Source organism: Thioclava sp. NS-SX20, from assembly GCF_057380695.1.
In genome coordinates this window covers 747501-976130 of record NZ_CM170816.1, presented here as the reverse complement: position 1 = coordinate 976130, position 228630 = coordinate 747501, and the positions used below count along the sequence as shown (strand labels likewise).

Here is a 228630-nt window from a genome sequence, read left to right as displayed (position 1 = left end):
GGGCCCCGAAAGACATGGCGGAGATATTGTAGATCGAGGACGAATAGGGCTGCGTGCAATCCGGCCCGCCGATTGTCACACGGAAATCATGGCTCTGGATATGGCGCGGCTGCACCGAGTGGGTGATCCACTGATAGCCGGAATCATAGACCCGCTGCTTGGTGCCGAAAGGCCGCGCATCTTCGACATTCTTGGAACGCTGATAGACAAGCGACCGTTCCTCGCGCGAAAAGGGTTCTTCGTCCTGATCCGCCTCGATCAGATATTGCCGGATCTCGGGACGGATACTTTCCAGCAGATAGCGCATATGCCCCAAGATCGGGTAATTGCGCAGCACCGCATGGCGTGTCTGGCGCACGTCATAGCAGCCCACAAGGAAAAGCGCGCCGAAGATCACGAGGGGCAACCAGAAAATCCCGTGAAAAGGCACCCCGAACAGCGATAACAGCGCAAGGGCACCGCAAACAATCATCGGTGTAAAGCGGCTGACATCTCTCGAATGCATGGCTTGCTCTCCTGTAAAGCGCATTTCTTGGGGCTATAGCCGAGTTTAATATGGGAGTGTAACCGGAAACTTACCGACACAACGGATCACAAACTGGTTCCCGAAGGCACAAGCCCGCGCAAGGCAATCAGTTCGGTCAGGACATGGGCACCGGCAATCGCGGTGGCCCCCGTGGTGTCATAGGGGGGCGAGACCTCGACCACATCCCCGCCAACCAGCATCAGCCCGCGTAGGCCGCGCAGGATCTCGGCCGCCTGCCAGCTTGCCAGCCCGCCCCAAACCGGCGTCCCCGTCCCCGGTGCAAAGGCCGGATCAAGGCAGTCGATATCGAAGGTGATATAGCACGGACGCCTGCCCACGACCTGCTTGATCTTGGTGATTACCGCCTCCACCCCTTTACGATGCACGAAAGGCGCGTCAAGGATCGTCACCCCCAGCGTATCGGGATTGTCGGTGCGGATCCCGACAGAGACCGAAGCCTTCGGGTCCACCAGCTTTTCCTTGATCGCCTTATAGAGAAACGTGCCGTGATCAATCCGTGCCGGATCGTCATCGACCCATGTGTCGCTATGCGCATCGAACTGGATCAGCGCAATCGGGCCATAGATCTCGGCCACGGCGCGCAGGATCGGCAGGGTCACATAATGGTCGCCGCCCATCGACAGTGGCGTCACCCCCGCCGCAAGAATGCCGCGCAGATGCTCGGTGATCCGTGCAGGCGTCTGTGCGACATTGGCATAATCGAACGCCAGATCGCCATAATCGACTATACTCAGGGTAGAGAACGGGTCATAGCCCCAGCCATAGGGCGCATCGAAGGCCTGCAGCGTCGAGGCCTCTCGGATGGCCCGCGGCCCGAACCGCGCCCCCGGCCGGTTGGTCACCGCCTGATCGAAGGGGATGCCGGTCACCGCCACATCGACCCCGACAAGATCCTTGCTATAGCGCCTGCGCAGAAAGCTGGTCGCGCCGCCAAAGGCGTTCTCGTAGCTCAGGCCACGCCGCTTCTGTCTGGTAAAGGCCTCATCGACCTGTGTCTTGGCATCCTCTAGCGCCATCCGTGCCTCCCTGTTTCAACCACGCCTTCAAGGCGTGACGCTATGTCATGCACAGGTCAAGCCCCGTCCGGCCATAATCCGCACAGCCAAGCCCGTGCGTAAAGATGGGTTTCGGTTATATGATCTATGTCAAATCGCACAAATCAGAAACAGGTTAAGGTCCGCGCAACTTAGGAGGGAATATGCGACTTACAATCCGTACCAATCTGGCAATGCGCACCTTGATGTTCTGTGCCATCAATGCCGGTCGGACCGTGCGAAAATCGGAAATTGCGGAGAATTGCAACGCCTCCGAAAACCATCTCGCTCAAGTGATCAACACCTTGTCGCAGCGCGGCTTTATCGAGACGCGGCGCGGGCGTGCCGGCGGCATGCAGCTTGCGCGTCCGGCAGCCGAAATCTCGGTCGGCGAGGTCTTCCGCAGCTTCGAGGGCGGCCTGCCCTTTGCCGAATGTTTTGACGAAGGCTCGAACACCTGCCCGCTGCGCGACGGCTGCATGCTGCGCAACGCGCTGAGCAAGGCACTCGAAGCCTTCTTCGCCGAGCTGGATCGCTACAATCTGGCCGACCTTGTCGAAAACAACGACAAGCTTGAAAAGATCCTGCTGCTGCCCAATGCGATGCCCCATGTCACCGCCTGCAGCCCGCGGATCTCGGCGCTGCACTAAGCCTGTCTTGCGGAGCAGGCTCCCCCCTGTTCCGCAGGCCTCCCCGGCGGGTCCTTCGCGCATGTCCCCTGGAAGGAAGAGCCGGGCCCATAAAAAAAGCCGCCTCGACCGAGGCGGCTTTTTCATGTGATGGCGGAAGAAATCAGCCCACCAGCTCGAGGCCGGAGAAGAAGAACGAGATTTCTTGCGCTGCGGTTTCGGGCGCGTCCGAACCGTGCACCGAGTTCTCGCCAACCGACAGGGCGTATTCCTTACGGATGGTGCCTTCTGCCGCATCCGCGGGATTGGTTGCGCCCATGACTTCGCGGTTTTTCAGGATGGCGCCTTCGCCTTCGAGAACCTGAACAACAACCGGCTCGGATGCCATGAATTCGCACAGTTCGCCGTAGAAGGGGCGCTCTTTGTGGACTTCATAGAACTTGCCGGCTTGGTCCATCGACAGTTTGATGCGCTTTTGTGCGACGATGCGGAGACCCGCTTCTTCGAACTTGGCGTTGATTTTGCCGGTCAGGTTGCGGCGGGTTGCGTCGGGTTTGATGATCGACAGCGTGCGTTCGATAGCCATAGTCAGCTCTTTCCATTGCATCTTGCCCGCGCGGGGAGACCGGGGGCGATTGAGAATATCGCCTGCCTGCTATCATGGGCATCCGCGCTTGAAAAGCCCCGGCAACCGCTCTTGCCCCGCTTCCCGACCCGAAAACGTGACGTTTTCTGAAGACGGCGCATTACGGCGGCTTGAAACCCGCCAGACAGCGCCTTATATCGATCAATGTTCGGGGCTTGCTGCGGACTATGGACATAAACGCGCATGTAATACACGGCTCGGACCCGGGGGCGGTACCCGGCGGCTCCACCATATATCCTTTCGTTTGGGATCACGGGGCCGAAATAGGATCGACGAACGTCTAAAGATGTAGCTTTGTCTCGGTGAGATACCACCGTTATCGGTTCACAAAGTACAATTGCAAACGACAATCGTGCTCCGGTGGCTCTGGCTGCGTAAGCAGCTCGGGTACCGAAACCTAACTCCTTGCGTTTAGCGACGTAAGGCGGGGCCCGCAGGAGCCTGGCAACAGAATCCTGCACCTCTCCCCCAAAATCGCGTTTTGGCCCTGCCCTTCCTGTCATCCTCACACATGGCATCGTCGCACATGGCATCGACGGTTTATTTTGGACAACGCAGCCATAAATTGTAGGATGTAGCATATATTATGCTTGAGGGGTGTGTTGTTAACCCAGCTTCAAGTTGTAGCTGATGTAACTCTTTCCATGAGAACGTTTGGGGAAGATATGGCAGACAAACTCGATCTGTACCGGCAGTTTCTGGAAGAAGTCTGGGCGAACGGGCGCGTCGAGCGCCTGCCCGCCTTCGTGACGGATGCCACAGAATCACACGGCCTCATCACCGATGTCTGCATGACCCGCGACGATCTCGAGGATCTGGTGCCAGCCCTGCGCGCCCTGCTTGACGCGATCCAGCACGACATTCTGTACTCCTATGAAAACGGCCGTTTTTTACATGTGATGATGCGCGTCAGCGGGCTTTCGAAATCCTCCGGTGAGACGGTCGCCTTTACCGGCCAGTCCCTGATCGAATTCGACGGGGACAAGATTGCCGGATCACAGGATCACTATGATCTGATCGGGTTGTTCAGCCAACTCGGCTTCTTACCCAAGGACACTGTCGAACTCTGTCTCTCCAGCGAGAAGATTTCGTAAGATTTCTCGCGTCTAAAGCACCTTGGACGCAAGAGTGCCCCTTTCCAACGGTCGTAAAACCCCTATGGTGAGGGAACACCTGCCAAGGTATGGAAGGACAAGGAATGACCCGCAGCATCGATTATGGCAACCTGATGCATCGCGCAATGCGAAGCCTGATACAGGAGGTGCTTTCGGATGTGGCCGAAAACGGCCTTCCGGGCGCGCACCATTTTTTCATCACCTTCGACACGCGGGCGGATGGCGTTGAAATGGCGGATTGGCTGCATTCGCGTTATCCTGAAGAAATGACGGTGGTCATCCAGCACTGGTTCGACAATCTCAATGTCGATGATGACGGTTTCGGCGTGACGCTGAATTTCGGCAACAATCCCGAGCCGCTCTATATTCCCTATGACGCGATCCAGACCTTCGTCGATCCCAGTGTCGAATTCGGCCTGAGATTCGAAACCCAGGACTCCGAGGAAGAGGACGCGCCGGAAGAGGATGGCGATGACGATCCGCCGCCCGCAGGCGACCGCCCCGAGGCCGAAGTTGTCAGCCTCGACAAGTTCCGCAAGTCCTGAGCGGGCGCGGGTCGGCATGACCGTCCGGCGCAGATCACAGGCCGCCCTTCAGGGGGCGGCTCTTTTGTTATGTTAGCGCCCGTATACTGGCGCATACCGTTTGCATTCCCCCGTTCCAGCCCTTAGACAAAACGGCGTTGACGGCTGGCCGGTTTCATGGCCAGAGCTGGTTATTACGGAGGCCCACTATGACCGCGACCCGTACCGAGACCGATAGCTTCGGTCCGCTGGAAGTTCCCGCAGATAAATACTGGGGCGCGCAGACGCAGCGCTCGATCATGAATTTCCCGATTGGCTGGGAAAAGCAGCCCGTGCCGATCATCCGCGCGCTTGGCGTGATCAAGAAAGCCTGCGCGATGGCCAATAAGGCCAATGGTTCGATGGATGCGAAAATCGCCGATGCGATCATCGCCGCCGCCAGCGAAGTGATTGACGGCAAGTTCGACGACAACTTCCCGCTGGTCGTCTGGCAGACCGGCTCGGGCACCCAGTCGAACATGAACGCCAACGAGGTCATCTCGAACCGCGCGATCGAGATGCTGGGCGGCGAGATGGGCTCGAAAAAGCCTGTCCACCCCAATGACCACTGCAATATGGGGCAATCCTCCAACGACACCTTCCCGACCGCGATGCATGTCGGCATCGCCATGTCGGCGCGTGATGTGCTGCTGCCCGGCTTGACGAAACTGGCCGAAGCGCTGGAGGCGAAATCCGCAGCCTTCAAGGATATCATCAAGATCGGCCGCACCCATACGCAGGATGCGACCCCTCTGACCCTTGGTCAGGAATTCTCGGGCTATGCGCATCAGGTCCGCAAGGGCATTGCACGTGTCGAGGCCTGCCTTGGTGACATCTACGAACTGGCGCAGGGCGGCACCGCTGTTGGCACTGGTCTGAACACCAAGAAAGGCTGGGGCGAAGCGGTTGCGGCGAATATGGCCGAGATCACCGGCCTGCCCTTCGTGACGGCTCCGAATAAATTCGAAGCTCTGGCAGCCCATGATGCGATGGTCATGTTCTCGGGCGCGCTCAACACGGTTGCGGCCTCGCTCTTCAAGATCGCCAATGACATCCGTCTGCTGGGCTCGGGTCCGCGCTGCGGTCTGGGCGAGCTGATCCTGCCGGAAAACGAGCCGGGTTCCTCGATCATGCCGGGCAAAGTGAACCCGACGCAGGCCGAAGCGCTGACCATGGTCTGCGCCCATGTCATGGGCAACAACGCAGCCGTCGGCTTTGCGGGCTCTCAGGGCCATTTCGAGCTGAACGTCTACAACCCGATGATGTCCTATAACGTGCTGCAATCCATGCAGCTTCTGGGCGACTCGGCCTCGGCCTTCACCGATAATATGGTCGCCGGTATCGAAGCCAACGAGCCGCGCATCGAGAAGCTCCTGCATGAATCGCTGATGCTGGTTACCGCGCTTGCGCCGACCATCGGTTATGACAACGCCACCAAAGTTGCCAAAACCGCGCATAAGAACGGCACCACGCTGAAGCACGAAGCCATCGCGCTCGGCTTCGTGGACGAGAAGACCTTTGACGAGGTTGTCCGTCCCGAACTGATGATCGGCCCGCATGACTGATCGGCCACCGGCAGTCTGATCTTTGAAGGGCGGCTTTCGGGCCGCCCTTTTGCGTATTCCCTTTCCGATACTGATTTCCATGCCCCCCCCGCCTGTTCCGGGACCTATCCCGAGGCTTATCCCGAAGCTTGTCCCGAAGCTTGTCCTGGCGATAGGCTGTGCGATCACCCTGCCCGCCTATACGAAGATCATGGCCCGCATAGGCTCCGGCACCCCGCCCGCAATGGCCGCAACAGCGCAACAGGCCGATCTGGTGGTGGTCTCGAAGCCCGACCGGCAGATGGTGCTGATGCGACAGGGGCAGATCCTCAAACGCTATCCGGTCACCTTCGGCGCGCATTGGCAGGATGGCCCGAAACAGGTCGAGGGCGACGAGCGCACGCCCGAAGGCAGCTATCACATCGACTGGCGCAACTCTCAATCAATGGCCCATCTCAGCCTGCATATCTCTTATCCCGATGCGACAGATCGCGCGCGAGCGGCTGCGGCGGGCCATGATCCGGGCGGCAATATCATGATCCACGGGCTGCCCAATGGATGGGGCGCTTTGGGGCGGTTGCATAGGTTGTGGAACTGGACGGATGGCTGCGTTGCAGTGACCAATGCCCAGATGGAGGAGATCTGGTCCCTGGTGCCGAATGGCACGCGGGTCGTGCTATCGGATGCCGCGACGGATCGGGTCGTGGCAGCGCACAGGCCACAGCCATGATCGCGCCACTGTTTCGCACATGGCGCTATCCGGCCTTCTGGGGGCTACTGTTTTTGGCGCAACTTTTCTGGGGGGCCGTCAGCTTTGCAGTCGCGGCTTACCAGAATATGGGCCAGAATATGGACCATATCACACTGCTTGCGGCTTTCATGGGCATGAACAGCGTCAGTGAGACCCTGATGGCACAGGCGATGCTCTGGCTGTGCCTGCGGCCCTTTTTCCTGCTACCGGAACTCTGGCTCTATTATGCGCTGCGCCATTACTACCCCTATTTCCGCAACCCGCGTGCGGTGACGGTGCTGGCCGGAACAGCGGGGTTTATGATATGTGTGACGGTGCTGGCCCTGCGGCAAACTCCGGCACAGTCCCCCGCCTTCCTCCTTTTCAGATGCTTTTCTATCCTATGGCCAGCCCCCGCTTTGGCCTTCTGGATCTTTCCTGTCGGGCGACACTAAAAGAGGCGGCATTTCTGCCGCCTCTTCCAACCCTGTCTCCAGTGACCAGGGTTTACTTATTGTCGATCTGTTTCTGGTCTTCCTTCAGCTCCAGCCACATCGCATTCATGACGGCGAAAATGGCGGCCAGCGGCAGGCCCAAGATCCATGCGAAATACCACATCTGTCTGTTCCTTTTCTCAGTAGACCGAATGCGAGTTATTGGTGATCTCGTCTTCGGTGACCTTACCCCAGAGCACCTTATAGACCCAGCTCGTATAGGCGATGATGATCGGCACGAAGATCACCGCACAGACCAGCATGATGAAGAGGGTCAGATGCGAGGAGGACGAATTCCACACCGCCAGCGACGAATTCAGCGCGCTGCTCGAGGGCATGATGAAGGGGAACATCGTCAGGCCGACCGAAGAGATCACGCCCAGCACCGACACGCCCGATAGCAGCATGGTCGACACCTCACGCCCCGCTTTCAGCCCCAGATAGGTGAGCAAGGCGCAAACGATCCCCAAAGCCGGTGCAATCACGATCCACGGACGCTCGCCATAGGCGGTCAGCCAGGTCGAGGAGCGTTCGACGGTGAAGTAGAGCGGATTGGACGGACCGTCGGTGACCACATCTCCGGCAAAGGTGAAGCCCGGAATGAAGGCCAACCAGATACCGGCCAGCACATAGGCTGCCACAGCCACCAGCGCGGCTTTGGACCCGATGGCACGCGCACGGGCGGCCACATCGCCTTCGGCCTTGAGGTTCACCCATGCGCCGCCATGCATGATCAGCATGGACAGCGAGACCACCCCTGCCAGAAGCGAGAAGGGATCCAGCAGACCGATGAACTTGGTATACCACGCGCCTTCATAGACGGTGTGCAGGTCATCGGTCAGGTGGAACGGCACGCCCTGGATCACGTTGCCCACGGCCACACCGAAGAGCAGGGCCGGAACCGCACCCGAGATGCACAGCGCCCAGTCCCAGTTACGGCGCCATGTCACGCTGTCGCGTTTGGAGCGGTATTTGAAGGCCACGGGGCGCACGATGAAGGAGGCAAGTACCACGAACATCGCCAGATAGAAGCCCGAGAAGCTGACCGCATAAAGCGGCGGCCAAGCGGCGAAGATCGCGCCACCGCCCAGAATGAACCAGACCTGGTTGCCTTCCCAGACGGGGCCTACGGTGTTGATCACCACGCGGCGCTCGGTATCGGTGCGGGCGATGAAGGGGATCATCGCAGCCGTTCCCATATCGAACCCGTCAGTGGCCGCGAAGCCGATCAGCAAGATGCCCAGCAGCACCCACCAGATCACCCGCAAGATGTCATAGCTGATTAAATCATGAAGGATCATAGCAATTTACTCCGCAGGTTCCGCGATGGCATCGGCATGGCCTCTGCCGCTCAGACGTGCCCGATGGGCCTCCATCCAGCTTTCGGTTTCCGCGACATCCTCATGCGGGCCTTTGCGGATATATTTCAGCATCAGACCCATCTCGATGATGAACAGCACCGTGTAGAAAAGGATGAACCCGGCAATGGTCATCAGCAGTTCGGTGGCCGAAAGCGACGAGACCGAAAGTGCGGTGGGCAGGATACCGTCCACAGTCCACGGCTGACGCCCGAACTCGGCCACGAACCACCCCATTTCGGCGGCAATCCACGGCGCGGGGATCATCCAGACGGCGACATGCAGCATCGGGCGCGGATAGTTCATCCCCTTGAAGGACGCGCGGTAGAACATATAGGCCATCGTGCCGATGAACAGGAAGCCAAGCGCTGCCATCACACGGAAGGCCCAGAAAAGCGGCCAGACGGTGGGAACGGTATCATTGGCGGCCTGCTTGATCTGCGCGTCGGTCGCCTGACGCGGATCGTCGATATATTTCTTCAGCAGGAAGGCATAGCCCAGATCGGCGGAGTGATCCTCGAAGGTTTTCATCACCTCGGGCGCTGTGGCGGCGCGGTCCTGACGGACCGTCATCAGCGCGTCATAGGCGATCAGACCGTTGCGGATGCGTTCTTCCGAGGTTTTCACCAGATCCGCGATACCGGGGATCGGCGTATTCAGCGAGCGTGTACCGATCAGGCCCATCACATAGGGAATATGGATGGCGTAATGGGTTTCGCGCGCAGTCTGGTCGGGGAAGCCGAAGGCGGTGAACGGTGCGGGTGCCGGTTCGGTTTCCCACATCCCCTCGATCGCGGCCAGTTTCATCCGCTGGGTATGGGTGGCGTTATAGCCCGACTCGTCGCCCAGAAGCACGACCGACAGCGCCGAAGCCAGACCGAAGGCCGCAGCCACGGTGATCGAACGGCGGGCAAGCTCGGTATGGCGCCCGCGCAGCAGATACCATGCCGAGACACCGATCACGAAGACCGACGCCGTCACATAGCCCGCCGAAACGGTATGGACGAATTTCGCCTGAGCCACCTCGTTGAACAGCACCTCGAAGAAATTCACCATTTCCATACGCATGGTCATCGGATTGAATTCCGCGCCCACGGGGTTTTGCATCCAGCCATTGGCGATCAGGATCCACAGCGCCGAGAAGTTCGACCCGATGGCGACAAGCCATGCCACGACGCAATGCGCGATCTTCGACATCTTGTTCCAGCCAAAGAAGAACAGGCCGACAAAAGTGGCTTCGAGGAAGAACGCCATCAGGCCTTCAATGGCCAGCGGGGCGCCGAAAATATCGCCCACATAATGGCTGTAATAGCTCCAGTTCATACCGAACTGGAATTCCATGGTGATGCCGGTGGCAACCCCAAGGGCAAAGTTGATCCCGAACAAAAGGCCCCAGAATTTGGTCATCTGGCGCCAGATCGGGCGGTTGGTCATCACATAGACCGTCTCCATGATCGCCACGAGGATCGACAGACCCAGCGTCAGCGGCACGAAGAGGAAGTGATACATCGCAGTCATGGCAAATTGAAACCGTGACAGCTCGACGATACCGAAATCCATATCCTCAGCTCCTAGCGGGAAAGATGAGTTTCCCATTCGCGTTTTTCGATATGAGCGACCTACGCCTGTTGCGGAGGGCGCTCCTTGATCTGCGTCAAAAAGTAGAAATCAAATGCCTGTTTCGATTTTTACGGTTTTATCGGCGAAAACAACCTCAGATTGCCTATGAGAAGCCATTATGATGGTAGAGTTCAAAAGATAATCACGAATACCTTTTAAAACCTCGGCGGCGGTCTTCTGGTCCAGCCCTTCGGTGGGTTCGTCCAGCAAGAGCACCTCCGGCCTGCGCAGAATCGCGCGGGCAAGCGCCACGCGCCGCGCCTCGCCCCCCGAAAGCCCCTCGCCCCGCGCCCCGATCCGCATCTGCAACCCGCCCCGCGCGACACTCACCCGCTCGAGCGCGCAGGCCCGCAGCGCGGCCTGCATATCCTCGGGGGTGATCGTCTCGCAGCCCAGCCGCAGATTGTCTTCCAGAGTGCCCGCAATCAGCGCGCTACGCTGTGGCACCAGCACCACCGATGCCCGCAGCGCGGCCTCGTCCAATGTGGCAAGCGCAGTGCCGTTCAGCCGCATCTCCCCCGACGCCACCGGCAACAAACCGGCCAGCGCAAGAAGGACGGTGCTCTTGCCGCCGCCGCTCGGAGCCGTCAGCGCCACCGTCTCGCCCTGCGCCGCCGTCAGGGAAAGGTCGCGAACCACCGGCAGACGGGTGCCCGGACGCGCGATCGACACCCGCTCCAGCACCACTCGCGGGCCGGTCCGTGCGACAGGCGCCCCCCCCGCAGGCCGCACCGGATCCGCCGCCGGAACGCCAATCTGGACACGCACCCGATGTGCAGCCATCCGCATCCGCCCCAGATCGGGGGCCAGACGACGCAGCGGGGCCAGAGTCTCGGCCAGTCCCAGCGCGGCGAAAAATCCAAGCGAGGCAAAGGCGGGCGCGAAGTCTCCGGCACTGACCGCCGCCACGCCCAGCCCCAGCGCCCCTGCCGCGATGCCCTGTGTCAGCAGGTTGAGCAGCACCCCGACCCGACGCTCTGCCGCATCCTGCCCCTGTGCCCCCGCCGCCTGACGGATCTCGGCCCCGCCAACGCGCGCGGCCTGTTCGGGCAACCGCCCATAGACCGCCAGATCGCGCCTTGCGCGGATCATATCGATCAGGGCGCTGCGAAAGTCCTGACTGGCCCTCTCGCGCGCGGTGGCCCCCTGCGCGGCCAGACGCGCCGCCACACTCAGGATCAGCCCGCCCCCCAGCACATAGCCCAGTGAAATCCATGCCGCGATCTGCCCGCCCAGCAGCCAGTGCAGCCCCAGATAGACCACCAGATGCGTCGCCAGCGCCGCCATGACCGGCAAGAACAGCCGCAACGATACCCCGTCCAGCGCATCGACATCCGCCGTCAGCCGGTTGAGCGCCTGCGCCCCCCTGATCCGCGTCATCCGGCCAAAGGAGGCCCCCAGAAAGCTGCGCAGGATATCGGCCCGCAGATGCTCCAGCCCGCGCAGCGTCGCATCATGGGTCAGCAGCCGTTCCCCATAGCGCCCCGCCGCTCGTCCGAGAGCCAGAAACCGCACCAGTGCCGAAGGGCGGAACACGTCGAACATCGCCCCCACACCGGCAAGCCCTGCTGCTGCCGCCGCCACGATGAACCAGCCCGACAGAGCCAATAGCGCCGCCCCCATGAACAGCACCACAAAGCTCAGCCCCCCCCCACGGATCATCGCCCAGCGATGCGCCCGCAACAGACGCCAGAAAATGGCCAAGAGATCTTTCATAGCCCGTCCTCCAACCGGATGATCCGGTCCATACGCTGCGCAAGCGCCATATCATGGGTGGCCACCAGCACCCCCATCCCCCCGGCATGGGCGGCCAGAATCCCGTCGCTGACCAGTCGCGCCGTCTCTTCGTCAAGATCGGCGGTCGGCTCGTCGGCCAGAAGCAGATCGGGGGTGCGCGCCAATGCACGCGCCAGCATGATCCGCCGCGCCTCCCCGCCGGACAAACCGCCACCGGTTTCCCCCAGCGTGGTCTCGAGCCCTTCCGGCAGCGCGCGCACCACATGGGCCACGCCCGCCCGTTCCAGCGCCGGCCAAGGGTCGGCTCCTTCCGGCAGCATCAGGCTGTCGCGCAGGCTTCCCGACAGGAAATGCGGAGTTTGCGGCATCCAGCCCAGCCGCGCCCGCCAGCCATCGGCCCGCTCGGGCACAAGGGCCTGTCCGGCCACATCGATCCGGCCTGCATCGGGCTGCAAGATCCCCGCCACCAGCCGCAGCAACGTGGTTTTTCCAGAACCGGACGGCCCCACCAGCGCCACACTCTCGCCCGGGGACAGGTGCAGATCGGGCAAGGCGCGCCCATGCACCACCAGCCCCGTCGCCGCAATCTGGCAGCGCCCCGCCACAGGGGTGGCCTGCCCCCCCGACCCGATCAGCGGGGCCGGACGGGCCTGCATCCAGTCCTCGATCTCGGCCCCGACCGCCTCGGCCGAGGCGCGGTCATGCCATGCCGCCGACAGGTCACGCAGCGGCTGGTAGAATTCGGGCGCAATCAACAGCAGGAAAATCCCCGCCTCGGGGCTCAGCGTTCGTCCCCATGTGCCAAAGCCGATCTCGCCCAAAAGCGAGAAGCCGACAAACACCGCCACCATCGCCACACCGATCGCCGAGAAGAGTTCGAGCACGGTCGAGGACAGGAAGGCCACCCGCAGCACCGCCATCGTGCGCTGGCGCAGGCGGCCTGTCTGGGCCTCGAACCCCGCCATCACCTGCTTTTGCGCCCCGAGCACGCGGATATCGAGCACCGCGCCCAGCCGTTCGACCAGCAGGTCGTTCAGGCTGCCGACCTCGTCGAGCTGGCGCATCGAGGCTTCCTTTGCAGCCATGCCTACCAGCGCCATGAACACCGGAATAAGCGGGCCCGAGATCGCAAAGATCACCGCCACCGCCCAAGAGGGCCACAGCGCCAGTACCAGAAACAGCAAAGGCACCACGGCCACCCGAAACTGCGCGGGCATATAGCGGGTGATATAGGGCTTGAGCAGGTCCGTTTTCTCTGCCGCCAGCGCCGCAATCGCTCCCGCACCACCAAACGCGCTTTCTTCGCCGCAGGACGCTTCCTGCGCCACGATCTGCAGGCGCAACCGGTGCAGCACCTGATTGGCCGCCCGCTGCGCCATATGCTCGGCGGCCCATCCCAGCCCAGCACGCAGAGCCCCCAGTGCCAGAAACACCAAAGCGGCGCGCAGCGGATCGGACGGCCTACCCAGCAGCAGCCCTCCCAGCACATGCGCCACAAGCAGCGCCTGAAGCGGCCAGACCAGCGCGGCCAACACCGACAGGCCGGACGCCGTCCGCAGCTGCCGCTGTTCCGGCGTCATCAACGACCGCAGCAGCTTGCGCCCGCGCCGCGCACGGATCAGCGCCTCGTCCGCTGCGGGGGATGCCCCGCTTGCCTCGCCCGCCTCGCCCCTTGGTTCGCCCCTTGGTTCGCCCGTGAGCTCGCGCCCCGGTTCGCGCCCCGGTTCGCTCTGTGAGTGGCCCATCCTGTGCACCCCGTCCTCGCTTTGTTGCGTCCGGCTTTAACGGCAATCCGCAAAAGTCCATTTGATCTGCATCATTTCAACGGGAAAAAGCGCAGGCGCAATATATGTTTGCCCGCTGCAAGAGCGGCGGAAGCGGGCGCTATGGGTTGGGCCTTTTCAGCGCAGCCGAAGCATGGCAAAATCGCCCCATGAGCAATGTCACCAATCTCAACCAGTTCCGCAAAGCCAAGGCCCGTGCCGGAAAGCGCGCACAGGCGGATGCCAATGCGGTGAAATTCGGGCGCAGTAAAGCCGAGCGCGCCCGTGACGAGGCCAGCGAAAGCGCCGCCTCGCGCCATCTGGATGGCCACAAGATCACACCGCCCAAGGCGGACCCCACCCCATGAGCCGCCCGCGCAAGCATTCGCTGACCCTGGGCCGACACCGCACATCGGTGACGCTGGAAGAAGAGTTCTGGCAGGCATTCCGCGACATTGCGCGCGACAGGGATCAGGGGATCAACGCGCTGGCCGCCGAGATTGATGTGGCCCGTGGTATGGAGATGGGGCTGGCCACCGCCATCCGGCTGTTCGTGCTGCGTCATTACCGTGCGCAGGCAGAGAACGCTGGGCCGAAGGCGGCTCCGGCCTCAGAGGGCTAGGCCGCCATGCCGCACGGCCTCCTCGCAGGCGGCCGCGAGGCTTTTGCGATTGGCCTGATCCCTGACGCGCAGCGCCGGATGGAAATCCAGCACGATCCGCCCGCCACGTTTTGCCACCAGCACTTTGCGCAGATGCGGCCCCAAGGGCATATCGCCCCACCAGCCATAAAACCGCGGATCTTCCCCCTCGGGGGCGATATAGCGCAGGGTCACGGGCTGGACCCACATGCGCTCTTTCAGATCCTCGGTAAAGAACGCCTGAAAAAGCGTTGATTTGAAAGGAAGAATTCGTTGTGTGTCGGTGGAAGTGCCTTCTGGAAAAAACAGCAGGCGATGGCCCGCGCGGATACGGTCTTCAAAAAGCTGCGCCTGCTGGGCCGCCTCGCGACGGTCGCGGCGGATAAAGACGGTGCCTGCCGCCCGCGCCAGTCCGCCAATGCCCGGCCAGCCCGCCACCTCGGCCTTTGCCACAAAGAACACATTCACCGCCGCATTCAGTGCCAGAATATCCAGCCATGATCCGTGATTGGCCACCACCGCGCCCGGATGGGTCATGGGCCGCCCTTCGACGTGATAGGCAATCCCCAGTATCGCCACCGCCGCCCGCGACACCAGACGCGGCACATGGGCTGACCAGCGCCTGTCGCGCCTGCCGCAGAGCCGCTCCGCCGCAGAAACCAGCCCCAGCACAAGCAGACCGGTCGCAAGGCACAGGCCCAAAGCCAGCAGCCGCCCGACCAGGCGCCAGCGGTCTCCGGCCCGCGCGGGCGGCAATGCGGGCGGCGGTCCGCCCTCCCATGTCGGAGACGGCGGGCTCATAGAGGCGCCCTGCGGGTATAGAAGCTGCGATGTTTCCCGCTCATGGCTTTGGTATCCATCATCACCAGCACATCGGTCGTATTGAACGCATGATCCACAAACGCCCCCTCGCCGACATAGCCGCCAAGCTTGAGATAGGATTTGATCAGATTGGGCATGGCCGTCATGGCCTGCCGCCGGTCAAGCGCGTCGGGCGGGACCAGATTCATAGGCTGGAAAGCCCGCTCCTGCGCCCGTGCCCGTAATCCGGCGGGCGCAAGGTGATGATGGTGCAACCACGCCAGAGGCATCCTGAGCGCCGCGATATCGGTGCCATGAAAAGACGCCACACCGAACAGGATCTCGATCCCATGCGTGAGCACATATTCCGCCAGACCGTTCCACAGCAGAAACATGGCCGCCCCCCCGCGGTGATCGGGATGCACGCAGGAGCGCCCCAGCTCCAGCATCGGCCGCCCCAAAGCCCTGAGCGGCGTCAGGTCGTATTCGGCATCGCAATAATAGCGCCCGAACGCCTCTGCCCGCTCCGACCGCAGCAGCCGGTAGACCCCCACCACATGCGCCAGACTGGCCGGATCCCTCTCGGGGTCCACCAAAAGCAAATGATCGTAAACGGGGTCGAAAGCATCGCATTCCAGCTGGCGGGCATGGTCCACCATCTCGCCCCCGCCCCCCAATTCGGTTACAAAGACCTGATAGCGTAGTCGTTGCGACGCAAGAAGATCCTCCTGACTGGCCGCAAGACGGATCTCTAAACGACTGGTTTCCATCATGTTTTCTTCCGGTCACTTCTCAGAAGGGTCACGCCTTGCGCCTGTTGTGGCGAGCCACCCGCCAAAAGGCAAGTCCGGCAAGGACGGCTGGCAAAGAAAGAATACCCAAGCGGCCCCCTTTCACGTTAACCTTTCATCAACTTTAATCTTCAATAACGAGAGTCAAAGCAATGAAGCGCCCGTCAATCACCTGTTTACCCGCTTCGCGGAAATTGACAGTGATCTTGTCGCCTATGCGCGATTGCACCTGACCCACACCCCATTCCGGCGCTTTCGGGTTCCGGACCAACATCCCCGGCTCAAGGAATTCGTTCATGACTGCCCTGTCTTCTCCGTTGCTTCCCTCTGACGCCAGCGCCGAACCTTCCGAGGCCGATCTTGTGGCCCTTGTCGGGTCGCGCCTGTGTCATGACCTTATCAGCCCTTTGGGCGCAATCAGCAATGGGGTAGAATTGCTGGCCATGTCGGGCGGCGCGATGAGTCCGGAAATGCAACTGATCGCCGAAAGCGTCAGTGCTGCGAATGCGCGCGTGAAATTCTTCCGTGTGGCCTTCGGGCAGGCCAATACCGAACAGCGCGTCAGCCAGAACGAAATCCGCAGCCTTCTGTCCGAGATGTCAGCGACCGGGCGCACGAAATTCGACTGGCAGGTTGACGGGGACCAACCGCGCCATCTGGTCAAAATGGCCTATCTGGCGATTCTGTGTATGGAAACCGCGCTGCCCTTCGGCGGGCGTCTGGTGATTACCGAACATAATGGCGAATGGCATCTGGTTGCGGAAACGCGGCGCACCAAACCCGATGACGCGCTCTGGCAGGCGCTTGCGGGGCACGCTCCGGCAGATCTGCGCCCTGCGCAGGTGCAGTTCATCCTGCTGCCGCGCGAAGCCGAGACATATGGCCGCCATATCGACTGGCAGATCAACGAAACCGAAGCACGGATGAACTTCTGATCAGCCGCCCGAGCTACAGGGCCGTGCCGTGCCGCGGTCCTGCGCAAACCACGTTCCCTGCCGCATTGGTGCCGGATCACGGCCTGTGAGGATCCGCACCATATTGGACACCGCGCCGCAATCCCGCGCCTCCTGCCGGTTCAGCACCTCCTCCACCCGCGCCGGATCGCCCGACAGGATCAGGTCGATATGGTGATCCACAGTCACCTGCTGCGTCACGGGACGCATCTGGTAGAGGCTGTGCAAAAACGCCTGCAGAAAGATCCGTCGCTCGGGGTCGGCCTTCATCCGTGCGAAAGCCGCCTCCGAGATCGCAAACCTGAAGATCTTGTCGACATGCCCCGACGCCACGGGCAGTTCATAGACCAACCCTTCGGGACCGATTTCCACGATCCCGTCCCATAGATGGTCGAAGCGATATATCTCTCTCATGTCACCTGCCCGCAAGCGCGGCCTCCGGCTGCCTGCCAGCACCGTAGGAGAGTGCTGCCATAAAAACGGGGGGCATATCCGGCCGCACGATACCTGCCCCGTGCGAGCCGCCTGCCCCGTGCGAGCCAAATGGCGCGGCGCATCCGTCAGGCGTTCTCCGATACCTGCCGTTTTCCCGGGGCCACCCCTTTGCCTAGGCGCGGATCGTGCCGTCGCCCGTCACAAGATATTTGAACGAGGTCAGCTGTTCGGCCCCCACAGGCCCGCGCGCATGCATCTTGCCGGTGGCAATCCCGATCTCGGCCCCCATCCCGAATTCGCCACCATCGGCAAACTGGGTCGAGGCATTATGCATCAGGATCGCGCTATCGAGCCGTTGGAAAAAGCGCGCGACGGGGGCCGGATCCTCGGCGATGATGGCCTCGGTATGGTTCGAGCCGTAGCGGCGGATATGGGCAATCGCGCCATCCACCCCGTCCACGATTTTCGCGGCGCAGATCATATCAAGGAACTCGCGCCCGTAATCGTCATCGGCGGCTTCCACCACCCCCTCGGTCGCCAGAAGATCCCCCTGCCCGCGCACTTCTACGCCTTTGGCCAGAAGATCGCGGATCAGCACATCGCCATATTTTGCCCAGAAACCCTGATCGATCAGCAGACATTCCATCGCGCCGCAGATACCGGTGCGGCGGGTCTTGGCATTGAGGACCACACGGCGGGCTTTCTCCAGATCGGCGCTGCCATCGACATAGATGTGGCAGATGCCCTCCAGATGCGCAAAAACCGGCACGCGCGCCTCGCGTTGCACCAGCCCCACCAGCCCCTTGCCGCCGCGCGGCACGATCACGTCGATATACTCGACCGCCTGCAGCATGGCGGCCACGGCGTCACGGTCGCGGGTGGGCACAAGCTGGATCGCGGCTTCGGGCAGGCCTGCGGCCTTCAGCCCCTCGACCAGACAGGCATGGATCGCGCGCGAGGAATGGAAGCTTTCGGACCCGCCACGCAAAATCACGGCATTGCCGGATTTGAGGCAGAGCGCGCCCGCATCGGCCGTCACATTGGGACGCGATTCATAGATGACCCCGATCACCCCCAGAGGCGTGCGCACGCGCTGGATATGCAACCCTGTGGGGCGGTCCCATTCGGTGATCACGGCGCCCACGGGATCGTACTGCGCGGCAATGGTGCGCAGGCCCTTGCAGATCCCCTCGATCCCCGCCTCATCCAGCTTGAGGCGGTCCATCATGGCCGGCGTCAGACCTTTGGCCGCGCCATAGGCCAGATCCTCGGCATTGGCCGCGATGATCTCGGCGCGGCGTGCCCAGACAGTATCGGCGGCGGCTTCAAGGGCTTGGGTCTTCTGAGGCGCTGGTGCGAAGGCCAGCTCTCTTGCGGCCTCACGGGCAGCGGCACCGAGGGTGTCGATCAGCTGCTTTGCATCCAACGCATCTTTCATCCGTCTACTCCTTTTGTGACACTCCGCATATAGCGGCCCGTCCGGTGCAAAAGAAGCCTAAAACGACAAAGGCACCCCGAAGGGTGCCTGATGACGGGAAGATGGTGGCGCGGTTGACGGGGCTCGAACCCGCGACCCTCGGCGTGACAGGCCGATACTCTAACCAACTGAGCTACAACCGCACAGCATCTCCAAACTCCAATTCCGAAACAGTGGCGCGGTTGACGGGGCTCGAACCCGCGACCCTCGGCGTGACAGGCCGATACTCTAACCAACTGAGCTACAACCGCGCATATGTTTCGGCTTTGGGCGACTTGAGTGAGGATGATGGCGCGGTTGACGGGGCTCGAACCCGCGACCCTCGGCGTGACAGGCCGATACTCTAACCAACTGAGCTACAACCGCTCTCATCCTCTCCGGCATCGCCCGGAGCGTGGGGTGGGTAATACGGGCCAGTATCGCGCCCGTCAAGCACGGTTTCGCATTCTTTTCAAAAAAACACGAAATCCCCGCCGCGCGCCGTTGGAAACCTTTGAAAACAACGCGTGTTCAAGGCGTTGCCGCCCCTTCATGGGGGCCAGCGCGGCACTGACCCTGCGGGAATCAGAAGAGATTTCCGCCAGAAATCTGTCCGGTGCCCGCCCCCTTCATAGCCGGATCACTCCGGCAGCGGGATAAACTCGTCGCGATCCGTCGGCGGCAGGCGGAATCGCCCATGCATCCAGTCGCCCGCCCGCCACGCCTCTTTGGCGGCCTCGATCCGTTCTTTCGAGGAGGCCACGAAATTCCACCAGATATAGCGCGGACCTTCCAGCGTCGCGCCCCCCAGCACCATAAGCCGCGCGCCCTGCGTCCCCGCCCGCAGCGAGATCCGGTCGCCGGGACGGAAAATCAGCATCCGTCCCGCCTCATAGGTCGCATCGCCCACGCGCACCTGCCCGCGCAGCACATAGACGCCGCGATCCTCGTGATTGTCGGGCAAGGGCAAGGCCGCCCCTGCGGCAAGCTCGGCATCGGCGTAAAACAGTTCCGACGGCATCTTCAGCGGCGCTTTCGCGCCCCAAGCCTCGCCCAGCACCAGCGTCACTCTCTTGCCTTCGGCCTCCAGCTCGGGCAGCGTCCCCGCCTCCGAATGCACGAATTCCGGCGCGTGATCCTCTGCATCCTTGGGAAGCGCGACCCAGGTCTGGATGCCGAACATCGTATCTCCGGTCACACGCAGGTCTTCATCTGTGCGCTCGGAATGGGTGATCCCGTGGCCCGCATTCATCCAGTTCACCGCACCGGGGGTAATCCACTGATCGGTCCCGAGGGAATCGCGATGATGCAGCCGCCCCTGCAGTAGATAGGTGACCGTGCCCAGACCGATATGCGGGTGCGGACGGATATCCACCCCCTTCTGACCCGACAGGAATTCGACCGGCCCGATCTCGTCAAAGAAGATGAACGGTCCCACCATCTGCCGCTTGGCCGAAGGCAGCGCGCGCCGCACCTCGAAAGACCCAAGATCACGCGCCCGTGGCACGATCTCCATATCGACCAGATCCACGGCATCGCCAATCGGGATATCGGCATCGAGAATCGGGTTCCAGCTCATCTTGGCGCTCCATCATGGCATCATTTGCTGGGGAGAAATGTGGCAGCTTCGGGGGCAAATGAAACAGGCACAGGCGCGCAGACCCTGTGCAGGGGCCGCAGGGCACCGCAACGGCGCGGGGCTGAGCAACGGCGCGGGGCTGCGCCTTTCAACCAGCCCAGCCGTCCAGCCAGCCCGCTCTTTGAGCCAACACGACTTTAGCCAACACGACGGGCGTGAAACAGGATCTGCCCGCGCGGCAGCTTCTTCGGGTCCTCGCGCAGCGACCAGCCGGTGTCGCGGGCCATCCCGTGAACGGTCCCGGCCCGCATGTCATGGGGAGCACGCGCCGCATGGGTCACCACCCCGTCCCGCTGACGATAGGGCAGCTCCGCCTCTATCTCGTCGGGGCGCAGAAACACCGTGAACATGAACAGTTCGAGCTGCGGGAGCCGCTGCAGATTGCGCAGGCATATGGCCAGATTTTCGGGCGGCAGATGCGGAAACACCCCGAAGGCGATCGCATGGGTGATGCGTTCGGGGATATCCGGAAATTCGAAACCGCTATCCTCGACCAGCTGCGCAGGGTCCAGACGCGCCGGATCGGCCAGTTCACGCCCATGCCCGACCAGCATCAGCGCGCGTGAGGCATCCGTTGCCCAGTAATGGCCGGGGTCGAGATACTCGACCACCTTGCAGCCCAGACGCAGCGGCCCCGCCCCGATATCCAGCAGGTGGTGATGCGGCAGCACTCCGGCCTCTTCGATAATCTCCATCTGCCGCTCGCCGGTCTCTTCCCAGCGCCCGCCGACGATATCGCGATGCATGCCTTTGGCCAGCATATCCGCGTAAAAGCCGGGGCGGGTATAGGGCGCGTGGGAATAGGACATTCGCTCTCTCGCAGAAAGGCGCGGCAAGGCGCGGGACAGTCAGGACATCCGGCGGACCATGCCGGAGGGCAGCGCCGTCTCATAACGGGGCATCTCCAAGCCGGCAAGCCCCTTCCCCGTTGGCGCGCGGCCTGCATGAATCCCGCCCTCTCGCGACCGGTGCGGGATCGGCTGTGCGGTGCTAGACTGCCCTCCGGTCGCGGAAAATCTCGATGGTGGGCACGCGCTCGACAAGATAGGCCCCATCGGCCTTCTGGATAACCTTCGTGCCGTCTTCGAGCGTGTATTTGACCGGACCGCCCACACAGAGATCTCGGCCAGAGGGCAATGTCCGCATCACGCGCGCCCGCCATGCCTGAACCGTGTAGCGGTTCCCCGAGGCATCAAGACAAACAAATGTATATGCAACCTGCATGATGGCGCAGCTCCCTCCGAGACGCACAATATGGCATGCCCATTCTGTTCCAGAACCGGCAATAAAGATGCATATGCAAAACATCAATCAAATAAATTGGAGCATTCAATCCAATTATTGATTTATATATTTCATCTGTATATTATAAGCGGGTAACGTGTTTTGCATAACGAGTATCGGGTGCGGCCCAGACCGCGCCTGCCCTTACCTTGTTTTCCTGCAAGATCTGACGGCTGATCTCCGGAAGGCCCATTCCGCAGCCGCTCTGCTTGCAGGCCATCAGGACCGGCTCCGAAACCTGGCACCAGCAAGGCCGCGCCAGGTTTCGGGGGGCTTGTGAAATCGACCAATGTCGCGATTGAAAGATCGCCGACCCCGGCCCATATTGATGATGTAACGAGTTTCGGGCGCGGGGTTCACACCGTCGTAACAGCCCCGCGCCCATTCACCCCCCTTCCTGACATCGCCTGATACACGGCCTGCCTACGGCCAAGCCCCTGTCTTGTGACAGGCGCCCCTTGTCGCAGGGGAAGGCTTTGCATCTTGCGGCGGACCGGAAGCAGGTATACCAATCGACCTACCTTCAAGGAGGTCGCCGCGTGATGCCCCACCCCCGAACCGGACACACCGCCCATGACCGCCTCCTGCAGGCGGCGATGGAGCTCTTTTACAGTCACGGCATCAACGGCACGGGGATCGACGCGATCATCACCCGCGCAGGCGTCGCAAAGAAAAGCCTCTACAACAACTTCGCCTCGAAAGCGGATCTTGTCGGCCAGTATATCGAGGCCCGCCACGCCGAATGGCTGGCCCTTTACGATCGGCGACTGGCGCAGGCCGTAGATCCGCGCGCGCGGGTTCTGGCCGTGTTCGAGGCCTATCAGGATCATGCCGAACAGGCCTATGAGCGCGGTTTTCGCGGCTGCGGATTGCTGAATGCCGCCGCCGAACTGGAGGCTGGCGACCCTGCACGGGACGCCGTGCGCCGCCATAAAGAACAGGTCGAAGCCATTCTGGCGCAGCATCTTCAGGCCATGCTGCCCGAAACGCCGGATCGGGCCGCCGCACTGACCGCCCATATCGCCTTTCTGCTGGAGGGCGCGATGATGCGGGCAGGCCTTGAAGGCAACAATGCGCAGATGATACGCGCCAAGGCCCTGATCACCGACCTGCTGGAGAGGCTGTGAGATGAGCGCAAGCTATGGCAAGGGCGTCGCGGCCATTCTCTTTGCGGCCTGTGTCTGGGGCACCACCGGCACCGCTGCAACCTTCGCCCCCGATGTCAGCGCCGCCGCAATCGGCGCGGCCGCAATGGGGATCGGCGGCATTGCACAGGCCCTTCTGGCCGTGCGCGGGATCAACCGCGCCGCCCCCGCCCTCTGGGCAGACCGGACCCTGCTTGTGGCAGGCGCTCTGGCGGTGGCCATCTATCCGCTGGCCTTTTACGGCGCGATGCGGCTTGCCGGTGTCACAGTGGGCACGGTGGTCACGATCGGCTCGGCCCCGCTGCTCTCCGCGCTGATCGAATATGCGTTCGACAAAACACGGCTGAGCCTGCGCTGGGGCATCAGCGCCGCGGTCGGATTGCTCGGCATGACGTTGATTTGTCTGGCAGAACAACTGCCCGACACCCCGCTGGACAAAGGACATGACACGATCATCGGCATCCTGCTGGGCATCTTGGGGGGGCTGACTTACGGGCTTTATGCCTGGACCGCACGTCGTATGATGCTGCGGGGGCTGCCCTCCTCTGTCGCGATGGGTGCCACGTTCGGCTTGGGCGGGGTGCTTCTGATGCCGGTCCTTCTGGGCACGGGCGGCGCGTTTCTTATGTCTTGGTCGAATGCCGCTGTAGGGCTTTATATGGCCGCCGTGCCCATGTTTCTGGGCTATCTCTGCTTCGGCTACGGCCTCGCCCATGTCGAGGCCAGCACAGCCACGACCATCACCCTCCTCGAACCCGTCATCGCCGCCATTCTGGCCATTCTCGTCGTCGGCGAACACCTCCCTCCCTTGGGCTGGGTCGGCGTGGCACTGGTGGTGGGATGCCTCACCCTTCTCACCCTGCCACCCGGTTCCGCAGATCGAAAAACAAAGCCACCCCCATCGTAAGCGCCCTGAATAAAGACCATCCTCAACCCAAAGGCGTCCTTTGTGTCTGTCGGGGACCAGACGCGAAATGAAAAGGAGGCAAGGCCCAACCCGCCTGCCCGCCTGCCCGCCGAGATCCGGCGCGCCTGTGAACTTGGCCAGAAAATGGCATGGAAACGCGGCGTGCGCATAAACCTATCAGACATCACCCCACATACCCTAAAGCATACTGCAATCACATGGACATTGCAGAAAGGCGCGTCCATCTGGGACACTGCCGAATACTTCGGGACGAGCGTCCAGACCATTGAGAAGACCTATGGACATCACAGCCCGCATTTCCAAGAATCTGCGCTGGATGCCATCGATAAACGGGCATAATTTAGCGAAATCCGGACTTATAACGGACTTGGCGCGGAGTGCGAATTCTCTAACTAATTGAATTTATGGCGCACCCAAGAGGATTCGAACCTCTGGCCTCTGCCTTCGGAGGGCAGTTCCGGCGTATTTGTTCACGTTAAGAACACTGTTTTCCCTGCATTTCGTTCACGTTCAGAAGCATTCAGGCGCACCGTAACCGTTACGCGTAACAGATACGGACACCATAACGCCGAAAGTGATGGGGAGCCAACCGGCTCCCCGTCTTTGTTTGCATCAGGCCGCGTCACGCACCCAGATCACACCATCATAGGCGTAGCCCGACAGGAGCGTCTGCACGAGCTCCAGACGGCCGGTCCCGTCCGTCGTGAACTGCGCCGAGACGATCGAGGTCGGGTCCGCCGTGCCGCTATGCTCGACGCTGGTGCCGTCCGATCCCGTCCAGAGCGCATTGGTCACGCTGGTCGATTTGCGCGAGGCCGTGAAGTCGATATCGAGCACCGTGTTCGGGGCCGCATACAGCTCGATTTTCACCGCCTGCGCGGTATTCCACGAACAGGACCGGCGCGTGAACTCGATGTAATCCAGAGTGCCCTGCCACTCGGCGTTCCCGTCCGCACGGCCCGTCGAGTTATAAAGCACCGCCGCCCCGGTATAGGTGCCCTTCGCCGTCAGGCCCCCATAGCTGCCGTCGTAATTCAGCACCTTATCGGCAGGGCCATCGAAGTATTCTCCCGTCTCGGTGAAGGACAGGCGGTGACAGCCATGCACCATCTGGGGCGAGATGACGATGAAAGCGTTCGTGGCCGAAGTATCGATTTCAGGCGCGAACTGCGTCCAGTCATATTGGCTCGGGATTCGGCGCGACTTGAGAAGCGGCGCCAAGCGTTCGGCAAACCAGCCGCGCAGCCGCTCCTGCCCGTCCGCGTCCGGATGCACGATATCATCAGTCTCGAAGAAATGCGCCCGATTCGCATAGACCCAATCGTTGAAGCAGGTCGCTGCGGTCATGTCATCGTAATACCCGTCGGCAAACAGCGTGCTCTTGGCCGCCAGCAGTTTCGCCTTGAGCCAGCTGTTGTAATTGGCCGCGGTCGAGACTGCACCCGCCTTGGTGGTGACATAGGGCGTGCGCCAGCTGATATCGGACCAGAGCACCTGCCCCGGGCGCGTGGCGATGACCGCGAGCATGGCGTCGACCTCGGCCTCGAAAGTCGCCTGATCCTGCCCGCTGGTCGCGTTATTGCCGCCCGCATGCAGGCAGAACAGCGTGTCATTGCCGGGATAGGCGTCCAGCGCCTCCTGCAGAAGCGGCATGACTTGGGCCACCGTATAGCCGCCCACCGCGCGGCAACGGACCTCGACCCCCGGCGCGCCATTGGCCGCCAGCTTGGCCTCCATATCGGCCCAGGAGCCGCCCGAGGAATCCTCGGCAAGGCTGGCCCCACCGAAGGTGCGGTTCATAATCGAGGCCCCGACAAAGACGATGCGCTTGAAGCCACCGCCGCCCATGCCCGGGCGCGGGCGAGGACGCGGATAACCAAAGGGCGGGCGCGGGCCACCACGTGAGGGGAAACGTGCCATGATATTATGCTCCTATTCAGGGGTTTATTGGCGTGTGCGTCATTGCGCACGGTCATAGGTTTCAACGGCCACGCGGCGGCGGCCATCGCAGGCAATCAGCTCGTCACCGAGGCGGGTGATGCTCACCGCGTCATCAGCCAGCGTCCCGCCTGTCGCCAGCAGGGACGCCGGAGACGCGCACGGAAGGCGCGCGGCAGCGGGCAGTTGGACTTGCGGGCGCGGCGGGTCATCGGCCACCACCGGCCCAGTGCTGCTGGATTGACTGCAGGCGGTCAGCAGGGATGCCAGCGCCAGACAGGCCAGCGTCGGTTTCGAGTTCATCAATCAGCCTCCTTTGGGCGGTGTCGCGTTCGCCCTGCGCAACCAGCAGGGCGCGTTCGGCCTCGGCCAGCGCGTCGTTGGCGGCGTTGGTGCGGGCGGTTGCGGCATCCCTCTGAGCGAGGGCTGCGGCCAGATCATCGGCGTGGGTTTCTGCGGCCTCGGCCCGTGCCGCCTCGATGCGGGCAGACATGCGCCAGCCCTGCACCGTCCAGCCTGCGAGAAATGCGATGACCAGCACCGCGATTGGGATCAGGCTGCGGATTGACACAGGTCACACTCGGCGCTGCGACGATTGACCAGCCCGAGGATCACGCGTCCGCCCGCCTTATTCCACCACGTCAGCGCCTTGCACGCGCCATCGATATCGCCAGCATTCAGGCGACGTGTGGCCGTGCTGCGCCCCGCGCTGGAAATGCCGACATTGATCGCGAAGCTTGTCCACGCTGCCCCACGACTCGCCGTGATCCGGTCCTTGAGCGTGGCCTTGGTGAGATAGCCGGACACGCCGCGCCAGTATTCCAGCGCCTCGGCCTGCATGATGGCCTCACATTCGGCCCGCGTCTTGGTCATGCCGATATAGACGCCGCGCGTGGTGCCCGCGCAAATCGTCGGCACCCCCACAATGTCCAGATATGCCTTGAGCCGCATGCCTTCCCATTGCTCGATATGCGGCAGGGCCACGGCCATGATCTGCGTCTCGCTGACTGCGGCACCGACTACCAGCGGGCCACGGCTGGGCGCATCAGCCCGCGCCACCCCAACCGATGCCAGGACAATGATCAACAGGACCGCCAGCATCCGCAACCATTGCACCCACGCTGCCGAGGTCTGCCGCACAAGCCGACCGGCTAGACCGGCGATCAGCAGGCCGACAACAAGACACCAGCGCAGCACGGGGTCCATGTCGATGCCAGTGGCGGCAAAAACAATCTCGGGCGCGATCAGCACCACCAGACCGAGGACGTTGAACCAGAACGAATACGCAAGGATAACGACGCGCCATGCGTCGGGAATGAGCTTCATTGTTTTCTCCATGAAAACCCCGCCGGAGGGGCGGGGGATTAGGGCAAGATCCGGAATGGAACTTCGGGGCTTCGCAAGGGCGGCACGTTGGGGCATTTCTCCGGCCAGTCCACGACGAGGAAGGCCATCGCCAGCCCGTCGCCAGTCGGCTCCACCCCGTCATCGGCGGGGATGCGGGCCGAGAACCGCGACACCTGCCAGGTGTCATCAAGTGGCATCGGCACCGTCCAGCCATCGCCATCGCTGTTCGATTTGCCGGTGAACAGATGCACCCGCCCACCGCCGTTCACAAAATAGGCCCGCGAACGCGGCGTGCCGCAATCGCGCAGCTTGCGCATGCGCCATTCGTGAAACACCAGCCCACCGATCCGGCCCGCACTGACGCTATTGCCGATGCTGGCAAAGCGGATCGGTGGGCTGCTATCGAGTGCCTTCGCCTTCTCTAGGCTGGCGATACGCTCGACCACCTTATTGACCGTCTCAGCCACCCGCGCCTGAGTCTCGGATATCGTGGCGATGGTGGATTGCTGCTGCTCGATGGAGGTCCGGACATCGCGCAGATCCGCCGCCGTCACCCCGATCTGGGCGGCGATAAACCCCGAAAGCCAGCCCTCGATACGCGGCTGCAAGGTCCAAACCATAGCCCCCCAGATGACACCCGCCGCCGTGACCGTTGCACCGACATTACGCACGAAGGCAAACCAGCCCGCTTTTGTCGTTTCTTTCATGCTCGCCTCATAAAAAAGCCCGCCTCGGGGGCGGGTCAGGTGTCTCTCAGGACCATGTTTTCGGTGTTGCTGGGCCAGCCCGCATCTATGTCATACGACCCACCGCTATCGATGGCCGCAACCAGCTCGGCCTCGCGGGCAAAACAGTCGCTGACGTGCTGGCGCATGGCGTAGAAGAAGGCCATGACGCCCGCGAAGTCGAGCGCCTGATACTGACCGTCCGCAAATTTGAAGTTCAGCGAATAGGCCGACACCTGCGCATCGCTCAGGCCGCCGATATAGGTCACCTCGTTCGTGACCAGCGACCGCGAATATTCGTCGGTCTTCATCGGCAGGTTCATGAAGACGATGCCGCCATCCATGACGGCGTTGCGCTTGACCCGAACGGCCTCCTTGGCAGCGTCTGCGACCTCTGTGTCGGTACGAGGATCAACCCACGCCTTCGCGTCCCAATCCCACTCATAGGCTGGGTCGGGGTTTTCGGGGAACGCCACAGGCGCACCGTCCGCGACATAGTAGGTCCGCCCCGAATAGCGGCCTTCCAGCAGCGCCTCCGTATCGGCAACAGCAGGCTCTCCCGCCGCATCCGGCAGACGCATAGTCCGCAAGATCTGCCCGCTGGCGGGGGCGTAGATGGTGTAATCAGCCATGCTCACCTCTTGAGATAGACGATTGAGAAATTGAGATAGTTGACGGTCGAGGATCGGAAGTTTGTGGCCCAGACCCTGATCGTTTTTGTGCCTGCCGAAAACGGTGCCATGAAGACGAGGGGATCGCCGTCATAGGTCCAGTAGAAACCAGTTTGCGCAAACGTCTCCGTCTTGCCGCCATAGATATACCGGTCGAAGCTTTCCTCCGGCACGGTGACCCGCCACGCATATTCCTTGGCATTGTCGAGGTTGATCATCCCGTAGTTATCGGCGCTCAGGAACACCAAGCTATCCACTGGAATTTCCAGCGTGAACTCGGCTTGCAGATAATAGCGGTCGTTCGCACAGCCATTCGGACAGGTGATTTCGTAGCTTTCCGAATACGAGACAGACCCTTCGGCAAGGTTGAGCGTGTCAACGGTCAGCTCCCCGATATGCGCCCCTGTGATCGAGGCCAGCTCGATATTGGCCGCACCAACCCGCAGATCTGTCACGTCGATCTGGTCAGCCGTGACCAGACCGAAGAACTGCGAAATTTCGCCGTCGAACTGCAGGACGTCAGACGTGAATTTCAGCACCGACCGCGATGCACCATCGCCCCCACCCTGCACCACGCCCGAGATCGAGAATACCCCGTCCGAGCCAGCGGTGCCAGCCACGGACCATGATGCCGCAACTTTGCCACCCACTTCAGCCAGAGCCTGCGCCTGCTGTGTCACCGTGGCCGAGCTACCATCGGCCTGCACATCCAGCCCCGTGAGGAACTGGCCGAAAGCCGTGCCTGCGAGCGCATCGAGGTCAAGCCCCTTGATCTCTTCGAGGCTGCCGGACAGGTCGGAAATCTCCGGCAGGTCCGTGGCGATGGCGGCAATGTCGATATAGACCCGAGAGACCTCTGTGCGGTCGCTGCCAGTGCGGCTGCCGCAACCATACAGCCCGAGGTAATCGGTGCCGCCCGCCGTTGCCAGAGGCACGTCATAGTAGAAGACAAACCATTTCCACGCGGTCGTCAGGGCTTCGGAAACCATCAGGCCCGAGTTACCATCCGAATTGGTCGAGTAGGCCACGCCGAATGTGGACGCCGGATTATTGGCAGGTTGCCGCGCCATGACGCCAATCCTGATCCGCTGACCGGCGAACGTCACCGCGAGGTCAGTGGGGATCGTGATGTAGGCACCGCTTGTCACACCTGACGCACTGGTTGCCACGGTGGACACGTCATTGATCACCACCGTTCCAGCCTGCCCCAGCGCGGCGCTGGCATCATCAACAGTTGCCGCAGCCCCTATCCCGTCAAAATCGGCGGCTTCGGTCAGGATACGCTGGAACGACGCGGTGGACGCTGCGACCTTCGCAATCGAAGCGTTAAGCTCCGCCTTCGCTGCTGCAATCGCGCTGCCCTGCTCCGCGGTGGTTACGTAGTTGGTCAGCAGCGTGGATTTAATCTGCCCGTTAGTGTCACGAATGGTGGCGTTGTAGGCCGTGATTTCCGCTGCCGTTGCCGTGTCCGCTGCCGATTTGTTGTAGTAATTTTCCGACAGGTTGGTGCTGATCGCCTGATCGCCAGCCTCGTAAGCCGTAGTGAGATCCCGCGATGCCTGAGCAACGGCTTCCACTCCGTCGGCTTTCAGCCAGTAGAGATTGGTCAGCGTGGCCGCCGTATCCGCACGCACGTCCTCTGCGGCGGTAATGTCCTCCGTCTTGATGATGGCGACCTCATAGGTCACCCCCGACTCTGCCCGCGATGCCGCACAATAGACAAACGGCAGGATACGGATAGACGGTGGCTGGTTCGACCTCGAGCGCGGCATCATGTATCGAATCGCAGAAGGTGAGCGGCAGACGAAAAAGCGCCGGACGCCTGCGCCAATCCCTCGCAAGCTGGCTGCCCACCTGCGCCGCTGGCAGGCAAGCGGCGCACGATGGGCGGTCGAATATGAGGGCGGACGAGTTGGCGATATCAAGCGGGGCTTCGCCAAAGCCGTGACCGTCGCGGGCCTTGAGGGCGTCACGCCGCACACGCTCAAACACACGGCAATCACCTGGGCGCTGCAGGCCGGCGCGAGCAAGTGGCATGTCGCCGGATATTTCGTGACCAGCGTCGAGACCATCGAGAAGGTCTATGGCCACCACGCGCCCGATTATATGTCCAGCGCCCGCGATGCGATGGACAATTGGAGGGGCTGAGAATCAGGCCAAAATGGTTGTCAAGCGCGGCAATCCGTTACGCGTAACAAATACTCGCCTGATTGTTTTTGGGGCGACCCGCCGTAAGTTATTGAAAATAATGGCGCACCCAAGAGGATTCGAACCTCTGGCCTCTGCCTTCGGAGGGCAGCGCTCTATCCAGCTGAGCTATGGGTGCGTGCTGTCGTCCGTATATCCGAGCCGGAAGACCTTCGCAACGGGCAAATCACCCTGCCCGCTGCATTAAATCGCCTCACCCCAGAAGATCGTGGCAAAGCTCAAGGGCCGAAACAAGCGCATCGGCCTCGGCTTTGGTGTTATACATCGCAAAGGACGCGCGCGCCGTCGCCGTGACCCCCAGATGCTGCATCAGCGGCATGGCACAATGGCTGCCCGCCCGCACAGCCACGCCGCGCTTGTCGAGAATCGTCGACATATCATGCGGATGGGCCGGACCGTTCAACGTCATCGAGAAAATGGCACCGCCCTCGGGGGGCACGCCTTGCAGGTTGAGCCAGTTCAACCCCTGCAGCTTCTCGGCGGTGTAGCGGCGCAGATCCTGCTCATGCGCCTCGATCGTCTTCATGCCGATCGACATCAGATAGTCCAGCGCGACACCCAGCCCGTATTGCTGCACGATCCCCGGCGTCCCGGCCTCGAATTTCATCGGCGGTGTGTGATAGGTCACCGTATCGCGGGTCACCGTGTCGATCATGTCGCCCCCGCCAAGGAAGGGACGCATCTCGGCCTGACGGTCCTTCGCAATCCAGATCGCGCCAGACCCCGAGGGCCCGTAAAGCTTGTGCCCCGTGATCGCGTAGAAATCGCAGCCGATCGCCGCCACGTCCACCGGCATATGCACCGCCGCCTGCGAGCCGTCGACCAGCACCGGCACGCCCTTCTCGCGCGCGCCTTTCGAAATGGCGGCCACATCGACCAGCGTGCCCAGCACATTCGACATATGGGTGACGGCAATCAGCTTGGTGCGCGACCCCACGGCCTCCAGCACTTTCTCGGCAGGCAGCGAACCATCGGGTTCCGGCTCGACCCATTTCAGCACCACGCCCTGACGTTCGCGCAGGAAATGCCACGGCACGATATTGGCGTGATGTTCCAGAACCGACAGCACGATCTCGTCGCCCGCCTGAAGGCGCGGGGCGGCCCATGCATAAGAGACCAGATTGATCCCCTCGGTCGAGCCGGTGGTAAAGATGATCTCGTGCTCGTCAGGCGCGTTCAGGAAGCGGGCAATGATGCCACGAACGCCCTCGTATTTCTCGGTCGAAAGATTGGAAAGCGTATGCAAGCCACGGTGGACATTGGCATAATCCTCCTCATACATCCGCGTCATCGCATCGATCACCACCCGCGGCTTCTGCGCCGAGGCACCGTTATCGAGATAGACCAGCGGTTTGCCGTTCACTTCACGCGACAGGATCGGAAAATCGGCGCGGATGGTTTGAACATCGAACATGGGAGCCCCCCTGACGGGATATAGAACAGATGGAACGGGCCCCAGCGGGACCCGTCCGGAACGATTTGGCTTATGGCGAGGGCGACGGCATGACCCCCAGCAGCATCAGGACCAGACCGGTCGCGAAGGCCGAGGCAAAGAACGTGACAATCGTGCCGATCGCAACCACAGCAAGGTTGCGGAACCCGTGCAAAGCCGCCACGAAATTGACGATGAAATAGAACATCAGCGTCAGCAGGATAACGGTTGTGGCCCCGAGGCCGGAGGGCAGGATCATGATCAGCGCAAGCTGCACCACCTGCAAGATGACCATGACAAATTCGGCCCATGTCATCAGCAAAAGCGCATCGCGGAAAGCACCGTGGCCATTGCCCATCCGCCCGACAAAGGTCATGGCCCCTGCCGCATAGATCAGGATCGCGGCCTGAATCAGGATCATCGGAATGGGGTTCAGGCTCAGTCGCTCGGTATCGGGGACCATTGTGCTGGCCAGCACCTGACCGAACAGGCCAAGACAGGCGGACAGCACCACCACAACCGCCAGCCCCAGCCAGCGCGCCTGCGTTGGCGGGTTCCAGTCAATCAGCGCCCGTGCGACGGATTGCGGCTGGGTAATCGTGCCTAAAATTGCCTGTCTGAAAGTAAACTGTTCCAAGATCATCCCCGCTTTGCGGTGGTCTCGAAGAAGGCGACGCGCATTCCCGAGATCCAGAATATGACGAACACGAGAAAGGTCGCGACCCCCACCATATTCGCCTGATGCCCTACGCCAATAAAGCCAGAGACCAGCCCGCGCAAGAGCAGCAGCGGCGAGGCCGCCAATAGCGCCCAGAAGAGCGCGATCCGCGCGCCATATCCGCTGCCCTTCCCGCCCAGAAGCTTTGCCACCCCCCTGGCGATCAGCGCCACCAGATAGAAAAGCGGCACGGCCACCAACAGCCCCAGCGCCTGTCCCAACATCAGGGCAGGCAAAGGGGTAGCGGGGTTTTCAAAGGCAAACCGGGACAGTCCCGGCCATTGCGCGATGTAAACCAGCACCAGCGCCGACAGCAGAAAGGTCAGCGCCCGAGGTTCGGACGGCGCGTGCGACAGGTGATCGCGCACCACCTGACGGGGTGCGCGATAGCTGCGAAGGATATCCGAAAGAGCCGACATCCGACAGGCTCAGGAGCGGTGACGGGCCAGCCAGCCCTCAAGACGCGACAGCACGTCTTCGCGCAGGGCCTCGTCCTCGATCTCCTCGACCGCATCGGCCACGAAGCTCAGGACCAGCAGATTGACCGCAACCGCCTTCGGCACACCGCGCGAGCGCAGGTAGAAGAGTGCGGTCTCGTCAATCGCACCGGTGGTCGAGCCATGCGAACAGGCCACGTCATCGGCATAGATCTCAAGCTCGGGCTTGGCGAGGAACTGGCTGTCCTCATCCAGAAGAAGCGACTGGCTGATCTGGTAGCCATCGGTCTTCTGCGCGCCCTCTTTCACCAGAATCTTACCCTGGAAAATGCCATGCGCGCCGTTTTTCAGCACTTTCTTGAAGACCTGACGGCTTTCGCCGCGCAGAGCGCCATGCGTGATGAAGACGGTATCATCATGGTGGAACGGACCTTTGTGACCGTCGCCCAAAGCGGCACCCGCCACATGCGCCACAGCATCGTCGCCCACCATGTCGATCACGCATTCATTGCGCGTCAGCTGCCCGTTCGAGGTCATGGTGAAAGACTTGAAAAGCCCCTCCTCGGCCACGCGGGTGAAGATATGGGTATTGGCCAGACGTTCCTGCGAACGGCCCTGAATGCGCAGATGGTGGAACTTCGCGCCCTTGGCCACATCGACCTCGGTCACGATATTGAAACGCGCGCCCGCAGGACCGCTTTCCAGCAAGGTGATCTCGGAGCCTTCTTCCAGCTTGACGACATGGTGCAGCATCACGTCGGAGCCGTCATCCTCGTGCAGGTAGTCGATATGCACGGGTTTCGCCGCCTGCCCCGTGACCCTGATCAGCAGCCCGTCCTTGGCCGCAGCGGTATTGAGCGCGGCATAGGGACGGTCGACCGGTTTCTGGCCATCGGCTTCCAGCTTGCCATAAAGCGACTGCGCCCAATGGATATCGGCGGCATCCGCCTCGGCCAGACGCGAGATCTCGACACCGGCATTGATCAGGTCGTCCGACAGATCCTCGTTGAAGACGCCATCGACAAAGACCAGACGCACGCGCTCGAACGTGTCGAAATTCGCGGGCTCGTCCTTGGGGTTGAACAGCGCGGCTTTCGGTGCCTCCGGCGCGTTCAGCCCCGTCGGGTTGGTCCAGCGCCAGTATTCATCACGACGGCCCGGCAGGCCCATCGCGGTCAGCCGTTGCAGCGCATCGGCACGGGCGGCTGCGGTGAACCCGCCTTCGGGCAGATCCAGCGCGGCCAAGCGGGCGGTCAAGGCTTCGGCCTTGAGCGCCTGATTGCGGAGTTTTGCGCTTGCCATCAGGCCATCACCTCGCTGATCCCGTGTTCTTTCAGCAGGTCGGAATAGCCGTTCTTCTCGACTTCCAGTGCCAGCTCGGGGCCACCGGTCTTGATGATACGGCCCGCCGCCATGATATGCACGACATCGGGTTTGATATGGTCCAGCAAGCGCTGGTAGTGGGTGATCACAAGGAAGGACCGGCCTTCCGAGCGCAGCGCATTCACGCCGTCCGACACCAGTTTCATAGCGTCCACATCCAGCCCCGAGTCGGTCTCGTCAAGGATGCACATCTTCGGTTCCAGCATCGCCATCTGCAGGATCTCGTTGCGCTTTTTCTCACCGCCCGAGAAGCCCACATTGACCGGACGCTTCAGCATCTCGGCGTCGATCTTCAGCGATTTCGCCTTCTCGCGCACGATCTTCAGGAATTCACCTGCCGAATACTCTTCCTCGCCACGCGCTTTACGCTGGGCGTTCACGGCCGTGCGCAGGAAGGTCATATTGCCCACGCCCGGGATCTCGACCGGATACTGGAACGCAAGGAACAGCCCTTCGGCGGCGCGCTCTTCGGGCTCCTGCTCCAGCAGGTTCTCGCCATCAAGCGTGGCCGAGCCTTCGGTCACGGCATAGCCGTCACGGCCCGAAAGCACATAGGACAGCGTCGATTTCCCCGAACCGTTCGGCCCCATGATCGCATGGACCTTGCCGGTTTCGATGGTCAGATTCACACCCTTGAGGATCTTCTTGCCACCCTCTTCGAGTTCTGCGTGCAGGTTTTTGATCTCTAGCATAGTCTTTTTCCTGTTCAGTCGATGGTGACAGCCGTGCCGGATGCCGACACCATCAACATCGAATCCGCGACGACCTCGTAATCAAGATCGACGCCAACGATTGCGTTTGCGCCCTTGGCCCGGGCGCGCTCTTCCAGTTCTTTGAAGGCCACCTCGCGCGCATCGGCAAGTTTGGCCTCATAGGCGCCCGAACGACCGCCCACGATATCGGTGATCTGCGCGAAAAAATCGCGCACGATATTGGCCCCCATGATCGCCTCGCCCACGACAATGCCGTGATAGGCGGTGATCTTGTGACCTTCGATCGTGGCTGTGGTGGTGACGATCATGACGCGCTCCTCATCCCTTGAAGACCAGCATGGCCCCCAACCCGATCAGCACAAATCCCGCGACGGTCGTCAGGCTGGGCGGTTCCTTCAGATAGAAGGTCGAAAACCCCACAAAGACCACCAGCGTGATGACCTCCTGGATCGTCTTGAGCTGTGCCGTCGAATAGACCTGATGCCCGATCCGGTTGGCCGGAACGGCCATCCAGTATTCGATAAAGGCAATCGACCAGCTGATGATCACCACGGCCCAAAGCGGTGCCGTGGAATATTTCAGGTGCCCGTACCACGCCACCGTCATGAAAACGTTGGACGCGATCAGCAGCACGACCGGAAGGAGATATGCGCTCATGAACGCCCAACGCCCCTAGCCTACAGAGCCTTCCAGCGAGATCGCCACCAGCGACTGCGCTTCCATCGCGAACTCCATCGGCAGCGCCTGCAGCACCTCGCGGCAGAAGCCGTTCACCACCAGAGCGACCGCCTCTTCCTCGTCCATGCCGCGGGCACGGCAGTAGAACAGCTGGTCGTCATCGACCTTCGAGGTGGTGGCCTCGTGTTCAACGCGGCTCGTGTTGTTCTTGACCTCGATATAGGGCACGGTATGCGCCCCGCATTCCGACCCGATCAGCAGGCTGTCACATTGCGTGTAGTTGCGCGAGTTAGACGCTTTCGGGTGCATCGAGACCAGCCCCCGATAGGTGTTCTGCGCCTTGCCCGCCGAGATCCCCTTGGACACGATCCGCGAGCGCGAATTCTTGCCCAGATGGACCATCTTGGTGCCGGTATCGGCCTGCTGGTAGTTATTGGCGATGGCGATCGAGTAAAACTCGCCCGAGGATTCCTCGCCGCGCAGGATGCAGGACGGGTATTTCCACGTGATGGCCGAGCCGGTTTCCACCTGCGTCCACATCACCTTGGCACGGTCGCCACGACAATCGGCGCGTTTGGTCACGAAGTTATAGATGCCGCCCTTGCCGTCCTCGTCACCGGGGAACCAGTTCTGAACGGTCGAATATTTGACCTCGGCATCTTCCTCGATGACGATCTCCACAACAGCCGCGTGCAGCTGGGCGGTGTCCCGTTTCGGCGCGGTGCAGCCTTCAAGATAGGACACATAGGCGCCCTTGTCGGCCACGATCAGCGTGCGCTCGAACTGCCCCGTATTTTCCGCGTTGATACGGAAATAGGTCGACAGCTCCATCGGGCAGCGGACCCCCGGCGGGATATAGACGAAGGACCCATCCGAGAAGACCGCAGAGTTCAGCGTGGCATAGTAGTTATCCGACTGCGGCACGACCGAGCCGATATATTTCTTGACCAGCTCGGGGTGTTCCTTGATCGCTTCCGAGATCGAGCAGAAGATCACACCCGCCTCGCGCAGCTTGTCCTTGAAGGTCGTGCCGACCGAGACCGAGTCGAACACCGCATCCACGGCGACCTGACGCTTGCTCGGGTCATAGTCTTCGGCACCTTCCACACCGGCAAGGATCATCTGTTCCTTCAGCGGGATGCCCAGTTTCTCATAGGTCGCCAAAAGCTTGGGATCGACCTCATCGAGCGATTTGGGCTTGGTTTCCATCGATTTCGGACGCGCATAGTAATACTGGTCCTGAAAATCGATTTCCGGCACGTTGAGCAGCGCCCAATCGGGCTCTTCCATCTCTTTCCAGCGCGCGAAAGCCTGAAGACGCCATTCGGTCATCCATTCCGGCTCTTCGTTCTTTTCAGAAATCAGGCGGACGATATCCTCGTTTACGCCCTTGGGGGCGTATTCCATCTCGATCTCGGTATTCCAGCCGTATTTATACGACCCCATATTCTGGACCGTTTCAACCGTCTCGCGGTCGACGCCCTCGCGGATTTGCAACTCGTCTGCCACGTGTCATTCCCTATCTTGCTGGTCGCGCTCATGGCCGACCGTTTCCCCAAATCCGCCGCGCCAAGCTCTGGCTTGCGGACCTATCACATACGCTCCCGAAGCTTGTCGCCATGCTTGCGCCGAGCTTTGGACCAAGCCTCCACGAAACGGTCGATCGCCTCGCGCGTGATGCCCGGCCCAAGCGAGACGCGCATCGCACATCCCGCAAGATCTTCGCCCCACCCCATAGCGCGCAACACGCCAGAGGCCCGAACCTTACCCGACGAGCAGGCCGATCCGGCAGAGACCGCAACCCCTGCAAGGTCCATCCGCATCACCTGCGTCTCGCCTTTCCAGCCGGGGCTGATCACCGACAATGTATTGGGCAGAAGCGCAGGCGCTGCTGCCTGACCCTGCCCGTCTGCGGGTGCGTTCCATCCGGGAAAGTAAACGTCTTCGACAGCCTCTTCCAGTGCCTTTTTTAGAATATTTCTAAGTTCGGCCACTTCTTCCCAGACACCATTGGCCAGATCGCGCATCGCAGCCTCGGAAGCCGCAGCAAATCCGGCGATACCGATCAGATTTTCCGTTCCTGCGCGGCGCCCCATCTCTTGCCCGCCGCCCTTCAGGCCCGCTGCCAGATCGGTGCCCTGTTTCAGGATCACCGCCCCCACCCCTTTGGGCCCGCCCAACTTATGGGCCGACACAAGACCACAGGTCGCGCCCATCCAGTTGAAGGCCAGAGGGATCTTGCCAAAGCCCTGCGTCAAGTCGGTCGACCACAGCCCCTCGGGCAGATCCTGAATCACACCGGTTTCCGAATTGGCAATCTGCAAACTGGAGCGCGCGGGGTCCGCTACGGTCACACGACCATAGCCATCCACCGCAAGATCGGCCTCGCACCATGCTTTCACCGCGTCATGCTCGACCTCGGCGCAATGGATACCGCGCCCCGCATGCACCAGCGCCGATGCCTCGGTCGTGCCGGAGGTAAACACAACATCCTGACCATCGGCACCAATCGCATGGGCAATCTGCGCACGGCAACGTTCCATCAGCGATTTCGCGGCCCGCCCTTCGGCATGAACCGAAGACGGATTGCCCAGCAGGTCCATCGCCTCGACCATCGCCGCCTTCGCCTCTGCCCGCAGAGGCGTGGTTGCGTTCCAGTCGAGATAGAGCCGTTCCATGACACGATGTCCTTCTGCGCCCGTAACATGGGCCGTTATCTGGCTTTGGACATAGGCGCAGAACGGATAAAAGACAATAACCCGAGTCTATGACTCAGGTTAGCAAGGGGGTGTGCGCAAATCGCTTAATCATCCACCACCGAGAACAGCGACGGCACGGCCGGACAGGGTTTGAGCCCGTTGCCGATGACATCCTGCAGCGTGGTCTGGTGCAAAAAGACGAAGACCTGCGCCGAAAGGCTTTCCCACAGACGGTTCGACAGAGACTGCGCCCGCGTGCCGGATTTCCCGCCCGAGGCTCCTGCCCCCACATGCATGGCCGAGACTTTCTCGTCCACCGCCTCGAACACTTCGCTCACGCGGATTTCGGCGGGCGGACGTGCCAGTTGGTACCCACCACCCGGACCGCGCACCGACTGCACCAGCCCCGCACGACGCAGCCGCACGAAGATCTGTTCGAGATAGGCCAGCGAAATATCCTCGCCTTCGGAAAGCTGCGATAATGAAACCCGGCCATTCGGTCCCGACAAGGCCAGGCTTGACAAGGCCACCATCGCGTAACGCCCTTTGGTCGATAGTTTCATACAGTATCCTCCGCTTAATCACCCGCGCCGAAAAGGACGGGCTCTGACCTCCCCGAGAGGCGATCATGCCATGCCACCTCCGAATCGCGGCAAATTTACGCTAGAATGCCCCGATGTCGATCATCAATACAGAGAGAATGGCGCAAGAACCATTGACCTTGCGCGCTGGCCCCCTTAACTCGTTTCCACCCGTAGATCCGGCATTGTGCCGGGGATGGCCCTCCCTAGGGGGATGCAGACCCTGCGTCAAGCAACCCTGCACCCTTGGATCCGGGCCCATGCAAGAGCAGACGAGAACCGATGCCCGAAGTCATTTTTCCCGGTCCCGAAGGTCGCCTAGAAGGCCGCTATCACCCGCAAGCCGCCCCCGACGCGCCGATTGCCATCATCCTGCATCCCGATCCGCAATTCGGTGGCACGATGAACAACCGCGTCGTCTACAACCTGCATTACGCGTTCCACAAGCTGGGCTTCACCGTGCTGCGCTTCAACTTCCGTGGTGTGGGCCGCAGCCAAGGGGAATATGATCAGGGGATCGGCGAATTGTCGGATGCCGCCTCGGCGCTGGATTACCTGCAATCGCAGAACCCCAATTCCAAACACTGCTGGGTTGCGGGGTTCAGCTTTGGCGCGTGGATCGGGATGCAGCTTCTGATGCGCCGCCCCGAGATCACCGGTTTCGTCTCGGTGGCTCCGCCGGCGAATATGTATGACTTCAGCTTCCTCGCGCCCTGCCCCTCGTCGGGTCTGATCATCAACGGCACCGCCGACCGCGTCGCGCCGCCGAAAGATACCGCCACGCTGGTCAGCAAGCTGGGCGAGCAGAAAGGGATTACCGTCACCCATGAAGAGATCAGCGGTGCCGATCACTTCTTCAAGGATGACGAGGCGCATATGAAGCCGATGATCGATACGGTCCAATCCTATGTGAAGCGCCGCCTGACGGAGAACACCCGCTAATGGCACTGCTCGAAGACCTGGCCGAAAAGCTGGCCTTCGACTGCATGCAAGCCCAAAAGGAGATCGGCCCCACGGCCGATCGCCTCTACCAAGACGTTGCCACCCATATCGGCACCGCCTCGCCCTCTCTCGAAGAGGCCTTCCTGACCGCCTGCCGCCTGCATATGGCCGCCCTGCGCGCCGAAGACTTCATGGCGCGGCGCATCTCTGCCCTGAAATCCGGCAAATAAAGCTGTGCAGCACGTGACCGGCGGCTATGCGCATTTAGCTGGTATCTGGCACTGGCTCTGGGCGTGCAAACCCGTTAGGTCGGAAGCAGGCCTTTCGTCCGTCTCGCATGGCGCAAGGACCGCCGCACCTGCCCGCTCCGCTTGCGGGGCCGTGGGCTGATCCTGGCGCAGCGTTCAGGTGCCCGTCTTTTCCCGCCGGGGTGAAAAGGATAAGGCCCATGACCACCGCAGCAGACCCAGCCACCCAACGGCTTGATCGGCAACTGGCCTTTCTGGCCGAGGCCGAGAAGCTTAAAGGGGTCATCCGCGCGACCCCCGTCATGGACGATTCCCGCTTCGAGAATTCTGCCGAACATAGCTGGTCTCTGGCGCTTTGGGCGCTGGTCCTGGCCGATCAGGCCGATCCTGCAGTCGATCCGGTGCGCGCGATCAAGATGCTGTTGCTGCATGATATGGTCGAAATCGATGTGGGCGATGTGCCGATCCATTCGAAGGGCGGTAAGGCGCATGACAGCGCCGAGACCTGTGCCGCCGAAGCCCGCGCGGCAGAGCGCATCTTCGGACTGCTCCCGACGGATATGGCGCAGGATTTCCTGAGCACTTGGAAGGAATTCGAAGCCAACGAGACCCCGACCGCCATCTATGCCAAATCGCTCGACCGCGCGCAGCCGGTGATGCTGAACCTGCAATCGGGCGGCGGATCATGGCGCGAATACAAGGTGACGTGGGACCAGTTACAAGAGCGCGTGGGCTGCAAGATCAATCGCGGCCTTCCCGCGCTCTGGTCCGCGATCAAGGCGCGGATCTTTCCGTGGTTCGAAGACAACCGCCGCCTCTGAGCCGCCCCGCCCCCCATGCGGGCCCGACCGGCACCGTTTTGACGCGGTACGGTGCGGGCCTGCGGCAAGCTGCGCCTATTTTTCAAGCAGGCTCATCTTCGCAACGATATCTTTGCAAACAGCCCCTACCTTTCGGCACAACCGGATTTCATGCTGCGCTAACATAAAACCGGACGAATATGTCGAATTGTAGAATACCGTCGTATACTACGGCATACAAACTCTGGCTATTCCCATAAGTTTGCGCTAAATGGGGCCTGTCCCGACTCATATATATAAGCCTAGGAAGGGGTTCATATGTCCAAGATCAAGGTGGAGAATCCGATCGTCGAACTCGACGGCGACGAGATGACCCGGATCATCTGGGATTTTATCAAGAAGAAACTGATCGAACCCTATCTGGATGTCGATCTGCTGTATTACGATCTCGGCATCGAAGAACGTGACCGCACCGATGACCAGATCACCATCGATGCCGCCAACAAGATCAAAGAGATCGGCGTTGGTGTGAAATGTGCGACCATCACCCCCGATGAAGCGCGCGTCGAGGAATTCGGCCTCAAGAAGATGTGGAAATCGCCCAACGGCACGATCCGCAATATTCTGGGCGGTGTGGTCTTCCGTCAGCCGATCATCTGCCGCAACGTGCCGCGCCTTGTGCCGGGCTGGACCGACCCCATCGTTGTGGGCCGCCACGCTTTCGGTGACCAGTATAAGGCGACCGATTTCACCTTCCCGGGCAAAGGCCAGCTGACGATGAAATTCGTGGGCGATGATGGCACCGTAATCGAGAAGGTCGTCTATGATGCGCCCTCCGCAGGCGTCTATCAGGCGATGTATAACCTTGACAGCTCGATCTATGACTTCGCCCGCGCCTCGTTCAACTACGGCCTCTCGCTGAACTGGCCGGTCTATCTGTCGACCAAGAACACCATCCTGAAAGCCTATGACGGCCGCTTCAAGGATATCTTTGCCGAAGTTTACGCCAATGAATTCGAAGAAGAATTCAAGAAGCGCGGCATCTGGTACGAACACCGTCTGATCGACGATATGGTGGCCTCGGCCATGAAATGGTCGGGCAAATTCGTCTGGGCCTGCAAGAACTACGATGGCGATGTGCAATCGGATACAGTGGCACAGGGCTTCGGCTCGCTGGGCCTGATGACCTCGCAGCTGATGACGCCCGACGGCAAGATCGTCGAGGCCGAAGCTGCCCACGGCACCGTGACGCGCCACTACCGCCAGCACCAGCGCGGCGAACAGACCTCGACCAACTCGATCGCCTCGATCTACGCTTGGACCGGTGGCCTGAAGCACCGCGCGAAACTCGACAACAACAGCCAGCTGATGAATTTCGCGGAAACGCTGGAACGCGTGGTTGTCGAAACCGTGGAATCGGGCTTCATGACGAAGGACCTTGCCCTGCTGGTCGGCCCCGACCAGAAATGGCTCACCACGATGGGCTTCCTCGAAAAAGTCGACGAGAACCTCAACAAAGCGTTCTGAACATCCTAAAAAGGCCGGGCATCACGCCCGGCCTTTTTCATTGGAAAATCCTGCAACCTTCAGGCAGCGATAAGCTGCAGATCCTGCCAATAATGACGCATTTCGGTGAGGGCCGCGCGGTCCTGCCGACGGGCCAGAAGCTGTAGGTAAAGCTGGCCGGGGCCTTCGAAATAGATCACGAAGATCATGATCCGAAGCGCCTCGCGCATATCTTCGCTCAACGCCTCCCATTGCGGCACAGGCCCCCGCAAATTCACCCCTTGCTCTTCCAGCACGGTCAGAAGCGCGTAATGACGCAGGAAACGCTCCTCCTGCTCCATCTGGATGATCCCGTGCCGCTCATGCGCCCGCTGCGCCTGAGAAAATCGGAGCTTCGCCATGCGATCCACCAGCGCAAGGCGAAAATGAACAATTACCATCGCAACCGTCAGACAAGACAGCACGATCCCTAGGCAAAACACTGATAAGTCAGACATTAATTCCCCAGCCACTAGTTAACATTTTGTTCACTAAAGTTAACCCGTGGCGAAATTGTGGCGTGAAAATGGATTACACACGTCAAATGACACAACATCTTGCACTTGGCCCTGCCCGCGATAAATCATGGCCGCATGACACATCTTCTCCCCCCTTCCCACAGCACGCTCGATGATGCTCAGGGCATCGCCTATGGCGGCATCATCGCAGGGTTCGGCCTGCTGATCCTGACCTCGCTCGGTTTCGTCACCGGCCAGACCGCCGGAATGGCGGTGCTGATCTCCTATGCAACCGGATGGTCCTTCGGGGCCGTCTTCTTCGTGATCAATATCCCCTTCTACTGGCTGGGCTGGAAACGGATCGGCCCCGCCTTCGTGTGGAAATCTCTGGCCGCAGTCAGCCTGCTGTCACTGACCACCGCCGTCCTTCCCCGCTACGTCCATTTCGACCTGCTGCATCCGGCAGCGGGGGCGGTGCTGTTCGGACTGATCACCGGCTCGGCGCTGCTGGCGCTGTTCCGGCACGGCTCCAGCCTTGGCGGAATCGGCATCGTCGCGCTTTACCTGCAGGACAAGACCGGCTTTCGCGCAGGCTGGACGCAGATGGGCTTTGACGTGGCCGTTTTCGCGCTGGCCCTGACCCTGCGCGACCTCGAGACCGTGGCATGGTCTTTCCTTGGCGCTGTCGTGATGAATATGGTGATCGGCATCAACCATCGGCGCGACCGCTATATCGCAACCTGAGTATTTATTAAGCATCCTTAGCTATTCTGTCAGGGCCGCGTGCTGCGGCCCTTGATTTTTTGCCAGATCGGCGCATAGTTAGGTCATGTGTGCTGACATTAATGCCGATCTCAAACTGCGCTGCCCCCCACCGACCGGACGCCGCAAACGTTTGGTTGCCAGACCTGGCCTGCGCCATCCTGATGACAAACATTATACCCGCCTCGAAGATGCCCAAGGGTTGCTGATTGCCTGTGCGCAGGCCGCGCTTGGCATCCACCTGTTGCGTGCGGCGGGTCTGATGACCGGAGGAACGGCGGGGCTTGCGCTTTTGCTGACCTATATCGCGCAAGATCACGGCATCCACCTGACCTTCGGGGGGATTTTCTTTGCCATCAATATCCCCTTCTATGCTTTCGCCTACAAAGCACGCGGGATCGGCTTCTGCCTGAAAAGCCTTGCCTCCGTGACGCTGGTCTCGCTGATGGCCGAGGCTCTCAAACCCTTCCTGCATGTCGACCAGATCCACCCCGCTGTCGCCGCCCTTCTGTTTGGGGTCAGTGCGGGGGTCGGGCTGCTGGGGCTATTCCGCCATTCGGGCAGTCTGGGCGGCGTGTCGATCGTCGCGCTGGTGCTGCAGGACCGCTTCGGCTTCAAGGCAGGCTGGACCCAGACGATCCATGATCTTGGCCTGTTCCTGATCGCTTTCTGGGTGCTGCCGCTTGGCAATGTAGGCTGGTCCCTTCTGGGCGCGGTTGTCCTGAATGCGGTGATTGCCTTCAATCACCGACGGGACTGGTATGTTGTGACCTGATCTGGCAGGCTCGGCAGGACACCGAGCACAGCTGGCCCGATTGGAGTATCTCCCGCATGAAAACCTATCTGCTGCTGACGCTCGCTGTCCTGTTCGAGGTGTTCGGCACAAGCTGCCTGCAAGCCAGCCAGCAATTCAGCAGGCTCTGGCCCAGCCTCGGGGTTCTCGCCGGTTTTGCGGGGGCCTTCTATCTGTTCACACAGGTGCTCAAGACCTTACCGCTGGGAATTACCTATGCGCTCTGGTCGGGGATCGGGATCGTGCTTACGAGTCTGATCGGCCTTGTGATCTTCAAACAGAGGCTCGACTTTGCGGGGATTTGCGGCATTATCCTGATCCTTGCGGGCGTATTTGTGATCAATCTCTGGTCTAAATCCGCTGTTCATTGAGTTGAGGGCTAGAATGACCGGCCCAAATGCACTATGCGCTGGGGCAATCCTCCCTAGCAGGCAAGATTTCTCATGGAACTTCGCAATATCGCGATCATCGCGCACGTTGACCACGGCAAGACAACTCTGGTCGACCAGCTTCTGAAACAATCCGGTGCATTCCGCGAAAACCAGGCCGTTGCAGAACGCGCCATGGACAGCAACGACATCGAACGGGAACGCGGGATCACCATCCTTGCAAAATGTACCTCGGTCGAGTGGGAAGGCACCCGCATCAATATCGTCGACACCCCCGGCCACGCCGATTTCGGTGGCGAGGTGGAGCGCATCCTGTCGATGGTGGACGGCGTCTGCCTTCTGGTCGACGCGGCCGAAGGCCCGATGCCGCAAACCAAATTCGTGACCTCGAAGGCACTGGCGCTCGGCCTGAAGCCGATCGTGGTGCTCAACAAGGTCGACAAGCCGGCCGCCGATCCCGATCGCGCGCTGGACGAGGTGTTCGACCTCTTCGCCAACCTCGGCGCGACCGAAGAACAGCTTGATTTCCCGCATGTCTACGCTTCGGGCATCGGCGGCTGGGCCGATGACGAACTGGACGGGCCGCGCGAGGATCTGAGCGCGCTGTTCCGCCTGATCGTGAAGCATGTCGAGGCCCCGAAACAGGTCGAGAAAAAAGACGAGCCCTTCGCGATGCTGGCCACCACGCTGGCCGCCGATAACTTCATCGGCCGCATCCTGACCGGCCGTATCGAATCCGGCACCCTGAAAGTGGGCGATAGCCTCAAGGCACTGTCGCGCAAGGGCGACAAGATCGAGCAGTTCCGCTGCACCAAGATCCTTGCCTTCCGCGGCCTGAGCCAGCAGCCCATCGACGAAGCGCAGGCCGGTGATATCGTCACCGTAGCAGGCATGACCAAAGCCACCGTGGCCGACACGCTCTGCGCGCTGGAAGTCGAAGAGGCCATTCAGGCCAAACCGATCGACCCGCCGACCATCTCGGTGACCTTCGGCATCAATGACAGCCCGCTGGCGGGTAAAGACGGCTCCAAAGTCCAGTCGCGTGTCATCCGTGACCGCCTGATGAAAGAAGCCGAAACCAATGTGGCAATCCGTGTCGAGGATACGCCCGGCGGGGAAGCCTTCATCGTGTCGGGTCGGGGCGAACTCCAGATGGGTGTTCTCATCGAGAACATGCGCCGCGAAGGGTTCGAACTGTCGATCTCGCGCCCGAAAGTGATTTTCCGCGAGGAAGATGGCGTGCGCATGGAGCCGGTGGAAGAAGTCATCATCGATGTGGATGACGAATATTCCGGCGTCGTGATCGAGAAGCTTACCGGCTACCGCAAGGGCGAGCTGGTCGAGATGCGTCCGGCAGAAGGCGGCAAGACCCGCGTTGTGGCCCATGTGCCCTCGCGCGGCATGATCGGCTATCAGGGCGAGTTCCTGACCGACACCCGTGGCTCGGGCGTGCTGAACCGTCTGTTCCATAGCTGGACCCCCTATAAAGGCGCCATCGAAGGCCGCCGTCAGGGCGTTCTGATCTCGATGGAGAACGGCACCTCGGTCGCTTATGCCCTGTGGAACCTCGAAGAGCGCGGCAAGCTGTTCATCGGCGCGCAGGAAGCGGTCTATACCGGCATGATCATCGGCGAGCATTCGCGTGACAACGATCTGGAAGTGAACCCGCTCAAGGGCAAGAAACTGACCAACGTCCGTGCCTCGGGCACCGATGAAGCCGTCCGCCTGACCCCGCCGGTGCGCATGTCGCTGGAAGAGGCGATCGCCTATATCGACGATGACGAGCTGGTGGAAGTGACCCCGAAAGCCATCCGTCTGCGCAAGGTCCATCTGGACCCCCACGAACGCAAGCGCGCCTCGCGCGAGGCCTGATTTCAGGCGTGGCACTGACGATCGAGGAAGGGGGGCTGTCTGCCCCCCTTTTTCGTCTGCGACGAAAAATTCCCCCCGAGGATATTTCCGGCAGCTGGATATGGAAACGGCGCGAAAGGCAGAGCTTCGCGCCGTTTTTCCTTGTGATAGGATGATGGTTTAGCGGAACAGGATCAGCGCGCCCTCGTTCCATGCGATGCGGGTCCGCGCGCCCACATCCAGCACCGGCCGTCCGAAGACATTGCGCATCGACAGGCGCACGGTCTGTTCGACGCCATCGAGGCGGACATCGTAATAGGTCATGTCGCCATAATAGACGACTTCTTCGATGGTTGCGGGGGCTTCGCGGCCTGACGCGGATTGGTCGCCGAAGAGAATTGTCATGGTTTCGGGGCGGAACCCCACAGAGACCTGCCCGTCATGGGCATGCGAGACCTGATCGGGGCGCAGGTGACAGGCGCCAAGCCCTGCGACCATGACCCCGATCCGACCCTCCGTTTCGTCCTCGATATGGGCCGGAAGGAAGTTCATCGCGCCGATGAACTCGGCCACGCGGCGGGATTTGGGGCGGCGGTAGAGTTCTTCGGGATCGTCGAGCTGGGCGATCTCGCCTTCGAACATCACGGCAATCCGGTCCGACATCACCAGTGCTTCTTCCTGATCATGGGTCACGAGCACGAAGGTGATGCCCAATTCGCGCTGGAGTTTGATCAGCTCGACCTGCATCTGCTCGCGGATCTTGCGGTCGAGCGCCGACATGGGTTCATCCAGCAGCAGCACCTTGGGTTTGAGGATCAGCGCGCGGGCCAGAGCCACACGTTGGCGCTGGCCGCCCGAAAGCGCATGGGCTGCGCGTTTGCCATAGCCGCCAAGCCCGACCATTTCGAGCGCCTCCTCGACGAGCTTGGCTTTTTCCAGCTTGGTCCGCGGGTCACGGCGCAGACCGAAGGCCACATTTTCGGCCACGGTCAGATGCGGGAAAATGGCATAGGACTGGAACACCATATTAGTGGGGCGGCGGTTGGCCGGCACGGAGCCCATATCCTTGCGGTCAATCAGGACCACCCCCGAGGAAATATCCTCGAAGCCCGCAATGGTACGCAAAAGCGTGGTTTTGCCGCAGCCCGAGGGACCGAGCAGCGAGAAGAACTCGCCTTCGCGGATGGTGGCGTTGATGCCGCGCAGGGCATGGTAATCGCCATAGTATTTCTGCACATCGCGAAACTCGATCATCGGTTTCGCATCGGTTTTGACTTTGTTCACAGGAAACCTCCCTGATCCTTACCACCGGTCTTGGCGATCCCGCGGCGTCGGAAATATTCGGCAATGGTCAGCAGCACGATCGAGGCCGCCACAAGGCAGGTGCCAAGGGCAAGGATTACCGGCACGGCCTTGGGGAAGCGCAGCTGCGAGAAGATATAAGTGGGCAATGTGGGTTCGTTGCCCGCGAGGAAGAAGGCGATGATGAATTCATCCATCGAGATGGTGAAGCTGATCAGCATCGAAGAGATGATCCCGGGCAGCACCAGAGGCAGGGTCACCAGACGGAAGGTCGACCATCTGGTTTCGCCAAGATCATAGGCGGCCTCTTCATAGGATGGATCGAGAGAGGCGAATGCCGTCGAGAGGATGGTGACCGCGTAGGGCGTGGCAATCAGCACATGGCCGAAGATCACCGTCAGGATCGAAAGCTTCACCCCCATCCCCAGAAGCACGATCAGAAGCGAGCCGCCAATCATGATCTCCGGAAGCACCAGAGGCAGCATGATGAAGCCCATCACCGGCCCCTTGCCTTTGAACTTGAACCGCGTGGTCGCGCGGGCCGCAAAGAGCCCCAGCACGGTCGACAGGATCGCGGTGGACAGGCCGATGACCAGTGAATTGCCCAAAGCACGGCGCAGGGTATCGTTTTCGGCCATTGCGGCGAACCATTGGGTGGTCCATCCCGTCAGCGGGAAAGCGACAATAGTGCCATTGTTGAACGCGAAGACCGGCAAAAGGATGATCGGCGCGTAGAGGAAGACCAGATAGAGAACCGTATAGAGTTTCAGACCCGAGAGTTTCATTTGGGGCCTCGCAGATATTTCCGGTTTGCCAGAACGAAGAGCGCCGCGATCAGCGCCACGACGGCCATAGCCGAGATGGTGATGGCAGATCCCATCGGCTTGTTATCCAGAGGCAGCATCTGTGCCTGAATGAGATTGGCGACCATCGGCATCTTGCCGCCGCCGATCAGTTCCGGCGCGACGTAATCGCCGATCACCGGAATGAAGACCACCAGGACGGCCCCGACCACCCCCGGCATGGCCAGCGGCAGGGTGATCCGGCGGAAACTGTTGAAATAGCTCTCGCCCAGATCCCGCCCGGCTTCCAGAAGCGAGCGGTCAATTTTTTCCAGCGCCACGAAGATCGGCAGAATGGCAAAGGGCGCATAGGCATGGGCCAGCGCTACCGCAATCGCCGGAACCGTGCCCATCATGCGGAACGGCTCTTCGAACAGATGGCCCGGCCCCATAAGACCCAGCATTTCAAGGCCCGAATTGATCACACCATTATAGCCGATGATCACCTTCCACGCGAAGATGCGGATCAGGTAGGACGTCCAGAACGGGATGGTGATGAGAAAAAGCCAGAAGCTCTTGCGCGAGGGGGCGACCTTGAACGAAATGAAATAGGCGATGGGGAAGGCCGTGCCCACGGTAAGCGCCGTGACGATCAGCGCCACAATGACCGAACGCAGGAGGATCGCGCGGAAGATCGGGTCTTTCCAGACGTCGATATAGTTCTGCAACGTGAATTCATGGATGATCGTCAGATACCCGTCCTTGAAGAAGGAATAGGCAAAGATGGTCAGCAACGGTGCAGCCAGCATCACCAGAGCATAGAGCAAAACCGGGCTGAGCGTAAAATATCCCTGGGCGGTCTCGCTCCGCCTCCACGAGGATGACGCCATATGAATCTCCCAAAATCTGACGCGCTTTCCTTGACGAAAGCATAGCGATTAAGCGGAGGAAAGCCCTAGCACAGTATTTTAAGCCCTATCTGACGGCAGACGCCTAAATATTAAACACAAACCCCTCTTTATCCGCCAATCATACCGGAAGATCGTTGGGCTGGTGCTGCAAAAGTACTGTCAATCGCGTCAAGGCCTGACACATCAGCTCTTCCGAAACGCCGCCCGAAAGCGCGATGCGCACCGCATTCGGGGCGTGACCGTCTTGCAGGACATATTCATCGGCCGAGCGCAGCAGCACGCCCTCGGCCTCGGCCATCCGCACGAATGTCGAGCTGCGCCAGCCCAGCGGCAGACGCATCCACAGGAAGGACAGCCCCTCCTGCCACGTGATCTCCTGTGCGCCCAATATATTGATCGCCATCTTCAGACGCCGGTCCATCTCGGCCTGCGCGGCAAATCGCAGGCGCATCGCATCACCGGAGGTGAACAGCCGCGTGACCATATCGGTCACCGGACGCGGCAGGCCAAAATAGCTATGCTGCGCAGTCAGACGCCCCGCCTCGCCCATGCCATCGGGAGCGACAACGATTCCGAAACGCATGCCCGCCGAAATCGTCTTGGAAAGCGAGGTCACATACCAAGACCGCTCGGGGGCAACCGTGCGCATCGCGGGCAGATTGGTCACCGGCGCGGTGTAACAGTCATCCTCGACGATCTGCAGATTATGCCGCCGCGCCACCTCGGCAATCGCGATACGACGCGCGGTGCCCATGCGCACGGCTGTCGGGTTCTGGGCATCCGGAGTGATGAAGACAAGCTGGCCATTATAGCGCCGCGCGGCATGGTCCAGTGCCTCGGGGATCATGCCCTCGTCATCCAGTGCAATCGGCTGGATCTCCGCACGATGCAGGCGCGCCGCATGCCGGAAGCCCGGATAGGCAAGTTCTTCGGCAAAAACGACAGGACGATCCCCGCGCAGGCAACATTGCATGACAAGCGACAGCCCATTCTGCCCGCCAAGCGTCAGCACGACATCCTCGACCGTCACCAGAGACCGTAGACTGCATCCCGGCGGAAACCATTCCAGCACGGCCTCGCGGCAATAGGCATCGCGCCGCAGCCCCGGATATTTCAGGTACTGGTCATTCACTTCGCGCGCAGCTTCGGCCATCGCGCGCGACAATGCCGCCGCCTGCCCGACATCCGGCAGAATGGGCGAGCGGAAATCGACCACGCCGTCATTCTGCCCCTCTTTATATTCGTAGCTGCTATTGGAATAGAGCGGCTCTGTCGGGCCGAGTCGGGCAGATTGTATCGATACAAACGTGCCGCGCCCCACCTCGGCCTGCAGCAGGCCTTCCTGCGTCGCAATCTGATAGCCACGCGCCACGGTGCCAGGGGTCACCCCCAGCCGCCAAGCGAGATCCCGAACCGTTGGTAACTTCTGCCCAGGCATCAGTTTTCCTTCGCGAATTCCTTCCCGCAAAGCCCTGACGAGCGCCAGATATTTCGGACCTTTCTGGTTGGAAAGCTGCGGCTTCCACTGCAGGGCCTGATCGGGCATGGGCACCTCTCTTGTATCGGGTACAATATTTCACTGGCTGACGGTAGCAGGCTCATTGTACCAGTATTTTACCGAAAGGATCGGATTGTATCAATACAAAATACTCAGGTGCCCCATGCAAAGCCTTTTCATCTTCAGACATCCCGCGCAGCACATTGCGAAACCGTCGATCATGAAAACGGTCATGCTCTGGATGTTCCGCGCCCGCAGCCGCCGCGCCTTGGCAGAGCTGCCCCCCTATATTCTGAAGGATATCGGTCTGTCGACATATGACGCCGAACGCGAGGCGGAACGCCCGTTCTGGCGCTAATCGCAGACCATAACGAACCCCAGTGAGAACCGTCTACCCCTGTCGGTTCTGCTGTACTGGCCGGGCAAATGCCCGGCCTTTTTTGGCTTACCGGTCTTCATCCGATAGATAAAGTTCAGCCCAGAAGATGCCGTTTATGAAACAGAATTTCCATCCGGTCATCTTCTGCCAACAGGCCGATATTCTGACGGGTCGGCACATAGCTTTCCAGCCAGACCCCCTCGACAAGCATTGCCTCGGTGTCCGCAAAAAGGATCTGCACATAGTTACAGGCGCTCACCGGCTCTAGCCCCGCCGAACGCGTGGCAAGATCTTTCCCACACATCTCGGACAGTGACGGATCGGCTACAATCCTTTGCATCGGCGCAAGGCTCAGATCTGCCTCCGGCAGGCCACCACCCAATGTCCCCGCCGCAATCCGGCTGGGTCGTAATTGCGGCGCAAGGCCCAGAACACGCCATTGCAAATGCCGGTGGCCAACCCAGAGAACCGGCTGCAACCCGTTCCGCGTCATCACCAGATCGCCATTCCGAAGCTCGTCACAGCGTCGTAGCCCGTCCGCCGTTAAAACACGGCAGCCTCCCTCGATCCCCGTCCCCAGCGCATAAAGCGCGTGGAGAGGGCCGGACGCCGCCGGTCCGTCCTCCGGGTCTGCAAAAGAAAACTCTCCCGCCTTCTCGTCATAATCGGAAAATGCGAAGCGCGCCTCTGTCGCCTGCTCGATCGTAGACAGGACAAGCACATCGTCCGAACAAGGCTCGGCCCCGAGCGAAAGGGCGGAAAACGCGTTGAGGTTCGGCAAGCCCATCATCCCATCCAGATAGCGCCATTGATACAGCGGTTCGGGGATGACTATGCGGATGCAAGTTTAATAAAATCTAAAATTGCCCCGTTTCCTTGAACGGGGCAGCCGATTGCGGGGATTGCTCAAGCGTAAAGCAGCAATGCCGCCTCGTGACGGCGCAAGCTCCGCCGCGCCGAGGTGAAATTCGTCAGATTGGCCGTTGTCTGCAACTCGGGGAAAAGCGCAAAGATCTCTGTCTTCTGCGCCTCGCCCATCGTGGTCAGCGTCACCTCACCGGGCTGGAAGCTTTCTGTCCATGCCCCATCGACCAAGGCGATCTCGTGGCGCTCGCACATGAAGTGGATATAGCTCACCGACGGCACAACCGCGCTCACGATCCCGGGCAGGCCTACCAGATATTTTGCCGCCACAAGCACTTCATATTCTTCGAAATAAAGCTGGGCGCGTTCGCCGGTGACCAGCATACGGTGATTGGGCGACACAAACATGTCCCGCTCGGGCAGGCCATTGCCCAAAGCGCCCGCACCAATCATCACCGGCGCCTGCTCGGGCTTGCGCAGCAGCGTCTCGCGTCCCAACTCGCAACGCCCGCTCCAGACAAGCTCCTGCACGCCATTGTCACGGGTCAGAATCTTGTCACCGGCTTTCAGCTCCTCAACGGGCACTTCCCCATAGGGCGTGGCCACCATTGATCCGGGCGTAAAGCAGGGCACGACATGTTCGATATCGCAGTAATGCACCGTGATATATTTTCCGGTGTCGCAATTATAGAATTTCAGAACACCGGATTGCCCCCAATTTCCGCAGAATTCGGGATAATGCCAATCCGTTTGCAATTCATAGCCTGCTTTCAGGATCTGACCATATTGCAGCGTATCGCAATCCTTGCCGGTCCAACCGCCATCCACATAAATGTCGCCCGCCGAGTCTCCGGTGAGGATGAATGTGTCCGCGTCACGCTCTCCGAACAGCTTGTCGCCGCCGCTGCCGATGAGCGTGTCATTGCCGCTGCCGCCCAAAAGGGTGTCGCAGCCAGCGCCGCCATCCAGAAGGTCATCCCCGCCGAGCCCTTTAAGAAGGTCATTCCCGCCCAAGCCGTTGATCACATCGTCACAACCATCCGAGCCGACGAGCACGTCCGAGCGATTGGTGCCGGTGATGGGCCTACAATGACCATCCTTGTCGCAACCGCTACGGTCATATCCGTCTTTATCATAGCCATCTTTATCGTAGCCGTCCGCGTCATACCACGCGCCGAGAAGACTCTCCGTCATCTTATTCCCCTCATTAACGAGAAAACGGCCAGGATTCTGCTCGGCCCGGCTCTGAACCATTAAAGAAACGTTACCCTAAGGTTAGCTTTGTGAAAAGTGAAGCTCTTACGACACAGCGATAAAACATAAAACTGCGCAAAAAAAGTGCTATTAGGCGCAGAACATCAATGGGATCGGGCGCAATACGACTGACCGAAGCCCGAAACGGGAAAGGCCGGCTCCCTTCAGGGGAACCGGCCTTTCTTTCACGCGCGTTTCAGAAGCTCTGCCTCGTGGCGCTTGAGCGATTTCCGCGCCGATTGATAGTCTTCAAGGCCTTTATGCGTTTTCAGTTCGGGGAAGATCTCGAAGATCTCGTCGCGCTGTGCATTGCCCATGCTACCCAAGGTCTGATCCCCGGGCTGGAAGCTTTCGGTCCATGCCCCGTTGCCCAGAACCACCTCATGGCGGTCGAACATGAAGTGCAGATAGCTGGTGCCCAAGGTCTCGACCGTGGCCACCCCCTCCATCCCTGCCATATGCTTGGCCGAAACGAAGACCTCGTGCTCTTCAAAGAACAGGCTCGTTTTCGCATTGGCCACCAGCATACGGTGATTGGGCGACACCATCATATCCCGTTCGGGCAGGTTCGGCCCCAAGGCTCCGGCACGGATCAGAACCGGCTTGAGATGGGCTGCTGCATCCAGTTCGGCTTTGGTCAGATCGCGACGCCCGACCCAACGGATTTCCTGAATGCCGTTGTCGCGGGTAATGACCTTGTCACCGACCACCAGCTCTTCCACCAGCTTTTCGCCACGCGGGGTCGCGATCAGCGTGCCCGGCGTGAAGCAGGGCACCAGTTCCTCGATGTCGTAGAAATTGACATTCGCATAGGAATGGGTGGTGGGGTTGTAGAAGGTGATCTGGCCATTAAAACCTGGATTACCGTTATATTCCGGATTTTTGACGATGCTCTGGACTTCATAGCCCGCCGCGATCATCCCCGAATAATCGAGCGTATCCCAGTCGTCGCCATCCGAACCGCCATCGACGGTGATATTGTAGTTTCCGGTCGTGCTGATCGGGGTGATCTTGAACAGGTCGCGGCCCGCATTGCCCTGCAGCACATCATTATCGCCGCCGCCGATGATGGTGTCATTGCCATCACCGCCCGAAACCGTATCGGTGCCGGTGCCGCCTTCCAGCAGGTCATCGCCCGCGCCACCCTCCAGCAGATCATTGCCCTGACCGCCAATCAGCGTGTCATTGCCCTCATCGCCCTTGAGAGTGTCATCATCAACGCCGCCATCCAGATAATCATCCCCGATGCCGCCCTCGATCGAATCGTCGTCATCCTCGCCATAGATCACGTCGTTGCCGGCACCGCCGATCAGCGTGTCCATGCCATTGTCGGTGACCTTGTCGCCTGCGGTGTCAGGCAGGTTGACATCCAGACCGCTGGTCGGACCGATGCCACCATAAATCGTGTCATCGCCATCGCCGCCTTCGACATAATCGCTGCCTTCGCCCGCGATGATGCTGTCATTGCCCGCACCACCCAGAACGGTGTCATCGTCATAGCCCGCATTGATGGAATCGTCGCCATCGCCGCCTTCGATATAGTCGTTATCGTCACCGGTGAAGATGGTGTCGTTTCCGGCCCCACCCAGAACGGTATCGCGATCGTCATAGGGGTCGCTATCAGCAGACCAGAGCCCCTCATAGCCACGGTCGGGAAGCGCATCGACAAGCGGCTTGCCGGTATCGATATAATCATCCCCGTCGCCGCCTTCGACATAATCGCTGCCCTCATCGGCATAGATCGTGTCATTGCCCTCGCCGCCGAACAGGCGGTCATCGCCGGTGCCGCCATGCAATTCGTCATTGCCCGCATCACCATAAACGGTGTCATTGCCCGAATTGCCACGCAGCAGGTCGTCATCGGCCCCGCCATGCAACTCGTCATCACCGTCAGCGCCGTTCAGGCTGTCCTGACCGTCATCGCCCCAGAGCGTGTCATTGTCGATCCCGCCATTGAGCGAGTCATTACCGGCACCGCCATGCAATTCATCATCGCCATCGGCGCCTTGCAGGGTGTCATTGCCATCACCGCCCCAGAGCGTATCATTTTCCGACCCGCCCACAAGACTGTCATCGCCCGCACCTCCTTCGAGAAGGTCGTTGCCCGCGCCACCTTTCAGCGTGTCATTGCCATCGCCGCCCAGCAGCGTGTCATCGCCCGCGCCGCCATCCAGAACGTCATTTCCGGACTCGCCATACAGCGCATCATCGCCCGCATTGCCCTGAAGGTTGTCATTGCCGTCGCCGCCATACACCTCGTCATTGCCCGCACCAGCCTTGACCGTGTCATCGCCCGCGCCGGCCTTGACGATATCATCATCGCCGACCTCTCCGGGAAGCAGCGCATCGCCATGATCGATCATGTCGCCCTGCGGGTCGCCGGTATAGGCATAATCGATGGTGTCATTCCCATCGGTGCCCTGCACGATCCCGTCCTTGGGATTGGCCCCGACGGTGACCGTCAGAGTCGCGTCATCCAGCCCGCCCTGACCATCGCTGACCTGATAGGTCACGGTCGCTTCCCCCGAGAACCCCTCGTTGGGGGTGAAGGTCAGCGTGCCATCGCTATTGACGCTTACAGAGCCATCCTCCGAAACCGGCGTGCCCGATATCGACAGCGTATCGCCATCGATATCGGTGTCATTGGCCAGCACATCAACCGTCACCGGAGTGTTATAGCCCGTGCTTGCCGTATCATCCTGCGCAACCGGATCATCATTGACGGGCGTCACGCTGACAGCCACTTCGGCGCTGTCGGTGTTCCCATTGCCGTCGTCGATCGTATAGGTGATCTTGTCGTCGCCGTTATAATCTGCATCCGGCGTGTAGGTCAGCGTGCCGTCATCATTCACCGTCACGCTGCCATGTTCGGCGCTGGCCGAGGTGACGGTCAGCGTATCGCCCTGCGGATCGCTGTCATTGCCCAGAACATCGATGATAACGCTGTCATCCTCGGCCACGGTGGCGGTGTCGTTTTCCGCATCCGGCGAGAGGTTGATGCCATCTCCCTTGATCTCTTCGATCTCGGTATAGTTCAGCGAGCCGGTGACATTGCCGTCATCATCCAGAAACTCGACGGTGCCATTGGTGCCGTTGCCGTTTTCGTCTTCGGTCACATCGGTCAGACGATAGGCACCCTGCCCCGTCAGGTCCAGCGTATCCCAATCGTCGCCGCCCGCGCCCCCATCAACGGTATCGCCCGCGCCGCCCATGATCGTATCGCGGTCATCGCCGCCCGAGATGCTGTCGGCACCGTCGCCACCGCTCAGCAGGTCGTTGCCGCCATTTCCTTCGATGACATCATCACCGGCGCCACCCTCAATAGTGTCATCGCCTTCGGTCTCGTCCACGATCGTGGTGGCATTGATATCGCTCAGGTAGATCGCCTGATCGGAATCGCCGCCATTGTCGTAATCGATCACGATCTTGGCCACATTCCCGTCAACCGTCACCAGGGCAGAGCCCTGCGCGCTGCTGGCGTTCAGGCTGCCCGTATCCTGCACCCCGCCCGAGACGGTATTGCCATCCACCGTGGCGCCGCCCGCGGGCGTGATGGTCACATCCAGCTCGTTGCCATCGGCGTCATAGGCATGAACCGTGACGATATCCTTATGATATCCGGCCGTGTCATTGGCGTAATCGATATCATTGATACGGAAGCTGACATTGGTCACCGCATCGGCCACACCCTCGGCATCCGAGGAGAAATCGAGCGTGGTGGTCGAGGTATCCCCCGCCTTGCAATCGCCGCCAGCCCCGTAAAGCATCAACCCGCTATTCGCGTCCAGACCATCGCCGCTTTCGGTATATTCGCTGGTATTGGTCACTTTGGCATAGGCACCACGCTCCTGCGCGGTAAAGCCGAAGGTCACCTTCACATCGCCCATATCGAACGAGGAGCCAGAGGCCAGCGTACAGCCCGCGCTGCCGAACTGCGTCCAGTCCACGCTCACATCGCTGCCCGAGGTCGTGCCGGTGCCGCCATCGCCGATCAGCGTGTCATTCCCGTCATCGCCGGTCAGGGAATCGTTGCCCGCATTCCCCTCGATATAGTCATTGCCCGCGCCACCGATCAGCGTGTCGTTATCGGCCCCGCCATAGAGCGAGTCATCCCCGCCCTTGCCATCAATCAGATCATCGCCAGCATTGCCATAAAAGACGTTGGTATAGCTGTCATCGCCCGCCGTGCTCTGCTGGTCGTAGCCGGTCAGCGTGTCATCATAGGCAGAGCCGAACGCGCCGTCGATCCCGTCATACTGGTCCCCCGCCGCATCGCCCGCGCTGCCGGTCATCGACACCAGATCGACATTCACCCCTGCGGAAGACGCCGAATAATCGACCATATCCAGCCCGGTGCCGCCCGAAAGCGTATCGACTTCGGCACCGCTGACCAGCGTGTCATCGCCCGCGCCGCCCGACAGGTAATCATTGCCCGCGCCGCCATCGAGGAAATCATCGCCATCGCCGCCCCAGACGGCGTCATCGCCCGCGCCCGAAAAGACCGTATCATCGCCCGCGCCCGCCACGACCACATCGGCGTCGCCGGTATACCCGTCAAGATGACCATCATTATTGTCGATCATGTCGCCGTCATTATCGCCGGTATAGGCGGTGTCGATCAGGTCATTGCCATCCGTGCCATAGACGACCCCGTCGCTCAGATCGGGGGCCTCGTCAGGATAGGTCGCCAGATCGCTGTAATGGACCGAAGGCGTCTCGTAGCTGCTGTTGCAGCTTTCATATTTAGTAATCGTATAGGTCTCGCCCGGCACCAGCGGTGCATCGGAAACCAGGCCGGATTCATCGGTTCCGCGACCGATATCGAAGACATAAACATTGATGCTGTTGCCGCTGCTATCGGTCACCACATAGCGGTATTCGGGCGTGATCGAAGAGGACGCGCTATAGGTGCTGCCTTCCAGTGTGGTGGTCTGGGTAATGTGCTGGTTGCTGTCATTATCGCTGAAGCGGTCATCGCAATCGCTCAGCGAGATCGACTGAACCCATGCGTCGGAGCTGATCGTGAACGACTGGCCGACCGCGCTTTTCGAACTGGTTTCGCTATCGGGGAACACACAGGACGAGGACGCAGCAATATCGGAAAGATCCCACGCTTGAAGTGTATAAGTATTTGTCACGTCTACTCAACCTTACCCAAAACCGGCCTTCACTCCGGTAGCAGCCAACCTATGGCGCATGCCTGCGCCTCTCAGCCCACCCCTTCAGGGGCAGATGGCGACATGAAAGCAGACCGAACCCGACCCTTTCGGGCCAGCAGGACCGGAAAACGGACTGAAGGCTGCGCCTCCTGATCCCCGCCACCGCGCGCTACCCCCATAGCTCGCCTTTCCGTCGCGTTATTGCCTGAAATAACGAAAGCTTGAGAATATAAAAAGCAATATTTTTATTCTCTTACGAAGTTCATAAGCGTCACTCACCACATTTACCACAATCTGGACGCGAACCATCTTATTGTTGCCAAAATCCCGTTTCCCTTAACGAAACAATACCCCGCCATGATTGCGGAAACCGTGGGTTTGCACCAATAGACGCGCCCAATCTTCGCCACATTAGAAACAATTCAACATATCGGCGCATGGGCGAAATGCCGTCAAATCAACGCAAATAAGTCGCGATCGAAGTTAACGCATTCCCTCCAATCAGAAACAGTGCCGCTGGAAAAAGAGGATTGATCACGCGGCTCACGACCCAAAGCGAATCGTGGATTTGGAAGCGGCCCCCTCGCCTGCACTCCTCAGCACCGACCACGCCGGCCTCGCCCGGAAGCGACTGCCGAAAGCGGCCCACAAGCTTGCAGAACAGAACAAGGACGGAAGATGAAAGTGGGAACCGGATTGGGAACGGCGGGGAACAAGCTGCTCGACCCTATTGCAAACCAACCTCTTCTTCATTGAATTTCAGATTGGTACGGGCGGCCGGACTTGAACCGGCACTCCTCTCGGAAGCGGATTTTGAATCCGCCGCGTCTACCATTCCACCACGCCCGCAATGCAATGTGCCTTGGTCTCTTACTGGGCTTCAAATCGCTAGTCAATGTCGCCACCGCATAAATCCCTGCGGTGCGGCCAAAATTGTGGAAAAACCGCGCATCCGCCAGAGACCTCACGGCAGACTGTCGCGACAGGGCCTGTTTTGAGGTTGAGGATGCTTGACCCTTCCTGCGGGTCAGGGCATCCCTTACAAACACAAAACAGGGGGCGACATGATCCGCCGACTCTATGACTGGACCATGCGTCTGGCGGGACATCGTCACGCCACTTGGGCGTTGGCGTTCATCGCATTTCTGGAAAGCTCGGTTTTCCCGATCCCGCCGGATGTCCTGATGATCCCGATGATCATCGCGGCACCGCACCGGGCCTTCCGGATCGCTTTTATCGCCACATTGGCCTCTGTCATCGGCGGCATCGTGGGATACGGCATCGGCTACGGGCTGATGGATAGCGTGGGCAAGCCCATTCTGGAATTCTACGGCAAATCCGACAAATTCGACGAGCTGGCCACCCGTTTCAACGAATACGGACCCTGGGCGGTGATCATCGCCGGTGTCACCCCCTTCCCGTTCAAGGTCATCACCATCTTCTCGGGGGTCACCCACCTTTCCCTGCCGATTTTTCTGGGATCCGCAGTCTTTGCACGGGCCTTGCGCTTTTTCGTAGTCGCCGCGCTTTTGTGGAAATTCGGCGCACCGATGCGTGATTTCATCGAGAAGCGGCTCGGGCTTGTGTTTACGCTTTTCGTCGCCTTACTGTTGGGCGGTCTTTATCTGGTGAAATATCTATGACCCAATCCCGCGCCTATATCCTTCTTGCAAGCGTCGGTTCGGCGACTCTTCTGGCCGCGGCCTTCCTGTTTCAGGCGGCGGGCTATGCGCCCTGCCATCTGTGCCTGTTGCAACGCTGGCCGCATCTGGTGGCGGTGATCATCGGTGCCGCGATGCTGGTTTTCCACCTGCGCAGCCCCTTCGCCTATCTCGGGGGGCTGGCGGCGCTGACCACGGCGGGAATCGGCATCTATCACTCGCTCGTCGAGCGTCATATCATCGCGGGCCCCACAAGCTGCACCTCCGGCGGGCCGGGGCTTGGCTCTGTCGATGACCTGCTGGACCAGATCAACCGCGCACCGCTGATCCAATGCGACCAGATCTCCTGGGAGATGTTCGGCGTCACAATGGCCAATCTGAACGTTGTTTTCTCCTTGGTGCTTTGGGTGCTCTGGATGCTGGCGGCAAGGTCCGGCGCGCGCAGCTGAACCGCGCCCAATCGCGCCCCTATCGAAAATGCATCGCCCCGAGCGCGGCCTTTCCCCGACAAGACGGGGAATGGAAGTTGCATACTAACCGTCGGGCGGGCTATAAGAAGCCCCAACAAGATCTAGAAGAATAGAGGCGCGCGTGAACGATACTCCCGATACGCCGGACACGGAAGATAAAGGGCCGGGACGCCCCTCTTCCGAGCAGTTTCCCATTGTCTCCATCGCGTCCGAGATGAAGACGGCCTATCTCGATTACGCGATGAGCGTGATCGTCTCGCGCGCGATCCCCGATCTGCGTGACGGCCTCAAGCCCGTGCACCGCCGCATTCTTTATGCGATGCATGAAACGGGCAATACGCATGACAAACCCTATCGCAAATCGGCACGTCCGGTGGGCGATGTTATGGGGAAATACCACCCTCATGGCGATGCCGCGATCTATGACGCTTTGGTCCGTATGGCCCAGCCGTTTTCCATGTCGCTGCCGCTTCTGGATGGTCAGGGCAACTTCGGGTCGATGGATGGCGATAGCGCCGCCGCCATGCGCTACACCGAGGTCCGGATGCAGAAGGCCGCCGCCTTCCTGCTCGCCGATATCGAAAAAGACACTGTCGATTTTCAGGACAACTACGATGGCAAGGACCGCGAGCCGGTCGTTCTGCCCGCGCGGTTCCCGAATATGCTGGTCAATGGTGCGGGCGGTATTGCCGTCGGTATGGCCACCAATATCCCGCCGCATAACTTGGGCGAAGTGGTCGATGCCACCCTTGCGCTGATCGACAACCCCGATATGTCGACCGAGGCGATCATGCAGATCATCCCCGGCCCCGATTTCCCGACGGGCGGTCTGATCCTTGGTCGTGGCGGTGCGCGCAAAGCCTATCTGGAGGGCCGCGGCTCTGTCGTGATCCGCGCCAAGACCCGTATCGAGGAGGTCCGCAAGGACCGTCATGCGATTGTGGTCGACGAGATCCCCTATCAGGTCAACAAGGCCGCGATGATCGAGAAGATAGCCGAGCTGGTGCGCGACAAGCGTCTGGAAGGCATCTCCAACATTGCCGATGAATCCGACCGTGTCGGCGTGCGCGTGGTGATCGAGCTCAAGCGCGATGCGACGCCGGATGTGGTGCTCAACCAGCTTTACCGTCTGACGCCTTTGCAGACCTCCTTCGGCTGCAACATGCTGGCGCTGAATGGCGGCCGCCCCGAGCAGCTGACCCTACGCGATTTCCTCACGCATTTCATCACCTTCCGCGAGGAAGTGGTGGCACGGCGCACCGCGTTCGAGCTGCGCAAGGCGCGTGAACGCAGCCATATCCTCTGTGGTCTGGCTGTGGCGGTGTCGAATGTGGATGAGGTCGTCGCCACGATCCGGTCCTCGGCAGATGCCGCCGAGGCCCGCGAGCGCCTGATGACCCGTCGCTGGCCCGCGCATGACATCGTCGAATATCTCAAGCTGATCGACGACCCGCTGCATCCGGTCAATGACGATGGCACCTATAACCTGTCCGAAGTTCAGGCCCGCGCGATCCTCGATCTGCGCCTGCAGCGCCTGACCCAGATCGGGGTGAAGGAAGTCACCGACGAGCTGGCGGAACTGGCCGAGAAGATCAAGGACTACCTTGCCATCCTTGCCTCGCGCGACCGGATCATGGCGATCATCTCGGACGAGCTGCGCGAGGTGCGCGAACTCTTCGCCGTGCCGCGCCGCACCGAGATTGCCGATTTTGTCGGCGATATCGACGACGAGGACCTGATCGAGCGCGAAGACATGGTCGTGACGGTCACCCAGTCGGGCTGGATCAAGCGCACGCCGCTGGCCGATTTCCGCGCGCAGAAACGCGGTGGCAAGGGGCTTTCGGGCGGCGGTCTGAAAGATGATGATGCGGTGACCACGATGTTCGTGGCCAATACCCATACGCAGCTTCTGTTCTTCACGACCGAAGGCATGGTCTACAAGATGAAGACGTGGCAGTTGCCTGCCGGTTCGCGTGCCTCCAAGGGCAAGGCGATCGTCAATATCCTGCCGATCCCCACGGGCGTTTCCATCGCCGCCATCACGCCGGTCGATCGCGACGAGGCCGAATGGGCCGATCTGCAGATGGTCTTTGCGACAAGCGCCGGTACTGTACGCCGCAACCGCCTGTCGGATTTCACCAATGTCATGCGTAACGGCAAGATCGCGATGAAATTCGACGAAGAGAATGCGGGCATGCGTCTGATCAATGCGCGCATCTGTTCCGAGGAGGACGATGTGATGCTGGTCACCGCCAAGGGCCGCGCCATCCGCTTCCCCGTGCCGGAAGTGCGGGTGTTCAACTCGCGCAATTCGGTCGGTGTGCGCGGCGTGAAGCTTCTGGGCGATGACGAGGTCGTGTCGATGTCGGTCATCCGTCACTTCGATGCAACGTCGGAAGAGCGCACGGCTTACCTCAAGCAGCGCCGTCTGATGGCCGGTATCACCGAAGAGGACGAGGCCGACGAGGATGAGGACGCGGTAGAAGGCGGCCAGCTCTCGCCCGAGCGTTACGCCGAGATGTCTGCCGCCGAGGATCTGATCCTGACGATCACCGCCAAGGGCCTTGGCAAGACCTCGTCCAGCCATGACTACCCCGTGCGCGGGCGTGGCGGCCAAGGTGTGACCGCGTTTGACAAGAAGATGCGCGGCGGCGACCTTGTGGCCTCCTTCCCTGTCGAGATGGGCGACCAGATCATGCTGGCCACCTCAACCGGCCAGTCGATCCGCTGTCCGGTGGACGGGATCTCCTTCCGCTCGCGCGGTGCAGGCGGTGTGAGGGTCTTCAATACGGCCGAGGGCGAGACGGTGGTCTCTGTCGCGCGTATCGCGGATCAGGGCGACGAGGACGGCGAAGATCAGCCGATCACGCAAACGTCACAGACGGACGATACGCCACCCGCTGACGGCGCATCGGAACAAGAGTAAAATCGCGGGCAGGCACATGTAGATGTGACCTGCCCTAAAAATTCTGTGGCGCAAGATCACAGACCAACGAGCAGAGTAGAGACAATGAAAAAGACAGCTATCCTCGCCCTTCTGGCCGGATTTGCGCCCTTGGCTGGCCATGCTGCCGATGTCGTCGGCGCCAATGTCGGCCTTTCGCATTACAACTTCCTTGATGCGGATTCGCGGGACAATTCGCGCACCAGCATCGGTGGCCAGATGGAAATCGGCTTTGCGCCGCAATTCTCGGTGCAGGGTGACATGGCACTGAACCGTTATTGGGACGATAGCTGGGACGGCGCATCCACCGCCCTGCATGCGATCTATAACATGAACGACACCATGAAATTCGGTGCACGTGCGGGGTATGAGCGCCTCGACAGCGATGACATCACCACGCTGGGCGTGGAATATGGTGCGGATTACGGGCTGTTCTCGGTTGAGGCGGCGTATAACCACGTGAAGAACCACGATGCCGACCTGCAGGGCAATCTGTACAATGTGTCCGCCTCGATGCCGCTGAATTCGCAGGTCTCGGTGGGGGGCCGTGTGGATTATTACGACACCGATAATGTGACCGGCCGTCGTATTGCCGCAACCGGCGAATACAAGATGGGCAACGGCTATGCCATGACGGGCGAGCTGGGCTTCAATGATCCCAACCACGACGATGCGGAAAGCTATGTGGGGATCGGCCTGCGTGCCGATCTGGGCCAAGGTGGCGTCAGCTTCAGCGACCACAGCCTGTCGGATCTGATCGTCGGGCACTGATCTTTACCGACATGCGATGATGCGGCCATCCGGTAATCGGGTGGCCGTTTGCCTATCGACCGGTGCAAAAGGGTTTTAATCGAATATCAAATCCTTTGTGCTGAAATCCCGACCACGCGCCTGAGGGACAGCCCGCAAGAACGGGGTGGTAGATGGGCCGGGAGGTTGGATATGAATTTGTATCACTGTATGATTGAGCTGACATCGGGCACCAAAGCGCTGGCCTTCGCGGCAGCGGCTGAGATCTGGTATGGCGGGTTGCAAAAGCGCGGACTGATCAGTTCGTGGCGGCTGATGCGGCGCAAGCTGGGCTTGGGCGCAGAGGGTCAGGCGGATTTTCTGTTAGAAATCGAGGTGGCCGACATGGCCATGCTGGAAAACGCGTTTCGGGCTGTAGGCCAGAGTGACGATGAACTGGCCCGCCATTACGACCAGATGCATGCGATGATCGCGACCTCCAGCGTCGGGCTTTACCGTGAATTTCCAGATCCCGAACGGCGCGAGCGTATCGCCCTGATCTGACGGCCCCGATTATGCCGCATCCTGCCGGCCAAGGGCCGCGCATCCTTATGCGCAGGGCCGCAGCCCTGCGGGGCATCGAGCCCCTTGGGCTGCGCGGGATCGGGCCTTACGGCCCGCCCCGTAGAGCAAACGACCGAGCCGGTTTCTTGCACAAACCGCCGATTGTCCCTTGAGAATGGCTCTTTTCAAAACCACGGCTTTGGCCTAGACGAACGCCATGACAGATACACTCCATATCCTTGGCGGCGGCATGGCCGGTTCCGAAGCTGCGTGGCAGGCCGCGAATGCAGGCGTGCGCGTTGTGCTGCATGAGATGCGCCCGACTGTTGAGACCTTTGCCCATCGCACCGGCGATTTCGCCGAGATGGTATGCTCGAATTCCTTCCGCTCGGATGATGACGAGCAGAATGCCGTGGGGCTTTTGCATTGGGAGATGCGGGCGGCAGACGGGCTTATCATGGCGATGGCCGACAAGCACAGCCTGCCTGCCGGTGGCGCTTTGGCGGTGGATCGCGATGCGTTTTCAGCCGGTGTGACCCGTGCGCTCAAGGATCATCCGCTGATCGAGACGCGCTATGGCGAGATCACCGAACTGCCGAAAGACGGGCATTGGATTGTGGCGACGGGTCCGCTGACCTCTGGCGCTTTGGCCGAGAGCATCCGTACCGAGACCGGCGCCGATGCTTTGGCTTTCTTTGATGCCATCGCGCCCATCGTCTATTTCGAGTCGATCGATATGGATGTGGCTTGGCTGCAATCGCGCTATGACAAGGGCGAGACCGAGGAAGAGCGCAACGCCTATATCAACTGCCCGATGACCAAGCCCGAATATGAGGCCTTCATCGATGCGCTTCTGGCCGCCGATAAGACCGAGTTCCACGAGGGTGAGACGGCGAAATATTTCGATGGCTGTCTGCCGATCGAGGTGATGGCCGAGCGCGGGCGCGAGACTCTGCGCCACGGTCCGATGAAGCCCATCGGCCTGACCAACCGCCATAAGCCCGAAGAAAAGGCCTATGCCGTGGTGCAGTTGCGCCGCGATAACGCTTTGGGGACGCTGTATAATATCGTGGGTTTTCAGACCAAGATGAAATATGGTGCGCAGACGGAAGTGCTGCGGATGATCCCCGGTCTTCAGAACGCGAGCTTCGCACGTCTGGGCGGCATCCACCGCAACACCTTTATCAACTCGCCCACGCTTCTGGACAATCAGATGCGGTTGAAATCGCGCCCCAATATCCGTTTTGCGGGGCAGATCACCGGCGTTGAAGGCTATGTGGAATCCTCAGCCATGGGGCTTCTGGCTGGACGGATGGCTGCCGCCAAGATCCTTGGCCGCGACCTGCCTCCGCCCTCCTATGAGACCGCGATGGGCAGCCTTGTGAACCATATCACTGGCGGTGCCGAGGCGAAGACCTTCCAGCCGATGAACGTCAACTTCGGGCTATTCCCGCCGGTCGAGGCCCGTGGCGGGCGGCGCGGCCGCAAGGACCGTTACAAGCTGTATACCGACCGCGCGAAAGAGCAGTTCACCGCGTGGCTTGACGCTCAGCCGAAATAAGGGCGGATGCGGACGCGCTTTGCTCCTTCGCCCACCGGCCCGCTGCATCTGGGCCATGCCTATTCCGCCTGTCTTGCGTGGGATATGGCGGCGGACGGGGAGTTTCTGCTGCGGATCGAGGATAATGATACCCAGCGGTGCCGCCCCGAATATGAGGCGGGCTGCTATGAGGACCTGCGCTGGCTGGGGCTGTCATGGCCCGAGCCGGTGATGCGCCTGTCGGACCGGCGCGAGGTCTATCTGGCGGTGATCCATGATCTGATCGACCGTGGCCTGGCCTACCCCTGTTCCTGCACGCGGCGCGATATTCAGGCGGCGATGTCCGCCCCGCAAGAGGGTGTCAGCGCGCCGCATCTTTATCCGGGCACCTGTCGCCACCGGAAGGGGCACTATCCGCAAGCGGGCGACGCGGTGCGGCTGGATATGGCGGCGGCTTTGGCCGGCCTGCCGGAGCAGGCTCTGACATGGGAAGAAACGGGGCTTGATGCGGGGCTGCACCATCTGGACCCTGCCCGCCTGTTGCAGGATCATGGCGACATTGTGCTGATGCGCAAGGATATCGGCACGGCGGCCTATCACCTGTCGGTCGTGGTCGATGATGCCGAACAGGGCATCACCGATGTCATTCGCGGGGCCGATCTGGCAGAGGCCACCATGCTGCACCGCCTTTTGCAGGCCGTGCTGGACCTGCCCACGCCGCGTTATCATCACCACCGGCTGATCCGTGACGAGAACGGCAAGCGGCTGGCCAAACGCAATGATGCGCGGGCGATCTCGCTTTACCGCAGCGAAGGTGCCTCGCCCGCCGATATCCGCGCGATGGTTGGCCTTAAGCCATAGGCTCTGCGGTGATCACCTCTTTGCCATCCTCGACCAGCGTATAGAAACAGCTGCGGCGGTTGGTATGACAGGCCGGCCCCTTCTGCGTGACCTTCACAAGCAGGCAGTCGCGGTCGCAATCGATGCGCAATTCGACCAGATGCTGCATATGGCCCGAGGTCGCACCCTTAGCCCATAGGCTTTGACGCGAGCGCGACCAATAGGTGACATGGCCCGTCTCCAGCGTCTTAGCGAGGCTTTCGGCATTCATCCAGGCCATCATCAGAACCTCGCCATTTTCGGCATCTTGGGCGATGGCGGGGATCAAACCGTTGGCATCATATTTCAGGCTGGAAAGATCGAAAGACATAGGGGTTTCCTCTGCAAGGTGAAGGCCCTATCTATCGCAAACCGAGATAGGGGAAAAGACCATGAGCGACGGAGATCTGTTCCGGCTTTATTCACAACGCATTCTGGCGCTGGCGGCGGATATTCCGCATAGCGCCCCCCTGTCCGCACCCGATGCCACGGCCAAAAAACGCGCGCCGCTTTGCGGCTCGACCGTCGAGGTGGCGCTGACTGTCGAAAACGGGCGCATCACCGGCTATAGCCAGACCGTGCGTGCCTGCGCGCTGGGGCAGGCCTCGGCTGCGATTTTCGGGCATAATATCATCGGCCGGTCGCGCGAGGAGGTGCAGGCGCTGCGCGATGCCCTGGCGCGGATGCTGGCGGGCCAAGGCCCCGTCCCCACGGCCCCTTTTGCGGAATACGAGATCCTGCAGGCCGCACAGGACTATCCCAATCGCCACGGATCTATCCTGCTGGCACCGGATGCGACCCTGCTGGCTTTCGACCAGATTTAACGGGATGTAAAACCTTCCATGCGAGCCTCCCAAAGTCTGAGGTGGAGGCTGCATGAACGATCTTTCTTTTCATCCCGGGGCCGGGACTAATGGAACCGGACTGGACCAGATCGCCAAACAGGCGATCACATTAGGTCGCGAAATCGTCGAAATTGCAGCCGCTCTGGATCTTCTGGCCCAGAACGCGACGGAACAGATGGGCCATCTGACCCATGCTGATCGTGCCGCAACCATTATCCAGAGTGCGAATGAACGGGTCATCACCGGCATCGAGGCCGTGGCCGGCGCCGCGCAGCGCACGCAGGATCATGTGGCCGAAACCACCACCCAGATGCGCGAAACGGCCCAGCACGCGCAGAAGATCGCCAGCTGGGTCACATCGGTCGCGCAGCGCATGTCGGATGTCGGCAAGACCCTAGCGCAGGTGCAATCGGAAAACAGCGAGATCCGGCAGATCGCCTCGCAGGTCAATATTCTGGCCATCAACGCCAAGATCGAGGCGGTGCGGGCGGGAGATGCGGGGCGCGGCTTTGCGGTGGTCGCCGAGGCCATTAACGAGCTGTCGCGCAAAACGGCAAATGCGGCGGGCGGGATCAGTCAGGCCATTGAAGGTCTGGATAGCGGCATCCAGACCTTGCGCAAAGAGGCCGAGAACATCACGGATAACGCATCCCGCGTGCTCAGTGGCACCGTTGAAACGGATCAGGCCATGTCGCGCATGACGGCCTCTGTTGACGAGACCCGTCAAGCCGTGGGCGAGATTGCGCAGCGGGCGAATGAAGTGCGCGAAGCCAATAGCCGTTTCGCACCGGCTTTCGGGGCGATGACGCAGGCGATGAAGCAGACCGGAACACAGGTCACGCAGGCGCAAAAACGCACAACCGCCCTGATCACCGTCGGCGAGACCATCGTGCAAAACTCTGTCCAGCTTGGCGGCGCGCTGGAGGATGCGGCCCTTATCGACTTCGTGCAGCAGGAAGCCGCCAAGATCAGCGAGATTTTCACGCAGGCAGTTGCTTCGGGGCAGATCGAAACTGCGGCTCTTTTTGACCGGCGCTACGAACCGATCGAGGGCACGAACCCGCAACAGGTCATGGCGCGATTTACGCTATTTACCGATAAGGTTCTGCCCCCCATTCAGGAAGCGGCATTGGAGCTGGACGGCAAAATCGTGTTCTGCGCAGCGGTGGATGAAAACGGATATCTGCCCACGCATAACAGAAAGTTCTCGAAACCGCAGGGAGCCGATCCTGCATGGAATACCGCAAACTGCCGCAATCGGCGGATTTTCGATGATCGGGTCGGGTTGCGTGCAGGCCGCTCGACCGCGCCTTTTGTCCTGCAGATCTATCGTCGCGACATGGGAGACGGGCACTTCGTTCTGATGAAAGACCTCTCGGCCCCTATCACCGTGAACGGACGGCACTGGGGCGGGTTGCGCATTGCCTATGCCTTCTGATCGAAAAGCCTATATGGCCCTGCCTTTCCGGAGGGAACGGATCGTTCTAATGCATGCCAAGCCGATGATGAGGGCCCGAAACGGCGCTCCACAGCATCCTCGAAACGGACCTTGAATGAAAAAACCGCCATCCCGAGGATGGCGGCGAGTAAGGCACTTTCTACGCGCCCGGTGTGATCAAGAGGCTCGTCCGGGCAGGACGATGGACGCGCGCCGCGGGGACAGTGCGGCGCAGTGCGAGGCAGACCGGGCTTTAAAAAAGCCCCGGCAAACACAGAAGCCCCAAGCAGGTTACACAGATCGACGCGGCGCCAAGCACGTCGGACAAAAGGCTATCGCCTTCGATAACCGTTCCAATTTTTCGCAACATCGATGTAACCTCCTTGCTTCTGTTGCTCTTTTGTTCTCATTAAAAAGAGAACAAGTAAAGAACATTTTTACCAAGCTTAGGGTTACCCAACGGAAATCAGTTTGATTGCGCGATCCTGCTCCATCAACCAAAGCAGCGTTCTGGCTGCGCGTCCCCTCTCGCTTTCAAGCCCGGGGTCCCCTTCCAGAAGCGCGCGCGCATCGGTTTGCGCGGTCGCCATCAACCCCGCCTGACGTTCCAGATCGGCCACGCGAAACCGTGGAAGCCCCGATTGCGCGGTGCCGATCATATCGCCCGCACCACGCAACGCGAGATCTTCCTCGGCAATCCGGAAGCCATCCTCGCTATCGCGCAACACCTTCAGTCGCCGCTCGCCGGTCTCTGTCAGGGGCGCGCGATACATCAGAAGACAGGTTGAGGCCGCAGCCCCGCGCCCGACCCGTCCGCGCAACTGGTGCAACTGCGCAAGCCCGAAACTCTCGGCGCGCTCGATCACCATGATCGAGGCATTGGGCACGTTGACCCCCACCTCGATCACAGTGGTCGCCACCAGAACACGTTTCGTCCCCGATAGAAATTCTGCCATCGCCGCGTCCTTTTCGGACGGAGACATCTGCCCGTGCACCAAGGTGACCACCTCATCCCCCAAGGCCGCCCGCAGATGTTTGAACCGTTCTTCAGCCGATTGCAGATCCGATTTCTCGCTTTCTTCGACCAACGGGCATACCCAATAGGCCTGACGCCCCTCGTCTACCGCGCGCGTCAGATGCGCAACGACCTCTGCCAGACGCTCATCCGCGATCAACGCGGTCTTGACCGGCGTCCGGCCAGGGGGCTTTTCGTCCAGAACCGAAACATCCATATCGCCATATTGGGTCAGTGCCAGAGAGCGCGGGATCGGCGTCGCCGTCATGACCAAAATATCGACCGCCTGCCCCTTAGCCCCCAATTCCATCCGCTGCGCCACGCCAAAGCGATGCTGCTCGTCTATGACCACAAAGCGAAGGTCATGAAAATGCACATCTTTCTGGAAAACGGCATGGGTGCCGAGCAAGATATCAATGCGCCCTGCGGCAAGATCTTCCAGCTTGGCCGCACGATCCGCACCCTTATCGCGCCCCGTCAAAAGCTCGACCCGCACCCCCGCATCGCGGGCAAGAGGCGCAATCCCCTCCATATGCTGGCGCGCCAGAATCTCGGTCGGGGCCATCATAACGGATTGGCCTCCCGCCTCGACCGCTGTGACCAAGGCCAGCAATGCCACCAACGTTTTCCCCGCCCCGACATCCCCCTGAAGCAGACGGTTCATGCGGCGATCAGAGGCCATATCGCCCCGAATTTCGGCAACCGCACGGGTCTGCGCGCCAGTTGGCGCATAGGGCAGATTTTGCAAAATGCGCGCGGAGAAACGGCCATCACCGCGCGTCACCCGCCCCGGTTTGCGTTTGGCATTACGTCGCGCCAAAGCCAAGGTCAGCTGATGCGCGAACAACTCGTCATACGCCAGCCGCATACGCGCCGGCGACTGCGGCATACAGTGCGCAAGATCTTCCGGATGATGCGCCGCCTGCATGGCCACGTGCCAATCCGGCCAATCTTCACGCTTTTTCAGGTTGGGATCGATCCATTCGGGAAGCTCGGGCAACAAGGCCAGCGCTCCTTCGGTGGCCTTGCCCATGACCTTCTGCGTGATCCCCGCAGAGAGAGCGTAAATCGGCTCGAAGCGCGGAATCTCTTCAAGTTGCTCAGGCAGAAGGATGAAATCCGGATGTACGATTTGCGCGCGGCCCTCGTAGATTTCGACCTTCCCCGAAACGATCCGCCGCTCGCCCAAAGGAAGCTGCTTCTGGAACCATTGGTCATTGCCCCGAAAAAAGACCAGCGTGATCTCGGCCTGCGCATCTTCAACGATCACCCGCGAAGGTGCCCCCGCCCGCGCCGCCTTCACATGGCGCAGAACCGTTACCTCGGTCGTCACGACCTGCCCGTGCGGCACCCCCGCCACCGTGGGCACCGGACGGCGATCGACCAGGCTGTAAGGCAAAGTGAGCAGCAGATCACGCGGCTTTTCGAGGCCAGCCTGTGTCAATGTCTGTGCCAGCTTCGGGCCGATACCGGGCAAGCTTTCAAGCTTACCGAATAGCGGGAAAAGACTCTCGGGCCGACCTGCCATCAGCCTTGCCCGGCCATAACCAGCCACGCATCCTCGTCAATCACCCGCACACCAAGATCTGCCGCTTTGGTTGCCTTGGATCCGGCCCCCGGACCGGCCACAAGGATATCGGTCTTCTTCGACACGGACCCCGCCACTTTTGCCCCCAGCGCCTCAGCCCGCGCCTTGGCTTCCGAACGTGTCATCTTTTCAAGCGTTCCGGTAAATACGATCGTCAACCCTGCGATTTCGCTATTATTTTTCGGCTTTTCGGCCTCTTGCACCCGAAGCTGCGCGATCAGACGGTCAATCGACCCGCGCTCGGCTTCCTGATGGAAGGTGCTCACCAGACTTTCGGCAAGAACCTTGCCAACACCGTCAATGCCAAGCAGATCCTCCCAGGCTGCATTGCCTTTCGGATCGGCCTGCGTCATTGCGGCTTCGAAAAACGGCCATGTGCCATAATGGCGCGCCAGCAACGTCGCGGTCTGTTCTCCCACATGACGGATCCCCAAAGCAAAGATCACACGCGCAAGCGCGATATCACGCCGCTGGTCAATCGCGTCAAACAGTTTGAGCGCGGATTTCTCCCCCCAACCATCGCGATTTTTCAATTGCCGCACCTGACCCGGCCCATATCTGTCCCGCAGAGTGAAGATGTCGACAGGTTCCCTGACCCAGCCATCTTCATAAAACGCCTCAACCTGTTTGGCGCCAAGCCCGTCAATATCGAACGCAGCGCGCGAGACAAAATGCTTGAGCTTTTCAACTTGCTGCGCCGGACAGATCAATCCGCCGGTGCACCGACGCACCGCATCCCCTTCCTCGCGAATGGCGTCCGAACCACATTCAGGGCATTTCGAAGGAAATTCATAGGGTTGCAGACCTTCCGCGCGACGCGCAAGATCCACATCCGCAATTTTCGGGATCACATCGCCTGCGCGATAAACCTGCACCCAATCCCCCTCGCGGATGTCGCGCCCGCCACGGATCTCTTCGCCTTTCGAATCGCGCCCTGCAATATAGTCTTCGTTATGCAAGGTCGCGTTGGAGACAACCACACCTCCAACCGTGACCGGTGTCAGACGCGCCACGGGACTGAGCGCACCAGTCCGCCCCACCTGAATCTCTATCTTCTCAAGTTGGGTCCATGCCAGTTCGGCAGGGAATTTATGTGCGATCGCCCAACGCGGCGTTGTCGAACGAAAGCCCAGCCGAGCCTGCAACGCAAGGTCGTTGACCTTATAGACGACACCGTCGATATCATAGCCGAGCATCGCCCGATCTGCTTCGATCGCATGATACTGGGCAATCATCTGCGCCGATCCGGAACAGGTCTTGGTCAGCGGATTTGTCGAAAAACCAAGTTCGGCCAAACGCTTGATCGCTCCGCTTTGGCTATCTGCAAGAGGTGCCGACAGCACCCCCCAAGCATAGGCAAAAAACTTCAATGGTCTGCGTGCGGTGACCCGCGGATCCAGCTGGCGCAACGACCCTGCGGCGGCATTCCGCGGATTGGCAAAACGTTTCTCGCCCCGTTCATCTTGCGAGATATTGAGCGCCGCAAAATCGTCATGCGCCATATACACCTCGCCGCGCACCTCAAGCAGATCCGGCGCATCTTTCAAATGCTGCGGAATATCGGGGATCGTCCGCGCATTTTCCGTAACGTTTTCACCCGTTTCCCCATCGCCACGCGTTGCAGCGTAAACAAGCACACCTTTTTCATAACGCAACGAAAGCGATAGCCCGTCAATTTTTGGCTCTGCGGTAAAAGACAAGCGCGTATCCGCTGCCAATCCGAGATATTTCCGGATGCCGCGGACAAAATCCTCGACATCTTCATCCTCGAAGGCATTGCCCAAGCTCATCATCCGTTGTTCATGCCGGACCTTCGCAAACCCTTCCGCCGGGGCCGCGCCTACTTTCTGGGACGGGCTGTCGCCACGTTGCAGATCCGGGAATTGCGCCTCCAATGCAAGAAGGCGGCGTTTAAACGCATCATATTCGGCGTCAGAGATCTCCGGCGCATCCTGCGTATGATACGCCGTATTCGCCCGCTCAAGCCGCGCTGATAGGTCCGCAATCTCGCGCGCCGCCGTATCTTTTGTCATATCACCGGGGGGAATGGCGGAAGAATTCATGGCGGGCTCTCTATCTTGCTACATCGCGCGCGTCACAAATATGGCCTTCTCCGCCTCACGTCCAGCCACCGCACCCAAACAGCCGTGAAATACACAGATACGAACTTCATGTTACAGATTAAAAAATACCGCTAACAAAATGAGAAAGCCGCATTTTCATGCGGCTTCTCAGATCAAACAAGGAATACGCGACACTGAGTCGATTTTAGACGGCGACGCGGCGCTCCATCTCGCCCGGATCGGGATCGCGCAACACATAGCCACGGCCCCAGACGGTCTCGATGTAATTCTCCCCGCCAGTTGCATCCGCCAACTTCTTACGAAGCTTGCAGATGAAAACGTCGATAATCTTCAATTCGGGCTCGTCCATGCCACCGTAGAGATGGTTCAGGAACATCTCTTTGGTCAGCGTCGTCCCCTTACGAAGGCTCAGAAGTTCGAGCATCTGATACTCTTTGCCAGTCAGATGGACCGGCTTATTCTCGACCTCCACGGTTTTGGCGTCGAGATTGACAGAGACCTTACCCGTGCGGATCACCGATTGCGAATGCCCTTTCGAGCGACGGATGATCGCATGGATGCGGGCGACCAACTCTTCGCGATGGAAGGGTTTGGTCATGTAGTCATCCGCACCGAACCCGAACCCCTTGATCTTGTTCTCGGTATCATCAGCACCGGTCAGGATCAGGATCGGGGTATCGACCTTCGACATGCGCAACTGCCGCAGAACCTCATGCCCGTTCATATCGGGCAGATTCAGGTCAAGCAGGATCAGGTCGTAGTCATACAGCTTGGCGAGATCGATCCCTTCTTCACCAAGATCAGTGCAATAGACGTTGAGATTGGCATGAGTCAGCATCAACTCAATGCTTCGCGACGTCGTGGGATCGTCCTCCACCAACAAAATCCGCATATTCGGTTCTCCGCATTAATTCCTTGGTTATTGGAACCCTCGCACCAAATGGTTAACACACTATTACCCTAGAACGTTAATTTATTCAATTCCTCCTAGGGTTGTCTGAATTTCTGGATAGCAGTCACCTTCAACCCCGCCAGACCGTGTTTTTGCACGGCATGGGTCCAGATATCGAGTTCCTCATCGGACAGATCGTAGCGCTCCAACACTTCACTGCGCGTGATCAGACCATGAGAGACCGCATTAACAATAATAGCCTTACGCGACGCCACCCAACGGCGCGTTTCGGCAGGTGGCAGGTCCGCACGGGTCAAAATCGTACCATCAGGCAGTGTGATAGACCGCGGACCATCGACTTTTTTCAGATACATGGGCACACCCCTTCACTTCGATGCTCTAGAATGTGACGGATGGGTCTTAACGACGGGTGAAACTAACCCTTGAGAATAGGTAGGATTTTCCTATATTTCTGCGGACCTGGTTAAGGGACGTTTTCCATGAGCAAGGATATGCCACTCAATTCGCTTGGTTTTGCCAAGCGCCCCGAGGACACGCGAGTCGTTGTCGCCATGTCTGGCGGCGTCGATAGCTCTGTCGTGGCCGCGGAATTGGCACAACAGGGCTATGATGTCGTGGGGGTGACGTTGCAGCTATACGATCACGGGGCCGCGCTTGCCAAAAAGGGTGCCTGCTGTGCCGGACGTGATATCCATGACGCGCGGCGCGTGGCGGAAACGATGGGGTTCCCGCATTATGTGCTTGATTATGAAAACATCTTCCAAGAAGCGGTGATCGACGAATTTGCCGATGCCTATCTTGGCGGAGCAACCCCTGTCCCCTGTATCCGTTGTAACGAACGCGTCAAATTCAAGGATCTTCTGGAAACCGCGAAGGATCTGGATGCCGATTGTATGGCGACGGGGCATTATATCCAGCGCAAAATGGGGCCGAATGGTCCCGAGTTGCATTCGGCAGCCGATTCGAATCGTGACCAGAGTTACTTCCTGTTCTCGACCACACCCGAACAGCTTTCTTTCCTGCGATTCCCGCTTGGACATTTGCATTCCAAGGCCGAAACCCGTGCTTTGGCTGCAAAACACGGCCTGCCGGTTGCCGACAAGCCCGACAGTCAGGACATTTGCTTCGTTCCGAACGGCAATTATGCCAGTGTAATCGAAAAACTGCGTCCGGGTGCCGCCGATCCGGGCGAGATTGTCGATATGGACGGCAATATTCTGGGCGAACATCGCGGCGTGATCCATTACACGATCGGCCAGCGACGCGGTCTTGGAATTGGTGGCATGGCCGACCCGCTCTACGTGGTCAAACTCGACCCCGATCATCGCCGTGTGATCGTGGGACCGAAAGAGGCCTTGGCCACCCGCACGATTCCGGTGCGCGAGATCAACTGGCTCGGCGACGAGCCCTTCACGTCGCGCAAGGAATGGCATGTTTCGGTCAAGGTCCGTTCGACCCGTCCACCGCGTGCTGCCATCATTCGCCCGATTTCAGCGACCGAAGCGGAGGTCGAGCTGATCGTACCGGAAGAAGGCGTCTCGCCCGGTCAGGCCTGCGTCTTCTACTCCAATGATGACAGCCGGATCTTCGGCGGCGGTTGGATCTGGAAGGGCCGGTAACGGGGCCCGAAATCGTCAAAGCACACCCTCCTGTGCAGCCCTGTCATGGACAGGAGGGGTTCGGGCGCTAGGATCGCGATGTTGACGAAAGCCCGATCATGCAAAAACTCCGCGAAAACATTCTCCCCCTGACCATCGCCTTCGCTCTTCTAATGGAGCTGATCGACGCGACAGTGCTCTCGACCGCCCTTCCGGTGATGGCGCGGGACCTCGATGTTGCGGTGCTATCGCTGAAAATGGCGATGACCACCTATCTCATTGCCTTTGCAGCATTGGTGCCGATTTCGGGCTGGATCGCCGATAAGTTCGGAGCGCGCCGCACCTTCATCCTTGCCATGCTTCTGTTTATCGGCGCCTCCGCACTCTGCGCAAATCAATCCACCTTACTTGGCCTGGTTCTGGCACGCGCCTTGCAGGGCGCAGGGGCCGCGATGATGACCCCTGTCGGTCGCCTGATCGTACTGCGCAATACCGACAGGCAGGAACTGGTCAAAGCGATGGTCTATCTGACCGTCCCCGCGCTGATCGGTCCAGCCCTCGGACCGCTGGTTGGCGCGGTAGTAACCCAAACACTTGGCTGGCGCTGGATTTTCCTGATCAACATCCCGCTCGGGTCTTTCGCGCTGGCTCTGGCATTCCGCCACCTGCCGCATGACACCCCCGCCCCCCCGAAGCGGTTCGACATACTGGGTTTTTTCATCTCGGCCATCGGCTTGGGCTCCCTTATGGCAGGGCTAAGCGCCTTGGGCGAGCATATCATGCCCCTGCCCGTCGCCCTTGGGCTGAGCCTGACCGGTTTGGGTTTAATGGTGGCCTATGCCCTGCGCGCCCGTCACCGCAACGACGCTCTTCTCGACCCGAACCTCTTCCGGCACCGGACATTCAGCATTGGCATCTGGGGCGGCACGGCCTTCCGCCTGAGCAACGGCGCCATTGCGCTTTTGCTGCCTCTGCTATTCCAGCTTGGCCTAGGAATGTCCATTCTCGCCTCGGGGGCGCTTGCCGGTTTGACCGCGGTCGGCGCACTCTCCATCAGGGGATTTTCCGGCAAGGTTGTCGACCGGTTCGGATTTCGCAGCATGCTGATCCTTGGCACCTGCGTCCGTGCCGCGAGCCTGTTGGGGTTTGGAACCGTCACCAGCCCCTATGACTGGTATCTTGTACCATTGCTTTTAATCGGAGGCGTCGCGCAAGCACTGACTTTCACCGCGATCAATGCCATTACTTTTGCCGATCTGGATCCGCAAGAAATGAGCCGCGGCTCCTCGCTTGCAGCGGTCGCCCAACAGGTCTCGCTGACTTTGGGAATCGCGCTGGCCGGTGGTGCTTTGGAACTTTCTGCCTTCGCAACCGGTGCCGAAATTAGCAATAGTGCCATACCATTGCACGCCTTTACTCTAGGCTTCGCGATTGTGGCCACCACCGGGCCTTTGGCCATCCTGATTTTCAGCCGATTGAAAACAACCGACGGAGCATCTTTACGTCACCTCAAACGCACTGCATGACCATACGGGCGTCGCGCCTATGCGGCCCGATTGGCAACCAGATTAAGCGGCGCTTCCACTTCTTTCAGATAGACCGAGACATGGGTCCCGGCGGCAGAGCTGCGCAAACTCAACCCCCCGCCAGATTGACGCGCGAATCCCAACACCATCGGCAAGCCAAGCCCTGAACCTTTGCCCACGGGCTTTGTCGTGAAAAACGGCTCCAGCACATGATCCAGCACGGTTTCAGGAATGCCGGTCCCGGTGTCGGCAACGGTTAGCTCCACATAATTTCCCGCAGGCAGAACATAACCGTCTGCCATCAATTCGGGGCTCTCGAAACATCTATGATCGGCAGAAATCCGGATCCGACCACCCTTCGGCATAGCATCGCGGGCATTCACGATCAGGTTGATCAACGCCGTCATCAATAGGGTCTCATCGACCTTTACCCAGTTACGCCGAGGAGAATTGATCACCTCCAACGAGATGGACGCCGGTATAAGCCGCGCGCCCAGAACCCGCACACGCTCCAGCATGACTTCGATATCGCGCGGCTCCGCTTGCAGGTTGGACTTGCGCGAATAAGCCAGCAGTTGCTGCACCAAGGTTGCAGCGCGTTGTGCCGCTTCTCGCGCATTGTGCACCATATCATCCCGCTCGGGGCGATCTTCGGTCAGCTCGTACAGATCGAGGTTCCCGATGATCGCAGTGAGGATATTGTTAAAATCATGTGCGACCCCCCCAGCCAACTGGCCGACAGCTTCCATCTTCTGAGCCTGTAAAGTCCGCTCGGATGCTCGCTCTGCGTCAAGGCGCATTTTCCGGCCTTCCAACAAAGCATTCGCAAAATAGACAATCAACGCAGCACAACAGACCAGCATGGCTGATTTGGCACTCAGCGACGGAACCTGCGGCAACACCAGAAACGCAACAGCCCCAAGAATCAGGGTGATCATAACGATTTCGCCATAGATCATCAGTTTCAGACGGTCGCTCCGCCGGATAAGAAACACCATCAGGCATCCCAGCCCTGCCGCCGCACTGATCCGCAAGGCCGTATCCTGCTCAAGCAGCATCAGCGCAGGAAGCCAGCTGAACCAGCCGAGCAAGACCAGAAACAAGATAGAAGCAATCGTTGTGTCTCTGGCCGTGCATACCGGCGCACGACTACGCAAGAAAACGTAATAAAGCGCCTGCAATGCGAAATAGACCGGCATCCATAGTAGAGCAGAGGTCCACTGCAAATAGAAGTGCAGTGTCAAACCACCATTAAACACAGCAAGATATCGCAAAACGAGTTCACTGCGCGAGCCGAACTCCAAACGCATCAGACGATCAATTTCACGCCTGTAATCTATGGAATGTCCGGCTTCACGTGAACTCATAATGGGGCCATTTCGCTCAGAACAGTTCGACATCATTGCTCGGCGGCGGCGGCGGCGGCGTTTCGATCACCTGCGCCTCGCCCAGAAGGCGCTGGCGCGCGCGCCCACCATTCGGCCAGAATTCGACCCGGCGAGCCTGCGTGCCACCAAGACTTTGCCCAAGACATTGAATCCCTTCCCGCCGCAGGAAGTCCAAAACGAAGCTACCATTTTTCGCGCCAACATCAGAAAGCCCTGCGATCATCCGCGCACCGCCAAAAACCTTCGCTTTCAAGGTGGTCCGTTGTCCGCCGTTCTTGATGATCTCGTTGATCAGCAATTCCATCGCATTCACGCCGAAACTGGCGGTAGAGCCAGTCCCTTCCGGCAAAAGAAAATGGTTCATGCCTCCAACACCGCTATGTTCATCATAGAGGCAGGTCGCAACGCAGGAGCCGAGAATTGTCGTGATAGACATGCCCTCGACCCGCCCAACAGCAAACTCGCCCTGAGAGATGTGCTTCGGGCGACCGATCCCCATCATCGTCATGCGAAACGCCCCCCTCTTTCGACGGCGGCCGTTTGTCGCCCGCATTGTGCTAGAACTGTCGACGCAATCCGCCCCAAGGGAACAGCCTTTTCTGCCGCACCATTTTCAACCGCAGCGCGCGGCATGCCATAGACCACGCTTGTTGCGGAGTCCTGCGCAAAGCACCGTGCACCAGCCTGCCGCAGGCGCAGCATCGCGTCCGCACCATCGCGCCCCATGCCGGTCAGCATGACAGAAACGACCTTTGAGGCCATAGGCACAGCTGAATCGAACAGAACCTCGACCGAAGGACGATGACCATTCCGTTTCTCGCTTGCCTCAAGCCGGCAACGGGCCGGTTCACCGGGTTTTACCGCAAGATGATACTCCCCTCCTGGCGCAAGATAGACATTGCCCTGTGTCAAAGGCAGGCCATCTCGGGCCAAGCCCATATTCGGCGCGATACATCCCTGCAGACGACGGGCAAAACTTGCCAGAAAACTTTCCGGCATATGCTGCGTAATCAGGGTCGGTGGACAATTCGCAGGGAAACCCGACAGAACCGTTTCCAAAGCATCGACGCCGCCCGTCGACGAACCGATCAAGATGACCTTACCGTTCCAAGTAAATCCACTTGCAGGTTCGACTTTTTTGCGCGGGCCAGAACGCAGGCGCGCGTCTGCGGCCGCGACCAGCAGGTCCGGCAGGATGCCGAAAGCCTCGATAGGGTTGCCGTATTTCGGCTTGCCGATGCAATCGACAGCGCCCAAAGACAGAGCCTCCATCGCCTTTGTCGATCCACGTTGCGTCAGCGTTGATACCATAATGACAGGCATCGGACGCAGACGCATGATCTTCTCAAGAAACTCCAAACCGTTCATACGGGGCATTTCGACATCCAGTGTCAGCACGTCAGGCGCTAGAGCTTTGATCTTTTCTCTAGCATCATAGGGATCAGAGGCCTCACCCACCACCACCAGACGTGAATCTCCCTGCAGCTGAGCTCGAATCAGCTGTCGAATTGTGGGAGAATCATCGACAATCAAAACACGTTTGGCACTCATTTCTTGCCTTTCTTGCCGTCAAAAAGTGACGTTCTAAGTCTTTTTGAATAGGGTTTGGGGGATCCCCAAACCTGTTTTAAAAGTCTTCCCAATCATCGCTGCTCGGTGCCGGCGGCACCTGACGGGCGAGATTTCCTTCAACCACTGGCACCGAAGCTTTAGGCATAGCGGGCTTAGACGCAGGCTTAGCAGCCGTCCCAGGCGTTCCTGTCGCTTTGGACGCGACAGCCTTGGGTGCAGGCTTGGCTGAAGCTGCCGCCGGTTTTGCGTGATTATCGATGGAGAAGCGTCGCGTTGTCTCGTTGAGAGCATTCGCACTTTGACTCAGGGATTGGCTTGCCGCCGTCGTTTCCTCAAACATTGCTGCGTTATGTTGAGTCACCTGATCGAGCTGATTGACCGAAGTATTGATCTCGGACAAGCCGGAGGCCTGCTCTTTTGCCGATGTCGCGATACGTCCCACCCGCTCGGCGATATCCGTTACGGAATGAAGGATCGTCTCCAAAGCATTTCCGGCCTGCCCGACCAGCCCGACGCCGCGGCTGACCTGATCGGAAGATGCCGTGATCAGACCGTCAATCTCGCGCGCCGCTTCCGAAGATCGTTGCGCAAGCGCCCGCACTTCCGATGCCACCACAGCAAAACCGCGCCCCGCTTCTCCGGCCCGTGCCGCTTCGACACCCGCATTCAAGGCAAGGAGGTTGGTCTGGAAGGCGATATCGTCGATCACACTGATAATCTTGGAAATCTTTTGCGAGCTTTCCGAGATTTCACCCATTGCTTCAACAGCTTGCTGCACAACTTGGCCGGAGCTTTCCGCGTCTTTGCGAGCCTGCATCACGATGCGATCGGCTTCATTGATCCCGTCGGACGCGCTGGCCACAGAAGAAGTCAACTCATCAAGCGCTGCTGCGGTCTCTTCAAGCGTAGCCGCCTGCTGCTCGGTGCGACGGCTCAGATCTTCTGCCGCATTCGAGATTTCGCGCGCTTCGTTATCAATGGCAACCGCATTGTCGATCACGACCCGCATTGCCTCTGCCAGACGGTCGACAGCCGTGTTGAAATCCGCCCGAAGCTCCTCGTATTCATCGCCCAGATGCTCCGCAATCTTGGCCGTGAGATTACCATCGGAGAGCGCACTTAGCCCCACGCGCAAGGTCTCGACAACTTTGGCCTGCCGGCGGGATGTCTCTTGCGTTTGTTCTGCTGCACGCGCGATTTCCTTACGGGACGTCGTTACGTCGCTGCCGATAAAGACAACCTTGACCACATCCCCCATCTCGTCGTGAACCGGTGCGATAATCCCCTCCGAGATCGCGTCGCGCCCGTCGCCCGCAGAAATTTTCCACGTACCGGTCACGGATACACCTTCGCTCATCACCCGTTGCGCAACATCCTCAATCGTGAATTCGCTGTCCACGGTGCTGGTGACATCCACAACGGGACGACCGATAAACTCTTCGGCGGAGATGCCGACAGCCTTACAATAATTCTCGTTCACGCTGCTGATACGACCGTTCAGATCGGCCTCGCCCAGCATCTGTGCGGAATCAAGCGCTTTCAGAATGGCACGCGACATACCGATTTCCGTAATATCGCGCCATTCCACCACATAACCGATGCGCCCCTCGCCCGGCATGACAACCTCGGAGATGCCAAGCGCAAACTGGGCCTGACCGATTTTGAGATTGGCCGAGTAAGGCAGGTTGGCGCTATCGGCAAGGAAATCGCGGATACGCTGCGGATTTTTGTGGAACGTATCGATCGAGCGGCCAACCATGGTATCTGCTTCGATGGTCTGATCGAGCACCTGGAAATCTTCCAGACGATTTTCGATCAGATGCGTCATCGCGGGATTGACATAGCTGATATTGAAATTCGTATCGGCCATCATCATCGAGGACGATCCGGCATTGAAGGCCGCCCCTTTCAGCGCCACATCCTTCGACGCCGCCTCTGCCGTCGCCAGCGCAATCTGGAAGTCTTCGAGTGCCACAGCCATCCGCCCGACCTCGTCCTTGCGGCGGGTAAAGGGCACGACAAGATCGTAATCCTTAGCCGCCAGCCGATCCATCGTGTCTTTCAGCCGTACCAGCGGCTTAGAAATACTGCGCGCCATAAGGGTGGCCAGCAGGACCAAAGCGACCAGAACGATTGCTCCATGCAGGCTCATCGATTTCGCCAGCGCAATAATCGGCGAGAACAGTTCCTTGTCGGATTGTTCGACGATCAGCGCCGCCGGATGGTTCATGAAACTGATCGGCAGGAACGCAGCAGTCGCATCACTGCCATCCAGTACACCAGCGGCATCCACCGTGCCACTTTCTCCCGCCAGAGCACGCGTGATCGCCGGATTTTCGGGCGCAGCCTGCATGACCGTCGGCACTTGCGACAGGCGCAGATTATTCTGATATTTCATATTCTGGTCAACAAGATAGCTTTGACCGGTCTCCTGCAATCCGCGCCCGTCTGCCAGAATGGCATTCAACCCCGAAAGCGGAATTTCAAATGCAAGCGCACCTTTTGGGTTGCCGGCATGATCAAGGATCGGAGCGGCCATAAAATAGGACAGAACACCCGCATGATCCGTTTCATGGATCGTCGCTTCGGAGATCTGCGGATTTTCGGTGCTGGCCTTCAGCGCCTTTTGCACCAGTTGACCGAGTTTGCTATCGGCAAAGGGGCCCGTCACGAAATTCGTGCCGAAGTCATCCGCCTTCTCGATCGAATACAGGACATCCCCCTCCGCACTAATCAGATAGATGTCGGAAAAGCCCGCACGCTTCGCCTGCTGCAAAATCATCGGATGGTATTTTTCATGGCGCTTCGAATACAAGGACCCGTCCGCCGCCGCAGTCAGCTTCCAGCGATCCTCCGCCCGATAGGCATTGCCCTCGACATAAGCGCTCCGCACCTGATCTGCGGCACCCTCCCCAAGACGCGTCCACGAATTCTGGAAATCCCGCAGCGTATCGCGCATGAAATCGGATGCGATGCTGTCTTTTACCTCGGTCCGGAAATCGGCTTCCCATTCATTCACACGGTCAGCCTGCACCTGTGCAACATGCATAAGACGTTCCGTCGCGGCCTGTTCCAGCAAATGCCGGGAATCCCGATAGGCGGTCAGGGCCATGACGGAAAGTGCAACCAAAGCAATCGTAAAAAGAATCAGGGGCAACTTCACCCCGATCTTCACATTATCCAGAACTCTCATACAGCAGCCTCCACTCGGACACGACGCGGTGTCCCAACCCAAAGCGGGATTCTGCCCCCGCGTTAGGTCATAAACATGCTGTGAAGTGCTGAAGATTCATTTAAGCCAAAAGCAGCTTACGCCGCGAGCGCATGCCTCAGGAAAGAAAATTGGCGTTTGAGGCCGTTTTTCCTAGGAATATCTTGGCTAACACAGGCAGGATTGCGCGATATTTCTGTCAAAATCGCACGACTTTCCCATCCCGGAAGTAACGCCCGCCGCGCCTGCCGCGACAGATTTCCATGCGCAAGCCGCGCCAGACCGGCCTGCGCCAGACCGGCGATAGCGGCGCTGCGGCCATCTGGCAAAGGGTGACGTCCGCGCCGCTCGATCTCGGGAACCGCACAAAGATAGGCCGCCAGACCGACCCCTTGTGCCTGCCCACGCAGCACGGACCATTCGCGCGCATCAACCCCCAGAAGCTGCGCCGCCGCCAGATAGAGCGCCCCGGCGGTGCCATCCAGATACCGCCAGAGCGCCTCATGATCCTCGAAGACATCGGGCCAGCAATCCTGTCGCCGTGTTTCGGCCAGTTCCAGCAAAAGCCCCGCCACAGGCCGCAGCCCCGCCAATGCCGGACCGATCTCGGATGGTGGCGCCGTGCCCTCTGCCCGCAAGGCCTCCAGCGCATCGACCCACCATTGCACGCGCATCTCGGCGATCATCGGTTCTTTCGAGGCCCAAGGCGCCCGCGCCAGTTCGAGGTTCACCGCATAAAGCGGCCAGAGTTTGCGGCGATCCGCCTCGGGTGTCGCCATCAAGGCACGGAACCGCTCGGGGTCGCTCTGCTCGACCATCTGCGCACAATGGGCCTCGGCCTCGGTCAGGGCACTCATAGCGGGCGCACCCCGTCACGCAGGAACTTCCACTGGATCGCCTCAAGCAGCGCCTCGAAAGAGGCATCGACAAGGTTGGCATTCACCCCGACCGTCGACCAGCGGTTGCCATTGCCATCCTCGGAATCAATGACCACCCGCGTCACCGCCGCCGTGCCGCCGCCGGTAATCCGCACGCGGAAATCGACCAGCTTCATATCCTCGATATGGCATTGATACGGCCCCAGATCCTTCGCCAAAGCCTGCCACAAAGCGTTCACCGGCCCCTGATCATAACCTTCGTTATCCCAGCTTTCCGACACCGACAGCATCCGCTCGCCGCCCACATCCAGAACCACGACCGCCTCGGAAGAATTGGCCATCTCGCGCCCGTTATGGCGACGCTCGATCACCACGCGATAGCGTTCTACCTTGAAATACCGCGGCAACTCGCCCAGCACCCGCCGCGCGACCAGCTCGAAACTCGCCTGCGCCCCGTCATAGGCATAGCCGTGATCCTCGCGGCGCTTGATCTCGTCAAGGATCTCGGACAGCCGCTCGTCGCCCTTGGCGATCTCGAGCCCCATATCCGCCAGCCGCGCACGCAGGTTCGACTGCCCCGCCTGATTGGACATCGGGATCTGGCGCGTATTGCCCACCGTCTCGGGCGGGATATGCTCATAGGTCGCAGGGTCCTTCAGGATGGCGCTGGCATGCAGCCCCGCCTTATGGGTAAAGGCCGAGGCGCCCACGTAGGGCGCGCTGCGCAAGGGCACGCGGTTCAGAATATCGTCCAGCTTGCGCGACAGCCGCGTGATGCCTGCAAGCGCGCTCTCCGGCACGCCAGTGTCATAGTGGCTGCGATAGGGCTCTTTCAGCAAAAGCGTCGGGATCAGAGCCGTCAGATTGGCATTGCCACAGCGCTCGCCCAGCCCGTTCAGAGTGCCCTGAATCTGGCGCACCCCCGCATCCACCGCCGCCAGCGAACAGGCCACAGCCATGCCGGTATCATCATGGCAATGGATGCCCAGATGATCCCCCGGAATGCCCGCCGCAATCACATCGGCCACAATCGCGGAAATCTCGGCAGGCAGGGTGCCGCCATTGGTGTCACATAGCACCACCCAACGCGCCCCCGCCTCATAGGCCGCCCGCGCACAAGACAGCGCATAATCGGGATTGGCCTTATAGCCGTCAAAGAAATGCTCGGCGTCAAACAAAGCCTCGCGCCCCTCGGAGACCATATGCGCGACACTCGCCCCGATATTCTCGAGGTTCTCCTCAAGCGAGATCCCCAGCGCCGCCGTCACATGGTAATCATGCGTCTTGCCCACCAGACAAACGGCAGGCGTTCCGGCATTCATCACCCCCGCCAGAACCTCGTCATTGGCCGCCGACCGCCCTGCCCGTTTGGTCATACCAAAAGCGGTGAATGTCGCGCGCGTCTGGGGCCGCGCCTCAAAGAAATCGCTATCGGTCGGATTGGCGCCGGGCCAGCCGCCCTCAATGTAATCCACCCCGATCCGGTCCAAAGCCTGCGCAATCTGCACCTTCTCGGAGACAGAAAACTGCACCCCCTGCGTCTGCTGGCCATCCCGCAACGTCGTGTCGTATAGATAAAGACGTTCTTTCATCGCTTGCTCTCCCTCCTGCGCTGCGCCTTACAGCGCAGGCAGCTTCTCCGGTGCGAAACCCGCCGCAGGCAATAGCTCCACCCCCGCCTTCGACATCCGCACCTCAACACCCGCCGCCACCAACGCCTGCTTCATCGCATCCACAGGGGCGAAATCCTTGGTCTCCATCGCACGCGCGCGCAGGTCGGCAAGATGCTCGGCATAGGCCGAAAGATCCGCCACCGGCGCCTCGGCCCACTCTCCCATATCCTCCAGCAACAGCCCCAGCATCTGCGCCGAAGCCTTCAACTCCGCCGGATCGCTCAACGCATGCAATGCCGCAATAGCGCCCGCCGTGTTCAAGTCATCCGCCAGCGCAGCAATCACCGAGGGCGCTGCGGCCGGCGCGGGTTCGATGCCCGCGACGGCCGCCCGCCACTTGCGCAACGTGGCCTCCGCCTGCCGCGCCTTCTCGGCGGTCCAATCCATCGGCTTCGAATAATGCGTCTGCAAAAACACAAAGCGGATCACCTCGCCCGGAATGCCCTCGTCCAGCAAATCCCGCACGGTGAAGAAATTGCCCAAGGATTTGGACATTTTCTTCCCCTCGACCTGCAGCATCTCGTTATGCAGCCAGAAACGGGCAAACTCGCCATGCGGATGGGCGCAGCAGCTTTGCGCCACCTCATTCTCGTGATGCGGGAATTGCAGGTCGATGCCGCCGCCATGAATATCGAAGCTGTCCCCGAACAGCTCATAGCTCATGGCCGAACATTCGATATGCCACCCCGGACGCCCGCGGCCCCAAGGGCTGTCCCAACCGGGCAAACCATCATCCGAGGGCTTCCACAGCACGAAATCCATCGGGTCTTCCTTATAGGGCGCCACCTCGACCCGCGCCCCCGCGATCATATCATCAACCGAGCGCCCAGAAAGGCGGCCATAGTCCTTATACGACCGCACCCGAAACAGCGCGTGCCCTTCGGCAGCATAGGCATGCCCGCCCTCGATCAGCCGCTCGATCATCGCGATCATCGCATTGATGTAATCGGTCGCGCGCGGCTCGTGGTCGGGGCGCGCCGCTCCCAGAGCATCCATATCCGCATGATACCACGCGATGGTTTCCTCGGTACGGGCGCGGATCAGATCCTCAAGCGAGCCTTCCGCTCCCTCTTCACGGCGCTTCACGGCGGTGGCGTTGATCTTGTCATCCACATCCGTGAAGTTGCGGACATAGGTCACATGGCTCTCGCCATAGACATGGCGCAGCAGCCGTTGCAGCACATCAAACACCACCACAGGGCGGGCATTGCCCAGATGCGCCCGATCATAGACCGTCGGCCCACAGAGATAGATCCGCACATTCTTCGGATCAATCGGCGCGAAATCCTGCACCTGACGGGACATCGTGTTGCGCAAGCGAATCTGGGTCATCTGAAGTCTCTCCCCCACGGCATGGAACGGCCACCGCTCGGGCGGGTTCGGGATTTCAGCTTTGGGAAAGCAAGACCGGACCGCCCGACGAATGTCAGCCGATAATGCAGCAGATCGTGATGGTTGCGGTCTGGGTCATGGAGGTTCTCATATCCTGTCCGACAGAGCTTGTGAAGCACAAACTGCCCGCCGCACGAGACCGCCCGCCCCCATATCGCAGGGCGAAAAAACATGCCTTACCTTCCCGCCGTCTTGCGTTATCCTGAGGCCAACAGACAGGACCTGCCTATGAACGACGTCACGCCCATCCATCGCTCTTTCACCGAGATCACCGCCGAAGCGGAACAGCAGGGCGGGTTCTGCCACGAGCTGGCCCATCACGCGCTGGCCTACCTGCCGCAATCAGGCATCGAAGGTCAGCATCTGGTGGTCAGTTTCGGTAATCTCTCGACCAACCGGATTGAAGGCGAGCAGCACCCCTGGGGCCATCACCTGCTGCGCAAACAGGGATGGTCGATCCTTGGCCTGATCAACAAACGCAACGACTGGTATCGCGATCCCGACCTGATCGCCGCGCTGGAAACGCTGCGCGCCGAGGGGCTTTTCCGCCGCTTCGAGCGCGTCACATTCTACGGGGCGTCGATGGGGGGCTTCGGGGCGTTTACCTTTTCGCGGCTCTCGCCCGGCGCGCATGTGGTGGCCTTTGCGCCGCAATCGACATTGGACACAAGCATTGCCCCTTTCGAGACCCGCTACCGTTACGCGCGCAAGATCACCGACTGGTCCCTGCCCTATGGCGATGCGGCAGAAGCGGTCGGAGACCTGGCCTCTGCGCATCTTTTCTTCGATCCGTTCGAGCCGCAGGACAAAGCCCATGCCGCGCGCCTGTCCGGCCCCACTGTCCAGCTGCACCGCCTGCGCCATTTCGGCCATAAGGTGCCGCCGGTCCTGCTGAAATTGCGGCTTTTGACCGAGGTCTCCCTGCGCGCGCTGCGTGGCGAGATCAGCGACCAATGGCTGGCACAGGCGCTACGGGTACGCCATAAATCCGTACTCTATAACGAGTTGATGCTGAAAAATGCGAAGGAGCGCGGACACTACCAGATGGGGTTATGGGCCGCCGATCTGGCCTTGCAGCACGAACAGCATTGGAAGCTGAAGCAGATGCGCAAAGCCCTGCGCATCGGGCGGCGTGACGCAAGACAGGCCACGCTCCCATAAAAAGCGCCCCTTAAAGGGGGGCGCTTTGCGATGCAAAGGCGGGGTCTTACTCCATCGCCTCGACGACCAGTAACTCGCGCTCTGCAGCCCCTTTGGCATGCGCAAGCGCCGCCTGATAGGCAGGCCCGTTATAGCACGCGACGGCGGCCTCCAGACTCGGGAACCACGCCAGAACATTGCGCGGGCGTTCCCTGCCCTCAAGCTGTACGAACCGCGCCCCACGGGCCAGAAACTTGCCGCCCGCTGCGGCGATGGCAGGGCCTGCCAACTCGGCATATTTGCCATAGGCCTCGGCATCCGTCACCGTCACATGGGCAATCCAATACGCACCCGGCATCCGCTCTCTCCTGTTGAAAGGGGCCGCATTTTGACTGCGGCCCCGTTTTGCTTATTTGCTTTCGATCAATGCCTTGACGGCGGCAATCGCCTCATCCGATTTAGACGGATCGGCCCCACCGGCCTGCGCCATATCCGGACGGCCACCGCCGCCCTTGCCCCCCAGCGCGCCAGCAGCCGCGCGGACCATATCCACCGCCGACAGACGCGCGGTCAGGTCTTCGGTGACGCCAGCGGCCACAGCGGCCTTACCACCGGCATCGGCCACCAGAAGCACGGCCCCCGAGCCAAGCTTGGCCTTATACTCATCGACGAGCGGCGGCAGATCCTTGCCGGTGACGCCGGTCAGGAACTGGGCCACAACCTTGATCCCGTTGATCTCTTCGGCTTCATTGCCGCCGGTCGCGCCGCCCGACATCGCCAATTCGCGGCGCAGCTGGGCCACCTCATTGGCCAATGCCTTACGCTCGTCCGACAACGCCTTCACGCGATCTGCCAGATCGGCAGGTGCTGCCTTGAGAACATGGGCGGCCTCGACCAGATGCGCTTCCTGCGCCTTGAGGTAATCGATCGCGGCCTGACCGGTCAGCGCCTCGAAGCGGCGCACCCCTGCCGAGGACGCGCTATCGCCAAGCGCCACGAAGGCCCCGATATCGCCGGTGCGGGTCACATGGGTGCCGCCGCAAAGTTCCAGCGAATAGACATCGCCCGCCGTGCCCTTACCCGAGCCCGCCAGCTTGCCCATCGACACAACGCGCACCTCATCGCCGTATTTCTCGCCAAACAGCGCCTGAGCGCCAAGCGCGCGGGCATCATCGGGGGTCATGATACGGGTATCAACGGCGGTGTTCTGGCGGATGAACTCATTCACCTCGGCCTCTACTTGGCGCATTTCCTCAGGCGAAAGCGCCTTGGCATGGCTGAAGTCGAACCGCAGGCGGTCCTCGGCATTCAGCGAGCCCTTCTGCGCCACATGATCGCCAAGTGCACGACGCAGCGCCTCATGCAGCAGGTGCGTGGCCGAGTGGTTCGCACGGATCGCCGAACGGCGGGCGTGATCCACCACCAGACGCGCGCCCTGCCCACGGGCAATCTTGCCCTCGGTCACTTCGGCCATATGGATGAAGACGCCCGCAACCTTCTTGGTGTCGGTGATGCGCGCCTTACCCGTTTCGGTCTCGATCACGCCGGTATCGCCGACCTGACCACCCGATTCACCGTAGAACGGCGTCTGGTTGACCACGATCATGCAGGTCGCATCACTTTCGGCCACTTCCGCACCATCAGACACCAGCGCGGTGATCTGGCCTTCCGCCACTTCCGAGTCGTAACCAAGGAATTCGGTCACGCCTAGCTTGTCGGCCAGTTCGAACCAGATCTTGCCATCGGCGGCCTCGCCCGAGCCTGCCCAAGCCGCACGGGCCTTGGCCTTCTGCTCGGCCATCGCGGCGTCAAAGCCGTCCACATCCACGGTCAGGTTCTTCTCGCGCAGCGCATCCTGCGTCAGATCCAGCGGGAAGCCATAGGTATCGTAAAGCTTGAACGCCGCCTCCCCCGGAAGGGCCGCCCCCTCGGGCAGGCCCGAAAGCTCGTCATCCAGCAGCTTCAGACCACGGTCCAGCGTGACCTTGAAGCGGGTCTCTTCCAGCTTCAGCGTCTCTTCGATCAGCGCCTGCGCCTGACCAAGCTCGGGGTAAGCCGCGCCCATCTCGCGCACCAGCGCTGGCACCAGCTTGAACATCACCGGATCCTTGGCGCCCAGCATATGCGCATGACGCGCGGCACGACGCAGGATGCGGCGCAGCACATAGCCGCGACCGTCATTCGAGGGCATCACCCCATCGGCAATCAGGAAGGAGGTCGAGCGCAGGTGGTCGGCAATCACGCGGTGATGCACATTGCCCGCCCCATCGGGGTCGGTCGAGGTGGCATGGGCCGAGGCCTCGATCAGATGGCGCATCAGATCGGTGTCGTAATTGTCATGCTTGCCTTGCAGAAGCGCGCCGATCCGTTCCAGCCCCATGCCGGTGTCGATCGACTGCATATCGAGTTCGCGCATCGAGCCGTCCTCGAACTGCTCGTTCTGCATGAAGACGTTATTCCAGATCTCGATGAAGCGGTCGCCATCCTCATCGGGGCTGCCCGGAGGGCCACCGGCAATATGTTCGCCGTGGTCAAAGAAGATCTCGGTGCAGGGACCACAGGGGCCGGTCGGGCCCATCTGCCAGAAGTTATCCTTCGTGGGGATGCGGATGATGCGGTCATCGGTAAAGCCCGTGACCTTTTTCCAGATATCGGCCGCCTCGTCATCGGTGTGATAGACAGTGACCAAGAGCTTGTCCTTCGGGATATCGAAATCCTTGGTCAGCAGCTCCCATGCGAAATTGATCGCGCCTTCCTTGAAGTAATCGCCGAAGGAGAAATTCCCCATCATTTCAAAGAAAGTATGGTGGCGCGCGGTATAGCCCACATTGTCGAGGTCATTATGCTTGCCGCCTGCGCGCACACATTTCTGCGCGGTGGTCGCGCGGGTGTAATCACGCTTCTCGACACCGGTGAAGCAGTTCTTGAACTGCACCATGCCGGAGTTCGTGAACATCAGCGTGGGGTCGTTGCGCGGCACCAGCGGCGAGCTGGGCACAATCCGGTGCCCGTTCCGCTCGAAGAAGTTGAGGTAGGTGGACCGGATTTCGTTCAGAGAGACCATATCTTGCGCCCTTCTTGGGGATTTGCTTCCGTTTAGCGCCGCGCGGGCTGGCTGTCCAGCAAAGCACGGGTGTTGTGACCAATCGAGGCTTATAATTCCTTGCCAAAGAAATGATCGGCATAGGGATTGTCGTTATACCGCGCGATTTCGCCCCAGCCCGTCTTGAGGTAAAAAGCCCGCGCCTCCGGCAATCTGGCCGAGGTATCCAGCACCAGCTCGCGGTGCCCCAGATCATAGGCGCGGGTTTCGGCCTCGCGCATCAGACGATGGGCCAGACGCATGCCGCGCGCCGAAGGATCGACCCAAAGGCGTTTTATTTCAGCACGTTCCCCCATGTCTTTCACCGCGACACAGCCCATCGCCAGCCCTTCCGACAGCGCCAGAAGGAAGGTGCCGCGCGGCGGACGCATCGCATCGGCCTCGGGCTCCCCCGAGCGCGCGCGGTCGAAATCCTCGCCAAAACGGCGCGAGAGTTCGGCCACATAGGCATTCACGCAGGCAATCGCGCGCGCGTCATCTGGATCAACCTCGACAATCTCGATCCGCTCGCGCCCGATGACAGAGGCCACAAGATCCACGGCTTTGAGAAATTCCTCTTTGTCCTTCACGCGGTTTAACACGGTTTGGGCGGCCTGATCGGACAGCGCCTCATAGGCGTCAAATTCCCGTTCCCCTTTGCGGGTCCGCAGAATGCGCTTACGACGGCCATCCTTCGGATCGGGCGAGAGAACGATGAGTTCTTCGGCCTCAAGCTTGCGCAACAGGCGGCTCATCAGCCCGGAATCGAGGTTCAGCCGCTCACGCAGATCCCCCACATCCGAAACACCGGACCCGACCGCATGAAGCACGCGCGCCTCAAGCAGAGGACGCCCGCGCCCCAGAAAACTCTGATCAAGCGCTCCCAACTCGAGCGTCACAACCCGATTGAACCGCCTCAAACGCTTGACCGCCGGCTCTGCCTCACGTGCCATATACTGACTCCGATCCGATGTTTTAACTGACTTTAGTCAGACAAAAGCCCCAAGACAAGAAAAACCGGGCCACAACGGGCCCGGCCAGATTTCAGTGCATTCTGCACCTTATTGGCGCGTTCTGCGCCGCGCGCTTACTCGTCTTCGGTCAGCGCGTTATCCTCATCGTTCGAATCAAGGTTCAACCCATGACTCGACCGGATCTTCTCTTCGATCGCATTCGCGATATCGGGATGGTCACGCATGAATTGCTTCGCGTTTTCACGCCCTTGGCCAATGCGTTCATCCCCGTAGGAATACCAAGCCCCCGATTTCTCGACGACACCCGCCTTGACACCAAGATCGATCAATTCACCGACCTTCGAGATACCCTCGCCATACATGATGTCAAACTCGACCTGTTTGAAGGGCGGAGCCACCTTGTTTTTGACGACCTTCACACGGGTCGCGTTGCCCACCACCTCGTCACGATCCTTGACCGCACCGGTGCGGCGGATATCCAGACGGACAGAGGCGTAGAATTTCAGCGCGTTGCCGCCCGACGTGGTTTCCGGATTGCCGAACATCACGCCGATTTTCATGCGGATCTGGTTAATAAAGATCACCATGCAATTCGACCGCCCGATTGACGCGGTCAGCTTGCGCATCGCCTGAGACATAAGCCGCGCCTGCGCCCCGACCGTCGCATCGCCCATATCGCCTTCGATCTCGGCCTTAGGGGTCAACGCAGCCACGGAGTCGACCACGACAAGGCTAACCGCCCCCGAACGCACCAGCGTATCGACAATCTCCAGAGCCTGCTCGCCCGTGTCGGGTTGGGAAATCAGCAGTTCATCAAGATTAACGCCCAGCTTGCGTGCATAGGCCGGATCAAGGGCGTGCTCTGCATCGACAAAGGCACAGACGCCACCTTTTTTCTGCTCTTCAGCAACCGTATGCAGCGTCAGCGTGGTCTTCCCGGAGCTTTCCGGACCATAGATCTCGACAATCCGCCCTTTCGGCAGCCCACCGATACCCAAGGCAATATCAAGCCCCAAGGAACCGGTTGAGGTTGCTTCGATATCAATCTTGGCCCCTTCGCCAAGCTTCATGATCGAGCCTTTGCCAAATTGCCGCTCAATTTGCGAAAGCGCCGATTCCAACGCCTTCTGCTTATCTGCTTTCATCTTGTCCGCCATATCGAAAAGGCCCGCCGTTACCATTAGGATCATCTCCTTATTTCACAGTGCACGCCGGATCACAATTACCCGGACATGGTGAATGTTCTAGTAATGTTCGTTAAGCCGAAATTGAGACCAAAACAAGAACAATTCAACATATCGGCCTAACAAAGCTTGCGCCCGTATAGTTAATCAATAGTTTACAACAAAACCGGGCTCTGCGGCCTGACACCAAAATAATAGAATTCTGGGCGAATTATGCTGATTTTCTGGGATCAAAAACTGGTCTTTCTTGCAACACCGAAGGCGGGTTCGACCGCGATCGAAACGGCCCTCGAACCACTGGCCTCGGTCTCGATGCAACGGCCGGATGTGCTCAAGCACATGACTGCAATGGATTTTCGGAAACACCTGAAGCCCTATCTTTGCGCCAATTCATCAAGCCCCTTCACCACGGTCGCTCTTATCCGGCATCCGGTAGAATGGCTGCGCTCGTGGTACCGATTCTTGTTGCGGGACGGGTTTGATCTGCCCGACCATCCGCTCCACAATCGCAGTTTCGAAGAATTTGCTTTGGACTATATGCAGACGCCCTGTCCCCCGCATGCGAAGTTGCAGAAACAATCGGACTTCCTGACAGATACAGCCGGAAATCTACTGGTGGATCGACTGTACCGTTACGAGGATATCGGAAATTTTCTACAATTTCTGGAAGACCGTTTAAGATTCGAAATCTCTCTACCGCGCATAAATGTTCCCCCAACCGTGGACACAAAATTAAGCGCGCCCGTCGAGGCGCGCTTGGTCGCCTTTATGAAAGACGATTTCCGGCTTTATGATCAGGCTCTCTCTTCTCAGCCCAACTGATTTTGCACCGTAGCGGTCAGTTCGCTTAACGAGAAGGGTTTCGGCAAGAAAGCCGACCCTTTGATCGGCGGCTTGCCGTCAAGGAAGACATCCTCGGCATAGCCCGACATGAAGACCACCGCCGTCCCCGGTCGTTTCTTCAACGCTTCGACAACCCATGTCGGTCCATCCATGCCGGGCATGATCACATCTGTCACGAAAATATCGACAGCAAGCCCTTCATCTTCCAGTATTTCAAGGGCTTCCTCAGCATTCTCCGCCTCGAAAACAGTATAGCCACGCAGTTTCAACGCGCGGGAGGCAAAGGCACGCACCGGTGCCTCATCCTCGACCAGCAACACGGTTGCGGTCCGCTCGCTCTGGGCCAGTTCCTGAGTGACAATGGGCTTGGCCACCTCGTCGTCATCGCCCTGCGCCTTATCATGAGCCGGAAGGTAAATAGTGAAACAGGTGCCCGACCCCAAAACGGAATCACAGAAAATATAGCCGCCCGTCTGCTTGATGATCCCATAGGCCGTCGACAACCCCAGACCGGTGCCTTCCCCAGTGCGTTTGGTGGTGTAGAAAGGCTCGAAAATCTTCGTCAATTTGTCCGGCGCGATCCCTGTCCCCTCGTCAATCACCTTGACCGAGACATAATCGCCCTTCGGAACGGACACCCGATCACGCTTGAAGTCCTCTTTGAGATACAGATTTTCCGTCTCGATCCGGATCTCGCCCCCCTCCGGCATCGCATCGCGGGAATTCACGACCAGATTCATCAAGACCTGTTCAAGCTGGCGTTTGTCAGCACGGATCTGGCGCAGATCAAGCGGATGCTGGAGTGTCAGCAGGACCTTCTCACCGACCAGACGATTGAGCAGATGTGTCAGATCAGACAGCGTATCGCGCAGGTCCAGCACCTGCGGCTTGAGCGTTTGCTTGCGCGAAAAGGCCAGAAGCTGACCCACCAGTGAAGCGGCGCGATTGGCGTTTTGTGAGATCTGGTCAAGATCGGCAAAGTCGGGATCCCCCTTGTCGTGGCGCAGCATCAGCAAATCGCAATGCCCCGAGATAGCCGTCAACAAGTTATTGAAATCATGCGCAACGCCGCCCGCCAACTGACCGATTGCCTGCATCTTCTGGCTTTGCACGAATTGCGCCTCAAGCGTTTTGAGTTGCGTGGCATCGGACAGCACCGCCACCAGTCCGGGGCGCCCCTCCTCGACCACACGGCTCAGCGTGATTTGCAGATAGGTTTCCTTTTCGCCATGCCGTGTACGCAAAACCTCGGGACGATGCTCCGCACGCCCGGCCAATGCATCCACGACCCAGTCATTGACCGGACGTCCCAGACCTTCGAACATATCGACCATAGTGGGATGGGGCGGCAGCATGCCCAGCAAGGCACGGCTGGCGCGGTTGGACGCAATGATGCGCCCATGCCCGTCAACCCGCAGCAAAGCCACAGGCAGCGCCTCGAACGAGGCCGGATCATGCTGCAGCGGACGCGTCTCGGCCACCGGCAACAGATAGATCTCCCGACGACCGGCACGCGCCTCGATTTCGGACACCAGACAGCGGATCGGCCCGTTGGGCGTGCCGATCTCGTGTTCTTCGCCCGAACGCAGCGGCAGGTCATTGAAGATACGATCCAACGTGCGATAGCGCTCGCCGGTCAGGCGGCGCAATGCCTCGTTCATAAACAGGATCGTGCCGTTTTTCGACGCCGTCAGCATGGGCAGGCTGATCGTTTCGGCCCCACGACCGCCAGACGGGCGTTCGGCCATATCTTCGAGACGCCAGAGAAAATCGCCATCCCCGATCTGATGGACCGATAGGCGCACATGCCCGCGCCGCGTCACAAGATCCTCGCGCGCGGCCCCCAGAGCGGTTGCTTTGGCTTGCAGACGGTTCAGGACCGACCCGGGATTGGCAAAAAGCTCCCCGAGGGCGTGGGTCAGGCTTTGCTGGCCCCGCGCCCCGAACCGTTCCAGCGCCGCACGGTTCTGGTAGCCGATCTCGCCCTCGGCATCCGTCGTAAAGGAGGGAGACGCATCCTGTGCCACGAAATTGGCAATCTGCAGATGCATCTGGCGCCGCTGGTGACGCGCCCAAAGCTGCGACAGTTTCATCCCTGCGGAGATCGCCACAAATGTCGCCGCCACGGCAAAGAGCACGATCATCATAAGCCGGTCCTGCACCACCAGCCCCGCGACAATCGCGCCAAGAGCCGCAAGCAGCAGATACATCGCGCCAGGGGTCATCACACCAACATTGCGGCCGATGCTGTGCACGGGCTGATCGGGATGGACCACCTTCTGGACCTCATTCTTGTCTTCGTTCTCAGGCATGAAGCATCAAATCAGTTAAGGGCGAATTAACAGGCATCAAAGCACAACCTCGAATTGAGACCATTACAGATAGTGTGGCAACCGGTATTCTGGCATCATTCCGCATTCATCCTTTTGAAAACAGAATAGAAAAACCCGTCCGATCCGTCTTGCGTCGTCAGTTGGCGATGTTCGACCCATTGCCATTCTGGGTTAACAGCAAATTGCTCCGCCTGCGCGATATTCTCGCAATGCAATAGCGAACAGGTCATATAGACCAGATAGCCCTCCGGCGCGACATACCGAGAGGCCGCCTGCAGAATCTCCGATTGCAGCGCCACAAGCGCGTCCAGCCGCTCCGGAAGCAGCTGCCATTTGGCATCCGGCGTCCGCCGCCACGTGCCCGAACCGGAACAGGGCGCATCCACAAGAACCATATCCCACTGCCCCGTCACGGCCCCCGGGGGGAGCAGGTCGATCCACGCGCCTGCCCGCTCGGCCCGCAGGGGCAAATCCTTCATACGTCCGGCATCTATGTCATGTGCACTGAGACGCAGCTTCGGGGCCCGTGCGGCCAAAGCCAGCGCCTTGCCTCCGCCACCCGCGCAGAAATCAAGCGCCGATGCCACCCCGTCAAGCGGCAAAGCCTCGATGGCAATCTGCGAGGCCAGGTCCTGCAACTCGACCGACCCGTCCAGATAGGCCTGCGCCAGACGCAGCTTGCGCGCACCCTGCACGACCTTCAGCGCCGTTGAGGCGGCAGGATGCGGCTCTGCATCGATATCGTCGCGCCGGAGCATCGCCATCGCTTTCTCGCGCGTGGTCTTTGCCAGATTGACCCGCAGGAAAAGCGGCGCCCGCTCCCGCTGGGCCAGGCTGACCGCTACGAAATCCTCTCCCAGATCGGCCTTGAGCTGCGGCAAGAGCCAGTCCGGCCAGTCCAGAAGCTCCAGCCCCTCGGGCACAGGCGCCAGAAGCGCGGCCTCTTCCGTCGCGGTCAATGGCGCAGGCGCATGCCCCACCCCCGAGAACACCTCGCCAAGGGTGACATTCTGGCTCCGGCACGCACCGATCATCAGACCGCGCCCGCTTTTCGCCCCGCCCAGACGGGCAAAACTCTCGCGGCACCGCAAGGCATCATAGACATGATCGCGGATCGCCGCACGGTCCTTGGACCCTGCAAAGCGGTTATTGCGCGCCCATGTCGTCAGACACCGCTCTGCCGGCTCGCCCGACAGTACCAAATCCAAAATCTCGATCGCTGCCGCGACCCGCGCTGCCGGGGTCATAAGAACCTCTTCGTTTTTCCTAGTGCTACGCAAAGACCGCCACACTTGCCAGAGGTGTTGCCGCTTTCACCCGTTAGCGGGTGCAAACGGAGCACAGGCGTTGCGCCAGACCCACAACCCCGTGCCAGAGGCTCTCAGGACAGTTTTCCCACCAGACGCACATCGACTATGCACGAATCAACATGCTCTTGGGGTTGCCTTTCCCGAAAAGTAGTGAAATGAGGAAGCGTCAAACGAACCCTGCCACGGAGACCCGGTCATGCAGATTCGCGAGGCGCTTACCTTCGACGATGTCCTATTAGTTCCAGCAGCATCCACGGTGCTGCCATCGACGGCCGATGTTTCGACCTTCGTCACGAAATCGATCCGTCTGAACATCCCCCTTCTTTCTTCGGCCATGGATACTGTGACCGAAAGCCGTATGGCGATTGCTATGGCGCAGGCTGGCGGGATGGGCGTGATCCACCGCAACCTCACCGTTGCCGAACAAGCCGAGGAAGTCAGCCGTGTGAAGCGGTTCGAATCTGGCATCGTCTATAACCCGATCACCCTGCGCCCCGACCAGACATTGGCCGATGCACAGGATCTGGTGACGCGCTACAACGTCTCTGGCTTCCCCGTTGTGGATGCCGATAACCGTCTGGTCGGCATCGTGACCAACCGCGACATGCGGTTTGCCTCCGATGCGAAAACGCCGGTCTCGGCGATGATGACCAAAGACAATCTGGCCATTCTGCAAGAGCCTGCCGACCGCGACGAAGCACGCAAGCTGATGAAAGAGCGCCGGATCGAGAAACTGCTGGTGACCGATGCCAATGGCCATCTGACGGGTCTGCTGACCTTGAAAGACAGCGACAAGGCCGTGCTGAATCCGCTCGCGTGCAAAGACGACAAGGGGCGGTTGCGCGTGGCGGCGGCCTCCACCGTAGGTGACGCGGGCTATGAACGCTCGACCGCGCTTGTCGATGCAGGCTGCGATCTGATCGTGATCGACACCGCCCACGGCCATAGCGCCGGCGTGGCCAAAGCGGTCGAGGCCATCAAGGCCTATCGCTCCGACGTTCAGGTCGTGGCGGGGAACGTTGCGACAGCGGCAGCCACCCAAGCCCTGATCGCGGCGGGCGCGGATGCCATCAAGGTCGGGATCGGCCCGGGCTCGATCTGCACCACCCGTATCGTGGCAGGCGTCGGTGTTCCGCAGCTTTCGGCGATCATGGACTGCGTCTCGGGCGCGGGCGACACCCCGATCATCGCCGATGGCGGGATCAAGATGTCGGGCGATTTCGCAAAGGCGATTGCGGCGGGCGCAAGCTGCGCAATGGTCGGTTCGGCCATTGCTGGCACCGATGAATCGCCGGGCGAAGTGATCCTTTACCAAGGTCGCTCCTATAAGTCCTATCGCGGGATGGGGTCTCTGGGGGCAATGGCCCGCGGCTCGGCAGACCGTTACTTCCAGAAAGATGCCGCGTCCGACAAGCTGGTCCCCGAAGGGATCGAAGGTCAGGTGCCCTATAAAGGTGCCGCCGGTGCCGTGATCCACCAGATGGTTGGCGGCCTGCGCGCAGCTATGGGCTATACCGGCTCGGCCACGATCGCCGACATGCGCGGCGGTTGCGAATTTGTCCGCATCACCGGCGCGGGCCTCAAAGAAAGCCATGTCCACGACGTGCAGATCACGCGGGAGTCGCCGAACTATCGGATCGGCTGACCCCATATTTTACTGGGCTTTATGGGGCTGGGGCGAGAAATCGCCCCGGCCTTTTTTCATGACCACAAGGCGAACTGGACAGAGTATCAAGCAGATGGCGGATACAGGAATGTTTGGAACCATTCCGAAAAAGGAATGAACGCCAGCGGCGGGTCTGGGAGAAATCAACGACCCTGCAAAGGATGGCTGCTGGCCCGCTTCACGTCACTGTCACGCTTGTTCGGCTCGCTCGCGCCCTTCGGCACCATGCGCAAGTCCCGAACGTCGATATCGGCATGCGCAGAACCAAGGGGGGAACGCGCACCGCCTTTCCTGCCCCTCCCACTTGTCTGGACGAGACGAGTGCGCCTCATGGCCTCTCCGTCGCGCGGATCATCATGGCTCCAGCCCCTGTGTCCAAAGAAGAAACGCCGCAAAGGCTGGCAGACATTCTCTAGATCGGCAGCACCCAGACTGTCGCGCCAAGCGATTGCAGCTGTGCCCCCGTTCCCATCTTGAAGCGCATGAGCCCCGCCCCCTCTTCCGAGTTCACATCCCCCAGATCGATCCATCGGATTCCCTGAGCGCGCAGCGCGATCGAGACCTGCCAGAGCAGGAAATTATGCGCCCCCGCCTTGCGGCCTTCCTCACCGGACCAGCCAAGATGATAGGTCGCAACCCGCCCGTGACACATCAGCACCATCCCGGCCAAACGCGCGCCGCTCTCGGACTGCACCCCGAGAGAGATCACCGACCCGGGCATCGCCATCTCCCACGCTGTGATAAAATCACGTGGCAGTGCCTTGTAACCACGCTGTTTTCTTTGGGCGTGCTCGGCCTCCAGAAGCCATGCCGGATCTTCCTCCAGCGTGATCCGCATCCCCTTGCGCTCGGCAGAGGCCAGGCGATTGCGCCATTTCGGGTCCAGCGAGCTGCGCAGATTGGCAATCTCGGGGCCCAGGGCCCAAACCGCTTCATGTCGTGCCGTTACAATCGGAATAAGGCCACGCCCTGACAGCGGCGTTTCGGGCGTTACAAGCAGAAGACCCGGCGCAAATCTGCGCGCCAGTTTACGCAAGACCCGCGCCTGATCCGCATCAGACACGCCCTTGGCAAAGACAGGCCCCCGCCCCAGCCACCAAAGACCACGCCGGCCGATCACCTGCGCCAGCGCGATCCGTTCCCCTGCATGTGACAGCACAAGCCGCGCCACACGCCGCCCGCCAGCCCGCGCAATTTCGCCATAGGCCCCGAATTGCTGGAACGCCGGAGGGTAAGCCGCATTGAAGGCCAGCAGGGCAGCATCCCATCCCGCAGCGTCCAAGCGCGATTCTGTAACCGTTATTTTGTTCATGGTCTCTGTTAAGCACAAATTCACCTAACGCGTGCTTAATGGGGATCGAATTCACGGCTAAAGGATAGTCCATGTCCGATCATTCATCTCTGCCCAGAATTGCCGCGCCGCGCTATACGCTCTGGGCCGCAGGATGCCTTGCATCCGGCCTGTCGATCCTCTGGCTTGGCCTGTTTGTCTGCGTCCGTCTGATCACCTGACAGCGACGGACTATCCGTAGCCTGCCTCCACTCATTGCGAAAACGGATCCTCTATGTGCGTTTCCTGCAAAGCCGTCATGGCCTGTGCCGTCACCCTCTGTCTCTGCGGTCCCGTCCATGCGGGCGGAATCGACCGTACCCCTTTCAGCACGGAATTACTGTTTGAACCCGGTCGCATCGTCCAGTTCGAGCTGGGCGGCTTCCAGCCGGAGGTCTCGGGGAAATTGCGCTCCGGCACCGTCTTCCCGCCCGGACTGAAATCCGGCGATATGTCGACGGGCTTCGGCACTTGGACCTTGGGTGTCAAACTACCGCTATCCGAGAAAACGGATCTTGTGCTGAGTGTCGACCATCCCTTCGGGGCAAATGTTGCCTATCCTTCCTCGACAGATGGCTATCCGCTTGCCGGATCGGTCGCCAAACTGGAAAGTCAGGCGCTGACCGGCCTGTTGCGGTACAGGCTCACTCCCTCGATCTCGGCGCTGGCGGGGATACGTATCGAGCAGATGACCGGCGATGCCGCATTGCAGCTGCATATGGGACCGGCGGTGCTGACCTATGATCTGGCGGCCAGTCGGGAAGCCGATCCGGGCTATATCATCGGCGTGGCATGGGAGAAGCCAGAAATCGCGGCACGTGTAACACTCAGTTATCTTTCCTCGATCACCCATGACTTCAGCGGCAGGGAAACCACAATGGGCCTGCAGGCGCGCAGCCACTGGACCACCAAGACACCGCAATCCATTCTGCTGGAAGCCCAGACGGGGATCGCCCCCGACACGCTTCTCTTCGGCTCTATCCGCTGGACGGACTGGAGCAGTTTCTCCATCGGACCGGATCTCTACCGCCAGACGCCTTTCAGCGTAGAGGGCAGCGATCTTGTTGATCCGGTGGCCGATACGATGACCTACACGCTCGGTGTCGGGCATCGCTTCAACGCGATGTGGTCGGGAGCGGTGATGGCAACCTACGAGCCCTCCAGCGGCGATATCGTCGGCAATCTCGGTCCGACCGATGGCTACCGGAGCCTCGCGCTGGCCGCCACATGGACCGATGGCGCGCTTTCGGCCACGTTAGGGCTGCGTTATATCGAGATCGGTGGCGCAAAAACACGGATTGCCGAATTTGACGACAATTCCGGCTGGGGCGTCGGGCTGCGGCTCGGCTATCGGTTTTAAAAACCGGTCCGGTTCTTCCCCACGGATCACATCGCTCAGATCACTGCCATGCGATGAAACCCCGTGACCTTGGCCGCCCGACCCGCTAAAGCTGCGGCTGAAGACAGAGGGTTGAGGCGCGCCGATGAGCTACGGAACACCGATTTACAAGACACGGGCAGACTGGCTGGCGGCCAAAAACAGACATGTCCTGCTTTTTGCAATGTCGGGTTTGGGCAAAACCTACCTTTCCTCCATGCTGCGCGCTGGAGGGAGATGGTTCCACTATTCCATCGATTACCGCATCGGCACCCGATACATGGGCGAATATATTGCCGATAACTTCAAAAGCGAGGCGATGAAGGTGCCCTTCCTGCGCGAGCTTTTGCTGCAAGATGCGGTCTATATCGCGTCCAACATCACCTTCGACAATCTCGCGCCGCTGTCCACCTATCTCGGCAAGCCCGGCTCCAGCCAGAAAGGCGGCCTGCCCTTCGAGGAATATATGCTGCGTCAGGACCAGCATCGTCGCGCCGAGACCGCAGCCCTTCTGGATACGACCCATTTCATCCGCCGCGCCCGCGCCATCTATGACATCCCGCATTTCATCTGTGACACCGGCGGGTCCATCTGCGAGGTCGTGGACCCCGAAGACCCGAAAGATCCGATCCTGTCGGAACTGGCCGCCCATAACCTGATGATCTGGATCGAGGGGTCGGACGCCCATACGGACGAGCTTGTCCGCCGCTTCGACCGTGCTCCCAAACCCATGTATTACCAGCCGCAATTCCTTGAACGGAAATGGGTGGAATATCGGGTGGCGCGGGGCCTCAAGGAGGAGGAGGTCGATCCCGATGATTTCGTGCGCTGGACCTACCGGCAGGCACTTGAACACCGTCAGCCGCGCTATGCGGCAATGGCACGGAACTGGGGCATCACGCTGAAGGCGGAGCAGCTTGTGACGGTGCGCGATGAACAGGACTTCATCCAGCTGGTGGCCTCTGCCCTTCCCAAATAAGCCTTTTCTCCCTATCTACTATCTTCCGCATAGACATTACCTTCAGGAACAGACCCATGCCCATCACCCTGCCCGAAACGCTCCCCGCCTTTGACATCCTGTCGAAGGAAGGCGTGATGGTGATGAGCCCCGGTCGCGCGGCGACACAGGATATCCGGCCTTTGCGGATCGGGCTGCTGAATCTGATGCCCAAGAAAATCCAGACCGAAAACCAGTTTGCCCGTCTGATCGGGGCAACACCCCTGCAGATCGACTTCCAGCTGATCCGCATGACCGAACATCAGACCAAGAACACCGCCGCCGAACATATGGAGGCCTTCTACCGCCCCTTTGCCGAGGTCGAGGCCGCGGGCGAGCGTTTCGACGGGCTGCTGATCACCGGCGCCCCGATCGAACATCTGCCCTTCGAGGAGGTCACCTATTGGGACGAGCTCCGCCGCGTCTTCGACTGGACGCGGACCCATGTGTTTTCCACCTTTGGCGTGTGCTGGGGCGGGATGGCAATGGCCTATCACACCCACGGCATCCCCAAGCACCTGCTTCCCGAAAAACAGTTCGGCCTTTACCGGCACGAGAACTGCGACCCGACCTCGCATTATCTGCGCGGGTTTTCGGATGACTGCCTCGTGCCCGTCTCCCGCTGGACAGAGATGCGCCGTGCCGAGATGGAAGCGGCAGGGTTGAAGATGCTGCTTGACAGTGCCGAAACGGGCCCCTGTCTCGTCGAGGACAAAGCCGCGCGGGCGCTCTATGTCTTCAACCATTTCGAATATGACAGCGCGACGTTGAAAGACGAATATGATCGTGATGTGGCAGCGGGGAAACCCGTCACCCTTCCGGTGAATTACTATCCTGAGAATGACCCAACCCGGATGCCGAAGAACCGGTGGCGCAGCCATGCGCATCTTCTTTACGGCAACTGGATCAACCAGATCTATCAGGATACGCCCTATGACCTTCGCGATATCGGCGCTTGACTATACGGTTCTGGCTGCGGCCATCGCATCGGGGGGCACGCTCTGGCAGGCTGCGCGGCGCGAAGCCCGCGCCGAAGCGCGATACCCCCCTACCGGCGAGATCGTGACGCTTGCGGCGGGCGAATTTGCCGGAGCCCGCGTCCATATCGACATACGCGGCCCCGAAGCGGCCCCGCAGATCGTGTTGATCCACGGGGCCTCGGGAAGCCTGCGTGACATAACCTTCCGGCTCGCCCCTGCTCTGGAGCGAGATTACCGCCTCTTTATCGTTGACCGCCCCGGCTTTGGCTGGTCGGACCCGCTCAAACACGACAGCATCTTCCGTCAGGCGCGTCTGCTACAGGCGGCCACCTCCCAGCTTGGGGCGCGACAGCCCTTGATTGTCGGGCACTCCTATGGTGGGGCCGTGGCGCTGGCATGGGCGAGCGAGGCTCCTGACAGCCTGTCGGGACTGGTGCTTCTGGCGGCCGCATCGCAGGAATGGCATACGCCTCTGCCGTGGCTCTACCGCCTGACCGCCCCTGCGCTGGGGCAGGCCCTGGCCGTGCCGGTGATTTCGGCTTGGGCACCCGACGGGGCTGTCAACTCTGCCGTCGAAGAGGTGTTCGCGCCCGAGGCCATGCCCGAGGGCTATATCGCGCATTTCGGGCCGCAGATGACCCTGCGCCGCAAGACCATGCGCGCCAATGCCCGCCAGCGTGCCAATCTGGAGACGGAAATCCGGCAGATGGTGCCGCGGTACCAACAGATCCACGTGCCGGTCGAATTGCTGCATGGCGATCGCGATACAATCGTCGATCTTGGCATCCATTCGCGCCCGACACAGGCCCTGCTGCCACAGGCGCGGCTAACGGTGCTACAGGGAGCGGGCCATATGATCAATCATACGCGGCTGGACGCGGTTCTAGCCGCCATCCGGCGGATTGCGCCCTAACGCTGGGACACCACCAGACGCACCCCCAAAACGATCAGGATCGACCCGAACATCCGGTCGAAGATCTTTCCGAGGCGGGGTGCGCGGCACAAACCTGCACAAAGCCTGTCTGCGATAAAAACAAGCGGCAGCTCGAAAAGCGCCGCCACCACAATGATCAGCCCGCCATGCAGCGCCAGTTGCGCCCAGACGGGCCCTGCCCCGTCCACCACGAATTGCGGCAGAAACGCGAGGAAAAACAGGGCCACCTTGGGATTGAGGACAGACACCATAAGCCCCTGCCGGAGCGTTCTGCCAAACGAGGCTGGCCGGACGGGGGCAATCTGCAACACGCCCGCTTTCGTGCGAAACGCCATGAGGCCCAGATAGAACAGATAGGCCGCGCCGACCCATTTCACGACGGAAAAGGCCACAGCCGACCCTGCCAGAAGCGCCGAAAGCCCGGTCGCTGCGGCACAGATATGCACAAGCGCCCCGCACCAGACCCCCGCCAGCGCCGAAAGCCCTGCCCGCTTTCCACGGCTGAGCGTCTGGCCGAGGATAAAGGCCATATCCGGACCGGGCGAGACATTCAGCAAAACCGCCGCCGACAGGAATGTCAGCCAATGCAGCAAAGAATATTCAAACATCAACGGCTTCCTTGAAAAATTTCCGTAATCTTCGGGCATCGCACGGCATTCTACAAGCAGGATATCGCGCGGCATATGGCAGGGGCGACCCTTGCCCTGACGGTCGCAGTTTTGCATAGTAGAACGATCCAAAGGAGGGCCCATGAGCGAGACACCTCAACCCAGCACGCAGGCCGTACCCTTCATCGGGCAGATCACTGATTTTCTCGAACATACCGCGCCCGAAGATATCCGCGAGGCCATTCGCACCAAAGGCCCCAAAGAGATGCTCAGCCCCTCTTATCCCTATCCGACAGCGATGAAGGGGAAGGACTATGACAAGCGGATGGAAGAGCTCCAGATCGAGCTTGTCAAAATGCATTACGGCCTGAAGGCGTCGGGCAAGCGGATGATGGTGCTGTTTGAGGGCCGCGATGCCGCCGGCAAGGGCAGCACGATCAAGCGGGTGCAGGAAAACCTCAATCCGCGTTCGGCCTATGTGGTTGCCTTGCCCAAGCCCAATGACCGCGAAGCCTCGCAATGGTATTTCCAGCGCTATGTCGAACGGATCCCCGCCGCCGGAGAGATCGCGCTGTTTGACCGGAGCTGGTATAATCGCGGCGTGGTCGAGAAAGTATTCGACTTCTGCACCCAGCGACAGCGCGAGCATTTCTTCTACCAGCTGCCGGAATTCGAGAAAATGCTGGTGGATGACAGTATCATTCTGGTGAAGCTCTGGCTCAATGTCGACCGCGCCGAGCAGCTGCGGCGCTTTCTTGACCGCGAGAGGGACCCGCTCAAGCAATGGAAGCTGAGCTGGATCGATGTCGAGGGGCTGCGCAAATGGGACGCCTATAGTCAGGCGATCGTCGAAACACTGACACGCTCGGACAATCTGCATGCCCCTTGGACGGTCATCCGTTCGGATGACAAGAAACGCGCGCGGATCGCGGCCATCCAGACAATTCTCAATGCGATCAGCTATCCGGGCAAGGATCGGGATGTGATCGGCGAAATCGATGGCAGCATCTGCGGCGGGCTCGACATCCTGAATGTCTAAGCAAGGCTATCATCACGGGGATCTGCGCCGTGCGCTGGTCGAGGCGGCGCTGCATCTGATCGAAGAGAAAGGCCCCACGGGGTTTACCCTGTCGGAGGCGGCCAAAACCGCAGGTGTCACCCCCGCTGCCGTCTACCGCCATTTCGCCGGACGCGAAGACCTGATTGCCGAATGCGCACGTCAGGGCTTTGTGATTTTCGGTGACGTGCTGGAACATGCGTGGGATGGCGGCCAGCCTTCGGCCCTCTCGGCCTTCAGTGCGGTGGGACGGGCCTATCTGGCCTTCGCCAAACGCTATCCGGGCCATTATATGGCAATGTTCGAAAGCGGCCTTTCGCCCCAGAATTCGCCCGCCTTGGGACAGGTTGCGCTCAAGGCGCGCAATGTCATGGATCAGGCGACCGAGGCCCTGCTGGCCCATATCCCGCCCGACCGCCGCCCGCCTCTTGCGATGGTCTCCGCCCATATCGCCGCATTATCGCATGGCGTGATCGAACTTCATGCCCGCCCGCCCGCTGGCACGCGCAGCCCCTATAGTCCGGAAGACCTGCTGGAAAGCGGTGTCGGGATCTATCTGCGCGGCTTGGGTATTTTGCCGCCAGATCAGTAAAGCGTCACGCATTCGGCCGTATAGCTACGGGTCGTAGAACAGCAAAAAAGCGCGCCCGAGGGCGCGCTTTTCCGTAGAGGTTCCGACAAATCAGAATTTGTAGGAAGCTTTCAAAGCAACCGTGGTGTTGTTGAAGTCACGGTCGGTGCTGTCGAAATCATTGGTATCCGCATAGGAGACTTCGCCGCCCAGAACCCAGTTGTCGTTATACATGTAATCGACGCCTGCGCTGACGGACGGTGCCCAATCGGAGTTGTCTTTACCGTCGATATACGCGCCACCGAGCGAGCCGTAATACAGCCATTGGCCGTTTTTCACACCGGCGAGGGCTTTGATATGGCCCATGCCATCATAGTAGTCGGAATCGATTGCCGAGTAATCGACTTCACCACCAACGACGTATTTGCCGAGGTCGTATTTATAACCGGCTTGAACACCAAGCGAGCCACCACGGTCATCGCCGTAATCGCCTTCCATGTTGTTATAGCCGAGATTGGCACCAGCGTAGAAGCCGGTCCAGTTTGCAGCGTGGGTCACGACCGGAGCGGGAGCGATCGGGGCCGGAGCCACAACGGGTTGCGAATAGCCGCCAGCCATAGCAGCACTTGCGCCGGCGATCAGAGCGGTAGAAACCAGAACCAGAGTTTTCATCTTAACTCTCCTTTTTTCGTTATCTTGAGGGCTGTCCCTCTCAAGCTCGTATTGCTCACATATACCTCTTATCGGAAATTGGGAGAGGCCAGATGATCACAAGAAACGGCGCAGCATGTGAGGCCCGCAAGTTCCCGCCGATGCCCCAAGGTAACACAAAAACCGGTGCTTTTTTCGTAGATTAGCGACCGCTTCGCTTGACTTCCTCCCGCGCGCGGGCACGCTGCGACATTCACAAGGCGCAATTTCGGGGCCATTTCGGGGCGTAGCGAAAAAAATCATGCAAAGCCAAAAAAAGCTGTTGCGCTCCCCTCGGGACTTGGGTACATCGCCGCTACCCGATCGAAAGATGATCCAGTGCGGAGAGGTGCCGGAGCGGTCGAACGGGGCGGTCTCGAAAACCGTTGTGGGTGAAAGCCTACCCAGGGTTCGAATCCCTGTCTCTCCGCCATTTTTCTCTAATGCCTTGATAGTAGTGAAAACCCTTGCAATGTAGGGGCATACGCTACAGATTCTGCTACAAGAGTTGCTACAAACTTTGTGGATATCCGGGCTATGAAACACGTCCAACACGTTCGCGGAAATTGGGTTGCGCGCATGACAGTTCCCGAAGAGCTACGCGCGCTCATCGGAAAGCGCGAGCTGTTCGAGCCACTAGGTGGCGACAAGAAAACAGCCGAGAAAGCAGCCCTTGCGGTGTTGAATCGCTTTCACGCCATTCTCGATAATGCACGCGAACAACTGACCTTAGAACGCCCGCCCCTTGAGCAAGCCGCAAGGGCCCATTATCGCGCCGAACTCGCAACCGACGATCTCTCAAGGGCGGCCACGTCTCAACCAGAGGCAAGCACTTATGCCAGGTCCGTCTATGCCAATCGCTTACGGCTACTCGCGGCAGGAGAACTCGGCTCAGATGAAGCTGAGGCCTTAATTGGCTATGCAGCCAACAACCTGGAAAAAGCAGGTCTTTCACCTGACGTTTCTCGTGAAGAACTTCTACGGACACTAGCCGAAGTGCAACTTGAAGCACTAACTCGCTTCGCGGAGCGTGATGTAGGCGCAATCCTGGATACCGCCCCTACTCATCCTCTTCTCAAAGGACAAACTACCTTAGCCAGCCAAAGCCCCAGTCCAACAAGAACGCTTGAGGACGCCTCATCGGATGATGACGGGACGAGCCTTAAAGAAATCCTCGAAGCTTTCCACAAAGAGCGCGGCGCAGGCGGGAGTTCTTTGGCGCCTAAGACGATCGAAGAGCATAAAACTGCCGTCCGTATGTTCGAAGAGTTTCTCAACAGAGCAGTTTCGGTTAGGTCAATCACGAAGAAAGACGTCATCGCCTACAAGCAAGCGCTACTAAAAACGCCGTCTCGATATACACTTCGGTTTCCTGGGCTTACTCTCCCTCAAGCTATAAAAGCTAACGAGAAACGCTCTCAACCCTATGAGACGCTCGCGCCTAAAACGATCAATGTGAAGTGGCTCTCGCATCTTTCCAGCATCTTGCAATGGGGTGAAGCGAACGACTACCTAGATAGCAATCCAGCCAAGGGTATTCGTGTAGATACCGGTAGTGTGGCTCACCAAGACCGCACGCGCCTTCCCTTCGATCAACGAGAGCTCAACTTGATGTTTGGTGATGAGCTCTTCGCCAATCCCGGAAACTATGCCACGAACCCATGGGCGGTTCTTCTCGCGCTCTACACCGGCGCGCGGTCATCGTCGGAAATATCGCGTATCAAGCTCGATGACATATATCAGGAACAAGGAATTTGGGTCTTCAACCTTTCCGATGCCTCAAAGAACCGACAAAGTAAGCGCTTGGTGCCAATCCACGATGATCTCTTAACACTAGGCATTCTCGGCTATGTAACGCGGCTGAAAGCCGTGGGCGAGAAACACCTCTTCCCAGACTGGAAGCCTGAGGACAAAGTAAATCGCTGGTTCTTGAGGACCTTCCTACCGAGGCTAAAGATCGACGAGAAAGAGAAGGTGTTTCACTCCTTCCGCCATAATTTCAAAACTGCACTCGTCCGAAGCGGCTGCGAAAGGGAATTGCACGACCTGTTAACTGGTCATAGCGACCAATCCGTTGCTGCGGTCTATGTCCATGACGCTCCGGTCAAAAGGATGGCAGAAGCCTTAAATGCCGTCAAATTCAGGCTGCCGATCCTAGCCCTTAGAACTGCAACCGCAGAATAATCCGTTTCACCAAATTAAGAGGATTCACACCGACTCATAAATGTTATATTATAACACTTATTGCGAGTGTTATGTTTTGAGTTGCGATGTTTCAGAAAGTCCTTTCCGTATTGACGAGAAAGGCGGTGGGGGTCTCTAACCCCACCGCCCTTCCTTTTCTAGGTATTACACCTACGCTAACCGGGCAGACCGTTACGCCGGAAAGCGCCATGCGCATCCCCGCGGTTTCTTGCGCAGTTGGCCTCATTGCAGAGACCGTTGGTAGCCTCCCTGTTAAGCTCTTCGATCGCACAAGCCGCGCGTCCGTAACCAATCACCCTGCCTATCGGCTCATTCATGATGAGGCCAACCCGTGGACCTCAGCCGAAGCGCTCCGTGTTCAACTCACGACCGACGCGCTGTTGCGTGGTCACGGCTTTGCCGTTGTGGCGCGCAATGACCTGGGAGAGCCGATCGAACTTCACCGGCTGGAACCGCATCAAGTCCAGATCGAAACCAATGAATTTGGCGAACCAACTTACCTAGTTCAGCTTTCAGACGGGTACGGCCGCGCGGGCAGCCGCCTATGGGCAATATCGCAGCATGGGAGCAATGACGGCCAACGAAGTTCGCTCTGGGCTAAACCTTCCACCCCACAGCGATGGCAACACGCTCGACAATCCTTACACGACCGCGGGCACCGCCCCAGGTTCTTCATTTGAGAAAGCTTCTTCCAATGGCTAATTTGATCACCCTCAACGCTTTTTTCGGCGATAGCGAATATGATTTCACCCTTACCGATACCATGCTCGCGGAATTGGAGCGGATCACCGACCTAGGCATTGCTGCGCTTTACGCAAAGCTGATCAACCTCGCGTATCCCGCGCAACTCCTGAAAGAGATTATCCGTCTTGGTCTTATCGGCGGCGGCACGGCACCTGAAACGGCCGCGCGGCTTTGTGCGGCTTATGCCGATAACCGCCCTCTTTCAGAGACCTTCCCCTTAGCATTCGCCATTATGGATGCGCGCTGGAACGGTAGCGTTCTGCGGGTGTTCCGGTGATAGGCTGCGCCTCATTCCAAAACTGCAATGCCTGCCGCTCTTTCTTCTCGGCCTCGGCCCGCTCTGCGGCATTGCGCTTTGCAACTATTGCAGGGTCGGGCGGGATGTAGCTTCCCGCCCCCTCGATGACGCCCAGCCCTTTTATAGCGTTCAAAATTGCGTTGAAGCTGCATCCTGCGTGACAACGCGCCAGCAAGCGTCCATCTTCCCCGTCAGAAAGACTTAGGGCGGGTGTGCGGGTGTTGTGATGCGCTGGGCAGAGGCACAGCCCATAAGAGCCATACCAGCGCCCGCGCAGGGCCTGTGTGATGCCTCGCGCGTCCATTATGCCACCCCGCGAAAGATAAGGGCGGCAATCAGCGCGGCCCGCGCATCGCACAAACCATGAACATTGCGCAGATAGAGAAGCTGATACCGGGTCATTAGTTATCCCCCTTCAGCTTCATTGCGCTTTTGGGGAAGTCCAGCTTGGCCCGATCCGTACCGGGTTGCAGGCGATAGCGGGCGTGATTTTCCGGCCCTGTGTATTCGGGCAGGATCGGCCATTTATACCGCTTGCGCAGGCGATGCACGATTGCGGCAAGACGCCATCCCTGCACCTCCGCGATTTCGTCGTGATGACCGATTGCACGGCCTTCAAGCAGCGCTTTACAGGCCCAAAAAACCTGCGTCTTATTCGAGTAAAAGCCATGGTGTTTTGCCATGTTCAAACCTCACATTTCTTGAAAAGTGAGGGGCGAAAGGCTATTCTTGTGCGTGAGTTATTTGCCGCAAGAATTGATGCCGCCGCCCCGAACGGGTGGCGGTTTCTTTATGCGGCGCTGCGCTGGGCGAGCCATTCCACAATCTTGTTTTCCGGCCAAGCAACGGCCTTTCCCGTCAGCTTGATCGGGCGCGGGAATTGCCCTTGGCTCATAAGATTGTAAATCGTGCTGCGGCTCAGTCCGGTGATTTCTTCAACGGCTCGGCGGCGTAGGTGTTTGTCGGCCATGGTGGCTTTCTCCTGCATGTGGTGCAACATGCTGGAAATTTAGCGAGCGCGAAATGGACAAGCTTAGCCCGTTTGTCCGACTTTGCGCACCAAACCAATAGCCTTCAAATCTCGACTGATGGTCTTGGGGCCAATTTTTATGTCGTGATTTTCTTCTAGTTTGCGTCGGATGTAGTTCACAAGCGCACCCTTTTGTCGGCTCGTGTCCCCAATTATTTCACAAACGTACTTCTGCCTCTCTGCCACCGAAAGTTTCTTTTTGCTGTTCGCTGTAGCCCGATGTGCGTTCAATGTCCGCCGTTGCTTTCGCCCCGTGATGATGGACTTCTTATGAGTTTCACGCCAATGCAGATCCTTATGAAGACTAGCAATTTGAAAAATCAGTCCGAGCAAATGAGTATTGTGCGGCGTTTCGTTGCCTCGATGCCCGAGAGCTTTACCGCACAACCAACCAATCTGGTTCGCATACCAAATTGAAGACAAATCTTTACAGTGCTTATCAGTGTAGAGTTTACCTCGCTCCATTTTACCGCCCCCTTGTTCTCGATATTCTTTGTAAGTTGACGGTGCTGGTCGCCATCCAGCTTCACCGTCCGCCATGACCATTTGCCATGGATCAGGGAAGCCACCCGCATGAAGTATGCTCTCACACTCATCGCGATACCCCTCAATCGTTTCCCAAAAGTTATCTTTGTATTCTAATATTCTAGGGTCAAAATCAGATTGAGAGACGTCAACTTTCGCAGACCAAGTAGCCGCTTCCGAGATTTCGTCCTCAGCAATCACGGTGCGTTTAAATTCTAATTTGTCTGTCATCCAATCCTCACCACATTGTCGCGCTTCTCGGCCAGATATGCCGCCCATGCATCCATCATCTTACGCCGCTTCTCGAATACATCAGATCGGGCATAGCGCATGATTGTGTTGCGCGTGACGCCATGCGACAATAGCGACCGCCGGCAAAGCCCTGCACAGCCAAGGACACGACCGCCAAAAGGAAACGCGCCAGCGGGGTATCGCTGGCGCGCTAGTTCGCTTTCCAGAGCAGCTAGATTAGCTTGCGAGATCCAGCACCATGCGGCCTTCGATCTGCCCCTTGCGCATACGGTCGAACACATCGTTGATCTGCTCGAGCGGCGCTTTGGAGATGGTCGCCTTGACACGGCCTGCAGCAGCGAAATCAAGCGACTCCTGCAGATCCAGACGGCTGCCCACGATCGAGCCGCGCACCGTCACACCGTTCAGCACCATACCGAAGATGTTGAGCGGGAAATCCCCCGGAGGCAGGCCGTTCAGCGACACGGTGCCACCGCGGCCAACCATGCCAACAGCCTGCTCGAAGGCTTTCTCGCTGACCGCAGTCACCAGAACACCATTGACGCCGCCATCGGTTTCTTTCTTTACGTAGGCTGCCGGATCCTGAATATCGCGGGCGTTCACGGTCAGTTTCGCACCAAGACGGCGCGCCAGATCGAGCTTGGCATCATCGATATCGACGGCCACGACATTCAGCCCCATCGCCACAGCGTATTGAACCGCCATGTGACCCAGACCACCGATACCGGAAATGGCAACAGTATCGCCCGGCTTGGTTTCGGTCATTTTCAGACCTTTGTAGACGGTCACACCGGCACACAGGACGGGCGCGATTTCGGCGAAGTCGCTGCCTGCGGGAAGGTGGCCGATATAGTTGGGATCCGCGATCACATAATCCGCGAAGCCACCATTGACCGAATAGCCGGTATTCTGCTGGCTCTCGCACAGGGTTTCCCAGCCACCAAGGCAGTGACGGCAGCAGCCGCATGCGGTGTAAAGCCACGGAACGCCCACACGGTCGCCTTCCTTGACATGCTTCACGCCCTTGCCGACCGCCGACACATAGCCCACACCTTCATGGCCCGGAATGAACGGCGGCTCGGGTTTGACCGGCCAGTCGCCCTCGGCTGCGTGCAGGTCGGTGTGACACACACCCGATGCCTGGATCGCGACCTGAATCATGCCATCCGAAACCTCCGGCACCGGCACTTCATCAATGGTCAGCGGTGCGCCGAATTTACGAACGACGGCGGCTTTCATTGTTTTAGCCAAAATATTTCCTCCGATAGTCCCGGTTCCTCCGACCGGGTAAGGAAAGATGTGTCGTAAGTAGGCATAATGTCAGCCCCGTTCGGTGCTTTTACTGCGGCACGCTGTTTCGATATTGAGACAGCTTCACACAGAATATTAACAGCTTTGATGCGTGCCATTTTTCCCGCACCGCCCGCATTCCGCGCGCCCTGTCCCGTCCCGACAGGCAACCGGGAACCTCTTCCGGCGCGGACGCATTGTAGAACCGTGACGATCCATAGGTAAAAAAGGCGGCGAAATGGCTGGAAGCACTCACAATCCTGACGACTTCGCATGGGCCGTCCCCGTGATGCGCGCAGGCTATGCAGGGCGCGGGCTTGTATATCTGGCTGTCGGGGTGACGTCGATCTGGTCGCTTTTGCAAGGGGGCGAGGCCGAAGGCACGCAGGAGGCGTTGCGCCATCTGAAAGGCACAGGCGGCAGTGTTGTCCTGATCCTGATTGCGCTCGGGATGCTGGCCTATGCCGTATGGCGGGTCACCGATGCGATCTGGGATCTGGAAGCCTATGGCGCTGAGGTCAAAGGTCTGGCGGCGCGGTGTGGACTGGCAATCAGCGGCGTGATCCATCTCGGGCTGGGCGGTGTTGCCGTGACCGCCCTGATGGCACGGCTGCAAAGCGACGGCTCTGCACAGCTGGTAACGCAGGTGATGCAGCTGCCTTTTGGCCGTCTTGCCGTCGGAGCGGTCGGCTTTGCTGTCATCGGCGCGGGGGGCTATTACGTCACGAAAGGCGCAAAAGCCAGCTACCGCCAGCGTCTGCGGGCGAATGCGGTAACCGAGAAAGCCAATGTAATCCTGCAACTCGGCCTGCTGGCACAGGCGGCCATTCTTAGCGTCGCGGGCGGGTTGATTGTCTATGCGGCCTATGCCTATGCGCCGGAGGCCGCAGGCGGGATGGATCGGGCCTTCGAATGGATGAGGGCCCACCCCTATGGCCGCATGATCTGCGGCGCGGTCAGTGCAGGACTTTTGGGCTTTGCCCTCTTCTGTTTCGTAAACGCGCTCTACCGCATCGTGCCCCGCGCGACAGAAACGGATGTCGAGACGCTGGCCCGCAAGCTGAAGGCAAAGGCCGCCGGGGACTGACCCTGCGGCCTTTGCCTTATCGTGACTGCCCAGCATGGGGCAACGCGCGCCCTAGCCCCCAACCATGCCTGACCGGTTTGCTGTCAGGCCCCGTCACAAAGTACCTTTATTTTACGATCGGGACATTTCAGGCAATCCTGCTTCGGCTTTTCGGCGAAGGGGAGCCATGCCGATCTATCCGCGTCACGGGCACGGCCTGCACAAGGCGGCTCCGTTCAAGCCCAACCAGACCGGATCATCCAGCGTTCACGGCGACACCACTCGCATTCGCAGCAAGCTTGGGTAGAGATCGCACCCTATCGCAGCCCCCTGCCAACATCTCGGACGTCTTGCCACTAGGGTCTGCGTTCCGCCTCTTTTAACGCGTCAAACTTTTCCCACACACTCATACGGCCTTTTTGCCGTGCCTCGGCAAGCCAAAGCTTCTTACGGACACCTTCAACCTCAAGATCACTGTATTTTCCGCCCGAAAACTTTGGCCAGTCGATAGCGAGTCCTTGCTTCACCAGCTCCGCAGAAAGATCACGACCATCGGGCAGAAAGCACGTTGCAACCGCGCGGCCATAGACGTCTTCCTCCGTCATCTCAGCACGTATAATCTGGCCTTTACACAGACGTATCATGGCCCATTTGGCTTTCTTACCAAAGGGATGATGGAGTTCCGGTGCGTCTATTCCAAAGAGGCGGATTTGGGTCTTTCGTATGGTTATCGTGTCACCATCCGTCACATAGGCTGGCCCCTCCAGCACCCGCGGCGGCGCAACCGGACGCGCATGTGCGTCATCAAATGTCTCCCCCTGCTCTACCGCATCGGATTGTGACATATGAGGCTGAGCAGAAGGCGGGGTCTCTTCAAGAGCCGTCTGACGGACACGCGTTTCCTCGACAGGTTTTCTATATACCCGAGGCTTGGGTCGATGGGTCGACTTAAAAAGAGCTTTTAAAAGAATTTTCCACATAGCAGGATTGTAAGAACGGCCCGCTTTCCGGGCAAGCGGATTACATTGAAAACAAAGGACAAGATCAGTAAATCTCTCGATAAATTATCTTCGATATTCCTGCCGACATTCCAATTACCCTGCAACGGTTAGCGCGTTATCAGGCGATATGCGCAGTGCCGGAACCCAAACACTGGCAGCCCCCCGCACCGCGCGGACGCCATATGACCGCGTCAAGCGTTATATGCCGATCATTCCTCAAGCTCCGCATCCCAATAGAGAAAATCCATCCAGCTTTTATGCAGATGCCCCGGCGGGAAGCGGCGACCGATGCGCAGCATGTCTTCGGAGCTCGGGCGTTTCGGCATCCGGCGCAGTTTCAACCCGCAGCGCGAGAGCGGCTTGTTGGCCTTTTTCAGATTGCAGGGCGAACAGGCCGCCACCACATTCTCCCAGCTTGTCACCCCGCCACGCGAACGCGGAATGACGTGATCGAAGGTCAGATGATCCTTGCAGCCGCAATACTGGCATTCGAACTCATCCCTTAGAAAAAGATTAAAGCGCGTGAAGGCCACGCGCTTTCTCGGTTGAACGAACTCTTTCAACACCACAACAGAGGGAAGACGTATCTCGGTCCGCTGACTTCGCACCACCTCTTCATATTCGGCCAGTATCGTCACCCGATCCAGACACACCGCCTTGATGGCTTCCTGCCACGGCCAGAGCGATAACGGATAATAGCTCAGAGGCCGGAAATCCGCGTTGAGCACCAGCGCCGGATGACGCCGCAGCGATGCCGCCTCGCGGGTGAAATGGTGCCTGAAATCCGTCCTGTCTGCGTGGTCCAGCATTGTGCACTCCCTGTTCGCGCGGCGGAACATGCCCCGAAGGCGGGATCATGTCCGGGGCGCGGGGAACGCCCCAGCCGATAAATCAACTATATATGGCGTCAGCCATCTGGCAAGCCTCTTGATCTGGGCGCTTTCCCACGGGGGGCGGGAAAGCGCGGCTTGCGGGATCAGGCTTAGCAATATTGCGCGACATTGCTGTGACAGCGGTCTCTCTGCCCGTTATTTCGGCAAATGCGCCTTGAGAAAGCCCAACGCCGCCGAAAGCCCGTCTGGCGCGATTCCATGCCCTGTGCCTTTTTCGACATGGGCATAGACCTCAAAGCCTGCGTCGATCAACGCCTGCCCCGCCTCGGCCATAGAGGCGAAGGGCACGACCTCGTCGGCATCACCATGACACAGCAGGACCGGCGGTCGCGAGACGACATCGGCGGCCAGAAGTTCGGGCCGCAAGAGCCTGCCCGAGAAGCCGACGACCGCCGCGACAGGCGCGGCGCGGCGCGGGGTCACCTGTAGGGTCATCATCGTGCCCTGACTGAACCCGATCACGGCCATCGCACTGGCCGGCAGACCGGTTTCCTCCAGAATACCGTCGAGAAAGGCGTTCAGGTCTTGGGCCGCAGCCTCCAGACCGGCGCTGGCCTGCGCCTCGGTCGATCCGTCAAAGCGCGGGATCGGAAACCACTGGCGGCCAAAGGGCGAGGCGGCACAGGTTTCGGGGGCATCGGGCGCGATGAAAAGCGTGTCCGGCAGGTGATCGCCCAGCGGATCGGCCAGCCCCAGAAGATCGGCGCCGTCCGCACCATAGCCGTGCAGCAGCACGACCAATGACTTCACCTGCCCCGATTTCGGCCCCTTGCGGCCAGCTTTCAATACACGCGTCATGGCGACACCCCTTCCCGTTTCTTGCTATAGGCATAATAGGCCCAGAGCCCGCGCGCCGCGACAGACCGCCACGGCGCCCAAGCGGCCGCCATCTCGCGGAAAGCGCGCGGCTTCGGGCGCTCGGGCAGATCAAACAGCATTCGGGCGGCCTCCGCCAGTGCCAGATCATCGGCGGCGAAGATATCGGCGCGGCCAAGCGCGAACATCAGATACATCTCCACTGTCCAGCGCCCGATCCCCGGAAGCGGTAGCAACTGATCGAAGATCGCGGCATCGGAACAGGACCGCAGTCGGGTGAAGTCGATATCCGACTGCGCCAGCGCCTGTATATAACGAATTTTCTGCCGCGAGAACCCGCAGGCGCGCAGATCCTCGGGGGCGGCTATGGCCAAGGCGCGGCGTCCCCCGAGCCCCGCCGCCTCCAGACGCAGACGGATCGCATTGGCCGACGCAACCGAGACCTGCTGCCCCAGAATGGCATCACGCAGCGCCCCGAAGCCGTCGGCACGGCGGCGCAAGGGCCAAGGGCCGGTCTGCGCCAGAACATCGCCAAAGCGCGGCTCGAGACGCGCCAGACAGGCGGCCCCTTCGGCAATATCCTCCTCGGTCTCGATGATCCTCATATGCATCGCGGCAGCTTGGCGCAAAGCGGGGCGCTGCGCAAGAATGGCCGCTTGCCAGCCGCGAAAACCCGCCTTACGCATAGGGTTATGAACAGCTCTCTTTTCCTCCCGCGCGACCGGCGCAATACTCTGGTTCTGGTCCTTGCCCAAGCGATCCTCGGGGCACAGATGCCAATGATCTTCACCATCGGAGGCCTGGCGGGACAGATGCTCTCCCCCAATGCCTGTCTGGCCACCCTGCCCCTGTCGTTCATCATTCTGGGCTCGGTGCTGACGGCACAGCCGCTGTCGCGTTTCATGGGGCGGCACGGACGCAGACGGGGCTTCATCCTTGCCAATCTTGCGGGCGCTCTGGGGGCGGCCATCTGCGCAGGCGGGCTTTACTGGGGCAGCTTCCCGCTATTTACCTTTGGCGCGCTATTCACCGGCGTCTATATGTCCTCGCAGGGGTTCTACCGCTTTGCCGCAACCGATACCGCCGCGCCCGAATTCGCCCCCAAAGCCATCAGCTATGTCATGGCAGGCGGGCTGGTGGCCGCCCTTCTGGGACCGCAACTGGTCAAGCTGACATCGGATGCCACCGTCGTGCCCTTCATGGCGACCTATCTGGTGATCATCGTGCTCAACCTTCTGGGACCGTTGCTCTTCAGCTTTCTCGACATTCCGCGTCCCGACCACCACGCGCAGGCCCGCGCCCCCAGAGGCCGCAGCAAAATGGAGCTGCTGCGCGACCCTGTGATCACCGTCTCGATCATCTGCGCGATGGTCTCCTATGCGCTGATGAACCTTGTGATGACCTCCTCGCCGCTGGCGGTGGTGGGCTGCGGCTTCACCCCCAATAATGCCGCCGATATCGTCTCGGCGCATGTGCTGGCGATGTATATCCCGTCCTTCTTCACCGGCCATCTGATCGCACGCTTCGGCGCGCGGGTGATCGTGGGGCTTGGGCTTTTCATCCTGATCTGCGCCGGAGCTGTGGCGCTTAGCGGGGTGGAGCTGATGCATTTCTTCGGTGCCTTGGTGCTGCTGGGGCTCGGCTGGAATTTCGGCTTTATCGGCGGCACGGCCATGCTGGCGCAAAGCTACGCCCCCGAGGAACGCGCCACCGTGCAGGGGGTGAATGATTTCATCGTCTTCGGCGGCGTCTTTCTGGCCTCACTCAGCTCGGGCGGATTGATGAACTGCCTTGAGGGAGGCGATGCGCAGGCCGGATGGCAGGCGGTCAATCTGGCGATGGTGCCCTTTGTCACACTGGCAGGTGGTGCGCTGATCTGGCTGGCGCTGCGCCCGAAAGACGGCCGATGAGGCTGGGATATGTCCAGTCCGCCAAGCGGGGCATGACCGACCGCCTTCTGACCGAACTGGCCCTGAGGCTGCGACCGGATGTGGCCGCGCTTGTCAGCCCTGACCCGCAGGACAATCTGTTGCTGCACCTGTGGCCCGCCGATCTGCGCTGGCCGATCCGGCAGGATCTGGGCCGCGGGGCGGCGGCCTGCACATTGGACAGCACCGCGCTGGAGGGCGCCGTGTTCCGCCTGTCGCAAGACCTTGCCCGCCTGCCCTGCAACGTGCCGGTGATCTTGAACAAATTCGGACGGCAGGAGGCCGAGGGCCACGGCCTGCGACCGCTGATCGCGCAGGCCCTCGAGGCGGGACATCCGATCATCCTCGGCGTCCCGACCCAGACCGAAGCCGCATTTCACGCATTTGCGGGGCCGCTTGCGGAGAAATTGGACCATGATATCCAAGGCCTTATCGATTTTTTGCGTGGCTAAGAGAAGATTCTTGCCCGCAGAATTTGCGCCTGCTCTCTTAGAGCACTAGACTTTCCCGTGCCGTTGTGGCCAATTGCGCCCCGTTAGCGCTATCACAGCTCAAGCGACGGTGTATTACGGAGGACCCCATGGTTTCGCGCATCATCCCGGTGGACGCATTCGATCTGGTAATTTTCGGTGCCACTGGCGACCTTGCCAATCGCAAGATCTTTCCGGGCCTGTTCCGCCGTTTTCTCGCGGGCCAGATGCCCGATGACGCCCGCCTGATCGGCGCGGCGCGCACCGAACAGAGCCGCGAGGAATTTCAGGCCCAGATCCGTGCGGCCATCAAGGAATTCGTGTCGCCCTCCAAACAGGATAGCGCGCAGATTGACGCCTTTATCAGCCGCCTGCACTATGTCCCGATCGATGCGCGTGGCGAGGCGGGCTGGCCCGAACTCAAGGCCCTGATCCGCCCCGAGGTGATCAATGCGTTCTACTTCTCGGTCGCGCCCGCACTTTTCGGGGATCTGGCAGAGCGCCTCAAAGCCTATGGCATTGCCGGTGACGACGCGCGCATTGTGGTGGAAAAGCCCTTTGGCCGCGATCTCGCCTCGGCAAGGGCGCTGAACAAATCGCTCGCCGAGCATTTCGAAGAACATCAGATCTACCGTATCGACCACTATCTGGGCAAAGAAACGGTGCAGAACCTGATGGCCGTGCGCTTTGCCAATATCCTCTTCGAGCCGATCTGGAATTCGCAATATATCGACCATGTGCAGATCACCGTGGCCGAAACCGTGGGCGTGGGGGGCCGCGGCAGCTATTACGACAAATCGGGGGCGATGCGCGATATGGTGCAGAACCACCTGATGCAACTTCTGTGCATGATCGCGATGGAGCCGCCCTATCACTTCGACCCCGATGCCGTGCGCGACGAAAAGCTGAAGGTGATCCGCGCGCTGCAACCGGTGCCGCCGCAGGATATCGTGCGCGGGCAATATCTGGGCTGGCATCGCGAAGATCAGGACACCCCGATGCCCGGCTATCTTGAAGATTGCGAAGACCCGCATTCCAAGACCGAATCCTATATCGCGATGAAGGTGCATATCGCAAACTGGCGCTGGAAGAACACGCCCTTCTACCTGCGCACCGGCAAACGTCTGCGTGCGCGCACCTCCGAGATCGCGATCACCTTCAAGGAACCGCCGCATTCGATCTTTGATGAGGCGGAAGGCTCGTGGCAGCCCAACCAGCTTGTCATACGCCTGCAACCTAACGAGGGCATGAACCTCAAGATGATGATCAAGGAACCCGGTCCGGGCGGCATGCGCCTGAAACAGGTGCCGCTGGATATGTCCTTTGCGCAGGCGCTTGGCGAGGAAGGCGCGGATATGCCCGATGCCTACGAGCGGCTGATCATGGATGTGATCCGTGGCAACCAGACGCTGTTCATGCGCGGCGACGAGGTTGAAGCGGCCTGGGCCTGGACCGATCCGATCATCCAAGGCTGGGAAGAGCGCGGGGATACGCCCCGCCCCTATGATAGCGGAACGACCGGCCCCGATGATGCGCTTATGCTGATGCATCGTGACGGGCGGCGCTGGAGACATATCAAATGATGGATTTCAAAACCTATCCCGACCGCGAATTGCTGATGGTCTCGCTGGCCGACAAGATCGCCAGCCAATTACGGGCCATTCTCGACCGCGAGGGCCGTGCGACGCTTTCGGTGCCCGGCGGCACAACGCCCGGCCCCGTCTTCGACATTCTCAGCGATATCGATCTGGATTGGGAACATGTGGCCGTTGTGCTGAATGACGAACGCTGGGTGCCGCTGTCGAGCCCGCGCTCGAACACTGCCCTGCTCTCGGAGCGGCTATTGAAAAACAAGGCCATCAAGGCCCGCCTCCTGCCGCTTTATGTCAATGCCCCCGTCCCCGAAGAGCGGCTGGATGCGCTGTCGGAAAACCTGCGCCCCAATCTACCGATCTCGGTGCTGCTGCTGGGAATGGGGGCCGATATGCATACGGCCTCGCTCTTTCCCGGAGCGGACCGCCTGCAAGAGGCGCTCTCGGATGACGCGCCCGAACTGATGGCCCTGCGCGCCGAAGCCGCAGGCGAGCCGCGGATCACCATGACCGCGCGTGTGCTCAAGAATGCGATGCACACCCATGTGTTGATCACCGGCGAAGAAAAGAAGCGCGCGATAGAGGCGGCGCAGAATCTGCCCGTTGAACAAGCCCCGATCAAGTGTATTCTGCACAACGCAACCGTGCATTGGGCGGCGTAAGCTCGCGCTCAGATACACCGACACAGGGTCACACATAAGGAATTTCCATGAGCATCTGGCAAACGCTACGCAGCCACGCATCCGACGTGCGTGAGCGCCGCATTCTCGACCTGTTCAACGACAGCCGTGCCGAGAAGTTTAGCGCATCCTTTGGCCCCTTCCTGTTCGACTATTCGAAGACCAATATCGACACCTCTACCCGCCATCTTCTGGTCCAGCTGGCCGAGCAGTCGGGTCTGGCCGAAAAACGCAACGCCATGTTCTCGGGCGAGAAAATCAACGACACCGAAGGCCGCGCCGTGCTGCACACCGCATTGCGACGGCTGGAAAACGATGTCGAGGTCGATGGCGAGAACATCATGGGCGAGGTCCGCGAGACCTATGACCGCATGGTCCGTTTTGCCGATGATGTGCGTTCGGGCAAATTCCACGGTCATGGGGGCCGCATCACCGATGTCGTCAATATCGGCATTGGCGGCTCGGATCTGGGTCCGGCGATGGCCTGTCTGGCGCTGGCCCCCTATCATGACGGGCCGCGCTGCCATTTCGTATCCAATGTCGATGGCGCGCATATCCACGATACGCTGAAGGATCTCGACCCCGAAACCACGCTGGTGATCGTCGCATCGAAAACCTTCACCACCATCGAGACCATGACCAATGCGGAAACCGCAAAGGCATGGATGGCGAAAGACATCGAAGACCCTGCCGAACAGTTCGTCGCGCTTTCGACCTCGGCAGAAAAGACGGCGGCCTTCGGCATTTCTCCCGAACGCGTCTTCGGCTTTGCCGACTGGGTCGGCGGGCGCTATTCGATGTGGGGGCCGATCGGGCTGTCGCTGATGATCGCCATCGGGCCGAAACATTTCCGCGATTTCCTCGCCGGTGCGGCCGCGATGGACCAGCATTTCTGCGAGGCCGGTTTCGAGGAAAACCTGCCTGTCCTGCTGGCGCTTGTCGGCATGTGGCACAACCAGTTCTGCGATTTCGCAACCCGTGCCGTGCTGCCCTATGACCAGCGCCTCTCGCGCCTGCCCGCCTATCTCCAGCAGCTTGAGATGGAAAGCAACGGCAAGCGTGTATCGATGGATGGCGAGGTGCTGCCCTATCATTCCGGCCCTGTGGTCTGGGGCGAGCCGGGCACCAATGGCCAGCACGCCTTCTACCAGCTGATCCACCAAGGCACGCGGATCGTTCCCTGTGAATTCATGATCGCCGAAAAGGGCCATGAACCCGATCTGGCGCATCAGCATATCCTGCTGGCGGCGAATTGCCTCGCGCAATCCGAGGCGCTGATGCGGGGCCGTTCGATGGATGAGGCCCGCAAGCTGATGGAAGCCAAGGGCTTTGAGGGCGAAGAACTGGAACGTCAGGCCGCACATCGCGTCTTCCCCGGCTCGCGCCCTTCGACCACGCTGATCTACCCGATGCTGACCCCCGAGGTCTTCGGCGGCATCGTGGCACTTTACGAACATCGCGTTTTTGTCGAGGGCGTGATCCTTGGCATCAACAGCTTCGACCAATGGGGGGTCGAGCTGGGCAAGGAACTCGCGCTGGCATTGCAACCTGTTCTGACCGGCGAGGCTGACGGAGCAGGCAAGGACGGTTCGACCCTGCGGCTGGCGCAGATGATCCGCGACGCACAAGACTAGACGCGCGACAGAGTGCCAAGCCCCCATCGGCCCGCCTTTCGCAGACATGACACAGCCGCCGGAGCACCGGCGGCTGTTTTCATAGGTCGGACCGGTCGGGGGCGGATGCTACACGGCGACGTAGCCGCTACCAAGAAGCCTCGACACCGCCGTATCGTCATGTCTCATGACATGCCGCATATTGCAGAAGCATACGTCGCACATTCCGGCGAAGAGATGCCGCCCCTATAGCGACAGCAAATCCGCCCTATGACCGCGTCTTTGCCCGATCGAATGGATCATCGACATGATCCCATTCGATCGGGCAAAACCGAGACGCCCCAAGACCTGATGCCGCGCGTCTTCAACGCGGCTCTCATGGCCCCTGTAGCGCCCCCTCCGGATCGCCAGTTGTCCTTCGCCACAGGGCGCATGGAGATGACGGTCAGGTGCCGTGCACGGCAATCCGCGCCCCGCGCCGGAGCCACAGCACCATGCCCAGCCCCGACGCCGCCGCAATCGCCCCAATCAGGAAGATCGGCCCGTAGCCCGCACGGTCTGCCAGCATCCCTGCGACAGGCCCCGTCAGACCATAGGCAAGGTCCTGAAAGGCCGCGAACCCGCCCAAGGCCATGCCGCGCTGCTGTGGCGAGACAAGTGCCACCACCTCGCGCCCCATGGACGGATAGATCATCGAACATCCCAGCCCCGTCATGAATGCCCCCAGCAAGGCAAGGCCGGACATATCCCCGCCCCAGATCAGCAACTGCCCGATAACCTCGACCCCGAGAGAGACCATCGCCACCGGCAGCCCGCCAATACGGTCGGGCAGATGGCCAAACAGCACCCGCACCAGCACGAAGCCCGCCCCGAAAGCGGTCAGACCAAGCCCAGCGCCCTGCCAGCCCTGCGCAAGGAAATAAAGCGAGAAGAACGCCCCGATCGCGGCAAAGCCGATCCCCTGTGCCAGAATGACAAAGCCATGTTTCCAGATCGTGCCGATCATGCTGAGGAAGGACCGCCGCATCGTGGCAGCATGCGGTGCGACACCGGGCATCTTGATAATCGCCAGAAGGCCGATCAGCGGCAAGAGGGCGCTGAAGGACATGACCGCACTGAACCCGCCGATATGGTAAAGCAGCAGCCCCAGCGGTGCCCCCGCCCCCAGCGCGCCATACATCGCAGCCCCCATGAACGCCATGACCCGACCGGCGCGGTGCTGTCCGGCCAGACCGATGCCCCATGCCACCATACTGACCGACACATAGCTTTCACCGACACCGACAATCGCCCGCCCCAACAACAGAACAGCCAGCGCCAGCCAAGGTTGCGCGCCCAAGACACCGGCGAGAATGCAGATCACCGCGCCCATCAGATAGAACCACAGCCCGCGCGCCATTGCCGGTTTAGGGCCGAGCCTGTCCGATACCCCACCCGCCCAAGCGCGGCTGAAGATGGTCGAGACAAAGGCCATACCGGCGGCAAGTCCGCCCCAGCCATTGCTCAGCCCGAGCCCTTTTACCACATGCACAGAGACCACAGGCAGCGCCATCGCCACACAGATATAGGCGAAAAAAAGGATCACGCTCAACGCCAGCAGCAGCCGCAGGCCCTGCGCCTCGCTGACCACGGGCTTGGCCTCGGATGCTCCGTTGTGGGCAGGCGGACCCGGGGGCGGATCGGCAATGGTTTCGGAAAGTCTGTCAGACATGTTCTCACTCCGGTGTCTGGTCACATCGGCGGGAGAGCGGCGCAAGCCATGCACACACCCTCCCCGACCGAGCGGAAAGAAGGTGCGTTGCTTGACGTTAGACGCTTACGACCGAAGACGTCCGACCAAGATTGATCGCTCCGGCGTTTATGAGCTACCTTACGAAATTTACCCCGTCAACCTGTTTGCGCAAGCGGCGCCGGTCAGGAGGCCGCCTCAAGCGCACGGCCAAGGCGCGATAGGCGGATACGTTTGAGAAGCGCACGCACGGGCTGGGGCTTGCCCGACAGGCGCTCGGCTTCCTGACGGACGGTCTCGACCACCTCGGCCACGGTGTCAGGATGATCCGACCACAAAGCCCAAAGCACGTCATCAGGGCTACGACGATCCAGCCCTTCGGATTGCAGCACCCCACGCGGGAAATCTGCCGCATTCATCGTCACAATCGCATCTGCGTTTCCGGCAATGGCCGTGGCCAGAACATGGATGTCGTTCTCATCCGGTAGATGCAGGCGGTTTTCCAACCCCTCGTGACGGGCAATCATTGCCTGCGGGAAGCGGGCCTTCAACATGGCAACCTCGCCCCGGGCGATAACCTCATCGGCCTCTCCACGACGGGCAGCGGCGCGCGCCCATTCCTCCAGCAGGCGCTCGGACCAAAGGGGCTGGTAAAGCCCCTTTGCCGCGACACCGATCAGGATCTCACGCAGGACCGTGGGATAGAGAACGCAGGCATCCAGAACCAGTTTCATCAGTCAAGCCGGAAGAAGAGAGACTTGAGGTAGCCGCTTTCGGCCAGCTGCGGCAGCATCGGGTGATCAGCCCCCGCGAAACCGGTATGCAAAAGCTGGCTCGACCGCCCCGCCTTCCCGATGCCCCGCGTCGAGGCCGCACGGAAGTTCGACAGATCCGCCGCATGGCTGCACGAACAAAGCACCAGATAGCCGCCCTTGGCCACCAGAGGGGCTGCCAGACGTGCCACACGCTCATAGGCGCGCAGACCGGCCTGAAGCGCGGGTTTTGCGGGCGCGAAGGCGGGCGGATCACAGATGACCACGTCATATTCCGCCCCTTCCGCAGCCAAAGCCTCCAGCGTGACAAAAGCATCTCCCTTACGGGTCGAGAACTTCTCTGCCATGCCCATCGCCTTGGCCCCCTGCTCGGCCAGATCCAGCGCCGAGGCCGACCCGTCCACCGACAGGGCCGAACGCGCACCACCCGCCAAAGCCGCCAAGGCAAAGCCGCCCACATGCGAGAACACATCAAGAACACGCGCCTCTTTCGACAGCGCCGCCGCAAAGGCATGGTTCGGGCGCTGGTCATAGAACAGGCCCGTCTTCTGCCCACCCATGACATCGGCCATATAGGTCGCGCCATTCATCTGCACCGCAACAGGCGCATCAACGCCCCCCTGTAGGGTCACCATCTCTTCGGACAACCCTTCCAAGGTCCGCGCACGCCCCGAGCCGTTCTTGATGACCGTCTTCACGCCCGTCACCTTGACCAGAGCACCCGACAGATCCTCGATCATCGCTTCGGCCCAAGCGGCATTAGGCTGGATCACCGCCACATCCCCGAAACGGTCGATAATCACCCCCGGAAGCCCGTCTGCCTCGGCATGGATCAAACGGTAGAAAGGCGCGCCAAACAGACGGTCACGCATCTGCACGGCCCGAGCGATCTTTTCCACCAGCCAGGCACGGTCGATCACCGCCTCGGCGTTGCGGTCCATCACGCGGCAGATGATCTTGGAATTGGGGTTCACCGTCACCAGCGCCAGCGGGCGGCGCGCATCATCTTCCAGCACCGCCATCGTTCCCGGAGCAATCGCCTTGGTGCGACGGTCCAGAACCAGCTCGTCCACATAGACCCAAGGAAAACCGTGACGGATGGCGCGGGCCTCCCCCTTGGGACGCAGACGGACGACGGGCAGATCGGTGGACATGGGGACGACTCCTTGGACGGCATTTGGCCTCTCCTATCCCCAATACCGCAGCGTTGCAAAGCCAAGAACGCCCCGAGCGTCTTGCCAAGCCCTCTCAAGGGGCCAAATATCAAACATTGTTCGATTGGTTGCACCGTTAGCGCTAACCGAGTAAAGTCGCCGCAACCACATATGCCGAGTCCCTACCCGCAAGAGCCGCGGCCCGTGTCAAACGATCAGGAAAGCCCATCATGACTGATACAGCCACCCCCCTCAATTCCACGATTGCCCGTGTGACCGACAGGATTCGCACGCGGTCCAAGGCGATGCGCGACGACTATCTGGCCCGTATCAACGAGGCGGCCTCGAAAGGTGTCGCCCGTGCCCATCTGACCTGCGGCAATCAGGCCCATGCCTATGCCGCGATGGGTGATGCGAAAGACGCGCTTGTGGGGGGGCGTGCGCCCAATATCGGGATCGTCACCGCCTATAACGATATGCTCTCGGCGCATCAGCCCTATGAGACCTTCCCGCAACTGATCAAGAAGGCCGCCGCCGAGGCCGGTGCCACGGCTCAGGTGGCCGGTGGTGTGCCCGCCATGTGTGACGGGGTGACCCAAGGCCAGCCGGGGATGGAGCTGTCGCTGTTTTCCCGCGATGTGATCGCGCTGGCCTCTGCTGTCGCGCTGTCGCATAACACCTTTGACGCCGCGATCTATCTGGGGGTCTGCGACAAGATCGTGCCGGGCCTCATCATGGCCGCTGCAACCTTCGGCCATATTCCGGCGGTCTTCCTGCCTGCGGGTCCGATGACCTCGGGTCTGCCCAATGACGAGAAATCGCGCATCCGTAACCTCTATGCCACCGGCGAAGTGGGCCGTGAGGAGTTGATGAAGGCCGAGATGGCCTCTTATCATGGTCCGGGCACCTGTACCTTCTATGGCACCGCCAATACCAACCAGATGCTGATGGAATTCATGGGGCTGCACCTGCCGGGCGCAAGCTTCGTCAATCCCAATACGCCCCTGCGCGAGGCGCTGACGGTTGCAGGCGCCAAACGTGCCGCCGAGATCACCGCTTTGGGCAATGACTACCGCCCCGCAGGCGAGATCCTTGACGAGCGTGCCTTCGTGAACGGGCTTGTCGGCCTGATGGCGACGGGTGGCTCGACCAACCTTGTGTTGCACCTGCCGGCAATGGCGAAAGCTGCCGGTATCGCGCTGGATCTGGAAGATTTTGACGATATCTCGGATGTGGTGCCGCTGATGGCCAAGGTCTATCCCAATGGTCTGGCCGATGTGAACCACTTCCACGCGGCGGGCGGGCTGCAATTCATGATCCGCGAGCTTCTGAAAGAGGGCCTGCTGAACGGCGATGCGAAAACCGTGGCAGGCGACGGCATGGCGCGTTACGCGCAAGAGCCCAAGCTGATCGACGGTCAGCTGACTTGGGAAGATGGTGCGGCAGAGACGCTGAACGACAAGATCCTGCGCCCCGCCTCTTCGGGCTTTGCCAAGACGGGCGGGCTGAAGCAGCTGAACGGCAATCTGGGCCGTGGCGTGATCAAGATCTCGGCCGTGGCCGAGGAACACCGCGTGGTCGAGGCCAAGGCGCGGGTCTTCAAGGATCAGGCCGAGGTGAAAGAGGCCTTCAACAAGGGCGAGTTTACCGAAGACACCATCGTTGTGGTGCGTTTCCAAGGCCCCAAGGCCAATGGCATGCCGGAACTGCACTCGCTGACGCCGGTTCTGTCGGTGTTGCAACAGCGCGGGCTGAAAGTGGCGCTTGTGACCGATGGCCGGATGTCGGGTGCCTCTGGCAAGGTGCCCGCGGCGATCCACGTCTCGCCCGAGGCGGCCAATGGCGGGCCTTTGTCGAAACTGCGCGATGGCGATATCGTCCGGCTGGATGCGCCCAAGGGCGAATTGACCTGCCTCTCGGCCGATCTGGACACGCGTGAGCCGGTCGTCGAAGATCTTTCGGCCAATCACGTCGGTCTGGGCCGCGAACTTTTCGAGGCTTTCCGCAATCAGGTCGGCCCCTCGACCAGCGGCGCCGCCGTTGTCGTCTGATCATCACGAAAGGAGTCTCACATGACCCCCGCAGAACAATCCGCCGCCTCTCGTAAGATTTGCGAACTGGCCCCCATCGTTCCGGTGATCGTGGTCAAAGAGGTCGCCCATGCGGTGCCTCTGGCCACGGCCCTTGTGAAAGGCGGCCTGCCCGCGCTGGAAGTCACCCTGCGTTCGGAGTGCGCGCTTGAGGCGATCCGCGCGATGGCCGATGTCGAAGGCGGCGTTGTGGGCGCTGGCACCCTGCTGACCCCCGCCGATGTGAAAGCCGCCAAGGCAGCGGGCGCGAAATTCGGCGTCAGCCCCGGCATTACCGACAATCTGATCAAGGCCTGCGCCGACGAGGGGCTGCCGCTGCTGCCCGGCACGGCAACGCCTTCGGATGTGATGAAGCTGCTAGAGCTTGGCTATGACATGGTCAAATTCTTCCCCGCAGAAACCAATGGCGGCGCGCCCGCGCTGAAGAACTTCGGTGGGCCCTTGCCACAGATGAGCTTCTGCCCCACGGGTGGTATCAACATGGGCAATGCCCGCGACTACCTGTCGCTGAAAAACGTGGTCTGCTGTGGCGGGTCGTGGGTCGCGCCTGACAAGCTGGTGCAAACGGGCGACTGGGCCGCTATCGAGACGCTGGCCCGCGAGGCGGCAGCCCTTACCGCCTGACGGCGGAACGACACATCCCCCGATAGCCTTGCAAGGTCGCGCATAACTTGCGCGGCCTTTTCATGTGCGACCGCGGCCCTTCACCGCGTCCCCACACAGCCAAGCGCTAAAACGGAACCAAGCGCCGAAATGGCCTGTCCCATTTCGGCACAGTTTCTTCGGGCCCGAAACTACTGGTCCTGATGCAGCCCCGCCCGACCCTGCGGAGTGTTTTGTGCCGCCGGAACCGGATCGGCCAGAACCTTTCCCAGAAGCTGATACATCGGATGCGTGCTCTGGGCGTGAAACTCTGCCAGAAGCACGCGGGCCGCTTCGGCGGGGCGGACATCCTGTGGCAGCTTCAACGCCCATTCCAGAATCAGAAATCGACAGGTTTCCGGCTCGATCAGCGCGCTTTCAAATGCCGTGCGGACATAGCCGCGCGGATCGGCACGGTGTAAGGGCAACATGGCGCGCCCCATCAGGAATCCACTATCTGATTGATCATCGCGGCAGCCTCTTCCGTTAGCTGCGCAATCCTAGCCTGCAAAGTCTTAACATCCGGTTGGTCTGTTTCGCGCAAAAGGAAACTGCGCCCGCCCTCGCCGAGGGTGGCGATGTCCATACCGTTCTCGCTCAGCAGACGATTGACCGATTGCAACCGCCACAGGAAGCGGTAAATCGAGGCCAGTCGCTCTTCCTGCGCATGGGGGATCAGCCCCGCCCGTCCGCCCGCGCGCAACTGCTGCTCGACCCTGCGCGCCGCCGAGCCTGCCCGCAAGGCAAGGCTCTGGGCCAACAGTTCGATATCCTGCAACCGCCCCGGCCCGACCTTGGCCTCCCAAGGCGTCTCGACAGGTTTCGTCGCAAAGATCCGCGCGCGCATCTCGGCCAGATCCGGCAGCACCCGCGCATCCCCGCCCCGCGCCCGCAGGATCTCGCGGCGCTGGTATTCCAGATCTGCCGCCAGCGACGGGTCACCGGCAATCGGGCGTGCACGCGTCAGGGCCAGATGCTCCCAGACCCATGCTTCGGTCATCTGATAGGAGCGGAACGCATCCAGAGAGGTCGCCACAGGCCCCGAGCGCCCCGACGGGCGCAGGCGCATATCCACCTCGTAGAGGCGGCCTTGCGGCATCTGCGCGGACACCGCCGTAATCAGCGCCTGCGTCAGACGGGCAAAATACTGGCGCGATGCCAAGGGCTTCGGCCCGTCCGACATCTCCACACCCTGCGCATCGTAAATCACGATGAGATCGAGATCGGAGGCTGCTGTCAGCCGCTCGGAGCCAAAGGACCCCATCGCCATCACGCAGGCTCCCCGCCCCGGTTGCGGCCCGTATTTACCGGCGAATTCCGTGCAGACCACCGGCCAGAGCCGCTCCAGCGCCACCCCCGCGATATCCGCGAAATATTTCGCGGCCTCGGTGGCATCGATCAGCCCGCGCAGGTGATGCACCCCGACATGGAAGCGCCATTCCTTCGCCCAACGGCGCGTCTGGTCCAGAGCGTTCTCGTAATCGCTGGCTTGGGCAAGGATCTGGTCCAGCTCGGTTTCCAGCGTCGCGATCCCCGGCCAGGATTCGAAGAAACTGCCGCCGATCACGGCATCCAGCACGCCGGGATTTTGCGAGAGATAATTGGCCAGCATCGGCGAGGTGCCGCAGATATCCACCAAAAGATCGACAAGCTGCGGGTTGGCCTCGAAGAGCGAAAATAGCTGCACCCCCGCCGGAAGCCCGTGCAGGAACCTGTCAAACTGTTGCAGAGCCTCCTCGAAATCGGCGGCCCTTTGCAATTTGCGCAGGATATCCGGCTCCAGCCGCGCAAAAATCAGACGGGCGCGCGAAGATCGCAGGCAAGGATAGGACGTCCAGCGCGCCACAAGTGCAGCCGCCCGCTCCGACAACGCCGGACGGGGGGCCGCATCCTGCGTCGGAGCGAAGAAATCACTGGTCAGGGCCTCGACCTCTTCCAGCCGGTCTTTCAACTCTGCCATCCAGCGATCAGGGTCACTCTCGCCCATCATCGCGGCAATCCGTGCGATCCCCTCGGGCGCGTTCGGCAGCGTCTGGGTCTGGCTGTCATTGACCATCTGCAACCGGTGTTCGATCTCGCGATGGGCGCGGTAATGCGCGGTCAGCTTGGCCGCGACCTCGCGCGGGATCCAGCCCTTTTGCGCCAGCGCAGCCAGCCCGCCCACTGTGGTCGGATCGCGCAGATCGGGGTCCCGACCGCCCGCAATCAACTGGCGCGTCTGGGTGAAAAACTCGATCTCGCGAATACCGCCCGCCCCCAGCTTGAGATTATGCCCCTCGATCTTCAAGGGCCCGTTCAGCCCTTTGTGATCGCGGATCTTGGTGCGCATGTCATGGGTGTCCTGAATGGTCGCGAAGTCCAGATGCCTGCGCCAGACAAAGGGGCTCAGGCGGTCCAGATAGGCGGCTCCGGCCTCCAGATCCCCCGCCGAAGGACGGGCCTTGATATGCGCGGCCCGTTCCCATGTGCGGCCTTCCGCCGCATAATACAGCTCTGCCGACGCCATAGAAAGGCAGACCGGCGTCGCACCCGCATCCGGGCGCAACCGCAGGTCGGTGCGGAAGACATAGCCTTCCGAGGTGATATCCGACAGCATCTGCGCCATTTTGCGCGTCACCCGCACAAACCCCGCACGGATTTCCAACAGATCATCGGGATCGAACTGCGTCTGGTCGAAGAGGCAGATCAGGTCGATATCGGAAGAATAATTCAGCTCCCCCGCCCCCATCTTGCCCATCGCCAGCGCCACGATGCCGCAGGCCCGTGCCAGCGTTTCCGCCCCGATCCCGGGGATCTTGCCGCGCCGGATCTCTTCGCTCAGCAAGGATTTCAACGCCAGATCGACCGCCAGATCGGCAAAGGCCGACAGCGTCCGCGTGACCTCTTCCAGCCCCCATATGCCCCCCAGATCGGCCAGAGCGATCACCAGCGCGACGCGGCGCTTGGCACGCCGCAACTCGACCGCCATATCCGGCGGCGCGACCTCTGGCAGGCGGGCGAACTCTGCCGTGATCGCCTCTTCGGGATTATCGCACAGATACGGGGCGATCCAGCTCTTCTCGCGTTCAAGAAGCGTGGCAAGGAAGGGGCTCGTGCCTGCCACCCCCTCGATCAGGGCCAGAACCTCCGGCGGCTGGCCGGAATAGAGCGCAACGACCGTATCGGCGCGCTCCTGATCTACGACAATGGGCAGGCGGGATAATCTGGATGCAAAACTCATGGCTCAACAGTGGCTTGGCAAGAACAAGGCGTCAATCACAGCTTAGCCGAAATTTGACCTCGCAAGAATGCCGATTATGGTCTGGGTTAACAATGTTTGCGTGATGTCCCGATCCAACCGAAACCGCCTCCGATGACCGAAACCGACCCGATCTGCCCGCTTTGTCTGCGCCCGATCCCCCGCGAGGCGCGCCAGAGCCTGCACCATCTTGTGCCCAAGCTGCGCGGCGGCAAGAACGGCCCGACCGTCCTTTTGCACCAGATCTGCCATAACGAGATCCACAAGACCTTCCGCGAGACCGAACTGGCCCGCAACCTGAACACAGCCGACGCCCTGCGCACCCATCCCGCGATGCAGCCCTTCCTGACATGGATCGCCAGCCGCCCGCCCACATTTCACGCAAGATCCAGCGGCGGACGACGCAAACGGCGCTAGGGCCTTTTCTTCCGGCCGCCGTGATGCCACGACAGGGACGACGGAAAGGAGATCCCATGAGCAAATCCCTCAAGCGCGTCAAAGCGGCCCTTGAAACCGCAGGGCTGGAAATCGAGATTATCGAAACCGAAAATGCGCGCACCGCACAGGACGCCGCCGATGCGGTGGGGTGCGAGATCGACCAGATCGCCAAATCCATCCTCTTCGAAGGGGCCGATACCGGCGAGATCCTGTTGTTCCTGACGGCAGGCGGACATCGGGTCGACCAGCAGCGCGCCGCAGGTCTGGCAGGGCAGCCATTGACCCGCGCCGATGCCAGCAAGGTGCGCGAGGTCACGGGCTTTGCCATCGGCGGCGTTTCTCCGGTCGGCCATCTGACCCCCGTGCAGGCGTTTCTGGACCTGCGCCTGACGACGTTCGACACAGTCTGGGCGGCGGCAGGCACCCCTCGCCACCTGTTCCGCATCACACCGGCGCAACTGGCCCATGCTACACGGGCCAGAACCGGCAGCTTCACCGAATAGGTCAGCCGCCCGCACCCCTATGACAGCGGCGTATAATGACAGCGGCATAGGCGAGACGGCCCTATGTAAAAAATATTTACATACACTCTTGAACCGCCCCGCAGAGTCCTTATCTCCGGTTATGTGAAAAGCATTCACATCCTCAAAACCGCTTTCAGGAGCCAATGACCCATGTCCTATCTTGATGCCTCTGCCGCCCCTCGCACCGGACCGATCCGCCGCGCTATCGCGTGGATGGATGAGAACGGGCCGCTCTCCTGGATCGCGCTGATGGTGGCGTCCTTCATCTTTGCCGGCCCGCTGGGCCTTCTGGTGCTGGGGTTCATCCTGTTCACCGGTCGTTTCGGCAAAGGCCGTCGGCGCCGGGCCGAAGCCCGCCAATTCTGCGCCCAGCGCTTTGGCGGTTACGGCATGCATATGTCCCGCCCATCGGGAAATGCCGCCTTCGACAATTACAAAGCCGAAACCATCGCCCGCCTCGAACGGGAACAAAATGACTTCGAAGCCTTCCTGAAGCGTCTTCGCGACGCCCGCGACAAAGCCGAGTTCGACCAGTATATGGACGAGCGCGCCCGCACCGCCGCCGAAGAAAGCCCCGAACCCGAGGCCGAACCCGAGGCGGCCTCGACCGGCACCACCCTCGACCATAAAGGCGATGCGAAGTAAAATCGCGCCTCATCCCGCCCAGCATTAAGGCAGTTTTAACCGCTCCCGGCTTCAAAAGGCCGGGAGTTTACCGTTTTGCCAGAACAACTCTTTCGTGAGGACTTGGCGCATGGGCGTGAACTTGCTACCTTATCGCCATAAACCTAAATCGCCGCGAGTTTCATGCGACATTCTCTCCCGCTTGCTCCGCAGTTTTACGTGACCGCCCCGCAGCCCTGTCCCTATCTGGACGGGCGCGCGGAACGTAAGCTGTTCACTGCCCTGCAAGGTGAGGGGGCGGAAAAGCTGAATAATGCGCTGTCACGGCAAGGCTTCCGGCGGTCGCAAAACGTGCTGTACCGGCCATCCTGTGCCGATTGCACCGCCTGTCTGTCGGCACGTATCCGCGTGGCGGATTTCGCCCCGACCCGCACGCAAAAGCGTATTCTCAAACGCAATAACTGGCTCAAGCGGACAGCGACCAGCCCTTGGGCCACCGAAGAGCAATTCGCCCTGTTCCGCCGTTATCTCGATAGCCGTCACGCCGATGGCGGCATGGCGGATATGGATATCTTCGAATTTGCCGCCATGATCGAGGAAACGCCGATCAAGTCGCGTGTGATCGAATACCGGGAATCCGCCGACCGTCCGGGCTCGACCCGCGACCTGATGGCCGTCTGCCTGACCGACGTGCTCGATGACGGGCTGTCGATGGTCTATTCCTTCTACGATCCCAGCCTGCAGAAAAACAGCCTCGGGACCTATCTGATCCTCGATCATGTGGATATCGCGCTCAAGGCAGGCCTTCCCTATGTCTATCTTGGCTATTGGGTGCCCGGTTCGCGCAAGATGGGCTATAAAGCGAATTTCGGGGCGCTCGAGATCTTCAAGGGCGGGCAGTGGATGGATATTGGCGATCCGCAGGAACATGAGAGCGAGACCCACCCACTTTCGGTCGATCCGATTGCCGAACAGGTTGCCCAGATCAACCTTCCGGATGCCTCGAAAAAATAAGCCTGCACAGGGTTCTCCGGAGGAAATGCGCCATTTCCCGCAAGCGGCGGCCAAAACATGTCGATTGCGGCCAGAGCCCTTACATAAAGCCTTTACAGGGGTCGATTGTCCTGACAGGTATGCCGCCATTCGCATGACCCGATAAAACCTTCAGGAACGATCATCATGGACCGCCGCTCCTTCCTCTCTTCGGCCGCCATTGGCGCGACCGCCTCCGCCCTTGCTGCCCCTGCCATCGCGCAGGAAAAGCCGCAAATCACGTGGCGTCTTTCCTCTTCCTTCCCGAACTCGCTGCCCGCCCTTTACGGCAACAGCCAAGAGCTGGGCAAACGTGTGGCCGAAGCCACCGACGGGGCGTTCCAGATCCAGTCCTTCTCGGCAGGGGAAATCGTAGGCGGCCTGCAAGGGGCCGATGCGGCAGCAGCGGGCACTGTCGAGGTCGCGCATTTTCCGACCTATTATAACTGGGGCAAGGATCCGGTCTGGGCGATCCCCACGGCCCTGCCCTTCGGCCTGTCCGCACGTGGCATGAATGCCTGGATGCGCAATGGCGGCGGCAATGACATGTTCAATGCGTTCCTTTCGGATAAGGGGCTTATCGGCTTTCCGGGCGGCAATACCGGTGCCCAGATGGGCGGCTGGTTCCGTAAGGAAATCAACACTGTCGAGGATCTCAAAGGTCTGAAATTCCGCGTGGGCGGTTTTGCGGGGGCCATTCTCAAGCGTCTTGGCGTTGTGCCGCAGCAGATCTCGGGCGGCGATATCTATGCGGCGCTGGAAAAAGGCACCATCGATGCAACCGAGTTTGTCGGCCCCTATGACGACCAGAAGCTCGGCTTTGTGAAAGTTGCGCCCTATTACTACTATCCCGGCTGGTGGGAAGGTGGGGCGATGGTCCACTTCCTGTTCAACAAAGCCGCCTATGAGGGTCTGCCCGATCAGTATAAATCGCTTCTGCAAACCGTTTGCCAGAGCGTGAATGCCAATATGCTCGAAACCTATGATTACGAGAATTCCAAGGCCCTGCGCACGCTTCTGGCCGAAGGTGCCCAGCTGCGTCCGTTCAGCCAAGAAATCATGCAGGCCTGTTTCGAGACCTCCAAAGAAGTCTATGCCGAAATCTCGGCAGAAAACGAGACCTTCAAGAAGATGTATGACTCGCTGCGCGCCTTCGAGAACGAATATTATCTCTGGACGCAGGTGGCCGAGTATAATTACGACACCTTCATGATGGTGCAGCAGCGTCAGGGCACGCTCTAAGCGCGCGACGCAGGCCCGAAAATACCGCAGTTCCGAACCCGAGCCACCGGCTCGGGTTTTTTCTTGCGCGAGAGAGATCAAAAGCGCAAGCTCGGGCCAAGGAAATGCTGGACAAGCGGAATTGGTAAGGCAATATAGCCAAACAGGGTGACAAGAGGAGCGTCGCCCAGAGATTTTCTGACGGTTGGGAGGTAATATGGATCGTCGTTCGTTTATTCGCAAAGGTGCGCTGGGTGGTGTTGCGGCAGCAGGTGCCTCACTTGCAGCCCCCGCGATCGCACAGGAAGCGCCCACTCTGAACTGGCGCCTCACCTCGTCTTTCCCGAAATCGCTTGACACGATCTATGGTGGCGGTGCCACGATGGCAAAATACGTCGAAGAGATCACGGATGGCAAATTCAAGATTCAGGTTTTTGCCGCAGGTGAAATCGTCGGTGGTCTGCAGGCGCTTGATGCGGTGTCCAATGGCACGGTCGAAGCCTGCCACACCTGCTCGTACTATTTCTGGGGCAAGGACCCGACCTTTGCGCTGGGGACGGCTGTGCCGTTCAACCTCAACTCGCGCCAGCAGAACGCGTGGATGTATTACGGCGGCGGCATCGACCTGATGAACGAGTTCTACGCGAACTACAATGTCGTGGGCCTGCCGACCGGCAATACCGGTGCCCAGATGGGCGGCTGGTTCCGCAAGGAAATCAAGACGGTTGCGGATCTGAATGGTCTGAAGATGCGTCTGGGTGGCTTTGCGGGTAAGGTCATGGAAAAGCTCGGCGTCGTGCCGCAGCAGATCGCGGGTGGCGATATCTATGCCGCGCTTGAAAAAGGCACCATCGACGCGACCGAATGGGTCGGCCCCTATGATGACGAGAAGCTCGGCTTCGTGAAAGTGGCCCCCTATTACTACTATCCGGGCTGGTGGGAAGGTGGCGCCGTGCTGCACTCCTTCTTTAACAAAGAGAAATATGACGCCCTGCCCGAGGCCTACAAAGACGCGATCAAGGTGGCCTGTCAGGCAGCGAATGCCGATGTTCTGGCCTCCTACGACCAGAAAAACCCGACGGCGCTGAAATCTCTGATCGGTCAGGGTGCGCAACTGCGTCCCTTCTCGGCAGAGGTTCTCAATGCCTGCTTCAACGCGGCCAAAGAGGTCTATACCGAGCTGAACGGCTCGAACGAGAACTTCAAGAAAGTCTATGAAAGCCAGGCGGCCTTCAAGAAAGACGCCTATCTCTGGGCGCAGCTGGCCGAATATAACTACGACACCTTCATGATGATCAAACAACGTGAAGGCGCGCTGTAATCCAGCCGCACAGATACACCGGAAGGCCCCGCAAATCTGCGGGGCCTTTTGCATTGGGATCAGCGCGCAGACGGCCTGACCGCACAGGACAGGGCAAAACGGGAGAGGGCAAAGGGCCTCAATAAAATCTAAACCACTCCGCTTCTATCGTGAAAGGAACTGCCATCGGGAGAAGGTGCAATGCAGCATAGGCGCGGCTCATTACGGGGGCTTGCATGATCCCCCCGCGCCTCACGGCGGACGGGCTGGCCGGACTGCTGCGGCTGGCGGCACAGGCCGGTGTGCAGGCGGGCAAGCAAAGCGCGCAATTCGGCACCCTTTTGCAGGAACTCGGCAAAAGCACGGCGGCCGCGCAGACGGGCTCCGGCACACAGTCTCCGTCGCAGCCCTCCACCGACCCCGCCACCGCAACCGCAGCAAAACTTGCCGGAAGCGCCGCAGCTGTGACAAGTGGCAGCAATAGCGCCACCTCGCAGACGGCGGCCCAGCCAGCACCGCCCCCTGTGACGCCGCAAATGCCCTCGCAGGCTTTGCCGAATGCGCAGACCGCCGCCCAGACAAGCACCGCGCAGGCCGCCAGCCAGAACGCCGCCGCATTGCCCGCGCGGATGATGACAGACAGCCTGCAACCGGCGCTGATACAGGCCGCCCTACTGGCCACGCGCAATGCCACAACCAGCGCGGCAGAGCGACGGGCACAGGACCGCCTGCCGCTTTCCTCGCAACTTGGCTATGTCTCGCAGGAACGCCCCTTTCTGGGCGAACTCGGGCTGCCTTTGAACACGGTCAAGCAGGTCTATGGCCGCGATAGCGAATTCATCCGCCCCCTGACCGGCGATCCGCTTTTTGACGAGCCGGAGGCGCAGCCCAAACTGCCGCTCTGGATCGGGGCGATCCCGTCTTTCGCGGGCTGGCTTCTGCCCGAACTTCTGCGCGGGTTGCATGAGGTCTCGCCCCGATTGCTGCGCGGTGATCAGGGGCGCCTCCTGCACGCGCTGGACGAAGGGCGCATAGAGGTGGCGCTGGTCCATGAGGCCAATCTGCCCGACACGCTGGCACAGATCCCGCTGGTCCCTTTCCAGCCTTGGGTTCTGCTGCCGCAAACCCACCCGCTTGCCACGCAGGACAGTCTCAAACCGCAGGATCTGGAGGGCGAGGCAATGATCGGCCTGTCGCTGCCCCCTGCACGCGACCTGTTCCCCAATATCCTGCGGGCCGAAGGTGTCGAGCCGCGGCTGGTGGAAGAATATCCCGACGACATCCAGATCCTGACCGCTGTGGCGCAGGAAAAGGGGTTTTCGCTGCGCGCCGCAAGCCCGCTCAACCCGCCCGATCTCGCCGGTCACAAGATCGTCGCACGGCGGCTGGAATTGCGCGCGGGGGCGGTCGATCAGGCGATACTGGTCTATCCGTTGGCCAGCGGACATTCCGTTGCGGCCGAACATTTCATCCAGCGCGCAAAAGCTCTGGCCGAAGCGCGATAAAAATCTAATCTTTCCCCCGAGATTGCCTTTTCTCCGAAAGAGGCTAATGTCCGCGCATCATTTGCGCAGACTTGCCACAGCATCGAAAGACCATCGGGCAAGCCATTGACAGGCCTGCACATTAGGGCCAGCACATTGAGGGCCAGCCATTACCAGACAGCATCATCATGACGCTGGACCATCTATTGGAAAGGATCGGCGATGATCCGTCCTCGTTTCGGGGCCGCGCAAGGGCGCAAAACAACATATCTGTGGCTCGCAGGACTGCTATGCCTGACCACCCTACCGGCGCGGCCGCTTCAGGCGCAGCCGCCCGTCGCCGTTGAAATCACCCAGCCCCAGACCGTGCCAGCCCAGCATGATGTGCGTTTTATCGGCACGATCGAGGCCCCCGAAACCTATCCCGCCAGCTTCCGCTCGGGCGGGCGGATCACCCAGATGGCGGTGGATACCGGCGACCATGTCGCAAAAGGCGATATCATCGCCACGCTTGACCAGACAGCGGCGCAGGCCTCTCTGGATGCGGCCAAGGCCAGCCTGACCTCGGCGCAGGCCCAGCTGGACCAGACGCGACAGGCCCGCGACCGTGCACAAGGCCTGCTTGCCCGTGGCACCGGCACACAGGACGCGCTGGACGAGGCCACGCAGAATTTCCTGCAGGCGAAAGCCGGTTTCGATCAGGCCCAGGCCCAGCTTGAAACCGCCCAGCAGGGCATGGACGATACCGTTTTACGCGCCATCGACAATGCCGTGATCACCGAGCGCGCCGCCGAAATCGACGAGGTCGTCAGCGCCGGTCAGGAGGTGGTGATGCTGGCCAATGAAACGGCCCGCGAGGCGGTATTTCAGGCCCCCGACATCGCCGGACTGGCCGGTTTGGCAGGCCGCAGCATCACCGTTGAAAGCCCCGCCCAGACCACTCCGCTGAATGCCAAGATCACCGAAGTCTCGCCACAACTCAGCGATACCGGCACCGTGACCATCAAGGCCCGCATCGATGATGCCAGCGCCCAGCCGCCACGGATCGGCACGCTGATCACCGGCCAGATCTCGCTGCCGCAACCGCAGCGCCTTGCCCTGCCGTGGGATGCGCTGGTGAGCGGCCCCGAAGGCGATGCCGTCTGGGTGGTGGACCCGCAGAGCATGCAGATCCGCCTGACCCCCGTCGAGATCGCCGCCTATAGCACGACTCAGATCGAACTGGTGCCGTCTTCCGCGATCACCGCCGATATGAAGATCGTCGCAACCGGAGCCGATGGCCTGTTCGACGGCCAGACCGTGACAGAGACCCGCGGAGACAGCCAATGAGATATGCCGCTATCCTTCTGGGCTGCTGCCTTGCCCTGCCCGCCTTCGCACAGGACGCCTCAACACAGAGCGGGCCGGACACGGCCACACCACGCCCTGTCATCACCGAAATTCTGGGCGAGGTGCCCACCGGCCAGCGTGTCTTTTCGGGCATGGTCGACGCGCGCTACGAGACCTCGCTGGCCTTTCGCACGGGCGGGCGGGTGTCGCGCATCCATGTCGAGGCGGGCGACCGTGTCAAACAGGGCGATGTCATTGCCGAACTGGACCAGATCACGCTAGAACAGGACCTGCGCGAGGCCAGGGCCGCGGTCGGGCAAGCGCAGGCCGCGCTTGATTATGCGCAGGCAAGCTATGATCGCGCCGCCACCTTGCGCAAACGCGGCGTGCTGGCGCAATCGGATTTCGAAACCGCCGAGGCAAGCCTTGCCGCAGCCAAGGCCCAGTTTGACAGCGCCCAGGCGCAGGAACGCCAGAGCACGCAGGCCGCAGGCTATGGCAAGCTGACGGCCCCTGCCGATGGCATCGTACTCTCGCGCGCGATCGAGCCGGGGACATTGGTTTCGGCAGGCACCGAGGTGGTGACTTTTGCGCGCGGCGATGACCGTGAGGCGGTGATCGACATGCCGCAGGTTCTGGCCAGCACGCTGGAGCGCGACCAGAGCTTTACCGTCAGCCATCATTCCACCGATGTGCCCCAGATCAAGGCCAAGCTGCGACTGGTCGAGCCGGTCACCAATTCCAGCCTTGATACGATGCGCGCCCATCTGACCCTGATCGCGCCCAGCGAGGATTACCGTATCGGCTCGCTGGTATCGGCACGGCTGGATACCGGCAATGGCGAAATGCTGAGCATCCCCAAGGCGGCTCTTGTCGCGGGCACCCCGCCCAGCGTCTGGGTGGTGAGCGGCACCCCCCGCGTGCTGCACCGCACCACCATCACCACCGGCACCGATTACGGCAGCCGCATCGTGGTGACCCAAGGCCTGAAAAGCGGCGACGAGGTCGTGCTGCGCGGGCTTGACGCCTTGCAGGAAGGCGCGCGGGCCGGTCAGGGCCTGACCCTTGCGGGCGCGCCGCGCACCACCACGCCAACGGCACAGGAAAGCACGACAAAATGAGGTCCGCAGATATGAAGTTCAATCTTTCGGACTGGGCGCTGCGCAACCGCTCTGTCATCTGGTTCCTGATGGTCATGTCGCTGGTGGCAGGCATCTTGGCCTTCAACTCGATGGGGCGCGAGGAAGACCCCAGCTTCACCATCCGCACGATGGTCGTGTCGGGCAGCATGCCCGGTGCCACCGCCGAAGAGACGATGGAACAGGTCACCGACCGGATCGAACGCAAGCTGGCCGAGATCGACGCGCTCGATGTCACCCGCTCGATCACCTATCCCGGTCAGGCGGTGATCTATGTCGATCTGCGCGACAGTATTCCCGATGACCAGATCCAGCCGACCTGGACCCGCGTGCGCGAGCTGATGTCGGATATCCGCGGCGATTTCCCCAGCGCGTTCCAGGGGTTTTCTTTCAATGACGATTTCGGGGATGTCTATGGCAATGTCTATGCCTTTACCGCCCCCGATTACAGCCCAGACGAGCTGAAGTCATGGGTGCGCAAGATCCGCGACGATGTCGAGCGGCTGGATCAGGCCGGTAAGGTCGACCTGATCGGCACCCGCGACCGTGTGGTGACCGTCGAATTCTCGACCCGCCGTCTGGCGGCACTGGGGCTGGATGCGCAGACCGTGCTCAACACGCTTTCCACCCAGAACCAGATCACCCCCACCGGCACGATCCAGACCCCGCAAGAGCAGATCGGATTGCGGCTTACCGGCGCATTCCCCGATGCCACGGCGCTGGCCCATGCGCCGCTGCGGGTGGATGACACCTTCTTCACCCTCTCCGATGTGGCCGAGGTAAAGGACGGCTATGACGACCCGCCCGCCTCGCTGATCCGCTACGAGGGGCAGCCTGCGGTGGGCCTGATCATCGGCATGCGCGAGGGCGGCAATATCCTGAATTTCGGCAAGAGCCTCGATGCGCTGATGGCGCAGGAAGTCGCCAAGCTGCCGATGGGGATCACCCTGCACAAGATCGCCGACCAGCCGACGGTGGTGCAGGATTCGGTGGGCCATTTCGTGCGGGCACTGGCCGAGGCGCTGGTGATCGTGCTGGCCGTCAGCTTCGTCTCGCTGGGCGTGCGGGCGGGATTTGTGGTGTCGCTGACCATTCCGCTGGTGCTGGCCGTGACCTTCCTGATCCTCGATCTGATGGGGATCACCCTGCAGCGGATCTCGCTCGGGGCGCTGATCATCGCGCTGGGGCTTCTGGTCGATGATGCGATGATCGCGATCGAAACCATGATCTCGCGGCTTGAGCGGGGCGAAAGCCGCACCAAGGCCGCCTCTTACGCGTGGACCGCCATTGCATGGCCCATGCTGACGGGCACGCTTGTCACGGTTGCGGGCTTCATTCCGATTGGCCTCAATGCCTCGCAGGCGGGCGAATACACCCGCTCGCTCTTCTATGTGATCGCCATATCCCTGCTGATCAGCTGGATCGTGGCCGTGCTTTTCGCGCCGGTTCTGGGCAAGACATTCCTGCCCGCCAAATGGAAGCACCAGACCCATGAGGCGGGCCGCCTGCGCCGCAGCTTCCACCGCGTTCTGGAAAAGGCGATGGTCCATCGCTGGATCACCATTCTCGCCACCGTGGGGCTGTTTGCCCTTTCGGTGCTGGGGCTTGGCCATGTCGAACAGCAGTTCTTCCCCTCTTCCGAACGCACCGAGCTGATAACCGATGTGACGCTGCGCGATGATGCGGGCTTCGAGGCAACCGATGCCGAGATCTCCCGCTTCGAGACATGGCTGAAAGCCCAGCCGGAGGTGGCATTCTGGACCGCCTATGTCGGCACCCCCGCTCCGCGCTTCGTGCTGACACTGGATGTGAAGCCCGCCGTTCCCAATGAGGGGCAGGTGGTGATCGAGACCAAAAGCCTGACCGACCGCGATAGCCTGCGGGCCAAAATCCGCAGCTATTCGGACAGCCGCGCGGGGGTGGAGTTCTACCCCAAACCGATCGAACTTGGCCCCCCCGTGGGCAAGCCCGTGCAATACCGGATTTCGGGCAGCGATTACACCACCCTGCTGGGCGAGGCCCGCAAACTGGCCGCGCTGATGGCAAAGGATGACCGCCTTTACGCCATCGACATGGATTGGGGGGCCCCTGCCCGTGTCGTGCGGCTGGACCTTGATCAGGCGCGGATGCGCCAGCTTGGCCTGACCCAGTCGGATGTGGCGCAGGTGCTGACCACGCTCTATTCCGGCACCACCATCACCAATCTGCGGCAGGGGATCGACCTGATCGAGGTGGAACTGCGGGGCCGCAAATCCGACCGAGACACGCTGGACGGGCTGAAAAGCCTGCAATTTGCCAATACCAGCGGCAATCCCATCCCGCTGACCTCGATCGCGCATTTCGAATATGTCACCGAACCTCCGGTGATCCACTCGCACGACCGTGTGCCCACAATCACCGTGCGCGGCGCGATTGACGGCACAGCCCAGCCCGCCACAATCGTCAATGACCTCGCGCCGCAGATCGCGCGGTTTACCGCCGCTCTGCCCTTGGGCTACAGCTTGGAAATGGGCGGTTCGGTCGAGGAAAGCGGCAAATCGCAAGCTCCGATCATCGCGATCGTGCCCTTCATGGTGCTGATCATGCTGTCGCTGATCATGTTCCAGTTGCGCAGCTTCCGCCTGATGGTGGTCGTGCTGGCGGCAGCACCTCTGGGGCTGATCGGGGTGGTGGCCTCGATGCTGCCGCTTGGCGCGCCGATGGGCTTTGTGGCGCTTCTGGGGGTGCTGGCGCTGATCGGCATCCTGATCCGCAATTCGGTCATCCTGATTCAGGCCACCGAGGATCTGCGCGCCGAGGGCCATGACCGCTGGAGCGCGATCTGGCATGCCTCCGACCAGCGCGCCCGCCCGATCCTGCTGACCGCGGCGGCGGCCTCGCTGGCACTGATCCCGATTGCACGGCAGATCTTCTGGGGGCCGATGGCGATTGCCATGATGGGCGGGATTATCGCCGGTACGTTGATCACGCTGCTGTTCGTGCCCGCCCTCTATTGCGCGATCTTCCGCGTCAAGGCGCCTGCGCCCGAGCAAGGGACGCGCTAGGTCCGCCTCCGCCGATCACGGCAGGGCTTGGCGAAACCGGCCCTGCCGCGCTATAGCGGGAAGACCAAAGAGGAGGAACCCGATGGCTGGCCCCGCGCTGGTGATCTTTGATTGCGATGGCGTCCTGATCGATTCCGAGGCGCTTTCGGCCTCTGTCTTCATGGAAGAGCTGGCCCTGCTGGGAATGGGGATCGACCTCGACTATTTCGCCCGCAACTGTCTGGGGCGCGCCTTTCCAAGCGTCCGCGCAAGGCTGGAACGCGATTTCGGACAAGCCCTCCCCGAGGGGTTCGAGGCACATTACCGCACCAAGCTGATGACCCGCTTCTCGCGCGATCTGAAGGTCATGCCCGAAGTTGTCGAGGCCATCCGTCGGCTGGACAGGCCCTATCATCTGGCCACCTCCTCGGCACCGGCACGGCTGGCGCAATCTCTGGCCATTACCGGCCTGAACACGCTCTTCGAGGGCCGCTGCTCTACGGCCTCCGAGGTCAGACGCGGCAAACCCGCCCCCGATCTGTTCCTGCATGTGGCTGCCCTTTACGATGTCGCACCGCAGGATTGTCTGGTAATCGAGGACTCGGAGGTGGGCATTGCGGGGGCCCGTGCAGCGGGCATGCGGGTCTGGCGCTTTCTGGGCGGGGCTCATCTTGCCCCTCTGGCCGCAGCCCTTCCCCAAACACCGCAGGACCCCGCTCTGCTGGGCGGGGCCGATCTGGCCTTTGACAGTTTCGCGCAGTTCACCGCATTGCTCTCGGCATGGCCCCTGCGGCCGCTTATCCAGTCCAGCCCCTTTTCCGGAGCCTCCAAATGATCCCGTCCGACCGCGTCAATGAAGCCGAAGCCAACCTTCTTGATCTTGCCGCCCGCGCGGCATGGCTTTCCTTTGTGGGCGGCATGACGCAGGACCAGATCGCGCTTGAACTGGGCATTTCGCGCCAGCGCGTCCAGCGGCTGGTGGCGCGGGCATCTGCCGAAGGGCTGATCCGCGTCAGGATCGATCACCCGATTGCCGAATGTCTGGAACTGGAACAAAGGCTGCGCGACCGCTACGGGCTGCTCTCCGCCCGCGTTGCGCCCTCGCTTTCGGCCACCGGCGACCCGAATGACGCGCTGGCCCCTTTTGCCGCCCCTCTGCTCGAGCGGTTTTTCACCGACCCCGCCCCCAAGCTGATCGCGCTTGGCACGGGCCGGACCCTGCGCATGATTGTCGAGCAGATGCAAAGCCTTGCGGGCGGCCATCACAAGCTGGTCTCGCTGATCGGCAACGTCGCCCCCGACGGCTCGGCCTCGCATTACGAAGTGATCGTGCGTCTGGCCGAAAAGGTCTCGGCACCGCATTTTCCGATGTCGATCCCTGTGGTTGCCGCCTCCGAGGCGGAACGCGATCTCTACCGCTCGCTGCCGCATGTCAAAGCCTCTATCGATCTGGCACTGCGCGCCGATTTCGCGATTGTCGGCATGGGGCAGATGGGGGCCGATGCGCCGCTTCTGATGGACGGGTTCATCACCCCCGAAGAGCATGCGGACTGGGTTCGCGCCGGAGCCATCGGCGAGATCGGCGGCCACGCTTTCAACGCCGAAGGGCAGTTTCTTGACCACCCGATGTCGCGGCGCATCGTGGGGGCACGGGTGCCTCATGGCGATATGCAGGTCCATTGCTTTGCCGCAGGCCAGAAGAAGCTTCCGGCCCTGACGGCGGCCCTCAAAGGCCGCCTGCTGAGCCATCTGGTGACAGATGAGCGCACCGCGAAAGCACTTCTTAACGATTGATTCCCATTCTACTCTGGCGCGAACCAGCCATTGCGTCCCCCTGACAAGGGCCGCATTCCTGCGCGGAAGGAGAAGATATGTTACCGCTATCACCAATTTGCGCACATCCAAGCGGCGTTTTGCGCATATCACCTTTCTCCCCAGCGCAATTCACACTTGACTCACAGCCCCGTTCATGAGCATTTGCCCATAGAGCGGATAATTGCTCGTTTGAATTTTGGGAGGAATTCATGACCATGACAATCCGTGCCCTTCTGGGTGCTTGCGCCCTTGGCGCGCTTGCCACAGCTGCTGCAGCCGAAACCACCATTACCGTCGCCACCGTGAACAACGGCGACATGGTGCGGATGCAAGGGCTGATGGACGACTTTTACGCCAAACATCCCGACATCAAGGTTGAGTGGGTGACGCTCGAGGAGAACATTCTCCGCCAGCGTGTCACGCAGGACATCGCCACCAATGGCGGCCAGTTCGACGTGATGACCATCGGCAATTACGAGGTTCCGATCTGGGCCCAACGTGATTGGCTGGTGCCGCTCAACGATCTTCCGGCAGATTATGATGCCGATGACCTGCTGCCCGCCATGCGCTCGGCGCTGTCGGTGGATGGTACGCTTTACGCGGTGCCGTTCTATGGCGAATCTGCGATGGTGATGTATCGCAAGGATCTGGCCGAGAAGGCCGGTGTGAGCATCCCTGACCAGCCGACCTGGAGCCAGATCAAGGACGCCGCCGCGAAGATGACCGATAAAGACAACGGCATCTACGGCATCTGTCTGCGCGGCAAGCCCGGCTGGGGCGAGAACATGGCCTTCATCTCGGCTATGGCAAACTCCTATGGTGGCCGCTGGTTCGATATGAACTGGGAGCCGGAATTCGATAGCGAGCCGTGGAAAGCCACGCTCACCGACTATCTCGACCTGATGACCAAATACGGCCCGCCCGGTGCGTCGTCCAACGGCTTCAACGAAAACCTGTCGCTCTTCCAGCAAGGCAAGTGTGGCATGTGGATCGATGCGACCGTCGCGGCAGGCTTCGTGACCGACCCTGAAGAGTCCACCGTGGCTGACAAGGTCGGCTATGCGGTCTTCCCGAACAAGGAAGGCGTCGACAATCACGGCAACTGGCTGTGGTCGTGGAACCTCGCCATTCCGGAAAGCTCGGCACATAAAGACGCGGCGAAAGCCTTCGTCGAATGGGCAACCTCGAAAGAGTACACCCAGATTGTGGCCGACAAGCAAGGCTGGCGCGCAGCCCCTCCCGGTACCCGGACCTCGCTCTACGAGAACCCCGATTATCTGGCTGCCGCGCCCTTCGCACAGCTGACCATCGACACGATTTCGAAGGCCACGCCCGAGAAACCGTCGGTGCAGGATGTGCCCTATGTCGGCGCACAATTCGTTTCGATCCCCGAATTCCAAGGGATCGGCACGGCTGTGGGCCAGATCTTCTCCGCCGCTCTGGCAGGCCAGATGGGGGCAGATCAGGCACTTCAATCCGCGCAGGCATTGACCGAGCGTGAAATGAAGAAAGCCGGTTACGTCAAGTAATCCACCAACCGCAATTATAGCTGCGGGCAGGTCCCCCTGCCCGCATTGCGCTATACACCACGGCCCCGCAGCGCGGGACCGTGGACCTTCGACCCAAAATCCAACCAAGCGTGCCGAGGTAGCCCATGGCCACGAAGCATTCCCGCGCCGCTGCGAGGTTGATGATTTCTCCTGCCGTTATTCTTCTTCTCGGCTGGATGATCGTCCCTCTGGCGATGACGCTCTACTTCTCCTTCCTGCGATACAACCTTCTCATGCCCGGCATGGAAGAATGGACAGGCTTCCTCAATTACGAGTTCTTTGTCACGGATCCTGCCTTTATCACGGCGCTGCTTAACACCGTGTTACTGGTGGTGGGGGTTCTGGCAATCACCATCGTGGGGGGCATTCTTCTGGCGCTGCTGCTGGACCAGCCCTTCTTCGGGCAGGGGATCGTGCGCATTCTGGTGATCGCGCCGTTCTTCGTGATGCCCACCGTTTCGGCGCTGGTGTGGAAGAACATGTTCCTCAATCCGGTCAACGGGCTGTTTGCGCATATCGCGCATCTCTTCGGGCTTCCGGCCTATGATTTTCTGGCCCAGGCGCCGCTGGCCTCGATCATCGGGATCGTCTCGTGGCAATGGCTGCCCTTTGCGACGCTGATCCTGCTGACGGCCCTGCAATCGCTTGATCAGGAACAGCTGGAAGCGGCCGAGATGGACGGGGCCTCGAAACTGGCGCGGTTTTTCTACATCATGCTGCCGCACCTGTCGCGGGCGATCACCGTGGTGATCCTGATCCAGACCATCTTCCTGCTGTCGATCTTTGCCGAGATCCTGGTGACCACCAATGGCGGTCCGGGCGTGGCCTCGACCAACCTGACCTATATGATCTATGTGCAGTCGCTGCTGCAATTCGATGTCGGCGGCGGCTCGGCGGGCGGTGTCATCGCGATCATTCTGGCCAATATCGTTGCGATCTTCCTGATGCGGATGATCGGCAAGAATCTGGAGGCCTGAGATGTCCCGTATCGTCACTCCCCGCCGCAAGGCGCTGACCACCGTACTTGCCTGGGCTGTGGGCATTGCGATCTTCTTCCCGATCCTGTGGATCTTCATCCTGTCGTTCAAGACGGAAGGGAATGCGATCGCCTCGCCGCTCAAGGTGCTCTTCTCGGGCTGGACGCTGGAAAGCTACCATACCGTGCTCGAACGCTCGAACTACCCGCTATTCTTCATGAATTCGGTCATCATCTCGGTCGGTTCGACCCTGCTGGCGCTGATCATCGCGGTGCCCGCCGCCTGGGCGATGGCCTTTGTGCCGGGCCGTCGGACCAAGGATATCCTGATGTGGATGCTGTCCACCAAGATGCTGCCGCCGGTGGGGGTTCTGGTGCCGATCTACCTGATCTTCCGCGATCTGGGGCTGCTGGACAGCCGCATCGGTCTGGTCGTCGTGCTGACGCTGATCAACCTGCCGATCATTGTCTGGATGCTGTTCACCTATTTCAAGGAGATCCCCGGCGAGATCCTGGAGGCGGCGCGCATGGATGGCGCGGGGCTGAAGGAAGAGGTGCTTTACGTGCTGACGCCGATGGCGGTCCCGGGCATGGCCTCGACGGTGCTTCTCAACATCATCCTCGCCTGGAACGAGGCCTTCTGGACGCTCAACCTCACGGCTTCCAAAGCCGCGCCGCTGACGCAGTTCATCGCCTCCTATTCCTCGCCCGAGGGGCTTTTCTACGCAAAACTCTCTGCCGCCTCGATCATGGCCATCGCGCCGATCCTGATCATGGGCTGGTTCAGCCAGAAACAACTTGTCCGCGGCCTGACCTTCGGCGCGGTGAAATAAGGACATAAGTCATGGGACAAATCACTCTGAAGGGCGTGCGCAAGACCTTTGGCGAAGTCGAAGTCATTCCGCCGCTGGATCTGGATATCAAGGACGGCGAATTCGTGGTCTTCGTGGGCCCGTCGGGCTGCGGCAAATCCACCCTGCTGCGTCTGATCGCGGGGCTCGAGGATCTTTCGGGCGGGCAGATCATGATCGACGGCACGGATGCCACCGAGGCCCCCCCCGCCAAGCGCGGCCTCGCGATGGTGTTCCAGAGCTACGCGCTTTACCCGCATATGTCGGTGAAGAAAAACATCGCCTTCCCGATGAAGATGGCCGGTGTGCCCACCGACGAGCAAGAGCGCCGCATCGCCTCGGCGGCCGAGGCGCTCAACCTCACCGATTACCTGCACCGCAAGCCCGGCCAGCTTTCGGGCGGCCAGCGCCAGCGGGTGGCCATCGGGCGTGCCATTGTGCGCGAACCGGCCGCCTTCCTGTTTGACGAGCCGCTCTCGAACCTTGACGCGGCGTTGCGGGTGAACATGCGCCTCGAGATCTCGGAGCTGCATCAGAAGCTCAAGACCACGATGATCTATGTGACCCATGATCAGGTGGAAGCGATGACGATGGCCGACAAGATCGTGGTGCTGCGCGCAGGCCGCATCGAGCAGGTGGGCAGCCCGCTCGATCTCTACCGCAACCCCGATAACCGCTTTGTCGCGGGCTTCATCGGCAGCCCCAAGATGAACTTCATCGAAGGCGAGCGCGCCGCGGCCCGCGGGGCCCATGCCATCGGCATCCGCCCCGAGCATATCGACCTCTCGACCACGCCGGTCGACGGCGCGATCGAGGGTCTGGTTGGCGTCTCCGAGCACCTTGGTTCGGACACCTATGCCCATGTGCAGGTCGAAGGCATCGGCCAGTTCAACGTCCGCGTCTCGGGCGAGGTCGATGTCCATGCCGGCGACACCGTCTGGCTCACCCCCCAAGAGCATAACATCCACCGCTTCGACGAAAACGGTAAAGCGATCCGGTAAACCACTCTGGCAGGGGCTGGCGCCCCTGCCCCTTGCGGCCCCTTTCAGGTGGCCCCCACTCCATTTCAGATAGGTGCCACCATGGTACAGCTTTCCAACGCCACTCTGTCGCAACTGCCCGAGGCCGTTAAGCGCCCCAGCTACGACCGCAGCAAACTGACCCCCGGCATTGTGCATATCGGTCTGGGCAATTTCCACCGCGCCCACCAGTCGTGGTATCTGCACCGGCTGATGGAAGCGGGCCTTGCCCATGACTGGGCGATCATCGGCGCGGGCGTGCGTGCCCCCGATGCGGCCATGCGCGACCGTTTGCTGGCGCAGGATTGTCTGACCACGCTGATCGAGCTGGACCCCAAAGGCCAGTCGGCCGAGGTCGTGGGCTCGATGATCGACTATATTCCGATCGAGGACGGCAATGGCGCGCTGATCAAGGCGATGACCGATCCGCAGATCCGCATCGTGGCGCTGACCGTCACCGAGGGCGGGTATTTCATCGACCCCGCCACCAAAGGCTTTGACGCCAAGCACCCCGATATTCTGCATGACGCCGCCAATCCCGAGACGCCGAAGACCGCCTTCGGGGCCATCGTGGCCGCGCTGAAAATCCGCCGTGACACGGGCGTCGGCCCCTTTACCGGCCAGTGCTGCGACAACCTTCAGGGCAATGGCGCGATCCTGCGTCAGACCGTGGTGTCGCTGGCGCGTCTGTCGGACCCCGAGCTGGCCGACTGGATCGATGCCAACTGCACCTTCCCCAACGCAATGGTCGATTGCATCGTCCCCGCCACCGGCCCGAAAGAGCTGGAACTGGTGCGCTCGATCGGCATCGAGGATAACTGCCCCGTCACCCACGAGAACTTCCGCCAATGGGTGATCGAGGACAACTTCTGCGCGGGCCGCCCCGATTGGGACAAAGCGGGCGCGACCTTCTCGGATGATGTGCACAGCTTCGAGACCATGAAGATCCGCATTCTCAATGGTGGCCATCAGGTCATTTCGGATGTGGGCGAAGTGCTTTCGGTTGCACATATTTCCGAATGTATGGACCATCCCAAGATCCACGCGTTCTACCGCAAGGTGGAGACCGAAGAGATCATGCCGCATGTGCATGCCGTGCCCGGCATGACGCCCGAAGGCTATGTCGCCCTGATCGAGGCGCGTTTCTCGAACCCGATGATTGTCGACACCACCCGTCGTGTGGCCTTTGACGGGTCGTCGCGCCATCCGGGCTTCATCCTGCCTTCGGTGCGCGAATGCCTCGAGAAAGGCCTGACCGTCGAGGGTCTGGCGCTCGTCTCGGCGGCTTGGGCGCGCTACTGCACCGGCATCCGTGAGGATGGCACGGTCGTCGAACCCAATGACCCCTTCTGGGCGGACCTGCAGATCCGCGCCTTGGCTGCCAAAGAGAACCCGCAGGAATGGCTGGAAAACCGCCTTCTATATGGCGAACTGGCCGATGATGCGCGTTTTGCCGAGCCCTTCGCGAAATGGCTGACGATGATCCATGCGCAGGGCCTTGAAGCCGCGCTTGACGCCTATCTGGCCTGATCCGATGTATCTGGGCATCGATCTTGGCACATCGGGCCTGCGCGCGCTTCTGATTGATGATCAGGGGCGCGCCATTGGTTCGTCGGAGGCGCATTATAGCGCCGTGCATCCCCATGCCGGCTGGTCCGAACAGGACCCCGCCGAATGGATTGCGGCGTTGGAAAAGGCCGTTGCGCACCTGCGCGCCAGCCATCCGGAATTTGCAGCCCTCAAGGGTATCGGTGTTGCGGGCCATATGCATGGTGCGACGCTGCTGGATGCCGAGAATAACGTTCTGCGGCCCTGTATTCTTTGGAACGACACCCGCAGTCATACCGAGGCCGCGGCGCTGGATCACCTGCCGGTTTTCCGCGAGATTTCCGCCAATATCGTCTTTCCGGGCTTTACCGCGCCCAAGTTGATGTGGGTGGCCAAAAATGAACCCGAGGTCTTCGCCAAGGTTGCAAAGGTCCTGCTGCCTGCGGCCTATCTCAACTGGTATCTGACGGGCGCGCATGTGGCCGATATGTCCGATAGCGCGGGCACCAGCTGGCTGGATGTGGGCGCGCGTGACTGGTCAAGCCGCCTGCTCAGCGCAAGCCATATGCGCAAGGACCAGATGCCGCGTCTGGTCGAAGGCTCCGCCCCCGCCGGACAGTTGCGCGCCGATCTGGCGCAGGCGTGGGGCGTGGGCGATGTCACCGTGGCAGGCGGCGCGGGCGATAATGCCGCCGCCGCTTGCGGGATCGGTGCATTGACCGAAGGCCAGGGCTTTGTGTCGCTGGGCACATCGGGCGTTCTGCTGGCCGCGCGGGACGGCTTTGCCCCCGCCCCCGCGACGGCGCTGCACACGTTCTGCCATGCGGTGCCTGACCGCTGGTACCAGATGGGCGTGATGCTTTCGGCCACCGACAGCCTCAACTGGCTGGCCTCGATCACCGGCAAATCCCCGCGCGAGCTGGTGGAGCCGCTGGGCGAGACCTTGCCCCCTCCGGGGCGGGTGCGTTTCCTGCCCTATCTCTCGGGCGAGCGCACCCCGCATAATGACGCCGCCATCCGTGGCAGTTTCACGGGGCTGGGCACCGATACGACCGTCAATGACATGGTGCTGGCCGTGCTGACCGGCGTGGCCTTCGGGCTGCGCGACAGCGCCGAGGCATTACGCGCCACAGGTGCCCAACTGGGCCAGCTTTTCGCCATCGGCGGCGGCTCGGCCTCGGCACTCTGGCTCAAACTGATTGCGACGGTGCTGGATCTGCCTTTGGCCAAACCCGAAGCCGGTGAATTCGGGGCGGCCCTCGGGGCTGCGCGCCTTGGTCAGGTTGCGGCGACAGGCGCGGACCCTGCACGGATCATGACGCCGCCGCCCATTGGCGCAGTCATCGCACCGCAGGCCGATCTGGTCGCCGCCTATGACGATGCCTATCGCGCCTTCCGCGCGGCCTATCCGGCCATCCGTGCCATCCAGTAACGTTCTCACTAAGGACAAAGCGATGATTTTATGTGCTGGTGAAGCCCTCATCGACATGATCCCCACCCCGACCGTCTCGGGCGGCGAGGGGTTTGTTCCCCATAATGGCGGGGCGGTGTTCAACACCGCGATCGCCTTGGGGCGGCTTGGACAGACGGCAGGGATGCTGACCGGACTGTCGAGCGATCTTTTCGGGCAGCAGCTTGATCAGGGGCTGCGCGACAGTCAGGTGGACACCCAGCTCTGCATCCGCAGCGACAGGCCGACCACGCTGGCCTTCGTCAAGCTGGTCGACGGACATGCAAGCTATGTCTTCTACGACGAGAATTCGGCGGGACGCATGCTGACCGAAGCCGATCTGCCGCCCCTGCCCGACAGCGTGAACGCGCTCTATTTTGGCGGGATCTCTCTGGCTTGCGAACCGGGGGCCGATGCCTATGCCGCCCTTCTGGCCCGCAACCATACCAACCGCGCGGTGATGATCGACCCCAATATCCGCCCCGGTTTCATCCGTGACGCGGCGCGCTATCGGGCACGGCTTGGCGCGATGCTGGCCCAATCCGATATCGTGAAAGTCTCCGACGAGGATCTCGACTGGATCCTCCCCGGCGCGCAGACATTGCCCCAGAAGGCACAGGCGCTGCAGGCCAGCGGCCCTGCCGTGGTGATCGTGACACGCGGGGCGCAAGGGGCCAGCGCGTGGCTTGCGGATGGCACCGAGGTCAGCATTGCCGCCGAGCGGGTCACCGTGATCGATACGGTCGGTGCGGGAGATACGTTCAACGCGGGCATTCTGGCGAAGCTGTCGGAACTGGGCCTGCTGGAGAAACCCCAACTGCGCCGTCTTGCGCCGGACGATATGCGCCGCGTTCTGGCCTTCGGGGCGAAAGTCGCCGCCGTCACCGTCTCGCGCGCGGGGGCCAACCCGCCTTGGGCCGCGGAACTGGCCTGACAGGGTGTGACCACATCAGGCAGCCCGCAACGGGACAGCCACAAAGAGGCGGCTGCCGTCTTTTGAACCAGATGCCGATGACGCGAAGTAGTTTTACTATTTCGCGTCATTCTTTTTGGACAGATCAGATAATTGCTTCTATATCACAAATATAAGGATTTATTCTTTCAAGCTTTTCGCCTTACGGTGCACTGCCCATCGGGCACCATTCTCGGGAGAACATGACGTGACAAGCGATGCGAAAACCCCCGCTTACATCGTGGGGATCGCCGCGTCCGCAGGCGGGCTTGAAGCCACATCCCTGCTGGCACAGAACCTGCCCAAATCGCTTGATGTGGCCTATGTGCTGGCCCAGCATATGTCGCCCAGCCATAAATCCATGCTGGTGCAGCTTCTGGCGCGTGAAACCAGCCTTGCCGTGGTCGAGATCGAAGAACGTGTGGTGCCTGCGGCCAATACCATCCACATCCCGCCGCCCGGCCATGACGTCGTTCTGGAAGATGGCGAGTTTGTGCTGCGCAACCCCGAAGGGCATCCGGCGGCCCCCAAACCCTCGGCGGACCGGCTGTTCAAATCCATAGCCTCAGAAGTGGGCGAACGTTCGGTGGGTATCGTGCTGTCGGGCACGGGATCGGATGGCAGCTACGGGGTGCAGGCCATCCGCGAGGCGGGCGGGATCACCATCGCGCAGGAACCCTCGAGCTCCAAATACGATTCCATGCCGGTGTCGGCCATCCGCACCGGCTGTGTGGACCTGACGCTGACACCGCAGCAGATGGGCCAGCATCTGGCCATGATCCTTGCCCAGCCGCGTGATCTGGAAAGCCTCAAGGATATCAACGAACACACCGGCAAGAATTCGGATCTGTTCCAGATCCTGCTGGGCCATACGCTGGTCGATTTCCGCCAGTATAAGGAAAGCACGATCAACCGCCGCATCCATCGCCGGATGATCGCCAAGGGCATCGAGAATTACGCCGATTACGTCGAACTCTGCCGCCGGTCGGTAGACGAGGTCGAGGCGCTTTATCGCGACCTACTGATCTCGGTCACCAATTTCTTCCGCGATCCCGACCAGTTTCTGGCGCTGCGCGATGCGATTACCAAGAAGGTCTCCGATGGCGCGCAAGAGCCGCTGCGGGTCTGGATTGCGGGCTGCGCGACCGGCGAGGAGGCCTATTCGATTGCCATCCTCATCGTCGAGGCCTTGGGCGGGCTGGCAAAGGTCGAAAAGGACAAGCTGCAGATCTTTGCCACCGATATCGATGACCGTGCCTTGGCCATCGGTCGGCGCGGGCAATATCCGGCCTCTGCCGTCACCGATATTCCGCAGGAATATCTGTCGCGCTATTTCGATCTGGCCGAAGATCATGTCGTGGTGAAATCGAAGCTGCGCAGCTTCGTCATGTTCTCGCGCCATAACGTCTTTCAGGATGCGCCCTTCATGTCGATCGACCTCGTGTCGATCCGTAACGTGCTGATCTATTTCGAACCCAAGCTGCAGGAACGGGTGCTGACGCGGATCCAGTATGCGCTCAAACAGGACGGTCTGCTGTTTCTGGGCACATCCGAGACGACCGGCGCGCTGGAAAGCTTCTTCGTGCCGCTCAGCCAGCATGGAAAGATCCTGCGCAAACGCTCCACAAGGCTGAATTCGGCAGCCCCTGCCCTGAACGGCTCGCTACCGCCTGCCAATCATCTGCGCGCCGCGTCGCCTGCAAGCTACCGCAATGCACCGACGCCTCCCAATGACTGGTGGCGTTTCGATGCGCTGGCGAAATCCGTGGTGCGCAATGGCTTCCTGACCAATCGCGACCGCGCCGTGCTGAAAATCTATGGCGATATCGCCCCCTTCGTGGAAATGCGCACCCCCATTCATGGCGGCATGACGCTGGATGTGCTGCAAAAGGCGCTGGCCTATGAGGCCAATTCCATGGTGCTGGTCGCGCTCAAGCAGCGTGAGGCACGGTCGGGCCAATGGCATCAGGTGGACGGGCGCGACTTCAATACCGTGCGGATGACCGCGTGGCCGATCATCGACGACAAGGCCGAGGAGCCGGTGGTGCTGATCGGTTTCGAGACCGAGATGCGCTCGGAGCCCGACCCCGAGAATATCGAGCGTTCGGATTACCTGAACTATCTCGAAACAGAGCTGTCGCGCACCCGCGACACGCTACAGATCACGATAGAGCAGCTCCAGACCTCGAACGAGGAACTGCAATCGCTGAACGAAGAGCTGCAATCCTCGAACGAGGAGCTGCAATCCACGAATGAGGAGCTGGAGACCTCGAACGAGGAGCTGCAATCCACGAATGAGGAACTGATCACCGTCAACGAGGAGCTGCTGGTCAATACCGGCCAGCTCGAACGCACCTCGGCCGAGCTGAACGGGCTGATCAAGGGTCTGCCCACGGTGATGATGATGCTTGATCAGGGGCTGTTGATCCGCCATGCCAGTCAGTCGGCCACACGGACCTTCGAGATCCGCGAGCGTGGCCATTCGCTGGGCCATCTGTCGCAATGCTACATCCCCAACGGCTACCCGCCGCTTGTCGATATCTGTTCGCAGGCGCTTCTGGACCGCCGCCCGCATTACCGGCAGTTCGAGATTGACGATTACTGCCATTCGCTGACCGTTTCGCCGCTGGTCACCGAAAATGACGGATTGATCGGGCTGATCGTGCTGATCACCTCGGTCGATATGACGGTGGATTCCCTGCTGAACCAGACCTTGCGCAAATTCTCGAATATCGGGACATGGCGCGTCAATCTGGCAACCGAAGAGGTCAGCTGGTCGGAAGAGACCTATGCCATCCACGGCATGATGCCCGATAAGGCCAAGCGGAAAATGGATGAGGCGGTCAATTACTACCATCCCGACGACCGCGATATCGTCAAATCCGCCATCGAGAGCGCACTCAACCGCAATGAACCCTTCCATTTCTTCGCCCGCCTCAAACGCAGGGACGGCGCGACGGTTGTGGTGGAAAGCTCTGGCTCGGCGGTGCGGAACGAGGTGGGCGAACCCATCGCGCTGATCGGGGTCTGCCGTGATTTCTCGCGCATCCAGAACGAGAACCTTCTGGTGCGCCATTATGACGAGATCACCACCGAACAGCATATGGGCTTCTTCTCGATCGATATCATCAACAACCTGCATTACTGGAATCCGGTGCTGATCGAGATGATGGATGTCGCCTCCGAGGGCGACCAGTCTCTGGACCGGCTGATTTCGCATCTGCCATCGGACCGCCAGACCCTGCTGCGCAAGACGCTTCAGGACGCGATCCAGCAGCGCCGGCCCTTCTGCCTCGAAGAGACACTGATCCTGCGGCATGGTGCCTCCCGCAAATGCCAGATCCGCGGCAATGTCGAGTGCAATGCCAGCAATCAGGTCACGCATCTTTACGGGTCGATCAGGGTCATCGACTAGGCGGTTTTTTGCGCGGGCTGGCGGTTTTCAGGAAATTGAAACCAACGTGACCAAAAGCCCGCTCATAATTAAGACCTTATTAACGATTACAACCAGATGATGTTTCCAAGAACAAATACTCCATTGACCGAAAGGATACCCGAAAATGGGTGCGGACGGGCAGCACAGCCATCATGAGTATGGAATAGTTACACTCCACCTCCTCCGTGACGATGCCACCGGCGCATGGTTTGCCGAGCGGATCGAAATGAATCTGGACAACATGCGCAACCAGATCACGTTCCGCCAGCCTGAACCGCTGGCGGGTGCGTTTACCTCCCCTTTTGCAGAGGCTTTGATCCATTATCTTCCCCAGAATGGTGATTTCTCTGTCTCGACCAATTCCCACAACCTGATCGAGATCCCCGGTCTTGTGTTGGGCGGGATGCGGATTATCGCGCAACGCAATGTCAACGGTTTGCAGCGCGTGGCGGTGCGGTTCCGCAATGTCATTGGCGAGTTTCAGGCGGTCTTGTCGATCAAGTATCGCAGCGAAGGCCAGACACTGACCACGCTGGAAAAAGGCGCGACCGATGCGTTGTTGTCGCTGCTGATCCCCTGCCTTGATCTTGCGCATGTCGAGCTTGACACATTCGCCGATGCTGACCTGCCGTTCAAAGTGGCGCTGCGGTTGCAGACCCTGACGCAGAAAAAGGAGGATCTGGCCTTTTTTACCCATATGCTGCGGCGCTATGTGGAAAATACTCCGCAGATGCTGGCGGTGGATTATCTCTCGCAGCTTCCCGCCCATCAGGAAGACCCCGCCATCAAGCTTGTCGCCAATAGCTAAGTCCCCCCGATCCGGGCCACGTTTTCCAGTATCCCTGTTTCCAGTATCCGGCCCGTGATCTTTGATCGCAGGGCTTTTTGTTTTTCGATGCAAGGCATTAACCTTAAATGCATCCGGCACAGCACGGCATATCCCCGCCGGCCGCCTGTGGGGGCTTCCCTTCCCGCCCGTTCGGCGCGACAGTAAGAGATCAACAAGGCGGAGGGACATCATGAGCGGCACCACGACTATCCTGATCGGCGCGCCCGTCGATTGCGGCAAACGCGGCAAGGGCTGCCTGATGGGGCCCGACGCCTATCGCGTGGCAGGGATCAAGGAGATCCTGACCGAACTGGGGCGCGACATACGCGATCTGGGCAATCTCGCCCCCGGCCCCCTGCCCGAGGTCACCCCCGATAATGACCGCATCCATGCTATGGCGGAAACCGTCGCATGGACCCGCACCCTGATGCAGGCCGGACGCGATGCGGCCAAGCTGGGCTTTCCGATTTTCATGGGCGGCGATCACGCGCTGGCTATGGGCTCTGTCGCAGGGATGATCCAGCATGCGGCCGATCTGGGCCGGCCCTTCTATCTGCTCTGGCTCGATGCCCATTCCGATTTCCATACGCCGCAAAGTTCGGGATCGGGCAATCTGCATGGCACGCCGGTCGCCTATCTGACGGGGCGCGACGGGTTCGCGGGTTTTCCCACGCTCGACCACTATCTCGAACCGTCGCATACCTGCATGATCGGTCTGCGCTCTGTCGATCCGGCAGAACGGGTCGCGCTGAAGAAAAGCCCCGTGCGCCGCTATGACATGCGTGCCATCGACGAAACCGGCATCGCCCGACCGCTGGGCGATTTTCTGGCCGAGGTGGAGGCGGCGAACGGCATGCTGCATGTCTCGCTGGATGTCGATTTTCTCGACCCCTCGATCGCTCCCGCTGTGGGCACCACCGTGCCGGGGGGCGCGACATTCCGCGAGGCGCATCTGGTGATGGAAATGCTGCATGACAGCGGGCTGGTCACCTCGCTCGATCTGGTCGAGCTGAACCCGTTCATGGACGAACGCGGCAAGACGGCGCAGCTCATGGTGGATCTGACCGCCTCGCTCTTCGGGCGTTCGGTCTTTGACCGGCCCACGCTCAACCACGCGCGCCGGTTCTAATGCAAAAGCCCCGGCCTGACGACCGGGGCCCTGTCCCTGAGGCGCGCAAGGGTCAGCGCCCGTTTGCGTCCGTCATGACCTCCGATACGGCAGGGGTCTCGGTGAACCGTGCCATGATATTGGCCACCAGCGCCCCCGAGATATTGTGCCAGACCGAAAACATCGCCGAAGGCACAGCCGCCAGCGGCGAGAAATAGGCGGTGGCCAATGCGGCCCCGAGCCCCGAATTCTGCATACCGACCTCGATGGCAATCGCTTTGCGGCGGGCAAGGCTGAGCCCTGTCAGACGGCCCGCAAGATAGCCGATCAGATAGCCCAGCAGGTTATGCACGACAACCACGCCGAAAATCATCACACCCGACTGGACGATGGCCCCTTTCGAGGCCGCAACCACGGCCGCCACAATCAGCACGATCCCCGTGACCGAAACCAGCGGCAGCGCGGGAATGGCGGCCTTGACCAGCTTGGGCAGGAATTTCTGCGCGATAATCCCCAGCACCAGCGGCAAGATCACCATTTTCAGGATCGAGACAAACATCGCCATCCCGTCCACCGGCAGATGGGTCGATGCGAAGGTCCATACGAGGAACGGCGTCACCACCGGCGCCAGCAGGGTCGTGACCGAGGTACAGGCCACAGAAAGCGCCAGATCACCTTTGGCAAGATAGGTCATCACATTCGAGGAGGTGCCGCCCGGGCAGCACCCGACCAGAATGACCCCCGCCGCCACTTCGGGGGCCATCGGCACGATCATCGTCAGTGCCACGGCGATCAGCGGCATGATAACGAATTGCGAGACCACCCCGATGGCCACCTGCACGGGGCGTTTGGCGACCTCGGCAAAATCCTGTGCCGAGATGGTCAGCCCCATTCCGAACATGATAAGCCCCAGCAGCGGGACGATCAGCCCTTTGAGCTGTACGAAAATATCGGGAAAGGCAAAGCCAAGACCTGCAAAAAGCACGGTCCAGAACGCGAATGTCCGCCCGACAAATTGCGAAAATGCGGCGATTGATTTCATTTTTTCCCTCAAAATCGTAACATGATTTCTTCTGCATGATCGCGCGGATACTCACCTCGCTTATGAAACACAAGACATTCTCCCCGAAAAACACAATTTGCCGAATATCCTCGGGAAAACTCCGATGACATTCTCGCGCAAGACGGGCAAAACAGAGACATACATAAAGGAGATTTCCATGCTCATCCTCCCCGATGACAGCACGCATGATTACCCGCTTCTGGAGACGCTGGTTGAAGATGATGATCTGGGCCAGATCGTGCTCCGACTTGCCCGTGCAATGGTGCCGCTGGCGGGGCGCTTGGCGGCAGGCAAGCTGCCCGGTGATCCTGCGGCGCTGGTCGGCCAGAATGACAGCGGGGATGCGCAAAAAGCACTGGATGTCGGGGCGCATGAGCATGTGCTGGCGGCGCTCGAGGGCAGCAATATCCGCCATGTCCTGTCAGAAGAGGCCGCAGCCCCCGTCTGTCTGGATCCCGAGGGCGATTGGGATCTGGTGATTGACCCGATTGACGGTTCCGGCTCCATCGGTATCGGGGCACCTTTGGGGATGCTGTTTGCGCTTTATCCCGCAGGCACGGGCGATTTTCTGCGGGCAGGCAATGAAGCTGTCGCGGCGGGCTATGCGTCTTTCGGCCATTCGCTGGATTTCGGCTACTCCTTGGGCGATGGCGTACATATCGCCACCTATGATGCGCAATCGCAGGCCTTCCATGTGACACTCGCCAAGGTGATGCTGCCCGAACAGGCCAAGATCATCGCCTATAACGCCTCCAACGAACGTCACTGGTCGGCGGGGTTGCAGGCCTATATCCACGATCTGCGCTTGGGGAAGACCGGCCCGCGCGCGCGGGATTTCAACATGCGCTGGCTGGCGGCGGCTGTGGGCGAGCTACATCGCATCCTCTTGAAAGGCGGTGCTTTTCTTTATCCGCAGGATGCGCGCAAGGGCTATGAGAATGGCCGCTTGCGCCTGACCTACGAGGCCGTGCCAATCGCCTTTTTGATCGAACAGGCCGGAGGTCGGGCCAGCACGGGCCAGCAGCGCATTCTGGATCTCGTTCCGACAGAGCTGCATGAATTTGTCCCGCTGATCTTCGGGGCGGCGGAAGAGGTCGGGGTGATCGAAGACTATATCGCCCGAAATAGCTGACCTTTGTCAGGTAATGCATTTCTTGCGATCTGAGGATAATCGCCGCATGATCTCCCATATATTATGGGGGATCATATGGATCTGATCGATGAATTACGCGCCTTTGTTGCCACCGCACAGACACGCTCTTTCACGGCGGCAGCAGATCAGCTCGGGTTGTCGAACCGCCTGACCTCGAAATATGTGGCGGCGCTGGAAGCCCGTCTCGGGACGCGGCTGTTCCAGCGCACTACGCGCAAGGTCGGGCTGACGCCCGCAGGCGAGGAGCTGATGGCGCGTGCGCCCGCCCTGCTTGATGATCTGGACCTGATGATCGGCGATATTGCCGAGGGCTCGCGGGGGCTCGCGGGGCTGATCCGCATCTCGGCCCCCGTCACCTTCGGGGAAGCCTATCTGGCCGAGATGCTGGGACGTTTCGGGCAGACCCATCCCGATCTGACCATTGATCTGCGACTGAGCGACCGGTTTACCGATCTGGCCGGAGACGGGATCGATCTGGCGTTCCGCATCGGTCAGCTTGACATGATGGCGCTGAAATCCCGCAAGATCGGCGCTTTTCGGGTAAAACTGGCCGCCAGCCCCGCCTATCTGGCTGCACATGGCAGGCCGCAAAAGCTTGCGGATCTGGAACATCATAGCTGCATCATCGACACCAACCGCCGAAATGCCCGCCGCTGGTCGTTCCACAAGGACAGGCATGTCACGGTCACGGGGCGGTTTCATGTCAACTCGGCCCGCGCCGCCTGCCGCTTTGCCGAAATGGGTCTGGGGATCACCTATTGCCCCGATTTCGCCCTGCGCGCGGCCTTGGAAAGCGGACGGCTGGTTGCCCTTCTACCGGAGGAGACAGGGGAAACCTATCCGGTGAATATCGTCTATCTCGAAGGGCAGCGCCTGCCCCGCAAGCTGCGCGCACTCATCGATTTCGCCCAAGAGGATATGAAACAGTCAGGCATTCTGGGCGAGTGTTGAAAGCGGGGCCGCAACCGGACCGGCCCCGTTTCCGGCCCTATTGCGCGGCCTCCACCGCGCCCGCCTCTGTCAATGCGTTCATCTCGTCCTCGGCCAGATGCAGCTCTGCCGCCTTCACAAAGCTTGCAAGCTGGCTTTCGCTGGTGGCCGAGGCGATAGGGGCGCTGACCCCTTCCCGCGCGATCAGCCATGCCAGTGCCACCTCGGCGGGTTTGGCATTATGGGCCAGGGCCACCTCGTCCAGCGCCTGAAGCACCGCCAGCCCCCGATCATTCAGATATTTCCGGACCATATCCCCGCGTTTGGACCCTTCGAGGTCTTCGGGCCTGCGGTATTTCCCGCTCAGGAAGCCCGCGGCAAGGCTGAAATAGGTGACCACACCGATATTCTGCGCGATACAGAACGCGCGCAGATCGCCCTCGAACCCGTCACGGTCATAGAGGTTATATTCGGGCTGGAGCACCTGGTAGGCCGGAAGCCCGTGGTCTTTCGCAACGCGCTGCGCCGAGGACAGCAACGCGTAATCATAGTTTGACGCCCCGATCGCACGGATTTTCCCCGCTGCCAACAGGTCACGATAGGCCCCCAGCGTCTCTTCATGGCGCACGCTGTCATCGGGCCAATGCGAGAAATAAAGATCGACATGGTCGGTTTTCAGCCGCTCCAGCGACAGGTCGATCGCCTTGGAAATCCACGCTTGCGACAGGCCTTTTTCACCCGGTCCGCCCATATCGGAACCGACCTTGGTAAACAGCGTCACTTTCTCGCGCAGGCCGGGCCGCGCGGCGAACCACTTGCCAAGGATCGTCTCGGACTCGCCGCCGCTATTGCCTTCCCCCCATGCGGAATAGACATCCGCCGTGTCAATCGTGGTAAAGCCGTGATCGATCAGCGCATCCAGCATGCGAAAACTCGCCGCCTCATCCAGTGTCCAGCCGAAAACATTGCCGCCGAACACAATCGGGGAAATCTCCAGACCGGTCGTGCCAAGTGTGTTGGTCTTCATGAAAGGCCTCCTTTCTCAAACGGTTTCAAGGGTCGAAGCCGCCCTTGGTCCTCATAGAAATGCATCTGCCCCCAAAGATAGTGCGCCCGATCCTGCCGCACATGCGCAAGGCCGTCTGAGGTGATGAAAGAACCGTGAGCTTCAGCAGGTGGCAGGCGCGTCGCCCGCCAGATGGGCGCGATGGGTCTCGACCAGATCGCGCAGGAAATCGGCCACCGCCCGCACCCGCGGCGATTGCACAAGATCGGTCTGGGTCACCAGCCAGACCGGCTGATCAATCCCCAGATCGCGGCGCAGGCAGACCAGCCCGCGCGGTTGAGCCAGAAAATGTGGCAGGACCGCCAGCCCCAGCCCCGCCCGACAGCCCGCCACCTGTGTGGCAAGCGAAGTGGTCGACAGAACCGGTGGACGGCCTTGCAGCATCTGCTCGACCCAGATGGCCGCAGCCAGATGCGACTGCCCCTCGCCCCACATGATGAAGGCGTCATGATCGAAGGCCGCGCCCTCACCACCGGTTGTCCGCTGCGCCAGATAGGACGGCGCGGCATAAAGCCCCAAGCCCAGCCGCCCCAGACGCTGCAACGTGACATGGCCGCGCTCCGGTTTGACCATCCTGAGCGCCAGATCGGCGTCGCGACGATGCAGATTGACCGTGCGCACATCTGTCACCAGATCAAGGCAAAGCTTGGGATGTCGGGCCTGCAAACGCGGCAAAGCGGGCAGGATCAGATCGGTGGCAAGATTTTCAGCCGTGGCCAGCCGCACCGTGCCCGACACCTCGCGCGAGGGCTGCGCATGGCCCGCAAGGCTACTGGCCGCCGCCTCCATATCCTCGGCCCGTTCCACCAGCGCCGCACCATCCTCGGTCACGCGATAGCCGGTCTGGGTGCGCAAGAACAATGGCGTGCCCATCGCGGCCTCCAGCCTCTCGATCCGGCGCGACACCGTGGCCAGCCCCAGCCGCAACTGCCCCGCCGCCCCCGACAACGTGCCCATCCGCACCACCGCCAGAAACACTTTCAGATCATCCCAGACGATTGTCATGGCCCTACCTTCCATTTCCGGAAAGCGGTATACCGATTGCGTGGATACTCTCCGTATCTGAAAAATGGCAAGACCGGCAGCACAAGACAAGCGGAAAGGACCGATCATGCAAAAACGTTCGCTGACGAAAGAACTCCACGTTTCGGCCTTGGGGCTGGGCTGTATGGGCATGAGCGAATTCTACGGCCCCCGCGATGATGCGCAATCGCTGGAGGTGCTGCATCAGGCGACAGAGGCGGGGCTGGATTTTCTGGATACTGCCGACATGTATGGCCCCTTCCACAACGAGGAACTGATCGGGCGTTTTCTGAAAGAGACCCGCGCGAAGGTCAAAATCGCCACGAAATTCGGGATTGTGCGCAAGCCCGGAGCCTATGAACGCGACATCGATACCAGCCCCGCCTATGCACGGCAGGCACTGGAAGGGTCGCTCAGGCGGCTGGGCGTGGAACGGGTGGATCTGTATTATGTGCACCGCGTCGCTCCCGACCAGCCGATCGAAGAGACCATGCAGGCGCTGGCCCGACTGGTGGCCGAGGGCAAGATCGGCCATATCGGTCTTTGCGAGGTCAGCGCCGCGACCCTGCGCCGCGCACATGCCGTGCATCCGGTCAGCGCGCTACAGACCGAATATTCGCTCTGGACCCGTGGCGTAGAGACCGAGATCCTGCCTGTCTGCCGCGAGTTGGGCATCGGCTTCGTGCCCTATTCGCCCTTGGGGCGCGGGTTCCTGACCGGCGCCTATAGCGACCCGAGCAAGCTGGCCAGCGGCGATTTCCGCGCGATGCTGCCACGGTTCAAGGATCAGGCGCTGGCCAGCAATCTGCGCATCGCCGATCTGGTGCGCGACTGGGCCCTGCGCAAAGGCTGCAGCCCCGCGCAACTGGCGCTGGCATGGCTGCTGGCACAAGGGGACGATATCGTGCCCATTCCCGGCACCAAGCGTCCGGCCTATCTTGCGGACAATCTTGGCGCGCTGGATGTGGTCCTGACCCCCGAAGATCTGGCCGCACTGGACCGCGCATTGGCGCAGATGCCGGTTGCGGGCGCGCGCTACACGGCAGAGGGCATGAAAGGGGTTGATGCCTGAGAGTTGAGGCCTGAGATCGGTCTGGCCGTTTGCCACAGGCGCGGTTTTTCCTCGCCTCGGCGCAAGGCCCGCGCTATCCAGAAAGCATGAGAGTGCTGCTGATTGAAGATACCCCCGATCTGGCCCGCAATGTCGCGCAATTCCTGCGCCTGCAAGGCCATGCGGTGGATATTGCCGCCTCGGTCGATGAGGCCGAGGCCGCTTGGGATGTGACCGATTATGCAGGGGTGATCCTCGATCTGGGGCTGCCCGACGGGTCGGGGCTGACGCTTCTACGCGCCCGCAGACGCGCCGGTGACCGCACGCCGGTGATCATTGCCACCGCGCTCGACCAGATTTCGGACCGGATCGCGGGGCTGGATGCCGGTGCCGATGACTATGTGACCAAACCTTTCGATCTGGGCGAACTGGCCGCGAGGCTGCGCGCCCATGCGCGGCGTTCGGAAGGCAACCCGACCGCGCAGACCGCCCTTGGCGATCTGCGGATCGACCGTGCCGCGGCACGGCTCTGGCGCGAAGGCACAACTGGCGAAGGCACAACTGGCGAAGGCAAGGAAATCCGTCTGACATCGCGGGAATGGTCGCTTTTCGAGGCGCTTCTGGCGGCGCGCGGGCGCATTCTGTCGCGGGCCGCACTGGAAGAGACCCTGTTCGCCTATGATGACAGCGTGGAAAGCAATGCCGTCGAGGTCTATATCTCGCGGCTACGGGGGAAGCTCGGCGCGGAGGTCATCGTGACGCGACGCGGTTTGGGATATCTGATCCCGTGACGCCGTGGTCGCTGAAAAAGCGCCTGCTGCGCAATGTGCTTCTGGCGGTGGGCTTTGGCTGGATCGCGACCTTGAGCGTGGGCATCTATGCGCTGAACCATGAAATGGGCGAAGTTCTGGATGGCGCGTTGAAGGACGACGCCGCGTTGGTGGCGCAGCTTCTGGCGCATGACCAGACCCAAGCCATTGCCACTTGGGCCAACAGCCATGCGCAAAACACGGATTGGCAGATGCGCATCCTGCTGCCGGAGGGGCCGGCCACCGCTGCCCCCTGGCCTGCGCTCGGGCGTGATGGGATCAGCCAGACCGAAGACTGGCAGGTGGTGCGGCAAACAACCCCCGACGGCGTGATCGAGATCGGCCAGAGCCTCAAGCGCCGCAGCCATGAATTGATGGAAGCCGCCCGCGCCTTCCTGTTCCTGATCATCCCGCTTTTGCTGATTGTCACCGCCGCCGTCATCCTGACCCTGCGCAAGAGCCTGTCCTCGACCATCGCCTTCTCGCACAGGATGCGCCGCCGCAGCGCCGAGGATCTCTCGCCCCTCTCGGCGGATATGCTGCCGCAGGAAATGGCCCCTGTCACCGATGCCTTCAATATCTACCTTGACCGGATCAAGGATCTGCGCGCCGCCGAGCGCCATTTCATCGCCAATGCCGCACATGAGCTGCGCACGCCCTTGGCGGTGCTGCGCAGCCGGATCGAGGTCATGGCCGCCACGCCCCAAGCCGCGCAGGCCGACGCGCGCAGGGATCTGATCGACACGATCGACCGGCTGTCGCTGCGCGTCGAGCGCCTGCTACAGCTTGAACGCGCCGAGGCGGGGCTGGGCCTTGCGCGGGAGCGGATCGATATTGTGGCGCTGATCCGGCTGCTTTGCCACGAGCTGCGCCCGAACAGCAACGGGCAGCCCTCGATCCTGTTTGACGACAGCGATCTGGACCGGCTCGATATTTCCAGTGACCGCGATGCGCTAGCGATCATCTTGCGCAATCTCTTGGGCAATGCCCGCGATCACGGCACCGGCACAGTCCGGCTGCAACTGTCACCGCAAGGGCGTCTGCGGGTCACCAACCCCGCCCCACCCGAGGCCAGCTTCCATCTGGAACGTTTCGGCAAGTCCGGCGGCTCTGCCGGATCGGGACTGGGGCTGGACATCGTGATGCGGCTGGCGCGCGATCTGGGCATCCCGACCCGCTTCGAGATCCTCCCGCGCGAGGCCGGACCTCTGGCGCAGGTCACGCTTGACCTGCCGGTCTGCACCAAAGACCAGTAACCTGCTTTACGGCAAAAGAAAAACCCCTATGGCCAGCGGCCATAGGGGGAGTTTCGTCAGTCGGGCTCGTTCTCGTTCACTGCCCTCGTCGGATCATTTTTTGCCTGGGCCCTCTCGACGTCTGGGGCAAGCGCACCTGCCCCCGAACTCGTTAACCACCACCCAAAATCACGGGTCCCCACCCCGGGGATACATCGCCTGCGCTCAGTGCAGGCCGTAAGCCGAGCCCGACTGCATGAGCGTCACGGTCGAAGATGCACCATGCATCTCGATCTCGGCCACGCTCATCGGGCAGGCGCCAAGCCCCGCGCCCCAGACCTCGACCGAGGCCTGTCCGCCGAATGTCGCATTCAGCACCGATTTCAGCGCATCCCCCGAAAGCTTGGCAACCATGCCACCCTCGATCAGTTCAAGCTCTGCCGCCTGAACGCGCGTATTTCCGATAATCAGTTCCAACGTTTTCTCCATGAAGACGTTCAAGAGGTGGTCAGGTCCGGCTGCGGGCCGGACCGCTCGACATCAGCTACAGCCCGAGGTGCCGCCGCAGGTATTGCATTTCATGCAGGTCCCATTGCGCACGAGCGTGTAATTGCCGCATTCGCCACAGGCCTCGCCCTCATAGCCCTGCATCTTGGCTTTGGTGCGGGCATCCATCGACACCGTGCCCGAGGACACAGCCGTAGAGGTCTTGGCCGTAAAGCCGGTCTGTGTTTCCGAGAACCCGACCGCCGCCTGACCGCCCTGAAACACCATCAGCTCTTGCGGCAAACGTTTGCGCAGATAGCCCGAAGACGAAATCTGGCGCAGGACTTCCAGCGATTTCGATGCCTGCTCGTCCTCTTCCAGCGAGCTTTCCGAACCATGCCCGATATCGTCGAATGTATGGCCTTTGGGCTTCACATGCGCCAGATCGGTGCGGTCAAGATAGGAAATCGCCAGTTCGCGGAACACGTAATCAAGGATCGAGGTCGCATTCTTGACCGAGTCATTGCCCTGCACCATGCCCGCAGGCTCGAATTTGGTGAAGGTGAAGGCATCGACAAACTCTTCCAGCGGCACGCCATATTGCAGCCCCACCGACACGGCGATGGCGAAGTTGTTCATCATCGCACGGAAGCCCGCGCCTTCCTTGTGCATGTCGATGAAGATCTCGCCAAGCGAGCCGTCATCATATTCGCCAGTGCGCAGATACACCTTATGCCCGCCGACAATCGCTTTCTGGGTATAGCCCTTGCGACGCGTCGGCAGCTTTTCACGATTGCTACGCACCAGTTCCTTGACGATCACCTTCTCGACGATCTTCTCGGCCAGCACTTGCGCCTTCTCCTGCGGGCTGCCGGTAGCAAGGATCTCTTCGGCCTCCTCGTCATCCTCGATCAGCGCCGAGGCCAGGGGCTGGCTGAGTTTGGACCCGTCGCGGTAAAGCGCATTGGCCTTGATGCCCAGCGACCAGGACAGCTCATAGGCCGCTTTCACATCCTCAATGGACGCCGAATTGGGCATATTGATCGTCTTGGAAATCGCGCCCGAGATAAAGCTCTGCGCCGCCGCCATCATGGTGATATGGCTTTCGACCGACAGATAGCGCTTGCCCTTCTTGCCGCAGGCATTGGCGCAATCGAAGACGTTCAGGTGTTCGGGGCGAAGATGCGGCGCGCCCTCAAGGGTCATCGTGCCGCAGACATGGTCATTGGCGGCCTCGATCTGCGCTTTGGTAAAGCCCAGATGACGCAGCATGTCGAAGCTCGGATCGTTCAGCTTTTCTGCCGGAATACCAAGGGTATCGCGGCAGAATTCCTCGCCCAGCGTCCACTGGTTGAAGACAAAGCGGATGTCAAAAGCCGTAGGCAGGGCCGCGTTGATCTTCTTGATCTCGGCCTCGCCAAAGCCATGACCGATCAGCGAGGTCGTATTGATGCTCGGGCAATTCCCAAGGCTGGCATGGCCCACCGCATAGGACACGATCTCTTCGGCCTGTGCGGAACTATAGCCAAGCTTGGCCAAGGCCGCAGGCACCGAGCGGTTGATGATCTTGAAATAGCCGCCGCCTGCGAGCTTCTTGAATTTCACCAGCGCGAAGTCGGGCTCGATGCCGGTGGTGTCGCAATCCATGACCAGACCGATGGTGCCCGTGGGCGCAATCACCGAGACCTGCGCATTGCGGAACCCATGCGCCTCGCCCAAGGCCAGCGCCTGATCCCATGCGGCGGTCGCCAGTTCGACCAGCTTCGGGTCGGGGCAATTCGCGTGATCCAGCGCCACGGGCTGGACCTCAAGCGCCTCATAGGTGCCCGTGCCATGCGCGGCCGCACGGTGGTTGCGGATGACCCGCAGCATATGGGCGGCGTTCTTGGCATAGCCCGGGAAGGCACCCAGTTCAGACGCCATCTGCGCCGAGGTGGCATAGGACACGCCCGTCATGATCGCCGTCAGCGCACCGGTCAGCGCGCGGCCCTCATCCGAGTCGTAGCCCAGACCCATATTCATCAACAGCCCGCCGATATTGGCATAGCCAAGACCCAGCGTGCGGAAATCATAGGACCTTTGCGCGATCTGCGGGCTTGGGAACTGCGCCATCATCACCGAGATTTCCAGCGTGATGGTCCAGATGCGGCAGGCATGGATATAGGCATCCGCGTCAAAGCGACCGTCCTTATAGAAGGTCAGCAGGTTCATCGACGCAAGGTTACAGGCGGTGTCGTCAAGGAACATATATTCCGAGCACGGGTTCGAGCCGCGGATCGGCCCGTCCTCAGGGCAGGTATGCCATTCGTTGACGGTATCATGGAACTGGATGCCCGGATCGGCGCAGGCCCATGCGGCATGGCCCACCTGCTCCCAGAGCTCACGTGCCTTGATGGTTTTGGCGACCTTGCCATCGGTGCGGCGCAGAAGCTCCCAATCGGCATCTTCCTTTACGGCCTTCAGGAAGGCGTTGGTCACCCGCACCGAATTGTTGGAATTCTGTCCCGAAACAGAGGCATAGGCGTCGCTGTCCCAATCCGTGTCATAGGTCGGGAATTCGATACTGCTATAACCCTGACGTGCATATTGCAGCACGCGGTTGATATAGGTCTCGGGGATCATCACGCCCTTGGCGGATTTGATCGCCGCCTTCAGCGCGGGGTTCTTGGCCGGATCGACCGCCCCCTCATCCGATCCGTCAAAGGCGCGGATCGCGGCGAAAATCTTGTTCAGCTCGCGCTCATGCAGCTTGGAACCAGCGACCAGAGAGGCAACCTTCTGCTCCTCGATGACCTTCCAGTTGATGAAATCCTCGATATCGGGGTGGTCCATATCGATGATGACCATCTTGGCCGCACGCCGCGTGGTGCCGCCCGATTTGATCGCCCCCGCCGCGCGGTCCCCGATCTTGAGAAACCCCATCAGCCCCGAAGACTTGCCGCCCCCCGAAAGGGCCTCCCCCGCGCCGCGCAGGCTGGAGAAATTGGTGCCCGTCCCCGAGCCGTATTTGAACAGGCGCGCCTCGCGCACCCAGAGGTCCATGATGCCGCCGTCATTGACCAGATCATCCGAAACCGACTGGATGAAACAGGCATGGGGCTGCGGGTGCTCATAGGCCGAGGCCGATTTCACCAGCTTGCCGGTTTTCGGGTCGACATAATGGTGGCCCTGGCTCGGGCCATCGATGCCATAGGCCCAATGCAGACCGGTGTTGAACCATTGCGGGCTGTTCGGCGCGCCCATCTGGCGGGCCAGCGTATAGCGCATCTCGTCATAATAGGCGCGGGCGTCGTCTTCGCTGGTGAAATAACCACCCTTCCAGCCCCAATAGGCCCAAGCGCCTGCAAGGCGGTCAAACACCTGCTTGGCCGAGGTCTCGCCGCCGAACCGCTTGTCTTCAGGAAGATCGTTCAGCGCGGCCTCATCGGGAACCGAGCGCCACAGGAACTCCGGCACATCCTTTTCGCGCACGCGCTTCAGCGCCGCAGGAACCCCCGCCTTACGGAAATATTTCTGCGCCAGAACGTCAGAGGCGACCTGGCTCCAGCCCTCGGGAATCTCAACGCTATCGTTGCGAAAGACGATTTTCCCGTCCGGATTGCGAATTTCTGAGTCCGTCGTCGTGAAGGCAATCGCGCCATAAGCGCCGCTTTCCGAGGTTGTGAATTTCCGCTCGATCTTCATCTGCTCAATTCCCTGAACAATGGCAACATTCACCCACCAACATTGTCGGCGCACGCAGTCAAAGCCCTGCACCCCCATGCAAGACCGATTCCACACTGAATCTGCATATTTTGCCTGCGTAGCCCCAACACCACTACATCTGGTGGCTTCATCTGGGACTTTGCACAAATTGGCCTAGGGTTAGTGGCGCGTCAACTGATCTTTAATCACCGGAAGGGCGTTTTTGATGTTGACGGCAGAGTCCGGCAAAGGGCGGGCCGATTCCTCCACAGAGGCCCCATCCGTCAGGATGGCGAGCTGTCCGGAAGTTTTCCTTGAGTCACGGAGGCTTGGCTTCGCCCGAAGACGATTGGCGGGAATTATCCACAATCGCGTGCCCAAAAAGGACGCAAAATCACATTTTCGCAAAAATAACACTTAACGGCGCCACCAAGGGGAAGGATGCCGAAAGCTCTTCCCTCCGCAGGAGAAAACGCCCGCCACCAACGGCTCAGCGATTCTCCCAAGCCTCTATTTATTAACGACTATCCGGAGGATACAGGCAGCCTGCTTACAAAAAGCCCCCCGCCCCCGTGGACGCCCGACAAGAACCCCGTGGCATGACGCGGACGATATGGCAGGCCCAATGTTGTATCATGCAACGCGCTTTCCAAAGATGAAGCCGAGACCATCGACCGTGCGATGTATGTGGCGCTGATACTTTGGCTATCGCAGAACCGCCAGTCCAACAAACTGAGCCCCAAGACGATCCTTCAACAGACAGCGCCCTCTTACAGCTGCCTATGCCGCGGCCTTGCCCTCTCCGCCATGGCGGTTCAACGCACATCCTTCATTGCCGCTTTAAGCGCCTGCGGCCCATCAGCGCCAAATGCAATCCGCGCAAGGTCATCAGTGGTCATCCTCCAGAGTCAAAAGCCGCTCCGGTGATACTCCCTTGGCCGGACGCGTGGACATCCTCAAGTGTATGCCGATCTGCAGTCTGGCATCTACAAGAGCATAACGGACGCACGTCGCGCTGCTGGGCTCATAAAAACCAAGCCTGCCCTTAAAAGACTTCAGGAGGCGTGGGATGCGGCCAGCACTTCGGAGAGAGACCAATTCCGTGCGCTGATCGGTTGCACGCCCAAGGCCGCTCCAGCACCAACTCTCACAACTGCAGCGCCTCCGACGCATCCCCCCCACTTCGCATTTAGCGGCAGACGCCATCCCAACCGGACGACGCTCGCTGACGAAATCAGACATTACGTTGATCAAAGAGATAATGGATCGACGTAACCTCAAAATGGGGAACGTCATGGATGAACTTGGCTACCCACGTCTCGATGCTTCTTTGGGCAATGCAATAGCCAGAGGCGAAGCAGGGACCATCAAAGACAAGATATATGAGGCACTGAAAATGTGGATAGCGAGAAACTCTGATCAGCCTTAACGCCTGGAGGCGCGGTGCCTGCAACGAGCCTCACCGAGACCGGAAGAGCAACCACCTGCCTGAAGCAGGTGGCAACCTCGACCTTTCTTATTTGCTCGCCATTGGTGGCGGGCAGCAAAGCTTGTCCTTAATTTTCGCCAAGACGATGGACGGATCTTGCGGGGTCTCTGAGCGAAGCACGCTATGAACCGGATCAACAATCAGCTTCTTCACGGCTCGCGTGCTCGTCATAAGATCGAGCGGCAGAGCATAAAACCAACTAAGCCTACCATTATCTTCGATGAGCTGCCAGTAGAGCTCACGCATTACGCACTTGTCCCGATAGCCGGCAGAGTTTGGACCATCAGCATCAAACCCCCAAGCTTCATCTGATTTTTTCAAGGGCACATAACCTACAAGAACTTTAGCTCGCTTACCGTGATCCCATCTCGCCTCAAGGCTCTCGTTACACGTCAGCTGTATGGCTAGAGTTAGCCAGCCCGACTGCCACCCCTTTGCGAGAGCCGTTTTAGTTTTAACGGAATAATAAGCATTCCATTCGGCTTGAATAAAGTCCCCATCGCTCTTGTCTGCGTCCTCCAACTCAATCTTAAGGCGCTCTGAATCGCACTCTACCGCATCAAACGCGTCAAAAAGAAGATTCAGGTTATCCTGAGCCCGCAGAATGTTAGATGCTGACTGCCAGAGGCATTCATCAGTAGTCATCACTATTTTCCTTTAAAATCAAATCCACACGCCGAAACTTCAACGAGATCTCGAGGCCCAAATCGATGACCGAAGTCGAAATGATAGCTACAGCTCGGCGGCATCTTGAAAGCGTCCGGCCAATGGCCGAGAACTCGCCCTTCGGGCTCGCCACTCAGAAAGTCCGCGGCCACTTTTGACCAAGCCGCCAGCCCGGGATTATCATCGCTTTGCTGCGCCAACTGCCGCAGCGTCTCGGTGACATCAACCCAACGGCGCGAGAACAGCTCAATGCGGCCAGAATACGCCTCTCTAGCGTTATTCAAAGCCTCATCATGCTTATCTAACGCACCTAAAAGCGTATAACCTGCCACTTTTCTCGGCCCCACGGGAAGTCCGCCACGACGACAGCGACCAAAAGCTACAGTGTCGATTTCTCGCTTGATCTGATCGTCACCGAGCGACGCCCCCCATTTGACCTCAACTATCCAGAACGACCCATCTTCCAAGCTGATCACTACATCAGGTTCGGCATTCTTGGCGCCCGACAGATATGGCCAAAGGAAGATAGAGCTATGTTCGGGGATCATCGGGCCAACAAGAGCTTGCATCGCTTTCGTTTGTGCCGATTTGGAAAGAAATCTCAGGGTCCCGAATAACGATGACGTAATCAGATCTTCCCGAGGTTGTTTACCAGCGCCATCAATAATGGCAGCCATCTTTGCTTTCTTCGCGACGACCGCATCAAACATGATCAATCCAACTTCTTATAATGCGGATAGAACACAGCGATTAAATACACAGGCCAAAAAAATGTCTTAAGCATCATATTAGCCTTGGCAATCAATCGCACAAGACGTTTTCACGCCGACATAACGCGAACCACGTTTCAAATGGGATCACGGCGCTATCATCGCTCCCCACCCGACACGCGTCGCCGCAGCCGGTAATTTCAGCCTATCGACAACAAGATGAGCTGACACCATGACCCCCTTCAAAGACAGCCCCGGCGCACGCTTCCTTCGCGAACGGATCGAGGCGCTGGCGCACCGGAAAACGCAGAGCGAGATCGCCTCTGAGGCAGGCTTCACCAATGCCAATATGATCTCGATCCTGAAAGCTGGAAAATCGAAGATCCCCCTCGACCGAATACCATCCTTGGCCAAGGCGCTGGAGACGGACCCTGCTTGGTTCCTGCGGCTCGCGCTGGAGCAAGCCGTGGGCAAGACTTCTGCCCAAGCCATCGAAGAGATCTACGGAAGCCCTGTCACAGAGAACGAGCGTCGCTGGCTGTTGGAATTGCGTGAGGCATCGGAGGATAGCGATCCACGCATCACCGCTCGGTCCCGCTCGGCACTTCGGGCAATTTTCGGAAAGTGACTGCGACGATAGAGTCTTGAACAGCGCAATCCGCCACATCTGATTCTTGAATCATCGATCAATCTATCGGAGACATATTGAACCGCGTGACATTACGCTCTGCATGTGTCTCTATCAAAGAACTCCGATAGGATCATGCAACATATGTGACATACACTGCTCTGTAACACACGGAGAAAGCCTGAAGCCGTAACCTGCTGAAAAGGAACAACTTCTAAAAATGGTCGGGGCGGCGAGATTCGAACTCACGGCCTTCTGTACCCAAAACAGACGCGCTACCAGGCTGCGCTACGCCCCGACTGAAGGTCTGATAACGTCTCGCGACAGAAAGGGAAAGAGGCAAGTTGCCACTCCCGCCCGAACCTATCGGAGAAATACGCGTTTCGCGCGCCAAACCGGCCCCGCGCGGCCTATGGGGCGCAGGGAATGCGGGCCTTGCCGCTTTCGATCAGGGGATGGGACAGAATGCTGCCTGCCGCGATCTGGTGTGCGCGGGCCTGTCCCCCGTTCAATTCCAGCACAAAACGGGCCTTCCCTCCGGAAGCGATCGGCGTGTCGTCGCCCGGAATGGCATTTTCATGCACCGAGACGATCTGCCCCGCCGCATCGATAAACAGCATATCAAGCGGAATCAGCGTGTTGCGCATCCAGAAAGCGCGCGGGGCCTCATCGGGATAGACAAAAAGCATACCCGCATCCTGCGGCAGGGTCTCGCGATACATCAGGCCACGGGCGCGTTGCTGCGCGGTTGTGGCCAATTCGATCCGGAACCGCGTGACCGCGGCCTTCGTGGCTCCCGTCAGGACGGCGGCATCCATCGCACAGGACACCGGTGCCGCCAGCACCGGAGCACCAACGGCAAGAAGGAGCGCGCAAAGCGCCGCCCCCAAAAACCCCGAAACACCCGGCCTGCGCCCCATATTCAGGACCGCAGCCCGCTTTCCCAAGACAGAACCTGCGCGGCCATGCGGCCCCGACGTCCCTCGATCACCTTCAGGCATACAGCCTCCCCCGGCGCCAGATCGGCAAAACCGGAACGGCGCAGCACTTCGATATGGATAAAGACATCCTCGGAGCGGCCGAACACATTGGCAAATCCGAAGCCCTTCACCTTATCGAACCACTTCACACGCACAGGCTCGAGCGGCAGATTTTCAAGATCGCTCGCTTCCGTCCCGTCGAGATCCTCGATCGGCGGAATATCATCGCTGTTCTCGGGCGGGTCGATCTGCAGGACCTCAACGGCCTGCCGCCCACGCGGGGTCTTCTGTACCCGAACAGAAATCAGGGCGTTATCCGCCACAGATCCCTGACCAAAGTTCCGCAGAACATTGGCATGGAGAAGGATATCGGGACCGCCCTCCCCATCAAGGATAAAACCGAACCCCTTGGCAGGGTCAAACCATTTGACCTTCCCCCGGAGTTCGCTCAATTCGTTCACACCGTCAATCATGTGTAATAGATCCGTCGAATAACTAGACACGTTGTGCCACATGGCCCAATGCAGCACGTCTCCTCATATCAAAGAGGTAACGTAACTGATTTGGAAAAAAAACGATTATTTTACCTCGATTGCAGTTCACGAAGCGTGAAATTCAAGGGTTTAAGCGCGAAACCGACCAATTTGACGTTGCGTCAGCCCGCTCCCAACGGAACCGGTCATGCAAACGGAATGCGCCATCAGCCCAAAATTCAATCTCTACAGGAACGATACGGAACCCGCCCCAGAACGGGGGGCGCTTCGGGTTCGGCCCCTTGAGCGCCGTGATCTTTGCCACTTCGGCCATAAGATGGGCCCGGCTTTCGAGCGGCTGGCTCTGGTGGCTGGCCCATGCCCCGAGCCGCGACTTGAGCGAACGGGAGGCGTAATAGTCATCGGCTTGCGGCCCGTCCTCACGGCTGACAAGCCCGCGCACGCGGATCTGACGGCGTAGGGACTTCCAGTGCAGCACGAAAGCGGCCTTGCCCGCGCCATCAAGCTCTTGTGCCTTGCGCGATTCGTAATTGGTGTAAAAGACGAACGCCCCGCCCGAGGCGGCCTCGACCCCCTCGATCTCTTTCAGCAGCACCATGCGGACATTCGGCAGGCCCTGCGCATCCACCGTCGACAGCGCAATCGCGTTCGGGTCATTGAGTTCGGTCTTTTCGGCCTCTTCCAGCCACGTCTGCGCAATGGCAAACGGGTCGCGCCCCGCAAAAATCCCCTCGCGATCACTCATCGGCTCTGTCTCCGTCCTACATATTCAATTTTCCGCACGATCCGCGTTGCAAATCAGATGCGCCTCGCGCCACACCTTGCGCTTGCAGCAGCAGAATGCAAGCGCTGCACCTTGTTCTTTCGCTGCGTTTCTCTTAAGGCAATCCATCATAGCAGAGGGAAGCGGGGGAAACCTGACATGACCAATAATCTTATGGCAGGCAAACGCGGCCTGATCATGGGCCTGGCGAACGACAAATCCATCGCCTATGGCATTGCGAGACAACTTCGGGATGCGGGGGCGGAACTGGCCCTGTCCTATCATGGCGAGGCGCTGAAAAAACGCGTTGACCCGCTGGCAGTCGAGCTGGGATGCGACACTGTCATCGAATGCGATGCCTCGAATGGCGAGTCCATCGACGCGCTCTTCGCAGCGTTGAAAGAGAAATGGGGCAAGATCGACTTTCTCGTTCACGCCATCGGCTTCTCCGACAAGAACGAGCTGCGTGGCCGTTATGTCGACACCTCGCCGGAAAACTTCCGCCTGACGATGGATGTGTCGGTGTATTCCTTCACCGCCGTGTGCCGTCGCGCCGTCGAGATCATGCCCGAAGGCGGGTCGCTGCTGACGCTGACCTATTACGGTGCCGAGCAGGTGATGCCGCATTACAACGTGATGGGCGTCGCCAAAGCGGCGCTTGAGGCTTCGGTCAAATATATCGCGGAAGATGTGGGCAAGGACGGCATCCGCTGCAACGCGATTTCGGCCGGTCCGATCAAGACGCTGGCAGCCTCGGGGATCGGCGATTTCCGCTATATCCTGAAGTGGAACGAACTGAACTCGCCGCTGCGCCGCAATGTGACGCAGGACGAGGTCGGCAAGGCCGCACTGTTCCTGCTGTCGGATCTGGGCACCGCCACCACCGGCGAGACGCTGCATGTGGATGCAGGCTACCATGTCGTCGGCATGAAGGCCGTGGACGCGCCGGATATCGACGTCACCACCAAACGCAAGGACTGATCCTGTGCTGGGCGTTCTGGGCGCAATCTATCTGGTCCATCTGGCTGCGGCGATCTCGCCCGGTCCGGCGGTCCTGTTATGCGCCCGGACCAGCCTGCGTGAAGGATTTGCCCGCGGCAGCTGGCTTGCCGTGGGCATCGGTCTTGGGGCCTGCATCTGGGCGATGGCGGCGCTTTTCGGGCTGGCGCTGCTGTTCCAGATTGCCCCTGCCCTGCTGACCACCCTCAAATTCGCCGGTGCGGCCTATCTTCTGTATCTGGCGATCAAGATATGGCGTCACGCGCCCGACCCGCTGGACGAGGCCCTGCCCGAAACCAAAGCTCCCCGCAGCCCGCTCGGGCTTATCTGGCTTGGTATCGCGACACAGCTGGCCAATCCGAAACCTGCGGTGTTTTTCGGCACGATTTTCCTGACATTCGTGCCGCCACATGCCCCCGCATGGCTCTATGCCGCGATTCTCGGCATTGTCTTTTTCAACGATGCGGGCTGGAATGTTATCGTTTCGCGCATTTTCTCGTTGGAACGGACCCGCCGCGCCTATCTGAACCTCAAATCCACGATAGACCGTGTCTTTGGCGGTCTGTTGGGCCTTCTGGGCCTGAAACTCGCGATCAGTTGATCTAAGGAACACGCCATGACCACCCGTCTGCCCCATGAAAAAGGCTTTCATATCAGCTGGGACCAGATTCACCGCGATGCCCGCGCGCTGGCGTGGCGTCTGGACGGGAAAGGCCCGATCGAGGGCAACTGGTCGGCGGTGGTCGGCATTACGCGCGGTGGCCTTGTGCCAGCGATGATCATGGCGCGCGAACTCGATATCCGCACCGTCGATACGATTTCGGTGAAAAGCTACAACCACCAGTCGCGCACCGAACCGCATGTCATCAAGCCGCCGCAGGCCGATATCATGGGGGCGGATGGCGAAGGGGTGCTGATCGTGGATGATCTGGTCGATACGGGCCGGACGCTGGAGCTTGTGCGCTCGCTCTACCCCAAGGCGCATTTCGCCACCATCTACGCAAAACCGATGGGGGTGCCGATGGTTGACAGCTATGTGACCGAGGTTTCCCAGGACACATGGATCTTCTTCCCTTGGGATATGGCGCTGCAATATGTGCAGCCCTATCGCGGCACGGATGCCTGACCAAAGTCAGTCATTTCTCCGGTCTATGCCGATTGCCCGTCAAAGCTGGCAATAAGCTGGTCTGCGCCAAGCGGGCTGGTCTGGTTCAACCGGATCGCCCCGTTCCGCCCCATCACGATGATGCGGAACCCTCCCGTGCGGTCCAGCCCCTCGTTCGCCCCCCCGTTCGCCCCCCCGTTCGCCCCCTCGTCCGCGCTGTCTGACGCGGCGGTATCGGACAGCACCACGATATCACGCGCCGCAAGATCCTTGCTGGCAGAGCGAAGATTGGCCATCTGGACCTGATAGGCCGGATCGTCGGGTGTATCGGCCAGCACAATCACGGGCCGGAATGTCGTCGGACCAGCCTCCAGCGCCGCCCGTGCATCGCCTAGCGGCAAAAACACCCCCGTCGGCTGTGCTTCGGCATGCCCCACCACATCGATGATCGCCCATGTCGACACGGCAACAGCTCCCGCATAGGCGACGCAGCGCAAGACCCCCGACAGATACGGCATGGGCAACTCCTTTCCGTTATGACCTTCCTCCACACAGGCCGGCACCGAAATCGCCGCAGAGCCGTCACCGTATGGACCATGCTCTTTCAACGTCGCGACCCCGTATTTTGTTCAGTACAAATCCGTGATCCGCGGCTGCGGGCGAGAATATCGCGGGGCTTGCGTAGAAATCGGGCGAATGGCCTTGCCCTTATGCGGCCAAGCTGATCCATTGGCGCCAAGTTTATGAGGATAAAATGACGCTCACGCCCCTTGCCCCGCCTATGGCTGCCACCTTTGCTCCGCCGGTGATGGAGGCGCGGCGCTGGCTTGAAGGGGTGGACTTCCCGCCGGAACGCCCGCTGATCAATGTCAGCCAGGCCGCCCCCGTGGCCGCTCCGCCCGAAGGGCTGCGCCGCGCGATTGCCGAGGCGGCGCTGACACAGGTCGAGGCGCATCTTTACGGCCCTGTTCTGGGACTGCCCGAGCTGCGTGCCGAACTGGCCAGCCAGTGGTCGGCTGCCTATGGCGGTGCGTTACGCGCGGAGCATGTCGCCATTACCCAAGGCTGCAATCAGGCGTTTGCCGCCGCAATGGCAACCCTTGCCGCCCCCGGAGACGAGGTGATCCTGCCGACGCCGTGGTATTTCAACCACAAGATGTGGTGCGACATGGCCTCGGTCAAAGCCGTGCCGCTGGCCACGGGGCCCGATCTGCTGCCCGACCCCGAAAAGGCGCGCGCGCTGATCACCCCGCGCACCCGTGCCATCATCCTGATCACCCCCAATAATCCGGGGGGCGTGGAATATCCGCCAGCCCTTGTGCAAGCCTTCATGGATCTGGCGCGCGCGCATAAAATCGCGCTGATCCTCGATGAAACCTATCGCGATTTCGACAGCCGCGATACGCGCCCGCACGAGCTGTTCACCGATCCCGACTGGGGCGACACGCTGATCCATCTCTATTCCTTCTCGAAGGCCTACCGGCTGACGGGCCACCGCGTGGGCGCGATGGTCGCGTCTGAGGCGCGTCTGGCCCAAGTCGAGAAATTCCTTGATACGGTCGCCATCTGCGCCGGACAGCTGGGCCAGATCGGCGCGCTCTGGGGTATGCGCAATCTGGGCGACTGGGTGGCAGGCGAACGCGCCGAAATCCTGTCGCGCCGTGCGGCGATGATCGAAGGCTTCGCGCGGCTGGGCGATTGGCGCCTGATGGGATGCGGGGCCTATTTCGCCTATGTCGAGCATCCTTTTGCGCTCTCCTCCCCCGAGGCGGCGAAAGAGCTGGTGCGGCAGGCGGGCGTTCTGCTTCTGCCCGGCACGATGTTCATGCCCGAGACCGATCCCGCAGGCCAGCGCCAGTTCCGCATCGCCTTCGCCAATATCGATCGCGGCGGGATTTCGATGCTGATGGACCGCCTTTCCGCCGTTTCCCTGTGAAACAATGCCCTGACATCCCCGCGAGCGGCGCTGCAACGCTTGCGGGCTGGCAGAGTTGCGCCTAAACACCCCCTAGAAAACTGACAGGCATGCCCCCGAGCGGAGGAACTGATGGCAAATAAGCTGCGTACGCATGGCAAGAACACCATTGTCTGGGTTCTGCTCGGACTCATCGTCATTGGCCTGATCGGCTTTTCGGCGCATAATTTCGGAAGCAGCACCGCCAGCATCGGCTCTGTCGGCGGCACCAAGATCAGCACCAATGACTATGCGCGCGCCTTGCAGCAGGAACAGAATGCCATGCAGGCGCAGGCGGGCAAACCGCTGAGCTTCCAGCAATTCCAGATGATGGGTCTGGACCGCCGCGTGCAGGGGCAGCTTTTCGGTGAGGCCGCTTTTGAGAATGCCGCCGCCACGCTGGGTATTTCGGTCAGCGATCAGGAACTGGCAGACCGGATCACACAGATTCAGGCTTTCCAGAATGCGGCAGGCGATTTCGACCGCACCGCCTACGAGATGGCCCTGCGCAATCAGGGCATGAAGCAACGCGAGTTCGAACAGAAGCTGCGCGCAGAAATGGCCCGCTCTATCGTGCAAAGCGCCATCGCGTCGGGGGTTCATGCGCCCGATGCCGAGGTCAATGCCTATGCGAATTACATGGCGCAGACCCGCACCGTCTCCTGGGCCGAAGTCACCCGTCAGGATCTGGCCGCCGCGCTGCCCACGCCCAGCGAGGACGAGCTGAAAGCATGGCATGACCAGCATTCCGACAAATTCATGTCGCCCGAGACGAAACAGATCACCTATGTCTGGATCTCGCCCGACATGATTGCGGATAAGGTGCAGGTCAATGAAGACGCGCTGAAAAAGGAATACGAGTCGCGTATCGACGAATTCCAGCAACCCGAGCGCCGCCTTGTCGAGCGTCTGGTCTATCCCGATATGGAGAGCGCCAAGGCCGCGCGCGCGGCTCTGGATGCAGGCGATAAGGATTTCGCCGCACTGGCACAGGATCGTGGCCTCACCTTGCAGGACGCCGATATGGGCGATGTGACCGAAAGCGATCTGGGCAAGGCAGGCAAAGACGTGTTTGCCGCCGCCGAAAACAGCGTTGTGGGCCCCGTCGAGACCGATCTCGGCCCTGCCCTGTTCCGCGTGAACGGCATTCTGGCCGCCACGAACCGTAGCTTCGACGAAGTCCGCTCGGAGCTCGGGGACGAGGCCAGCCACGAAACGGCACGCCGCCAGATCGCCGCCGAGCGCAGCAAGCTGGAAGATGATCTGGCAGGCGGCGCGACCTTGGAAGACATGGCCAAAGACACCGATATGCAACTGGGCACGCTGGATTACGGCCCCCAGAGCGAAGGTGGTCTGGCAGGCTATGCCGCCTTCCGTCAGGCCGCAGAGGCGGTCCAAAGCGACGACTTCCCCGAGATTGTCGAACTGGAAGACGGTGGCCTCTTCGCGCTGCGTCTTGATGGCACGACGCCCGCCGCCGTGATCCCCTTCGATACATCGAAAGATCAGGTCAAAGCCGATTGGGAAGCCGCCAAGCTGCTTGAGGCCAAGCAGGCCCGCGCCGACGAGGCTGTGAAAGCCGTCACCGGCAAGGCCGATACCCAGCTCAGCGCGACCGGCCTTCTAACGACCGACAGCCCCAATCTGAGCCGCGGCAGCTATCTGGAGGACCTCTCGCAGGTTGCGCTTGCAAAGGCCTTCACGCTCAAGCTGAACGAGGCCGCGAAGGTCACCGATGGCAGCAAGGTCTATGTGGTGCGTCCGGTGCTGATCTCGCAGCCCGACCTGTCCAGCGACAAGAATGCCAAGATGGTCGACAGCCTGCGCGATCAGGTCTCGCAATCTCTGGCCAATGACATGCTCGACCTCTATGCGCGCACCGTGCAGTCCGAAGCCGGCATGCAGATCAATTCGAACGCCATCAGTGGCGTGAATGCGCAGATGCGCTAACCCTTAACCCAGCCAATCCATCAGCTCAGGAGGTTCGACATGGTTGCTCTATCCCCGTCTTTCGAGGCGTTCGACTCCGGCTGGCAAGACGGAAAGAACCAACTGGTCTATGCGCGGCTCGCCGCCGATCTGGACACGCCCGTTTCGCTGATGCTCAAACTGACCGACGCCTCGAAAAACAGCTTCATGCTGGAATCGGTGACCGGTGGCGAGGTGCGCGGGCGCTATTCCTTCGTCGGAATGAAGCCCGATGTCATCTGGGAATGCCGTGGCGAGACGGCCCGCATCAACCGCTCGGCACGGTTCGAAGACACCTTCGAGGCGCTTGACGGCCATCCGCTGGACAGCCTGCGGGCGCTGATTGCCGAAAGCCGCATCGACATGCCCGAGGATCTGCCTCCAGGGGCTGCGGGGCTGTTCGGCTATCTGGGCTATGACATGATCCGTCTTGTCGAGCATCTGCCCGATGTGAACCCCGATCCGCTGGGCGTGCCCGATGCGGTTCTGATGCGGCCTTCGGTGATTGCCGTTCTGGACGGGGTGAAGGGCGAGGTCATTCTTTGTGCGCCAGCCTGGACCGGCTCGGGACTGTCGGCGCGCGCCGCCTATGCGCAGGCCGCAGAACGGGTGATGGATGCGCTGCGCGATCTTGATCGCACCCCCAACCAACCGCGCGAGATGGGCGAGAATTTCACCGTGGGCGAGCTGCGGTCCAATTTCACCCGCGAAAGCTATATGGCGGCGGTCGAAAAGGCCAAGGACTATATCCGCGCAGGCGATATCTTCCAATGTGTGCCCGCCCAGCGTTGGTCGGCAGATTTCCCACTGCCGCCCTTCTCGCTCTATCGGTCCCTGCGCCGTACCAACCCCTCGCCTTTCATGTTCTACCTCAATTTCGGTGGCTTCCAGATTGTCGGTGCCTCGCCGGAAATTCTGGTGCGCGTGCGCGATAGCGAGGTCACGATCCGTCCCATCGCAGGCACCCGTCCGCGCGGAGCCACCCCCGAGGAGGATCGCGCCTTGGAGGCCGATCTGCTTTCGGACAAGAAAGAGCTGGCGGAACATCTGATGCTTCTGGATCTGGGGCGCAACGATGTGGGCCGCGTCTCGAAGATCGGCACGGTACATCCGACCGAGAAATTCATCATCGAGCGTTACAGCCACGTGATGCACATCGTCTCCAACGTGGTCGGCGAGATCTCGGACGACCATGACGCGCTTTCCGCGCTTCTGGCCGGTCTGCCGGCGGGCACCGTTTCCGGTGCGCCCAAGGTGCGCGCGATGCAGATCATCGACGAGCTGGAACCCGAGAAACGCTGCATCTATGGCGGCGGGGTGGGCTATTTCGCGGCCAATGGCGAGATGGATATGTGCATCGCGCTGCGCACAGCGGTCGTCAAGGACCAGACGCTGTATATCCAAGCCGGTGGTGGCGTGGTCTATGACAGCGATCCGGCGGCGGAATACGAGGAAACGGTCAACAAATCCAAAGCGTTACGAAAAGCAGCCGAGGATGCGGGGCTGTTTGCGCATGGCCGCAACTAAGCCGCTCTTCTAGAACGTCGAGGCCCGCTATGCGGGCCTTTTTTATGTCCGAAATGCCGCTGCCCCCCTTGTGTCCGGCAGAGCGCGGCGCAATGATGCCTATGTTTTAAGCGTTATGATATTTTTCAGTTCTTTTCATAAGCATTTCTAGGAGCCTCCCATGCGACGCAGTCAAATCCTCGGTTTTTTGCTGGTACTTTCGGCCCTCAATCTGGCCGCTATGGTGCCCGGCGGCTTTGTCGAAACCCGCCACTTCCCCGATTATAGCGTGACCACCCTTGCCGCGTTCAACGTTTTTCTGACCCTGCTCGGGCTGGTCAGCCTTGCCATGGGGATCCGGTTCATGCGCCGGACCGAGGCCCTCTGGGCGCCGATCCTGCTCTCCTTGGGGTTTCTGGCCGTCTATGTCGCGGATCTGGCAAAGATCTTTCCCGTCGCGACAGAGCCCATGTCGATGGTCCTCAAGGCCCTCGAAGTCTTTGGCAGCCTTCTAGCGGGCGTTACCATCGTGCTTGGTCTGCCCCTGCTGGCCAGACCGCATGAAAGCCATAAGCGCCGCCTGTTCCTGCCGGTCTGGGCGCTATGGGCCTTGGGGCTTCTGGCGGTGATGATCGTGATTTTCGCCACGCTCTCGGCGATGTAGGCCGCGCTACGGCTCTGCAAACTGTGCCGTCACCGGCGAAAGCACCACACCATCATGCTGGCCATCCGCCCAGTCACGCAGACCGGCAATCGATTCCGGCCAAGCCGTCAGCATCACAACCGCCTTGCCGTCACGCTTGGCCTCGAACTCCGCGCGCACCAGTTCGCGCGCGATCCGGCTGGCCCGTTCGCGCCCGTCATCCAGCACGCGCCAGATTCTGGCCTCCGGCCAGTTCTGGCTTTGCGCAAGCTGGTCGGTTGCATTGCTGCCCTTGTCCTGCGTGACAAGCGCCAGCCCGTCGCGCTGCGCCAGCTCCATCAGATGCTGCGCAAGCTGGCGGTTGTTCTGCACCACAGGCTGCACAGGCTCCACAAGCGCCACGGCTTGCGGAACGGCCTGCCGCCATGCCTCCATTGCAACATCCAGATCCTGTGCGGTCGGGGCCTCGGGCAGCCCCGTCATCAGGATGGCCACCTCGACCCCTGCGGCATGATAGGCCTGCGCCGCCATGCGGGCATCCGCCCGCGACGGGTCCAGCACGATCGTCACCGGAAAGCCGAGAGTACGCAGGGTCGTCTCGTCCAGCCCGCCTTTCGCGATCCCGCGGTCGATCAGCATCACCGAAAACAGCGATGTATCGGCGGGGGCGCTGAAACCGGCCCTGAACCGTTGCCAGGCAGGCGTGTCAGCGGGCGTGTCACCTGCTCCGCCCGCGTCCGGACCGCCTGCCAAGGGGGCCTCGATATGCGCAAGCCGGTCCGTGGGAATGGCGGGGTCCGCGCTTGGGCGCGGCTGTTCACCAGCGGCAAAGACCCGTGGTTTCTGCACGCGGCCATCCGGCAAGACCTGCGATCCGTCCGGCAGAAGCACGATCTCCTGCGCGGTAGAGGCAGCGGGCCGGGCCTCGGTTTGGCCCAAAGCGGCAGGGGGCACGACCTTTGGCTCTTCGACCGCTTCGGCCCCAGGAAGATCGGGCACCACCACCTCGCCCGGAGGCGGTACGGGGATCTGTTCGATGGCAGAGGGCGCCGTGGCCTGCGCATCCTCGGCGGTCTGTGCGGCCTTGGGGTCCGGCGCGGCCTGCCCTGCCGCCGGACGCGGGGCCGGATCGGACAAACGGGCAAATGCCGCATCTCCGGTCCCGTTTTGTACCGGAGCAGGCATGCGCGCATCATACCGGTCTCCGGCGGGGTCAGACAGCGTTTCGCCGAAGGCAGGAGGTGCATTGGTCGAATCATCGGGGGCCGGAAGCGCCTGCGGCAAACTCGGGCTCTGGTCCGGCACGGGTAACGGCTCGGGCGACAGCACCGATGGGGCAGAGAGGCCATGACCGGCACTCTGGCCCGACCCTGCCGCCTGAGGCGCGCCACCTGCCCGAGCGCCATCGGCAATACGCTCCGTTTCGCCCGTCAGTCCTGCGCTGCTCTGGTTACCGGCAGGCAGGCTCTGTGGAAGCGGCGCTGCATCCTGCCTGCCCACGGGGGCCATCAACGAAACCGCACCCAATCCGAGCACGGAAACGATGGCTCCGGCTGCAACTCCGGATAACAGGCCTCGCACCATCAGGCAAACTCCCTCGTTCTTGCCATTCTCACCGCATAGAGACACGAATTCATGGGTCCCGCCCTTGACCATCGCGCCACGCTGCGGGCATCTATAGCGCGACATCCATCCCGGATCACCCCGGAAAACAGCCACGCAGCGCAAAGCCTGCATCCGCGTGGCCAAAACACTTCCCCGGTACCGGCCCGAAGGCGATAGGCGACCACATGCTACTTCTTATCGATAACTATGACAGCTTCACCTATAATCTGGTGCATTATTTCGGAGAAGTCGGTGCCGATGTAAAAGTTGTCCGCAATGACGCGCTGAACACCCAAGAGGCGATGGGCATGGGTGCCGAGGCCCTTGTGCTCTCGCCCGGTCCGGGCACGCCCGCGCAATCGGGGATTTGTGTACCGCTGACTCTGGCCGCCTTCGAGGCGGGGGTGCCGCTATTCGGCGTGTGCTTGGGCCAGCAGACGATTGGCGAGGCCTTTGGCGGCGATGTTGTGCGCCACACGGAAATCGTGCATGGCAAGATGGGCACCATCCATCACAACGGTAAAGGCGTGTTCCGCGGGCTGCCCTCGCCGCTTCAGGCGACGCGCTACCATTCGCTGGTGGTGGACCGCGAGACCCTGCCCGATTGCCTAGAGGTCACCGCTTGGCTGGAAGATGGCACCATCATGGGGCTGCGCCACAAAGAGAAGCTGATCGAGGGGGTGCAATTCCACCCCGAATCCATTGCCTCGGAACATGGTCACCAGATGATCCGCAACTTCCTTGAGGATGCAGGCGTGACGCTGAAAGACATGAAGGGCCAAGAGGCATGAGCGATGCAATGAAACCGCTGATCTTTGCGGCCTCCGAGGGGCCGCTCAGCCGTGCACAGGCCGAACATGCCTTCACCCTGCTGTTCCAAGGCGAGGCAACGCCTGCCCAGATCGCAGGTCTTCTGATGGCGATGCGCGCGCGCGGCGAAAGCGTCAGCGAATATGCCGCCGCGGCGGCTGCCATGCGGGCTGCCTGTGTGCCGATTAGCGCGCCCGAGGGGGCGATGGATATCGTGGGCACCGGAGGCGATGGCAAGCACACGCTGAATATCTCGACCGCGACGGCCTTTGTGGTGGCGGGGGCCGGCGTGCCTGTGGCCAAACATGGCAACCGCGCGGCCTCGTCCAAGTCGGGGACGGCGGACGTGCAGGGGGAACTCGGCATCAATGTGATGGCGGGCGTGGAAGCTGCGCAGAAATCGCTGGCGGAAGCCGGTATCGGCTTTCTGATGGCGCAGGTCCATCACCCCGCGATGCGCCATGTAGGGCCGGTGCGGGCCGAGCTGGGCTGCAAGACCATCTTCAACATCCTCGGGCCGCTGACCAACCCTGCAGGCGTCAAGCGCCAGCTGACGGGTGTGTTCGCTCCCGATCTGATCTGGCCGATGGCCGAGACCCTGCAGCTTCTGGGCAGTAAAAAGGCGTGGCTCGTCTATGGCTCGGATGGCACCGACGAGATCACCATCACCGGTTCGACTACGGTGGCGGCACTCGAGAATAACCAGATCCGCGAATTCGAGATCCACCCCGAGGATGCAGGCCTTCCCGTGCATCCCTTCCGCGATATCGTGGGGGGAACGGCGGCGGAAAATGCCACTGCACTGCGTGCGATTTTCGGAGGCGAGACATGCGCCTATCGCGATGCGGTGCTGCTGAATGCGGCCGCAGCCTTGGTTGTGGCCGATCGGGCCTCCAACCTGAAAGAGGGCGTCGAGATTGCCGCCCACTCCATCGACAGCGGGGCCGCGCTGCGCGCCCTCGAGACGCTTGCCAAGATCACGCAGGAGGCCACGGCATGAGCACCATTCTGGATAAGATCAAGGCCTATAAGCTGGAAGAAGTGGCCGCCGCCAAACAAGCCCGCCCGCTGGCAGACCTCGAGGCCGAGGCCCGCGCGCAGGCCCCCACCCGTGGTTTTGCCAAGGCGCTATCCGCGAAAGCCACCGATGGTTACGGGCTGATCGCCGAGATCAAGAAGGCTTCGCCCTCCAAGGGCCTCATCCGCCCCGATTTCGACCCGCCGAGCCTTGCGAAAGCCTATGAAGAAGGCGGCGCGGCCTGTCTTTCGGTGCTGACCGATACGCCGTCGTTCCAAGGCGCGCCCGAGTTCCTGATGCAGGCGCGCGCGGCCTGTTCCCTGCCCGCTTTGCGCAAGGACTTCATGTATGACACCTATCAGGTGACCGAAGCCCGTGCTTGGGGCGCCGATTGTATCCTGATCATTCTGGCCTCGGTCGAGGATGGGCAGGCCGCCGAGCTTGAAGCTGCGGCCTTTGACTATGGGATGGATGTGCTGCTTGAGGTGCATAACCGCGAAGAGCTGGACCGTGCATTGGCGCTGAAATCGCCTCTGATGGGGGTGAATAACCGCAACCTCAAGACCTTCGAAGTCACGCTGGATGTCACCCGTGAACTGGCGCCTGTGATCCTTGAGGAAGGCCGCGATCTGGTCTGCGAAAGCGGCATTTTCACCACCGAAGACATGGCCGATATGGCGGGTGTCGGGGCGCGGCGCTTCCTGATCGGCGAAAGCCTGATGCGTCAGGACGATGTCGCCGCTGCCACCAAAGCCCTACTGACCCTGCCATGAGCCTCTCGCATTTCGACGCTGCGGGTCAGGCCCATATGGTCGATGTCTCGGACAAGCCCGTGACCGCCCGCGTGGCCGTGGCGCGTGGCCATGTGGTGATGGCGCCCGAAACGCTGGCCTATGTGACTGAGGGCACCGCCAAGAAGGGCGATGTGCTGGGGATTGCGCGGATTGCGGGCATTCAGGCCACCAAACGCACCGCCGATCTGATCCCGCTGTGCCATCCGCTGCCGATCACCAAGGTCTCGGTGGAACTGACCCCTGATGACACCCTGCCCGGTGTGCGGGTCGAGGCCACGGTGAAGACCACCGGCCAGACCGGCGTTGAAATGGAGGCTCTGACCGCCGTGTCCGCCGCCTGCCTGACCGTCTATGACATGCTCAAGGCGGTGGAGAAATCCATGCGGATCGAGGGGATCGAGGTCGTGCTGAAGGATGGTGGCAAATCGGGCCGCTATGAGGTGGGCGCATGAGCCTCTTGCCTGTCGAAGAGGCGCTGGAACGGGTTCTGGCACTGGTTGCGCCGCTGCCGGCTGAAACCGTGCCCCTGCGTGAGGGGGCCGGCCGCGTGATGACCATGCCCGCCACGGCGGGGTTGACGCAGCCGCCGTTTTCGGGCTCGGCGATGGATGGATACTGGCTGGATGCGGTGGACCATCTGCCCTTGGCCAAGCTGCAGGTGGTGGGGGAATCCGCTGCGGGCCGCAGCTATCAGGGTGAGATCACTCAAGGTCAGGCGATCCGCATCTTCACAGGTGCCCCCGTGCCCCGCGAGGGCGGCGTGGTGGTCTTGCAGGAGAACACCACCCGCGACGGCGATTGGGTCACGCTGGCGGACGGCCTGTCGGGCAATGACAATATCCGTCCCAAGGGGCAGGATTTCGCCAAAGGCGCGCCCTTCCACCCCGACCGTCCGCTCAATGCGCGCGATCTGGGGCTGTTGGCTGCGATGAATGTCGCGCAGCTTGAGGTGCATCGCAAACCGGTTGTGGCGATCATTGCCACCGGCGACGAGCTGGTGATGCCCGGCGAGACCCCCGGCCCCGATCAGATCATCTCGTCCAATAGTTTCATCGTGGCCGCTCAGGTCGAGGCGATGGGCGGCATCGCGCGGATGCTGCCGATTGCGCGCGATGACCGCGAGAGCCTGCGCATGGTCTTTGATCTGGCCAAAGGGGCGGATCTGATCGTGACCTCGGGCGGCGCCTCGGTGGGCGATCATGATCTGGTGGGCGAGGTCGCGGCAGAGCTGGGGCTTGAGCGCAGCTTCTGGAAGATCGCCATGCGTCCGGGCAAGCCGCTGATGGCGGGCCGGATGGGGGAGGCTGTTCTGCTGGGGCTGCCGGGCAATCCGGTCTCGGCCACGGTCTGCGCCGAGCTGTTCCTGAAGCCGATGCTGGCCAAGATGCAGGGGCGCGACCCGCAGATCACCCCGCGCCGCGCGGTGCTGGGGCGTGATCTCGGGCCGACAGGACCGCGCACCCATTACATGCGCGCCTGTCTGAGCGCGACCGACGGGCTGCCGGTGATCATGCCCTTCGACAATCAGGACAGTGCGATCCTGTCGATCCTTGCCCAAGCCGATGCCCTGTTGATTTGCGAACGCGACAGCGGGCCGTACAAACAGGGAACGGAGATGTGCTATCTGCCTTTGATGTAAATGAAAATCCTGTTCCGCAATTGACACGGAACAGGAACACAGATAGAACTTTAAACGAACATGCCTTGACATGCGCGATTTTTTTGGCCGGAGACTCGGATGCTGACCCGCAAACAGTTGGAATTGCTTAATTTCATTAACCATCGTTTGCAGCAGGATGGGGTGCCGCCCTCGTTTGACGAAATGAAAGATGCGCTGGAGTTGCGGTCGAAGTCGGGCATCCACCGGCTGATCACCGCATTGGAAGAACGCGGCTTCATCCGGCGTCTGGCGCATCGCGCACGGGCCATCGAGATTTTGAAACTGCCGGAAACCCTGGAAAAGAACGAGGCTTCCAAATCCGGCTTCTCGCCCTCGGTGATTGAAGGCGGGCGGCCCGAACGCCCCTCACAGGCGATGGAAATCGAGGCGATCCACGCATTGGAACTGCCCGTTATGGGCCGGATCGCGGCGGGTGTGCCGATCGAGGCGATCTCGGAAGTCTCGCATCACGTGGCCGTTCCGGGCACGATGCTGGCGGGGGCGGGACGCCATTACGCGCTGGAAGTGCGCGGGGATTCCATGATCGAGGCGGGCATCAATGACGGCGATATCGTCGTGATCCGCGAACAATCCACCGCCGAGAATGGCGAGATTGTCGTGGCGCTGGTGGATGAAACCGAGGCGACGCTGAAGAAATTCTACCGCCGCAGCGGCATGATTGCGCTGGAGGCCGCCAATCCCGCCTATGAAACCCGCATGCTACGCGGCGATCAGGTGCGTGTGCAGGGCCGTCTGGTCGGTCTGATCCGCAGCTACTGAAACGCCTTGGGCGCGGTCCAGAGCCTGCGCCCGACCTTGTCGCTGACCGTGGTCAGCGATCCTGCCTGATCCCATGAGACCGCGCCGGTCTGTGCCAGACGCGTTCTGTCCCAGATCGTGCATGCCTCGGGCGCTGCCTGCCGCGTTTGTGGCAAAGCTGCCGCAATCACGATCAACGCACCGGCATGACAATAGGAGGCAAGATGGTCCGACGCGGCCTTGCCTGTCAGATGCACCAGATCGCGCCCCTGCCAATGCGCCACACGCACGCCCCCCTCACCAGCCCAGGCCGGACGTGCCGCAGCCTCGGAAACCGGCGCGACATCCCCGTCGGCATCCAGCCAGACACCCGCCACAAATCCGGCCCCATCGCGCGAAAGGGCGCGCCCCTGCGGTGTCATCAGCCCGACCTGCTCGGCCTCGGGGGCCACGATCAGCGCCGGACGCGGACTGGCAGACCAGCGCAGCGCCGCCAGACATAGCAGCGCCAGCGCCAGCACCCTGCCCGTTCGACGCGACAGCACAAACAGCATCGCCCCGCCCCCCATCAGCGCCACCACCTGCTCGGGCGGGGCTTTGACGGCGGTCACCGATCCGGGCCATCCGGCCACCATATCCGCCACCCCCAACAGCCAGCCCGTGCCAAGGCCAAGCACCCAGAACGCGGGCGCCGCCAGCCCGAAAGGGGCCAGCGCCAATGCAATCAGCCCCGCCGGCATGATGATCAGCCCCATCGCGGGCACGGCCAGCAGATTGGCCACCAGCCCGTAATCGGCCACCCGATGGAACGTGGCTGCGGTCAGGGGCGCGGTCGCCAGCCCTGCAATCAGCGAGCTGACCGCAAACCCCAACGGCGCACGGATCAGCTTCGGCAGGCGTTTCGTGTGGCGCGTCCATGCCCCCAACCCGACAATCAGCGCGGTCGTGGCCGCGAAGGACAGCTGGAAGCCGGGATTGAGCAGGGCCTCGGGGGTGACAAGCAAGATGACGATCGCCGCCAAAGCGACATTGCGCAGGCTCAGGGCGCGGCGGTCACAAAGCACCGCCCCCAGCATCACCGCTGCCATCACCCATGCCCGCTGGGTCGAGACCTGCCCCCCCGAAAGCCACAGATAGAAAGTAGCGGCCAGAAGCGCCACCACGGCGGCAATCTTGCGCGCGGGCCATAAAAGCGCAGGCCGGCCCAGTGCCGCCAGACAGAACCGCACGAAGCCAAAGACCAACCCCGTCACCAGACCGACATGCAGCCCCGAGATCGCCACCACATGATAGATATTGGCGTTGCGCATCACCTCGTTGGTCTCTTGCGACAGCGCGGAGCGATCCCCCGTCAGAATGGCGCTGGCAATGGCACCGGCCTGACCCGGAACGCGGGCCCGGATCAGCTGTGACAGCCGGTCGCGCAAACGGTTGGCCAGCAGGTCCGCAGCCTGTGGCGGAGCAATCAGCATCACCGGAACGCGGCTGTAGCCCACGGCACCAAGCCCCTGAAAAAAGGCGATACGGCGGAAATCGAACGCCTCCGGCGCAGCGGGTGGCGGGGGCGGCATCAGATGGGCCGTCAGCATGACACGCTGCCCCGGCCGGAGATCCAGATGACCCTGCGCGGCATGTAGCGACACCCGCACCCGTCCGGGCAGGGCCTCGGGGGCGACACGGTCCAGCCGCACCTGATCGAGCAACAATCGGGGCTGGTCCGCCGCGCTGCGATCCAGCCCGAGCACCCGCCCCTCCACCGTACCGTAATACCGGAAGGACAGCACCGGCGCTTGCACCAGATGCGCCCGCAGCCCCGCCATACAAAACCCAAGCGCCATCAGCCCTAGAAAGGCCGCCGGAAACCATGCCACCATCGGCAGCCGCCTTCTGGCGGCCAGCGCGCAGACCATAAGCCCCGCCGCCAATATATAGGCAGATGGCCCCGGCTCCGACAGCAGCGCAAACCACGCCCCGATTCCCGACGCCAGCGCCAACGGTGCCCAAAGGAGGATCTCGGCATAGGCCTGCATCAGGCGCACAGCCCGTCCCGCAGCCCATATGCCAAGCCATGAGACACGGGCGGCAGCCATATGATCTTGCGGCAAAACCTCACTCATCGCGACCGTCCTCCCCCGAAAAACCAAGGCGCATCTCTGCGGATTGCGGAAGCGCCCGCCATGACCATTGTCCGTGCCTCTTGTCCGTGCCCCTTGTCCTTCCGGGCCATGCCTCTTATTCATCGACGCAAAGAAACCCGGGAAGCTATGGCGCACAGGCTCTGCGAACATGGTTTCCAAATGCTTAATGCGCGCCTCTGGCGCCTCGAAAGGCCCTCAAGATGTCCGACCAGATCGTCACCCGTTTTGCCCCCTCGCCGACCGGCTATCTGCATATCGGGGGCGCGCGCACGGCGCTTTTCAACTGGCTTTATGCGCGCCATATGGGCGGCAAGGTGCTTTTGCGGATCGAGGATACCGACAGGGAGCGCTCGACCGATGCGGCGACCGCTGCCATCATGAAGGGGCTGGACTGGCTGGGGCTCGATTTCGACAGCGACCCGATCAGCCAGTTCGAACGCGCCCCCCGTCATGCCGAGGTCGCCAACGAGATGCTGGCCCGCGGTGTCGCCTATAAGTGCTTCTCCAGCCAGGACGAGATCCAGGCCTTCCGCGATGCCGCCAAAGCCGAGGGCAAATCGACCCTGTTCCGCAGCCCCTGGCGCGATGCCGACCCCGCGACCCATCCCGACGCGCCCTTCGTGATCCGCGTGAAAGCACCGCTGGAAGGCAAAACGGTGATCCATGATGCCGTTCAGGGCGATGTGACGATCCGTAACGACCAGCTCGATGACATGATCTGTTTACGTTCGGATGGTACGCCCACCTATATGCTGGCGGTTGTGGTGGATGATCATGATATGGGCGTGACGCATGTCATCCGTGGCGATGACCACCTGACGAATACCGCCCGCCAGATGCTGGTCTATAACGCGATGGAATGGGCGGTTCCGACTTTTGCGCATATTCCGCTGATCCACGGCCCCGATGGCAAGAAACTGTCCAAGCGCCACGGCGCGGTCGGTCTGGAAGAGTATCAGGCGATGGGGTATCCGGCGGCAGGGATGCGCAACTATCTGACGCGGCTTGGCTGGAGCCACGGCGACGATGAGTTTTTCACGGATGCGCAAGCGCGTGAATGGTTCGATCTGGGCGGAATCGGCAAATCGCCGGCCCGCCTCGATTTCAAGAAGCTGGCCAATATCTGCGGCCAGCATATCGCCGTGATGGATGATGCCGATATTGTTGCTCAAATTGACGGCTATTTGGAGGCGGCAAAACAACCTCTGCTCAGCGACGCACAGAAAAACGATCTGACCCGCGCAATGTACTGCCTGAAAGATCGTGCGAAGACATTCCCGGAACTCATTGAAAAAGCGTCTTTTATCCTCAATCAACGGCCATTGGAGCTGGATGAGAAATCGCAAAAGGCGCTTGATCCGGTATACCGTGGTATTCTGAAAGAATTGACGCCGCAGTTGCAAAATGCTAGCTGGACGCGAGAGGAATTGGAGGCCATCGTACAATCTGTTGCAGAGGCGCATGAAATGGGGCTTGGCAAGCTCGCTTCCCCCTTGCGCGCGGCTCTGGCAGGGCGTTCAGTGAGCCCTAGTGTATTCGATATGATGCTGACCCTCGGTCGAGACGAGACCGTGGCGAGGCTTGAGGATCAGGTGGCCTGAGGCCGGGCCACCTTCCGGCTCGACCGGATAACAACGACCGGCGCGGCCCAGCCGGCATTACGAAAGGGAACCCAATGGCTGATAGAACGGCGACGCTCACCCTGGACGGGAAGTCTTACGACCTCCCCGTACTCTCCCCAGCAGCAGGCCCGGATGTTATTGATATCCGCAAGCTCTATGCGCAGGCTGACGTCTTTACCTATGACCCGGGCTTCACCTCGACCGCGTCTTGTGAATCCGCAATCACCTATATCGATGGGAATAAGGGCGAGCTTCTGTATCGCGGCTATCCCATCGAACAGCTTGCACAGAAATCGCATTATCTCGAAACCTGCTACCTGCTTCTCTACGGGGAACTGCCGAACAAGGCACAGATGGAAGATTTCGAATATCGCGTGACCCGTCACACGATGCTGCACGAGCAGATCAACAACTTCTTCCGTGGCTTCCGCCGCGATGCCCACCCGATGGCGACGATGGTCGGCGTTGTGGGCGGCCTGTCGGCTTTCTATCACGACAGCCTCGACATCACCGATCCGTGGCAACGTGAAGTGGCCGCGATCCGCATGATCGCCAAACTGCCGACCATCGCGGCGATGGCCTATAAATATTCGATCGGTCAGCCGATCGTCTATCCGCGCAACGATCTCGATTACGCGTCGAACTTCCTGCATATGTGCTTCGCCGTTCCGGCAGAGCCCTATCACGTGGAACCGGCGCTGGCGAAGGCGATGGACCGCATCATGATGCTCCATGCCGATCACGAGCAGAACGCATCGACCTCGACCGTGCGTCTGGCGGGCTCTTCGGGGGCGAACCCCTTCGCCTGTATCGCAGCCGGCATCGCCTGCCTCTGGGGTCCGGCGCATGGTGGCGCAAACCAGGCCTGCCTGGAAATGCTGCGCGAAATCGGCACCGTGGACCGCATTCCGGAATTCATCGCCCGTGCGAAAGACAAGAACGATCCCTTCAAGCTGATGGGCTTCGGTCACCGCGTCTACAAGAATTTCGACCCGCGGGCGAAGGTCATGAAAGAATCGGCGGACGAGGTTCTGGGCCTTCTGGGCGTGGAAAACAATCCGCTGCTGCAAGTGGCCAAAGAGCTTGAGAAAATCGCGCTGGAAGACGAGTATTTCATCGAGAAAAAACTCTATCCCAACGTCGATTTCTACTCGGGGATCATCCTCGAGGCGATGGGCTTCCCGACCGCGATGTTCACCCCGATCTTCGCGCTGTCGCGGACCATCGGCTGGATTTCGCAATGGAAAGAGATGATCGAGGATCCGACCGGCAAGATCGGCCGTCCGCGCCAGCTCTATACCGGTGCGACCGCGCGCGACTATACCGATGTCGCAACCCGCTAAGCTTCAAAGCTGCATTTGATACAGATCATGGAAAGGCCGGGAATTTCCCGGCCTTTTCGCATGCATATCTTTCGGAAGCTGCGCCGGAGGGGGCGAAGACCCCGACCGGTTTCCTGCGGGCCTCGATGGCGCGCAGGAAACCGCCCCCCTCCGGCACAGCGCCTCCGACACCACCCAAGACCGCCCCCCGTACTGCCCCCGTACTGCCACGGGGCCCAAAAGAAGGACCGCCCCATGACAGACCACAGCACGGGCAAGAAACTCGCCCTGATCACCGGTGCCTCACGTGGATTGGGGGCAGGCCTTGCCGAAGGTCTTGCCGCACGCGGCTATCACATCATGGCCGTGGCACGCACCGTTGGCGGGCTGGAAGATCTCGACGACCGCATTCAGGCGCAGGGCGGTCAGGCCACGCTTGCCCCCCTCGACCTGAAAGATCCGGCACAGGCCCAACATCTGGGCCAGTCGGTGGCTGACCGCTGGGGCGGGATCGACCTGTGGTGCCATACCGCGATCCACGGCACACCGCTCAGCCCCGCAGGCCATATCGCACAAAAAGACATGGAAGCCGCCATCGCGGTCAATCTGACCACCACGGCAATGCTGATCCCGATGCTGGAGCCGCTGCTGCGCGCCCGCAACGGACAGGCCGTCTTCTTCGACGATTGCCATGCCGGCGAGAAATTCTTCGGCACCTACGGGGCGACCAAAGCCGCTCAAATGGCGCTTGTGCGCTCTTGGGCCGCCGAGAATGACAGCATCGGCCCCAAGGTCACCATTCTGGCGCCGAAGCCGATGCCCACCGGACTGCGCGCCCGCTTCTTCCCCGGCGAGGACCGCGCCCCCCTCGCCCGTCCGCGTGACGAGGCCGCCCGCCTGCTGGATCTGCTGCTGCCCGAAACCGCGACCGCCTGAGACAGGCCGTCCCATGCGCCTGCCCCGCACAACAGGCCCGGAACGCGCCCCCCGTCAGGGCGGCACAAACCGCATTGCGGCGATGTTGCAACGCCCCGCAAGCTTTCCGCCCGCCCCCTAGGGTGTGGGCGCTTTACCGCCTGAGATGCCCACGTTATCACCGGAGGCACAGATAGAACCGGGGGACAGAGGCGATGCGCATTCTCATTACCAATGATGACGGGATAAATGCGGCAGGTCTTGCTGTCTTGCAGGAGATCGCGGAAAGCCTTGCCGGTCCCACCGGCGAGGTCTGGACCGTCGCTCCTGCCTTCGAACAATCGGGGGTCGGCCATTGCATCAGCTATTCGCGCCCCATGCTCACGGCCGAGCTGGGCCCCCGCCGCGTTGCCGTCGAAGGCAGCCCCGCCGACTGCGTGCTGGCCGGCCTCTATGATGTGCTCACCGATGGCCGTCCCGACCTGATCCTCTCGGGGGTCAATCGTGGCAATAACTCCGCTGAAAACGCGCTTTATTCCGGCACGCTGGGCGGGGCGATGGAGGGCGCGCTGCAAGGCATTCCCGCCATTGGCCTGAGCCAGTTCATGGGGCCGCGCACCAACTGCCTCGACGACCCCTTTGACGCCGCCCGCCAGCATGGCCCCGCCCTTGTGCGCAAGCTGTGGGAAAAGGGCATCTGGGATGACGGCCCCTATCGTGTGTTCTACAGCATCAACTTCCCGCCGGTCGCGGGGGCCGATGTGGCAGGGACCAGGGTCGCGCCTATGGGCTATCGCACCGACAGTTTCTTCACCACCGAGGCCACGCATTCGCCCTCGGGCAAAAAGTTCCTCTGGGTCAAGGGCGGCCCGCAGCATACCGCCACCGCCCCCGGCACCGATGCCGCGCTCAATCTCGAAGGGTATATCTCTGTCACCCCCATGCGCGCCGATCTGACCGCACATGACGTGCTCGACAGCCTGAAGACGGCCATCGAATGACCCCGTCCGAGGAAGAGGCCGAGCGCAAGATGCGCTTTCTGTTCCAGATCCGCTCGCGCGGGGTGACGGATGCGGCCGTGCTGAAGGTGATGGAACGGATCGACCGCGGGCGCTTCGTGCGGGGGATCTTTGCCGAGCGCGCCTATGAGGATATGCCGCTGCCGATCAGTTGCGGCCAGACCATCAGCCAGCCCTCGATCGTGGGGCTGATGACGCAGGCGCTAGAGATCGGCCCGCGCGATACGGTGCTGGAGGTCGGCACGGGCTCGGGCTATCAGGCCGCGATCCTGTCGGGGCTGGCACGCCGCGTATATACCGTCGACCGCTACAAGCAGCTTGTGCGCGATGCCGAAGAGCTGTTCCGCGAGATGGATCTGTCAAATATCGTCGCCATTACCGGCGATGGCAGCTTTGGCCTGCCCGATCAGGCCCCCTTTGATCGTATCATCGTGACAGCCGCCGCCGAAGACCCGCCGGGGCCCCTCTTGTCGCAACTCAAGCCGGGCGGTATCATGGTGCTGCCTGTCGGCCAGTCCGACACGGTCCAAAGCCTGATCCGCGTCCGGCGGCTTGAAACCGGCTTCGACTACGAAGAACTGCGTTCCGTGCGGTTCGTGCCCTTGGTCGAGGGGCTTGCAAACGAATAAGGCCCGCCGGGTTGCGGTTCCCGACCCAAAGGCTAAAACGACCCGAGAGGGAATAGGAACCAATGAGGAAGAAGCGCCGATGACATCTTACAGACGCCCCCGTCTTGCAACCTTTCTGATGCTGGGCGGTTCCGCAGTTGCGCTGGCCGCCTGTATGCCGTCCGGCAATTTCGATCCGGATCTGCGCAAATACTCCCAGATCGGCTTCGATACCAGCGATGCGGCCCAACGTGCCACCGCGCCGCGTCCGCAATCGGACACGCGCGGCATCATCTCCTATCCCAATTATCAGGTCGCGGTCGCCAGCCGTGGCGATACGGTGGCCAGCGTGGCCGCGCGCGTGGGCGTCAATGCCAATGATCTGGCGCGTTACAATGCCATCGGCACCGATACCGTGCTCAATCAGGGGGCCGTGCTTGTCCTGCCCAGCCGCGTGCAAGAGCCTGCCGGTTCGGGCAGTTATACCGGCGCGGGCGCAACCGCAAGCGGCGGGGCGGACACCATTGACATCACCTCGCTGGCCTCCAATGCCATCGACCGCTCGCAATCGGGCCAGACCGCCAGCGCGCCCCCCAAAGCCAGCGCGCCGGTTGCCGGCAAGCCCGCAGGGCCCGAGCCGGTACGCCATCGCGTGGCCCGTGGCGAGACCGCCTATTCCATTGCACGTTATTACAACGTCTCGGTCCGCTCGCTGGCCGACTGGAACGGGCTGCCGTCGGATATGAGCGTGCATGAGGGCCAGTATCTGCTGATCCCGACCGCCTTGCCCAGCCAATCGGGGCAAGCCACCACTAGCAAGCCCGGTCAGGGCAGCGCGACGCCCACCCCGCCCTCGGCCGCCGAACCGCTGCCGCAGCAAAAAACCACCCCCGGCTCGGCCCCTGTGGATACCTCTGCTGTGCCCAATCTCAGCAAGCAGGTCACCGCCTCCAGTTCGTCGCGCCTGCTGATGCCGGTCAACGGGTCGATCATCCGTCCCTATGTGAAAAAGAAAAACGACGGGGTGGATATCTCTGCCGCGCCCGGCACGCCCGTCAAGGCAGCAGCCGATGGCACGGTTGCCGCCATCACCAAAGATACCGAGCAGGTGCCGATCCTTGTTCTGCGCCATGCCGATGGCCTGCTGACGGTCTATGCCAATATCGACAATATCGCGGTGTCGAAAGATGCCACCGTCAAGCGCGGCCAGACCATTGCCAAAGTGCGTCAGAACGATCCGGGCTTTGTGCATTTCGAGGTACGCCAAGGCTACGAGAGCGTCGACCCGATGCCCTATCTGCAATAACGGCGCGCTCCGCCCGGAAATATCCACACAGCAAAAGGGGCCGTCGCGGCCCCTTTTCTTTGCCCGCTTAGCGCCTGCCACGCGCCGCAAAGGCCAACCGCTCGAACAGATGCACGTCCTGTTCGTTTTTCAAAAGCGCGCCATGCAGCTTCGGCAACAGGCTGCCCCCGTCCGCTTTCAGATCTTCGGGGGCGAGATCCTCGATCAGCAGAAGCTTGATCCAGTCCAGCACTTCCGAGGTCGAGGGTTTCTTCTTCAAACCCGGCGTCTCGCGGATCTCGTAAAACCGCGTCAGCGCCTCGGCCAGCAGCTTGGGTTTGATCTGCGGGAAATGCACCTCGACAATCTTGGCCAGCGTCTCGGGGTCGGGGAAGCGGATATAATGGAAGAAACAGCGCCGCAGGAAGGCGTCGGGCAGCTCTTTCTCGTTATTCGAGGTGATGATGACCACGGGGCGATGACGTGCGCGAATGGTCTCGCCCGTCTCGTAGACATGGAATTCCATCCGGTCGAGTTCCTGCAACAGATCATTGGGGAACTCGATATCGGCCTTGTCGATCTCGTCAATCAGCAGCACCACCCGCTCGGGGGCCGCAAAGGCCTGCCAGATCTTGCCATGACGGATGTAATGGCCGATCTCGCTGACTTTCGGATCGCCAAGCTGGCTATCGCGCAGCCGCGACACGGCATCATATTCGTAAAGCCCTTGCTGCGCGCGCGTGCTGGATTTGATCCCCCATTCGATCATGTCCATCCCCAGCGCCTGTGCCACCTGACGCGCAAGCTCCGTTTTGCCGGTGCCGGGTTCGCCCTTGACCAGCAGCGGGCGCTCCAGCGCCACGGCCGCATTGACGGCCACGGTCAGATCCGCAGGCGCGATATAGCTTTCGGTAGATTGGAATTGCATGATTATTTCCCTGATGGCGGCCTTGACCACCCTATTCTGCCGCCGTTTTGGCCGCAAGAAAAAGACTTTTTGCACAAAAAATAAGCATAGCTTTTAAAATAAGCAGGCAGATACGCAGAGACGTGACAAACAGTCTTTGGTCAGGTATTCGGGCGGCAAGGAATCGTGCCACGCTCAGGGGCATGTTTCCCGAACTAACAAAGGGTCAGGCACCATAGAAAGGCCAGTCATGAAACCCGAGATCTTTCTTCCGGATGATTATCGCCCGGCTGAAGACGAGCCGTTCATGAACGATCGTCAACTGGAATATTTCCGTCGCAAGCTGATGAATTGGAAACACGAGCTTCTCGCACAATCCGCAGAGACCCTCGAAGGTCTGGCAGATTCCGCAAGATCCGTGCCCGATGTGGCAGACCGTGCGTCGGAAGAAACCGATCGCGCACTGGAACTGCGCACCCGTGACCGCCAGCGCAAACTGGTTGTCAAGATTGATGCCGCACTGCGCCGCATTGATGAAGGCGAGTTCGGCTATTGTGAAAAGACCGGCGAGCCGATCTCGCTGAAACGTCTTGATGCCCGCCCCATCGCAACGATGACGCTGGAAGCCCAAGAGCGCCATGAGCGCCGTGAGCGGGTTCATCGCGACGACTAACGGGCGTGGGCTTTGCCTGCGTTTTTTTGTCTTTTCGGCCTGCTTGCATCTGCCAATGGCTTTTCTGCATTGCGGGTATCTGGTTAATGTTGTCTGAGTATCCGCACCCCGGCATGGATCATCCGTGCCGGTGGTTGCATATATGAGGGCGAGGTTCACATGCTGGTCGGCAGAGAGTTCACCATCCTTGGGGCGGGCATCTCGGGTTTGGCGCTTGCACGCGCCTTGGCGATGCATGGCGCGCGGGTCACGGTGCTTGAACAGGCCCCCGAACTGGCAGAGGTCGGCGCGGGCTTGCAGATCTCGCCCAATGGCATGCGGGTGATCGAGGCACTGGGGCTAGGCGCAGGCCTGTGCAGGACAAGCCCCCGGCTGCAGGCGGTCGAGCTGTTCAACGGCGAAACCGGCCAGCGCGTGACACGGCTTGATATGGCTGCCCGCCGCCCCGAAGCCCCCTACCATTTCCTCCGCCGCCCCGATCTGGTCGATGTACTGGCCCAAGGCGCCATTGATGCAGGGGTCGAGATCCGGCTGGGCGAGAAAATCGAACGCGTCGAGATTTCCCCCGACGGGCCGACGCTGCATTTCGCCGACGGGCATATGGCCCGCCCCGGCACCGTTCTTGGTGCAGACGGGCTGCACTCGAAACTGCGCATGGCCCTGAATGGCGAGGCGAAACCCTTTTTCACCAATCAGGTGGCCTGGCGGGCGATGGTGCCGATGACGGGCGACACCACGCCCATCGCCCGCGTCTTCATGGGGGCCAAAAAGCATCTGGTCAGCTATCCGCTGTCAAACGGCATGCGCAATATCGTTGCCGTGGAAGAACGTAGACGCTGGGCCGAGGAAAGCTGGCATATCCGCGATGACGCCATGACATTACGGGTGGCCTTCGAGGACTTCTGCCCCGAGGTGCGGGGCTGGCTTGAACAGGTCGAAGAGCCTTATCTTTGGGGCCTGTTCCGCCACCCTGTCGCCGCGCGCTGGTTTGGTCCGGGCTGTGCGATTCTGGGTGACGCGGCGCATCCCACCCTCCCCTTTCTTGCACAGGGCGCGAATATGGGGCTGGAGGATGCATGGATTCTGGCACAGGCCCTTGCCCTGCATAACGAGGACGAGGTGGCTTTTGCCGCCTATCAGACCGCACGGATCGAGCGTTGCCGCGCCATTGTCGAGGCCGCCAACAAGAATGCGCGCAATTACCACCTGTCGGGGATCAGCCGCGTGATCGGCCATCTGGGGATTCGCGCGGTCTCGAAATTCGCGCCGGATCTTCTGATCGGCAAATATGACTGGATCTATGAATACGATCCAACGCAGGTTTTGCGGGCAAACTGAGCCCCGCATGCCGCGAACAGCGCGGCTTGGTCCTGCCAGCTCTTCCCAAAGCCCCTAGGCGGGTCTAAAGACACTGTGACTGCGGGAAACGTCCCGTGCAACCAGACCCAGCGGGATGAGCCCGCACAATCAGACAAGGCCTGCTATGGATATCATCACGACCACCGAAGCGCTTGCAGAGATCTGCGAAGCCGCAAAGGCGGAACCCTATGTCACGCTGGATACCGAGTTTCTGCGCGAACGCACCTATTGGTCGAAGCTCTGCCTTGTCCAGATGGCGCTGCCCAACCATGACGGGGTCGAGGGGCGCGCGGCGCTGATCGACCCGCTGGCCAAGGGTATCTCGCTCGAGCCGCTTTACGACCTTTTCCGCCACAAGGCGACGGTGAAGGTGTTCCATGCCGCGCGGCAGGATCTGGAAATCTTCTTTACCGATGCCAAGGTCTTCCCCGACCCGCTCTTTGACACGCAGGTGGCCGCGATGGTCTGCGGCTTTGGCGAACAGGTGGGCTACGAGACGCTGGTGCGCAAGATCGCCAAGCAGTCTCTCGACAAGACCTCGCGCTTCACCGACTGGTCGCGCCGTCCGCTGAGTGCGGCACAACAGAATTACGCCATCGCCGATGTGACCCATCTGCGGGTGATCTACGAGTTTCTGGCCAAGCAGCTCAAGAAATCCGGTCGTGCGCCTTGGGTTGAAGAAGAGGTGGGCATTCTGCTCAACCCCGAAACCTATATCACCCGGCCCGAGGATGCGTGGCTGCGCGTGAAGACCCGCACCCATTCGGGCAAGTTCCTGTCGGTCGTGCGCGAGCTGGCGCGTTTCCGCGAAGGGTTTGCGCAAAACCGCAATATCCCGCGCTCGCGGATCTTCAAGGATGACGCGCTGCTGGAACTGGCCTCGACCAAGCCCGTGAGCCTTGATGATCTGGGAAAATCGCGGCTCCTGTTGCGCGAGGCCCGCAAGGGCGAGATTGCCGAAGGGATCATCACCGCGGTCAAGGAAGGGCTTGCCGTTCCTGCCGACAAGATGCCCAAGGTGCAGAGCGACAACGACCATCTGCAAGTGGATTCCGCTCTGGCCGATCTCTTGCGGGTGCTGTTGAAGGCGAAATCGAACCAGACGGGGGTGGCGCCGAAGCTGATCGCCTCGTCCTCCGATCTGGACCATATCGCCGCAGGCAAGCGCGATGTGCCCGCGCTTTCGGGATGGCGGCGCGAGGTTTTCGGCGAAGATGCCTTGCGTCTTGCCCAAGGCAAAATCGCGCTTTCGGCTGAAAATGGCGATGTGAAGCTGGTCACGCTGTAAGACCGGCCTCAGGGCACCATTACAGGACCACATACGGGGCGCGCTGTCCGGCGGCGCCCCGTTTCCATTTGGCGCAGCTTTGTGCAATGGTGACAAAGGCTGCCCCTCTGATCTTGCGGCGGCAAGCGTTCCCCCATCCGGACATACGACGACGGGGACTTGTGCGCCAGCTTAACGCAAGAGCAGCAGCCGTAGCCCCGCAGCGGCGAACACGGCCGCCATCGCGCCTTCAATCAAACGCCTGGCCCGTTGATAGCGCGCGACCACGAGGCTTGCGGAAACCCCCAGCGCATAACCGAAATTCACGCAGCCCCCCAGCCCCGCGCAGCCCGCAAACAGCAAGGCCATATCGCCTGCCCCCGCCCCTTCCGGCACTCCAAGCGTAAAGATTGCAGCCCAGCCGAGGATCGCCTTGGGATTGGTCAGATGCAGGAGAAGCCCGCGCCGGTAGGCCTGCCCAGAGCTCTGCGGGCGGAGACTGGCAACCGCGCCCTGCCCGGCCGCCGCCCGCAGGGTTTTCCATGCCAGATACAGCAGATACAGCCCGCCCAGAATCTTCAGCCCCCAAAGAAGCCGGGCAGCCCCCATCAGCAGCGCCCCCACCCCGAGCGCCGTAAGACCGGCCCAGACCAGACTGCCGCTGACCACCCCCGCAGCAAGGGCCAGCGCCGTCCGCCGCCCCGACCCCATCGCGGCCCCCATGATCGCCAATGTGCTCGGGCCGGGGCTGGCGACCGCCAGAAAATAGGCGATATAGGCCAAGAGAAGATGCGACATGAAAAAACCTCCTGCGATCCACAGGAGGCTATCCATCCGTCAGGAACTGGCAAGCCTTAACAGCCCGCCTCCGGACCCTAGCGGCTTGCGCTGCGCGAATTCGAGGCACCGGTGACGGTCACCCGACGCACATCGGCCAGTTTGAAATTGTCGATATAGGCCGCAGCGGTGATCTGGCGCGACCCGACCGTGCCGGCACGGTGGGCCTCGGCGCTCTCGGCGGAAGGCGGATAGCCGACCATCGTATAATGGATCTCGCCATTGACCGGACGCCCGTCATTTTCCGCAATCAGCGCGACATCCCACCAGCCTTGTGTCGGCGGCAGGCCCGTCACCTCGACGATTGCCCCTGCCGAGGTCTTGCGGATTTCCAGCGATGTGATCTGCGCGATAACGCTGCGGTTATCGGCCAGCGCCGCCGCATATCCGCCTTTCGGCGCAAGGCTCGGCGTGGACGTCTTTTCGGTCGAAGAACCGAACCAGTTCCACGGATTCATACGGCTTTCGCGGATGCTGCCACAGGCGGAAAGGGCCAGCACGATGGCAAGCGAAGCAAGGAACGGTTTTCTCATGGTCTCTCCGGCACTTGATCTTCTTTTCCCTAGCCTATCGCGCGGGCTTTGAAAAGGCGGCACTGGACCCTTGCGCGGACTGGGTCTAGGTAGAAGCCAAGAAACAGGCTGCGGAGTGGGAAGATGGCCAGCGAAGCTTTTGAAGAAATCGCCGATACATTCGAATTTCTGGACGATTGGGAAGACCGCTATCGCCATGTGATCGAGTTGGGCAAGGAGATGCCCCATCTTGACGATGCCGTGAAAGTGCCTGCAACCAAGGTCGAGGGCTGCGCCAGTCAGGTCTGGCTGCTGCCGCGGATCGAGGGCACCGGCCCCGAGGCCCGTTTCAATTTCCAAGGTGAGTCGGATGCGATGATCGTTCAGGGGCTGATCGCCATTCTGCACGCGCTCTATTCCGGCCTGACCGTGTCCGAGGTCACCGCCACCAATGCCGAGGCCGAACTGGCCCGTCTGGGGCTGAATGACCATCTCTCCGCCCAGCGCTCGAACGGGCTGCGCGCGATGGTCGAGCGGATCCGGCTTCTGGCAGCAGAGGCCGCGACCGCCTGAAACACCACCTGCAACCATCCCCGCCCTGGCCCGGACCAAGGATCCGGGCCCTGGGTCTTGGATGCCGCGCTTATTTTACGGCAGCCACCACGATCACCTCGACCAGATAATCCGGCGCGGCCAGTTTCGATTCGCCAGTCGCCCGAGCGGGGGCGTGGCCTGCCGCGACCCATGCATCCCATACGGCATTCATTTCGGCAAAATCGGCCATATCGGCCAGCCAGATCTGCGCGCTCAGGATATGCTCCTTGTCCGAACCGGCTTCGGCCAGCAGACGGTCGACCTCGGCCAGCGCGTCGCGGGTCTGATCCGCAACCGATTTACCGGGCGTCCCCACCTGACCGGCCAGATAGACGGTGCCATTATGGACGACGGCGGCGCTCATACGGGCACCACATTCGATACGTTTGATCGTCATTGATCTGTCCCTTCCACTGTTGTGACAAGACAGGCCGATAGCCTGTTCCCCCCGCCATTTCCAGCGGCAATAACGCCAGCGCCCCGCGCCCTGTCGCTGTAAGAAGAGGACGCCCTGTCCAAGCCGCCAATCCGCAGCGGTACGGCCGTTTCCATAGATCAGCCGCCTTGCGCACAGCCTATGGACAAACCCCGAGACCCGCGCCAGAGGCGGCACAGACGGACCAAAGCGGCTCTTTTGCCGGACGCTGTAAAGCCCTTCCATATCCGGAAGAACCGCAACCGATAGCATCTGGCGCTGTCAATGCTGGCACAGCAGAGCACCTCGATCCCAGATCCGGTCAATCCGGCTGTGCCTTCCGGCATCTCTCCCCCTCGAAAGCGCATCGCACGTATCAAGAGACAAGCGCGGGTTGGTAACCGGCGCTTTGCCCCCCTTTCACCCAAGGCATCCGCCCTGAACGCCGGCAAAACGCAAACCTCCGAGACAGCACAGCATCAGTCGTATAGCGGCGCAGCTTCAGCCGAAGCTGTTCATCTAGCGCCCTGTGAGACGCGTTGCGGCCAGCAAGGGTCACTCTCCGCGCTCATTTGCGTTCGGGACAGGGACCAGGTATCGATATCTTGAGACATTGCGTCGATCGCGACACTTCACGCGGTTGGGTTGCCCATAGTGTCTACAGTTTGGTCGCTTATCGCTCCAAATCCGCATTCTTATGATCCAAAGATAGTCAAGCTGGTAGGCCCGGAGGGATTTGAACCCCCAACCAAGGCGTTATGAGCGCCCTGCTCTAACCGTTGAGCTACAGGCCCACCATTGCGGCATTCATTATCACAGTCGCGGGCGGGGTCAAGAAATCTTGGTCCGATCATGCAGGCTGTGATTGCCGCGCGGGCTTGCATGCGCTAATGGCAGGGCAAAGAAATTTCCCAAGGAGCGCGGGGGCCCATGAGCGAAAAAACGAACGGTCTGACCTATGCCGATGCTGGCGTCGATATCGATGCGGGCAACGAACTGGTCGAACGCATCAAACCGGCGGCAAAGCGGACCGCGCGTTCGGGCACCGTCTCGGGCTTGGGCGGCTTTGGCGCTTTGTTCGACCTGAAGGCTGCAGGCTATAACGATCCGGTGCTGGTGGCCGCGACCGATGGCGTGGGCACCAAGCTGCGCATCGCGATTGACACCGGCAATGTCGATACGATCGGCATCGACCTTGTGGCCATGTGCGTGAACGACCTCGTGTGCCAAGGCGCCGAGCCTTTGTTCTTCTTGGATTATTTCGCAACCGGCAAGCTTGAGCTGGACCCTGCGACCCGCATCATCAACGGCATTGCCGAGGGCTGCGCGCAATCGGGTTGTGCGCTGATCGGCGGCGAGACCGCCGAGATGCCGGGCATGTATCACAAGGGTGATTTCGACCTTGCGGGCTTTGCCGTGGGCGCGATGGAGCGTGGCACTCTGCTGCCCGAGGGCGTGGAGGAAGGCGATATCCTGCTGGGTCTTGGCTCGAATGGGGTGCATTCCAACGGCTATTCCTTCGTGCGGAAGGTCGTCGAGATGTCCGGCCTTGGCTGGGATGCCGATTGCCCTTGGGCGGAAGGCACTCTGGGCGAGGCTCTGCTGGCACCGACTCGCCTTTATGTGACCCAGTGCCTCAAGGCCTTCCGCGCAGGTGGCGTGCATGCGCTGGCCCATATCACCGGCGGTGGCCTGACCGAAAACCTGCCGCGCGTTCTGCCCGAGGGGCTGGGCGCCGAGATCGATCTGGACGCTTGGGAGCTTCCGGGCGTGTTCCGCTGGCTGGCCGAGACCGCCAAGATGGACGAGCCGGAACTCCTGAAGACCTTCAACTCGGGCATCGGCATGATCGTCGTGGTGGCCAAAGACCGCGCAGAGGCGCTGACCGAACTGCTGCGCGCCGAGGGCGAGACCGTGACGCAGATCGGCACGATCACCTCTGGCAAGGGGGTTGCCTATAAGGGCAAGCTTCTGTGAAACGCGTCGCGATCCTGATTTCGGGGGGCGGGTCCAATATGGTCCGCCTTGTCGAGGCCATGCAGGCCGAAGGCTTTGCCGAGCCGGTGCTTGTGGCATCCAATGATGCGCAGGCGGGTGGTCTGCTGAAGGCGGCGGCTATGGGCGTGCCGACAGCGGCCATTGATCACCGTCCCTTCGGGCGGGACAGGGCCGCCTTTGAGGCCGAGCTTCTCAAGCCTATTCTGGCGTCCAAGCCCGATATCCTGTGTCTTGCAGGCTTCATGCGCGTGCTGACGCCCGAGTTTGTCGCGCATTTTGCGGGGCGGATGCTGAATATCCACCCCTCGCTTTTGCCGAAATATCCGGGGCTGCATACCCATCAGCGCGCGATCGAGGCGGGCGATACCGAAGCCGGTTGCACCGTGCACGAGGTAACGCCAGTTCTGGATGACGGCCCGATTTTGGGACAGGCCCGTGTGCCGGTGATCGCAGGCGATACCGCCGAGACACTGGCCGCGCGGGTGCTGGTGCAGGAGCACAAGCTATATCCTGCGGTGCTCAAGCGTTATGTCGCAGGTGACCGCAGCCTTCTGGAACTTTAATCGAAACCCGGCCTCTGGTCGGGTTTCTTTATAAAATCTTGCTATGACATTTAAGACAGATTTTCCCAGAAAGCGTGCCATTCCCCCCGATATCAGACGGGGCGTACAACGACATAGGACGCAGCACATTTCAGGCCCCGTGTCCGGCATCTGGCGGGCGCTTCGCTCGCTGCTGACAACGGTGATGATGGGGCTCGGGGTGATTTCGGCCTTGCTCATGCTTGCGTTTTTCACCGTTGATGATCCAGAAATCCCGCGTTTCAGCGTAATGGCAGCCCTCGCGGTTACGTCTGCGGTGTTTCTGACCTCGGCCACGATCATGGCGCGGTCGGCAGCTTGGCGTGGCCGTGCGATGCCGGTATCGCATAGGCGGAACCGTTGGCTTCACTTTGGTGGTTTGGGTGCGGGGACGATCCTCAATGGTCTTGGGATTCCGATCATCGTGGGGGCCAAAGAGCTTGGTCCGTTCTGGGCCCCTCCGGTAACCGGCTTTGGCGTCTGTTTGCTTGTGGCGGATGTCGCGATCCTGTTCAGCTCTGTCCTGCTATCGCTCTATTTCCTCAGGTTTGGTGTGTGGCGCGGGGCAACCGCCTTTCTCTTCGGCTCGGTCATCGGCTGGGTCGGCGGAGCGATACAGGCGGAGCTATTCTTCCGCTAGGTTTTCCTTCAGGCCACTTTGCACGTGCAGCATCGCGCAGGGACGCCGCGATATGTGCAGCCGCACAATCTTGTCTGCCAGTGCTTCGTTCATATCTGCCCAACAGACCGCAGCAAACGGCCTGATACGCGCCGACCGAGGAATGACCCAATGACCAGTACCGACGTTCTTTTCCGCCCTTTCTCCATCAAGGGGCTCACGCTGAAAAACCGCATCGTGATGGCTCCGATGACACGGAATATGGCCCCCGCTGGCGTGCCCAATGCCGATAACGCGGCCTATTACGCGCGCCGCGCCGCCCATGATGTCGGGCTGATCCTGACCGAAGGAACGGTGATCGACCGTCCTGCATCGCGCAATCTCCCCGATATCCCGTTCTTTCACGGCAAGGAGGCCCTTGCAGGCTGGAAAGCGGTGGCCGATGCCGTGCATGAAAACGGCGGCAGGATCGCACCGCAGATCTGGCATACCGGCTCGACCCGCAGCGGCGATTGGGCACCGGAGGCCGAGGTCGAAAGCCCTTCGGCGCTGGTGGGCCCCGATGATCCGCGCGGGGTGGCAATGTCCGAGGCCGATATTCGAGCCACCATCGACGCCTTCGGCAAGGCTGCAGGGGATGCCAAGGCCAACGGGTTCGACACCGTCGAGATCCACGGCGCGCATGGCTACCTGATCGACCAGTTCTTCTGGGCCGCAACGAATAAGCGGACCGATGCTTGGGGGGGCGCGACCCTGCCGGAACGGTCCCGCTTTGCGGTCGAGGTGGTCAAGGCTGTCCGTGCCGCGGTCGGCCCCGATTTTCCGGTGATCTTGCGCCTGAGCCAGTGGAAGCAACAGGATTACGCCGCCAAACTGGCCAAAACGCCCGCCGAGATGGAGGCATGGCTAATGCCACTCAAGGAAGCGGGCGTCGATATCTTCCACTGCTCGCAGCGCCGTTTCTGGGAACCGGAATTCCCCGAAATCGATGGCGCGCAGGGCCTGAACTTTGCCGGTTGGGCCAAGAAAATCACCGGTGCCCCGACGATCTCTGTCGGTTCGGTCGGGCTGTCGGGCGAATTTCTTGCCGCCTTCGGGGGCGAGGGATCGCATGTCACGTCACTCGACAATCTGCTGGAGCGCATGTCCAAAGACGAGTTCGACCTGATTGCGGTGGGCCGCGCCCTGTTGTCGGACCCGCAATGGGTGACCAAGGTCAAGCAAGGCCGCATGGACGATCTGAAGGGCTTTGATGCGAAAGACCTCGCGACGCTGTCGTAACGAAAATCGGTGCGTCAGGTGCTTTGTGCGCTTGACGCGCCAGACCGGAGCAAGTATCTGTGCGCCCACATCTTCGCGGGTGTAGTTCAATGGTAGAACGGCAGCTTCCCAAGCTGCATACGAGGGTTCGATTCCCTTCACCCGCTCCAATCCCCCCTTCCCTTCCTGTGATCCATCGGCTCCGGCATGGCTGGCCTGTTGCGACGTCTCGGACGTGATGCGGTGCACGCAGCCGAAGTCTCGGCCCTTGCTTACCGGACCCTGGCGCGCGATATCCAGCGGTCCAGCGACAGATATCCCCCACCCGAGAGCACAAGCCCCGCCAGAAGCCCCACCCAGAGGGCGCGGTGATCAAGCACCCCATCCGAAAAACGGTCGAACCATGTGCCGAGCGTATCGGCCGTGACACCGTGGCCGAAGATATCGGTCAGCGTCATCACCAGAATGAAGCCGATCATGGCCAGCGCCGAAAGGCGTGTGGCCAACCCCGCCAACAGCAGCGCGGGAAGCACAAGCTCTGCCACACTTCCCGCAAGCACCACTGGCAGGGCATAGAATGGCAGGGCCGCACTATCATAGCCCACAGCCTCCATCTGGCGGGGGAAGATCTGCACGAAAGCCCCCGCAGACACACCCAGCCCTTCGAATTTGGTCAGGGCGGAAGACCAGAAATATCCTGCCAGCACGGCGGCAAAGACCACCCGGCCCGAAAGGCCGGATAGGGCCAGAAGACGTTCGGACGTATTCGGTTTCGTCATCGCACAGCTTCCTTTCCGGACCAAAGCAGCGCCCCCATTTCCAATAGTCCCGAGAGCACCTCCTGCGGTGCGCAAAGGGCCGCCAAAGCCTGCTCCGGTGTCGCCCCTGCCCGCAAAGCCGCCACACATTGCGCGGTGCCTTCGGCTGCGGCACAGATCCGCACGGCTTCGCTGGGCCGCGTGACAAGCACCTCTCCGGCAGGCGCATGGGCCAGATCGGGCCTGTCGCTGTTCTGGGCCCAGATCGCAAGAGCCGGAAACCGCGTCTTGACCAGCGCGACCGCCGGATGCAGGCCCAGCCCTGCCAAAGCGGCCTCGGGGCGACGCCGGAGTTCTGCCAGATCCAGCGGCGACGCATCTGCGGCATGGGCCACGTGACGCAAGGCCAGTTCGATACGCGCCACCTCGGGCAGATAGGGCAGATGGGCAACCGGCCCGAACCCTGCAAGCCAATCGGGAAAGGCCAGCCCATACCCTGCAAGGACCGGCGTATCCGGCGGATGCAGAACGACGAATTCCCGCGCCATCGCCAGAAAGAACCGCGTGCCCAACAACCGGTCTATCACCGGAAACCCCGCACGCAGGGCCTCTGTCAACGCAACGGTGACGTTATTGCGATATACGGCCATACGGCGCAGCGCCTCTTGCGGTGTGTGACGGCTGTTCGGCCCTGCGGCCAGTGCCCCCCCCTGCGGACAGTGCCGCATGCGCGAAATCCGCCTGAAAGCTCATGCCAGCACCTGCGGCATGTCCAAAATCGCCGCCGCCCGTGCCGCCTCGGCCTCGAGGGTCGGGAAATCGGGCACATGATTGTCCCATTCGATCAGGGTCGGGCATGGCCCGATACGTGCGATCACCCGCTCATACAAAGCCCAGACCGGCTCTGCGACCGGCCTGCCATGCGTGTCGATCAATAGCGGGGCGCCCTCCGAGGGATCGGCCTCATGACCGGCCAGATGGATTTCCCCCACACATTCCAGCGGATAGCTATCGATATAGGCGTCAATCGATAGCCCCAGATTCACGCAGGAAACAAACACGTTATTCACATCCAGAAGCATGCCACAGCCGGTACGCTCGGCAATCGCCCGCAAGAAATCCGTCTCGCGCATGCGGCTTTCGGCAAGGCTCAGATAGCTGGACGGATTTTCCAGCAGCATCCGCCGACCAAGGCTTTGCTGGATCTGATCGATATGGGCACAGATCCGCTCAAGGCTGGTCTCCGTATAGGGCAAGGGCAGCAGGTCGCTCAGATAGGCCCCCTGATGTGTGGACCACGCAAGATGCTCGGAAAACTGTGCAGGCCGCACCCAGTCGATCAATGCGCGCAACCGCGCCAGATGGGTCCGGTCCAGCGGGTCTTCCCCACCGATCGACAAGCCGACCCCATGCAGGGAAAGCGGAAACCGCGTTGCCAGATCCGCCAGCATCGCACGGCGCGGACCACCCTCGACCATATAGTTCTCGGCATGCACCTCAAGCCAGCGCACGGCCCCCGGCCTGTCAAGTGCCGCGTAATGTTGCGATTTGAAACCGATCCCTGCTGCTGCGGGAAGCGTTGAAACTCCGGAAACCGTCATAGGACACCTCTGCCAGTCAGAAAAACCGGCGCGCGACCGGTGATCGCGCGCCAGAGGGCCGTTACATCTTGGGCAGATCGCGCTCGAGCGGGGTCAGCGAGCCCATACGCGCGGTGCCATCTGCCATAGCGGGCAAATCGACCTTCGTGCAGGTTCCTGCGGGCACCAGCGACCACGCATTGCCCTGATAATCCACCTTCGAGGTGCCGGCACAGGTGGTGCCCGGCCCTGCGGCACAGCCATTTTCACCGGCCATTGCCACGCCGTAGCATTTCTCCTGCCCTGCGGCATGGGCCGGAAGCGCAAGGCTGGCAAGGCTTGCGGTCAGAATAGAGGCCAGAGCAAAGGCGGGTTTGGATTGCGACATCTGAAAACTCCTGAATGGGTTGGGCAGATCACGGTGTCTGCATCAGGGTCTTCGTGCGCCGGAGGCAGAATGTTACACGGATCCCGCAGGCTCGCGTTTCTGTGATCGGGTTGCCGGAAACATCCCCACAGGGTCCGGCAGCGTGATCCCCACCCGAAAACCGAAAAGATGTTTTTTTACGGATCTGCCTGTAACATCGCGTCCGGAGTGCCCGTATACAGATCATGACCAACGCGGATTTCGAAATCGAGACATTGATGCGGCAGGGGCTTGCAGGAGATCGCAAGGCCTATTCTGCCTGCCTGTCAAAACTTGTTCCGCGCATGCGGGCCATGGCACATACGGATCTTCCCCCTGCCCTACGTCATATGGCGGAAGATGTCGTTCAGGAAGCGCTGCTGGCGATCCATCTCAAACGCGGCAGCTGGGACCAGACACGCGCGCTGCTCCCTTGGGTGCGCATCATCGTCAAACGCAAGGCAATCGATATGTTGCGCAGCCGGCCAAGGGCCAGCCACGAACCGATCGAAGACCACGAGAACCTGCAGGGCCAGACCGCCGATCCGCTGGAAGCGCTGCATCTGGAACAGGCGCTGGAACGGCTGCCCCATCGCGACGCCTCGCTCTTGCGCGATCACGCGTTCGGTTCGGAAGAGCCCGAAAGCATCGCGCAGAAATTCGGCCTGAGCCCCGGTGCCATGCGTGTGGCCCTGCATCGGGCCTTGCAACGGCTGGCCGAGGCCGCAAGAAAGGAAGAGGAATGGAAACCGAGAACCTGATCAAAGCTCTGGCCGCCGATGCGACCGCGCCAGTGACCCCGCATCTCTGGCGACGCCTGTTTCTCGGGGTGATGGCCTCGGGGCTTTTGATGGCGATATTCTGGGGGCCGCGTTCGGGCTGGTCCGAGGCGATCCTTGCACCGGAGGTCGCGCTGAAACAACTGCTGCCACTGGGATTGTCGGGGGTGCTGCTCTGGTCTTTGACCAAACCACTGGAAGCGCGCCGTCGCCCGCTTGCCGGTGCTGTGCTTTTGCTGAGCCTCTGCGCGGGCCTGTGGGGCATCGCGCTCTATGAAGGAGGCAATCTCTGGGGGCGCACATGGTGGCAATGCCTGTTGTCGATTCCTGCTCTGGCACTGCCGATCGGCGGGGTCCTTTTTGCGGGGCTCCGGCACCGGATCGAATATGACAGCACCCGCAGCGGCTTTGTCGCAGGGCTGCTGGCGGGCGCTTTGGCGGCATCGGTCTACGCGATCCATTGCGATGATGACGGGCCCGCATTCTACCTTCTCTGGTATACCGCTGCCATCCTTGCCTGCGGCCTCGCCGGTCGCCTTGCAGGCCGACGCCTGCTCTATCCCTGACGCTCTCCGATACCGCGCGTTCATTGGTCGCAAGACGACCGTCCTTCCGCCCCCCCTCCCTTAACAGCGCCCTGCTGACAGACCGCCAACCGTCTGCCCCGCGCGCCTCCCCTGTGGCAAAGCGTGGGGCAGACAAAGCCGGATTTCAGGCTCTGCGAATATCGGGACGCCGGACTGTCCGGTCGCGAGCAACAGTGTCCCAAATGAAAGGCGTATTTTTTTCGTGTTTGCGCTGATTGGCGCCCACAAATCCGCCGCCCTGCAAAAATTTCATATTAAAATTATGATATGATTAGGAAAAATCACACGCCACCCCAAACCGGCACATTGAAATCCTTCTGTTTATTCAAACTTCGCCCAGCACACAGGCGCAATTTTTCGCATGTTGCGGCGAAAGCGGGCAGCGTGTTTAATTGTTGCATCATGCGGAAACTTTTGTTTGAAAAGGTGCGGTTTTATTAAACCCGTTCCCTCTCTAGTTCATGGTCCTGTCAAGGCCGCTTCGTGCGTATGCCGCTCCCCTTGGACATGATTAGGAGATCGCAATGACCTACAAACTCAACCGCCGTAAGCTCTTGCTTGCCGGTGCCGGTATTGCCACGACGCTTGCCGCACCCGCCATCGTGCGTGCGGCAGGGAGCCAGAATTTCACCGGCAAGACGCTCAATCTGCTGACATGGTCTGACAATACCGGACTGGCCGTGCTCGACCTGATTGCGAAACCGTTCGAAGAGATGACGGGCGCCAAGGTCATCGCGGACCGGACCGGCAGCACCTCGGAAATGGTGGCTAAACTGCGCGCCACCGGATCAAAACCGGTCTATGACGTCATTACACTGGCCGGGGTCGGCGCGATCACGCTGGCCGATGACGGGCTGCTGGCAAAGCCGGACCTCAACAAGCTGCCCAACCTGCAGGATGTCGATCCGCGCTTCCGCACCGGCGCCGATGGTCACGGGATCGGCTATCTGCTTTGGACCGGCGGGCTGATCTATAACACCAAGACCTTCAAGTCCCCCCCGAAGAGCTATGCCGAGATGTGGGAAGCATCCCACGCCGGACGTGTTTTCCTGCCGCCATCGACCTGGACCGACGCGCTCGACACGATCGTCGCGACCGAAAAGATGCTCGGAGCCAAGATCGCCGATGTCGCCCATGCCGATGCGGCCTTCAAGAAGCTCTCGGATCTGCGCCCCAATCTGCTGACCTTCGGCGAGAACCCGACGCAAATCTCGGAACTGTTCTATGCCGATGCGCTGGATCTTGGCGGTGTCTACGCCCCTGCCTTCTTCGCGAATGAACTGAAAGACCCCGCCAGTTCCAATATGGGCGCGACCTATGACCTGGACGAAGGGTTCTATGCCGATCTGATGTACACGATCATGCCGAAGGTGAAACCGGGCGATGACGAGGTCGTGCACGCCTTCCTCAACTTCACGCTGGACCCCAATGTGCAGGGCCAACTGGCCGAAGCCGTTCTGAACGGTCCGGTCAACACCAAGGCCGTGATGTCGGAAGCGGCCAAGGCCAGCCCCTTCATCATCAAGCCCGAACAGCTGGGCCAGAATGCCGTGGTCGAGGACAAGAACTTCATGGCGCAAGTGCGTGAGGACTGGATCAAGAACTACACACGGGCGTTGGCGTGACGCTTCGGGACAGGTGACGGCACTATGACTTCACGACTGGACTACAAGCCTGCGGTGCTGCTGAGCACACCTGCCTTGGTGGCGATCATGCCGTTTCTGGCGGCCTGTCTCTACGTCCTGCGCTTCTCGTTCTCGGCCGACGAATCGTCCATCGCCGGGTTTTCGGTCAGCTCCTATCAGGGGCTGGCCGATACGTATTTCCTGTCGGCGCTGGGGCTGACCCTGAAACTGGCCGTGTTCAGCACCGTTCTGGTTCTGGTTCTTGCCGTGCCGCTGGCATTTCTGCTGGCGACCACCCGCAGCCCCTTTCTGCGCCGAATGCTGACAGTGGCGATCCTGCTGCCGATGATCCTGAACCTGCTGATCCAGGCCTATGGGTGGATCATCCTGCTGGGGCCTACCGGTGTTCTCAATACCGTGCTCCGGTCCACAGGGCTCATCACACGTCCGCTTTTCCTGCTGTTCAATGAAACAGGTGTGCTGATCGGGCTGGTGCAAACGGCCCTGCCCTTGGCGGTCTTTCCGATCCTGAGCGCGACCCGTGCGGTTTCGCGCGAATGTCTGGAAGCGGCCGCATCACTTGGGGCCGGACATTGGCGGACATTGTTCGATATCACCCTGCCGGTGCTACGCCCCGGCCTTATCGGTGCCGCCTCCATCGTGTTCGCCTTCAACGCGTCGGCCTTTGCGATCCCTCTGCTGCTGGGCGGTCGTCGGGTGCAGATGCTTGGCGTCGTGATCCGCGACATGATCTCGCCGATGTTCAACTGGTCCTCTGCGGCGGCGGCGGGCGTCGTCCTGATCGCGATCACCACTCTGGCGCTGGTTCTGGCAAGCTGGGCGACCAACCGATCCGCCAAAAAGGAGGTGCGATGATGCGCGTGGGGCTGATTCCGAATGAAAAGGGCGGCACCTACCGTCTGGCGATGCTGGCGCTGTCCTGTCTGGGCCTGCTGATCGCGGCCCTGCCTGTGGTGATTGTGGTCATCATGTCTTTTGCCGGATCCAACCGGCCAAGCTTCCCCCCCAGCTCTTACTCGCTGCGCTGGTATGGCGACATGCTGCACATGCTGACGACAGCGGATGCGAATGGCGGACAATCGGTCGCCCGGGCGTTGCAAACCAGCCTGCTCGTCGCCTTCGCGGTGATGGTCATTTCGGCCGCCGTCTGCGTGCCTCTTTCGTATGCGATGGCCCGTGGTCCGGCGCGTCTGCGTCAAACGCTCGAAATCCTGTTCACGCTGCCGCTGGTGTTTCCGCTGGTGATGCTGGGGATCGCATTTTTGCTCATGGCCGAAGGCATGAAGCTGGATCTGGGTCTGTGGCGGCTGATCATTCCGCATGTGACGCTGGTTCTGCCCTTCGTGATGCGCAACTGTCAAAGCGCAATGGCGGGCATCGACCCAGAGGTCGAAGAAGCGGCACGTTCGCTTGGGGCCCCCCCCTGGCGCGGATTTCTCGATGTGGTCGTGCCGATGATGCGCCCCGGCATCCTCGCCGGACTGATCTTTGCGCTGATCATCTCGTTCAACGAATTCACCATCACCTTCTTCATGTACACGATCGACGTCAATACGTTGCCGATCTGGATGTACAGCCGCACCGTGTCGTCGCTTGACCCGTCGGTGCTGGCACTTTCCGTCTTTATTATCCTTGCCGATAGCGCGCTGATCATCCTGACCGACAAGATCGTGGCCGGCAAGGCCAGCCTGTTCTGAAAGGAACCCTGATGTCCGATACCCATCTTCATATCAACGGGGTCAACAAGTTCTTTGGCCAGACACAGGCATTGACCGATATCGACCTGAAAGTCGCGCGGGGCGAATTTGTCTGTCTGCTTGGCCCCTCGGGCTGTGGCAAGACGACACTGTTGCGCATCATCGCCGGGTTCGAGGGCGCGTCATCCGGCAGCCTGCAGCTGGACGAAACCGACATCTCGGCGCTCAGCCCCGACAAGCGCGGCTTCGGCATGGTCTTCCAGTCGCTGGCACTATTCCCGCATATGAGCGTGGCCGACAACATCGCCTATGGCCTGAAGCTGCGCAAAGCGAGCCGGGCCGAACGCCGGTCACGGGTGGAGGAATTGCTGAACGTGATCCAGCTGCCCCATATCGCCGACCGTCCCGTCTCGGCGCTTTCGGGCGGGCAGCGCCAGCGTGTCGCCATCGCGCGGGCACTGGCCGTGCGGCCCAAACTGTTCCTGCTCGACGAGCCGCTTTCCGCGCTTGATGCCAAGCTGCGCGATGCGATGCAGGTGGAACTGCGCCAACTCCAGCGTCAGTTCGGGGTCACCACGATCCTTGTGACACATGATCAGACCGAGGCCATGATGCTGGCGGACAACTTGGTGGTGATGAAAGATGGCGTCATCCGCCAATCCGGAAATCCGAGCAAAGTCTATCGGCGACCGGCTGATCCATTCGTCGCGGATTTTCTGGGCTCGGCCAATATTCTCGACGGTCAGGTCCTCGGAGACGGCATCTTGCGCCTGATGGGGCATGATCTGGCCGTTCCCGCGCCCTTCCTGCGTGGCAGCAAGGTGCGGGTTGCACTGAGATCCGAAGACATCACTCTACGTCCGGAAACCGGCGGCGTCCTGACCGGCACCGTCGAATTCGCCCGGGATCTCGGACCGCAGACGGAATGGATCATCGCATCCGGCGGCGACACCCTGCGTGTCAGAACCGGCCGCGAGATTGGTGCGGTTCCCATAGGACAAAAAATCGGCCTCGACTTCTCTGCCGACGCCTTGTCGGTGTTTCCTGCCTGAAAGAGAGAAGACTTCACCTATTCGCACTGCAGCGTCGGTCGCAGCTCCGAAGGTCGGCAATGGGCCGATTGTGAACATGCTCTCGGCCAAGCGCTAAAGTCATATCAGTGATGATATGTGTAGCAAAAGACGAACGACTCCAAGCAATACCAAAACATTGGGAATACTATAAGTATGCAATCTCATTGCTATTTTAGGTGGGATAATCCGACACTGGCTGCCAATTTCGGTCGGAGAATGAAATCTAACGTGATGATATTCTTCAGTACCTAGTTCTAAGCTGTTGAGCAGAAGGCCCGAGCACGATTGTTTGTGCATTTCCTATTGGCACGTAGCGCCAAGATAGTCCTTCAGGGCAATAGAAAGAAGCCCCATAAAAAGGCCCCCCTTTAGGAGGGTTCAGATGCAACGCTTACGAGTCATTGCAGCCCTTACTTATAGAAATCTGGGAAGCGGCTTGGAAAGTAGCCGATCAGACGGCAGATAACGAGAGGAGCGGCTACCGGCCTGCGCAAGGTCGGAGAGTTGGTGATCGACGAAGATCAGGCATTAATCATCCGCCGAATTTTCCAGGCATTCGCCGACGGTACCAGCCCACGGGCGATTGCGCACCAACTGAACGAAGAAGGTGTTCCCGCGCCGCACTGCGGCGGCTGGAAGGTCAACACGATCTACGGAAACGCTGGCAAGGGCACCGGCATCCTGAACAACGAACTCTACATCGGGCAACGGGTCTGGAACCGGTTGCGCTACAAGAAAAATCCCGAGACTGACCGCCGGAACGCCCGCCACCGCGCCTCCGAGATCCTTGGTGAACTGATCGAGAGGATCACGATCCGCCACGTCGCAGAGCTTGGGCACACGCTCGAGATAGAGGGCAAGCTGTTGGAGATGTTAAGTTTTGCAGATAACAAAAAAGCCGCGACCCTTTCGGGCGCGGCTTGTTCGCTCAAGTTGGTTGCGGGAGTAGGATTTGAACCTACGACCTTCAGGTTATGAGCCTGACGAGCTACCGGGCTGCTCCATCCCGCGTTATTGTTTGTCTCGTTTGGGGGGTGTTATCGTTATATAGAGATGATTGACGCTCTTTGCTAGGTTTGGCGGTGACCTACTCTCCCACGTCTTAAGACGCAGTACCATTGGCGTGTTGGCCCTTAACGGCCGGGTTCGGAATGGGACCGGGTGTATAGCCAGCGCTATGACCACCAAACCGAGTAAAGAGCGTGCAAGTCAAGTTGTATGCATGATTTTGATCTGTAGGAGTGTCTGTCTACTACTGGATCAAATCAAGCCAATCGGGCAATTAGTACTGGTCAACTGAATGCATTGCTGCACTTACATCTCCAGCCTATCGACGTGGTGGTCTTCCACGGCCCTCAAGGGATACCTAGTTTTGAAGGGGGCTTCCCGCTTAGATGCTTTCAGCGGTTATCCTGTCCGGACATAGCTACCCAGCACTACCGTTGGCACGATAACTGGTCCACCAGTGGTCCGTTCACCCCGGTCCTCTCGTACTAGGGGCAACTCTTCTCAAGTATCCTACACCCACGGCAGATAGGGACCGAACTGTCTCACGACGTTCTAAACCCAGCTCACGTACCTCTTTAAACGGCGAACAGCCGTACCCTTGGGACCTGCTCCAGCCCCAGGATGAGATGAGCCGACATCGAGGTGCCAAACGGTGCCGTCGATATGGACTCTTGGGCACCATCAGCCTGTTATCCCCAGAGTACCTTTTATCCGTTGAGCGATGGCCCTCCCACTTGGGACCACCGGATCACTATGGCCGACTTTCGTCTCTGCTCGACTTGTCAGTCTCGCAGTCAGGCAGGCTTTTGCCATTGCACTCAACGACCGATTTCCGACCGGTCTGAGCCCACCTTCGCGCGCCTCCGTTACTCTTTGGGAGGCGACCGCCCCAGTCAAACTACCCGCCACACAGGGTCCCGGATCCGGATAACGGACCGCGGTTAGACATCAAGAGTGCGAAGGGTGGTATCTCAAGGATGCCTCCACCGGAACTGGCGTTCTGGTTTCAAAGGCTACCACCTATCCTGCACATCACAATCCTGATGCCAGTGTGAAGCTGTAGTAAAGGTTCATGGGGTCTTTCCGTCTAACCGCGGGTAGTGTGCATCTTGACACACAGTTCAATTTCGCTGAGTCCACGTTTGAGACAGCGGGGAGATCGTTACGCCATTCGTGCAGGTCGGAACTTACCCGACAAGGAATTTCGCTACCTTAGGACCGTTATAGTTACGGCCGCCGTTTACCGGGGCTTCAATTCAGAGCTTGCACCCCTCCTTTTAACCTTCCGGCACCGGGCAGGCGTCAGACTGTATACGTCGCCTTACGGCTTCGCACAGCCCTGTGTTTTAAGTAAACAGTCGCCACCCCCTAGTTTGTGCCCCCCACCACTAGTTGCCTAGCGATGGGGCCTCCTTCTCGCGAACTTACGGAGGCATTTTGCCGAGTTCCTTAAACGTGGTTCTCTCAAGCGCCTTGGTATTCTCTACCAGTCCACCTGTGTCGGTTTCGGGTACGGTCTTATAGAGAGGCTATTTCCAGGGACCTGTAGGCTGCCCACACAATCCGATAAGTGTGAACAACGGTTCAGATCCGTCACCATCTCACGGCCCAGGAATATTAACCTGGTTCCCATCGACTACGCCTTTCGGCCTCGCCTTAGGGGCCGGCTTACCCTGCTCAGATTAGCTTTAAGCAGGAACCCTTGGACTTTCGGCGACAGGGTCTCTCACCCTGTTTGTCGCTACTCATGTCAACATTCTCACTTCTGATCACTCCACCGGATGCCTTACAGCCCGGCTTCACAGTCAGAACATTGCCTCCAATGTATCCGAGGATACTAAGGAGGCAGCGTTCTATATCACAGAACGCTCCGCTACCACGCACTTCACAGTGCATCCAAAGCTTCGGCTCGTGGCTTGAGCCCCGTTACATCTTCGCCGCAGGACCTCTTGACTAGACCAGTGAGCTGTTACGCTATCTTTAAAGGATGGCTGCTTCTAAGCCAACCTCCTGGTTGTTTTGGAAGTCCCACATGCTTTCCCACTTAGCCACGAATTGGGGGCCTTAGCTGTTGGTCAGGGTTGTTTCCCTCTCCACGACGGACGTTAGCACCCGCCGTGTGTCTGCCGATCA

Annotated in this window: 213 protein-coding genes, 11 tRNA genes, 2 rRNA genes and 1 other RNA gene (2 of these 227 running past the window's edge); 120 read left to right on the top strand and 107 right to left on the bottom strand. The window is 60.7% G+C overall.

All coding sequences use genetic code 11. The features are described from left to right. Nucleotides 1-505 carry the 5' end (the start) of an FMN-binding glutamate synthase family protein gene (locus AC2ISB_RS04940; RefSeq protein ID WP_486576382.1) on the bottom strand. Its footprint begins 1112 nt before the window's first position, so only the first 505 of its 1617 coding nucleotides appear in the window; its start codon is at nucleotides 503-505; its stop codon lies beyond the left edge, outside the window. 86 nt (nucleotides 506-591) lie between these two features. Next, the gene (speB, locus tag AC2ISB_RS04935) at nucleotides 592-1563 is read right to left on the bottom strand and encodes an agmatinase (RefSeq protein WP_339107202.1); all 972 of its coding nucleotides are present in this window, start codon (nucleotides 1561-1563) and stop codon (nucleotides 592-594) included. A 182-nt stretch (nucleotides 1564-1745) separates the two neighbouring features. Between speB and AC2ISB_RS04930 the strand changes: the two genes are divergently transcribed. Beyond that, a complete protein-coding gene (locus AC2ISB_RS04930; RefSeq protein ID WP_339107201.1) occupies nucleotides 1746-2231 on the top strand; it encodes an RrF2 family transcriptional regulator in 486 nt (161 codons plus the stop codon). Nucleotides 2232-2373: 142 nt separating this feature from the next. Here AC2ISB_RS04930 and ndk read toward each other — a convergent pair whose 3' ends face one another. Beyond that, on the bottom strand, nucleotides 2374-2796 hold the full coding sequence (gene ndk / locus AC2ISB_RS04925; RefSeq protein ID WP_339107200.1) for a nucleoside-diphosphate kinase: 423 nt from the start codon (nucleotides 2794-2796) through the stop codon (nucleotides 2374-2376). Between the two features lie 166 nt (nucleotides 2797-2962). Here ndk and ssrA point away from each other — a divergent pair. The 6 genes from ssrA to AC2ISB_RS04895 all read left to right on the top strand — a co-directional run bounded on the left by ssrA (nucleotide 2963) and on the right by AC2ISB_RS04895 (nucleotide 7263). Then, nucleotides 2963-3318, top strand: a transfer-messenger RNA (tmRNA) gene (ssrA, locus tag AC2ISB_RS04920). A gap of 203 nt (nucleotides 3319-3521) precedes the next feature. Further along, entirely contained in the window at nucleotides 3522-3950 is a 429-nt protein-coding gene (locus tag AC2ISB_RS04915; protein ID WP_339107199.1) for an ester cyclase, read from the top strand. Nucleotides 3951-4054: 104 nt separating this feature from the next. Then, complete coding sequence (locus AC2ISB_RS04910) at nucleotides 4055-4516, top strand: SspB family protein (RefSeq protein WP_339107198.1); 462 nt, start codon at nucleotides 4055-4057, stop codon at nucleotides 4514-4516. A gap of 188 nt (nucleotides 4517-4704) precedes the next feature. Next, entirely contained in the window at nucleotides 4705-6099 is a 1395-nt protein-coding gene (fumC, locus tag AC2ISB_RS04905; protein WP_339107197.1) for a class II fumarate hydratase, read from the top strand. 79 nt (nucleotides 6100-6178) lie between these two features. Continuing rightward, nucleotides 6179-6808 (top strand): L,D-transpeptidase family protein, encoded by a 630-nt coding sequence (locus AC2ISB_RS04900; RefSeq protein WP_486576378.1) that lies wholly within the window; start codon nucleotides 6179-6181, stop codon nucleotides 6806-6808. Beyond that, nucleotides 6805-7263 (top strand): hypothetical protein, encoded by a 459-nt coding sequence (locus AC2ISB_RS04895; protein WP_486576376.1) that lies wholly within the window; start codon nucleotides 6805-6807, stop codon nucleotides 7261-7263. The genes AC2ISB_RS04900 and AC2ISB_RS04895 overlap by 4 nt, the downstream gene beginning before the upstream one ends. Nucleotides 7264-7315: 52 nt before the next feature. Here AC2ISB_RS04895 and cydX read toward each other — a convergent pair whose 3' ends face one another. The 5 genes from cydX to cydD all read right to left on the bottom strand — a co-directional run bounded on the left by cydX (nucleotide 7316) and on the right by cydD (nucleotide 13762). Beyond that, nucleotides 7316-7426 (bottom strand): cytochrome bd-I oxidase subunit CydX, encoded by a 111-nt coding sequence (gene cydX, locus AC2ISB_RS04890; RefSeq protein ID WP_339107194.1) that lies wholly within the window; start codon nucleotides 7424-7426, stop codon nucleotides 7316-7318. 16 nt (nucleotides 7427-7442) lie between these two features. Then, nucleotides 7443-8603, bottom strand: coding sequence for a cytochrome d ubiquinol oxidase subunit II (cydB, locus tag AC2ISB_RS04885; protein WP_339107193.1), 1161 nt, complete (start codon nucleotides 8601-8603; stop codon nucleotides 7443-7445). A 6-nt stretch (nucleotides 8604-8609) separates the two neighbouring features. Further along, complete coding sequence (locus tag AC2ISB_RS04880) at nucleotides 8610-10220, bottom strand: cytochrome ubiquinol oxidase subunit I (protein ID WP_339107192.1); 1611 nt, start codon at nucleotides 10218-10220, stop codon at nucleotides 8610-8612. 108 nt (nucleotides 10221-10328) lie between these two features. After that, a complete protein-coding gene (locus tag AC2ISB_RS04875) occupies nucleotides 10329-11996 on the bottom strand; it encodes an amino acid ABC transporter ATP-binding/permease protein (RefSeq protein WP_486576373.1) in 1668 nt (555 codons plus the stop codon). Then, nucleotides 11993-13762 carry a thiol reductant ABC exporter subunit CydD gene (cydD, locus tag AC2ISB_RS04870; protein WP_486576371.1) on the bottom strand — a complete coding sequence of 590 codons (1770 nt, stop codon included), beginning with the start codon at nucleotides 13760-13762 and terminating at the stop codon, nucleotides 11993-11995. Before cydD ends, AC2ISB_RS04875 begins: the two co-directional genes overlap by 4 nt. Before the next feature lie 188 nt (nucleotides 13763-13950). On the opposite strand from cydD, the gene AC2ISB_RS04865 reads away from it, so the two are divergent. After that, nucleotides 13951-14148 carry a DUF4169 family protein gene (locus AC2ISB_RS04865; protein WP_339107189.1) on the top strand — a complete coding sequence of 66 codons (198 nt, stop codon included), beginning with the start codon at nucleotides 13951-13953 and terminating at the stop codon, nucleotides 14146-14148. Further along, a complete protein-coding gene (locus AC2ISB_RS04860) occupies nucleotides 14145-14402 on the top strand; it encodes a ribbon-helix-helix domain-containing protein (RefSeq protein WP_339107188.1) in 258 nt (85 codons plus the stop codon). The genes AC2ISB_RS04865 and AC2ISB_RS04860 overlap by 4 nt, the downstream gene beginning before the upstream one ends. Here AC2ISB_RS04860 and olsA read toward each other — a convergent pair. From olsA to AC2ISB_RS04845, 3 genes are all read right to left on the bottom strand, one after another. Next, a complete protein-coding gene (olsA, locus tag AC2ISB_RS04855) occupies nucleotides 14391-15221 on the bottom strand; it encodes a lyso-ornithine lipid O-acyltransferase (protein ID WP_406720660.1) in 831 nt (276 codons plus the stop codon). The genes AC2ISB_RS04860 and olsA overlap by 12 nt on opposite strands. Beyond that, the gene (olsB, locus tag AC2ISB_RS04850) at nucleotides 15218-15994 is read right to left on the bottom strand and encodes an L-ornithine N(alpha)-acyltransferase (protein WP_406736712.1); all 777 of its coding nucleotides are present in this window, start codon (nucleotides 15992-15994) and stop codon (nucleotides 15218-15220) included. Before olsB ends, olsA begins: the two co-directional genes overlap by 4 nt. Nucleotides 15995-16136: 142 nt before the next feature. Further along, nucleotides 16137-16310, bottom strand: a complete 174-nt coding sequence (locus AC2ISB_RS04845) for a DUF3553 domain-containing protein (RefSeq protein WP_339107186.1) — start codon at nucleotides 16308-16310, stop codon at nucleotides 16137-16139. Between AC2ISB_RS04845 and AC2ISB_RS04840 the strand changes: the two genes are divergently transcribed. Beyond that, nucleotides 16309-16947, top strand: a complete 639-nt coding sequence (locus AC2ISB_RS04840) for a histidine phosphotransferase family protein (RefSeq protein ID WP_339107185.1) — start codon at nucleotides 16309-16311, stop codon at nucleotides 16945-16947. The two genes, AC2ISB_RS04845 and AC2ISB_RS04840, sit on opposite strands and share 2 nt — an antisense overlap. On the opposite strand, the gene AC2ISB_RS04835 is transcribed toward AC2ISB_RS04840, so the two are convergent. The 8 genes from AC2ISB_RS04835 to AC2ISB_RS04800 all read right to left on the bottom strand — a co-directional run bounded on the left by AC2ISB_RS04835 (nucleotide 16948) and on the right by AC2ISB_RS04800 (nucleotide 21719). Continuing rightward, nucleotides 16948-17379, bottom strand: coding sequence for a hypothetical protein (locus AC2ISB_RS04835; protein WP_486576368.1), 432 nt, complete (start codon nucleotides 17377-17379; stop codon nucleotides 16948-16950). A gap of 193 nt (nucleotides 17380-17572) precedes the next feature. Continuing rightward, entirely contained in the window at nucleotides 17573-18838 is a 1266-nt protein-coding gene (locus AC2ISB_RS04830) for a glutamate-5-semialdehyde dehydrogenase (protein WP_486576366.1), read from the bottom strand. Between the two features lie 105 nt (nucleotides 18839-18943). Next, nucleotides 18944-19020, bottom strand: a tRNA-Asp gene (locus tag AC2ISB_RS04825). Between the two features lie 31 nt (nucleotides 19021-19051). Beyond that, a tRNA-Asp gene (locus AC2ISB_RS04820) sits at nucleotides 19052-19128 on the bottom strand. A gap of 38 nt (nucleotides 19129-19166) precedes the next feature. Next, nucleotides 19167-19243 (bottom strand) — tRNA-Asp (locus AC2ISB_RS04815). A 253-nt stretch (nucleotides 19244-19496) separates the two neighbouring features. Further along, complete coding sequence (locus AC2ISB_RS04810) at nucleotides 19497-20435, bottom strand: pirin family protein (RefSeq protein ID WP_339107182.1); 939 nt, start codon at nucleotides 20433-20435, stop codon at nucleotides 19497-19499. A gap of 197 nt (nucleotides 20436-20632) precedes the next feature. Then, the gene (locus tag AC2ISB_RS04805) at nucleotides 20633-21304 is read right to left on the bottom strand and encodes a class I SAM-dependent methyltransferase (protein ID WP_406736715.1); all 672 of its coding nucleotides are present in this window, start codon (nucleotides 21302-21304) and stop codon (nucleotides 20633-20635) included. 181 nt (nucleotides 21305-21485) lie between these two features. Further along, complete coding sequence (locus AC2ISB_RS04800; RefSeq protein ID WP_406736716.1) at nucleotides 21486-21719, bottom strand: hypothetical protein; 234 nt, start codon at nucleotides 21717-21719, stop codon at nucleotides 21486-21488. Between the two features lie 602 nt (nucleotides 21720-22321). On the opposite strand from AC2ISB_RS04800, the gene AC2ISB_RS04795 reads away from it, so the two are divergent. From AC2ISB_RS04795 to AC2ISB_RS04785, 3 genes are read left to right on the top strand one after another with little or no spacing between them, the layout of a single operon-like run. Further along, a complete protein-coding gene (locus AC2ISB_RS04795; RefSeq protein ID WP_406736717.1) occupies nucleotides 22322-22906 on the top strand; it encodes a TetR/AcrR family transcriptional regulator in 585 nt (194 codons plus the stop codon). A gap of 1 nt (nucleotide 22907) precedes the next feature. Continuing rightward, complete coding sequence (locus AC2ISB_RS04790) at nucleotides 22908-23831, top strand: DMT family transporter (protein ID WP_486576363.1); 924 nt, start codon at nucleotides 22908-22910, stop codon at nucleotides 23829-23831. Between the two features lie 42 nt (nucleotides 23832-23873). Further along, nucleotides 23874-24191 carry a site-specific integrase gene (locus AC2ISB_RS04785; protein WP_486576361.1) on the top strand — a complete coding sequence of 106 codons (318 nt, stop codon included), beginning with the start codon at nucleotides 23874-23876 and terminating at the stop codon, nucleotides 24189-24191. A 66-nt stretch (nucleotides 24192-24257) separates the two neighbouring features. Here AC2ISB_RS04785 and AC2ISB_RS04780 read toward each other — a convergent pair. From AC2ISB_RS04780 to AC2ISB_RS04745, 8 genes are all read right to left on the bottom strand, one after another. Continuing rightward, nucleotides 24258-24380 (bottom strand) — tRNA-OTHER (locus tag AC2ISB_RS04780). Between the two features lie 84 nt (nucleotides 24381-24464). Continuing rightward, nucleotides 24465-25772: an SGNH/GDSL hydrolase family protein gene (locus AC2ISB_RS04775; RefSeq protein WP_486576359.1), complete on the bottom strand. Its 1308-nt coding sequence runs from the start codon at nucleotides 25770-25772 to the stop codon at nucleotides 24465-24467. Between the two features lie 39 nt (nucleotides 25773-25811). Continuing rightward, nucleotides 25812-26009 (bottom strand): hypothetical protein, encoded by a 198-nt coding sequence (locus AC2ISB_RS04770; RefSeq protein ID WP_486576357.1) that lies wholly within the window; start codon nucleotides 26007-26009, stop codon nucleotides 25812-25814. Next, nucleotides 25999-26361: a hypothetical protein gene (locus AC2ISB_RS04765; protein WP_486576355.1), complete on the bottom strand. Its 363-nt coding sequence runs from the start codon at nucleotides 26359-26361 to the stop codon at nucleotides 25999-26001. Before AC2ISB_RS04765 ends, AC2ISB_RS04770 begins: the two co-directional genes overlap by 11 nt. Then, on the bottom strand, nucleotides 26343-27116 hold the full coding sequence (locus tag AC2ISB_RS04760; protein WP_486576353.1) for a lysozyme: 774 nt from the start codon (nucleotides 27114-27116) through the stop codon (nucleotides 26343-26345). The genes AC2ISB_RS04765 and AC2ISB_RS04760 overlap by 19 nt, the downstream gene beginning before the upstream one ends. 38 nt (nucleotides 27117-27154) lie before the next feature. Beyond that, complete coding sequence (locus AC2ISB_RS04755; protein ID WP_406720375.1) at nucleotides 27155-27844, bottom strand: hypothetical protein; 690 nt, start codon at nucleotides 27842-27844, stop codon at nucleotides 27155-27157. A 35-nt stretch (nucleotides 27845-27879) separates the two neighbouring features. Beyond that, the gene (locus AC2ISB_RS04750; RefSeq protein ID WP_486576351.1) at nucleotides 27880-28494 is read right to left on the bottom strand and encodes a DUF4376 domain-containing protein; all 615 of its coding nucleotides are present in this window, start codon (nucleotides 28492-28494) and stop codon (nucleotides 27880-27882) included. Between the two features lie 2 nt (nucleotides 28495-28496). Then, nucleotides 28497-30308: a hypothetical protein gene (locus tag AC2ISB_RS04745; protein ID WP_486576349.1), complete on the bottom strand. Its 1812-nt coding sequence runs from the start codon at nucleotides 30306-30308 to the stop codon at nucleotides 28497-28499. Here AC2ISB_RS04745 and AC2ISB_RS04740 point away from each other — a divergent pair. Next, nucleotides 30307-30681, top strand: coding sequence for a site-specific integrase (locus tag AC2ISB_RS04740; protein ID WP_486576347.1), 375 nt, complete (start codon nucleotides 30307-30309; stop codon nucleotides 30679-30681). The two genes, AC2ISB_RS04745 and AC2ISB_RS04740, sit on opposite strands and share 2 nt — an antisense overlap. 101 nt (nucleotides 30682-30782) lie before the next feature. Here the strand turns inward: AC2ISB_RS04740 and AC2ISB_RS04735 are convergent. The 11 genes from AC2ISB_RS04735 to iscR all read right to left on the bottom strand — a co-directional run bounded on the left by AC2ISB_RS04735 (nucleotide 30783) and on the right by iscR (nucleotide 39364). Next, nucleotides 30783-30859: transfer RNA gene (locus AC2ISB_RS04735), tRNA-Arg, on the bottom strand. 75 nt (nucleotides 30860-30934) lie between these two features. Beyond that, nucleotides 30935-32155: a cysteine desulfurase gene (locus AC2ISB_RS04730; protein WP_486576346.1), complete on the bottom strand. Its 1221-nt coding sequence runs from the start codon at nucleotides 32153-32155 to the stop codon at nucleotides 30935-30937. A gap of 70 nt (nucleotides 32156-32225) precedes the next feature. After that, nucleotides 32226-32810 (bottom strand): YIP1 family protein, encoded by a 585-nt coding sequence (locus tag AC2ISB_RS04725; RefSeq protein WP_339107176.1) that lies wholly within the window; start codon nucleotides 32808-32810, stop codon nucleotides 32226-32228. A gap of 2 nt (nucleotides 32811-32812) precedes the next feature. Further along, nucleotides 32813-33310, bottom strand: a complete 498-nt coding sequence (locus tag AC2ISB_RS04720) for a YIP1 family protein (RefSeq protein ID WP_339107175.1) — start codon at nucleotides 33308-33310, stop codon at nucleotides 32813-32815. 9 nt (nucleotides 33311-33319) lie between these two features. Beyond that, nucleotides 33320-34630 carry a SufB/SufD family protein gene (locus AC2ISB_RS04715; protein ID WP_339107174.1) on the bottom strand — a complete coding sequence of 437 codons (1311 nt, stop codon included), beginning with the start codon at nucleotides 34628-34630 and terminating at the stop codon, nucleotides 33320-33322. Next, complete coding sequence (sufC, locus tag AC2ISB_RS04710; RefSeq protein ID WP_339107173.1) at nucleotides 34630-35403, bottom strand: Fe-S cluster assembly ATPase SufC; 774 nt, start codon at nucleotides 35401-35403, stop codon at nucleotides 34630-34632. Before sufC ends, AC2ISB_RS04715 begins: the two co-directional genes overlap by 1 nt. Nucleotides 35404-35417: 14 nt before the next feature. After that, nucleotides 35418-35732 carry a heavy metal-binding domain-containing protein gene (locus AC2ISB_RS04705; RefSeq protein WP_339107172.1) on the bottom strand — a complete coding sequence of 105 codons (315 nt, stop codon included), beginning with the start codon at nucleotides 35730-35732 and terminating at the stop codon, nucleotides 35418-35420. A 10-nt stretch (nucleotides 35733-35742) separates the two neighbouring features. After that, complete coding sequence (locus tag AC2ISB_RS04700; protein ID WP_406720650.1) at nucleotides 35743-36081, bottom strand: DMT family protein; 339 nt, start codon at nucleotides 36079-36081, stop codon at nucleotides 35743-35745. Nucleotides 36082-36096: 15 nt separating this feature from the next. Next, nucleotides 36097-37611, bottom strand: coding sequence for a Fe-S cluster assembly protein SufB (gene sufB / locus AC2ISB_RS04695; protein WP_339107170.1), 1515 nt, complete (start codon nucleotides 37609-37611; stop codon nucleotides 36097-36099). Between the two features lie 83 nt (nucleotides 37612-37694). Continuing rightward, complete coding sequence (locus tag AC2ISB_RS04690; protein WP_406720648.1) at nucleotides 37695-38780, bottom strand: cysteine desulfurase family protein; 1086 nt, start codon at nucleotides 38778-38780, stop codon at nucleotides 37695-37697. 125 nt (nucleotides 38781-38905) lie between these two features. Then, nucleotides 38906-39364 (bottom strand): Fe-S cluster assembly transcriptional regulator IscR, encoded by a 459-nt coding sequence (gene iscR, locus AC2ISB_RS04685; protein WP_339107168.1) that lies wholly within the window; start codon nucleotides 39362-39364, stop codon nucleotides 38906-38908. 300 nt (nucleotides 39365-39664) lie between these two features. Here iscR and AC2ISB_RS04680 point away from each other — a divergent pair, with 300 nt between their 5' ends. The 4 genes from AC2ISB_RS04680 to AC2ISB_RS04665 all read left to right on the top strand — a co-directional run bounded on the left by AC2ISB_RS04680 (nucleotide 39665) and on the right by AC2ISB_RS04665 (nucleotide 42899). Beyond that, nucleotides 39665-40324, top strand: a complete 660-nt coding sequence (locus AC2ISB_RS04680) for an alpha/beta hydrolase (RefSeq protein ID WP_339107167.1) — start codon at nucleotides 39665-39667, stop codon at nucleotides 40322-40324. Next, nucleotides 40324-40554 (top strand): hypothetical protein, encoded by a 231-nt coding sequence (locus AC2ISB_RS04675; RefSeq protein ID WP_339107166.1) that lies wholly within the window; start codon nucleotides 40324-40326, stop codon nucleotides 40552-40554. The genes AC2ISB_RS04680 and AC2ISB_RS04675 overlap by 1 nt, the downstream gene beginning before the upstream one ends. 218 nt (nucleotides 40555-40772) lie before the next feature. Continuing rightward, on the top strand, nucleotides 40773-41393 hold the full coding sequence (locus tag AC2ISB_RS04670; RefSeq protein WP_486576340.1) for an HD domain-containing protein: 621 nt from the start codon (nucleotides 40773-40775) through the stop codon (nucleotides 41391-41393). A gap of 297 nt (nucleotides 41394-41690) precedes the next feature. Next, nucleotides 41691-42899 (top strand): NADP-dependent isocitrate dehydrogenase, encoded by a 1209-nt coding sequence (locus tag AC2ISB_RS04665; RefSeq protein ID WP_406720647.1) that lies wholly within the window; start codon nucleotides 41691-41693, stop codon nucleotides 42897-42899. 59 nt (nucleotides 42900-42958) lie between these two features. Here AC2ISB_RS04665 and AC2ISB_RS04660 read toward each other — a convergent pair whose 3' ends face one another. Further along, nucleotides 42959-43279 (bottom strand): hypothetical protein, encoded by a 321-nt coding sequence (locus AC2ISB_RS04660; RefSeq protein ID WP_339107163.1) that lies wholly within the window; start codon nucleotides 43277-43279, stop codon nucleotides 42959-42961. Nucleotides 43280-43510: 231 nt separating this feature from the next. Between AC2ISB_RS04660 and AC2ISB_RS04655 the strand changes: the two genes are divergently transcribed. The 4 genes from AC2ISB_RS04655 to typA all read left to right on the top strand — a co-directional run bounded on the left by AC2ISB_RS04655 (nucleotide 43511) and on the right by typA (nucleotide 47191). Further along, entirely contained in the window at nucleotides 43511-44119 is a 609-nt protein-coding gene (locus tag AC2ISB_RS04655) for a YitT family protein (RefSeq protein WP_339107162.1), read from the top strand. Nucleotides 44120-44204: 85 nt separating this feature from the next. After that, the gene (locus tag AC2ISB_RS04650) at nucleotides 44205-44912 is read left to right on the top strand and encodes a YitT family protein (protein ID WP_339107161.1); all 708 of its coding nucleotides are present in this window, start codon (nucleotides 44205-44207) and stop codon (nucleotides 44910-44912) included. A gap of 56 nt (nucleotides 44913-44968) precedes the next feature. Beyond that, nucleotides 44969-45301, top strand: coding sequence for a DMT family transporter (locus AC2ISB_RS04645; protein WP_339107160.1), 333 nt, complete (start codon nucleotides 44969-44971; stop codon nucleotides 45299-45301). 72 nt (nucleotides 45302-45373) lie between these two features. Next, nucleotides 45374-47191 (top strand): translational GTPase TypA, encoded by a 1818-nt coding sequence (gene typA / locus AC2ISB_RS04640; RefSeq protein ID WP_339107159.1) that lies wholly within the window; start codon nucleotides 45374-45376, stop codon nucleotides 47189-47191. Nucleotides 47192-47350: 159 nt separating this feature from the next. On the opposite strand, the gene AC2ISB_RS04635 is transcribed toward typA, so the two are convergent. From AC2ISB_RS04635 to AC2ISB_RS04620, 4 genes are all read right to left on the bottom strand, one after another. Further along, nucleotides 47351-48424, bottom strand: coding sequence for an ABC transporter ATP-binding protein (locus tag AC2ISB_RS04635; RefSeq protein WP_486576756.1), 1074 nt, complete (start codon nucleotides 48422-48424; stop codon nucleotides 47351-47353). A gap of 26 nt (nucleotides 48425-48450) precedes the next feature. After that, nucleotides 48451-49257 carry an ABC transporter permease gene (locus AC2ISB_RS04630; RefSeq protein WP_339107158.1) on the bottom strand — a complete coding sequence of 269 codons (807 nt, stop codon included), beginning with the start codon at nucleotides 49255-49257 and terminating at the stop codon, nucleotides 48451-48453. After that, nucleotides 49254-50144, bottom strand: coding sequence for an ABC transporter permease (locus tag AC2ISB_RS04625; protein WP_339107157.1), 891 nt, complete (start codon nucleotides 50142-50144; stop codon nucleotides 49254-49256). The genes AC2ISB_RS04630 and AC2ISB_RS04625 overlap by 4 nt, the downstream gene beginning before the upstream one ends. A gap of 139 nt (nucleotides 50145-50283) precedes the next feature. Next, a complete protein-coding gene (locus AC2ISB_RS04620) occupies nucleotides 50284-51711 on the bottom strand; it encodes an aminotransferase-like domain-containing protein (protein ID WP_486576335.1) in 1428 nt (475 codons plus the stop codon). Nucleotides 51712-51883: 172 nt separating this feature from the next. Between AC2ISB_RS04620 and AC2ISB_RS04615 the strand changes: the two genes are divergently transcribed. Beyond that, nucleotides 51884-52021: a DUF1127 domain-containing protein gene (locus tag AC2ISB_RS04615; protein ID WP_339107155.1), complete on the top strand. Its 138-nt coding sequence runs from the start codon at nucleotides 51884-51886 to the stop codon at nucleotides 52019-52021. Nucleotides 52022-52136: 115 nt separating this feature from the next. Here AC2ISB_RS04615 and AC2ISB_RS04610 read toward each other — a convergent pair whose 3' ends face one another. The 4 genes from AC2ISB_RS04610 to AC2ISB_RS04595 all read right to left on the bottom strand — a co-directional run bounded on the left by AC2ISB_RS04610 (nucleotide 52137) and on the right by AC2ISB_RS04595 (nucleotide 60168). Next, a complete protein-coding gene (locus AC2ISB_RS04610) occupies nucleotides 52137-52823 on the bottom strand; it encodes a Hint domain-containing protein (RefSeq protein WP_486576333.1) in 687 nt (228 codons plus the stop codon). 125 nt (nucleotides 52824-52948) lie between these two features. Beyond that, nucleotides 52949-54100, bottom strand: a complete 1152-nt coding sequence (locus tag AC2ISB_RS04605) for a Hint domain-containing protein (protein ID WP_486576332.1) — start codon at nucleotides 54098-54100, stop codon at nucleotides 52949-52951. Between the two features lie 245 nt (nucleotides 54101-54345). After that, on the bottom strand, nucleotides 54346-59298 hold the full coding sequence (locus tag AC2ISB_RS04600) for a Hint domain-containing protein (protein WP_486576330.1): 4953 nt from the start codon (nucleotides 59296-59298) through the stop codon (nucleotides 54346-54348). Between the two features lie 786 nt (nucleotides 59299-60084). Beyond that, nucleotides 60085-60168 (bottom strand) — tRNA-Leu (locus AC2ISB_RS04595). A gap of 215 nt (nucleotides 60169-60383) precedes the next feature. On the opposite strand from AC2ISB_RS04595, the gene AC2ISB_RS04590 reads away from it, so the two are divergent. The 7 genes from AC2ISB_RS04590 (at nucleotide 60384) to gluQRS (ending at nucleotide 68088) form a co-directional block, all read left to right on the top strand. Continuing rightward, nucleotides 60384-60962: a YqaA family protein gene (locus AC2ISB_RS04590; RefSeq protein ID WP_339107119.1), complete on the top strand. Its 579-nt coding sequence runs from the start codon at nucleotides 60384-60386 to the stop codon at nucleotides 60960-60962. Next, entirely contained in the window at nucleotides 60959-61429 is a 471-nt protein-coding gene (locus AC2ISB_RS04585; protein ID WP_339107118.1) for a disulfide bond formation protein B, read from the top strand. The genes AC2ISB_RS04590 and AC2ISB_RS04585 overlap by 4 nt, the downstream gene beginning before the upstream one ends. A 235-nt stretch (nucleotides 61430-61664) precedes the next feature. Then, nucleotides 61665-64376, top strand: coding sequence for a DNA gyrase subunit A (gene gyrA, locus AC2ISB_RS04580; RefSeq protein WP_406737015.1), 2712 nt, complete (start codon nucleotides 61665-61667; stop codon nucleotides 64374-64376). Between the two features lie 84 nt (nucleotides 64377-64460). Continuing rightward, the gene (locus AC2ISB_RS04575) at nucleotides 64461-65165 is read left to right on the top strand and encodes a TorF family putative porin (protein ID WP_406720640.1); all 705 of its coding nucleotides are present in this window, start codon (nucleotides 64461-64463) and stop codon (nucleotides 65163-65165) included. 171 nt (nucleotides 65166-65336) lie between these two features. Continuing rightward, nucleotides 65337-65687, top strand: coding sequence for a DUF6614 family protein (locus AC2ISB_RS04570; protein ID WP_339107115.1), 351 nt, complete (start codon nucleotides 65337-65339; stop codon nucleotides 65685-65687). 217 nt (nucleotides 65688-65904) lie between these two features. Further along, a complete protein-coding gene (trmFO, locus tag AC2ISB_RS04565) occupies nucleotides 65905-67248 on the top strand; it encodes a methylenetetrahydrofolate--tRNA-(uracil(54)-C(5))-methyltransferase (FADH(2)-oxidizing) TrmFO (protein ID WP_486576326.1) in 1344 nt (447 codons plus the stop codon). Nucleotides 67249-67254: 6 nt separating this feature from the next. Further along, nucleotides 67255-68088, top strand: coding sequence for a tRNA glutamyl-Q(34) synthetase GluQRS (gene gluQRS / locus AC2ISB_RS04560; RefSeq protein ID WP_486576324.1), 834 nt, complete (start codon nucleotides 67255-67257; stop codon nucleotides 68086-68088). On the opposite strand, the gene hisI is transcribed toward gluQRS, so the two are convergent. Continuing rightward, the gene (hisI, locus tag AC2ISB_RS04555) at nucleotides 68078-68437 is read right to left on the bottom strand and encodes a phosphoribosyl-AMP cyclohydrolase (protein ID WP_339107112.1); all 360 of its coding nucleotides are present in this window, start codon (nucleotides 68435-68437) and stop codon (nucleotides 68078-68080) included. The genes gluQRS and hisI overlap by 11 nt on opposite strands. A 61-nt stretch (nucleotides 68438-68498) precedes the next feature. On the opposite strand from hisI, the gene AC2ISB_RS04550 reads away from it, so the two are divergent. Together AC2ISB_RS04550 and AC2ISB_RS04545 are read left to right on the top strand one after the other, a co-directional pair. Then, nucleotides 68499-68930 (top strand): iron-sulfur cluster assembly scaffold protein, encoded by a 432-nt coding sequence (locus AC2ISB_RS04550; protein ID WP_486576322.1) that lies wholly within the window; start codon nucleotides 68499-68501, stop codon nucleotides 68928-68930. A 52-nt stretch (nucleotides 68931-68982) separates the two neighbouring features. Continuing rightward, nucleotides 68983-70389, top strand: coding sequence for a methyl-accepting chemotaxis protein (locus AC2ISB_RS04545; RefSeq protein ID WP_406720635.1), 1407 nt, complete (start codon nucleotides 68983-68985; stop codon nucleotides 70387-70389). Nucleotides 70390-70841: 452 nt separating this feature from the next. Here the strand turns inward: AC2ISB_RS04545 and recG are convergent, their stop codons facing one another. The 4 genes from recG to sciP form a co-directional block, all read right to left on the bottom strand. Further along, nucleotides 70842-72932, bottom strand: coding sequence for an ATP-dependent DNA helicase RecG (gene recG, locus AC2ISB_RS04540; protein WP_339107109.1), 2091 nt, complete (start codon nucleotides 72930-72932; stop codon nucleotides 70842-70844). Continuing rightward, nucleotides 72932-75055: an NAD-dependent DNA ligase LigA gene (gene ligA, locus AC2ISB_RS04535; RefSeq protein ID WP_486576319.1), complete on the bottom strand. Its 2124-nt coding sequence runs from the start codon at nucleotides 75053-75055 to the stop codon at nucleotides 72932-72934. The genes recG and ligA overlap by 1 nt, the downstream gene beginning before the upstream one ends. Before the next feature lie 205 nt (nucleotides 75056-75260). Next, nucleotides 75261-75968 (bottom strand): response regulator transcription factor CtrA, encoded by a 708-nt coding sequence (gene ctrA, locus AC2ISB_RS04530; RefSeq protein WP_339107107.1) that lies wholly within the window; start codon nucleotides 75966-75968, stop codon nucleotides 75261-75263. A gap of 95 nt (nucleotides 75969-76063) precedes the next feature. Then, complete coding sequence (sciP, locus tag AC2ISB_RS04525) at nucleotides 76064-76342, bottom strand: CtrA inhibitor SciP (protein WP_339107106.1); 279 nt, start codon at nucleotides 76340-76342, stop codon at nucleotides 76064-76066. Nucleotides 76343-76468: 126 nt separating this feature from the next. Between sciP and mnmA the strand changes: the two genes are divergently transcribed. Both mnmA and AC2ISB_RS04515 read left to right on the top strand, forming a co-directional pair. Beyond that, nucleotides 76469-77608 carry a tRNA 2-thiouridine(34) synthase MnmA gene (gene mnmA / locus AC2ISB_RS04520; RefSeq protein WP_339107105.1) on the top strand — a complete coding sequence of 380 codons (1140 nt, stop codon included), beginning with the start codon at nucleotides 76469-76471 and terminating at the stop codon, nucleotides 77606-77608. Nucleotides 77609-77706: 98 nt separating this feature from the next. After that, complete coding sequence (locus tag AC2ISB_RS04515) at nucleotides 77707-79113, top strand: MFS transporter (RefSeq protein ID WP_486576317.1); 1407 nt, start codon at nucleotides 77707-77709, stop codon at nucleotides 79111-79113. A 17-nt stretch (nucleotides 79114-79130) separates the two neighbouring features. On the opposite strand, the gene AC2ISB_RS04510 is transcribed toward AC2ISB_RS04515, so the two are convergent. The 7 genes from AC2ISB_RS04510 to cysS form a co-directional block, all read right to left on the bottom strand. After that, entirely contained in the window at nucleotides 79131-80480 is a 1350-nt protein-coding gene (locus AC2ISB_RS04510) for an ATP-binding protein (RefSeq protein WP_406720631.1), read from the bottom strand. 16 nt (nucleotides 80481-80496) lie between these two features. Further along, the gene (locus AC2ISB_RS04505) at nucleotides 80497-81009 is read right to left on the bottom strand and encodes a chemotaxis protein CheD (RefSeq protein WP_339107102.1); all 513 of its coding nucleotides are present in this window, start codon (nucleotides 81007-81009) and stop codon (nucleotides 80497-80499) included. Next, complete coding sequence (locus tag AC2ISB_RS04500) at nucleotides 81006-82052, bottom strand: protein-glutamate methylesterase/protein-glutamine glutaminase (RefSeq protein ID WP_339107101.1); 1047 nt, start codon at nucleotides 82050-82052, stop codon at nucleotides 81006-81008. The genes AC2ISB_RS04505 and AC2ISB_RS04500 overlap by 4 nt, the downstream gene beginning before the upstream one ends. Before the next feature lie 76 nt (nucleotides 82053-82128). Further along, nucleotides 82129-85266: a methyl-accepting chemotaxis protein gene (locus AC2ISB_RS04495; protein WP_486576314.1), complete on the bottom strand. Its 3138-nt coding sequence runs from the start codon at nucleotides 85264-85266 to the stop codon at nucleotides 82129-82131. A 116-nt stretch (nucleotides 85267-85382) separates the two neighbouring features. After that, complete coding sequence (locus tag AC2ISB_RS04490; protein ID WP_486576313.1) at nucleotides 85383-86141, bottom strand: squalene/phytoene synthase family protein; 759 nt, start codon at nucleotides 86139-86141, stop codon at nucleotides 85383-85385. Continuing rightward, nucleotides 86138-87754, bottom strand: coding sequence for a citramalate synthase (cimA, locus tag AC2ISB_RS04485; RefSeq protein ID WP_486576311.1), 1617 nt, complete (start codon nucleotides 87752-87754; stop codon nucleotides 86138-86140). The genes AC2ISB_RS04490 and cimA overlap by 4 nt, the downstream gene beginning before the upstream one ends. A gap of 27 nt (nucleotides 87755-87781) precedes the next feature. Next, nucleotides 87782-89167, bottom strand: coding sequence for a cysteine--tRNA ligase (cysS, locus tag AC2ISB_RS04480; protein ID WP_486576309.1), 1386 nt, complete (start codon nucleotides 89165-89167; stop codon nucleotides 87782-87784). Nucleotides 89168-89455: 288 nt separating this feature from the next. Here cysS and AC2ISB_RS04475 point away from each other — a divergent pair, with 288 nt between their 5' ends. Then, a complete protein-coding gene (locus AC2ISB_RS04475) occupies nucleotides 89456-90388 on the top strand; it encodes a hypothetical protein (RefSeq protein WP_486576307.1) in 933 nt (310 codons plus the stop codon). A gap of 46 nt (nucleotides 90389-90434) precedes the next feature. Here AC2ISB_RS04475 and AC2ISB_RS04470 read toward each other — a convergent pair whose 3' ends face one another. From AC2ISB_RS04470 to recA, 4 genes are all read right to left on the bottom strand, one after another. Further along, the gene (locus AC2ISB_RS04470; RefSeq protein ID WP_339107095.1) at nucleotides 90435-90725 is read right to left on the bottom strand and encodes a DUF1330 domain-containing protein; all 291 of its coding nucleotides are present in this window, start codon (nucleotides 90723-90725) and stop codon (nucleotides 90435-90437) included. 51 nt (nucleotides 90726-90776) lie between these two features. Further along, nucleotides 90777-93431 (bottom strand): alanine--tRNA ligase, encoded by a 2655-nt coding sequence (alaS, locus tag AC2ISB_RS04465; RefSeq protein WP_486576305.1) that lies wholly within the window; start codon nucleotides 93429-93431, stop codon nucleotides 90777-90779. Between the two features lie 89 nt (nucleotides 93432-93520). Next, the gene (locus AC2ISB_RS04460; RefSeq protein ID WP_406720624.1) at nucleotides 93521-94402 is read right to left on the bottom strand and encodes a bifunctional helix-turn-helix transcriptional regulator/GNAT family N-acetyltransferase; all 882 of its coding nucleotides are present in this window, start codon (nucleotides 94400-94402) and stop codon (nucleotides 93521-93523) included. 134 nt (nucleotides 94403-94536) lie between these two features. After that, nucleotides 94537-95604: a recombinase RecA gene (gene recA / locus AC2ISB_RS04455; protein WP_339109499.1), complete on the bottom strand. Its 1068-nt coding sequence runs from the start codon at nucleotides 95602-95604 to the stop codon at nucleotides 94537-94539. A 216-nt stretch (nucleotides 95605-95820) separates the two neighbouring features. Here recA and AC2ISB_RS04450 point away from each other — a divergent pair, with 216 nt between their 5' ends. Next, nucleotides 95821-96429 (top strand): sulfotransferase family protein, encoded by a 609-nt coding sequence (locus tag AC2ISB_RS04450; RefSeq protein WP_486576303.1) that lies wholly within the window; start codon nucleotides 95821-95823, stop codon nucleotides 96427-96429. On the opposite strand, the gene AC2ISB_RS04445 is transcribed toward AC2ISB_RS04450, so the two are convergent. Beyond that, on the bottom strand, nucleotides 96417-98675 hold the full coding sequence (locus AC2ISB_RS04445) for an ATP-binding response regulator (protein WP_406721652.1): 2259 nt from the start codon (nucleotides 98673-98675) through the stop codon (nucleotides 96417-96419). The genes AC2ISB_RS04450 and AC2ISB_RS04445 overlap by 13 nt on opposite strands. A gap of 182 nt (nucleotides 98676-98857) precedes the next feature. After that, nucleotides 98858-100030, bottom strand: a complete 1173-nt coding sequence (locus tag AC2ISB_RS04440; RefSeq protein ID WP_486576301.1) for an RsmB/NOP family class I SAM-dependent RNA methyltransferase — start codon at nucleotides 100028-100030, stop codon at nucleotides 98858-98860. A 259-nt stretch (nucleotides 100031-100289) separates the two neighbouring features. Here AC2ISB_RS04440 and guaB point away from each other — a divergent pair, with 259 nt between their 5' ends. After that, nucleotides 100290-101738 (top strand): IMP dehydrogenase, encoded by a 1449-nt coding sequence (guaB, locus tag AC2ISB_RS04435; RefSeq protein WP_339107089.1) that lies wholly within the window; start codon nucleotides 100290-100292, stop codon nucleotides 101736-101738. Between the two features lie 433 nt (nucleotides 101739-102171). Here the strand turns inward: guaB and AC2ISB_RS04430 are convergent, their stop codons facing one another. Next, complete coding sequence (locus AC2ISB_RS04430; RefSeq protein ID WP_406720621.1) at nucleotides 102172-103071, bottom strand: GNAT family N-acetyltransferase; 900 nt, start codon at nucleotides 103069-103071, stop codon at nucleotides 102172-102174. Between the two features lie 71 nt (nucleotides 103072-103142). On the opposite strand from AC2ISB_RS04430, the gene AC2ISB_RS04425 reads away from it, so the two are divergent. From AC2ISB_RS04425 to AC2ISB_RS04405, 5 genes are all read left to right on the top strand, one after another. Then, nucleotides 103143-103271, top strand: a complete 129-nt coding sequence (locus AC2ISB_RS04425) for a hypothetical protein (RefSeq protein ID WP_339107087.1) — start codon at nucleotides 103143-103145, stop codon at nucleotides 103269-103271. A 53-nt stretch (nucleotides 103272-103324) separates the two neighbouring features. Further along, a complete protein-coding gene (locus AC2ISB_RS04420; protein ID WP_486576298.1) occupies nucleotides 103325-104449 on the top strand; it encodes a hypothetical protein in 1125 nt (374 codons plus the stop codon). Nucleotides 104450-104573: 124 nt separating this feature from the next. Beyond that, entirely contained in the window at nucleotides 104574-105446 is an 873-nt protein-coding gene (locus AC2ISB_RS04415) for an ATPase (RefSeq protein WP_339107085.1), read from the top strand. A gap of 56 nt (nucleotides 105447-105502) precedes the next feature. After that, nucleotides 105503-106423 (top strand): homoserine O-succinyltransferase, encoded by a 921-nt coding sequence (locus tag AC2ISB_RS04410; RefSeq protein WP_406720619.1) that lies wholly within the window; start codon nucleotides 105503-105505, stop codon nucleotides 106421-106423. Then, nucleotides 106398-107357 carry an alpha/beta fold hydrolase gene (locus tag AC2ISB_RS04405; protein WP_486576296.1) on the top strand — a complete coding sequence of 320 codons (960 nt, stop codon included), beginning with the start codon at nucleotides 106398-106400 and terminating at the stop codon, nucleotides 107355-107357. The genes AC2ISB_RS04410 and AC2ISB_RS04405 overlap by 26 nt, the downstream gene beginning before the upstream one ends. Here the strand turns inward: AC2ISB_RS04405 and AC2ISB_RS04400 are convergent. After that, on the bottom strand, nucleotides 107354-107986 hold the full coding sequence (locus tag AC2ISB_RS04400; protein WP_486576294.1) for a LysE family translocator: 633 nt from the start codon (nucleotides 107984-107986) through the stop codon (nucleotides 107354-107356). The two genes, AC2ISB_RS04405 and AC2ISB_RS04400, sit on opposite strands and share 4 nt — an antisense overlap. A gap of 142 nt (nucleotides 107987-108128) precedes the next feature. On the opposite strand from AC2ISB_RS04400, the gene ppk2 reads away from it, so the two are divergent. Together ppk2 and AC2ISB_RS04390 are read left to right on the top strand one after the other, a co-directional pair. Beyond that, the gene (gene ppk2, locus AC2ISB_RS04395; RefSeq protein ID WP_339107081.1) at nucleotides 108129-109025 is read left to right on the top strand and encodes a polyphosphate kinase 2; all 897 of its coding nucleotides are present in this window, start codon (nucleotides 108129-108131) and stop codon (nucleotides 109023-109025) included. Beyond that, nucleotides 109018-109635, top strand: coding sequence for a TetR/AcrR family transcriptional regulator (locus AC2ISB_RS04390; protein WP_339107080.1), 618 nt, complete (start codon nucleotides 109018-109020; stop codon nucleotides 109633-109635). Before ppk2 ends, AC2ISB_RS04390 begins: the two co-directional genes overlap by 8 nt. Nucleotides 109636-109725: 90 nt before the next feature. Here the strand turns inward: AC2ISB_RS04390 and AC2ISB_RS04385 are convergent, their stop codons facing one another. Beyond that, the gene (locus AC2ISB_RS04385; RefSeq protein ID WP_486576291.1) at nucleotides 109726-110286 is read right to left on the bottom strand and encodes an outer membrane protein; all 561 of its coding nucleotides are present in this window, start codon (nucleotides 110284-110286) and stop codon (nucleotides 109726-109728) included. A 361-nt stretch (nucleotides 110287-110647) separates the two neighbouring features. Here AC2ISB_RS04385 and AC2ISB_RS04380 point away from each other — a divergent pair. The 4 genes from AC2ISB_RS04380 (at nucleotide 110648) to AC2ISB_RS04365 (ending at nucleotide 113530) form a co-directional block, all read left to right on the top strand. Continuing rightward, nucleotides 110648-110737 (top strand) — tRNA-Ser (locus tag AC2ISB_RS04380). A 146-nt stretch (nucleotides 110738-110883) separates the two neighbouring features. Further along, entirely contained in the window at nucleotides 110884-112488 is a 1605-nt protein-coding gene (locus AC2ISB_RS04375; protein ID WP_486576289.1) for a tyrosine-type recombinase/integrase, read from the top strand. Nucleotides 112489-112574: 86 nt separating this feature from the next. Beyond that, the gene (locus tag AC2ISB_RS04370; RefSeq protein WP_486576287.1) at nucleotides 112575-113189 is read left to right on the top strand and encodes a phage portal protein; all 615 of its coding nucleotides are present in this window, start codon (nucleotides 112575-112577) and stop codon (nucleotides 113187-113189) included. A gap of 14 nt (nucleotides 113190-113203) precedes the next feature. Next, the gene (locus AC2ISB_RS04365) at nucleotides 113204-113530 is read left to right on the top strand and encodes a gene transfer agent family protein (RefSeq protein ID WP_486576285.1); all 327 of its coding nucleotides are present in this window, start codon (nucleotides 113204-113206) and stop codon (nucleotides 113528-113530) included. Nucleotides 113531-113952: 422 nt separating this feature from the next. Here AC2ISB_RS04365 and AC2ISB_RS04360 read toward each other — a convergent pair whose 3' ends face one another. The 4 genes from AC2ISB_RS04360 to adhP form a co-directional block, all read right to left on the bottom strand. After that, nucleotides 113953-114234 (bottom strand): hypothetical protein, encoded by a 282-nt coding sequence (locus tag AC2ISB_RS04360; protein WP_486576284.1) that lies wholly within the window; start codon nucleotides 114232-114234, stop codon nucleotides 113953-113955. Nucleotides 114235-114341: 107 nt separating this feature from the next. Next, nucleotides 114342-114521: a helix-turn-helix transcriptional regulator gene (locus AC2ISB_RS04355; protein WP_486576282.1), complete on the bottom strand. Its 180-nt coding sequence runs from the start codon at nucleotides 114519-114521 to the stop codon at nucleotides 114342-114344. A 63-nt stretch (nucleotides 114522-114584) separates the two neighbouring features. Continuing rightward, nucleotides 114585-115385: a hypothetical protein gene (locus AC2ISB_RS04350; RefSeq protein ID WP_486576280.1), complete on the bottom strand. Its 801-nt coding sequence runs from the start codon at nucleotides 115383-115385 to the stop codon at nucleotides 114585-114587. A 189-nt stretch (nucleotides 115386-115574) separates the two neighbouring features. After that, entirely contained in the window at nucleotides 115575-116609 is a 1035-nt protein-coding gene (gene adhP / locus AC2ISB_RS04345; RefSeq protein ID WP_339107078.1) for an alcohol dehydrogenase AdhP, read from the bottom strand. A 277-nt stretch (nucleotides 116610-116886) separates the two neighbouring features. Here adhP and AC2ISB_RS04340 point away from each other — a divergent pair, with 277 nt between their 5' ends. Further along, nucleotides 116887-117735, top strand: coding sequence for a DUF1206 domain-containing protein (locus AC2ISB_RS04340; RefSeq protein WP_486576278.1), 849 nt, complete (start codon nucleotides 116887-116889; stop codon nucleotides 117733-117735). Between the two features lie 335 nt (nucleotides 117736-118070). On the opposite strand, the gene AC2ISB_RS04335 is transcribed toward AC2ISB_RS04340, so the two are convergent. From AC2ISB_RS04335 to AC2ISB_RS04320, 4 genes are all read right to left on the bottom strand, one after another. Continuing rightward, nucleotides 118071-118694: a thermonuclease family protein gene (locus AC2ISB_RS04335; protein WP_486576276.1), complete on the bottom strand. Its 624-nt coding sequence runs from the start codon at nucleotides 118692-118694 to the stop codon at nucleotides 118071-118073. A 230-nt stretch (nucleotides 118695-118924) separates the two neighbouring features. Continuing rightward, nucleotides 118925-119524 (bottom strand): HNH endonuclease, encoded by a 600-nt coding sequence (locus AC2ISB_RS04330; RefSeq protein WP_339107075.1) that lies wholly within the window; start codon nucleotides 119522-119524, stop codon nucleotides 118925-118927. Nucleotides 119525-119743: 219 nt separating this feature from the next. Further along, complete coding sequence (locus AC2ISB_RS04325; protein WP_486576274.1) at nucleotides 119744-120406, bottom strand: alpha/beta hydrolase; 663 nt, start codon at nucleotides 120404-120406, stop codon at nucleotides 119744-119746. Further along, nucleotides 120403-121035, bottom strand: a complete 633-nt coding sequence (locus tag AC2ISB_RS04320) for a DNA-3-methyladenine glycosylase family protein (protein ID WP_339109497.1) — start codon at nucleotides 121033-121035, stop codon at nucleotides 120403-120405. Before AC2ISB_RS04320 ends, AC2ISB_RS04325 begins: the two co-directional genes overlap by 4 nt. An 81-nt stretch (nucleotides 121036-121116) precedes the next feature. Between AC2ISB_RS04320 and AC2ISB_RS04315 the strand changes: the two genes are divergently transcribed. The 5 genes from AC2ISB_RS04315 to pgi all read left to right on the top strand — a co-directional run bounded on the left by AC2ISB_RS04315 (nucleotide 121117) and on the right by pgi (nucleotide 126728). Continuing rightward, entirely contained in the window at nucleotides 121117-122334 is a 1218-nt protein-coding gene (locus tag AC2ISB_RS04315) for an MFS transporter (RefSeq protein ID WP_406720609.1), read from the top strand. After that, nucleotides 122331-122804 carry a DUF2478 domain-containing protein gene (locus tag AC2ISB_RS04310; protein ID WP_339107072.1) on the top strand — a complete coding sequence of 158 codons (474 nt, stop codon included), beginning with the start codon at nucleotides 122331-122333 and terminating at the stop codon, nucleotides 122802-122804. Before AC2ISB_RS04315 ends, AC2ISB_RS04310 begins: the two co-directional genes overlap by 4 nt. Nucleotides 122805-122932: 128 nt before the next feature. Beyond that, a complete protein-coding gene (gene zwf / locus AC2ISB_RS04305; protein WP_339107071.1) occupies nucleotides 122933-124405 on the top strand; it encodes a glucose-6-phosphate dehydrogenase in 1473 nt (490 codons plus the stop codon). After that, nucleotides 124405-125076, top strand: a complete 672-nt coding sequence (gene pgl / locus AC2ISB_RS04300) for a 6-phosphogluconolactonase (RefSeq protein WP_339109496.1) — start codon at nucleotides 124405-124407, stop codon at nucleotides 125074-125076. Before zwf ends, pgl begins: the two co-directional genes overlap by 1 nt. 47 nt (nucleotides 125077-125123) lie before the next feature. Next, nucleotides 125124-126728 carry a glucose-6-phosphate isomerase gene (pgi, locus tag AC2ISB_RS04295; RefSeq protein ID WP_339107070.1) on the top strand — a complete coding sequence of 535 codons (1605 nt, stop codon included), beginning with the start codon at nucleotides 125124-125126 and terminating at the stop codon, nucleotides 126726-126728. Between the two features lie 424 nt (nucleotides 126729-127152). On the opposite strand, the gene AC2ISB_RS04290 is transcribed toward pgi, so the two are convergent. The 3 genes from AC2ISB_RS04290 to AC2ISB_RS04280 all read right to left on the bottom strand — a co-directional run bounded on the left by AC2ISB_RS04290 (nucleotide 127153) and on the right by AC2ISB_RS04280 (nucleotide 130363). Next, on the bottom strand, nucleotides 127153-128418 hold the full coding sequence (locus AC2ISB_RS04290; protein ID WP_406736758.1) for an arabinose transporter: 1266 nt from the start codon (nucleotides 128416-128418) through the stop codon (nucleotides 127153-127155). A 203-nt stretch (nucleotides 128419-128621) separates the two neighbouring features. After that, on the bottom strand, nucleotides 128622-129170 hold the full coding sequence (locus AC2ISB_RS04285) for an RSP_2648 family PIN domain-containing protein (RefSeq protein WP_339107068.1): 549 nt from the start codon (nucleotides 129168-129170) through the stop codon (nucleotides 128622-128624). After that, a complete protein-coding gene (locus tag AC2ISB_RS04280) occupies nucleotides 129170-130363 on the bottom strand; it encodes an RSP_2647 family RNA methyltransferase (protein WP_486576264.1) in 1194 nt (397 codons plus the stop codon). Before AC2ISB_RS04280 ends, AC2ISB_RS04285 begins: the two co-directional genes overlap by 1 nt. 230 nt (nucleotides 130364-130593) lie before the next feature. Here AC2ISB_RS04280 and edd point away from each other — a divergent pair, with 230 nt between their 5' ends. Next, complete coding sequence (edd, locus tag AC2ISB_RS04275) at nucleotides 130594-132414, top strand: phosphogluconate dehydratase (protein WP_486576262.1); 1821 nt, start codon at nucleotides 130594-130596, stop codon at nucleotides 132412-132414. A gap of 21 nt (nucleotides 132415-132435) precedes the next feature. Next, nucleotides 132436-133077, top strand: coding sequence for a bifunctional 4-hydroxy-2-oxoglutarate aldolase/2-dehydro-3-deoxy-phosphogluconate aldolase (gene eda, locus AC2ISB_RS04270; protein WP_339107065.1), 642 nt, complete (start codon nucleotides 132436-132438; stop codon nucleotides 133075-133077). A 170-nt stretch (nucleotides 133078-133247) separates the two neighbouring features. On the opposite strand, the gene AC2ISB_RS04265 is transcribed toward eda, so the two are convergent. Together AC2ISB_RS04265 and glnE are read right to left on the bottom strand one after the other, a co-directional pair. Then, complete coding sequence (locus AC2ISB_RS04265; protein WP_339107064.1) at nucleotides 133248-133526, bottom strand: hypothetical protein; 279 nt, start codon at nucleotides 133524-133526, stop codon at nucleotides 133248-133250. A gap of 11 nt (nucleotides 133527-133537) precedes the next feature. Beyond that, nucleotides 133538-136315 (bottom strand): bifunctional [glutamate--ammonia ligase]-adenylyl-L-tyrosine phosphorylase/[glutamate--ammonia-ligase] adenylyltransferase, encoded by a 2778-nt coding sequence (gene glnE / locus AC2ISB_RS04260; RefSeq protein WP_486576260.1) that lies wholly within the window; start codon nucleotides 136313-136315, stop codon nucleotides 133538-133540. Nucleotides 136316-136447: 132 nt separating this feature from the next. Between glnE and AC2ISB_RS04255 the strand changes: the two genes are divergently transcribed. The 22 genes from AC2ISB_RS04255 to rocF all read left to right on the top strand — a co-directional run bounded on the left by AC2ISB_RS04255 (nucleotide 136448) and on the right by rocF (nucleotide 164002). Continuing rightward, nucleotides 136448-136750, top strand: coding sequence for an HNH endonuclease (locus AC2ISB_RS04255; protein WP_486576258.1), 303 nt, complete (start codon nucleotides 136448-136450; stop codon nucleotides 136748-136750). Between the two features lie 56 nt (nucleotides 136751-136806). Beyond that, complete coding sequence (locus AC2ISB_RS04250) at nucleotides 136807-137274, top strand: YbaK/EbsC family protein (RefSeq protein ID WP_339107061.1); 468 nt, start codon at nucleotides 136807-136809, stop codon at nucleotides 137272-137274. A 171-nt stretch (nucleotides 137275-137445) separates the two neighbouring features. Continuing rightward, on the top strand, nucleotides 137446-137940 hold the full coding sequence (locus AC2ISB_RS04245) for a DUF2852 domain-containing protein (protein ID WP_406720603.1): 495 nt from the start codon (nucleotides 137446-137448) through the stop codon (nucleotides 137938-137940). 162 nt (nucleotides 137941-138102) lie between these two features. Then, the gene (locus AC2ISB_RS04240) at nucleotides 138103-138933 is read left to right on the top strand and encodes an arginyltransferase (protein ID WP_486576256.1); all 831 of its coding nucleotides are present in this window, start codon (nucleotides 138103-138105) and stop codon (nucleotides 138931-138933) included. 165 nt (nucleotides 138934-139098) lie between these two features. Then, nucleotides 139099-140193, top strand: coding sequence for a TRAP transporter substrate-binding protein (locus tag AC2ISB_RS04235; RefSeq protein WP_339107058.1), 1095 nt, complete (start codon nucleotides 139099-139101; stop codon nucleotides 140191-140193). A 196-nt stretch (nucleotides 140194-140389) separates the two neighbouring features. Then, nucleotides 140390-141493, top strand: a complete 1104-nt coding sequence (locus tag AC2ISB_RS04230) for a TRAP transporter substrate-binding protein (RefSeq protein ID WP_339107057.1) — start codon at nucleotides 140390-140392, stop codon at nucleotides 141491-141493. Between the two features lie 215 nt (nucleotides 141494-141708). Further along, nucleotides 141709-142977, top strand: a complete 1269-nt coding sequence (locus AC2ISB_RS04225) for a LysR substrate-binding domain-containing protein (protein WP_486576253.1) — start codon at nucleotides 141709-141711, stop codon at nucleotides 142975-142977. Between the two features lie 201 nt (nucleotides 142978-143178). Beyond that, complete coding sequence (locus AC2ISB_RS04220) at nucleotides 143179-144285, top strand: efflux RND transporter periplasmic adaptor subunit (protein ID WP_406720600.1); 1107 nt, start codon at nucleotides 143179-143181, stop codon at nucleotides 144283-144285. Next, nucleotides 144282-145406 carry an efflux RND transporter periplasmic adaptor subunit gene (locus AC2ISB_RS04215; RefSeq protein WP_486576251.1) on the top strand — a complete coding sequence of 375 codons (1125 nt, stop codon included), beginning with the start codon at nucleotides 144282-144284 and terminating at the stop codon, nucleotides 145404-145406. Before AC2ISB_RS04220 ends, AC2ISB_RS04215 begins: the two co-directional genes overlap by 4 nt. An 11-nt stretch (nucleotides 145407-145417) precedes the next feature. Then, nucleotides 145418-148468 (top strand): efflux RND transporter permease subunit, encoded by a 3051-nt coding sequence (locus AC2ISB_RS04210; RefSeq protein WP_486576250.1) that lies wholly within the window; start codon nucleotides 145418-145420, stop codon nucleotides 148466-148468. An 82-nt stretch (nucleotides 148469-148550) separates the two neighbouring features. Continuing rightward, the gene (locus tag AC2ISB_RS04205; protein ID WP_486576248.1) at nucleotides 148551-149282 is read left to right on the top strand and encodes an HAD family hydrolase; all 732 of its coding nucleotides are present in this window, start codon (nucleotides 148551-148553) and stop codon (nucleotides 149280-149282) included. Then, nucleotides 149279-150241, top strand: a complete 963-nt coding sequence (locus AC2ISB_RS04200; protein ID WP_339107051.1) for a sugar-binding transcriptional regulator — start codon at nucleotides 149279-149281, stop codon at nucleotides 150239-150241. Before AC2ISB_RS04205 ends, AC2ISB_RS04200 begins: the two co-directional genes overlap by 4 nt. A gap of 230 nt (nucleotides 150242-150471) precedes the next feature. Continuing rightward, nucleotides 150472-151791, top strand: a complete 1320-nt coding sequence (locus tag AC2ISB_RS04195; protein WP_339107050.1) for an ABC transporter substrate-binding protein — start codon at nucleotides 150472-150474, stop codon at nucleotides 151789-151791. Between the two features lie 125 nt (nucleotides 151792-151916). Continuing rightward, entirely contained in the window at nucleotides 151917-152789 is an 873-nt protein-coding gene (locus AC2ISB_RS04190; protein ID WP_330629630.1) for a carbohydrate ABC transporter permease, read from the top strand. Nucleotide 152790: 1 nt separating this feature from the next. Next, nucleotides 152791-153621 carry a carbohydrate ABC transporter permease gene (locus tag AC2ISB_RS04185; RefSeq protein WP_330629631.1) on the top strand — a complete coding sequence of 277 codons (831 nt, stop codon included), beginning with the start codon at nucleotides 152791-152793 and terminating at the stop codon, nucleotides 153619-153621. Between the two features lie 11 nt (nucleotides 153622-153632). After that, the gene (locus AC2ISB_RS04180) at nucleotides 153633-154640 is read left to right on the top strand and encodes an ABC transporter ATP-binding protein (RefSeq protein ID WP_330629236.1); all 1008 of its coding nucleotides are present in this window, start codon (nucleotides 153633-153635) and stop codon (nucleotides 154638-154640) included. Nucleotides 154641-154721: 81 nt separating this feature from the next. Beyond that, a complete protein-coding gene (locus tag AC2ISB_RS04175) occupies nucleotides 154722-156188 on the top strand; it encodes a mannitol dehydrogenase family protein (protein WP_339107049.1) in 1467 nt (488 codons plus the stop codon). A gap of 4 nt (nucleotides 156189-156192) precedes the next feature. Continuing rightward, nucleotides 156193-157638 carry a xylulokinase gene (gene xylB, locus AC2ISB_RS04170; protein ID WP_486576752.1) on the top strand — a complete coding sequence of 482 codons (1446 nt, stop codon included), beginning with the start codon at nucleotides 156193-156195 and terminating at the stop codon, nucleotides 157636-157638. Between the two features lie 22 nt (nucleotides 157639-157660). Further along, entirely contained in the window at nucleotides 157661-158590 is a 930-nt protein-coding gene (locus tag AC2ISB_RS04165; protein WP_486576244.1) for a carbohydrate kinase family protein, read from the top strand. A 226-nt stretch (nucleotides 158591-158816) separates the two neighbouring features. Beyond that, a complete protein-coding gene (locus AC2ISB_RS04160) occupies nucleotides 158817-162023 on the top strand; it encodes a chemotaxis protein CheB (protein ID WP_406720595.1) in 3207 nt (1068 codons plus the stop codon). A gap of 145 nt (nucleotides 162024-162168) precedes the next feature. Next, nucleotides 162169-162852, top strand: a complete 684-nt coding sequence (locus AC2ISB_RS04155; RefSeq protein WP_339107046.1) for a hypothetical protein — start codon at nucleotides 162169-162171, stop codon at nucleotides 162850-162852. A 211-nt stretch (nucleotides 162853-163063) separates the two neighbouring features. After that, nucleotides 163064-164002: an arginase gene (rocF, locus tag AC2ISB_RS04150; RefSeq protein ID WP_339107045.1), complete on the top strand. Its 939-nt coding sequence runs from the start codon at nucleotides 163064-163066 to the stop codon at nucleotides 164000-164002. 52 nt (nucleotides 164003-164054) lie between these two features. Here the strand turns inward: rocF and AC2ISB_RS04145 are convergent, their stop codons facing one another. Beyond that, complete coding sequence (locus AC2ISB_RS04145) at nucleotides 164055-165023, bottom strand: bile acid:sodium symporter family protein (protein WP_486576240.1); 969 nt, start codon at nucleotides 165021-165023, stop codon at nucleotides 164055-164057. A 178-nt stretch (nucleotides 165024-165201) separates the two neighbouring features. Here AC2ISB_RS04145 and AC2ISB_RS04140 point away from each other — a divergent pair, with 178 nt between their 5' ends. Together AC2ISB_RS04140 and AC2ISB_RS04135 are read left to right on the top strand one after the other, a co-directional pair. Further along, nucleotides 165202-166176 (top strand): class 1 fructose-bisphosphatase, encoded by a 975-nt coding sequence (locus tag AC2ISB_RS04140; protein ID WP_339107043.1) that lies wholly within the window; start codon nucleotides 165202-165204, stop codon nucleotides 166174-166176. A 75-nt stretch (nucleotides 166177-166251) separates the two neighbouring features. Beyond that, nucleotides 166252-167148, top strand: coding sequence for a LysR family transcriptional regulator (locus AC2ISB_RS04135; protein WP_406736780.1), 897 nt, complete (start codon nucleotides 166252-166254; stop codon nucleotides 167146-167148). Nucleotides 167149-167185: 37 nt separating this feature from the next. Here the strand turns inward: AC2ISB_RS04135 and AC2ISB_RS04130 are convergent, their stop codons facing one another. Together AC2ISB_RS04130 and AC2ISB_RS04125 are read right to left on the bottom strand one after the other, a co-directional pair. Next, entirely contained in the window at nucleotides 167186-168154 is a 969-nt protein-coding gene (locus AC2ISB_RS04130; protein ID WP_339107041.1) for an aldo/keto reductase, read from the bottom strand. A 141-nt stretch (nucleotides 168155-168295) separates the two neighbouring features. Next, nucleotides 168296-169198, bottom strand: a complete 903-nt coding sequence (locus AC2ISB_RS04125) for a LysR family transcriptional regulator (protein ID WP_486576238.1) — start codon at nucleotides 169196-169198, stop codon at nucleotides 168296-168298. A gap of 106 nt (nucleotides 169199-169304) precedes the next feature. Here AC2ISB_RS04125 and AC2ISB_RS04120 point away from each other — a divergent pair, with 106 nt between their 5' ends. The 3 genes from AC2ISB_RS04120 to AC2ISB_RS04110 all read left to right on the top strand — a co-directional run bounded on the left by AC2ISB_RS04120 (nucleotide 169305) and on the right by AC2ISB_RS04110 (nucleotide 172332). After that, nucleotides 169305-170288, top strand: a complete 984-nt coding sequence (locus AC2ISB_RS04120) for an aldo/keto reductase (protein WP_406736782.1) — start codon at nucleotides 169305-169307, stop codon at nucleotides 170286-170288. A gap of 86 nt (nucleotides 170289-170374) precedes the next feature. After that, complete coding sequence (locus tag AC2ISB_RS04115) at nucleotides 170375-171058, top strand: response regulator transcription factor (protein WP_486576235.1); 684 nt, start codon at nucleotides 170375-170377, stop codon at nucleotides 171056-171058. Beyond that, nucleotides 171055-172332 carry a sensor histidine kinase gene (locus AC2ISB_RS04110; RefSeq protein ID WP_486576233.1) on the top strand — a complete coding sequence of 426 codons (1278 nt, stop codon included), beginning with the start codon at nucleotides 171055-171057 and terminating at the stop codon, nucleotides 172330-172332. The genes AC2ISB_RS04115 and AC2ISB_RS04110 overlap by 4 nt, the downstream gene beginning before the upstream one ends. Nucleotides 172333-172536: 204 nt before the next feature. On the opposite strand, the gene AC2ISB_RS04105 is transcribed toward AC2ISB_RS04110, so the two are convergent. Beyond that, nucleotides 172537-172788 carry a hypothetical protein gene (locus AC2ISB_RS04105; RefSeq protein WP_339107036.1) on the bottom strand — a complete coding sequence of 84 codons (252 nt, stop codon included), beginning with the start codon at nucleotides 172786-172788 and terminating at the stop codon, nucleotides 172537-172539. 63 nt (nucleotides 172789-172851) lie between these two features. Beyond that, nucleotides 172852-176481 (bottom strand): vitamin B12-dependent ribonucleotide reductase, encoded by a 3630-nt coding sequence (locus AC2ISB_RS04100; protein WP_486576231.1) that lies wholly within the window; start codon nucleotides 176479-176481, stop codon nucleotides 172852-172854. 1294 nt (nucleotides 176482-177775) lie between these two features. On the opposite strand from AC2ISB_RS04100, the gene AC2ISB_RS04095 reads away from it, so the two are divergent. Beyond that, nucleotides 177776-177910: a hypothetical protein gene (locus AC2ISB_RS04095; RefSeq protein ID WP_339107032.1), complete on the top strand. Its 135-nt coding sequence runs from the start codon at nucleotides 177776-177778 to the stop codon at nucleotides 177908-177910. 87 nt (nucleotides 177911-177997) lie between these two features. Here the strand turns inward: AC2ISB_RS04095 and AC2ISB_RS04090 are convergent, their stop codons facing one another. Then, complete coding sequence (locus AC2ISB_RS04090; protein WP_486576229.1) at nucleotides 177998-178615, bottom strand: hypothetical protein; 618 nt, start codon at nucleotides 178613-178615, stop codon at nucleotides 177998-178000. Nucleotides 178616-178617: 2 nt separating this feature from the next. Then, complete coding sequence (locus AC2ISB_RS04085; RefSeq protein WP_339107030.1) at nucleotides 178618-179346, bottom strand: hypothetical protein; 729 nt, start codon at nucleotides 179344-179346, stop codon at nucleotides 178618-178620. 232 nt (nucleotides 179347-179578) lie between these two features. Between AC2ISB_RS04085 and AC2ISB_RS04080 the strand changes: the two genes are divergently transcribed. After that, nucleotides 179579-179974: a helix-turn-helix domain-containing protein gene (locus AC2ISB_RS04080; RefSeq protein ID WP_486576226.1), complete on the top strand. Its 396-nt coding sequence runs from the start codon at nucleotides 179579-179581 to the stop codon at nucleotides 179972-179974. 221 nt (nucleotides 179975-180195) lie between these two features. On the opposite strand, the gene AC2ISB_RS04075 is transcribed toward AC2ISB_RS04080, so the two are convergent. The 4 genes from AC2ISB_RS04075 to pdxH form a co-directional block, all read right to left on the bottom strand. After that, nucleotides 180196-180272, bottom strand: a tRNA-Pro gene (locus AC2ISB_RS04075). A 112-nt stretch (nucleotides 180273-180384) separates the two neighbouring features. Further along, nucleotides 180385-180894, bottom strand: a complete 510-nt coding sequence (locus tag AC2ISB_RS04070) for a DUF192 domain-containing protein (protein WP_406720584.1) — start codon at nucleotides 180892-180894, stop codon at nucleotides 180385-180387. Between the two features lie 2 nt (nucleotides 180895-180896). Continuing rightward, entirely contained in the window at nucleotides 180897-181427 is a 531-nt protein-coding gene (locus AC2ISB_RS04065) for a cold-shock protein (RefSeq protein WP_339107027.1), read from the bottom strand. A 142-nt stretch (nucleotides 181428-181569) separates the two neighbouring features. Further along, a complete protein-coding gene (gene pdxH, locus AC2ISB_RS04060) occupies nucleotides 181570-182193 on the bottom strand; it encodes a pyridoxamine 5'-phosphate oxidase (protein ID WP_406720583.1) in 624 nt (207 codons plus the stop codon). Between the two features lie 177 nt (nucleotides 182194-182370). On the opposite strand from pdxH, the gene fabI reads away from it, so the two are divergent. From fabI to gpt, 3 genes are read left to right on the top strand one after another with little or no spacing between them, the layout of a single operon-like run. Continuing rightward, entirely contained in the window at nucleotides 182371-183192 is an 822-nt protein-coding gene (gene fabI / locus AC2ISB_RS04055; protein WP_339107025.1) for an enoyl-ACP reductase FabI, read from the top strand. Between the two features lie 4 nt (nucleotides 183193-183196). Next, nucleotides 183197-183811, top strand: a complete 615-nt coding sequence (locus AC2ISB_RS04050) for a LysE family translocator (protein ID WP_486576223.1) — start codon at nucleotides 183197-183199, stop codon at nucleotides 183809-183811. A 15-nt stretch (nucleotides 183812-183826) separates the two neighbouring features. Next, nucleotides 183827-184336, top strand: coding sequence for a xanthine phosphoribosyltransferase (gene gpt, locus AC2ISB_RS04045; protein ID WP_339107023.1), 510 nt, complete (start codon nucleotides 183827-183829; stop codon nucleotides 184334-184336). Nucleotides 184337-184359: 23 nt separating this feature from the next. Here gpt and AC2ISB_RS04040 read toward each other — a convergent pair whose 3' ends face one another. Further along, entirely contained in the window at nucleotides 184360-184833 is a 474-nt protein-coding gene (locus tag AC2ISB_RS04040) for a hypothetical protein (protein ID WP_486576221.1), read from the bottom strand. Between the two features lie 236 nt (nucleotides 184834-185069). Here AC2ISB_RS04040 and AC2ISB_RS04035 point away from each other — a divergent pair, with 236 nt between their 5' ends. The 4 genes from AC2ISB_RS04035 (at nucleotide 185070) to AC2ISB_RS04020 (ending at nucleotide 190407) form a co-directional block, all read left to right on the top strand. Next, entirely contained in the window at nucleotides 185070-186251 is a 1182-nt protein-coding gene (locus AC2ISB_RS04035; protein ID WP_339107021.1) for an aminotransferase, read from the top strand. Nucleotides 186252-186362: 111 nt separating this feature from the next. Beyond that, entirely contained in the window at nucleotides 186363-188219 is a 1857-nt protein-coding gene (locus tag AC2ISB_RS04030) for a SurA N-terminal domain-containing protein (RefSeq protein WP_406720581.1), read from the top strand. 39 nt (nucleotides 188220-188258) lie between these two features. Then, complete coding sequence (gene trpE, locus AC2ISB_RS04025; RefSeq protein ID WP_339107019.1) at nucleotides 188259-189764, top strand: anthranilate synthase component I; 1506 nt, start codon at nucleotides 188259-188261, stop codon at nucleotides 189762-189764. A 160-nt stretch (nucleotides 189765-189924) separates the two neighbouring features. Continuing rightward, nucleotides 189925-190407 (top strand): DUF8051 family protein, encoded by a 483-nt coding sequence (locus tag AC2ISB_RS04020; protein ID WP_339107018.1) that lies wholly within the window; start codon nucleotides 189925-189927, stop codon nucleotides 190405-190407. Nucleotides 190408-190413: 6 nt separating this feature from the next. Here the strand turns inward: AC2ISB_RS04020 and AC2ISB_RS04015 are convergent, their stop codons facing one another. Continuing rightward, nucleotides 190414-192105, bottom strand: coding sequence for a divergent polysaccharide deacetylase family protein (locus AC2ISB_RS04015; RefSeq protein ID WP_486576218.1), 1692 nt, complete (start codon nucleotides 192103-192105; stop codon nucleotides 190414-190416). Nucleotides 192106-192176: 71 nt separating this feature from the next. Between AC2ISB_RS04015 and AC2ISB_RS04010 the strand changes: the two genes are divergently transcribed. The 6 genes from AC2ISB_RS04010 (at nucleotide 192177) to lexA (ending at nucleotide 197053) form a co-directional block, all read left to right on the top strand. Continuing rightward, nucleotides 192177-192782, top strand: coding sequence for an anthranilate synthase component II (locus AC2ISB_RS04010; RefSeq protein ID WP_339107016.1), 606 nt, complete (start codon nucleotides 192177-192179; stop codon nucleotides 192780-192782). Then, on the top strand, nucleotides 192779-193801 hold the full coding sequence (gene trpD / locus AC2ISB_RS04005; RefSeq protein ID WP_486576216.1) for an anthranilate phosphoribosyltransferase: 1023 nt from the start codon (nucleotides 192779-192781) through the stop codon (nucleotides 193799-193801). The genes AC2ISB_RS04010 and trpD overlap by 4 nt, the downstream gene beginning before the upstream one ends. After that, a complete protein-coding gene (trpC, locus tag AC2ISB_RS04000) occupies nucleotides 193798-194592 on the top strand; it encodes an indole-3-glycerol phosphate synthase TrpC (RefSeq protein ID WP_486576214.1) in 795 nt (264 codons plus the stop codon). The genes trpD and trpC overlap by 4 nt, the downstream gene beginning before the upstream one ends. Further along, a complete protein-coding gene (gene moaC, locus AC2ISB_RS03995; RefSeq protein ID WP_486576212.1) occupies nucleotides 194589-195065 on the top strand; it encodes a cyclic pyranopterin monophosphate synthase MoaC in 477 nt (158 codons plus the stop codon). Before trpC ends, moaC begins: the two co-directional genes overlap by 4 nt. Then, the gene (locus AC2ISB_RS03990; protein WP_486576210.1) at nucleotides 195062-196252 is read left to right on the top strand and encodes a molybdopterin molybdotransferase MoeA; all 1191 of its coding nucleotides are present in this window, start codon (nucleotides 195062-195064) and stop codon (nucleotides 196250-196252) included. Before moaC ends, AC2ISB_RS03990 begins: the two co-directional genes overlap by 4 nt. 99 nt (nucleotides 196253-196351) lie before the next feature. Further along, nucleotides 196352-197053 carry a transcriptional repressor LexA gene (lexA, locus tag AC2ISB_RS03985; protein WP_339107011.1) on the top strand — a complete coding sequence of 234 codons (702 nt, stop codon included), beginning with the start codon at nucleotides 196352-196354 and terminating at the stop codon, nucleotides 197051-197053. Here lexA and AC2ISB_RS03980 read toward each other — a convergent pair. Next, entirely contained in the window at nucleotides 197047-199149 is a 2103-nt protein-coding gene (locus tag AC2ISB_RS03980; RefSeq protein ID WP_486576208.1) for a ComEC/Rec2 family competence protein, read from the bottom strand. The genes lexA and AC2ISB_RS03980 overlap by 7 nt on opposite strands. A gap of 221 nt (nucleotides 199150-199370) precedes the next feature. On the opposite strand from AC2ISB_RS03980, the gene gltX reads away from it, so the two are divergent. From gltX to AC2ISB_RS03950, 6 genes are all read left to right on the top strand, one after another. After that, nucleotides 199371-200771, top strand: coding sequence for a glutamate--tRNA ligase (gene gltX, locus AC2ISB_RS03975; RefSeq protein WP_339107009.1), 1401 nt, complete (start codon nucleotides 199371-199373; stop codon nucleotides 200769-200771). A gap of 74 nt (nucleotides 200772-200845) precedes the next feature. After that, nucleotides 200846-202135, top strand: coding sequence for a citrate synthase (locus AC2ISB_RS03970; RefSeq protein ID WP_339107008.1), 1290 nt, complete (start codon nucleotides 200846-200848; stop codon nucleotides 202133-202135). A gap of 234 nt (nucleotides 202136-202369) precedes the next feature. Next, the gene (locus AC2ISB_RS03965) at nucleotides 202370-203050 is read left to right on the top strand and encodes an SDR family NAD(P)-dependent oxidoreductase (RefSeq protein WP_339107007.1); all 681 of its coding nucleotides are present in this window, start codon (nucleotides 202370-202372) and stop codon (nucleotides 203048-203050) included. 194 nt (nucleotides 203051-203244) lie between these two features. Then, complete coding sequence (surE, locus tag AC2ISB_RS03960) at nucleotides 203245-204030, top strand: 5'/3'-nucleotidase SurE (RefSeq protein ID WP_406736798.1); 786 nt, start codon at nucleotides 203245-203247, stop codon at nucleotides 204028-204030. Then, the gene (locus tag AC2ISB_RS03955) at nucleotides 204027-204677 is read left to right on the top strand and encodes a protein-L-isoaspartate(D-aspartate) O-methyltransferase (protein ID WP_486576205.1); all 651 of its coding nucleotides are present in this window, start codon (nucleotides 204027-204029) and stop codon (nucleotides 204675-204677) included. The genes surE and AC2ISB_RS03955 overlap by 4 nt, the downstream gene beginning before the upstream one ends. Before the next feature lie 79 nt (nucleotides 204678-204756). Next, nucleotides 204757-205962 carry a peptidoglycan DD-metalloendopeptidase family protein gene (locus AC2ISB_RS03950; protein ID WP_406736799.1) on the top strand — a complete coding sequence of 402 codons (1206 nt, stop codon included), beginning with the start codon at nucleotides 204757-204759 and terminating at the stop codon, nucleotides 205960-205962. Nucleotides 205963-206029: 67 nt separating this feature from the next. Here the strand turns inward: AC2ISB_RS03950 and AC2ISB_RS03945 are convergent, their stop codons facing one another. Further along, the gene (locus AC2ISB_RS03945; RefSeq protein ID WP_406736800.1) at nucleotides 206030-206869 is read right to left on the bottom strand and encodes an AAA family ATPase; all 840 of its coding nucleotides are present in this window, start codon (nucleotides 206867-206869) and stop codon (nucleotides 206030-206032) included. A 229-nt stretch (nucleotides 206870-207098) separates the two neighbouring features. On the opposite strand from AC2ISB_RS03945, the gene dksA reads away from it, so the two are divergent. The 3 genes from dksA (at nucleotide 207099) to rnd (ending at nucleotide 210168) form a co-directional block, all read left to right on the top strand. Next, nucleotides 207099-207521: an RNA polymerase-binding protein DksA gene (dksA, locus tag AC2ISB_RS03940; RefSeq protein ID WP_339107003.1), complete on the top strand. Its 423-nt coding sequence runs from the start codon at nucleotides 207099-207101 to the stop codon at nucleotides 207519-207521. 159 nt (nucleotides 207522-207680) lie between these two features. Further along, nucleotides 207681-208859 carry an FAD-dependent monooxygenase gene (locus AC2ISB_RS03935; protein ID WP_339107002.1) on the top strand — a complete coding sequence of 393 codons (1179 nt, stop codon included), beginning with the start codon at nucleotides 207681-207683 and terminating at the stop codon, nucleotides 208857-208859. 145 nt (nucleotides 208860-209004) lie between these two features. Further along, nucleotides 209005-210168: a ribonuclease D gene (gene rnd / locus AC2ISB_RS03930; protein ID WP_339107001.1), complete on the top strand. Its 1164-nt coding sequence runs from the start codon at nucleotides 209005-209007 to the stop codon at nucleotides 210166-210168. 171 nt (nucleotides 210169-210339) lie between these two features. Here rnd and AC2ISB_RS03925 read toward each other — a convergent pair whose 3' ends face one another. Together AC2ISB_RS03925 and AC2ISB_RS03920 are read right to left on the bottom strand one after the other, a co-directional pair. Then, complete coding sequence (locus AC2ISB_RS03925; protein WP_486576202.1) at nucleotides 210340-210945, bottom strand: LysE family translocator; 606 nt, start codon at nucleotides 210943-210945, stop codon at nucleotides 210340-210342. Nucleotides 210946-211022: 77 nt separating this feature from the next. Continuing rightward, a complete protein-coding gene (locus tag AC2ISB_RS03920; protein ID WP_339106999.1) occupies nucleotides 211023-211517 on the bottom strand; it encodes a hypothetical protein in 495 nt (164 codons plus the stop codon). Nucleotides 211518-211640: 123 nt separating this feature from the next. On the opposite strand from AC2ISB_RS03920, the gene AC2ISB_RS03915 reads away from it, so the two are divergent. Continuing rightward, on the top strand, nucleotides 211641-212069 hold the full coding sequence (locus tag AC2ISB_RS03915) for a SufE family protein (RefSeq protein ID WP_339106998.1): 429 nt from the start codon (nucleotides 211641-211643) through the stop codon (nucleotides 212067-212069). 70 nt (nucleotides 212070-212139) lie between these two features. Here AC2ISB_RS03915 and AC2ISB_RS03910 read toward each other — a convergent pair whose 3' ends face one another. After that, entirely contained in the window at nucleotides 212140-212487 is a 348-nt protein-coding gene (locus AC2ISB_RS03910) for a RidA family protein (RefSeq protein WP_339106997.1), read from the bottom strand. 736 nt (nucleotides 212488-213223) lie between these two features. After that, nucleotides 213224-213299, bottom strand: a tRNA-Ile gene (locus AC2ISB_RS03905). A 136-nt stretch (nucleotides 213300-213435) separates the two neighbouring features. On the opposite strand from AC2ISB_RS03905, the gene purM reads away from it, so the two are divergent. The 5 genes from purM to AC2ISB_RS03880 all read left to right on the top strand — a co-directional run bounded on the left by purM (nucleotide 213436) and on the right by AC2ISB_RS03880 (nucleotide 217133). Then, the gene (gene purM, locus AC2ISB_RS03900; protein WP_406720558.1) at nucleotides 213436-214482 is read left to right on the top strand and encodes a phosphoribosylformylglycinamidine cyclo-ligase; all 1047 of its coding nucleotides are present in this window, start codon (nucleotides 213436-213438) and stop codon (nucleotides 214480-214482) included. After that, on the top strand, nucleotides 214479-215066 hold the full coding sequence (gene purN / locus AC2ISB_RS03895) for a phosphoribosylglycinamide formyltransferase (RefSeq protein ID WP_486576199.1): 588 nt from the start codon (nucleotides 214479-214481) through the stop codon (nucleotides 215064-215066). The genes purM and purN overlap by 4 nt, the downstream gene beginning before the upstream one ends. Before the next feature lie 139 nt (nucleotides 215067-215205). Then, a complete protein-coding gene (locus AC2ISB_RS03890; protein WP_486576197.1) occupies nucleotides 215206-215724 on the top strand; it encodes a hypothetical protein in 519 nt (172 codons plus the stop codon). A gap of 150 nt (nucleotides 215725-215874) precedes the next feature. Beyond that, nucleotides 215875-216984: an NADH:flavin oxidoreductase gene (locus AC2ISB_RS03885; protein ID WP_486576195.1), complete on the top strand. Its 1110-nt coding sequence runs from the start codon at nucleotides 215875-215877 to the stop codon at nucleotides 216982-216984. A 75-nt stretch (nucleotides 216985-217059) separates the two neighbouring features. Beyond that, a tRNA-Gly gene (locus AC2ISB_RS03880) sits at nucleotides 217060-217133 on the top strand. 102 nt (nucleotides 217134-217235) lie between these two features. On the opposite strand, the gene AC2ISB_RS03875 is transcribed toward AC2ISB_RS03880, so the two are convergent. The 4 genes from AC2ISB_RS03875 to AC2ISB_RS03860 all read right to left on the bottom strand — a co-directional run bounded on the left by AC2ISB_RS03875 (nucleotide 217236) and on the right by AC2ISB_RS03860 (nucleotide 219689). Beyond that, entirely contained in the window at nucleotides 217236-217742 is a 507-nt protein-coding gene (locus AC2ISB_RS03875) for a DoxX family membrane protein (protein WP_486576194.1), read from the bottom strand. Further along, entirely contained in the window at nucleotides 217739-218449 is a 711-nt protein-coding gene (locus AC2ISB_RS03870) for an HvfC/BufC family peptide modification chaperone (protein WP_486576192.1), read from the bottom strand. The genes AC2ISB_RS03875 and AC2ISB_RS03870 overlap by 4 nt, the downstream gene beginning before the upstream one ends. A 21-nt stretch (nucleotides 218450-218470) precedes the next feature. After that, entirely contained in the window at nucleotides 218471-219322 is an 852-nt protein-coding gene (bufB, locus tag AC2ISB_RS03865; protein WP_486576191.1) for an MNIO family bufferin maturase, read from the bottom strand. Between the two features lie 61 nt (nucleotides 219323-219383). Next, the gene (locus AC2ISB_RS03860) at nucleotides 219384-219689 is read right to left on the bottom strand and encodes a BufA1 family periplasmic bufferin-type metallophore (protein ID WP_486576189.1); all 306 of its coding nucleotides are present in this window, start codon (nucleotides 219687-219689) and stop codon (nucleotides 219384-219386) included. A 224-nt stretch (nucleotides 219690-219913) separates the two neighbouring features. Here AC2ISB_RS03860 and AC2ISB_RS03855 point away from each other — a divergent pair, with 224 nt between their 5' ends. The 7 genes from AC2ISB_RS03855 to AC2ISB_RS03825 all read left to right on the top strand — a co-directional run bounded on the left by AC2ISB_RS03855 (nucleotide 219914) and on the right by AC2ISB_RS03825 (nucleotide 226467). Further along, the gene (locus tag AC2ISB_RS03855; RefSeq protein WP_406720551.1) at nucleotides 219914-220468 is read left to right on the top strand and encodes a sigma-70 family RNA polymerase sigma factor; all 555 of its coding nucleotides are present in this window, start codon (nucleotides 219914-219916) and stop codon (nucleotides 220466-220468) included. Then, nucleotides 220450-221052, top strand: a complete 603-nt coding sequence (locus tag AC2ISB_RS03850; protein ID WP_339106987.1) for an NrsF family protein — start codon at nucleotides 220450-220452, stop codon at nucleotides 221050-221052. Before AC2ISB_RS03855 ends, AC2ISB_RS03850 begins: the two co-directional genes overlap by 19 nt. A 545-nt stretch (nucleotides 221053-221597) precedes the next feature. Continuing rightward, nucleotides 221598-222698 (top strand): ABC transporter substrate-binding protein, encoded by a 1101-nt coding sequence (locus tag AC2ISB_RS03845; RefSeq protein WP_339106986.1) that lies wholly within the window; start codon nucleotides 221598-221600, stop codon nucleotides 222696-222698. A gap of 24 nt (nucleotides 222699-222722) precedes the next feature. Further along, nucleotides 222723-223574 carry an ABC transporter permease gene (locus AC2ISB_RS03840; protein ID WP_406736809.1) on the top strand — a complete coding sequence of 284 codons (852 nt, stop codon included), beginning with the start codon at nucleotides 222723-222725 and terminating at the stop codon, nucleotides 223572-223574. Next, nucleotides 223571-224416 carry an ABC transporter permease gene (locus AC2ISB_RS03835; RefSeq protein ID WP_486576185.1) on the top strand — a complete coding sequence of 282 codons (846 nt, stop codon included), beginning with the start codon at nucleotides 223571-223573 and terminating at the stop codon, nucleotides 224414-224416. Before AC2ISB_RS03840 ends, AC2ISB_RS03835 begins: the two co-directional genes overlap by 4 nt. Nucleotides 224417-224427: 11 nt before the next feature. Beyond that, the gene (locus AC2ISB_RS03830; protein WP_486576183.1) at nucleotides 224428-225468 is read left to right on the top strand and encodes an ABC transporter ATP-binding protein; all 1041 of its coding nucleotides are present in this window, start codon (nucleotides 224428-224430) and stop codon (nucleotides 225466-225468) included. Between the two features lie 528 nt (nucleotides 225469-225996). Further along, the gene (locus tag AC2ISB_RS03825; protein ID WP_486576750.1) at nucleotides 225997-226467 is read left to right on the top strand and encodes a recombinase family protein; all 471 of its coding nucleotides are present in this window, start codon (nucleotides 225997-225999) and stop codon (nucleotides 226465-226467) included. On the opposite strand, the gene AC2ISB_RS03820 is transcribed toward AC2ISB_RS03825, so the two are convergent. From AC2ISB_RS03820 to AC2ISB_RS03810, 3 genes are all read right to left on the bottom strand, one after another. Beyond that, a tRNA-Met gene (locus tag AC2ISB_RS03820) sits at nucleotides 226424-226500 on the bottom strand. The two genes, AC2ISB_RS03825 and AC2ISB_RS03820, sit on opposite strands and share 44 nt — an antisense overlap. Nucleotides 226501-226563: 63 nt before the next feature. Next, a 5S ribosomal RNA gene (gene rrf / locus AC2ISB_RS03815) occupies nucleotides 226564-226678 on the bottom strand. Nucleotides 226679-226750: 72 nt separating this feature from the next. Continuing rightward, a 23S ribosomal RNA gene (locus tag AC2ISB_RS03810) occupies nucleotides 226751-228630 on the bottom strand; it runs 951 nt beyond the window's last position.

Coding starts and splice junctions, on each gene's coding strand:
- AC2ISB_RS03920 (WP_339106999.1), bottom strand. CDS start 211,517: ATGAGAAAACCGTTCCTTGCTTCGCTTGCCATCGTGCTGGCCCTTTCC.
- surE (WP_406736798.1), top strand. CDS start 203,245: ATGCGCATTCTCATTACCAATGATGACGGGATAAATGCGGCAGGTCTT.
- AC2ISB_RS04910 (WP_339107198.1), top strand. CDS start 4,055: ATGACCCGCAGCATCGATTATGGCAACCTGATGCATCGCGCAATGCGA.
- ctrA (WP_339107107.1), bottom strand. CDS start 75,968: ATGCGGATTTTGTTGGTGGAGGACGATCCCACGACGTCGCGAAGCATT.
- AC2ISB_RS03910 (WP_339106997.1), bottom strand. CDS start 212,487: ATGACGATCAAACGTATCGAATGTGGTGCCCGTATGAGCGCCGCCGTC.
- cysS (WP_486576309.1), bottom strand. CDS start 89,167: ATGACCCAGATTCGCTTGCGCAACACGATGTCCCGTCAGGTGCAGGAT.
- pgi (WP_339107070.1), top strand. CDS start 125,124: ATGAGCATCTGGCAAACGCTACGCAGCCACGCATCCGACGTGCGTGAG.
- AC2ISB_RS04265 (WP_339107064.1), bottom strand. CDS start 133,526: ATGTTGCCCTTACACCGTGCCGATCCGCGCGGCTATGTCCGCACGGCA.
- AC2ISB_RS04355 (WP_486576282.1), bottom strand. CDS start 114,521: ATGGCCGACAAACACCTACGCCGCCGAGCCGTTGAAGAAATCACCGGA.
- AC2ISB_RS04010 (WP_339107016.1), top strand. CDS start 192,177: ATGCTACTTCTTATCGATAACTATGACAGCTTCACCTATAATCTGGTG.
- AC2ISB_RS04475 (WP_486576307.1), top strand. CDS start 89,456: ATGAACGACGTCACGCCCATCCATCGCTCTTTCACCGAGATCACCGCC.
- AC2ISB_RS04080 (WP_486576226.1), top strand. CDS start 179,579: ATGACCCCCTTCAAAGACAGCCCCGGCGCACGCTTCCTTCGCGAACGG.
- speB (WP_339107202.1), bottom strand. CDS start 1,563: ATGGCGCTAGAGGATGCCAAGACACAGGTCGATGAGGCCTTTACCAGA.
- AC2ISB_RS04470 (WP_339107095.1), bottom strand. CDS start 90,725: ATGCCGGGTGCGTATTGGATTGCCCATGTGACGGTGACGGATGCCGAG.
- AC2ISB_RS04285 (WP_339107068.1), bottom strand. CDS start 129,170: ATGAAACTGGTTCTGGATGCCTGCGTTCTCTATCCCACGGTCCTGCGT.
- AC2ISB_RS04090 (WP_486576229.1), bottom strand. CDS start 178,615: ATGACTACTGATGAATGCCTCTGGCAGTCAGCATCTAACATTCTGCGG.
- pdxH (WP_406720583.1), bottom strand. CDS start 182,193: ATGAGTGATCGCGAGGGGATTTTTGCGGGGCGCGACCCGTTTGCCATT.
- AC2ISB_RS04635 (WP_486576756.1), bottom strand. CDS start 48,424: ATGATCGAGTTTCGCGATGTGCAGAAATACTATGGCGATTACCATGCC.
- AC2ISB_RS04195 (WP_339107050.1), top strand. CDS start 150,472: ATGACCATGACAATCCGTGCCCTTCTGGGTGCTTGCGCCCTTGGCGCG.
- AC2ISB_RS04605 (WP_486576332.1), bottom strand. CDS start 54,100: ATGACGGAGAGTCTTCTCGGCGCGTGGTATGACGCGGACGGCTACGAT.
- fabI (WP_339107025.1), top strand. CDS start 182,371: ATGACCAATAATCTTATGGCAGGCAAACGCGGCCTGATCATGGGCCTG.
- AC2ISB_RS04245 (WP_406720603.1), top strand. CDS start 137,446: ATGTCCTATCTTGATGCCTCTGCCGCCCCTCGCACCGGACCGATCCGC.
- AC2ISB_RS03950 (WP_406736799.1), top strand. CDS start 204,757: ATGACATCTTACAGACGCCCCCGTCTTGCAACCTTTCTGATGCTGGGC.
- ppk2 (WP_339107081.1), top strand. CDS start 108,129: ATGAGCGAGACACCTCAACCCAGCACGCAGGCCGTACCCTTCATCGGG.
- AC2ISB_RS04065 (WP_339107027.1), bottom strand. CDS start 181,427: ATGATTGACGGTGTGAACGAATTGAGCGAACTCCGGGGGAAGGTCAAA.
- glnE (WP_486576260.1), bottom strand. CDS start 136,315: ATGAGTTTTGCATCCAGATTATCCCGCCTGCCCATTGTCGTAGATCAG.
- gluQRS (WP_486576324.1), top strand. CDS start 67,255: ATGCGGACGCGCTTTGCTCCTTCGCCCACCGGCCCGCTGCATCTGGGC.
- AC2ISB_RS04370 (WP_486576287.1), top strand. CDS start 112,575: ATGTTTCAGAAAGTCCTTTCCGTATTGACGAGAAAGGCGGTGGGGGTC.
- olsA (WP_406720660.1), bottom strand. CDS start 15,221: ATGAGCCCGCCGTCTCCGACATGGGAGGGCGGACCGCCGCCCGCATTG.
- cydX (WP_339107194.1), bottom strand. CDS start 7,426: ATGTGGTATTTCGCATGGATCTTGGGCCTGCCGCTGGCCGCCATTTTC.
- AC2ISB_RS03840 (WP_406736809.1), top strand. CDS start 222,723: ATGACTTCACGACTGGACTACAAGCCTGCGGTGCTGCTGAGCACACCT.
- AC2ISB_RS04705 (WP_339107172.1), bottom strand. CDS start 35,732: ATGATCGTCACCACCACAGCCACGATCGAAGGTCACAAGATCACCGCC.
- AC2ISB_RS04505 (WP_339107102.1), bottom strand. CDS start 81,009: ATGACGATGATGGGGATCGGTCGCCCGAAGCACATCTCTCAGGGCGAG.
- AC2ISB_RS04690 (WP_406720648.1), bottom strand. CDS start 38,780: ATGGAACGGCTCTATCTCGACTGGAACGCAACCACGCCTCTGCGGGCA.
- recA (WP_339109499.1), bottom strand. CDS start 95,604: ATGGTAACGGCGGGCCTTTTCGATATGGCGGACAAGATGAAAGCAGAT.
- sufC (WP_339107173.1), bottom strand. CDS start 35,403: ATGCTAGAGATCAAAAACCTGCACGCAGAACTCGAAGAGGGTGGCAAG.
- AC2ISB_RS04500 (WP_339107101.1), bottom strand. CDS start 82,052: ATGAGTGCCAAACGTGTTTTGATTGTCGATGATTCTCCCACAATTCGA.
- AC2ISB_RS04130 (WP_339107041.1), bottom strand. CDS start 168,154: ATGAAGACCAACACACTTGGCACGACCGGTCTGGAGATTTCCCCGATT.
- AC2ISB_RS04660 (WP_339107163.1), bottom strand. CDS start 43,279: ATGGCGAAGCTCCGATTTTCTCAGGCGCAGCGGGCGCATGAGCGGCAC.
- zwf (WP_339107071.1), top strand. CDS start 122,933: ATGGTTTCGCGCATCATCCCGGTGGACGCATTCGATCTGGTAATTTTC.
- xylB (WP_486576752.1), top strand. CDS start 156,193: ATGTATCTGGGCATCGATCTTGGCACATCGGGCCTGCGCGCGCTTCTG.
- AC2ISB_RS04035 (WP_339107021.1), top strand. CDS start 185,070: ATGACGCTCACGCCCCTTGCCCCGCCTATGGCTGCCACCTTTGCTCCG.
- AC2ISB_RS04570 (WP_339107115.1), top strand. CDS start 65,337: ATGAATTTGTATCACTGTATGATTGAGCTGACATCGGGCACCAAAGCG.
- purM (WP_406720558.1), top strand. CDS start 213,436: ATGAGCGAAAAAACGAACGGTCTGACCTATGCCGATGCTGGCGTCGAT.
- AC2ISB_RS04240 (WP_486576256.1), top strand. CDS start 138,103: ATGCGACATTCTCTCCCGCTTGCTCCGCAGTTTTACGTGACCGCCCCG.
- AC2ISB_RS04175 (WP_339107049.1), top strand. CDS start 154,722: ATGGTACAGCTTTCCAACGCCACTCTGTCGCAACTGCCCGAGGCCGTT.
- AC2ISB_RS04625 (WP_339107157.1), bottom strand. CDS start 50,144: ATGGCGTCATCCTCGTGGAGGCGGAGCGAGACCGCCCAGGGATATTTT.
- AC2ISB_RS03990 (WP_486576210.1), top strand. CDS start 195,062: ATGAGCCTCTTGCCTGTCGAAGAGGCGCTGGAACGGGTTCTGGCACTG.
- dksA (WP_339107003.1), top strand. CDS start 207,099: ATGAAACCCGAGATCTTTCTTCCGGATGATTATCGCCCGGCTGAAGAC.
- AC2ISB_RS04360 (WP_486576284.1), bottom strand. CDS start 114,234: ATGGCAAAACACCATGGCTTTTACTCGAATAAGACGCAGGTTTTTTGG.
- AC2ISB_RS04620 (WP_486576335.1), bottom strand. CDS start 51,711: ATGCCCGATCAGGCCCTGCAGTGGAAGCCGCAGCTTTCCAACCAGAAA.
- trpC (WP_486576214.1), top strand. CDS start 193,798: ATGAGCACCATTCTGGATAAGATCAAGGCCTATAAGCTGGAAGAAGTG.
- typA (WP_339107159.1), top strand. CDS start 45,374: ATGGAACTTCGCAATATCGCGATCATCGCGCACGTTGACCACGGCAAG.
- AC2ISB_RS04235 (WP_339107058.1), top strand. CDS start 139,099: ATGGACCGCCGCTCCTTCCTCTCTTCGGCCGCCATTGGCGCGACCGCC.
- eda (WP_339107065.1), top strand. CDS start 132,436: ATGACCCCCGCAGAACAATCCGCCGCCTCTCGTAAGATTTGCGAACTG.
- AC2ISB_RS04230 (WP_339107057.1), top strand. CDS start 140,390: ATGGATCGTCGTTCGTTTATTCGCAAAGGTGCGCTGGGTGGTGTTGCG.
- AC2ISB_RS03925 (WP_486576202.1), bottom strand. CDS start 210,945: ATGTCGCATCTTCTCTTGGCCTATATCGCCTATTTTCTGGCGGTCGCC.
- AC2ISB_RS04720 (WP_339107175.1), bottom strand. CDS start 33,310: ATGTCGGCTCTTTCGGATATCCTTCGCAGCTATCGCGCACCCCGTCAG.
- AC2ISB_RS03915 (WP_339106998.1), top strand. CDS start 211,641: ATGGCCAGCGAAGCTTTTGAAGAAATCGCCGATACATTCGAATTTCTG.
- AC2ISB_RS04190 (WP_330629630.1), top strand. CDS start 151,917: ATGGCCACGAAGCATTCCCGCGCCGCTGCGAGGTTGATGATTTCTCCT.
- AC2ISB_RS03845 (WP_339106986.1), top strand. CDS start 221,598: ATGACCTACAAACTCAACCGCCGTAAGCTCTTGCTTGCCGGTGCCGGT.
- AC2ISB_RS04095 (WP_339107032.1), top strand. CDS start 177,776: ATGGATGAACTTGGCTACCCACGTCTCGATGCTTCTTTGGGCAATGCA.
- AC2ISB_RS04760 (WP_486576353.1), bottom strand. CDS start 27,116: ATGAAGCTCATTCCCGACGCATGGCGCGTCGTTATCCTTGCGTATTCG.
- AC2ISB_RS04575 (WP_406720640.1), top strand. CDS start 64,461: ATGAAAAAGACAGCTATCCTCGCCCTTCTGGCCGGATTTGCGCCCTTG.
- AC2ISB_RS04040 (WP_486576221.1), bottom strand. CDS start 184,833: ATGCCGTATCTGTCGGGGGTCTTGCGCTGCGTCGCCTATGCGGGAGCT.
- AC2ISB_RS03830 (WP_486576183.1), top strand. CDS start 224,428: ATGTCCGATACCCATCTTCATATCAACGGGGTCAACAAGTTCTTTGGC.
- ndk (WP_339107200.1), bottom strand. CDS start 2,796: ATGGCTATCGAACGCACGCTGTCGATCATCAAACCCGACGCAACCCGC.
- AC2ISB_RS04145 (WP_486576240.1), bottom strand. CDS start 165,023: ATGAAATCAATCGCCGCATTTTCGCAATTTGTCGGGCGGACATTCGCG.
- AC2ISB_RS04320 (WP_339109497.1), bottom strand. CDS start 121,035: ATGCATATGAGGATCATCGAGACCGAGGAGGATATTGCCGAAGGGGCC.
- AC2ISB_RS04375 (WP_486576289.1), top strand. CDS start 110,884: ATGACAGTTCCCGAAGAGCTACGCGCGCTCATCGGAAAGCGCGAGCTG.
- AC2ISB_RS04675 (WP_339107166.1), top strand. CDS start 40,324: ATGGCACTGCTCGAAGACCTGGCCGAAAAGCTGGCCTTCGACTGCATG.
- AC2ISB_RS04700 (WP_406720650.1), bottom strand. CDS start 36,081: ATGAGCGCATATCTCCTTCCGGTCGTGCTGCTGATCGCGTCCAACGTT.
- AC2ISB_RS04325 (WP_486576274.1), bottom strand. CDS start 120,406: ATGACGCGTGTATTGAAAGCTGGCCGCAAGGGGCCGAAATCGGGGCAG.
- AC2ISB_RS04180 (WP_330629236.1), top strand. CDS start 153,633: ATGGGACAAATCACTCTGAAGGGCGTGCGCAAGACCTTTGGCGAAGTC.
- AC2ISB_RS04515 (WP_486576317.1), top strand. CDS start 77,707: ATGCAAAAACTCCGCGAAAACATTCTCCCCCTGACCATCGCCTTCGCT.
- AC2ISB_RS04875 (WP_486576373.1), bottom strand. CDS start 11,996: ATGAAAGATCTCTTGGCCATTTTCTGGCGTCTGTTGCGGGCGCATCGC.
- AC2ISB_RS04810 (WP_339107182.1), bottom strand. CDS start 20,435: ATGAGCTGGAACCCGATTCTCGATGCCGATATCCCGATTGGCGATGCC.
- trmFO (WP_486576326.1), top strand. CDS start 65,905: ATGACAGATACACTCCATATCCTTGGCGGCGGCATGGCCGGTTCCGAA.
- AC2ISB_RS04255 (WP_486576258.1), top strand. CDS start 136,448: ATGACCGAAACCGACCCGATCTGCCCGCTTTGTCTGCGCCCGATCCCC.
- AC2ISB_RS04385 (WP_486576291.1), bottom strand. CDS start 110,286: ATGAAAACTCTGGTTCTGGTTTCTACCGCTCTGATCGCCGGCGCAAGT.
- fumC (WP_339107197.1), top strand. CDS start 4,705: ATGACCGCGACCCGTACCGAGACCGATAGCTTCGGTCCGCTGGAAGTT.
- AC2ISB_RS03875 (WP_486576194.1), bottom strand. CDS start 217,742: ATGACGAAACCGAATACGTCCGAACGTCTTCTGGCCCTATCCGGCCTT.
- AC2ISB_RS04775 (WP_486576359.1), bottom strand. CDS start 25,772: ATGGCACGTTTCCCCTCACGTGGTGGCCCGCGCCCGCCCTTTGGTTAT.
- AC2ISB_RS04185 (WP_330629631.1), top strand. CDS start 152,791: ATGTCCCGTATCGTCACTCCCCGCCGCAAGGCGCTGACCACCGTACTT.
- AC2ISB_RS03955 (WP_486576205.1), top strand. CDS start 204,027: ATGACCCCGTCCGAGGAAGAGGCCGAGCGCAAGATGCGCTTTCTGTTC.
- AC2ISB_RS04290 (WP_406736758.1), bottom strand. CDS start 128,418: ATGTCTGACAGACTTTCCGAAACCATTGCCGATCCGCCCCCGGGTCCG.
- AC2ISB_RS04790 (WP_486576363.1), top strand. CDS start 22,908: ATGAGCGCAAGCTATGGCAAGGGCGTCGCGGCCATTCTCTTTGCGGCC.
- AC2ISB_RS04830 (WP_486576366.1), bottom strand. CDS start 18,838: ATGAAAGATGCGTTGGATGCAAAGCAGCTGATCGACACCCTCGGTGCC.
- AC2ISB_RS03980 (WP_486576208.1), bottom strand. CDS start 199,149: ATGAGTGAGGTTTTGCCGCAAGATCATATGGCTGCCGCCCGTGTCTCA.
- hisI (WP_339107112.1), bottom strand. CDS start 68,437: ATGTCTTTCGATCTTTCCAGCCTGAAATATGATGCCAACGGTTTGATC.
- AC2ISB_RS04390 (WP_339107080.1), top strand. CDS start 109,018: ATGTCTAAGCAAGGCTATCATCACGGGGATCTGCGCCGTGCGCTGGTC.
- AC2ISB_RS04410 (WP_406720619.1), top strand. CDS start 105,503: ATGCCCATCACCCTGCCCGAAACGCTCCCCGCCTTTGACATCCTGTCG.
- AC2ISB_RS04135 (WP_406736780.1), top strand. CDS start 166,252: ATGGATCTGATCGATGAATTACGCGCCTTTGTTGCCACCGCACAGACA.
- AC2ISB_RS04220 (WP_406720600.1), top strand. CDS start 143,179: ATGATCCGTCCTCGTTTCGGGGCCGCGCAAGGGCGCAAAACAACATAT.
- AC2ISB_RS04865 (WP_339107189.1), top strand. CDS start 13,951: ATGAGCAATGTCACCAATCTCAACCAGTTCCGCAAAGCCAAGGCCCGT.
- cimA (WP_486576311.1), bottom strand. CDS start 87,754: ATGAAAGAACGTCTTTATCTATACGACACGACGTTGCGGGATGGCCAG.
- AC2ISB_RS03965 (WP_339107007.1), top strand. CDS start 202,370: ATGACAGACCACAGCACGGGCAAGAAACTCGCCCTGATCACCGGTGCC.
- AC2ISB_RS04490 (WP_486576313.1), bottom strand. CDS start 86,141: ATGAGTGCCCTGACCGAGGCCGAGGCCCATTGTGCGCAGATGGTCGAG.
- AC2ISB_RS03835 (WP_486576185.1), top strand. CDS start 223,571: ATGATGCGCGTGGGGCTGATTCCGAATGAAAAGGGCGGCACCTACCGT.
- AC2ISB_RS04630 (WP_339107158.1), bottom strand. CDS start 49,257: ATGAAACTCTCGGGTCTGAAACTCTATACGGTTCTCTATCTGGTCTTC.
- bufB (WP_486576191.1), bottom strand. CDS start 219,322: ATGACGGTTTCCGGAGTTTCAACGCTTCCCGCAGCAGCAGGGATCGGT.
- AC2ISB_RS04840 (WP_339107185.1), top strand. CDS start 16,309: ATGACTGCCCTGTCTTCTCCGTTGCTTCCCTCTGACGCCAGCGCCGAA.
- pgl (WP_339109496.1), top strand. CDS start 124,405: ATGGATTTCAAAACCTATCCCGACCGCGAATTGCTGATGGTCTCGCTG.
- rocF (WP_339107045.1), top strand. CDS start 163,064: ATGAGCGGCACCACGACTATCCTGATCGGCGCGCCCGTCGATTGCGGC.
- AC2ISB_RS04450 (WP_486576303.1), top strand. CDS start 95,821: ATGCTGATTTTCTGGGATCAAAAACTGGTCTTTCTTGCAACACCGAAG.
- AC2ISB_RS04200 (WP_339107051.1), top strand. CDS start 149,279: ATGATCCCGTCCGACCGCGTCAATGAAGCCGAAGCCAACCTTCTTGAT.
- AC2ISB_RS04250 (WP_339107061.1), top strand. CDS start 136,807: ATGAGCAAATCCCTCAAGCGCGTCAAAGCGGCCCTTGAAACCGCAGGG.
- AC2ISB_RS04100 (WP_486576231.1), bottom strand. CDS start 176,481: ATGAAGATCGAGCGGAAATTCACAACCTCGGAAAGCGGCGCTTATGGC.
- AC2ISB_RS04495 (WP_486576314.1), bottom strand. CDS start 85,266: ATGAGAGTTCTGGATAATGTGAAGATCGGGGTGAAGTTGCCCCTGATT.
- AC2ISB_RS03860 (WP_486576189.1), bottom strand. CDS start 219,689: ATGTCGCAATCCAAACCCGCCTTTGCTCTGGCCTCTATTCTGACCGCA.
- sciP (WP_339107106.1), bottom strand. CDS start 76,342: ATGTATCTGAAAAAAGTCGATGGTCCGCGGTCTATCACACTGCCTGAT.
- alaS (WP_486576305.1), bottom strand. CDS start 93,431: ATGGTCTCTCTGAACGAAATCCGGTCCACCTACCTCAACTTCTTCGAG.
- AC2ISB_RS04405 (WP_486576296.1), top strand. CDS start 106,398: ATGACCTTCGCGATATCGGCGCTTGACTATACGGTTCTGGCTGCGGCC.
- AC2ISB_RS04835 (WP_486576368.1), bottom strand. CDS start 17,379: ATGAGAGAGATATATCGCTTCGACCATCTATGGGACGGGATCGTGGAA.
- AC2ISB_RS04915 (WP_339107199.1), top strand. CDS start 3,522: ATGGCAGACAAACTCGATCTGTACCGGCAGTTTCTGGAAGAAGTCTGG.
- AC2ISB_RS04615 (WP_339107155.1), top strand. CDS start 51,884: ATGAAAACGGTCATGCTCTGGATGTTCCGCGCCCGCAGCCGCCGCGCC.
- AC2ISB_RS04545 (WP_406720635.1), top strand. CDS start 68,983: ATGAACGATCTTTCTTTTCATCCCGGGGCCGGGACTAATGGAACCGGA.
- AC2ISB_RS04205 (WP_486576248.1), top strand. CDS start 148,551: ATGGCTGGCCCCGCGCTGGTGATCTTTGATTGCGATGGCGTCCTGATC.
- AC2ISB_RS04795 (WP_406736717.1), top strand. CDS start 22,322: ATGCCCCACCCCCGAACCGGACACACCGCCCATGACCGCCTCCTGCAG.
- AC2ISB_RS03885 (WP_486576195.1), top strand. CDS start 215,875: ATGACCAGTACCGACGTTCTTTTCCGCCCTTTCTCCATCAAGGGGCTC.
- AC2ISB_RS04755 (WP_406720375.1), bottom strand. CDS start 27,844: ATGAAAGAAACGACAAAAGCGGGCTGGTTTGCCTTCGTGCGTAATGTC.
- AC2ISB_RS04845 (WP_339107186.1), bottom strand. CDS start 16,310: ATGAACGAATTCCTTGAGCCGGGGATGTTGGTCCGGAACCCGAAAGCG.
- ligA (WP_486576319.1), bottom strand. CDS start 75,055: ATGAATTCTTCCGCCATTCCCCCCGGTGATATGACAAAAGATACGGCG.
- AC2ISB_RS04415 (WP_339107085.1), top strand. CDS start 104,574: ATGAGCTACGGAACACCGATTTACAAGACACGGGCAGACTGGCTGGCG.
- lexA (WP_339107011.1), top strand. CDS start 196,352: ATGCTGACCCGCAAACAGTTGGAATTGCTTAATTTCATTAACCATCGT.
- AC2ISB_RS04070 (WP_406720584.1), bottom strand. CDS start 180,894: ATGGGGCGCAGGCCGGGTGTTTCGGGGTTTTTGGGGGCGGCGCTTTGC.
- AC2ISB_RS04425 (WP_339107087.1), top strand. CDS start 103,143: ATGTCCGATCATTCATCTCTGCCCAGAATTGCCGCGCCGCGCTATACG.
- trpD (WP_486576216.1), top strand. CDS start 192,779: ATGAGCGATGCAATGAAACCGCTGATCTTTGCGGCCTCCGAGGGGCCG.
- AC2ISB_RS04650 (WP_339107161.1), top strand. CDS start 44,205: ATGTGTGCTGACATTAATGCCGATCTCAAACTGCGCTGCCCCCCACCG.
- AC2ISB_RS04590 (WP_339107119.1), top strand. CDS start 60,384: ATGATCCGCCGACTCTATGACTGGACCATGCGTCTGGCGGGACATCGT.
- AC2ISB_RS04900 (WP_486576378.1), top strand. CDS start 6,179: ATGCCCCCCCCGCCTGTTCCGGGACCTATCCCGAGGCTTATCCCGAAG.
- AC2ISB_RS04350 (WP_486576280.1), bottom strand. CDS start 115,385: ATGGGCGGCATATCTGGCCGAGAAGCGCGACAATGTGGTGAGGATTGG.
- AC2ISB_RS04165 (WP_486576244.1), top strand. CDS start 157,661: ATGATTTTATGTGCTGGTGAAGCCCTCATCGACATGATCCCCACCCCG.
- AC2ISB_RS04310 (WP_339107072.1), top strand. CDS start 122,331: ATGAGGCTGGGATATGTCCAGTCCGCCAAGCGGGGCATGACCGACCGC.
- AC2ISB_RS04880 (WP_339107192.1), bottom strand. CDS start 10,220: ATGGATTTCGGTATCGTCGAGCTGTCACGGTTTCAATTTGCCATGACT.
- AC2ISB_RS04550 (WP_486576322.1), top strand. CDS start 68,499: ATGAGCGACGGAGATCTGTTCCGGCTTTATTCACAACGCATTCTGGCG.
- AC2ISB_RS04745 (WP_486576349.1), bottom strand. CDS start 30,308: ATGATGCCGCGCTCGAGGTCGAACCAGCCACCGTCTATCCGTATCCTG.
- cydD (WP_486576371.1), bottom strand. CDS start 13,762: ATGGGCCACTCACAGAGCGAACCGGGGCGCGAACCGGGGCGCGAGCTC.
- AC2ISB_RS03870 (WP_486576192.1), bottom strand. CDS start 218,449: ATGCGGCACTGTCCGCAGGGGGGGGCACTGGCCGCAGGGCCGAACAGC.
- AC2ISB_RS04020 (WP_339107018.1), top strand. CDS start 189,925: ATGCGACGCAGTCAAATCCTCGGTTTTTTGCTGGTACTTTCGGCCCTC.
- AC2ISB_RS03935 (WP_339107002.1), top strand. CDS start 207,681: ATGCTGGTCGGCAGAGAGTTCACCATCCTTGGGGCGGGCATCTCGGGT.
- AC2ISB_RS04460 (WP_406720624.1), bottom strand. CDS start 94,402: ATGGCACGTGAGGCAGAGCCGGCGGTCAAGCGTTTGAGGCGGTTCAAT.
- AC2ISB_RS04155 (WP_339107046.1), top strand. CDS start 162,169: ATGGGTGCGGACGGGCAGCACAGCCATCATGAGTATGGAATAGTTACA.
- AC2ISB_RS04365 (WP_486576285.1), top strand. CDS start 113,204: ATGGCTAATTTGATCACCCTCAACGCTTTTTTCGGCGATAGCGAATAT.
- AC2ISB_RS03945 (WP_406736800.1), bottom strand. CDS start 206,869: ATGCAATTCCAATCTACCGAAAGCTATATCGCGCCTGCGGATCTGACC.
- AC2ISB_RS04860 (WP_339107188.1), top strand. CDS start 14,145: ATGAGCCGCCCGCGCAAGCATTCGCTGACCCTGGGCCGACACCGCACA.
- trpE (WP_339107019.1), top strand. CDS start 188,259: ATGGTTGCTCTATCCCCGTCTTTCGAGGCGTTCGACTCCGGCTGGCAA.
- AC2ISB_RS03970 (WP_339107008.1), top strand. CDS start 200,846: ATGGCTGATAGAACGGCGACGCTCACCCTGGACGGGAAGTCTTACGAC.
- AC2ISB_RS04330 (WP_339107075.1), bottom strand. CDS start 119,524: ATGCTGGACCACGCAGACAGGACGGATTTCAGGCACCATTTCACCCGC.
- iscR (WP_339107168.1), bottom strand. CDS start 39,364: ATGAAACTATCGACCAAAGGGCGTTACGCGATGGTGGCCTTGTCAAGC.
- AC2ISB_RS04400 (WP_486576294.1), bottom strand. CDS start 107,986: ATGTTTGAATATTCTTTGCTGCATTGGCTGACATTCCTGTCGGCGGCG.
- AC2ISB_RS04680 (WP_339107167.1), top strand. CDS start 39,665: ATGCCCGAAGTCATTTTTCCCGGTCCCGAAGGTCGCCTAGAAGGCCGC.
- AC2ISB_RS04585 (WP_339107118.1), top strand. CDS start 60,959: ATGACCCAATCCCGCGCCTATATCCTTCTTGCAAGCGTCGGTTCGGCG.
- AC2ISB_RS04215 (WP_486576251.1), top strand. CDS start 144,282: ATGAGATATGCCGCTATCCTTCTGGGCTGCTGCCTTGCCCTGCCCGCC.
- rnd (WP_339107001.1), top strand. CDS start 209,005: ATGGATATCATCACGACCACCGAAGCGCTTGCAGAGATCTGCGAAGCC.
- AC2ISB_RS04645 (WP_339107160.1), top strand. CDS start 44,969: ATGAAAACCTATCTGCTGCTGACGCTCGCTGTCCTGTTCGAGGTGTTC.
- AC2ISB_RS04670 (WP_486576340.1), top strand. CDS start 40,773: ATGACCACCGCAGCAGACCCAGCCACCCAACGGCTTGATCGGCAACTG.
- AC2ISB_RS04210 (WP_486576250.1), top strand. CDS start 145,418: ATGAAGTTCAATCTTTCGGACTGGGCGCTGCGCAACCGCTCTGTCATC.
- AC2ISB_RS04655 (WP_339107162.1), top strand. CDS start 43,511: ATGACACATCTTCTCCCCCCTTCCCACAGCACGCTCGATGATGCTCAG.
- AC2ISB_RS03850 (WP_339106987.1), top strand. CDS start 220,450: ATGGAAACCGAGAACCTGATCAAAGCTCTGGCCGCCGATGCGACCGCG.
- AC2ISB_RS04120 (WP_406736782.1), top strand. CDS start 169,305: ATGCAAAAACGTTCGCTGACGAAAGAACTCCACGTTTCGGCCTTGGGG.
- AC2ISB_RS04715 (WP_339107174.1), bottom strand. CDS start 34,630: ATGGCAAGCGCAAAACTCCGCAATCAGGCGCTCAAGGCCGAAGCCTTG.
- AC2ISB_RS04115 (WP_486576235.1), top strand. CDS start 170,375: ATGAGAGTGCTGCTGATTGAAGATACCCCCGATCTGGCCCGCAATGTC.
- edd (WP_486576262.1), top strand. CDS start 130,594: ATGACTGATACAGCCACCCCCCTCAATTCCACGATTGCCCGTGTGACC.
- AC2ISB_RS04665 (WP_406720647.1), top strand. CDS start 41,691: ATGTCCAAGATCAAGGTGGAGAATCCGATCGTCGAACTCGACGGCGAC.
- AC2ISB_RS04730 (WP_486576346.1), bottom strand. CDS start 32,155: ATGTTCGATGTTCAAACCATCCGCGCCGATTTTCCGATCCTGTCGCGT.
- AC2ISB_RS04800 (WP_406736716.1), bottom strand. CDS start 21,719: ATGCAGGTTGCATATACATTTGTTTGTCTTGATGCCTCGGGGAACCGC.
- AC2ISB_RS04280 (WP_486576264.1), bottom strand. CDS start 130,363: ATGTCCACCGATCTGCCCGTCGTCCGTCTGCGTCCCAAGGGGGAGGCC.
- AC2ISB_RS04740 (WP_486576347.1), top strand. CDS start 30,307: ATGTATCGAATCGCAGAAGGTGAGCGGCAGACGAAAAAGCGCCGGACG.
- AC2ISB_RS04030 (WP_406720581.1), top strand. CDS start 186,363: ATGGCAAATAAGCTGCGTACGCATGGCAAGAACACCATTGTCTGGGTT.
- AC2ISB_RS04085 (WP_339107030.1), bottom strand. CDS start 179,346: ATGTTTGATGCGGTCGTCGCGAAGAAAGCAAAGATGGCTGCCATTATT.
- AC2ISB_RS04805 (WP_406736715.1), bottom strand. CDS start 21,304: ATGTCCTATTCCCACGCGCCCTATACCCGCCCCGGCTTTTACGCGGAT.
- AC2ISB_RS04140 (WP_339107043.1), top strand. CDS start 165,202: ATGCTCATCCTCCCCGATGACAGCACGCATGATTACCCGCTTCTGGAG.
- guaB (WP_339107089.1), top strand. CDS start 100,290: ATGCAGATTCGCGAGGCGCTTACCTTCGACGATGTCCTATTAGTTCCA.
- AC2ISB_RS04445 (WP_406721652.1), bottom strand. CDS start 98,675: ATGACCCCTGGCGCGATGTATCTGCTGCTTGCGGCTCTTGGCGCGATT.
- AC2ISB_RS03855 (WP_406720551.1), top strand. CDS start 219,914: ATGACCAACGCGGATTTCGAAATCGAGACATTGATGCGGCAGGGGCTT.
- AC2ISB_RS04430 (WP_406720621.1), bottom strand. CDS start 103,071: ATGAACAAAATAACGGTTACAGAATCGCGCTTGGACGCTGCGGGATGG.
- gyrA (WP_406737015.1), top strand. CDS start 61,665: ATGAAGACGGCCTATCTCGATTACGCGATGAGCGTGATCGTCTCGCGC.
- AC2ISB_RS04315 (WP_406720609.1), top strand. CDS start 121,117: ATGAACAGCTCTCTTTTCCTCCCGCGCGACCGGCGCAATACTCTGGTT.
- AC2ISB_RS04895 (WP_486576376.1), top strand. CDS start 6,805: ATGATCGCGCCACTGTTTCGCACATGGCGCTATCCGGCCTTCTGGGGG.
- moaC (WP_486576212.1), top strand. CDS start 194,589: ATGAGCCTCTCGCATTTCGACGCTGCGGGTCAGGCCCATATGGTCGAT.
- AC2ISB_RS04750 (WP_486576351.1), bottom strand. CDS start 28,494: ATGGCTGATTACACCATCTACGCCCCCGCCAGCGGGCAGATCTTGCGG.
- AC2ISB_RS04225 (WP_486576253.1), top strand. CDS start 141,709: ATGATCCCCCCGCGCCTCACGGCGGACGGGCTGGCCGGACTGCTGCGG.
- AC2ISB_RS04340 (WP_486576278.1), top strand. CDS start 116,887: ATGGCTGGAAGCACTCACAATCCTGACGACTTCGCATGGGCCGTCCCC.
- recG (WP_339107109.1), bottom strand. CDS start 72,932: ATGGCAGGTCGGCCCGAGAGTCTTTTCCCGCTATTCGGTAAGCTTGAA.
- cydB (WP_339107193.1), bottom strand. CDS start 8,603: ATGATCCTTCATGATTTAATCAGCTATGACATCTTGCGGGTGATCTGG.
- AC2ISB_RS04930 (WP_339107201.1), top strand. CDS start 1,746: ATGCGACTTACAATCCGTACCAATCTGGCAATGCGCACCTTGATGTTC.
- AC2ISB_RS04125 (WP_486576238.1), bottom strand. CDS start 169,198: ATGACAATCGTCTGGGATGATCTGAAAGTGTTTCTGGCGGTGGTGCGG.
- mnmA (WP_339107105.1), top strand. CDS start 76,469: ATGAGCAAGGATATGCCACTCAATTCGCTTGGTTTTGCCAAGCGCCCC.
- AC2ISB_RS04510 (WP_406720631.1), bottom strand. CDS start 80,480: ATGAGTTCACGTGAAGCCGGACATTCCATAGATTACAGGCGTGAAATT.
- AC2ISB_RS04335 (WP_486576276.1), bottom strand. CDS start 118,694: ATGTGGAAAATTCTTTTAAAAGCTCTTTTTAAGTCGACCCATCGACCC.
- AC2ISB_RS04440 (WP_486576301.1), bottom strand. CDS start 100,030: ATGACCCCGGCAGCGCGGGTCGCGGCAGCGATCGAGATTTTGGATTTG.
- gpt (WP_339107023.1), top strand. CDS start 183,827: ATGACCACCCGTCTGCCCCATGAAAAAGGCTTTCATATCAGCTGGGAC.
- olsB (WP_406736712.1), bottom strand. CDS start 15,994: ATGATGGAAACCAGTCGTTTAGAGATCCGTCTTGCGGCCAGTCAGGAG.
- gltX (WP_339107009.1), top strand. CDS start 199,371: ATGTCCGACCAGATCGTCACCCGTTTTGCCCCCTCGCCGACCGGCTAT.
- AC2ISB_RS04420 (WP_486576298.1), top strand. CDS start 103,325: ATGTGCGTTTCCTGCAAAGCCGTCATGGCCTGTGCCGTCACCCTCTGT.